The sequence below is a fragment of the Streptomyces sp. L2 genome (assembly GCF_004124325.1).
In the GTDB taxonomy this organism is placed as follows: Bacteria; Actinomycetota; Actinomycetes; order Streptomycetales; family Streptomycetaceae; genus Streptomyces.
Window position 1 is genome coordinate 6444852 of sequence record NZ_QBDT01000001.1, and the last position, 229521, is coordinate 6674372.

Genomic DNA, 229521 nt, shown 5'->3' on the forward strand with positions numbered 1-229521 from the left:
CCCGGCTGCTGGAGGCGGAGGGCGCGTCGACGGAGGCGGAGACCTCCGACGACGAGGACGAGTAGCACAAGCCTCGACGCAAGGGCGCCCCGGCCGGATCACCGGCCGGGGCACCCTTGCGTCAGGAGGCCGGTGCCGGGGCCGTGGAGCCCCGTACGACGAGTTCCACGGGGATGTCCCCGGCGTCGGGTGTGCGGCCGTCCAGGACGGCCAGGAGGGCCTGCATGCCGCGTTCCCCGAAGAGTTCCGCGTCGAGCCGGACGGTGGTGAGTTCGGGGTCGAGGGCGGTGGCGAGGGCGAGGTCGTCGAGTCCGGTGACGGAGATGTCGTCGGGGACGCGCAGGCCGAGGCGGCGCATCGCCTTGTAGGCGCCGGCGGCGAGTTTGTCGTCGTCGCAGATGACGGCGGTGGGCCGGGGGCCCGGCGCGGCGAGCGCGGCCTCGGTGGCGGTGCGGGCGCCGTCGATGGAGATGGGGGCGCGGGCGGTGCGCAGCCGGGTGCCGGGGGTGGCGGCCAGGCGGCGGGCCAGTTCGCGGGCGCGCAGGTCGAAGGTCCAGGAGGGGACGTCGGCCGCGAGGTGGAGCATGTGGCGGTGGCCGAGGCCGAGCAGGTGCGCGGTGACTTGGCGGACGCCGTCGGCGATGTCGAGGTTGACGGTGGCGGCGCCGAGGCTGCCGTGCGGGTCGCTGTCGAGCATCACGAGGGGGAGCTGGTCGCCGCGCAGGGCGGTGAGGGCGTCGGCGGCCATGGAGGAGGCGATGATGCCGTCGAGGGCGGCCTGTGCGGAGGCGAACGGGTCGCGGGCCGGGCCGATGCCCTCGGGGGAGGGGTAGAGGACGACGCCGAAGCCGTGCCGGCCGGCGACGCGGGCGGCGCCGGTGTAGACGCCGGCGAAGAACTCGGTGGTCAGGGCGGGCACGACGAGGAGGACCGTGCGGGTGCGGCCGAGGCGCAGGTTGCGGGCGGCGAGGTTGGGCCGGTAGCCGAGGTCGCGGGCGGCCTGGCGGACGCGTTCGGCGGTGGCCTCGGAGACCCGGCCGCGCCACTTGTCGCCGAGGACGAGGGAGACGGCGGCCTGGGAGACTCCGGCCGCGTGGGCGACGTCACGGCTGGTCGGGCGCGTGCTGCTGCGTGCCACCGTGGTCGTGCTCCTGTTCTGGCGGGTCGTTCGCCTGGACGTGTGAACAGCGCACATGGTACGTATGACAGGCGGGGTTATACGTAACACTTGGAGGCGGGGCATGGCCGCGGGCTTTTCGGAGGTCCTCAGGGCGCGGCACGCGGCCCGGCTGCTGACCGGCACGCTGGTGGGCCGGCTGCCGAACGCAACCGCGGCGATCGCGCTGGTGCTGTTCGTGCGCGCGCAGGGCGGCTCGTACAGCCTCGCCGGAGGACTCGCGGCGGCGTACGGCGTGGCCAACGCCGTGGGTCAGCCGGTGCTGGGGCGGCTGGTGGACCTGTACGGCCAGCCGCGCGTGCAGTTGCCGGCGGCCCTCGCCGCCGCCCTCGCCATGGGCGCCTTCGCGTTCTGCGGGACCGATCCGCTGCCGGTGGCGTACGCGGCCGTCGCCGCGGCGGGGCTGTTCACGCCGCCGCTGGAGGGCGGGCTGCGCGCCCTGTGGCCCTCGGTGCTGCGCCGCGAGGAGCAGGTGCACACGGCGTACGCGATGGACGCCGTCGCGCAGGAGGTCATGTTCACGGTCGGCCCGCTGCTGGTGACGCTGTGCGTGTCGCTGTGGTCGGAGCGGGCGGCGCTGCTCGTGCTGAACGGGCTGGGTGTGCTGGGGGCGCTGTCGGTCGTGCTGTCGCCGCCCTCGCGCGCGTGGCGGTCGGCGCCGCGTGAGGCGCACTGGCTGGGCGCGCTGCGGTCGCCCGGTCTGCTGGTGCTGCTGGGCTCCTTCCTGTTCGTCGGGATGGCGCTGGGCTCGATCACGGTGGCGTCGGTGTCGTACGCGGACGGTCATGGCGGCGACGCGGTGTACGGCTGGCTGATGGCGGGTGTGGGCCTGGGCGCGCTCGTGGGCGGCACCGTGTACGGGGCGCGGCAGTGGCGGGGTGCGCCGGAGCGGCGACTGCGGTCGCTGGTGGCGCTTCTGGCGGTGTGTTACCTGCCGCTGGTGTGGATGCCCGGTGTGCCGGCGATGGTGGCCCTGGCGGTGCTGGCAGGGGTGTTCCTGGCGCCGTGCATCGCCTGCGCGTTCATCCTCGTGGACCGGCACGCGCCGGGCGGGACGGTCACGGAGGCGTTCTCGTGGCTGGTGACGACGTTCACGGTGGGCGCCTCGGTCGGAACGGGCCTGGCGGGGCCGGTCGTCCAGGCGGGTGGCGCGCGGTGGGGTTTCGCGGTGCCGGGCGCGGCGGGGGCGGTGTCGCTGCTGGTGCTGCTGGCCCTGAGCGGGTTCCTCGCAGCTCCCGCGCGGGGCGCGGTTGTTGCGGCTTCATCGGAAAATGATCCAAATCGTGCTGCCGAACCCCGTTTCAGCTCGGGTGATCGGGCGTAATGTTCAGTCATGGACCGCCGCATTTTCGGGCTGGAGAACGAGTACGGCGTCACGTGCACGTTCAGGGGACAGCGGCGCCTGTCTCCTGACGAGGTGGCGCGGTACCTCTTCCGCCGTGTCGTGTCATGGGGCCGCAGCAGCAATGTATTTCTGCGCAACGGCGCCCGGCTGTATCTCGATGTGGGGTCACATCCGGAATATGCGACACCCGAATGTGACAACGTGACCGAGCTGGTCACCCACGACAAGGCCGGCGAGCGCATTCTCGAGGGACTCCTGGTGGACGCGGAGCGACGCCTGCACGAGGAAGGAATCGCGGGCGACGTCTACCTGTTCAAGAACAACACGGACTCGGCGGGCAACTCCTACGGTTGCCATGAGAACTATCTGGTGGCGCGGCACGGGGAGTTCTCCCGCCTCGCCGACATCCTCATCCCGTTCCTGGTGACCAGGCAGCTGCTCTGCGGTGCGGGCAAGGTGCTGCAGACCCCGCGCGGTGCGGTGTACTGCGTGAGCCAGCGCGCGGAGCACATCTGGGAGGGCGTGTCGTCGGCGACGACGCGGTCCCGCCCGATCATCAACACGCGTGACGAGCCGCACGCGGACGCGGAGCGCTACCGCAGGCTGCACGTCATCGTGGGCGACTCGAACATGTCCGAGACGACGATGCTGCTCAAGGTCGGCGCGACCGACCTGGTGCTGCGCATGATCGAGGCCGGCACGGTGATGCGCGACCTGACCCTGGAGAACCCGATCCGGGCGATCCGCGAGGTCAGCCACGACATCACCGGCCGGCGCAAGGTGCGCCTCGCGAGCGGCCGGGAGGCGTCCGCGCTGGAGGTCCAGCGCGAGTACTTCGACAAGGCCGTGGACTTCTGCGACCGCCGGGGCATCCGCACGGGCACGGTGGCACAGGTCCTGGAGCTGTGGGGCCGCACCCTCGACGCGATCGAGACGGAGGAACTGGACCGGATCGGCACCGAGATCGACTGGGTGATGAAATACAAGCTCATCGAGCGGTACCGGGCCAAGCACAACATGACGATGTCGCATCCGCGGGTCGCGCAGATAGACCTCGCCTACCACGACATCCACCGCCGTCGTGGCCTGTACTACCTGCTGGAGAAGAAGGGCCAGGCGACCCGGATCTGCAACGACCTGAAGATCTTCGAGGGCAAGTCGGTTCCCCCGCAGACCACTCGGGCGCGGTTGCGCGGTGACTTCATCCGGCGGGCGCAGGAGCAGCGCCGGGACTTCACCGTGGACTGGGTGCATCTGAAGCTCAACGACCAGGCCCAGCGGACGGTGTTGTGCAAGGACCCGTTCCGTGCGGTGGACGACCGGGTGGAGAAGCTGATCGCCGGAATGTAGGCGAAGAGATGTGAGTCGAGCGCTCCGGGCGGGAATTGCCGGGAAAGCGCCACACGGGCGCCGTACGTTTTCGGTACGGCGCCCTGCTCACGTCGTAGAGTTGCGCGCACGCCCGTCCGCAAGATCGACCGATTACGAGGCTTCCGTGCGCCGACGTTCCCTTCTCCTCGCCGCCGTTCCCGCTGGACTCGTCACGCTCGCCGGATGCGGCGACGACTCGTCCGGGGGCGGCAAGTCCGGCGCGTCGCCGTCGGCCTCGTCGGCGCCTCCGCCGAAGATCGTGGACGGGCCGTTGCCGGCGGTCACCGCGGGCAAGGAGTTCGGGGAGAAGCCGACGGTCGCCAAGGGCACGGGCGACCCGTCGAAGAACCTGGCCGTGCGGACGCTGATCGCGGGCACCGGCCGCACGCTCGTGGAGAACGACTTCGTCCGGGCCGACTACCTGGGCCAGATCTGGGACACGGGGAAGGTCTTCGACAACTCCTACGACCGCAAGCGGCCGCTGGTGATCCAGCTGGCGCAGGGCAGTGTCATCGACGGCTGGCGGTACGCGCTGACCGGCAAGAAGGTGGGCAGCCGCGTCGAGATCGCTGTGCCGCCGAAGTGGGGCTACGGCACCTCGGGCAACGCGCAGGCCGGGATCAAGGGCACGGACACGCTGGTGTTCGTGATCGACGTGCTGGAGTCGTTCAACTCCAAGAGCTCCGTGCACGGCAAGCCGGTCGCCCAGGACCCGGCGCTGCCGAAGGTCGGCACCAACACCGACGGCGAGGTGCCGAAGGTGACCGTGCCGAAGACGGATCCGCCGAAGAAGCTGGTGTCGGCGTACGTGCTGGAGGGCGACGGCCCGAAGGTGACCGCCGACCAGACGATCCTGTGCCAGTTCCAGGGTCTCGTCTGGGACGGCGGGAAGACGTTCCAGCGGACGTACGGCTCGGGCCGGCTCAGCCAGTTCGGCGTGCAGCAGATGGAGCAGGTCGTCAAGGGCCTGGCGCAGGGGCTGACCGGCAAGAAGGTGGGCAGCCGGGTGCTCATCGTGGTGCCGCCGGACCTGGGCTACGGCGACAACCCGCCGAGCGGCGGCGCCGTCAAGAAGGGCTCGACGCTGGTGTTCACGGTGGACATCCTCGCCGCGATGTGACGGCGCCGACGGCGTGCGCCCGGGTGGCGGGCGGAGGGCGGGCGAAGATGAAAGACTGTTCGCGTTTCGTGTCGTACACAAGCAGGAGCCAGTGACGTGAGCATCGACAAGCCGGAGATCGACTTCCCGGACGGGCCGGCGCCGGCAGACCTTGAGATCAAGGACCTCTGGGAGGGCGACGGCGAGGTGGCCGGCCCCGGCGACTTCGTGCGGGTCCACTACGTGGGCGTCGCGTTCTCGACCGGCGAGGAGTTCGACGCCTCCTGGAACCGGGGCACCCCGCTGGAGTTCCAGCTGGGCGTCGGCCAGGTCATCCAGGGCTGGGACAAGGGCGTGCAGGGCATGAAGGTCGGTGGCCGGCGCAAGCTGGTCATCCCCGCGCACCTCGCCTACGGCGACCGCGGCGCCGGCGGTGCCATCGCCCCGGGTGAGACGCTGATCTTCGTCTGCGACCTGATGGGCGTGGCCAAGCGCTGACCGTTCCTGGTCGAAGGAGGGCCCGTGCTGTCCGCATGGGCCCTCTTTGTCTGCTCCGGCTTTTGCCGCCACACCGCGGAGCGGTACGGTCATCGGTCGGAAGCAACAGAGGGAAGGCGAAGGGCGTCGATGGCCATTGCCAAGGCCGAGCGGCTGATGAACCTCGCGCTGTGCCTGCTGGGGACGCGGCGGCCGCTGAGCAAGCGTGAGCTGCGCGAGTCCATTGAGGCCTACGTCGAGGCGTTCAGGCCGGAGCAGGGGGCGGCCGGGAGCGACGACTCCTTCAACCGGATGTTCGAGCGGGACAAGGACGACCTGCGCGAGCTGGGGCTGGTCATCGAGACCGTCGAGAACATCGACGGCGAGGTCGGCTATCTCGCCCGCAGGGACAGCAACCGGCTGCCGCCGATCATCCTCGACGCGGAGGAGGCCGCCGCCCTCGGGCTGGCCGCCAAGGTGTGGCAGCAGGCCCGGCTCGCCGGCGCGGCCAGCGGCGCCCTGCAGAAGCTGCGGGCCGCCGGCCTGCCCGAGGGCGTCGACCCGTACGAGGCCCATGGCGCGCTGGAACCGCGGATCCCCGTCCACGAGACGGCGTTCGAGCCGCTGATGCTGGCCTGCCGGGACCGCCGCCCGGTCGTCTTCGAGTACCGCAAGGCCTCCGCCGCGCATCCCGAACCCCGGCACGTGGAGCCGTGGGCGCTGGAGTGCTGGCGCGGCCACTGGTACCTGGCGGGGTACGACCGGGACCGGGGCGCGGAGCGGGTGTTCCGGCTGTCCCGGATCACCGGCCGCGTGCGCTCGCGGGGCAGCGGCTTCACCGCGCCCGTCCCGGACGTGGTGACGGTCCGGGAGACGGTGGCGGGCTGGGCGGGGGAGATCGCCGACCGCACGGCGCTGATCCGGCTGCGCTCCGGCGCCGGGTACCCCCTTCGGGCGAAGGCCGCCAAGGTGCGGGAACTCGGCGACGGCTGGGACGAGTTGGAGATTCCGTACGGGCACGGGCTGGACGCCTGGCTGGTGGAGTTCGGGCCGGACGTCGTGGTGCTGGAGCCGGCCGAGCTGCGGGCCGACGTGGTGGACCGGCTGCGTGCCGTGGCCAAGGGCTGAGGGGGAGCGAGCAACACTGTGGCAGGCAAACCGGTCAGGCCCGTGAACGCCATCGACCAGACCCGGCGGATGCTGTCCCTGGTGACGTACCTCAGGGAGCGGCCCGGCGCCCGGATCGCGGACGTGGCGCGCGCCTTCGGCATCACCGAGGACGAGCTGGTCTCGGACCTCGATCTGCTGCCCATGTGCGGCACCAGCTTCCGCGGCGGCGACCTGCTGGACATCGACACCGACGGCGAGCGGATCTGGTGGCACAACCCGGCGGCGCTCGGCGAGGAGGCGGCCGAGCCGCTGCGCCTCGCCGCCGACGAGGCGACCGCCCTGCTGGTGGCGGCCCGCGCCGTGGCCACGCTGCCCGGCCTCAGGGAGGGCGACCGGCAGGCCCTGCTGCGGGCCACCGCGAAGGTGGAGACGGCGGCCGGCGAGGCGGCCGGCGCCAGCTCGCGGCTGTCGGTGACCTTCGAATCGGAGGGCGGCGTCTTCGCCGACGTCGACCGCGCGATCTCCGAGCGGCGCCGCCTGTGGATCCGCTACTACTCGCCGGCCCGGGACGAGGTCACCGAGCGCGAGATCGACCCGATCCGCCTGGTCAGCGTCGGACACACCTATGTGGAGGCCTGGTGCCGCCGCTCGGAGGCCCGGCGCACGTTCCGCCTGGACCGGGTCGCGGAGATCAGGATCCTGGACGAGCCGTCCGCGCCGCCCGAGATGGAGCTGCGGGACCTGTCCGAGGCGCTGGTGCAGCCGGCCGCCGAGGACCCGGAGGTCGTCGTCGAGGTCGGCCCCGGCGGCCGGTGGGTCGCCGAGTACTACCCGCACGACAGCGCGGATGAGCTTCCCGACGGCGGGCTGCGTATCACTCTGCGCACCCCCGACCCGGCCTCGCTGCGCCGGCTCGCGCTGCGCCTGGGCCACGACGGACGGATCGTCTCGCCGGCCGAGCTGGCCGGCAGCGCCCGGCAGGCGGCCCGCGAGGCCCTGGCGGCGTACGACACGTCACCGCCGGCGGTGCACGGTGTTCACGACAGGCAGGAGCCAGGGTGTTGAGCGAGTCTCCGGTGTCCGGTGCGGTGTCCGGTGCGCGGGAAATGACGGTGGCGGCCGCCTTCGCCGGGATGCGGAGAGTCGTGCCCGTGGTGTTCCGGGCGGGCTGCCCGGACTGCCGGGGCCGCTTCGAGCTCACCGCGAGCGCCCTGCGCCTGGCCATCGGCGCCAGCAGCCGGACCACGTTCTACTCCTTCACCTGCCCGGACTGCGGCGCGGCCGTCCGCAAGCCGGCGGGGGAGCGGATCGTGGAACTGCTGACCGGCGGCGGCGTCAGGACCCTGCGACTGCACTCGACGGTCTAGGGTCCGTCCGGGCCGATCAGGCCTGGGGCGGCCGGGCGCGCTCGCGCCGGTGTGACCGTCTAGGCTCGGCTCATGTTCTGGCCGATGTTCGCCGTTGCCGTGGGTTTTCTGGGTCTCGCCGTGCTGGGTGCGCTCGCCGTCCGGGTCTTCCTGGAGGCGCGGCGCCTCGGGCAGCAGGTGACGGACTCCGCGCGCCGTATCAGCAGGGCGGCCGAGGACCTGGAGAAGTCGGCGGTGAGCGCGGCCCGGGCCGTGGATTCCCTGTGACGGACCTGGTCAGAGGCCGGTGAGTCCGGGCGTGTGAGCGGTGTGCGTCACTTCGCCCTGTTACGCCGCCCACCGGGCCAGGTACGCTTCAGGTCGCGGCCCGGCGACGAGGCACGGTCCGCAGAGCAGAGTCACGCCCCGGGATTGCCCCGTGTTCACTCCCAGGCGATACGATCGCTGCGAAGCACCAGGTTCGGACACGTGTCCGACCGGTCGGACATGGCCCCGCCGCCCCGCCTCGGTGAGAAGGTGAAGATTTATGTTCCGCAACGGACTTGAGCCGTGGCACATCCTGCTCCTGGTTCTGGTGATCGTCCTCGTGTTCGGCTCGAAGAAGCTCCCGGACATGGCGCGTTCGCTCGGCAAGTCCGCGCGCATCCTCAAGAGCGAGGCGAAGGCGATGAAGGACGACGGCGGCAAGTCCACCGCCTCCTCCGCCCAGCCCGCCGAGGAGCCCTCTGCGGCTCAGCGCACGATCCAGGCCGCGCCCGGCGACGTGACCAGCTCCCGCCCGGTCAACGAGCCGACGGACACGACCCAGCGCTGACGCGAGGACCGGGGCGATCCGGTCCCCAGCACGAGATGAGGATGTGGGTTGCCCAAGTCTGCCCGCAAGAAGGAGAGAGATCCCGAGGGGCGGATGCCGCTCGCGGATCACTTGCGTGAGCTGCGCAACCGGCTCGCGAAGGGTGTCCTGGCGATCCTCGTCGTCACCATCGTGGCGGCGTTCTTCTACAAGGACATCATCGACTTCGTCACCCGGCCCATTCTGGACGAGATCGGCTGTGACCAGTCCTTCGGCGAGCTGGCCAAGTCGAAGAACGTCCACTGCGCGCACATCACGGTCAGCGGCCTGCTGGCTCCGTTCACCCTGGCCCTGAAGGTCGCGCTGACGGCCGGTGTGGTGCTCGCCTCCCCGGTCTGGCTCTACCAGCTCTGGGCGTTCGTCGCGCCGGGCCTGCACCGCAAGGAGAAGAAGTACGCCTACGCCTTCGTCGGCTTCGGCGCCCCTCTCTTCGTCGGCGGCGGATACCTCGCGTTCAACGTGCTGCCCACCACGGCGCGGGTGATGATCGACCTCACGCCGACCGGTGCCGAGAACCTGCTGCCCCTGGACGACCTGCTGGACCTGGTCACCCGCATGATCGTCGTCTTCGGCCTCGCCTTCGAGATGCCGTTGCTGCTGGTCATGCTGAACCTCACCGGCGTCCTGTCCGGCAAGCGGATGCTCGGCTGGTGGCGCGGGATGGTCGTCGGCATCACCGCGTTCGCGGCCATCGCCACGCCCAGCCCCGACCCGATGACCATGCTGGCGCTGGCGTCGCCGATCTGGGCGCTCTTCTTCATCGCCGTGGCCTTCTCGCTGCTCAACGACCGGCGCCGGGCCCGCCGCGACGCCGGGGGACCCGGGGACGACGAGGCGTCCGAGCTGGACCTCACGCCCGACGCCATCGGCGAGGTGGAGTCGGTGACCGCGAGCACGGCCCCCGAACTGCCGGGCAGTGAACGCGTCAACGGCTACGACGACATCACGTGATGTGACGAACGAGGGCTCTCCGTAACCGGAGCGAGCCAGACGCCGGATGCCCCGGCCCGCGAAATCTCCCGGGCCGGGGCATCCGCGTTCCCGCGGCCGCGGATAATGATCGTCCTGTTGTCAGTGCGGCCCGGTACGCTCGAAAGCACGATGACTCAGGACCTCTCACCGGCCGAGCGGTACGCGGCGGCCCGCAGGCGGGCTGCCGAGCAGGCCACCGCGCTCGCGTCCTTCCGCGAGATGTACGACTTCGGTCTCGACCCCTTCCAGATCGAGGCCTGCCAGGCCCTCGAAGCCGGACAGGGTGTGCTCGTGGCCGCGCCCACCGGCTCCGGCAAGACGATCGTGGGCGAGTTCGCCGTCCACCTCGCCCTGGGGCAGGGCAAGAAGTGCTTCTACACGACGCCGATCAAGGCGCTGTCCAACCAGAAGTACGCCGACCTGTGCCGCCGCTACGGCGCGGACAAGGTCGGCCTGCTCACCGGCGACAACAGCGTGAACTCCGGCGCCCCCGTGGTCGTGATGACCACCGAGGTGCTGCGGAACATGCTGTACGCGGGCTCCCAGACCCTCCTCGGCCTCGGCTACGTGGTCATGGACGAGGTGCACTACCTCTCCGACCGGTTCCGCGGCGCCGTCTGGGAAGAGGTGATCATCCACCTGCCCGAGTCGGTCACCCTCGTCTCCCTGTCGGCGACCGTCTCCAACGCCGAGGAGTTCGGCGACTGGCTGGACACCGTCCGCGGCGACACCGCGGTGATCGTCTCCGAGCACCGGCCCGTGCCCCTCTTCCAGCACGTGCTCGCCGGGCGCCGGATGTACGACCTGTTCGAGGAGGGCGAGGGCCACAAGAAGGCCGTCAACCCCGACCTCGCCCGCCTCGCCCGCATGGAGGCGAGCAGGCCGTCGTACCAGGACCGCCGGCGCGGGCGCGCCATGCGCGAGGCCGACCGGGAACGGGAGCGCAGGCAGCGCTCCCGGATCTGGACGCCCGGCCGGCCCGAGGTCATCGAGCGGCTCGACGCCGAGGGCCTGCTGCCCGCCATCACCTTCATCTTCAGCCGCGCCGCCTGCGAGTCCGCCGTCCAGCAGTGCCTGTACGCCGGGCTCCGGCTCAACGACGAGGAGGCCCGGGAACAGGTCCGCACCCTCGTCGAGGAGCGCACCGCCGCCATCCCCACCGAGGACCTGCACGTCCTCGGCTACTACGAGTGGCTGGAGGGCCTGGAGCGGGGCATCGCCGCCCACCACGCGGGCATGCTGCCGACCTTCAAGGAGGTCGTCGAGGAACTGTTCGTACGCGGCCTGGTGAAGGCCGTGTTCGCCACCGAGACCCTCGCCCTCGGCATCAACATGCCCGCCCGCTCGGTAGTGCTGGAGAAGCTCGTCAAGTGGAACGGCGAGCAGCACGCCGACATCACCCCCGGCGAGTACACCCAGCTCACCGGCCGGGCCGGCCGGCGCGGCATCGACGTCGAGGGCCACGCCGTCGTGCTGTGGCAGCGCGGCATGAGCCCCGAGCACCTCGCCGGACTCGCGGGCACCCGCACCTATCCGCTGCGCTCCAGCTTCAAGCCGTCGTACAACATGGCGGTCAACCTGGTCGAGCAGTTCGGCCGGCACCGCTCGCGCGAACTGCTGGAGACCTCATTCGCCCAGTTCCAGGCCGACAAGTCGGTCGTCGGGATCTCCCGGCAGGTGCAGCGCAACGAGGAGGGACTGGAGGGCTACAAGGCCTCCATGACCTGCCACCTCGGCGACTTCGAGGAGTACGCGCGGCTGCGCCGCGAACTGAAGGACCGCGAGACCGAACTGGCCCGCCAGGGCGCCAGCCAGCGGCGCGCCGAGGCCGCCGTCGCCCTGGAGAAGCTCAAGCCCGGGGACATCATCCACGTGCCCACCGGCAAGTACGCGGGCCTGGCGCTGGTCCTGGACCCGGGGCTGCCCGCCGGGCGCTCCAATGGCCACCGCGGCTTCGACCACCACGACGGCCCGCGCCCCCTGGTGCTGACCGCCGAACGGCAGGTCAAGCGGCTGGCGTCGATGGACTTCCCGGTGCCGGTCGAACCGCTGGACCGGATGCGCATCCCGAAGTCGTTCAACCCGCGCTCCCCGCAGTCCCGCCGCGACCTCGCCTCGGCGCTGCGCAGCAAGGCCGGCCACATCCCGCCCGAGCGAGCCCGCAAGAAGCGCTCGCAGGCCGCCGACGACCGCGAGATCGCCCGGCTGCGCACGGCGATCCGCGCCCACCCCTGCCACGGCTGCGACGACCGCGAGGACCACGCCCGTTGGGCCGAGCGCTACCACCGGCTGCTGCGGGACACCTCGCAGCTGGAGCGCCGCATCGAGGGCCGCACGAACACCATCGCGCGGACCTTCGACCGGATCGTGGCCCTGCTGACCGAACTGGACTACCTGCGCGCCGACGAGGTCACCGAGCACGGCAGGCGGCTGGCCCGGCTCTACGGCGAACTCGACCTGCTGGCCAGCGAGTGCCTGCGCGAAGGCGTCTGGGAAGGACTCGGCCCCGCGGAACTCGCCGCCTGCGTCTCGGCGCTGGTGTACGAGGCGCGGGTCAGCGACGACGCGATGGCGCCGAAGCTGCCGTCGGGCAAGGCGAAGGCCGCGCTGGGCGAGATGGTGCGGATCTGGGGCCGGCTGGACGCGCTGGAGGAGGACTTCCGGATCAACCAGACGGAGGGGGTCGGGCAGCGCGAGCCGGACCTCGGCTTCGCCTGGGCCGCGTACATGTGGGCCTCGGGGAAGGGGCTCGACGAGGTGCTGCGCGAGGTGGAGATGCCCGCGGGGGACTTTGTGCGGTGGTGCAAGCAGGTCATTGACGTCTTGGGCCAAGTCTCTGCGGCTTCTCCTGTGGAGGGCTCTACCGTTGCTCGTGCGGCGCGTAAGGCTGTTGATCAGTTGCTGCGGGGTGTGGTCGCCTACTCGTCGGTGGGGTGAGCCCCGCCTCGCGGGTGCGGGTGGACTGTGGCTTGTCGCGCAGTTCCCCGCGCCCCTTCGGGGCGCGGTGCTGCACCCCTGTTCACTCGTCACGGTGAGTTGCATTCGTGCGCCTATCGGCGGCTACTCCGCGTGTTCGAATAAGTGCCCTGCGTGTAAATGGAGTTGAGCGTACTCCTGGTGTGTGGGGGATTTCAGGTGCTTGCCGAATATGACACGGCGATGATCCGGTCGGACTAAGCTCGCCCGCGGCGCACCGAGTTGAGGTGGTTCGTGCGCCTGTTCCCATACACGCAGTTGATCCCGACAGTTCCATGAACCTTCCCCTCGAAAGCTCCCCCGACACCCAGCCGATTCGTCTCAGAAGGCATCCATGGTGAGTGTTCAGAAGCCGCCCGGTCGCCGTGAACGTCCCTATGCACGTGTGCTGTTGCCGCCGGCCATAGTGATGGCCGGCGCGAGCGGCGGCGCCGCCGCCCTGGTGGCGCCCGCGGCCCGGGTCGCCGTCGGCGTGTGCGGGGCCGTCGCCACGGTGCTGGTGCTGCTCACGGCGTACGAGGTCGTCCGACGCGGACGCAGACTCCGGGAGGCACAGGCCGAGCACGCCCGTCACACCGCGTATCTGGAGCGCCGCCTCGCCGCCCACGACGAGGAGATCGTCCGCCTCGGCACCGAGATCCTGCCCACCGCCGTCGGCTGGCTGCGCGGCGGCGAATCGGTGCGCGGCGCCATGCACCGCGTCTTCGAACTCGACCCCGAACTGCGCCACGTCCCCGAGTCGCAGCGCGAACTCGTCCGCCGTGCCGTACGCGAGGTCGACCAGGAGATCTCCATGCGCGACGCCACGGAGCGGTCCTTCGTGAGCGTCGCCCGGCGCGTCCAGGCCATCGTCCACCAGCAGGCCCACGAACTCCGGGAAATGGAGGAGGACCACGGCCGCAACCCCGAGGTCTTCGACGACCTCCTGCGCATCGACCACGGCACCGCCCTGATCGGCCGCCTCGCCGACACCATCACCGTCCTCGGCGGCGGCCGCCCCGGCCGGCAGTGGCCCCTGCCCGTCTCGCTCTACAGCGTGCTGCGCGGCGCCATGTCCCGGATCCTGGAGTACAAGCGCATCGAGCTGAACTCCATCGTCCACATGAACATCAAGGGCACCTGCGTCGAGCCGATCCTGCACGCCCTGGCCGAACTGCTCGACAACGCCACCCGCTACTCGCCGCCGCAGACCAAGGTCCACGTCACCGCGACCGAGGTGCAGACCGGTGTCGCCATCGAGATCGAGGACGCCGGCGTCAGCCTGAACGAGGAGTCACGCGCCAGGATCGAGGGCGCCCTGGAGGCGGCCAAGGCAGGCAACGACACCCAGAACCTGGGGGAGAACCCCCGCCTCGGCCTCGCCGTCGTCGGCCGCCTCTGCTCCGCCTACGACATGGAGGTCGCCCTGCGCGCCTCCGCCTACGGCGGCGTCCGCGCCATCCTCGTCGTACCCCGCGTGATGACGACCACCGAACCCGGTGTCGGCGTCGCCCACGGCATCGGCGCCACCGGCGTGCCCCAGCCCGAACTCGGCGCCGTCGAGGGCCCGAAGCGCCCGCCCAAGAAGCGCCGCCCCACCAGCCCCCGCATCCCCGCCGGGATCTCCATGGAGGACGACGTTCCCGAGGTCACCGAGTGGACGGCGGGCGGGCTGCCGCAGCGCCGCAGCCGGGTCAAGACCTCCTACACCCAGCGGGTCGCCGAACAGGCCGCCATCGACCGCGCCGAGCGGGAGGGCAGGCCCACCATCTGGTCGCAGACCACACGCGAGCCGGAACCCGACCCGGAGATGGACCCCGAGCTGAAGAAGCTGAGGGAACGGCCGCCCGGCATGTGGATGGAGGACTTCTGGAACGGCCTGAGGAAGGGCATGCCCGAGGACGCCACGGCCTCCGAACTGACCGACTTCACGCTGAACCCGACCAAGTACCTGCACCTGATCGACGACGCGGCCGACCCCACCATGGCCGACGACGAGGGGGACCTCAAGTGATCCAGCAGCGAGGCAACTTCGACTGGCTGCTCAAGCAGCTCAACGACGGAGTCCCGGGCATCGAGATGATCGTGGTCCTCTCCGCCGACGGACTGCGCATCGCCCGCTACGGCGGCGACCCCGACGCCGCCGACCGGGTGGCCGCCGCCTGCGCCGGCGTACAGAGCCTGGCCGGCGCCATCATCCAGGAGATCCCCGGCGCCGGCGACATGAAGGTCGTCGTCATCGAGATCGAGGGCGGCTACTTCTACCTCATGAACGCCGGCGCCAACGCCTACCTCGCCGTGCTCGCCGACGTGACCTGCGAACCGGGCCGGATGAGCAGCATGATGCGCGACCTCGTCGTCCGGATCGGCGCCCATCTCACCAGTCCGCCCCGGAGGAACGGGCAGACCGTATGACCGCTCCACGACGCAAACGGCGCCAACCCACACCGTTGCCGCCGCCCCCGCCGGCGCCGCCCCCCGAACCGGCGGACGGCGAGGGGGACGGCGAGGGCGGCAAGGATCTCGAACGGCTGTACATCATCGCCGGATCCGGCGACGGCGGACGGGCCGAACTGGACCTGGTGACCCTGATCGTCGCGCGGTCCGCGCCCCCGCCGTCCGCCGGCCCCGAGCAGACCGCGCTGCTCCGGCTCTGTACCGCCCCCCTGTCCGTCGCCGAGCTCTCGGCCTATCTGAAGCTGCCGTTCAGCGCGATGACCGTACTGATCACCGAGCTGATCACGGCCGAACTGGTGCAGGCGCGCGCCCCGATCATCCGGCGGGCGGTCGCCGACCGATCCCTTCTCGAAGCGGTGATGCATGGACTTCAACGGCTCTGACACCCTCCCCGGCCCACGCACCGAGGACCATCTGCCGCAGACGGCGCAGACCGCGGTGAAACTCGTGATCGTGGGCGGCTTCGGCGTCGGCAAGACCACCATGGTCGGGTCGGTCAGCGAGATCAGGCCGCTGACCACCGAGGAGACCATGACCCAGGCCGGTATCGGCATCGACGACAACTACGGCTCCGACACGAAGACGGCCACCACCGTGGCCATGGACTTCGGGCGCATCAGCATCACCGAGAAGCTGGTGCTCTACCTCTTCGGCACCCCCGGCCAGGAGCGCTTCTGGTTCCTGTGGAACGGGCTGTTCGAGGGCGCGCTCGGCGCGGTCGTCCTCGTCGACACCCGGCGCCTGGAAGTCAGCTTCGACGTCATGGGCCGGCTGGAGGAACGCGGCGTGCCCTTCGTCGTCGCCGTCAACTCCTTCCCCGACGGGCCCCGTTACCCGCTGGACGAGCTGCGCACCGCGCTCGACCTGGCCGCCGACATCCCGATCGTCGAGTGCGACGTACGGCGCCGGGCCTCCAGCAAGGACGTGCTGATGACCCTGATGCGCTTCCTGCACTCCCTCGCCATGAGCGGCGCCCTCACCTGACCCGCATCCTCCCCCACCCATCGCTTCCGGAGCGACCACTGTGACGCCAGAACACCGCCCCCTCACCGGCACCCACGACACCGCCCCGATCCCGGCCCCGGCACCGCCGCCCGGCTGCCCGGCACACGGCCAGGGCCCCGGGGGACTGCACCGGCTCTACGGCGCCGACGCCGACGATCTCGGCGATCTCTACGAGCGGCTGCGGGAGGAGCACGGCACCGTGGCGCCCGTGCTGCTGCACGACGACGTACCGATGTGGGTGGTCCTCGGGCACGCCGAGAACCTGGACCTGGTGCGCAGCCCCTCGGTGTTCACGCGGGACAGCCGCATCTGGACGCCGCTGCTGGACGGCATGGTCAAGCCCGACCACCCGCTCATGCCGCACATCGCCTGGCAGCCCATCTGCTCGCACGCCGAGGGCGACGAGCACCAGCGGCTGCGGGCGGCCGTCACCGGCGCCATGTCGACCATCGACCACCGGGGCATGCGGCGCAGCATCGGCCGGTCCACCCAGGCCCTCGTCAACAGCTTCTGCGAGCGGGGCCGCGCCGAGCTGGTCTCCCAGTTCGCCGAGCACCTGCCGATGGCCGTGATGTGCGAGATCCTCGGCATGCCCGAGGAGTACAACGACCGGATGGTGCAGGCCGCCCGTGACGCGCTCAAGGGCAGCGAGACCGCGCTGCAGAGCCACGCCTACGTCATGGACGCGCTGAGCCGGCTCACCACCCGGCGCCGGACCCGGCCCGAGGACGACTTCACCAGCTACCTGGTCACGCACCCGGCGGGGCTGAGCGACGACGAGGTGCGGGAGCACCTGCGGGTCGTGCTGTTCGCGGCCTACGAGGCGACCACCAACCTCCTCGCCAACGCGCTGCGGATGGTCCTCACCGAGCCGGGCTTCCGCGCCCAGCTCAACGGCGGGCAGATGACCGTGCCGGAGGCCATCGAGCAGTCCCTGTGGGACGAGCCGCCGTTCAGCACGGTCTTCGGGTACTTCGCCAAGCAGGACACCGAGCTGGGCGGGCAGCGCATCCGCAAGGGGGACGGGCTGCTGTTCGCGCCGGCCCCCGGCAACGTCGACCCCCGGGTACGGCCCGACCTGTCGGCCGGGATGCAGGGCAACCGCTCCCACCTGTCCTTCGGCGGCGGCCCGCACGAGTGCCCCGGCCAGGACATCGGCCGCGCCATCGCCGACGTCGGCGTGGACGCGCTGCTGATGCGGCTCCCGGACGTCCATCTGGACTGCCTGGAGGAGGACTTGGAGTGGCGGTCCTCCATCGCCTCCCGGCACCTGGTGGCGCTGCCGGTCCGCTTCGAGCCGAAGCCGCAGCAGGACGTCTCCCGCCCCCCGAGCGCCTCCCCCCTCCAGCCCCCCCGCCCCACCTGGCACATCGGCACCCTCCCCGCAGACCAGCCACCCACCCCCGTCGCCCCGCCGCCCCACCTCCCCCCCACCCCCGAACCCGTCACACAACCGTCCCCGCCCACCCCCCGCCAGGGCATGTGGCGCCGCCTGCTGCGGTGGTGGCGGGGCGAGTAACGGACACCGGCTCGGGACGCCGGGGGCAAGGGGCGCACACCCGGGCCAGCCCGCGTTGCCGGCGTCCGTGCCGAGGAGGGGCTTGCCAGCCTGGGCAGGCCCTACGGGTTGCCGGGCCTTCGGGCCTGGCGGACCGCCGCCCGTCGTCTTGAACGGGCTCGGGGGACGGCGGGCCGACCGTCGGCCTGAGCGGGCCTGCGGCTACCGGGCCCCCGGTCTGGGCACACCCAGCTGGGCAGCTGGGATGCGGGCTGGGGCGTTCGCCCGTTTGAGTGGGGCCACGGGCTATCGGACTTCGGGTCGGCGGGCTGTCCGCCAGTCTGAGCAAGCCGGCGGCCCACCGCGCTGTCCGCTGGCCGGGCAGACGCTGCGGGCTGTCGGGCTTCAGGGCGTGACCCGTTCGCCGGGCTGAGCAGGCCGCGGGCTACCCGGTCGGCCTCGGCTCACCCCCTCCACTCCTCCGGTGAGGCCCAGGCCTGGAGTGTGCGGGTGCTGGTGAAGTGGTGGGGGCGGCCGGTGATCGGGTCGGTGAACTGCAGGGTGCGGGCGAGGAGTTGGAGGGGGCGGCGGAAGTCGTCGGGCGGGACGGGTGGGGCGACCTCGGGGTAGAGGGGGTCGCCGAGGATGGGGATGCCGAGCGAGTTGAGATGGACCCGGAGCTGATGGGTCTGGCCGGTCTCCGGGACCAGGCGGTAGCGGCCCAGCCCGTCGCGGTGCCCGGCCGGTGTCACGTGCGTCAGCGCGTTCGGCTCACCCGGCACCTCCCGCGCGGCCAGCACCCCCCGCTCCTTCACGATCCGGCTGCGCACGGTCCGGGGCAGGCCGAGCGAGGGGTCGTACGGCGCGACGGCCTCGTACTCCTTGCGCACCGCCCGGTCCCGGAACAGCGTCTGGTACGCGCCGCGTTCCTCGGGCCGCACGGTGAACAGCACCAGCCCGGCGGTGAGCCGGTCCAGTCGGTGTGCCGCGCCCAGTGCCGGAAGGCCCAGTTCGTGCCGCAGCCGGGCCAGCGCGGTCTGGGTGACATGGGAGCCGCGCGGGGTCGTGGCGAGGAAGTGCGGCTTGTCGGCCACCACGATGTGCTCGTCCTGGTAGACCACGCGGACCGGGAACGGCACCGGTACCTCCGCGGGCAGCTCCCGGTGGAACCACACGAACGCGCCCGGCTCGTACGGCGCGTCCGGTGCCACCGGCCGCCCGTCGGCCGCCACGATACGCCCCGCCGCGAACAGGGCCTCCACCGCGCCAGGCCCGGCCCCGGTCAGCCGTTCCACCAGATGCTCCCGCACGGTGGCCCAGGCCCCGTCGGCCGGCAGCCGTACCCGCACGGCGTCGACCCCGTGCCGCTGGGGGAGCGGCGAGGGCGGTGGCGGCGTACGGCGTCTCATCGCGGTCCAGCGTACGGCCCGGAAACCGGCCTGCCCCTGCGCGGACGACCTCACGCGGCCGCCGTCGCGCCCTCCTGCTCCTGCTCGATGCGGGCGTTCCACTCCCGCTTGGACGCCTGCCAGCCGTCCTCGTTGTGGCCGAGGCGCCAGTAGCCGGAGATGGAGAGGTCCTCGCGCGGGATCCCGCGCTCGACGCGGAGCAGGCGGCGCAGTTCCTTGACGAAGCCGGCCTCGCCGTGGACGAACGCCTGCGGGCGGCCCTGCGGGAAGTGCAGGGACCGTACGGCCGCGAGCAGGGCCTCGCCTACCGGGCGCTCGCCGCGGTGCAGCCAGACGACGTCCACGTCGGAGTCGATCTTCTGCTCCTCCTCGGGGCCGGACACCTCCACGAAGGCGTGCGCGCGGGCGCCGGGCGGCAGGGTCTCCAGGGCGCGGGCGATGGCGGGCAGCGCGCTCTCGTCACCGGCGAGCAGATGCCAGTCGGCGGCGGGATCGGGGGCGTAGGCGCCGCCGGGACCCATGAAGCGGACCGTTTCTCCGGGCTGCACGCGGCCCGCCCAGGGGCCGGCCAGCCCCTCGTCGCCGTGCACCACGAAGTCCAGGGTGAGCTCACGCTGTTCGGGGTCCCACGCACGCACCGTGTACGTCCGCGTGACGGGCCACTGCTCGCGCGGGAACTCGGCGCGGATCCCCTCCAGGTCGAAGGGTTCCGGGTAGGTGACGCCCGCCGGGCCGAACAGCAGCTTCACATAGTGGTCGGTGCAGGTGTCCGCCGCGAAACCGGCCAGCCCCTCACCGCCGAGCACCACGCGCCGCATGTGCGGGGTCAGCCGCTCGGTGCGCACCACTCGGGCAGTATGGGTCTTGCGCGGCTTTCGTCCCGGACGCTCTGCCATCACGACCTCCTGCAAGAATTGGTTAGGTTTACCTAAGTTACCATCCGCTTCCAGAGGACACCTCGTGCTCGGCGGGCCCGGGGCGCCGCTTACCGGAATATTCCAGTAATGATCATCCAGGGGAGATCACGCTCCGAGCGTCGTCAGCAGCCGTTGCAGCGAACCGCCCAGGCCCCAGCGCGCAGCCAGCGCCTCCAGCCCCGCCGGGTCGCGCGGCCCGCGCGGCAGCACGGTGTCGACGTCCGGCAGCGGCACGTCGCCCGCCACCCGCACCACCGTGGGGGCCACCGCCACGTACGGGCGTGACTCGGTGAGCCGCTTGCGCTGCGACGGCGTGAGCTTGGCCCGCGGGTCGTCGACCGCCGCCATGATCCCGGCCAGGTCGCCGAACTCGGCGAGCAGCTTGGCGGCCGTCTTCTCGCCGATCCCGGGCACGCCCGGCAGTCCGTCGCTCGGGTCGCCGCGCAGCAGCGCCAGATCCGCGTACCCCCTGCCGTCGACCCCATACTTCTCGCGCAGCACGGCCTCGTCGGTGAGCTGCAGCGTGCCCACGCCCTTGAGCGGGTACAGCACACGGATCCCGCGCTCGTCGTCCACCAGCTGGTACAGGTCGCGGTCGCCGGTGACGATGTCGACGGGGCCGTCCGCGCGAGCGGTGAACGTGCCGATCACGTCGTCCGCCTCGTACCCCGCGACGCCCACGCGGGCGATGCCGAGCGCGTCCAGCACCGCCTCGATGACGGGCACCTGCGGGGAGAGCGTGTCGGGCACCTCCTCCTCGTCCGGTACGCCCTCGTGCTCCTCGGCCACCCGGTGCGCCTTGTAGGTCGGGATGAGGTCGACCCGCCACTGCGGCCGCCAGTCCGCGTCCATGCAGGCGACCAGCCGCTCCGGCCGGTGGTCCTTGACCAGCCGGTCGATGAAGTCGAGCAGCCCGCGCACGGCGTTCACCGGCGTGCCGTCCGGGGCCTTCACGGAATCGGGGACGCCGAAGTAGGCGCGGAAGTACAGCGAGGCGGTGTCGAGGAGCATGAGATGTCCGGTCACGCTCGCATCATGCCGTACGGCACCGACACCGACGGCCGCACCGAAACGCGCCGCCGCCCGCGCTGCCCCGCGCCCGCGCTGTGAACCCGGTGTGAAGTCAGTCACTCGTGCGTTTGGCCTGGGGTCGTCTGGGCAGGCGCCGCCTCGGAGCGGTCTCGGTTGCACTTTCAACTGTTTTTGCGGCCCGATCGCTCCGTTTCTGTTGCCGTGGGGACGAGAGGTACGCGTGTCAGCGAGGCTTGCGGCCGAGCACCTGTACAAGGTGTTCGGCAGACGACCGGACGAGGCGGTGGACCGCCTGAGACAGGGCGCCGACCGGGAGGAACTGCGCGCCGACGGCACGACCGCCGCCGTCATCGACGCCTCCTTCGACGTGGCGGCCGGAGAGATCTTCGTGGTCATGGGCCTGTCGGGATCCGGCAAGTCCACGCTGCTGCGGATGCTCAACGGCCTGCTGGAGCCGACCGCCGGCCAGGTCCGCTACGACGGCGAGGACCTGACCGCGCTCAGCGACCGCGACCTGCGGGCGCTGCGCTCCAAGAAGATCAGCATGGTCTTCCAGCACTTCGCGCTCTTCCCGCACCGCAGCGTCCGTGACAACGCTGCCTACGGCCTGGAAGTGCAGGGCGTGCCCCGCGCCGAGCGCGTACGCCGCGCCGACGAGGCGCTCGCCCTGTGCGGCCTGGCCGGCTGGGAGAAGTCCTGGCCCGACGAGCTGTCCGGCGGCATGCAGCAGCGCGTGGGCCTGGCCCGCGCGCTGGCCACCGACGCCGACGTGCTGCTGATGGACGAGTCCTTCAGCGCCCTGGACCCGCTGATCCGGCGCGACATGCAGGACCAGCTCCTGGAACTGCAGAAGACGCTGAGGAAGACCATCGTCTTCATCACCCACGACCTCAACGAGGCCATGCGCCTGGGCGACCGCATCGCCGTCATGCGCGACGGACGCATCGTCCAGACCGGCACCGCCGAGGACATCCTGCTGCGCCCCGAGGGCGACTACGTGGCGTCCTTCATCCAGGACGTCGACCGCTCCCGCGTGCTGACGGCCGGTGCCGTCATGGACACCGACGTGCGCGGCGACGAGGCGGACTGCGGCTGCGAGACCGCCACCCCGGAGACCCCCTTCGCGGAGCTGTGCGCGATCAGCGCCCGCCTGACGCACCCCGTGGCCGTCCTCGACGAGGGCCGCACGCTCGTCGGCGTCGTGCCGCGCCGGCGCCTGGTCGGCTTCCTCGGCGACGAACAGGGCGAGCCCGCCGCCTGCGACAACCCCGGGGGCGACCAGGTGAAGAAGGTGATCTCCCGTGCCTAGGCTGCACCTCGGCGACTGGGTCGACTCCGGTGTCAACTGGCTGGTCGACCACCTGTCCTGGCTCTTCGACGCCATCAAGGCCGTCATGGAGGGCATGTACAACGGCATCGACACGGTCCTCGCCGCGCCCGCCCCGCTGCTGCTCGCCGGCATCCTGGCGGTGCTCGCCTGGTGGCTGCGCGGGCTCGTCGCCGGCGTCCTGGCCTTCGCCGGGTTCGCGCTGATCGACTCGCTGGACCTGTGGGACAAGGCCATGTCGACGCTGGCGCTCGTCCTCGTCGCCACCGTCATCGCCCTGGTCTTCTCCATACCGCTGGGCATCTGGGCGGCCCGCTCGAAGACCGTCAGCGCCGTCGTACGGCCCGTCCTGGACCTGCTCCAGACGATGCCGTCGATGGTCCTGCTGATCCCGGCCATGCTGTTCTTCGGCCTCGGTACCGCCCCCGGCGTCGTGGCCACCCTGATCTTCGCGTTCGCCCCCGGCGTCCGCATGACCGAGCTGGGCATCCGCCAGGTCGACCCCGAACTGGTCGAGGCCGCCGAGGCGTTCGGCACCACCCCGCGCAACATCCTGTGGCGCGTCCAGCTGCCCCTCGCCCTGCCGACCATCATGGCCGGCGTCAACCAGGTGATCATGCTGGGCCTGTCCATGGTGGTCATCGCCGGCATGGTCGGCACCGGCGGCCTGGGCGGCGCCGTCAACGAGGCCATCGGCCAGGTCGACATCGGCTACGGCTTCGAGGCGGGCGTGGCCATCGTCGTCCTCGCCATCTACCTGGACCGGGTGACCGGCGCGCTGGGCACCCGGCTCTCCCCGCTGGGCCGCCGGGCCACCGCGAAGGTCCGCCCGACCGTCTGGTCGTACCGGCCGCGCCCGGCGGTCGCCGTCGTCGGCGTCGTCGTCCTCGCGCTCGTCGCGGGCGGCATGGGCGTCTTCGGCTCCTCCTCCGGCACCTCCGAGGCCTCCGGCACGAACGTCGGCAAGGGCAAGGAGATCAAGATCGGCTACATCCCCTGGGACGAGGGCATCGCCTCCACCTTCCTGTGGAAGGAACTCCTGGAGGAGCGCGGCTTCAAGGTCACCACGACCCAGTACGCGGCCGGTCCCCTCTACACCGGCCTCGCCACCGGCCAGCTCGACTTCCAGACGGACTCCTGGCTGCCCACCACGCACGCCGAATACTGGAAGAAGTACGGCAAGCGGCTCGACGACCTCGGCAAGTGGTACGGCCCGACCTCCCTGGAGCTGACCGTCCCCTCCTACGTGAAGGACGTGAACTCCCTCGCGGACCTCAAGACCCACGCCTCCGAGTTCGACGGCAAGATCATCGGCATCGAGCCCAGCGCCGGCATGATGGGCCTGCTCAAGACCAAGGTTCTCAAGGAGTACGGCCTCCAGGGCGACCTCCAGGTCATCGACGGCTCGACCCCGGCGATGCTGACCGAGCTGAAGCGCGCCTACGACAAGAAGAAGCCGGTCGTCGTCACCCTCTGGTCGCCGCACTGGGCGTACAGCGACTACGACCTGAAGAAGCTCAAGGACCCCAAGGGCGCCTGGGGCGAGGGCGACGGCGTGCACACCATCGCCCGCAAGGGCTTCGCCGCCGACAACCCCGAGGTCGGCACCTGGCTGAAGAACTTCTCGATGACCGAGAAGCAGCTCACCGGTCTGGAGGCGCAGATCCAGAAGTCCGGCAAGGGCAAGGAGCAGGACGCCGTACGGACCTGGCTGAAGCAGCACCCGGGCCTCGCCGACAAGTGGGCCCCCGTCGCCAAGGACGGCAGCACGAGCCAGGCGGCCGGGTGACCTGACCGTCCCGGACCGCCACCCGAGGGGTGGGCACCGCCGTACGTCCGTCAGGACGCGGCAGTGCCCACCCCTCGCGGCATCCCCGGATGCCGCGCCTACCGTAAGGATCCGGCCAACCACGGAGCGCCATCGCCCCCGGCCCGGTGGGAACACGCGTGCCCGTGCGCGCGCTGAAGCAGGGGGCATACGGTGTAGGCGTCGGCCGTACGGCACTGGCGCGAACCGTGGGGGTCCGGCCGCCGGACGTGTCAGGGATGTGGCAGGCACCTGAAACGGTTTGCCGAACATGCGTAGGGTGCAGACAACTCATCAGAAGGGGTGCCACCGGACCGGGGCACCCGGGGCGCGGCACGACGGGTGAAGGAGGGAACCGAGAGCGATGGGCGACCACAAGGAGCAGCAGTCGGTGCGGGTGGGCGCGGCCGTCCGGCGGCGCCGGCGCGCGCTGGAGCTGACCCTCGCCGTGGTGGCCGAGCGCAGCGGTCTCTCCGTGCCCTTCCTCAGCCAGGTCGAGAACGACAAGGCCCGCCCGAGCCGCGGCTCCCTGGAGAAGCTCGCCGACGCCCTGCGCACCACGGCCGTGGAACTCCTCGCCGCCGCCGACCCCGCGGCCAGCGTGGACGTCGTCCGCGCCGAGTCCGCCGAGGGCGACTTCTCCCCCCGGTTCCGCTCCCTGGTGCGGGGCCACCACCAGTTGCACGCCTCCGAGTTCACCGGCGACCACGACGCGGGCCGCGAGTTCCAGCACCGCAACGACGAGCTGATGTACGTCGCCGACGGAGCGGTGGAGATCGAGGCCGAGGGCCGCGCGTACCGCCTCGGTCGCGGCGACACCCTGTACCTGACCGGTGGGGTGCGCCACCGCTGGCGGGCCACCGTCCCCGACACGCGGGTGATCGTGGTGGCGGTCGCCGAGCACATCGAGGCGGTCAAGGACCGGACGCGGTAGATGCGGGTCGTCTCCCTGGTGCCCTCCCTGACGGAGGCCGTCGCGGTGTCTTTGCCGGGCGTCCTCGTCGGCGCCACCGACTGGTGCGGCCATCCGGCCGGCCTGGACGTCGTCCGCGTCGGCGGCACCAAGAACCCGGACGTGGAGCGGATCGCCGCCCTCGCCCCCGACCTGGTGCTGGCGAACGAGGAGGAGAACCGCGCCCCCGACCTCGACGCCCTGCGCGCGGCGGGCCGGGAGGTCCTCGTCACCGAGGTGCGGACCGTGCCGCAGGCGTTCACCGAACTCGACCGGGTGCTGACGGCGTGCGGTGCGCCGGTACGGCCGCGGTGGCTGGACCGGGCCGAGGCCGCCTGGACCGCGCTGCCCGCACCGACGGAGCGCAGGACAGCGGTCGTACCGATCTGGCGCCGCCCCTGGATGGTCCTCGGCCGGGACACCTTCGCGGGTGACGTGCTGGCCCGCCTCGGCGTGGACCACCTGCACGCGTCCCACGCCGAGCGCTACCCCCGCGTGCCCCTGCCCGAACTGGTCGCGGCGGCCCCGGACCTCGTCGTCCTGCCCGACGAGCCCTACGCCTTCACCGCGGACGACGGCCCGGAAGCCTTCCCCGGTCTGAGCTGTGCTCTTGTCAGCGGGCGGCACCTGACCTGGTACGGCCCCTCGCTCACCGAGGCGCCCCGCGTCCTGTCCGAGGCCCTGCGGGCGGCCGGCCGCTGAACGGCGCGACATAAGCTGGTCTTATGAGCGACGACGACTACAGGGTCGCGGGCGCGGGCTCGCTGGCGCACCGGGTGCCGGACCTCGGTGCGCTGGAGCTGCTGCTGGCCGTGGCCCGGCTGGGCAGCCTCGGGGCGGCGGCCCGGGAGGTCGGCATCACCCAGCCGGCCGCCAGCAGCCGTATCCGCTCCATGGAACGGCAGTTGGGCGTCGCCCTCGTCGACCGCTCACCGCGCGGCTCCCGGCTCACGGACGCGGGCGCCCTGGTCACCGACTGGGCGCGGCGGATCGTGGAGGCGGCGGCCGTCTTCGATGCGGGCGCGCAGGCGCTGCGGGACCGGCGGGACTCCCGGCTGCGGGTCGCGGCGAGCATGACGATCGCGGAGTACCTGCTGCCCGGGTGGCTCCTGGCGCTCCACGCCGAACGCCCCGACACGGCGGTGTCGCTGCTCGCGGGGAACTCGGCGAAGGTCGCGGAACTGCTGCTCGCCGACGAGGCCGACCTCGGCTTCGTCGAGGGGCTCTCGGTCCCGGCCGGGCTCGACGCCACGGTGATCGCCCACGACCGGCTGATCGTCGTCACGTCCCCCGGCCATCCGTGGACGCGGCGCCGGCGCCCCGTGACCCCCGAGGAACTCGCGGCCACTCCGCTGATTCTCCGCGAACGCGGGTCCGGAACCCGGCAGGTCCTGGACGCGGCGCTCGGCGGGCTGGCCCGCCCGCTGATCGAACTCTCCTCCACGACGGCGGTGAAGGCGTCGGCGGTCAGCGGGGCGGGCCCCTCCGTCCTCAGCGAGCTCGCCGTCGGCGAGGAACTGGCGACGCGGCGCCTGGTCCGCATCCCCGTAGAAGGCATCCTCCTACGCCGCGACCTCAGAGCAGTCTGGCCCACAGGCCACCGCCCCACGGGCCCAGCAAGGGAACTGCTCTCGCTGACCCAGGGATGAGGGTGCGGGTCGTATGCCGGGTGCGGCTCCGTCGTGGCTGATCGCGCAGTTCCCCGCGCCCCTGGGGGGTGGCAGTGCTGCCGGCTGTCACCGGCGGGGGCATTGCTCTCGCTGACCCAGGGGTGAGGTGCGGGTGCGCTGTGGCTTGTCGCGCAGTTCCCCGCGCCCCTGGGGGGTGGCAGTGCTGCCGGCTGTCACAGGCGAGGGCGCCTTCGCAACCGGCGGCGCCGCAACCCCCCTCAGGGGCGCGGGGAACTGCGCGATCGGCCACGACGCTCCCGCGTCGGCGTCACCACCGCCCCCCAACGGAGCGGACCCTAGGGCGCTTTCACGGCCGACGGCACGGCAACCTCCTCAGGGGCGCGGGGAACTGCGCGACAAGCCACGGCGCACCGCACCCCCGACGGCGTCGGCCCGTTCAGCCCGTGGCGGCGACCAGCGCACTCATGACCCGCCCGTCATCCCCCATCTCCGGATGCCACTGCACCCCCAGCACCCACCCCCGAGCCGACGGCAGTTCGATCGCCTCGATCGTGCCGTCCGCCGCGTGCGCCGCCGGTACCAGGCCCCTGCCGAGCCGCTCCACCGCCTGGTGGTGGTACGTCGGTACCACCGTCTCCTCCGGCACCGCACCCGCGTACAGCGTCCCCGGCACCGGCTTCACCGCGTGCCCGCCGAACACGCCGACGACCTCCGCGTGCCCCTCCAGGTGCTGGACCAGCGTGCCCCCGCACGCCACGTTCAGCAGCTGCATGCCCCGGCAGACCCCCAGCAGCGGCACCCCGGTCTCCAACGCGGCCCGGATGAGGGCGAGTTCCCACGCGTCCCGCTCCCGCGCCGGCGGCCCCGTGCGCGGCGAGCGCTCCGCGCCGTAGCACGCCGGGTCCACGTCCGGGCCGCCGGCGATCACCAGCCCGTCCAGCCGGGCCACCGTCGCCGCCGCGTGCCCGGGGTCGTCGGGCGGCAGCATCACGGCCAGCCCGCCGGCCCGCTGCACCAGCCGCGGGTACCCGGCCGGCAGCAGCGCCGCCTCCAGCTCCCACACGCCCCAGCGCGCCGCGGTCTCCAGATAGGTGCTGACACCGATCAGCGGTCGTGCGCCCACCCTGCCTCCCAAAGGTACACACCTACACCTTTGCAGAGTGCGCTCAGGCGAGGAAGCCCCGCAGCAGCGCCGCCGTGCCCGCGCAGTGTTCCCGCATCGTCTCCCGCGCACCGTCCGCGTCCCCGTCCAGCACCGCCTCGACCAGCGCGGCGTGCTGGCGCTGCGAGTGCTCCAGGTTGCGTACCAGCAGCGGGATGCAGTCGAGCAGGTCGTTCACCGTGGCCCGGACCGCCGCGTACCGCGCGGTCAGCGACGGCGACCCGCACAGCTCGGCCAGGGTGAGGTGCAAAAGGGTGTCCAGGCGCCGGTACTCGCCGAGCGGAGCGTCCCGCGTGCGGTCCAGCGCGGCCCGCAGCCGCGACGCCTGCCCCTCGTCCAGCCCGTGCGAAGCACACAGCCCGGCCGCGCCCACCTCCAGCACCTCGCGGAACCGCAGCACATCCTCGATGTCGACCGAGGCGATCCGCCGCCGTAGCTCGTCCTGACCGCCCCCGTCCGCGCGCCGCAGGACAAACGTTCCGCCGTACCGCCCACGCCGGGCCTCGACCAGCCCCTGCTCCTGGAGGACCTTCAGCACCTCGCGCAGCGTCACCCGGCTGACCCCCAGCCGCTCGGCCAGCTCCCGCTCGGCCGGCAGCCGCTCGCCGCCGGGCACCAGACCCAGCCGTACGACCTGGAGGATCTGCTCCAGCGCCTCCTCGAAGCCGTTGCCCGCGCGCACCGGCCGCAGCACGGCGGCGAGCCGATCGGCCGGCCTCGAAGTCCCGTCCCGCGACATGGGCCGTGCCCCCTTCCCGGCAATGGTCCGAGGCAATACCTTATGCGCAGCGAAGACGCCGAAGAAGCCCAAGGAGGCTCTCCCGTGGCAGACCGCACACCCCCGCTGAGCGTTGAGGAGCTGCACACCCTCGTCGCCGGCGGTGAGATCGACACCGTCGTCCTGGCCTTCCCGGACATGCAGGGCCGGCTCCAGGGCAAGCGGTTCGCCGCCCGCTTCTTCCTCGACGAGGTCCTGCACCACGGCACCGAGGGCTGCAACTACCTCCTCGCCGTCGACACCGACATGAACACCGTCGACGGCTACGCCATGTCCTCCTGGGACCGCGGCTACGGCGACTTCGCCCTGCACCCCGACCCCGCCACCCTGCGCCGCGTCCCCTGGCACCCCGGCACCGCCCTGCTGCTGGCCGACCTGGCCTGGGAGGACGGCTCACCGGTCACCGAGGCCCCACGCCAGATCCTGCGCCGCCAACTGGAGCGCCTCGCCGCACTCGGCTACACCGCACAAGCCGGCACCGAGCTGGAGTTCATCGTCTTCAGGGACAGCTACGAGCAGGCCTGGGACGCGAACTACCGCGGCCTGACCCCGGCCAACCAGTACAACATCGACTACTCGATCCTCGGCACCGGCCGCATCGAGCCGCTGCTGCGCCGGATCCGCAACGACATGGCCGGCGCCGGCCTCACCGTCGAGTCCGCCAAGGGCGAGTGCAACCCCGGCCAGCACGAGATCGTGTTCCGCTACGACGAGGCCCTCGTCACCTGCGACCAGCACGCCCTGTACAAGACCGGCGCCAAGGAGATCGCCGCCCAGGAAGGCGTCTCCCTCACCTTCATGGCCAAGTACAACGAGCGCGAGGGCAACTCCTGCCACATCCACCTCTCCCTGGCCGACGCCGACGGGACCAGCGCGATGCCCGGCCCGGACGGCCCGCACGGCATGTCCGAGGTCATGCGGCACTTCCTCGCCGGACAGCTCGCCGCCCTGCGCGACTTCGCCCTGCTCTACGCCCCCACCATCAACTCCTACAAGCGGTTCCAGTCCGGCTCGTTCGCCCCCACCGCCGTCGCCTGGGGCCACGACAACCGGACCTGCGCCCTGCGCGTCGTCGGCCACGGCCGCTCCCTGCGCTTCGAGAACCGGCTGCCCGGCGGTGACGTCAACCCGTACCTCGCCGTCGCCGGCATGGTCGCGGCCGGCCTCCACGGCATCGAGCACAAACTCCAGCTGCCCGAGCCCTGCACCGGCAACGCCTACACCGCGGACTTCGCCCACGTGCCCGCCACCCTGCGCGAGGCCGCCGAGCTGTGGGAGAGCAGCGAGACCGCCCGGGCGGCCTTCGGCGACGAGGTCGTCGACCACTACCGGAACATGGCCCGCGTCGAACTCGCCGCCTTCGACTCCGCCATCACCGACTGGGAGCTGCGCCGCTCCTTCGAACGCCTGTGAGGGGCCGATCCGTGTCCGCAGCCGACGAGTTGAAGGTCCTCAACCCCGCCACGGAGGAGGTCGTCGCCATCGTCCCCGCCGCTGCTCCCGAGGACGTGGACGCCGCCGTCGTACGGGCCGCCCGCGCCCAGACGGCCTGGGCGGCCCTCGCCCCCGCCGACCGGGCCCGGCTGCTGCGCCGCTTCGCCGACGCCGTCGACGTCCACGTCGAGGAACTGGCCCAGCTGGAGGTCCGCGAGGCCGGGCACACCGTCGCGGGCGCCCGCTGGGAGGCCGGCAACGCCCGCGACCTGCTGCTCTACGCGGCCGGCGGCGCCGAACGCCTCCTCGGCAAGCAGATCCCGGTCCCCGGCGGCTGGGACGTCACCTTCCTCGAACCCCTCGGTGTCGTCGGCGTGATCGCGCCCTGGAACTTCCCGATGCCGATCGCCGCCTGGGGTACCTTCCCGGCGCTCGCGGCCGGCAACGCGGTCGTCCTCAAACCCGCCGAGACGACCCCGCTGACCGCCCTGCGCCTGGCCGGACTCGCCCTCGAAGCGGGCCTGCCCGAGCACCTCTTCCAGGTCCTGCCCGGACACGGCCACATCGCCGGGCGCGCCCTCGTCGACCACCCTGCCGTCGCCAAGATCGTGTTCACCGGCTCCACCCGCACCGGCCGCGAGGCCATGGAACGCTGCGCCCGGCAGGTCAAACCGGTCACCCTCGAACTCGGCGGCAAGAGCCCCAACGTGGTGTTCGCCGACGCCGACCTCGACGCCGCCCTCGACCCGTTCTCCTTCCTGGACAACTCCGGCCAGGACTGCTGCGCCCGCACCCGCATCCTCGTCCAGGAGTCCGTCTACGACGAGGCCCGCGCCGTCCTCGCCGACGCGCTGGCCGCCGTCGTGGTCGGCGACCCGGCCGACGAGAAGACCCAGATGGGCCCGCTGATCTCCCGCAGGCAGCTCGACCGCGTCCGGTCCTACGTCCCCGACGACGCCCCCGCCCTGCGCGGCAGCGCCCCCGACGGACCCGGCTTCTGGTTCCCGCCGACCGTGCTCACCGGCGAACGGCCGGACAGCGCGGCCGCTTGCGAGGAGATCTTCGGGCCCGTCGCCGTCCTGCTCCCCTTCACCGACGAGGACGACGCGATCCGCCTCGCCAACGACACCCCCTACGGGCTGGCCGGCTCCCTGTGGACCCGCGACCTGGGCCGCGCCCTGCGCGTCTCCCGGGCCGTCCGGGCGGGCAACCTGTCCGTCAACTCCCATTCCAGCGTGCGCTACTCCACCCCGTTCGGCGGCTTCAAGCAGTCCGGCCTCGGCCGCGAACTCGGCCCCGACGCCCTGACCGCCTTCACCGAGACCAAGAACGTCTTCATCAGCACGGAGGGCCCCGCACTGTGACCTCTTCCGACACCGACATCATCTGCCGCCGCCTGGCCGGCCGTACCGCCGTCGTCACCGGAGCCGGCAGCGGCATCGGCCTCGCCGCCGCACGCCGGCTCGCCTCCGAGGGCGCGCACGTCGTCTGCGCCGACGTCGACGAGCCCCGCGGCAAGGCCGCCGCCGAGGAGACCGGCGGGCTCTTCGTGAAGACCGACGTCACCGACCCCGAGCAGGTCGAGGCGCTGTTCCAGGCGGCGTACGACACCTACGGCAGCGTCGACGTCGCCTTCAACAACGCCGGCATCTCCCCGCCCGACGACGACTCCATCCTGGACACCGGTCTGGAGGCGTGGAAGCGCGTCCAGGAGGTCAACCTGACCTCCGTCTACCTGTGCTGCAAGGCCGCCATCCCCTACATGCGCCGCCAGGGCAAGGGCTCCATCATCAACACGGCGTCCTTCGTGGCCCGGATGGGCGCGGCCACCTCCCAGATCTCGTACACCGCGTCCAAAGGCGGAGTCCTCGCCATGTCCCGCGAACTGGGCGTGCAGTTCGCGCGGGAGGGCATCCGCGTGAACGCGCTGTGCCCCGGGCCGGTCAACACCCCACTGCTGCGGGAGCTGTTCGCGAAGGACCCCGAGCGGGCCGCGCGCCGGCTCGTGCACATCCCGGTCGGCCGGTTCGCCGAGGCCGAGGAGATCGCCGCCGCCGTCGCCTTCCTCGCCAGCGACGACTCCTCGTTCGTCAACGCGACCGACTTCCTGGTGGACGGGGGGATCTCGGGCGCGTACGTGACCCCGCTGTAGGGCGCTTGCGTCCGCCGGTCAGAGGAAGGTGTGCCCCTCACCGCGGTACGTCGGCACGGCCGCCGTCACCGCGTCGCCCCCGACCAGGTGCAGCGTCTCGAACCGCTCGCACAGCTCGCCCGCCTTCGCGTGCCGGAACCACACCTTGTCGCCGATCAGCAGATCGTCGGCGGGGGAGCCGAGCAGCGGGGTCTGCACCTCACCGGGGCCCTCCTGCGGGTCGTACCTCAGCCCCTCGGGCAGGTACGGCACCGGCAGCCGGTCGGGGCCGGCGGCACCGGAGGCCGGGTAGCCGCCGCCGAGCACCGTGACGATCCCGACCCCCGGCCGCCGGACGACGGGCTGCGCGAAGAGGGCGGCCGGACGGCCGGTGAACGACGTGTAGTTGTCGAACAGGCGCGGCACGTACAGCCCCGACCCGGCGGCGATCTCCGTGACGGCGTCCTCGGCCGCCGTGTGCTGCACACTGCCCGTGCCGCCGCCGTTGACGAACTCCAGGTCCGGCGCCACGGCACGGACGGCCCGCACCACCGCGGCCCGCCGCTCGGCGAGTTCCCGCCGGGCGGCGGCCTGCATCAGCCGGATCGCCCGCGAGCGCAGCGGCCGTCCGGCGACCGCGTCCCCGACGCCGGCGACATGCCCCTCGTACGCCATGATCCCCACCAGCCGGAAGCCCGGCCGCCGGACCACGGCCCGGGCCAGCTCGGCAAGCTGCGCGGGGGAGTGCAGCGGCGACCGCCGAGCCCCCACCCGGACCCGGCCGCCGAACAGCTTCAGCGCCGTGTCCAGTTCCAGACAGACCCGGACGTCCTCACGCCCGCCGTCGCGTGCCGCGTCGATGAGGTCCAGGTGCGCGACGTCGTCGACCATCACGGTCACGGCGGAGGCGAGCTTGGGATCGGCGGCCAGCTCGGCGAAGCCGGAACGGTCGGCGGAGGGGTAGGCCAGCAGGATGTCGTCGAACCCGGAGCGGGCGAGCCACAGGGACTCGGCCAGCGTGAACGACATGACGCCCCGGAAGCCGTCCCTGGCCAGGGCGCGTTCCAGCAGGGCCCGGCAGCGCACGGACTTGCTGGCGACCCGGACGGGCTTGCCGCCCGCGCGGCGGACCAGGTCGTCCGCGTTGGCGTCGAAGGCGTCGAGGTCCACGATCGCGAGAGGGGCGTCGAGATGGGCGGTGGCCCGGTCGTAACGGGCCCGGTCGGCGGCGCGCGCAGTCATGACGGAAGCCTGCCAGAGAGTATTACCGCAGGGTAGGGGGACGTTCCGGGCAGATGCCCCGGGCCTGCCGACTGGTTCTCTCTCCGTCCCGGACAACCCGTAGAGTGACGCGCACGCGTACGGCCGAACGCTTGCGGCCGCGTCACCTGAACCGGGATGCCGGTCCGGCCGTACGGGTATGCGTGCCCGGGAGCGGAAACGACCGCACCGGGCCGGCCGGCGACCAGCACGGCCCGCGTACGCGAAGTTCGGCCCGGGCACGAGGAAACGGGGGGTGCATGAGCACGGAAGCGCGCCGCGCCCCGGTCCCCCCACGCCCACCCCACCCCCCCGTTCCCGGCCTGCCCCCCGAGCCCGGCCCGGATCCGGACCACCCCCTCGATCGCCCGCCGCACCCGGCCCCCGACCCCACGGCACGCACGACCGGCCGCGCCGACGTGAACGTTTCACCGACCGGCCCGCCCGCCCGTCCGGGTGGCCCGGCCGACGGTCACGCCCCGCCGCCCGGCCCCACTGCGCGCATGGCCGGCCGGCCCGACGTGAACGTTTCGCCGACCGGCCCGACCGGAGGTACGACGGGTCCTGCTGACGGGGACTACCCGGCGAGCGGCACCGCTGGGCGGGTCGAGCGGCCGCGTGCGGAGAACGGGCGCTCGACCTCCGAGCCCGCCCGCGTCGAGGCCGGCTCCGACGAGGAGTTCTCGGTCTTCACTCCGCGCTCGTCCCGCCCTGGGCAGAGCCTGCCCGGGCTGACGCCCCCGGCGGAGCCTTCCGCCCCCGCCGGGACCCGGTTCCCCCGGCTACGGCCCACACCCGCCCCGGACAGCCGCCGGACCCCGCCTCCGCCCCCGGCCTCGGCCCGCTTCCCCGACGCACCGCCGGGCACGGGCGACGTCGACGCGCCACGCACGCAGGCACGCCGGGAGGGCGGCGCCGGGACGGCCGTACCGCCGCGCCCGCAGCGCCGCCCCGGTACGCGCGCGGACGACAGCACCCCAGGCGTGCCGCCCCGTCCGGGCCACCGGCCGGGGGAGTCCCGCCAAGGCGGTGCCGGCGGGCAGGCCCGGCGCGACGGCCTCGACGGGCCCGCGCGCGCGGGAACCCGGCCCGGACCGGAACTCAGGCGGCCGACGGGAGTTGGCACACCCACCGCACCTCGGGTCCCGGGCAGGCCGGAGGCGCAGAGTCGGTCGGCCGCGCCGGCGGAGTCTCCCGTGGAGACGACCGCCCGGCTGCGGCCGATTCCCGCCGCACCTGACACCGCTTCCGCCGCCCGTGTTGCCACGTCCGCTTCCCGCGGAGCTGCCGAGCCGGCGCCCCCGCGCGGTGGCGGCTGGAGTGCGGGCGCGTCCGCTCGCCCCGTCACCTCGGCGCCGGCGCCCGATCCGGCGCACTCCTGGGGTGCTGCCGTGCGGCCTGTCGTGACCTTTGCCGAACCTGAGGGGGTGCGGCGGCGGGTGCGTCCACGGGCCGCCGCCGCGGCCGCCTGTGCCGTCCTCGGGCTGGGGCTCATCGGCGGTGCCGTCACCGGGAGCTGGCTCGCCGGCGACGGCGGAGGGGCGGCGCGTGACCGGTTCACCGCCGCCGACAGCCTGTGGCACAGCGAGCCGGTCGACCAGCTGTTCCCGCCCACCGTCGACGGCACCGGCGCCGGCCCCGGCGGAGCCGACCGCACCTGGACCCGGATCGCCGTGGCCCCGGACTCCGGCTGCGCCCACGCCTTCGACCCGCTGCTGCGCAAGGCCCTCGCCCCCGTGGGCTGCCGCCGGCTGCTGCGCGCCACCTACACCGACGCCACCGAGAGCTACGTGACCACCGTCGGCCTGCTGTTCACCAAGGCCGACCCGGCCGCCATGTCCGGGCTCGCCAAGCGCTTCCGGGACGAGCACCTGAGCAGCCGTACCGACCTGCTGCCCCGGCCGTACGCCGCCAAGGGCACCGTGGCGGCCGGTTTCGGCGACGCGCAGCGGGCCTCCTGGACCATCTCCGTCCTCACCGACGTCCCCGTCGTCGCCTTCTCCGTGTCCGGCTGGGCCGACGGCCGCACCGTCAATACGCCCCAGCCCGCCGCCGACGCCACCCGCGCCGGCGCCACCTCGGCCCCCGCCCAGGCCGGCCTCGGCAACGAGGCGCAGGGCCTGGCCGACCGCGTCGCACGCCGGCTGCGGCAGACCGCGGGCGCCGCCACGGAGAAGCCCTCATGACGCGAACGTTCCCGCGACCGGCCCCGCGACCGTTTGCGCGACCGGTCCGCCGCCGGCGCCGGACGGTCACCACCGGCTCGGCGCTCACGAGCCTTCTCCTGGCCGGCTCCCTCGTCCTGCTGCCCGCCGCCACCGCCCACGCCGACGGCATCCGCGCCCAGCAGTGGGGCCTGTCCGCGCTGCACACCGCGCAGGCCTGGCGCGTCACGCGGGGCAAGGGCGTCACCGTCGCCGTCCTGGACACCGGCGTCGAGGCCGATCACCCCGACCTGGCCGGCAACGTCCTGCCGGGCAAGGACATGATCGGCTTCGGCGCCGAGCCCGGCGACCGGAGCTGGGCCCGGCACGGCACCGCGATGGCCGGGATCATCGCCGGGCACGGCCACGGACCCGGCCGTACCGCCGGCGTCATCGGCATCGCCCCCGAGGCGAAGATCCTGCCCGTGCGGGTCATCCTGGAGGACGGCGACCCCGCCCGCGGCAAGGCCCGCACCAGCCGGGGCAACGCCCTCGCCGACGGCATCCGCTGGGCCGCCGACCACGGCGCCGACGTCATCAACCTCTCCCTCGGCGACGACTCCAGCTCCGCCCACCCCGAGGCCGGCGAGGACGAGGCCGTCCAGTACGCCCTCAAGAAGGGAGTGGTCGTCGTCGCCTCCGCCGGCAACGGCGGCGACAAGGGCGACCACGTCTCCTACCCGGCCGCCTACCCGGGCGTCATCGCCGCCACCGCCGTCGACCGCTACGGCACCCGCGCCTCGTTCTCCACCCGCCGCTGGTACGCCACGGTCAGCGCGCCCGGCGTGGACGTCGTCATCGCCGACCCCGACCACAAGTACTACGAGGGCTGGGGCACCTCCGCCGCCTCCGCCTTCGTCTCCGGCACGGTCGCCCTCATCAAGGCCGTCCACCCGGACCTGACACCGGCCCAGATCAAGAAGCTCCTGGAGGACACGGCCCGCAACTCTCCCGTCGGCGGCCGGGACGACTCCCGCGGCTTCGGCCTCGTCGACCCGGCCGCCGCGCTGAAGGCCGCCGCCCGGCTCAAACCGGAGGGCCTGGAGGTGACCTCGTACGGCGAGAAGTACTTCGGCCCCGGCCCCGACACCCCCAAGGACACCGCCGGCACCTCCGCGTGGGCGGCCCCTCTCGCGGGAGGCGCCGGCGGGGTCCTGCTGATCGCCGGCGTCGTGCTGTGGCGGAGCCGCGAACGCCGGCCGGAGGAGTACGGCGAGTTCCGCTGAGCCGTCGGTCAGGGCCCGGACCGGCCCCCGGCCGCCGCCCCCGATAGGGTCGGTGACCGTGGCGAACAAGAACATTCCCGACTCCGGCTTCTCCGACGACGACGGCACCGCCGACCCCCGGCTGAGCGCCGCGCTCGCCGCCTGGGCCGGGGATCGCACCGCCGTCGCGCCGGTCCTGGAGGCCCTCAAGGGCGCGCGACTGCTGGTCCCGGTCGTAGCGGTCCTGGGGGAGGTCGAGGAGGACAGTCAAGAGGGGCGCGAAGCTCTTTCGAAGGGTGGCGGTGGGCGACGGGAGGGCGGGCTGCGCCGCGAGAAGAGCAGCGACATGGCCGTTCCGACGCTGAAGGCCGGCGGGCGCACCGCGCTGCCCGCCTTCACCTCGACCGACTCCCTCGCCCGCTGGGATCCGGCGGCCCGGCCCGTCGCCGTACCGCTGCACCAGGCGCTGCAGGCGGCCGCGCACGAGAAGGCGGACACGGTGGTGCTGGACCTCGCGGGTCCGGTGCCGTTCGAACTGACCGGCCCGGCGCTGCTCGCCCTCGCCGAGGGCCGTACGACCACGGACCCGCTCGCCGACCCGGCCGTCGTGGCCGCCGTCCGCGCCGCCGTGGCCGCCGAGCCGGCCGTGCTGCGCGCCCACCTCGGCCCCGGTCAGGCAGACGGCACGCTCGCGCTGGTCCTGGACCCGGCCGCCCCGCCCGCCGGGGCCGCCCGCGCGGTCGCCGAACGGCTGGCCGCCGACGAGACACTGCGGGCCCGCCTGGTGCGCGGCCTCGACCTGGCACTGCTGCCGGCCGGGACCACGCCTCCGGGCGAGCCCTTGTACGTGCGGAAATAGAAGAGACGGGCGGCGGCTCAGCCGTAGACCGGGCCGGTGTACTTCTCGCCCGGACCCTGGCCCGGCTCGTCCGGGACCAGGGAGGCCTCGCGGAACGCCAGCTGCAGCGACTTCAGGCCGTCGCGCAGCGGAGCCGCGTGGAAGGAGCTGATCTCGGTCGCGCTCGCGTCCAGCAGGCCGGCGAGACCGGTGATCAGCTTGCGGGCCTCGTCCAGGTCCTTGTACTTCTCGCCCTCCTCGCTCAGCCCGAGCTTCACGGCGGCGGCGCTCATCAGGTTGACGGCGACCGTCACGATCACCTCGACGGCGGGGACCTCGGCGATGTCCCGGGTCATCGCGTCGAAGTCGGGGGTCTCAGGAGGGGTGTCACTCATGCCCCACACGATAGGCGGTCCGTCCGCCCCGGCCTCGTCGAGCCCTGGCCGCGCCCCGATCAGCGCTTCCCGCGCCCCGATCAGCGCTTCCCACGTCTCGATTAGCCCTTGTCAAACGATCCTGCTAGCCTGGTACACGACCGGCTGGACACGTCCGCGTGCTCGGCCCACAAGTGGAGGCTCCGATCTCCCACCCGACCACCCTCCGGGGCGGCGGGTCACCCGGTCAGACGGCCACCATCGTTCCGTACGGACGATGGAGTCGTCCGAAAGCGCGCCCCGCGATTCATCGCGGCGGTGCTCCGGTAGTGCTTGGAGCCCCGCCTGTGATCGTCCGGGGCATTTTTTCTGCTCCGGCGCGGTTAGGTCACCGAGAAGAGACGTAAGCGGCTGTCCGCCAGACCGCCGTGTGGTGCTAACCGAGGAGGATCCATCAGCGCCGAGCCCCGCATCAACGACCGGATTCGCGTTCCCGAGGTGCGACTTGTCGGTCCCAGCGGCGAGCAGGTCGGGATTGTTCCGCTTGCCAAGGCCCTGGAGCTTGCGCAGGAGTACGACCTGGACCTGGTCGAGGTCGCGGCGAACGCCCGTCCGCCCGTGTGCAAGCTCATGGACTACGGGAAGTTCAAGTACGAGTCGGCCATGAAGGCCCGTGAGGCGCGCAAGAACCAGGCGCACACGGTCATCAAGGAGATGAAGCTCCGGCCGAAGATCGACCCGCACGACTACGACACCAAGAAGGGTCACGTCGTCCGGTTCCTCAAGCAGGGCGACAAGGTCAAGATCACGATCATGTTCCGTGGTCGCGAGCAGTCCCGCCCCGAGCTGGGCTACCGACTGCTGCAGCGTCTCGCGGAGGACGTCCAGGACCTCGGTTTCGTCGAGTCGAACCCGAAGCAGGACGGCCGGAACATGATCATGGTTCTCGGTCCGCACAAGAAGAAGACCGAGGCGATGGCCGAGGCTCGCCAGGCGCAGGAAGCCCGCAAGGCGGATGCGAAGGCCAACCCCGGTCGCTCGCAGAACCCCGCGGAGGCCGAGGCCGAGGCGCCTGCCGAGGAGCCCGCCGAGGCGTGATCCACCGGGACGCGAGTCCCAGGATCGACCCACAGTAGAGAACGACGCTCCACCGTGCCCGGTTTTCGCGACCGGGCACCGGAGCGCCACCGACGAGGAGAGTACGGCGCTATGCCGAAGAACAAGTCGCACAGCGGTGCCAGCAAGCGCTTCAAGGTCACCGGCTCCGGCAAGGTGCTCCGTGAGCGCGCCGGCAAGCGCCACCTGCTTGAGCACAAGTCGTCCCGTGTGACGCGTCGCCTCACCGGCAACGCCGAGATGGCCCCGGGCGACGCCGCGAAGATCAAGAAGCTTCTCGGCAAGTGACGTACCGGCGCTTCTTCACGAGCGCCGCGCGTCTGGACCGGGACCCAATCGTTTCCGGGCCGCGTGAGTTCCACCGCGGCCCCGCTACAAGGAGTTAACAAGTGGCACGCGTCAAGCGGGCAGTCAACGCCCACAAGAAGCGCCGGGCGATCCTGGAGCAGGCCTCCGGCTACCGCGGTCAGCGTTCGCGCCTGTACCGCAAGGCCAAGGAGCAGGTCACCCACTCGCTGGTCTACAACTACAACGACCGCAAGAAGCGCAAGGGCGACTTCCGTCAGCTGTGGATCCAGCGCATCAACGCCGCTGCCCGCGCCAACGGCATCACGTACAACCGCTTCATCCAGGGTCTGAAGGCCGCGAACATCGAGGTCGACCGCAAGATTCTGGCGGAGCTGGCCGTCAACGACGCGAACGCGTTCGCCGCGCTCGTCGAGGTCGCGCAGAAGGCGCTGCCGTCGGACGTCAACGCGCCCAAGGCGGCGTGACGCTGCGTCGGCCTCAGCCGTCGTAGTACCGGGACCCGCAGGCTGTTCAGCTTGCGGGTCCCGCCGTTACCGGCCCCGCTGTCGCCGTCCGGCCGGGGCGCGTCGTGGCTGCCGTTTCCGCCTGCGGGCGCGTTGTGGCTTCTCGCGCAGTTCCCCGCGCCCCTTCAGGGCGCTGCCCCGGCCGCCCGGATTCGCCTGCGGGCGCGCGTCGTGGCTGGTCGCGCAGTTCCCCGCGCCCCTTACGGGGCACGTCTCAGCCCTGTCGGCTACGCAGCCGCCGGAGCAGCGCGCACCCAGCCGTCTCGTCCCAGCTGCGGGCATGCGTGCCTCCCCCAGTGCCTTAAGGCCTGGGGGGACCCCCAGGGCGGCACGGGTGAACGCAGCGGTGCCCCGCCAGCGCGGACAAGTGAAATCGCCCCCCGGGTGACTGCGGCGGGCGGCGGGCCGGCGGCGGCGCCGGTGAGTGAGACCCCGTCCGAGCCGCAGAGCCCCCCGTACGAGGAAAGTGACCCAGAGGATGTCCACCCCCGAGCTGATCTCCCCCCGGTCCGCCCGTGTCGCCGCCGCCCGGCGCCTCGGGAAGCGGAACTTCCGGGGCAAGGACCGGCTGTTCCTCGCCGAGGGCCCGCAGGCCGTACGGGAGGCGGCCGCCCACCGCGCCGCCGGACAGGCGACCCTCACCGAGCTGTTCACCACCGTCGAGGCCGCGGAGCGCTACGCCGACATCATCGGCGCCGCCCGAGACGCCGGCGCCCGCGTCCACCTCGCCTCCGACGAGGTCATCGCCGACATCTCCACCACCGTCACCCCCCAGGGCCTCGTCGGCGTGTGCCGCTTCCTGGACACCCCGTTCGCGGACATCCTCGCCGCCCGGCCGAAACTCGTCGCCGTCCTCGCCCACGTCCGCGACCCCGGCAACGCCGGCACCGTGCTGCGCTGCGCCGACGCCGCCGGCGCCGAGGCCGTCGTCCTCACCGACGCCTCCGTAGACCTGTACAACCCCAAGGCCGTACGCGCCTCCGTCGGCTCCCTGTTCCACCTGCCGGTCGCCGTCGGCGTGCCCGTGGAGCAGGCCATCGAGTCGCTGACGGCGGCCGGCGTGCGCGTCCTCGCCGCCGACGGTGCGGGGGACCGCGACCTCGACGCCGAGCTGGACGAGGGCACCATGGGCGGCCCGACCGCCTGGGTCTTCGGCAACGAGGCCTGGGGCCTGCCCGAGGAGACCCGCGCCCTCGCCGACGCCGTCGTGCGCGTCCCCATCCACGGAAGCGCCGAGAGCCTGAACCTCGCCACCGCCGCCGCCGTATGTCTGTATGCGTCGGCCCGGGCCCAGCGCGCCTCCGGAGGGTGCCGCTCCGTCACCCAGAGCCAGTAAGGTGACCAGTTCGGGGCCCTGCGCCGGCTGAGAGGTGGGGTACGGGGATGAGTGTGGTCCGCACGAGCACCGCGGCGGCCGGGCGGGACGCGCGCACGCCCGCGCCCCGGCACGGCGACCTCGCGGACCGGAGAGCGGACCACGGCATCGACCCCGACGAGCTGCCCGACGGCCTCGTCGTCGCCGACCAGGACGGCCGCGTCGTCTGCTTCAACGCCGCCGCCGCCCGCATCACCGGCCTGCGCGCCCCCGACGCCCTCGGCGAGAGCCTGGAGAAGGCCCTGCCCCTGGAGGATCTGGAGGGCCGCCGCTGGTGGCAGCTGACGGACCCCTACGGCGGACTGGCCATCCGGGTACGGCAACCGGAGCGGAACCTGCTGCTGCCGGGCGGACACGAGGTTCTCGTCTCCGCCCGCTACGTGCGCGCCGAGCCCCTCGGCCCCGTCCACCGCGTCGTCGTCACCCTCCGCGACACCGAGGCCCGGCGCCGTACCGAGCGCAGCCACGCCGAGCTGATCGCCACCGTCGCCCACGAGCTGCGCTCCCCGCTGACCTCCGTCAAGGGCTTCACCGCCACGCTGCTGGCCAAGTGGGAGCGGTTCACCGACGACCAGAAGCGGCTGATGCTGGAGACCGTCGACGCCGACGCCGACCGTGTCACCCGGCTCATCGCCGAACTGCTCGACATCTCCCGCATCGACAGCGGGCGCCTGGAGGTGCGCCGGCAGCCCGTCGACATCGGCGCCGCCGTCGGCCGGCACATCCAGGCGTACGTCGCCGCCGGGCAGCGCGCCGACCGGTTCCTGCTCCGCGTCGAGCAGCCGCTGCCCGACCTGTGGGCCGACCCCGACAAGGTCGACCAGGTGCTGAGCAACCTGCTGGAAAATGCGGTGCGCCACGGTGAGGGAACCGTCACCATTGACGTCACGGCCACGGCGTCCCCCCGCGAGGGCGAGGACACCGGCACGTCGGTCACGGTGAGCGACGAGGGGCCCGGCATCCCGGAGGAGTCCATGAACCGCGTCTTCACCCGCTTCTGGCGGGGCAGCAAGCGCGGCGGCACCGGCCTCGGGCTGTACATCGTCAAGGGCATCGTCGAGGCCCACGGCGGCACGATCACGGTCGGCCGCGCCCCCGCCGGCGGCGCCGAGTTCCGATTTACGCTGCCCGTGGCGGCTCCGGCGTTTGAATTCTAGGGGTGCGTAGCGTCGAATAGGGCGGGGGCGGGTGACGGGTGGGCCTGACGGCCACGGGCGCAATCGCCTGTCCGCACCCCGTTAGACTCGGCCTTTGGCACCTTTGTGTCCTTCACACGGCCGCAGGCAGTGTCGGAGCCGGTACGGGACCATCCGCCAGCAATCGGAAGCACGGGAAGAGATGTCGGCACCCAATAAGTCGTACGACCCTGTCGAGGTCGAGACCTTGAAACCGGAAGAGATCGAGCGCATGCGGGACGAGGCGCTCGCCGCCTTCGCCGCCGCGGACTCCCTCGACGCGCTCCACGAGGCCAAGGTCGCCCACACGGGCCCCGCCTCGCCGCTGGCCCTCGCCAACCGCGAGATCGGCGCCCTGCCCCCGCACGCCAAGGCCGACGCCGGCAAGCGCGTCGGCATGGCCCGCGGCGCCGTCAACAAGGCCCTCGCCGGCCGCCAGGCCGAACTGGAGGCCGAGCGCGACGCCCGCGTGCTGGTCGAGGAGGCCGTTGACGTCACCCTGCCGTACGACCGCGTACCGGCCGGCGCCCGGCACCCGCTCACCACGATGATGGAGCGGGTCGCGGACGTCTTCGTGTCCATGGGGTACGAGATCGCCGAGGGCCCCGAGGTCGAGGCGGAGTGGTTCAACTTCGACGCCCTGAACTTCACCCCGGACCACCCGGCCCGGCAGATGCAGGACACCTTCTTCGTCGACGGCCCGAAGGGCGAGAACGGCGACTCCGGTGTCATCCTGCGCACCCACACCTCGCCCGTGCAGGCTCGCACGCTGCTCGACCGCGAGCTGCCGGTCTACGTCGTCTGCCCCGGCCGCGTGTACCGCACGGACGAGCTGGACGCCACGCACACCCCGGTCTTCCACCAGATCGAGCTGCTGGCCGTCGACGAGGGCCTGACCATGGCCGACCTCAAGGGCACCCTGGACCACATGGTCCAGTCGCTCTTCGGCCCGGAGATGAAGACCCGGCTGCGCCCCAACTACTTCCCCTTCACCGAGCCGAGCGCCGAGATGGACATGCTCTGCTACGTGTGCAAGGGCGCCTCCGTCGGCAACCCAGACCGGCCCTGCCGCACCTGCTCCAGCGAGGGCTGGATCGAGCTGGGCGGCTGCGGCATGGTCAACCCGCGGGTGCTGGTCGCCTGCGGCGTCGACCCCGAGAAGTACAGCGGGTTCGCCTTCGGGTTCGGCATCGAACGGATGCTGATGTTCCGCCACAACGTCGAAGACATGCGAGACATGGTCGAGGGTGACGTCCGGTTCACCCGGCCGTTCGGGATGGAGATCTGATGCGGGTCCCGCTTTCTTGGCTGCGGGAGTACGTCGACCTGCCGGCGACTCAGACCGGGCGCGACGTCCAGGAGAAGCTCGTCTCGGTCGGCCTCGAGGTCGAGACCGTCGAGCAGCTCGGCGCCGACCTCAAGGGGCCGCTCGTCGTCGGCCAGGTGCTCACCATCGAGGAGCTGGAGGGCTTCAAGAAGCCGATCCGCTTCTGCACCGTCGACGTCGGCCGGGCCAACGGCACCGGGGAGCCGCAGGAGATCGTCTGCGGCGCCCGGAACTTCGCCGTCGGCGACAAGGTCGTCGTGGTCCTCCCGGGCGCCGTGCTGCCCGGCGGCTTCGCGATCGCCGCCCGCAAGACGTACGGCAAGACCTCCCACGGCATGATCTGCTCCACCGACGAGCTGGGCATGGGCGACTGGGGGTCCCCCCGGACGGAGTCTGGGGGAGGCACGCACGGCATCATCGTGCTGCCGCCGGAGCACGAGGTGGGCACCGACGCGATCGAGCTGCTCCAGCTCGTGGACGAGGTCCTCGACATCGCCGTCACGCCCGACCGGGGCTACTGCCTGTCGCTGCGCGGTGTCGCCCGTGAGACCGCCATCGCCTACGGCCTGCCGCTGCGCGACCCGGCCCTCCTCGACGTCCCGGCGCCGAACGCCTACGGCTACCCCGTCCAGGTCTCCGACCCGCACGGCTGCGACCGCTTCACCGCCCGCACCGTCTCCGGTCTCGACCCGGAGGCCCGCTCCCCGATCTGGCTCCAGCGCCGCCTGCAGAAGGCCGGCATGCGCCCGATCTCCCTCGCGGTCGACGTCACCAACTACGTGATGCTGGAGCTGGGCCAGCCCCTGCACGCGTACGACCGCTCGCGCGTCCAGGGCACCATCGGCGTGCGCCGCGCCGAGGCCGGCGAGAAGCTCACCACGCTCGACGGCGTGACCCGCACCCTCGACGCCGAGGACCTCGTCATCACCGACGACCGCGGCGCCATCGGCCTCGCCGGCGTCATGGGCGGCGCCAACACCGAGATCGACGACACCGAGGGCACCACCACCGAGGTCGTCGTGGAGGCCGCGCACTTCGACGCGATCTCCATCGCCCGCACCGCCCGCCGGCACAAGCTGGCCTCCGAGGCCTCCCGCCGCTTCGAGCGCGGCGTCGACCCGCAGGCTGCCGCCGCGGCCGCCCAGCGGACCGTCGACCTGCTCGTGCTCCTCGCCGGCGGCACCGCCGACGCGGGCGTCACCGAGGTCGTCGCGCCCGCCGCGCCGCGCACCATCACCATCCCGGCCGACCACCCGGACCGGGTCGCCGGTGTGACGTACGGTCGCGAGACCGTCGTACGCCGCCTGCAGGAGGTCGGTTGCGACGTCCTCGGGCAGGACGAGCTGACGGTCACCGTGCCGAGCTGGCGGCCCGACCTCACCGACCCGAACGACCTCGCCGAGGAGGTCATCCGGCTGGAGGGCTACGAGAACCTGCCCTCCACACTGCCCAAGCCCCCGGCGGGCCTGGGCCTGACCGACCGGCAGCGGCTGCACCGCCGGGTCGGCCGCGCGCTGGCCGGCGCCGGGTACGTCGAGGCGCTGAACTACCCGTTCCTCGGCGAGCAGGCCTTCGACCAGCTCACCCTCGCGGCCGACGACCCGGCGCGCCGCGTCGTCAAGCTCGTCAACCCGCTCTCCGACGAGGAGCCCGCCCTCCGTACGACGCTGCTGCCGGGCCTGCTCGGCGCGCTGCGCCGCAACGACGGACGCGGCTCGCACGACCTGGCCCTGTTCGAGACGGGCCTCGTCTTCCACCCCCGCGAGGAGCTGACGGCGGCCGTCCGCCTCCCCGTGGACCGGCGCCCCACCGACGAGGAGATCGCCTCCCTCACCCAGGCGCTGCCCGTCCAGCCCCGGCACGCCGCCGTCGTCCTCGCGGGCGCCCGCGAGCAGGCCGGCTGGTGGGGCAAGGGCCGTCCGGCCGACTGGGCCGACGCGGTCGAGGCGGCGCGGATCGTCGCGCGGGAGGCCGGCACCGAACTGGTCGTCCGCAAGGGCCAGTACGGGCCGTGGCACCCGGGCCGCTGCGCCGAGCTGGTCGTCGTCGTGGACGGCACCGAGCGGGTCGTCGGCCACGCCGGTGAGCTGCACCCCGGTGTGCTGAAGACGCTGGGTCTGCCCGCGCGTACCAGTGCGATGGAGCTGGACCTGGACGTCGTGGAGCGGGCGAGCGCCGGTCTGGTGAAGGGGCCGCACATCTCGACGTTCCCCGTCGCCACGCAGGATGTCGCGCTGGTCGTCGACCAGTTCGTCCCGCACGCGGACGTCGAGGCGGCGCTCCGCGAGGGGGCGGGCGCGCTGCTGGAGTCCATCCGGCTGTTCGACGTCTACGAGAACGCGGAGCAGTTGGGGGAGGGGCGGAAGTCGCTCGCCTACGCGTTGCGCTTCCGCGCGGGGGACCGGACGCTGACGGTCGACGAGGCGTCGGCTGCGCGTGACGCGGCGGTCGCCCTCGCCGGTGAGCGGACCGGCGCCGTCCTCCGAGGCTAACCGCCGCAGGAGTTCTGCGCGATGCCGGCTGCGGGTACGCCGTGGCCGGTCGCGCAGTTCCCCGCGCCCCTTGGGGGTGGTTCTGCGCGATGCCGGCTGCGGGTGCGTCGTGGCCGGTCGCGCCCGCGCGGCGGAGCCGCAAATCGATACAGCCCCGCGCCCCTGGGGGGCGGTCAGGCCCGCAGTGCCTCAAGGAGTTGCGGTTCAGCTTTGCGACTTGGCCGGGGCCGACTTCCTTAGGGGCGCGGGGAACTGCGCGACAAGCCACAGCGCACCCGCACTCGACAGCGCACCGGTACTCGGCACCGCACCCCCGGCCAAGCCGCCGTTCATGAGGGGGAGCCGGTGGCTTGGCCGGGGCAATCCAGTGAAGCGAGTCCGCACGCTCAGCGACAGCGCGCGTACGCTGCGGATAGGCGCACTCCGTTCACACCCCGTGTGAAAGCGCGGCCACTACGCTGACGCGCACCACGCACTCGGGGGGCCTGAATGCAGCCCAACACTCTGCTCGACGCGATCCTGGACGAGGCCGGCATCTCGCACGCCGGCCTCGCCGCCCACGTCAACCAGGCCGGACGCGCCCGCGGACTCGCGCTGAGGTACGAACACACCGCGGTGGCCCGGTGGTTGAAGGGCCAGCGCCCCCGCGGCCAGGTGCCCGACCTGATCTGCGAGGTGCTCGCGGCCCGCCTGCACCGCCCCGTCACCCTCGACGACATCGGCCTGGGCGTCCCCGGCGAACCCAGCGGCCCGCACGCCGGCTCCCTCTCCGGGTTCGTCGAGCGGGCCACCGCCCTGTGGCGCTCCGACGAGCAGCAGCGTCCCCATGTCCTCGGCGCCCCCGCGGTCACCGGCACACCCGCCGTGATGCCGGTGTGGGAGTGGGAGAACCCGCCGGAGGACGTGGACGTCTCCCGGGGCGGCCGGCACCGCGTCACCCCGGCCGACCTGGAGATGCTGCGCGCCGCCCGCACCCACTACGAGCAGATGTACCGGAAGGCCGGCGGCATCGCGACCCGCGCCCGGATCGTCGGCTTCCTCAACGCCGAGGCGGCCCCCCTGCTGCGCGGCAGCTACACCGACGCCACCGGCCGCCAACTGCACCGCGCCACGGGCGGGTTGGTGGCGATCGCCGGGATCTGCGCGTACGACTCCGACGCGCACGGCCTCGCCCAGCGCTACTTCCACCAGGCCCTGCGGCTGGCGAAGGCCAGCGGCGACCGGGGACTCGGCGCGTACGTGATCGCGCTGCTGGTCAACCAGGCCCTGTTCATGCGGGAGTACCGGCAGGCCGTCGCCTTCGCGGAGGCCGCGCTGCGCGCCGCCGGAAAGCACATCACGCCGGCGCTCGCCTCCGACCTGTACGCGATGCAGGCCAAGGCGTACGCCCACATCGGCGACGGCAGCGGCGCCCTGTCCTGCATCCGCCGCGCGGAGACCGCCGCCGAGCGCATCCGGCGCGGCTACGAGCCGGACGAGACCGGCTACGTCCAGCCGGGCCTGGTCAACGTCCAGGTGGCGGAGGCGCTGCTGAGCCTCGGTGAACTCGCCGCCGCGGGAGAGCACGCGGCGGCCGCCGTGGACAACCCGGCGCACGACCGCGGCCGGGTGCACCGGCTCGCCATGCTCAGCACGATCGAACTGCGCCAGGGGAACGCCGACCGGGCGGTGGCCACCGCCGTGCGGATGGCCGAGCAGGCGCGCGGTATGGAGTCCCAGCGCCTGCGCGACCGGCTGCGCGCGGTACGCGAACACTTGGTGCGCAACGGCTCCGCCGGGACCGCCGAGGCCGCCGAACTCATCGACGGGGCGCTGCGGGTGCCCCTGTAGACGCCCTGTAGGTGCGCCGCCGCTGCTGCGATATTGCCCCTTACTCAGCGGAAGGTGGCAGAACCGTGCAGTGGACGAAACAGAGCGAACGAACTGTGTATGAAAACCGCTGGTTCAGCGTCAACCTGGCGGATGTCGAGCTGCCGAACGGCAGACACCTCGACCACTTCCTGATCCGGCTGCGGCCCGTCGCCGTGGCGACCGTCGTCAACGAGGCCAACGAGGTGCTGCTCCTGTGGCGGCACCGCTTCATCACCGACAGCTGGGGCTGGGAGCTGGCCGCGGGGGTCGTGGAGGACGGCGAGGACGTCGCGGGCGCGGCCGCCAGGGAACTGGAGGAGGAGACCGGCTGGCGGCCGGGGCCCCTGCACCACCTCATGACCGTGGAGCCGTCCAACGGCCTCACCGACGCCCGGCACCACGTCTTCTGGTCCGAGGAGGGCGAGTACCGGGGCCACCCGGTGGACGACTTCGAGTCGGACCGCCGGGAATGGGTCCCGCTCAAGGTCGTACCCGATCTGATAGCCCGGGGGGAGGTCCCCGCCGCCAACATGGCGGCCGCCTTACTCCTGCTCCACCACCTGCGGCTCACCGACGGCCGCTGACCGGAGCGGGTTCGCAAAACGGGGGACGGGCCCGGCACCGCACGCGGCGCCGGGCCCGTCCGGCCGTGGGATCAGCGGTAGGTGTAGAAGCCGGAGCCCGTCTTGCGGCCCAGCCGGCCCGCCTCGACCATGCGCTGGAGCAGCGGGGGAGCGGCGTACAGCGGCTCCTTGTACTCGGCGTACATCGAGTTGGCGATGGAGACGATGGTGTCCAGGCCGATCAGGTCCGACAGCCGCAGCGGGCCCATCGGGTGGGCGCAGCCCAGCTCCATGCCGTTGTCGATGTCCTCCCGGCCGGCGATGCCCGACTCGAACATGCGGATCGCGGACAGCAGGTAGGGCACGAGCAGCGCGTTCACGATGAACCCGGAGCGGTCCTGGGCCCGGATGGTGTGCTTGCCGAGGATCTTCTCGGCGAACAGCTGGGCCCGGCTCAGCGTGCCCTCGGAGGTGGTGAGCGCGGGGACCAGCTCGACGAGCTTCTGCACGGGGGCCGGGTTGAAGAAGTGGATGCCGACCACGTGGTCGGGCCGCGAGGTGGCCACGGCCAGCTTCACCAGCGGGATCGAGGAGGTGTTGGAGGCCAGGATCGCGTCGGCCCGGGTCACCACCTGGTCGAGCACCTGGAAGATCTCGGTCTTGACCTGCTCGTTCTCCACGACGGCCTCGATCACCAGATCGCGGTCGGCGAACTCGCCGAGGTCGGTGGTGAAGCTCAGCCGGGCCTGGGTGGAGTCCCGCTCGGCCTCGCTGATCTTGCCGCGTTCGGCGGCCTTGGCCAGGGAGTTGAACAGCCGGGTGCGGCCGATCTCCAGGGCCTCGCCGGTGGTCTCGGCGACCTTCACGTCCAGGCCGGCGCGTGCGCACACCTCGGCGATGCCGGCGCCCATCTGGCCGCAGCCCACGACTCCGACGCGAGCGATGTCTCCCGCTGGGATGTCCGTCACATCGTCCCCTTCGCTGATCTGTCGGCTGTGTCAGGACGTCCGGGTCTCGGCGCCTGCTCCGACCGTGCACGTTACCGCGAAGTATCGATGATCGATCGGGCGGGTGGGGGCATGCTGATGCGCACGACGATTCGTGACGGAGCGGATCCGGAGTGTATGGGGGTGTGCAGATGGGGCGGATGTCACGGCGCGCGTTCACCTTGGCCGCGCTGTCCACGGTGGTGACGGCGTCCACGGTGGCGACGGCACCGAGCGCGGCGGCCGCACCCCGGTGGCCGCGGGCCCGGAGCGAGATGCGCGGTGTGTGGGTCGCCACGGTGTCCAACCGGGACTGGCCCTCCCGGCCGGGGCTGACGGCGGACGAGCAGCGGGCCGAGCTGATCGGCCACCTCGACCGGGCGGTCCGTGACCGGCTGAACACCGTGGTCTTCCAGGTGCGGCCCACCGCGGACGCGCTGTGGCCCTCGCCGTTCGAGCCGTGGTCGGAGTACCTGACCGGGACCCAGGGCGAGGACCCGGGCTGGGACCCGCTGGGCACGGCCGTGCGGGAGGCCCACGCGCGGGGGCTCGAACTGCACGCCTGGTTCAATCCGTACCGGATCGCCAACCACACCGACCTCACCCGGCTCGCCCCCTGGCACCCCGCGCGCCGGCACCCGGAGTGGGTGGTGCCGTACGGCGGGAAGCTCTACTACAACCCGGGGCTGCCCGAGGTCCGCGCGTTCGTGCGGGGCGCCATCCTGGACGCGGTCGTCACGTACCCGGTGGACGCCGTCCACTTCGACGACTACTTCTACCCGTACCCGGTCGCGGGCCAGACCTTCGACGACGACGACGCGTACGCCGCCTACGGCGGCGGCTTCCCCGACCGGGCCGCCTGGCGGCGCGACAACATCGACCGGCTGGTCCGCGAGATCGCGGCCGGCGTCAAGCTGATCCGGCCCCGCACCCGGTTCGGGATCAGCCCCTTCGGAGTGTGGCGCAACGCGAGCACCGACCCGCTCGGCTCCGACACCCGGGCGGGCGTGCAGACGTACGACGACCTGCACGCGGACACCCGCAGATGGGTGCGCGAGCGCTGGATCGACTACATCGCCCCGCAGGTGTACTGGAACATCGGCTTCGCCGCCGCCGACTACACCAAGCTCGTGGACTGGTGGGCGGACGTCGCCCGGGGCACGGGGACGCGGCTCTACATCGGCGAGGCGCTGTACAAGGCGGGCGCCGCCGGACAGCCCCCGGCCTGGCAGGACCCGGCCGAGCTGTCCCGGCACCTCACGTTCGCCGCCGCGTACCCCCAGGTGCGCGGGCACGTCTTCTTCGCCGCGACGGAGGTGGCGAAGGATCCCATCGGGGCGATGGCGCGGGTGGTCGCCGACCACTACGGGCAGCCGGCGGGACCACCGCGCTGATCACATCCGCCGTTGTGTCTCCTGGTGCCGGACCTCGCAGTCGGCGCCGGGGGACATGATCGCCTCATGGCCGTCGGAGAAGCGGACGCGGTAGGGCGGGTTGCCCTCCGAGCCCATCACTTCGACGACCTCCGAGACCTGGTCGTGCTGTCCGACCACCCTGCCGTGCTGGACGAGATGGTCGCCCACGGTTGCGCGCATCAGACCCTCCTCACGTTCACGACCGCTGCGTGACGGCGATGCACACGAGCACGGCTACGGCGGTCAGCGGAGCGGCCGCCGTGAGGTGCTCGCCCAGCAGCAGCGCCGACCACACCAGTGTGAGCAGCGGCTGGGCCAACTGCAACTGGCTCGCCCGCGGGATCCCGACGGCCGCCATGCCCCGGTACCAGACGACCAGGCCGAGGAACTGCGAGCCGACCGCGACCCACAGCAGGCCCGCGACCGCGTGCCCGGTCAGGTGCACGGGCTCGTGCGACAGGGCCAGCGCGGCCATCGGCCCGGTCAGCGGCAGGCAGAGCACCAGCGCCCAGCCGATGACCCGCCAGCCCGGTATCACCCGGGCCAGCCGGCCGCCCTCGGTGTAGCCGGCCGCGCACACCACCAGGGCCCCGAACAGGTAGGCGTCGGCCGCCGTGAGCGCGCCGCCGCTCTGCCCGACGGTGAACGCGAGCACGGCCGCCGCACCCGTCAGCGCCGCCAGCCAGAACCGCCGCGAGGGCCGGGTGCCCATGCGCAGTGCCGAGCACAGCGCGGTGGTCAGCGGCAGCAGACCCACCACGACGGCGGCGTGCGCGGTGGTGGAGGTCTCCAGCGCGAGCGTGCTCAGCAGGGGGAAGCCCAGCACCACGCCGGCCCCGACCACGGCGAGTCCCGGCAGATGACGCCGCTCGGGCAGCGGCACCCGCAGGGCCAGCAGACAGCCGCCCGCGACGAGGGCCGCGAGGACACTGCGCACCGCCACCAGTGACCAGGGGCCGAAGCCCTCAAGGCCCCAGGCGGTCGCGGGGAAGGTGAGGGAGAAGGCGACGACGCCGAGCGCGGCCTGCCCGACACCGAGGAGGCGGCGCTCCCCGGGGGCGGTGACCGCTATCGGACTTGCGGCAGTAGCGCTACTCTGTACTCTCATGCACGAGCGTAGCAGTGTGGGTGAACTGGCAGAACAGTTGCGGAGAGACCTCGACCGCTACTCACCCGGCGGAAAGCTCCCGTCGAGCCGGGTCCTGGTCGAGCGGTTCCGGGTCAGCCCGGTGACCGTGTCCCGGGCGCTGGCCCAACTCGCCGCGGAGGGGCTCGTCGTCACTAGGCCCGGCGCCGGCGCCTTCAAGGCCGGCCCGCGCGAGACGGCCGTACCCGCCGGGGACACCTCCTGGCAGGAGGTCGCACTCAGCGCCGACGGCGCCGGCGACCTCGTACCGCGCACCGTGGACGCCACCGGCGTCACCGTGTCCCTCGCCGCACCCCCGCCCGGAGTGCTGGAGTTCAACGGCGGCTACCCGCACCCCTCCCTGCAGCCCGAGCGGGCCATGGCCGCCGCCCTGGCCCGGGCCGGGCGGCGCCCGGGTGCCTGGGGACGGCCGCCGCTGGAGGGACTGCCCGAGCTGCGGGAGTGGTTCGCGCGCGGCATCGGCGGGTCCGTCACCGCCGCCGAGGTGCTGATCGCCGCCGGCGGCCAGTCCGCGCTGGCCACCGCCCTGCGCGCCCTCGCCCCGCCCGGCGCCCCCGTCCTCGTCGAATCACCCACCTACCCCGGCATGCTCGCCCTCGCCCGCGCCGCCGGACTGCGCCCGGTCCCCGTACCCGTCGACCCCGACGGCGTGCGACCCGCCCTGCTCGCCGACGCCTTCCGGGCCAGCGGCGCCCGGGTGTTCGTCTGCCAGCCCCTCTTCCAGAACCCGACCGGCGCCGTCCTCGCCCCCGAGCGGCGGGCCGAGGTGCTGCGCATCGCCCGCGCCTCCGGCGCGTTCGTCGTCGAGGACGACTTCGTACGGCGCCTCGTGCACGCCGACGCCGGACCCCTGCCCCGCCCGCTGGCCGCCGACGACCCGGACGGTGTCGTCGTCCACGTCGGCTCGCTGACCAAGGCGACCTCGCCGAGCTTCCGGGTCAGCGCGCTCGCCGCACGCGGACCGGTCCTGGAACGGCTGCGCGCCATCCAGGTCGTGGACAGCTTCTTCGTGCCCCGGCCGCTGCAGGAGGCCACCCTGGAACTCGTCGGCTCCCCGGCCTGGCCCCGGCATCTGCGCAACCTCTCCGCCGAGTTGAAGGCCCGCCGCGACGCCATGACGGGCGCGCTCGCCCTGAGGCTGCCCGAACTCGCCCTGCCGCACATCCCGTCCGGCGGCTACCACCTCTGGCTCCGCCTGCCCGACGGCACCGACGAGAGCGCCCTGACCGCCGCCGCCCTCCGCGCCGGCGTCGCCCTCACCCCCGGCCGCCCCTACTTCAGCGCCGAACCCCCGGCCGCCCACCTCCGCCTGAGCTTCGCCGCGGTCGCCGGCACCGGCGAGATCACCGAAGGGGTACGGCGGCTGCGCGCGGCCTGCGACGAGGTGCTCCAGGGCCGCGCCCTGGGCCCGGACTCCTTCGCGTGAGCGTCCGCACACCCCGGGTAACTCAGCGGTAACGCCCCTTGACCCGCCCGCACGGGCGGCACACCATCACCGCATGCAACTTCGGGTGACGTTCGTCGCCGCCGCGCGCAGCTCCCCGCTGCTCGCGGAGCGCTTCGAGGACGACCGGCCGCTGGACCAGGCCGGCTGGGACGAGGTGCAGCGGTTCGCCGGGGAGCTGCTGCCGCTCGCGGCGGCCGAGCTGCGCTACTGCTCGCCGACGCCGCGCAGCCGCGCCACCGGTGACGCGCTCGGCTACGCCCCGCTGGTGCAACTCGCCCTGCGGGACTGCGACATGGGCCGCTGGCGCGGGCTGACCCTGGGCGAGGCGATGGCCCGCGAGCCGGAGTCCGTGGACGCCTGGCTGGCCGATCCGCGCTCCACACCGCACGGCGGCGAGTCGCTGCTCGCGTTCATCTCCCGGGTGGGCGGCTGGCTGGACACCCGACCGGTGGAGGACGGCGGCCGGATCGTCGCCGTCGCCGAGCCGTCCGTGATCCGCGCCGCCCTCGTCTACGCCCTGAAGGCGCCGCCCGCCACGTACTGGAACATCGACGTCCGCCCGCTGTCGACGACCACGGTCAGCGGCTGCTCGGGCCGCTGGAACCTCCGGCTCGACGGGGTCGCCGCCCAGCGCTCACGCATATAGCCGGTGGTCAGCGCTCACGCATATAACCGGTGCTCAGCGGCTCACGCGTATAGCCGGTGGTCAGCACGAGGTCCTTCGCCGGGCCGCCGACCCGCCACACCGACCGCCAGTGGTCGGCGTCGAGGACCGTGAACTCGCCGCGGTAGCGGTCGGCCGCGCACGGGTGCTCGGCGGTCCACCGCCCGGACGTCAGGTCCAGCGGGTGGAAGGGCCGCCCGTCCGCGAACCGCACCTCGGCCGTGCCCGGCGTGGCGCCCGGCAGGAACCGCAGCGTGCGCGTCGCGGGCCGGGACACGCCCCGCCAGGTGAACGTGCCCGACTCCTCGTGCAGCAGCCCGCCGCCGTCGAGCGGACCGAAGACGGTGACCCCGTGGAAGCGGCCCTCGTCCCCGCCCGCCAGATCCAGTACGCTCCGCTCCACCCGCCAGCTGCCGCGCAGGTGGGCGAGGACGTCGGGCACCGGAAGCCACGCGGCCACCGTCACTCCTGGCCGAGCGGCAGCAGCCCGCGCTCGGCGAAGACCTTCTTGGCCACGAACGTGGCGTTCAGGGCCTTCGGGAAGCCGCAGTAGACGGCCGCGTGCAGCATCGCCTCGACGATCTGCTCCGGGGTGAGACCCACGTTCAGGGAGGCGTTGACGTGCACCTCCAGCTGGGGCTCGCAGCCGCCCAGCGCGGTCAGCATGCCGATGGTCACCAGCTGGCGGTCGCGCGGGGCCAGCTCGGGCCGGGCGTAGATCTCGCCGAAGCCCCAGGACACGATCTGGCGGCCCAGCTCGGGGCTGATGTCCGCGAGGGAGTCGATGACCCGCTGTCCCGCCTCGCCGTCGACGCTGCGCAGTACCTCCAGGCCGTGGTCGAAGCGCTCTTCACGGGTGGTGCTCTCGCTCATGTCAGGTCGTCCGTCCCCGTCCGCCGCTCGCGCGGCGGCCGTCCGTAGTATGCGTCGGGTGCTGTCCAGCGTGACTGGAACGCTGGAACGCTATGACTTCGAGTGTGCTCAAGGTCAAGTCGGCCATGCTGGCAGCCGACGCGGAACTGGCGAAAGACGTTTTCTCCTTGATATCGAGACAGATCCTCACCTTCGGGGTGGTGGGCGCGGTGAACACGGCCACGTACTACCTGCTCTACCTGCTGTTCCTCACCTGGCTGCCCTACCTGGCCGCCCACACCCTCGCCTTCGTGCTCAGCATGGTCGGGTCCTTCTTCCTGAACGCGCGCTTCACCTACCGCACGCGGCCGACCTGGCGGAAGTTCCTGCTGTTCCCCCTGACGAACGTCACCAACTTCGTGATCACCACGGCCACCGTCTACGTGATGGTCGACCTGCTGCGCACGTCCAGCCGCTTCGCCCCCCTGCTGGCGTCCGCGGCGGCGATCCCGGTGACCTTCCTCGTCTCCCGCCGGATCATGCTGCCTCGGAGATCACCCGGCACGATTGCATAAACGTGCAGGGATACGTATAGTCATGCCATCCAGAGGAGGGTGGACATGGCGGTACGTGCGGCGGTGGCCGGAGCGAGCGGATACGCGGGCGGAGAACTCCTGCGCCTGCTCCTCGCACACCCCGAGGTCGAGATCGGTGCCCTGACCGGCAACTCCAACGCCGGGCAGCGGCTCGGCGCGCTCCAGCCGCACCTGCTGCCGCTGGCCGACCGGGTGCTGGCCGAGACGACGGCCGAGCAGCTCGCCGGGCACGACGTCGTCTTCCTGGCGCTGCCCCACGGGCAGTCCGCCGCCGTCGCCGAACAGCTCGGCCCGGACGTCCTCGTCGTCGACATGGGCGCCGACTTCCGGCTGACGGACCCGGCCGACTGGGAGCGGTTCTACGGCTCCCCGCACGCCGGCACCTGGCCCTACGGCCTTCCCGAACTTCCGGGTGCCCGTGCCGCGCTGGAGGGGTCCAAGCGCGTCGCGGTGCCCGGTTGCTACCCCACCGCGGTCTCCCTCGCCCTGTATCCGGCCTACGCGAGCCGGCTCGCCGGGCCCGAGGCCGTGATCGTCGCCGCCTCCGGCACCTCCGGGGCCGGCAAGGCGCCCAAGCCGCACCTGCTGGGCAGCGAGGTCATGGGCTCCATGACCCCCTACGGCGTCGGCGGCGGCCACCGGCACACCCCCGAGATGATCCAGAACCTCAGCGGAGCGGCCGGCGAGCGGATCTCGGTGTCGTTCACCCCGACGCTCGCACCCATGCCCCGCGGCATCCTCGCCACGTGCAGCGCGGCGGCCCGGCCCGGCGTCACCGCCGAGTCCCTGCGCGCCGCCTACGAGAAGGCCTATGCCGACGAGCCGTTCGTCCACCTGCTCCCCGAGGGCCGGTGGCCGGCCACCGGCTCCGTGTACGGCTCCAACGCCGTCCAGGTGCAGGTGGCGTACGACGCCGAAGCCGGCCGGGTCATCGCGATCAGCGCCATCGACAACCTGACCAAGGGCACCGCGGGCGGTGCCGTGCAGAGCATGAACCTCGCCCTCGGTCTCGCCGAGACCACCGGATTGACCACGATCGGAGTCGCGCCGTGAGTGTGACGGCAGCAAAGGGATTCACGGCGGCGGGCATCGCCGCCGGGATCAAGGAGAACGGCAACCCCGACCTGGCCCTCGTGGTCAACACCGGGCCCCGCCGCGCCGCCGCCGGCGTCTTCACCTCCAACCGCGTCAAGGCCGCCCCCGTGCTCTGGTCCGAGCAGGTCCTCAAGAGCGGGCAGGTCACCGCCGTGGTCCTCAACTCCGGCGGCGCCAACGCCTGCACCGGCCCCAAGGGCTTCCAGGACACCCACGCCACCGCCGAGAAGGCGGCCGAGGTGCTCGGCACCGGCGCGGGCGAGGTCGCCGTCTGCTCCACCGGGCTCATCGGCGTCCTGCTGCCCATGGACAAGCTGCTCCCCGGCGTCGAGACCGCCGCCGGGCAGCTCTCCGAGCACGGCGGCGAGAAGGCCGCCATCGCCATCAAGACCACCGACACCGTCCACAAGACCTCCGTCGTCGCCAAGGACGGCTGGACCGTCGGCGGCATGGCCAAGGGCGCGGGCATGCTCGCCCCCGGTCTCGCCACCATGCTCGTCGTCCTCACCACCGACGCCGACCTGGACGCCGCCACCCTGGACCAGGCCCTCAGGGCGGCCACCAGGGTCACCTTCGACCGCGTCGACTCCGACGGCTGCATGTCCACCAACGACACCGTGCTGCTCCTCGCCTCCGGCGCCTCGGGCCTGACCCCGGACCACGCCGAGTTCGCGGAGGCCGTACGGCAGGTCTGCGACGACCTCGGCCAGCAGCTCATCCGGGACGCCGAGGGCGCCGGCAAGGACATCAAGGTCGAGGTGGTGGGCGCCGCGACCGAGGACGACGCCGTCGAGGTCGGCCGCTCCATCGCCCGCAACAACCTCCTCAAGTGCGCCATCCACGGCGAGGACCCCAACTGGGGCCGCGTCCTGTCCGCCATCGGCACCACCTCAGCCGCCTTCGAACCGGACCGGCTGAACGTCGCCATCAACGGCGTCTGGGTGTGCAAGAACGGCTCCGTCGGCGAGGACCGCGACAAGGTCGACATGCGCTACCGCGAGGTCCACATCGTCGCGGACCTGGCCGCCGGCACCGAGACCGCCACCATCTGGACCAACGACCTGACCGCCGACTACGTCCACGAGAACAGCGCCTATTCGTCATGAGCAATGTGACCCGCAAACACACGGCACTGCCCAAGGCCCAGATCCTCATCGAGGCGCTGCCCTGGCTGACCCGGCACCACGGCAGGATCGTCGTCATCAAGTTCGGCGGCAACGCCATGGTCGACGCGGAGCTGAAGGCCGCCTTCGCCCAGGACGTCGTCTTCCTGCGGCACGCCGGCCTCAAGCCGGTCGTCGTGCACGGTGGCGGCCCGCAGATCAGCGCCGCCCTCGACCGGCACGGCATCGTCAGCGAGTTCAAGGCCGGCCTGCGCGTCACCACCGAGGACGCCATGGACGTCGTACGGATGGTGCTGGCCGGCCAGGTGCAGCGGGAGCTGGTCGGGCTGCTCAACCAGCACGGCCCGCTCGCCGTCGGCCTCACCGGCGAGGACGCGCACACCATCACCGCCACCCGGCACCGGCCCGAGATCGACGGCGAACTGGTCGACATCGGACGGGTCGGCGAGATCACCGACATCGACACCGGCGCCATCGAGGCGCTGCTCGCCGACGGCCGCATCCCGGTCGTGTCGTCCATCGCCCGCTCCCAGGACGACGGGCACGTCTACAACGTCAACGCCGACACCGCGGCCGCCGCGCTCGCCGCCGCCCTCGGCGCCGAGACGCTGATGGTCCTCACCGACGTCGAGGGCCTCTACGAGAACTGGCCCGACTCCGACGAGGTGATCAGCCGCCTCACCGCCTCCCAGCTGGAGAAGCTGCTGCCGGAGCTGTCCTCCGGGATGGTGCCGAAGATGGAGGGCTGCCTGCACGCCGTGCGCGGCGGCGTGCACACCGCCCGCGTCATCGACGGGCGGGTCCAGCACTCGATCCTGCTGGAGATCTTCACCGACGAGGGCATCGGCACGATGGTCGTGCCCGACGAGCCCGACGACCACGAGGGGGAGTCATGAGCAACCAGGAGCTGACCGCGCGCTGGCAGGGCGCGCTGATGAACAACTACGGCACGCCGAGGCTGCCCCTCGTGCGCGGCGAGGGCTCCACGGTCTGGGACGCCGAGGGCACCCGATACCTCGACTTCGTCGGCGGCATCGCGACCAACGCCCTCGGCCACGCCCACCCCGCGATCGTCGAGGCCGTGACCCGGCAGATCGGCTCCCTGGGCCACATCTCCAACTTCTTCATGGCCGAGCCGACCGTCGCCCTCGCCGAACGCCTGCTCGGGCTGTTCGGCCGGGAGGGCAGGGTCTTCTTCTGCAACTCCGGCGCCGAGGCCAACGAGGCCGCGTTCAAGATCGGCCGGCTGACCGGACGGACCCATGTCGTCGCCACCGAGGGCGGCTTCCACGGCCGGACCATGGGCGCCCTCGCGCTCACCGGGCAGCCCGGCAAGCGGGAGCCGTTCCAGCCGCTGCCCGGCGACGTCACCCACGTGCCCTTCGGCGACGCGCAGGCCCTGGCCGCCGCCGTCACCGAGGAGACCGCCCTCGTCGTCATCGAGCCCATCCAGGGCGAACTCGGCGTCGTCGTCCCGCCGCCCGGCTATCTGAAGGCGGCCCGCGCCATCACCGCCGCGACCGGCGCCCTCCTCGTCCTCGACGAGGTGCAGACCGGCATCGGCCGCACCGGGCACTGGTTCGAGTACCAGGCCCACGACGGCGTGCTGCCCGATGTCGTCACCCTCGCCAAGCAGCTCGGCGGCGGCCTGCCGCTCGGCGCCACCGTCGCCTTCGGACGCGCCGCCGACCTGCTCCACCCCGGCCACCACGGCACGACCTTCGGTGGCAATCCGGTCGCCTGCGCCGCCGGACTCGCCGTCCTCGACACCATCGAGTCCGAGGGCCTGCTGGAGAACGTCAAGCGGCAGAGCGGCCAACTCCGCGACGGGATCGAGTCCCTCGGCCACCCGATGATCGACCATGTCCGGGGCGCGGGCCTGTTGCTGGGTATCGTGCTCACCGGGCCACACGCGTCACAGGTGCAGCAGACGGCCCAGGAGGCCGGTTTCCTGGTGAACGCGCCCGCCCCCGACGTCGTCCGGCTCATGCCGGCGCTGAACATCGGCGACGACGAGGTGGACGCCTTCCTCCGGGCGCTGCCCGGCATCCTCGGCGCGGTGGACCCGGGACACGGGGACGGACGATCCGGAGAATGAGACGACGATGAGCCAGGCGCAGGAACACGAGCACGCGGAACAGCCGGGCGCCGGGCCCGCCGTACCGCAGACCCGCACCGCACGCCACCGCCGGATCGTGGACATCCTCAACCGGCAGCCGGTGCGCTCGCAGAGCCAGCTGGCCAAGCTGCTCGCCGACGACGGGCTGAGCGTCACCCAGGCGACGCTCTCCCGCGACCTCGACGAGCTGAACGCGGTCAAGATCCGCAACACCGACGGCGACCTGATCTACGCGGTGCCCAGCGAGGGCGGCTTCCGCACCCCGCGCGCACCGCTCGGCGGGTCGGCCAAGGAGGAGCGCATGCGGCGCCTCTCCCAAGAGCTGCTGATCTCCGCGGAGGCCTCGGCCAACCTCGTGGTCCTGCGCACCCCGCCGGGTGCCGCCCAGTTCCTCGCCTCGGCGATCGACCAGGCCGAGCTGCACGACATCCTCGGCACCATCGCCGGCGACGACACCCTGCTGCTGATCAGCCGCGAGCCGGACGGCGGCCAGGCCCTCGCGGACCACCTGCTGCGGCTGGCGCAGAACGGGCACTGACCCGGGTGCGGGCCCCGAGCCCGCGGCGGACAATGGGTGGGTGATCTTCCGCAGCCGGCGGGCAATCCCCTGGCGGTGGTCGGCCGTATACACAGGTGTGTCGGGTTTCCGGTTCCCCGTCGGGCGCCTCCCGGACGAGGCTCTCCTCTCCGGGCTGTCCACGGGCGACCCGGAACTCGCGGTCACCTTCGTACGGAGGTTCCAGCACCGCGTCTTCGGTGTCGCCATGGCCGTCACCGGGGACCGGCAGCTCGCCGAGGACATCGCCCAGCAGACCTTCGAACGGGCCTGGCGCCACGCGCAGATCTACGACCCGCGCCGCGGCTCGGTCACGACCTGGCTGACGACCATCGCGCACAACCTCGCCATCGACGCCGTCCGCGCCCGCCGGACGCAGCCGGTGCCGCCCGAGGACCTGGACGCGCTCCTCGGCATCGTCACCGAGACCCCCGAGCGGTGGGCGCTGGCCGACGAGGCCTCCGCCCAGCTCCGGGCCGCCGTGGCGCGGCTGCCGCGGGAACAGGCTCGTGCCCTGGTGATGGCGGGCATCTACGGCCTGACGGCCCAGCAGGTCGCCGACTCCGAAGGCATCCCGCTGGGCACCGCCAAGACGCGGATACGGGCCGCGATGGGCAAGCTGAGGACCACGCTCGCGGCACCGGGGCCGCAGAGCCGAGGCGACCATGACCAGTGACGTGACCTGCGAGAGGGTACGGGCGTACGGCGCCGAGCTGGCGCTGGGCGTGCTGCCCGGCCGGGAACGCGCCGAGACGGTCGCCCACCTGGACCGGTGCGCGGACTGCCGGGAGCACGTCGGGCAGCTCACCCTGATCGGCGACCGGCTGATCGGCCTGCTCCCGGACCGCGAACCACCGCTCGGGTTCGAGTCCCGGGCGGCGCTCCGCATGACCCCGGCCGCGCCGACGCTCCAGGAACGCCCGCAGCCCCGCGGCCCCGGACGGCTGCGCCAGGGCCTGCGGGGACCCGCCCGGCGTGCCCGGCTGCGGATCGCGTCGGCCGCGGTGGCCGCGGCGGTCGTCTGCGGCTTCGGCGGCTGGGCCGTCGGCACCGCCGTCGAACAGGTCGCGTCCTCCTCGACGGCCTCGTCCGCCGTGGAGTCCGAACCCCTGCTGGTCGGTGACCTCACCACGCCGGGCGGCCGCGGCCGGTCCGTCGGCGAGGTCTACGCCCACCCCGGCAGCCCCGGCTGGATCTTCGTGTCCCTCGACGCGGCCGCCTCGGGCACGCCGTACACCGGCCGGGTCGTCTGCCTGCTGGAGCACACCGACGGCAGCTCCGTCCGCGTCGGTGACTTCGCGGTACGCGACGGGCACGGCGAGTGGGGCGTGGCGGCCCACGTCGACCCCGCCGCGCTGTCCGGCGCCCGCCTGCTGTCCACGGGCGGCACGCTCCTGGCCCGGGCCCAGTTGCAGACCGGGCACATCCAGACCCCGGCGGACTGAACCCGGCGGACGGAGCGGCTCAGACGCGGGGAGCGGGGCGCTGCCGGACGGGGAGGGTCGCGTCGAGGGCGGCGGCCAGCGCGGCGACGATGGGCCGGGACGCCGGGTCGGGCAGCAGACAGCGGTCGATGGCGGCGGCCAGCGCGGACGGCAGCCGGCGCCGGGACACGACCGGCGGGGCGCTCTCCTCCAGCTGGGGATACCAGTCGCCGGGACCGTCACCGAACGGGCCGCCGCCGCTCCCGCCGTCGGAGTCGTCCCCGCCGTCCGAGTCGTCCGGGTCGTCCACGGTCTCGCCGGGGTCGAACGGCACGTCACCGCAGGCGACCTCGAACAACGTGACGCCGATGCCCCACACGTCGGCGGCGGCCGTCAGCGGCCCGCCGCGGGCCTGCTCCGGCGAGAGGTAGCCGAACGTGCCCAGCCCGGCCGGCGCCGGACCGGGGGGCCGCGCCACGCTGAGATCGAGCACCTTCGCGTGCCCGCGGTCCACCACCACGTTGGACGGCTTCAGGTCCAGGTGCAGCAGGCCCCGGCCGTGCAGGTAGTGGACCGCCGAGCACAACTGCACGCCGAGCAGCGCCACGTCGGCGGCGGACGGCCGGCGCCGCAGCCGGTCCACCAGGTGGGACAGCGTCTCCCCGGTCAGGGTCTCCAGGACCACGAGCGGCTCGGGGCCGTCGAAGGCGTCGTAGCCGCGTACCAGGTGCGGATGGCTGAACTCGCGCAGCCAGCGGCCCTCCCGCAGCAGCCGTCCGGTCATCCGCGGCTCGTTCCGCCGGTCGGGCCGCACGACCTTGACCACGCACCGGCAGTCCCGCTCCGCGCTCCAGGCGTCGTACACGTCGAGCCAGCCGGTGCGGGTGAGGTGGGCGAGGATCTGGTAGCCGGGGGCCGGCCGGGCGCCCGGGGCCAGGAGTGGCGGGGCCCGCCGGACGCTGGAGACGCTCACGACAGCACCTTCTTGCCGTCGGGGAGCCCGGTCATGGCGTTCAGCCGGTGCAGGCGGGCGTACGGTCCCTCGTGCCGGAGCAGGTCCTCGTGGGCGCCCTGTTCGACGACCCGCCCCTGGTCGAGGACGACGACGCGGTCGGCGTCCCGGACGGTGAGCAGGTTGTGGGAGATGACGACCGTGGTCCGCCCGGCCATCAGCCGGCGCAGCGGGTCCATGATCCGCCGCCCGGAGCGGACGTCGAGCCCGGTGGTCGGCTCGTCGAGCAGCAGCACGGGCGCGTCCCTGATCATCGCGCGGGCGATCGCCAGGCGCTGGCACTGGCCGCCGGACAGGGTCCGGCCGCGCTGGCCGACCAGGGTGTCGTAGCCCGCCGGGAGGCGCTCGACGAACGCGTGGGCGTCCGCCGCGCGGGCCGCGGCGACGATCTCCGCGTCGGTCGCTCCCGGCCGGCCGTAGGCGATGTTCTCGCGCACGGTGCCGTGGAAGACGAGGGTCTCCTGCAGCACCACCGCGACGCTCTCCCGCACGTCGGTGAGGCGCAGCTCGCGCAGGTCGGTCCCGTCGAGGAGGACGGCTCCCCGGTCGGGGTCGTAGAAGCGCAGTTGGAGCTTGGCGACGGTCGACTTGCCGGCGCCGCTGGCCCCGACCAGCGCCAGGGTCTCGCCCGGCGCGACGTGGAAGGAGACGTCCGTCAGGGCCCAGGCCGGTGAGCCCGGATAGCGGAAGCCGACACCGTCGAAGGCCACCTCGCCCCGTACCCGGCCGGTCCGCCGGGCGCCCGTGGCCTCGGCGACCTGGGGCCGCTGGTCCAGGAGTTCGATGATGCGTTCGGCCGAGGCGGAGGCCGCGTAGAAGGTGGTCCCGAGGTGGGACAGGGAGCGCACCGGGCTGTACAGCTTGGTGATGAGGGCCAGGAAGACCAGCAGCCCGCCCAGCGTGAGCTGGCCCTGGGCGAGCTTCCAGGTGCCCAGCCCCATGACCGCGAGACCGCCGGACACCTCGATGATCTCGACGACGGGACCGTAGACGGCACGGATCCGCGCCGACGCCATCGCCGCCCGGAACCGGCCCTCGTTCTCCGTGTCGAACCGGCGCTCCTCCCACTCCTGCCGGTTGTACGCCTGCACCAGCGCGACGTTGCCCAGCGACTCCTCGGCGATGGCGCTGATCGAGCCGCTGCGCCGTCTGCGTTCCCGCGAGGCGTCCTTGATCAGCCGGGAGAAGTGCCGGGCGGCGGCCCAGAACAGCGGCACGATGAACAGGGCGAGCAGGGTCAGGTCCCAGCGCAGGTAGACCAGCAGCCCGAGGAAGACGCCGAGCCGGACCACGTAGTAGAGGGCGTTCGCGACGCCCGAGAGCAGGAACGTCTCGACCGCGTCGACGTCGCCGGTGACCCGGGACAGCACGTCCCCGAGCCGGCGGCGCTCGAAGAAGCCGAGGGAGAGGCCCTGGACGTGCCGGAACACGTCGGAGCGCAGCCCGAGCAGGAACCGTTCGCTGACCCAGGTGGAGGTGACGTCGTCCGCGTAGCCGAGGGCGCCCGAGCAGATGATGAGGCCCAGGTAGGCCGGTGCGATCCACAGGAAGGGATGCAGGTCCCGGGGGACGAGCACCTCGTCCACGACGACCTTGAACAGCCAGATCTCCGCCGCGTCCACGCACGGGCCGATGAGGCTGAACAGGAGGATCGGCGCGAACCAGCGCCGGCCGCCCCGGGTGTAGGGCCAGAACCTCCGGAACACCTCGCGCAGCGGCACCGGGGGCGCCGCCGCGACCACGGCGTCGGAGGACGACCGCGGAGCGGACCGGGTCCTCCGGACTCCGGTCCGCTCAGCCGGCATGTGTGGTCACCACTTGTGACCCGAGTTGTTGTGGCGGTTCGTCCGGCGACGCCGACGCTGCCTGCGCATCGACGTGTCGTCGACCTGAGAGGTCGTGTCCTTTCCGTTGCGATCGTGGCCGAACTTGGCCGGGAAGAGACTGCTGAAGATCGCCATGGTGTTCCTCCCGAAACATGCGACACCTGTGATACGAGGCAGGAGTGCGCCCGGATGGCCAATCAGGTGAAATTTCGGGAGGAAAATCACAAGACGCAGGTGAGGGCGGTGTTCGCCTCTCCGCCTGTTCAGCCCAGCCGGTCGGCCAGTCCCGCGGTGCAGCGGACCTCGTCGCCCGCCGTGATCAGCAGGGCCTCCACGTCCGGCAGGGACTCCAGCCAGGCGAGGCCGGCTCGCGACCCCATCGCGAAGGCGGCCGTGGCCCAGCAGTCCACGAAGGTCAGGCGGGGGCCCACCACGGTGACCGAGACCAGGTCCGTGACCGCCGAGCGGCCGGTGCGCGGGTCGACGATGTGGTCCCCGCGCTCCGCCGTGCCCGATGTCGCCACCGACAACTCGGCCACCCCCGCGGCCGAGATCACCGCCGCCAGCCCGCCCGGCCGGAGCGGATCGGCCACCCCGATCCGCCACGGCCGCTGCGGCTCCGGCGCACCCAGCATCTGCACATCCCCGCCGCCGTTGACGCTGACCCCGCACACCCCGTCGACCTCGGCCAGCTCCCGCGCGGCCCGCTCCGCGGACCAGCCCTTGACGATGCCGGTCGGGTCGAGCGAGCCCCGGTACCGGGTGCTGAACCAGCCCTCGCTCAGCCGCTCCGCCTCGGCCGCCAGCTCCAGCACCTCGGTGACGTCGGGGGAGCAGTCGCCCAGAGCCAGTTCGCCCCGGGCGAGCCGGGACACCTCGCTGTCCGGCCGGTAGGTGCTGAACAGCGCGTCGGCCCGGTGCAGGCCCGCGACCGCCTCCTGGAGCGCGGCCCGTACGGCACCGGGTTCCCCGCCGCGGACGTCGAAGGAGAAGACGGTGCCCATGACCTCCTCCGCGTGCCGCACCGCGACGGGAGTGCCGTCCGGCCCCGCCGCCGGGTCAGACACCGGCCTGGTCCAGCGCCGACTGCAGCGACTCCTTGTACCCGTCGCTCGTGTAGGTGGCCCCGGACACGGCGTCGATGTGCGCGGACCCCGTCGTCACCGCCTCCACGTTGAGCTTCGGCACGGCGAGCGCGGTCTTCTGGTCGCTGATCCCGCCCTTGGGCGCCTGGAGTGCCTCCGCCCTGACGATCCTGCCCCCGCTGACCGTGATCCGGACCTGCACGGTCCCGTAGTCGGTCCGCACGGCCTTCCCGGTGACGGTACGGCCCTGCGCGGAGCCGGAACCTGAACCGGAAGCTGAGCCGGAGCCGGAGCCGGAGCCGGAACCTGAACCGGAAGCTGCACCCGAGCCGGAAGCTGCACCTGAACCCGAACCGGACTTGGCACCCGACCCTGAAGGCGACCCCGCACCGGACCCGGACGAGGCCGGCTTCACCTTGTCCAGCGCCGACTGCAGCGACTCCTTGTACCCGTCGCTCGTGTACGTCGCCCCGGACACCGCGTCGATCCGCGCGCTCTGGGCCGTCACCGCCTCCTGGTTGAGCTTCGGCACGGCGAGCGCGGTCTTCTGGTCGCTGATCCCGCCCTTGGGCGCCTGCACCGCCTCCGCCTTGGTGATCTTCCCGTCGCTGACGGTGAGCCGCACCTGCACGGTCCCGTACTGGGTCTGCGTCGCGTCCCCCGTGACCGTCCCGGTGCCGCCGGGCCGTACCCCGCCCTGGGCTCCGCCCTGCGGTGACTCCTGCCCGGCCGCCGAGCGCTGCGGGGCCCCGCCGGCCGCCGTCGCCGGGGCCGCGTTGCCCGCGGGCTTCAGCGACAGCAGCAGCACGACCCCGGACACGGTGGCGGCGCCGGCCAGCACGACACGCCGGAGGGGGTGGCTCTTCCTCATCTCTTCCAAGCTCCCGTTCGTCCGTCGCTCACATCTCGAACGACTCGTGATGGATGCGGCGGGCGGGAACCCCCGCGCCGCGCAGTGCCTCGTACACCGACTGCGCGAAGCCGGGCGGCCCGCACAGGAAGACGTCGTGCCGGTCGATGTCCGGGATCTTCCGCTCCAGGTTCTCCGCGGAGATGTCCGGCCGCTCGCCCTCCGGGCTGTTCACCGCGTACATCAGCCGGGCGCCCCGCTCCTCGGCGATCGCCGCCAGCTCGTCCCACAGGGCCAGGTCCTGCGTGGTGTTGGCCCGGTACAGCAGCGTGATGTCACCGGCCGCCCCGGGCAGCGTCTCGAACAGCGCCCGCATGGGCGTGATGCCGACCCCGCCCGCGACCAGCAGCACCTTGCCGCGGCTGCGGCGCTGCGCGGTCAGCGCCCCGTACGGCCCCTCCGCCCACACCCGGGTGCCCGGCTCCAGCTCCCGCAGCCGGGCGCTGTGGTCGCCGATCGCCTTCACCGTGATCCGCAGCATGTCCGGGCGGGGCGCCGCCGACAGCGAGTACGGGTGCGAGCTGAACCGCATGCCGGGGGAGAGGAACCGCCAGCGGAAGAACTGGCCCGCCTCCGCGCCCATCCGGTGCAGCCTCCGTCCGCCGATCAGCACCGACACGATGCCCGGCGTCTCCTCGACGACGGCCTCCACCCGCATCCGGTGACGCAGGTTCAGCCGGACCGGGGTGAGGATCCGGTACCACACGACCAGCGCGGTGACCGAGCCGTAGAGGCCGTACCAGAAGGTCTTCGCGACCGGGGTCAGCGCGAAGTCGTTGCCCGTGCTGATCTGGTGCCAGAACGTCAGGAACACCGCCGCGTACGTCATCAGGTGGACGTGGTACCAGCCGTCGTAGGGCAGCCGGCGGCGGACCACGCCGACCGAGGTCAGCCCGATCACCAGCAGCAGGCCCGTGCCGATCGCGGCCTTGCCCATGTCCGGCAGCTGTTCGACGGAGTCGACGGTCTGCCCGACGATGTCGCCGAGCGACTTGCCGGCCTGGAGCGCGTACCCCCACATGATGAGGAAGACGTGCGCGAGGACCAGGCACAGGGTGTACCGGCCGCTCATCGCGTGCCAGCGGGCCACCCGGTCGGAGCCGACGCGCCGCTCCAGGGCGGGCACGCGCGCCATCTGGAGCACGACCAGGGCCATCAGGTAGCCCGCCAGCAGGCCGGTGATCCGGCCCGCGTTGAGGATTCTCCCGTTGTCGTCGGCGATGGACGGCGTGTTCTGCCACCAGAGCCACAGCACGGCCGCCGCGCCCGCCCATACGGCGATCAGCAGCGGGACGGCCGGGGAGCGGCGTGGGCGGATGCGGCGCATCGTCTGTCGTCGGGCGGCACGTCCGCCCGCGAGCGTGGTGGTCACGGTTCCTCCGTGGGGACTTGACCCATGGCCCACTGATACGCACCGGCCCCGCTCCGTGTTCAGACGCCCGCCGAGTCCAGCGCGGACTGGAGTGACTGGCGGTAACCGTCGCTGGTGTAGGTCGCCCCGGACACCGTGTCGATCCGCGCGCTCTGCGCCGCCAGCGCCTCGCGCCGCAGCTGGGGCAGGGCGTAGCTGTTGATCTCCTGGTCGCGCGGGTTGTCCTCCGGGTAGCTGACGGCCGTGACGTCGGTGAGCCGCCCGTTCGTGAGGGTCACCCGCACACGGACCGGTCCCCAGCGGGTCTGGACCGTCTCGCCGGTGGCGGTCTTCGTCCCCGAGGCGGCGGCCGGGGAGTCGTCCGCACCGGTGGCCGAACTGCTCGACGAGGAAGGCGGCTTGGCGTTCGCCGTCACCACCGTCGGTGTCGTGTGCGGCTTCAGTGACAGCAGCAGCACCATCCCGGAGACGGTGGCCGCGCTCGCCAGCACGATGCGGCGGAAGGGACGGTTCTTGTTCAACGCGTGCACAGCGGGCCTCGCACCTCTCGCAGGACACTCATGATGAGGACGGTCATGACGCGCGGCGCCCTCACAGCTCGAACGACTCGTGGTGGATACGGCGGTCGGGCACCCCCGCCGCCCGCAGCGCCCCGTACACCTCCTGGGCGAAGCCGTGCGGGCCGCAGACATAGACGTCGTGGCCGGACAGCCCCGGGAAGGCCGCGCGCAGCGACTCCGCGGTGATCGGCGGGCGCTGCCCCCGCGGCCCGTTGAGCGCGTACCGCACCTGCGCGCCGCGCCAACGGGCGATCGCCTCCAGCTCACCGCCCAGCGCCAGGTCCTCCGCACCCCGCGCCCGGTACAGCAGGGTGACCTCGCCGGGCAGGGTCTCGAACAGGGCCCGCAGCGGGGTGATGCCCACCCCGGCGGCGATCAGCAGCGTGCGGTGACTCGATATCCGGTCCGCGGTGAGGGAGCCGTACGGCCCCTCCGCCCACACCCTGGTGCCGGGCCGCAGGAGCGGCACGGCCGCGCTGTGGTCGCCGAGCGCCTTGACGGTGATCCGCAGCAGGTCCGGGCGCACCGGCGCCGACAGCGAGTACGGCGTCGACGTCCAGCGCATCCCCTCCCCGAGGAACCGCCAGCGGAAGAACTGTCCCGGCCGCGCCCCCAGTTCGTCCAGGTGCCGCCCCCGCACGACGACGGAGTACACACCCGGCGCCTCCCGGTGCACCGACTCCACGCGCAGCCGGTGCCGCCGGTTCAGCCGGACCGGCGCCAGCACCCGGAACCACAGCACCAGGGCCGCGGCCCCCAGGTACAGGGCGTACCAGACGGCGGTCGCCACCGGCTCGCCGTTGAACTCGTCCCCCAGGGTCAGCTGGTGGAAGAAGGCCAGGAACACCGCCGCGTACGTCAGCAGGTGGACGTAGTACCAGAACTCGTGACGGGTGCGGCGGCGCACGGCCCGCGCCGAGGTGATGCCGACGGCGAACAGGATCAGCGTGCCGGCGGTGGCCTTGAGCATGTCCGGGTAGTCCAGGACGACGGTCACCGCCTCGTGCCACAGCGAGGCACCGTCCTGCGCGGCGTACCCGGAGAGGATCAGTGTGATGTGCGCCACGAGCAGACAGACCGTGTACCGGCCGGCCATGGCGTGCCAGCGCGCGACCCGGTCCGAGCCGATCCGGTTCTCCAGCAGCGGAGCCCGCGCCATCAGGGCGACCAGCACCGCGCACGCGTAGCCGCACAGCAGCCCGGCGATCCGGCCGGCACCGGTCAGCACGCCCGCCGTCCCCACCACGGACCCGGTGTCCGCCCACCACAGCGCGACCACGCCCGCCGCCCCCGCCCACAGCAGCGCCAGCACCGGCCCTGCCGGGGAACGCCGTACGGCCGGGGGCAGCGGCGGGGCCGCCCGCCTCGCGTCCACGGTGGTCATCAGTCGTCGTTCCCTTCGTCCGTCGGCCCTGCCACTGTGCGGCGCGCAGCTCTGAGGAACCTCTCAGCGGACCCGTCCGGAGCACATTCACAACAAACTCAGAAGGGGCCCCGGCGACCCCCGCCACCCCGCAGGAGCGATGCTGGAGACGCGATGAACACGACCCGCTCCGGCCGCCCGGCCCTCACCCGACCCGACGGCACCCCGCTCCGCGTCCTCGTCGTCGACGACGACCCCGACCTCGCCGAGGTGCTCACCGGGGCCCTGCGCTACGAGGGCTGGGAGGTGCGCGGGGCCGGCGACGGCGTCTCGGCGGTCGCCACCGCGCGCGAGCTGCTGCCCGACGCCGTCGTCCTGGACGTGATGCTCCCCGACACCGACGGCTTCACCGTGCTGCGCCGGCTGCACGAGGTGCGGCCCGGCGTCTGTGTGCTCTTCCTCACCGCCCGGGACGCGGTCGAGGACCGCATCGCCGGCATCACCGCGGGCGGCGACGACTACGTCACCAAACCCTTCAGCTTGGAGGAGGTCGTCGCCCGGCTGCGCGGCCTCCTGCGCCGCGCCGGCATGGCCCGCCAGGCGGAGGAGGGGCCGCGGCTGGCCGTCGGCGACCTGGTCATGGACGAGGAGGCCCGCGAGGTGACCCGCTCCGGCGAGCTGATCGAACTCTCCCCGACCGAGTTCGAACTCCTGCGCTTCCTCATGCGCAACCCCCGCCGTGTCCTGAGCAAGGCCCAGATCCTCGACCGCGTCTGGTCGTACGACTTCGGCGGCCGGGCCCATGTCGTCGAGCTGTACATCTCCTACCTGCGCAAGAAGGTCGACGCCGGCCGCGAACCCATGATCCACACGGTGCGCGGCGCCGGCTACGTCCTGAAGCCGGCGGCCTGATGCGCTCCGTACGGCACCTGCCCCGCCCCCGCACCCTGCGCGCCCGCCTCACCTTCGGCCTGGTGGTGCTGCTCGCCGTGAGCTGCGCCGCCGTCGGCCTGGCCGCGGTCGTGGAGCTGAACGGCTTTCTCACCCAGCGCCTCGACGAACAGCTCGTCCAGGTCGGCACCCGGTTCCCGGAGAGCCTGGAACACCAGGGCCTGGTCCCGGACGACCACGACGGCGACGAGTACGGCGACACCCGCCGCCAGGCCACCGGCACCTTCGGCGCACGCCTGGTGCACGGCGTCATCACCAACAAGGGCCTGATCCGCTCCGGCGACCCGTCCGCCGACCTCGGCGTGAACCTCACGGCCACCGACCGCGCGCGCCTCGCCGCCCTGCCCGCCGACAGCAGACCGCACACGGTCGAACTGTCCGCCCTCCACGACTACCGGGTCCTCGCCCGCCCCGGCCGCGACGGGGACGTCCTGATCGTCGGCCTCCCCCTGGAGTCCGTGCAGGCCGCCGTCCACCGGCTGGAACTGGTGGCCGGGATCGTCTTCGGCCTCGCCCTGGTGGTGGCCGGCGTGGCCGGTGCCGGCTGGGTCCGCTGGTCGCTGCGCCCGCTGAGCCGGGTCGCGGCCACCGCCACCCGGGTCAGTGAACTCCCGCTCGCCAGTGGGGAGGTCGCGCTGCCCGCGCGGGTGCCCGAGTCCGACCCGCACGGTGAGGTGGGCCGGGTGGCCGCCGCCGTCAACCGCATGCTCGGCCACGTCGAGGACGCCCTGACCAAGCGGCACGCGAGCGAGGAGCGGCTGCGCCGGTTCGCGGCCGACGCCAGCCACGAGCTGCGCACCCCGGTCGCGTCGGTGCGCGGCCACGCCGAGCTGGCGTTGCTGCATCCGGGGCCGGTGCCGCCGGAGGTCACGCGGGCGCTGGAGCGGATCACGGCCGAGTCGGCCCGGATGGGGGAGATGGTCGACGACCTGCTCCTGCTGGCCCGCCTGGACGCCGGCCGCCCGCTGGAGTCCCTGCCGGTCGACCTCACCCGCCTGGTGCTGGACGCGGTCACGGACGCGCGTGCGGCGGGCCCCGGGCACGGCTGGACCCTGGACCTCCCCGAGGAACCGGTCACGGTCACCGGCGACGCCCACCGCCTGCACCAGGTGTTGGCCAACCTGTTGGCCAACGCCCGTTTGCACACACCCGTGGGCACCAAGGTGACGGTGACCCTGGACTCCGGCCCGGAGGGGGCCCGCCTCGTCGTGCACGACGACGGTCCCGGCGTCCCGGAGGACATCCGGCCCCACGTCTTCGAACGCTTCACCCGCGCGGAACACCGCCGCCGCCCCCACGCCCCGGGCGGCGGAGCGGGCCTGGGCCTGTCGATCGTGGCGGCGGTGGCGGAGGCGCACGGGGGGAGCGTGGAGCTGGAGAGCAGCCCGGGCGCGACGACGTTCACCGTTGAACTTCCGACCAGTGAACCCACGTAGGGGCGCGGGGAACCGCGCACAGAGGCTCAGTACCGGGTGACCGCCGTAGCCCCGCCGGCCGTCCCGACGGCGATGTGCGGCTCCTTGGAAGGTTCGGCCCACTGGACAATCCGCCGCATGTCGGAATAGGGCACCGACACACACCCCGCCGTCGCCCCCCGCCCGTTGACGTGCAGAAAGATCCCGGCCCCCCGCCCCCGCACGGGCCGCTGGTAGTTGAACCCGATGGCGAGCCCGTACGAGTACTGCGGCCGGTAGGACACCAGGTGCTCGGACTCGGCGCCCCGGCAGTCCGACGGCAGCGGATCGACCCAGCGGTTGTAGGCGCGGGACGCGGTGTCCTCGCACCACCACGAACTCTCCAGCACCGGCCGGTACTCGACGGTCGTACCGCTCGGCGGCGCCTCGATGCCGAAGCCGAACGGAATGTCGTAGAGCCCGGTCGGTGTGGTGTTCGTGCCCTGCTTGCGTGACGTGCCCTCGACCAGCCCGTTGGCCCCGAACCGCGCCGGTGCCGATCCGGCGCGTACCCACCGGCCGTCACGCAGGTCCCACCAGCTGACCGTGCCGGACGTCGAGTCGGTTCGCGGGGCCTGGGCGACGATCAGCTGGGTTCCGCCCCCGGTGTTCGCCAGCCGCTCCGGCAGTGGCGGTTCCGCCCCCGGCGCCGCACCGAGCAGGCAGGCGACGGACGCGGAGACGAGGGCGAGGGCGAGACCGGGGCGCATGGCTCAGACGCTAGAGGGCGGCAGGGGGAGCGGCAGCCCGGGTAGGCCATCCAGGCTCGTCGCGACGTGCTCCTTCTTCTCGAAGTAGGCGTTCAGCGATGCGTCGTCCTCCCGCGCGAACCGCTTCCCGTGCAGATCGCGGTCCTCCTCGTACGCCATGAAGGGCAGGGTGTAGCCACACGTGTCCCGCACCAGGCCGGCGTGCACCACGATGACCGCGCGCAGCCCGTGCGTGCCGGCGTCGATGCCGGGGAAATGACTCAGCAGCTCCGGGAAGCGCGGGTCGTCGCGGAAGACCGGCTCTCCCCGGCCGTGCACGCGCACGATGTTCGGCGGCCCCTGGAAGGCGCACCACATGAGGGTGATCCGCCCGTTCTCCCGCAGGTGCGCGATCGTCTCGGCGTTGGAGCCGGCGAAGTCGAGGTAGGCGACGGTGAGTTCGTCGAGGACGGCGAAGGAGCCCTTGAGGCCCTTGGGCGAGAGGTTGACCGTGCCGTCGCCGGACAGCGGTGCGGTGGCTGTGAAGAAGAGGGGCTGCTCCTCGATGAAGGTCCGGAGCCTGCCGTCTATGCGCTCATAGGTCTTTCCCATGGCAGGTGATTATCGGCGGAGATCCTTCGCCTGTCTAAGTAAATATCGTGCGGGAGACTCCCGGGCGCGCCCTGATTGACGAATCATGCGGAGTTCTGCATACTCATGCATGTCAGCGAATGCACTGTGAGGAGAAACCCGTGACCGAGCGCGTCGTACTCGCCTACTCAGGCGGTCTGGACACCTCCGTCGCCATCGGCTGGATCGCCGAGGAGACGGGCGCCGAGGTCATCGCCGTTGCGGTCGACGTCGGCCAGGGCGGCGAGGACCTGGACGTCATCCGCAAGCGCGCCCTCGCGTGCGGCGCCGTCGAGGCCGAGGTCGCCGACGCCAAGGACGAGTTCGCCGACGAGTACTGCCTCCCGGCGATCAAGGCCAACGCCCTGTACATGGACCGCTACCCGCTGGTCTCCGCCCTCTCCCGGCCGACGATCGTCAAGCACCTCGTCGCCGCCGCCAAGAAGCACGGCGCCACCACGGTCGCCCACGGCTGCACCGGCAAGGGCAACGACCAGGTCCGCTTCGAGGCCGGCATCGTCGCCCTCGCCCCCGACCTGAAGTGCATCGCCCCCGTCCGCGACTACGCGATGACCCGGGACAAGGCGATCGCCTTCTGCGAGGCCAAGCAGCTCCCGATCGCCACCACCAAGAAGTCCCCGTACTCCATCGACCAGAACGTCTTCGGGCGTGCCGTCGAGACGGGCTTCCTGGAGGACATCTGGAACGCCCCGATCGAGGACATCTACGAGTACACCTCCAACCCGGCCACCCCGCGCGAGGCCGACGAGGTCGTCATCACCTTCAAGGAAGGCGTCCCGGTCGCCGTCGACGGCAAGCCCGTCACCGTGCTCCAGGCCATCCAGCAGCTCAACGAGCGGGCCGGCGGCCAGGGCATCGGCCGGATCGACATGGTCGAGGACCGTCTCGTCGGCATCAAGTCCCGCGAGGTCTACGAGGCCCCCGGCGCGATCGCCCTGATCACCGCCCACCAGGAGCTGGAGAACGTCACCGTCGAGCGCGAGCTGGCCCGCTACAAGCGGCAGGTCGAGCAGCGCTGGGGCGAGCTGGTCTACGACGGCCAGTGGTTCTCCCCGCTCAAGCGCGCCCTGGACGGCTTCATCAACGAGGCCAACCAGCACGTCTCCGGCGACGTCCGGATGACCCTGCACGGCGGCCGCGCGGTCGTCACCGGCCGGCGCTCGGAGTCGTCGCTGTACGACTTCAACCTGGCCACGTACGACACGGGCGACACGTTCGACCAGGCGGCGGCGAAGGGGTTCATCGACATCTACAGCCTGTCGTCGAAGATCGCCGCCAAGCGGGATCTTGCCTGAGAGTTCCGTTGCGGCGCGGTGAACGGTGCGGGTCGTATGTGGCTGGTCGCGCCGTTTCCCGCGCCCCTTCGGGGCGCTGACATCACCCTTTTCTGAGGAGCGCAGGTAGTGAGCAGCAACAGCGGTGACGTACGGCTCTGGGGCGGCCGTTTCGCCGACGGTCCCGCCGAGGCCCTGGCGAAGCTGTCCGCGTCCGTCCACTTCGACTGGCGGCTGGCGCCGTACGACATCGCCGGTTCCCGTGCCCACGCGCGCGTGCTGCACAAGGCGGGGCTCCTCACGGACGACGAACTGACCCGGATGCTGGCCGGACTCGACCAGCTGGAGGCCGACGTCGCCGACGGCTCGTTCGTGGGCACCATCGCCGACGAGGACGTCCACACCGCCCTGGAGCGCGGTCTGCTGGAGCGGCTCGGCCCCGACCTCGGCGGCAAACTGCGCGCCGGCCGGTCCCGCAACGACCAGGTGGCCACCCTCTTCCGGATGTACCTGCGCGACCACGCCCGGATCATCGGCGGCCTGATCGCCGACCTCCAGGACGCCCTGGTCGGCCTGGCCGAGGCCCACCCGGACGTGGCCATGCCCGGCCGCACCCACCTCCAGCACGCCCAGCCGGTCCTGTTCGCCCACCACGTGCTGGCCCACGTCCAGTCCCTGTCCCGGGACGCGGAGCGGCTGCGCCAGTGGGACGAGCGCACGGCGGTGTCGCCGTACGGCTCGGGCGCCCTGGCCGGCTCCTCCCTCGGCCTGGACCCGGAGGCGGTGGCGAAGGACCTCGGCTTCGAGCACGGCAGCGTCGCCAACTCCATCGACGGCACGGCCTCGCGTGACTTCGTGGCCGAGTTCGCCTTCATCACCGCGATGATCGGCGTGAACCTCTCCCGGATCGCCGAGGAGGTCATCATCTGGAACACGAAGGAGTTCTCCTTCGTGACCCTGCACGACGCGTTCTCCACGGGCTCGTCGATCATGCCGCAGAAGAAGAACCCGGACATCGCCGAGCTGGCCCGGGGCAAGTCCGGCCGCCTGATCGGCAACCTCACCGGCCTCATTGCGACCCTGAAGGCGCTGCCCCTCGCCTACAACCGGGACCTCCAGGAGGACAAGGAGCCGGTCTTCGACTCCTGCGACCAGCTGGAGGTCCTCCTCCCGGCCTTCACCGGCATGATGGCCACCCTCACGGTGAACCGCGAGCGCATGGAGGAACTGGCCCCGGCCGGCTTCTCCCTCGCCACCGACATCGCCGAGTGGCTGGTCAAGCAGGGCGTGCCGTTCCGGGTGGCGCACGAGGTCGCCGGCGAGTGCGTGAAGGTCGCCGAGGCCGACGGCAAGGAACTGGACGACCTCACGGACGAACAGTTCGCCAAGATCTCCCCCCACCTCACCCCCGAGGTCCGCACCGTCCTCAACGTCCCCGGCGCCCTGGCCTCCCGCGACGGCAGGGGCGGCACAGCCCCGAGCGCGGTAGCCATCCAACTGACAGAACTGAAGCAGAACGTGGCCCGGCAGCACACGTGGGTCAACGCCAAGAAGCAGCGCTGATCCAACACCGCTGAGTTGCAGCGCCCCAAAAGGGGCGCGGGGCTGTATCGATGTGCGGCTCCGCCGCGTGGGCGCGAGAAGCACAACGCACCCGCACTCGCCAAAGGCACCGCACGAACCACCCCCGTAGGCGCAACCCAAGGGCATCGCGGGCTTACGTTGGTCGAACCGAACCCGTACCGGATCCGACCGAACGGAGCCCGCGATGCCCTTCGCCCGCCTGGCGACAGCGACAACCCCCACCTGCCACCTGGGCCTGGGCCTCGCCGCAGTCGGCCGCCCCGGCTACATCACGCTGGGCCGGGACGAGGACCTCGGAGCGAACCGCAGCGCGGACGCGCTCCGCACCCGTACCCATGAACTCCTCGACGCCGCCTACGCCCAAGGCGTCCGCTACGTCGACGTCGCCCGTTCCTACGGCCGTTCTGAGGAGTTCCTCGCCGACTGGCTGGCCGCCCGCCCCGGCCTCGACGACGTGGTCGTCGGCAGCAAGTGGGGCTACACCTACACCGCCGGCTGGTCGGCGGACGCCGAGACGCACGAGGTCAAGGACCACGGCCTCGCCACCTACGAGCGCCAGCGCGCCGAGACCGGCGAACTGCTCGGCGACCGGCTCGACCTCTACCAGATCCACTCGGTGACCCCGGACAGCCCGGCGCTCACCGACAAGGAACTGCACGCGCGGCTCGCCGAGGCCGCCGCCGGGGGCCTGACCATCGGCTTCTCCACCAGCGGCCCCGCCCAGGCCGACGCGATCCGCGCGGCCCTCGCCGTGACCGTCGACGGCGCGCCCCTCTTCCGTACCGTCCAGTCGACCTACAACGCCCTGGAGACCTCGGCGGGGCCCGCTCTCGCCGAGGCGCACGACGCCGGGCTCACCGTGATCGTCAAGGAGGGCATGGCCAACGGCCGGCTCGCGGCACCGCACGCACCGGAAGCCCTGAGGGCCGTGGCCGACGAGACCTCCCTCGGCTGCGACGCCGTAGCCCTCGCCCTTGTCCTGCGCCAGCCGTGGTCGGGCGTCGTCCTCTCCGGCGCCGCGACCGTCACCCAGCTCGCCTCCAACCTCCACGCACCCGCCGTGGACCTCGACGACGGCCATCTGGAGCGCCTCGCCGGCCTCGCGGAGGACCCGCACGTCTACTGGGAGCGGCGGGCACAGCTGCCCTGGCACTGAAAGACACCGCGAACACCCCACCATGAGACGCGCACGCCCATCGTGAGACAAAGATGTCTCACATGCGCTACGCTTGTCTCATGGCCGTCGATCGTGACCACGTGCTGCGCAGCGCCGCGGCCCTCCTGACCCGCAAGTCCACCGCGACCATGGACGAGGTCGCCAGGGCCGCCGGCATCAGCCGGGCCACGCTGCACCGGCACTTCGCCGGGCGTGACGCGCTCGTCCGCGCCCTGGAGGCGCTCGGCATCGCGGAGTGCGAGGCGGCGCTGGACGCGGCCCGCCTGGACGAGGGGCCCGCGAGCGAGGCCGTACGGCGGCTGGTGCGGGAACTGGAACCCGCGGCCGGGCTGCTGTCCTTCCTCTACACCGAGAACCAGCTGTTCGAGGGGGACGGGCAGCACGCGGGCTGGGCCCGCCTCGACACCCGCATCGCCGCGCTGTTCCGGCGCGGCCAGCAGGGCGGCGAGTTCCGCATCGACCTCACGCCCCCCTGGCTGACGGAGGCCCTGTTCGGACTGATGGCCTCGGCCGCCTGGGTCGTACAGAGCGGCAAGGTCGCCCCCAACGACTTCCACCACATGATCGTCGAGCTGCTGCTCGGCGGCGCACTACGGAGAGAGGAACCATGACCAGCACCCTGCAGCCGGCCGGCACGGTCGAGACGGAGAAGCGCCCGGGCCGCTGGCTCGCGCTGTCCGTCCTCGTCCTGGCCGTGCTGCTGGTGGCCGTCGACGCGACCGTCCTCGGCCTGGCGACCCCGTACATCAGCGAGGACCTGCGCCCCACCGGCACGCAGCTGCTGTGGATCGGCGACGTCTACTCCTTCGTCATCGCCGGACTGCTCGTCTCCATGGGCAGCCTCGGCGACCGCATCGGCCGCAAGCGGATCCTGCTCGTCGGCGCCACGGCGTTCGGCGCGATATCGGTCCTCAACGCCTACGCGACGACACCCGAACTGATGATCGCGGCACGGGCGCTGCTCGGCGTCGCCGGCGCGACCCTGATGCCCGCCACCCTCGCCCTGATCCGCAACATCTTCCACGACCCGCGCGAGCGCAGCCTCGCCGTCGGCATCTGGGGTGCCACCGCGTCCGCCGGCACCGCCGTCGGCCCGATCGCGGGCGGCTTCCTGCTGGAGCACTTCTGGTGGGGGTCGGTCTTCCTGATCAACCTGCCGGTGATGGCGGTCCTGGTCCTCGTCGGCGTCCGCACCCTCCCCGAGTCCAGGAACCCCGCCCCAGGCCCCTGGGACCTGACCAGCGTGCTGCTGTCCCTGGTCGGCATGATCGCCGTGGTCTACGCGGTCAAGGAGACGGCGACCCACGGGTTCGCCCTGCCCAGCCTCGCCGTGGGCCTGCTGGGAGCGGCGGCCCTGTACGGCTTCGTGCACCGCCAGCTGACCATGCCCATCCCGCTGCTCGACATGCGGCTGTTCCGCAGCCGTGGCTTCAGCGGGGCGGTCCTGGCCGACCTGCTGACCGTGCTCGGCATGTCCGGCCTGGTGTTCTTCCTCTCCCAGTACCTGCAACTCGTCCAGGGCAGGCACCCCTTCGAGGCGGGCCTGGCGGAACTGCCCGCCGCCGTCGGCGCGGTGGCCGCGGGCCTGGTCGCGGGCCGTGCGGCCCGCCGCTTCTCGGTCCGCGCGGTGGTCTCCGGCGGCCTGGCCGCGGTGGGCCTGGCCCTGGCCGTCCTCACCACCCTGGACCGCTCGACGGGCTACCCGCTCCTCGGCGCCGCCCTCCTCGTCGTCGGAATCGGCGCCGGCTTCTCCTTCACCGTCACGGCCGACGTCATCCTCTCCAGCGTCCCCAAGGACCAGGCGGGCGCGGCCTCAGCGGTCTCCGAAACGGCCTACGAACTCGGCGCCGCCCTGGGCATCGCCCTGCTCGGCTCCATCGTCACAGGCGTCTACCGCGACTTCACGGGCCCGACGGGCACCCCCGAAGCGGCCCACGAATCCCTGGGCGCGGCGGTGGAGGCGTCGAAGACCATGCCGACCGCCCCCGCCCAGCACATGCTGGAAGCAGCCCGCACCTCATTCGTCGACGGCCTGCAACTCGCCTCGGCAGCGGGAGCAGCGGTACTCCTGGCAACGGCCCTGGCGGCCTGGTTCCTACTGAAGCAACAGAAACTGGAAAACGAGGTCTGAGCGAAGCGCCCCGTCAGGGGCGCGGGGAACTGCGCGAACAACCACAACGCACCCGCACCCGAAACGCGACCGAACCGCCGGCGGCCCTACGCGGCCTTGGCCTTAGTCGCGTACATATCCACATACTCCTGCCCAGACAACCGCATAACCTCAGCCATCACAGAATCGGTGACCGCCCTCAGCACGTACCGGTCCCGATCCATCCCCTCGTACCGGGAGAACTCCATCGCCTCACCGAACCGCACCGTCACCTTCCCGGGACGCGGCATCCCCGCACCCCCCGGCTGCAGCTTGTCCGTACCGATCATCGCGAACGGCACCACCGGCGCCCCCGTCATCAGCGTCAGCCGCGCGATGCCGGTACGGCCCCGGTACAGCCGGCCGTCGGGGGACCGGGTCCCCTCGGGGTAGATCCCGAACACCCGGCCCTCCTCCAGCACCCGGCGCCCGGTCATGAGCGCGGCGACCCCGCCCCGGCCGCCGTCGCGGTCCACGGGGATCATGCCGACGCCGGTGAAGAACCAGGCCATGAGCCGGCCCTTGAGGCCCTTGCCGGTGACGTACTCGTCCTTGCCGATGAAGAAGACCTGACGGTCGCAGACGATCGGCAGGATGATCGAGTCGATGAACGTCAGATGGTTGCCCGCCAGGATGACGGGACCGTCACCCGGGATGTTCTTCGCACCCTCCACCTGTGGGCGGAACATCAGGCGCATGATCGGTCCGAGCACTGCCTTGATGAGCGCGAAGCGGGACAACGGGTCCTCCGATGTCGAGTGAGCGATATGTGTCTGTGCAGGTGAGGACATTACTCGCGGCTCCCGGGGAAGCGCACATCGGGTACGCCCGGTTCACCGATGTCTTACGCACTGTTGACACGGGTTTACCTGCGGCGGCACCCCCTTGCCCCCCGTGGCCCCTCGACGGGCGGTGTGACGGACATCGCGCCGCCACCGCGCCGAGGGGGGCCGACGGGCCGTCAGGTCCCGCCGCTCAGCGGACACTCGGCGTCACCCGCGTGTTCGGCACGCGGTCTCCCGCCCGTCATGCCCACGCCCCTACGATCGGCCGCGCGTAGACGCACCGACGGCAGGCAGGAGGCGCTCATGCACAGGGACGATCAGGTGAACGGGACGGCGCGGGGCACGGGACGGCGGGCGCTGCTCGGCGCCGCCGTGCTCGGCGCGGGCGGGGCGGTCCTCGGGCTTCCCGGAACGGCGGGAGCGGCGCAGGCCCGGCCGGCCGGACACGGCGGCCGGGGGCTGGGAAGCCTGCCGGTGCCGACGGTCATCGGTCACCGGGGCGCCGCCGGCTACCGCCCCGAGCACACCTTCGGGTCGTACGAACTCGCCCTCGACCTGGGGGCCGACGTGGTGGAGGCCGGGGACCTGGTGCCCACCCGGGACGGTCACCTCGTCTGCCGGCACGAGCCGGAGATCGGCGGCACCACCGACGTCGCCGACCACCCGGAGTTCGCCGGCCGCAGGACCACCAAGACCCTCGACGGGGTGCCCACCACCGGCTGGTTCACCGAGGACTTCACCCTCGCCGAACTGAAGACCCTCCGGGCCGTCGAGCGCATCCCCGCCAACCGGCCGCACAACACCCTCTACGACGGGCGCTGGGAGATCCCCACCTTCGAAGAGGTGCTGAGATGGCAGGACGAGCAGACCCGCAAGCGGGGCAAACAGGTCTTCATCTACCCCGAGACCAAGCACCCCACCTATTTCCGGGCGCTCGGCCTCGGCCTGGAGGAGCGGGTCGCGAAGGCGCTGCGCAGACACGGCAAGGACGGCCGGCACGCACCCGTCATCCTGCAGTCCTTCGAGCCGACCAGCATCCAGCGGCTGAACCGGCTCGTCGGCAACCCGCTCGTGGTCCTGCTCTCCTCCGCGGACAGCCGCCCGTACGACTTTGTCGTCTCGGGCGACCCGCGCACGGTTGCCGACCTGATCACCCCCGAGGGCCTCAGGGAGATCGCCGGCTACGCACAGGGCATCGGACCGACCCTGGACCTCGTCATCCCCAAGAAGGCCGACGGCACCCTCGGCACACCGACCACGCTGGTCGCCGACGCGCACGAGGCGGGCCTGGTCCTGCACCCCTACACGATGCGCAACGAGAACCCCTTCCTGCCCGCCGAGTTCCGCAAGGGCGACGCGCCCGACGGCTACGGAGACGCCTTCGGCGCCTTCCGGACCTACTTCGCCACCGGCATCGACGGCGTCTTCACCGACAACGCCGACACCGCCGTACTCGCCCGCGCCGACTTCCTCGACGGCTGACCCGGCCCATCCGCGTCAACCACCTGTCCGCTGCGCCCCTCCTTCGGGGTGTCTCGCCGCCGCCCCGGCAACTCTCCGCCGGGGCGGCGCGTCGTTCCGCATATGACGCCCGACCTGGTAGCCGCGCTGCGCCCCCTGCTCACCGCCGAGGCCTCCGCCGAGGCATATGCCTCCGGTGACGAGCCGAGCGATCTGGAGCAGGCGGTCTGGCTCCGCCTTCTGGAGCGCCTGGAGGCGGACGGTCCGCCCCGGGACCCGGAGGGCTGGCTGCGCAAGGCCGTACGCGCGGAGGCCCGCCGCAGCCGTCGTACGACCCGAGTCGAACGGCCCTACGGCGTCGAGCCTCCCCGTGACACCCGGCCCGGCCCCGAGCAGATCGTCCTCACGGCCGCCCGGCACCGGGCGCTGCGCGACGCCGTCCGCCGCCTCCCCGGCCGCTGCCCCCGCCTGATGGAGGCACTGCTCTCACCGAAGGACCTGACCTACCGGGAGATCGCGGGCGAGTTGGGTATCTCACAGGGCAGTCTCGGACCGGAACGCTCCAGATGTCTGGGATGTCTCCGGCGATTGCTCACGCCGGAGGTTGCGGCACGCGAAGTGCGGGGATAGGAGTGGGGGACAACAGGTGATCAGGTGAGCGGGAGGCGTGCGCACATGGGCATGAGCGTGATCATCTCGGCGGCGACCGAGCAGGACGCGGAGCAGGTCTTCAAGCTCCAGTACCTGTGCTTCCAGAGCGAGGCGGCGTTGTACGGCAACTACCGCATCGCCCCGCTCGTGCAGACCCTCGACTCGGTCCGCCAGGAGGTCGCCGCGGACTGCGTCTTCGTCGCCCGGCTCGGTGACGAGGTCGTCGGCTCCGTGCGCGGCCGGCTCACCGAGGACGGCGCGGCCGCCATCGGCCGGCTCTGCGTCCACCCCCGCCTGCAGGGCCACGGCATCGGAGCCCGGCTGCTGCGCGCGGTCGAGACCGCCCTGTCCGAACAGCGCGGCGCCACCCGCTTCCGCCTGCACGCCGGCCACCGCAGCGAGGGCAACCTCCGCCTCTACCGCCGAGTCGGCTACGAAACGGTCGGCCGCGCCAAGGGAGCAGACGGCGTGGAAATGATCGTGCTGGAGAAGCAGTCAAACGCCTACGCGGCGACGGCCTGAGGGAGCGCCCCCCCGGGGGCGCCCCAAAGGGGCGCGGGGAACTGCGCGACAAGCCACAACGCACCCGCACCCGCCAACGCGCCCTCAGCCACCCCGCCCGGACCGCGCCGCCCGAAGCCAGTACATCGCCGACAAAGGCAACAGCACCGGAATGAAGACGTACCCCATCCCGTAGTCCGACCACACGGTCGCGTCCGGAAACGCCGACGGCTCCACCAGCGTCCACGTCCCCACGACCAGCACCCCCGCCAGCTCGGCGGCACAGCACACCAGTGCCGCCCGGCGCGCCCGCTCGCCGCCGCGGATCAGCGTGTAGGTGATGAATACGTACACGACACCGGCCACGGCGGACAGGGAGTAGGCGAGCGGCGCCCGCTGGAAGTCCGTCCCGATCTGGTAGGCGGACCGCGACACCGCGCCGACCACCATCACGCCGTAGAACCAGACGAGCAGCATGCCCGGCCCGCTGATCAACCGGGCCGGCTTCTCCCGTACGGCCGTCACCTCAGCCTCCCCAGATGTCGAAGAGCCGTACTTCCAGCACGGCCAGCACCACGCCGCCGGCGGCGGCCGTCACCGAACCCCAGCGGGTCCGCTCGGCCAGCGACATGAACCCCGCCGCCGGAACGCACGCGAACGCGCCCAGCAGATACGCCACGAAGATCGTGGTGCTCTGGTCCGGCTTCTCGCCCCGCGCCAGCTGCACGATCCCGAACCCGAGCTGGACCAGGGCCAGCACGGACACCACGGCCATGCCGATGAGGTGCCAGTCCTTCGTCGGCTGGTCACGGTAGGCCGCCCAGCCGCACCAGGCGGCGAGCAGCAGCGCGGCGACACCGGTCACCAGCGTCAGGGCATTGAGCATGCGGTGACCTTATTACGGCCGAAATGGGCCGACGCCGCCGCCCCCGTCGTACGCCGCCGTGGCGTTGACCACAACCAACGGGCCGCAGAGCCGGGCGCCGACGTGATGGCGCACGACCTGCCGGCCCTGTCCGCACTGGTCACTGAAGGGGGAGTAGAGGTCTCCGCCCGCGCCTGACGGGTGTCCGCCGCTGTCCAGCATGCGGACAGGAGAGCCGGGTCAGGACCGTACGTCTGGTTTACTGATCGCATGACCACGACGAGCTGCCGCATCCCTGCGACCGAGGCGACCATGACGCCCGGTGCTCGTCGTATGTGTCGAATGTGCGCCTTCTAGAGGGCCCCCGCACCACCCCTGAGCCTCGCGCCCCGAAGCGAGAGCCGTGGCCTGTCCCCGCCGCCCCAGCGGCGTCCCGGACCGCCGCCGCCCCCACCGCCTGATCCGGACCGATACCGCCTGATCCGGCAGGGGCACCCCGCCGCGCACACGATGTCCTCCCGGCTCCGCCGGTCCCCTCGTGCGGCGAGAAGCGGCAAGTCCCCGACATCACGCCACGAACGCCACGCACACAAAGAACGCACCCGTGCCCGGGCACACCCGCGCCCGCGCACTCGACAGTGACGGAAATCCTGTGATCACCACCTCGGGCCTGACCAAGGTCTACCGCTCGCGCGGCCGTGAGGTCACCGCCCTGGACGGCGTCGACCTGCACGTCCGCGAGGGCGAGGTCTACGGCGTCATCGGCCAGTCCGGCGCCGGCAAGTCCTCGCTCATCCGCTGCGTCAACCTGCTGGAGCGCCCCACCTCCGGCACCGTGACCGTCGCCGGGCAGGACCTCACCTCCCTCGCCGGACGCGGACCGCGCGCCGGGAGGGAACTGCGCCGGGCGCGCGGCCGGATCGGCATGGTCTTCCAGCACTTCAACCTGCTGTCCTCGCGGACCGTGCAGGACAACGTCGAGCTGCCGCTGGAGATCCTCGGGCACTCCGGGAAGGAGCGCTCGCGCAAGGCCCTGGAACTGCTCGACCTGGTCGGCCTCGGCGGCCAGGCCAAGGCGTACCCCGCGCAGCTCTCAGGCGGCCAGAAGCAGCGCGTCGGCATCGCCCGCGCCCTCGCCGGCGACCCCAAGGTGCTGCTCTCCGACGAGGCCACCAGCGCCCTCGACCCCGAGACCACCCGCTCCGTCCTCCAGCTGCTGCGCGACCTCAACCGGCAGCTCGGCCTCACCGTCCTGCTCATCACGCACGAGATGGACGTGGTCAAGTCGGTGTGCGACTCGGCCGCGCTGATGCGCGACGGCAGGATCGTGGAGTCCGGCACGGTCAGCGAACTGCTGGCCACCCCGGGCTCCGAACTGGCCGGCGCGCTGTTCCCGGTGGGCGGCGAGGCCTCCGGCGCCGACCGCACTGTCGTCGACGTCACCTTCCACGGCGAGGCGGCGACCCAGCCGGTCATCTCCCAGCTCTCCCGCACCTACAACATCGACATATCGATTCTCGGCGCCGCCATCGACACCGTCGGTGGCCTCCAGGTCGGCCGGATGCGCATCGAACTGCCCGGCCGCTACGAGGACAACGTGGTGCCCGTCGGCTTCCTGCGCGAACAGGGCCTGCAGATCGACGTCGTCGGCCCCGAGGGCCAGGAGTCCGCGCTGGTGAAGGAAGGTGCCAAGTGAGCTGGTCCGAGATGTGGGAGCTGCTGGAGCCCGAGTGCTGGAACACCCTCTACATGGTCGGCTGGTCCACGGCCGTCGCCATCCTCGCCGGACTGCCGCTCGGCGTCCTGCTCGTGCTCACCGAGCGCGGCGGCCTGCTGCAGAACATCGTGGTGAACAAGGTCATCGGGCAGGTCGTGAACATCACCCGCTCGATGCCGTTCATCATCCTCATGGTCGCGCTGATGACCTTCACCCGCTGGGTCACCGGGACGAGCATCGGCCGTGACGCCGCCATCGTGCCGCTCGCCATCGGCGCCATCCCCTTCTTCGCCCGGCTCGTCGAGACGGCCGTCCGGGAAGTGGATGGCGGGCTCGTGGAGGCCGTGCAGTCGATGGGCGGCAGCACCTTCACCATCGTCCGCAAGGTCCTGGTGCCCGAGGCCCTGCCCTCGCTGATCTCCTCCGCGACCACCACCCTGGTCGCCCTCATCGGCTACTCGGCGATGGCCGGCACCGTCGGCGCCGGCGGCCTCGGCGACCTCGCCGTCCGCTACGGCTACCTGCGCTTCGAGACCGAGCTGATGTGGGTGATCGTCGCGATCCTCGCCGTCGTCATCTCCCTCGTCCAGTTCGCCGGCGACCTCACCGCCCGCGCCCTGCACAGCCGGGGCGCGCGGACCGGCCCGGTGCCCAGGCTCCGCCTGCTCAAGGCCAAGGAGCCGGACACGGCGCACGTCGGCACGGCCGCCTGACCGGCCCGCCGCACCCCAGAACTCCCCGTCACCCACACGGGGTCGCACCACCCTTAAGGAAAGGCACTTTTCGTGCGTAACACCGCCAAGATCACCGCCGCCGTCCTCGCCGCCGGAGCCCTCACCGCCGGGCTGACCGCCTGCGGCTCCGGCAAGGACTCCGCCTCCCACGACTACAGCGGACCGCTCGTCGTCGCCGCCAGCCCCACCCCGCACGCCGACATCCTGAACTTCGTCAAGAAGAACCTGGCGAAGAAGGCGGGTCTGGACCTGGAGGTCAAGGAGTTCACCGACTACGTCACGCCCAACACGGCGACCGAGGACGGCTCGGTGGACGCCAACTACTTCCAGAACCAGCCCTACCTCGACGACTTCAACAGTAAGCGCGGCACCCACATCGTGCCCGTCGTCACCGTGCACCTGGAGCCGCTCGGCCTGTACTCCCACAAGGTCAAGAGCCTCGACGCCCTCAAGAGCGGCGCGACCGTCGCCGTCCCCAACGACACGGTGAACGAGGCCCGCGCGCTCAAGCTCCTCGCCGACAACAAGCTCATCACCCTCAAGAAGGGCGCTGGCGCCGAGGCCACCCCGCGGGACATCGACGCCAACCCCCGGCACCTCGCTTTCAAGGAGGTCGAGGCCGCCCAGACCGCGCGCTCCCTGGACGACGTGGACGCCGCCGTCGTCAACGGCAACTACGCCATCTCCGCCGGCCTGAAGCCCGCCAAGGACGCCCTCGTCCTGGAGTCCGCGAAGAACAACCCCTACGGCAACTTCCTCGCCGTGAAGAAGGGCAACGAGAACGACCCGCGCGTGAAGAAGCTGGCCAAGCTCCTCACCTCGCCCGAGGTCAAGAAGTTCATCGAGGACAAGTACCAGGGTTCGGTCATTCCGTCCTTCTGATCCCGCACCCGGGCAACTCACCCGACACGCACGGGGTCCGCGCCCTCACCAGGTGTGGACCCCGTGATGCGGTTCAGTGCTTTCATGCTGCATGCTGGGCAGTTCAGCAGGCCCTGCGGGTTCCCGCGGGTTTTCCGAGATTTACGGAGCGGCGCATGACTAGCACCTTCCCCAACGTCTCCATCAGCACGGAGCGGTTGGTGCTGCGCCCCCTCGACGAGGACGACGTGCCCGCCCTGGCCGAGATGATGAACGACGAGCAGATCGCCGCCTGGACCGACATCCCCCAGCCCTTCACCGAAGCCGGCGCCCGGCACTGGATCGGCCAGTACGCGCCCGCCGAACGCGCCGCCGGCCGCGGCCTGGACCTCGCCGTCACCGAGTTCCTCACCCAGCGCCTCGTCGGCGTCGTCCAGCTCACCAAGACCAACTGGCACATCCGCTCCACCGAGTTGTCGTACATCGTCGCCCCCTGGGCGCGCGGCGAGGGCTACGCCTCCGAGGCCTCCCTCGCCACCGCCCAGTGGGTCCTCGGCGACCAGAAGTTCGAGCGCATCGAGATCCGCACCGCCGCCGACAACACCGCCTCCCAGCAGGTCGCCCAGAAGATCGGCTGCATCAGCGAGGGCGTGCTCCGCAACGCCTGCATAGCCCACTCGCGCACCGACGACGGCACCTGGACCGACGTGCGCACCGACTTCATCGTCTGGAGTCTCCTCCCCGAGGACCTGGAAGGCGCCGACGAGCAGCTCGCCGACACCGCCGGCTTCACCTCGTACGCCGAGTACTCCGAGTGGAACTGACCCCGGCGGAGGCCCGCCCCGCCGCGCGCACCGCCGGGTGAACCGATACCCTCACGGAGCCCCACCCGGGCACCGCACCCCTGACGACCTGCGAAAACCAGGAGACTGACGACGATGGCCGACCGGGTCACCGTGATCGGCTGGGACGGCTCGCCGCTGACCGACACGGCACGCGCCGCCCTCGGCGCCGCCACCCTCGTGGCGGGCGCGGCCCACCACCTCGCGCTGCCCGAGGTCCCGCACACCGCCGAACGCATCCGCCTGGGCAGCCTCACCCTGGCCGCCCGCCGCATCGCCGCCCACCGCGGCACCGCCGTCGTCCTCGCCGACGGCGACCCCGGCTTCTTCGGCGTCGTACGCACCCTGCGCGCACCGGAGTTCGGCCTGGAGGTGGAGGTCGTGCCCGCCGTCTCCGCGGTGGCCGCCGCCTTCGCCCGGGCCGGCATGCCCTGGGACGACGCCCAGGTCGTCGTCGCCCACCGGCGCACCCTGCGCCGCGCCGTGAACGTCTGCCGCGCCCACCCGAAGGTCGCCGTCCTGACCTCCCCGGGGGCGGGCCCCGCCGAACTCGGCCTGCTGCTGGAGGGCGTCCACCGCACCTTCGTCATCTGCGAGGAACTCGGCACCGGCCGCGAACAGGTCACCGTCGTCACCTCCGACAAGGCCCCCGACCACACCTGGCGCGACCCCAACGTCGTCATCGTCATCGGCGGGCACACCGCCGCCGGGACCGCGCCCGAGGGCGGCGGCTGGATCGCCGGCCGCGACCCCGCCGCCGGCCCCCGCGGCTGGGTCCAGCCGGACGAGCGGTACGCCGCCCCCGGCGACGCCGGTTCCGGAACCGGCACCGGCTCCGGCCATGGCACCGGCTCCGGCTCCGGCTCCGGCGCGGGTCGCAGGCTCGGTGAAGGGGAGACGCAACTGCTGCGGGCCGCCCAACTCGCCCGGCTGGGGCCCCGCGTCGGTGACCTCGTCTGGGATATCGGGTGCGGCAGCGGCGCGTTCGCCACCGAGGCCGCGAGCGCCGGGGCCGCCGTCATCGCCGTCGACCACGACCCCGGGGCCTGCGCCCGCACCGAGTCCGCCGCGCGCCGCCACGGCGTCCTGCTCCAGGTCGTGCGCGGCGCCGCGCCCCACGTCCTGGAGAACCTGCCCGAACCGGACGTCGTACGCGTCGGCGGCGGGGGAGCGGCCGTGGTCTCCGCGGTCGCCGACCGGCGCCCGCAGCGCATCGTCACCCACGCCGCCACCCGCGACGCCGCCGAGCGCGTCGGCCGCGACCTGAGCGAGCACGGATACCGCGTCGAGTGCGCCCTGCTGCAGTCCGTCGAACTCGACACCCGGGCCTGGACGGAGACCGAGCGGAACGTTGCGTTCCTGCTCACGGGGGTACTGCCCGACCGCGCCCCGTGATCGTGTTGTCGTACCGCGCGCGGTAGGCTGGCCGATCGTTGTGCCGCACCGGTGGCCCGGAACTTCGTTCGTCAATGTCCGGAAAACACGCCCGTTTTGGGTTGGGTGTGGTACGGCGAAACCCGAGGACGCGCAACGTGGCGCAGTCCACAGCGGCCTGTCGCGGATCATGCTGTCGCGACGGCGGAACGACCGGGACAATGCCACTGAATGGCTTTGTCGTCTTTTCCATGGGTCGTTCGTGCCGCTGGGCACGCACGCTCGTTCTTCACGGTGGGGCGGTCGGTGCGCCGTTCCGGGTGAGCTGTTTCAGGAGCACTAACCGATGGGCGAGGGGTACGCATGACGGACACCGGCCAGGTCCCGGGCGAGGGACTGCCGGAGAGCGCGGGCATGGTGGAGCAGCCGGGCGTCCCCGCGCACGGCGCGTACACCTACCTCTCCGACGCTCCGGCCGAGGACGAAGAGCTGCTGCTGCCGGGTGCCCAGGGAGCGTGGGGCAACGAGGTGCCGCCGCCCGCCCCGGAGCCGGTCGTCGAGGCCGTCCACGAGCCGGGGCCGCACGAGACGGCCGGCCGGGACAGCGGCTCCGTCGACCTCACCGGAGTCCGGCTGCCCGATTCCGGCCCCGTGTCCGTGACGCCGTCGCCCATCCTCTCCGCGCCGCACGACCCGGGCGCGGCCGTGCAGCAGCCGCGGCGGCCCCTGCACCTCGGCCCGCCGATCCCGGACACCTCCGCCAGCCCGGTCCGCTCCCTCGCGGACCGGGGCCCGGCGGGCACGCCGGTACGCCAGCCCGGGCTGCCGACCGGTCCCGAGTACGCCGAGGGCCGGCCCCCTCTGCACGACATGGCCCCGCAGAGCGCGGCGCCCTGGGGTACGGCCCCGGACGCGGCGGAACAGGCACCGGCGGAACAGGCCGCGGCTCAGGTGCCGGTCGGGGTGGCGCAGGCCCAGGGGCAGGTTCCGGCCGCGGTGGCTCAGGTCGAGGCTCAGGTGCCGGCTGCGGAAACGGTTGCTCCGGCCGGACCCGCGGCGACCGAGACGCCCGGCGCGGCCGAGGCGGCGGTGGCCCGTCTCACCCACCAGGCGAGCGCGGCGGCGGCACAGGGGCAGAACGTCGTGCACGGGCACGACGGAATGCAGCCCGCGAACGCTCACGACGGTGTGCAGTCGGTGGAGAGCGCGCAGAGCGCCGCTCCCGACGCCGTCGCGGTGACCCCGGGCACGCCGGTCGTGGCTCAGGCCCAGGTCGGGGACACCCTGGCCGGGGCCGACGCCGGTTCGCCGGTCCCGGAGGCAGCCGTGACGAGCGGCCCGGAGCAGGTGACGCAGGGCACGGCGGACGAGCCGGTGCGGATCGCACCGGACCAGATCGCGCAGACGGAGGCCGAGGGCCAGGCTCAGGTGCCCGTGCCGGCCGACGACGCCGATATCACGGAGCCCGCGCCCGCCGTTCAGGAGCCGGCGGCGCCGGTCGCCCAGGCGCAGCCCGACGCCGAGCCGGCGCAGGCCGCGGAGACGGCCGCGGGCACCGGCCAGGCGGAGGCGGCCGAGCCGGTAGCCGCCGCCTCCGTACCCGCCGAGCCGGTGGCCGAGGCAGCGGCGACCGACGGTGGTGCCGCCGCAGTCCAGCCTGCCGTTGCCGCTGCCGATCAGGTGCCGGTACCCCCGGCGGAGAGCACCGCAGCCGACGTACCGGCAGGGGAGACGGCCGCCGCGGACCCGCAGGCGCCGACCCCCGAGCCCGCGGTCGCCGCCGAGCCCGCCCTGGCATCCGATGCCGCCGCCGAACCCGTTTCCGCCAACCCCGTCCAGGAGGCACCGGTGACCGAGGCCGCCGACTCTCCGGCTCAGGGCGCCGTACCGGCCCAGCCCGCCGGTGATGCCACCGCGACGCCCGTCGACGGCACCCCCGAGGCGCACGCCCCGCACCAGGTCCAGGGCCCGCAGCTCGGCAACGCCGTGACCGCCGACGCCGTGCTGGCCCCGCCGCAGCAGCCGCAGTCCGACGGCCAGGCCCCGCAGGCCGCCACGCCCGCGCCCGCCGGCCCGCAGGGCGAATCGGCCGCCGCCCCCGTCCCCGACCCCGCGGTGGCCGCGGACGGCACTCAGGCCCCCGGTCCCGAGCAGCCGCTCGGGGAGTTCGTGCCCGTGGAGGGGTCCGTGCCGACCACTCCGCATCTGGCTCCCACCCCGCCGCACCCGATCGTGCTCCCCGCTCAGGAGACCCCGGGGACCCCGGGGACCCCGGAGACCCCGCAGGTTCCGGAGACAGCGGCGACAGCCGAGACACCGGAGGTGCCGCAGGGGCCGGTCGCCACCGTGCCCGCGCCCCGCGAGGCGGAAGCCCCCGGCAGCCCTGCCCAGGTCCCGGCCCCGGCGGCCCCGGAGACCGAGCCGGCCGTCGACGTCGTACAGCAGGCGGAGGACCTGGACACCCGGGGCGCCGAGCCCGAGGAGAGCGCGGCGGCGGTGGCCGAAGCGCAGCAGCCCGCCGGCCCGGCCGCCCCCGCCTACGGCGACGCCGAGCGCGAGGCGGTGCTGAAGGTCATGCGCGAGCGGCGCGACATCCGCAACGGCTTCCGCGGCGACCCCATCCCGCACGAGGTGCTGCTCCGCGTCCTGGAGGCCGCCCACACCGCACCCAGCGTCGGCCACTCGCAGCCCTGGGACTTCGTCGTCATCCGTTCCGCCGACACCCGGCGCACGATGCACGAACTGGCCACGCGCCAGCGCGAGGCGTACGCCAAGTCGCTGCCCAAGGGCCGGGCCAAGCAATTCAAGGAACTGAAGATCGAGGCCATCCTCGACACCCCGGTGAACATCGTCGTCACCGCCGACCCGACCCGCGGCGGCCGGCACACGCTCGGCCGGCACACCCAGCCGCAGATGGCGCCCTACTCCTCGGCGCTCGCCGTCGAGAACCTCTGGCTCGCCGCCCGCGCCGAGGGCCTCGGCGTCGGCTGGGTCAGCTTCTTCGACGAGCGCGAGATGGTCCGCGCCCTCGGCCTCCCGGAGCACCTGGAGGTCGTCGCCTACCTCTGCGTCGGCTACGTCGACGAGTTCCCGGACGAGCCCGAGCTGATGCAGGCCGGCTGGTCCAAGCGGCGCCCGCTGTCGTGGGTGGTGCACGAGGAGACGTACGGCCGCAGAGCCCTGCCCGGTGAGGACCCGCACGATCTGCTCGCCGAGACCGTCGCGCAGATCCGCCCGCTGGACGCGAAGGCGCTCGGCGAGGCGTGGGAGCGGCAGAAGCGGATGACCAAGCCGGCGGGCGCGCTCGGCATGCTGGAGATCATCTCCGCGCAGCTGTCCGGGCTGTCCCGGCAGTGCCCGCCGCCGATCCCGGAGCCCGCGGCCGTGGCGATCTTCGCCGGTGACCACGGTGTGCACGCCCAGGGCGTCACCCCGTGGCCGCAGGAGGTCACCTCCCAGATGGTGGCCAACTTCCTCGGCGGGGGAGCGGTCTGCAACGCCTTCGCGAACCAGGTCGGCGCCGAGGTGTGCGTCGTCGACGTGGGTGTCGCCGGCGACCTTCCGGCCACGCCCGGACTGCTGCCCCGCAAGATCCGCGGCGGCACCTCCGACATGACCACCGGTCCCGCGATGAGCCGCGAGGAGGTCAAGCAGGCCATCGAGGTCGGCATCGAGACCGCCCGCGACCTGGTGGCGGCCGGCAACAAGGCCCTGCTCACCGGTGAGATGGGCATCGCCAACACGACCGCGTCGGCGGCGCTCATCTCCGTGTTCACCGGCGCCGACCCGGCCGAGGTCACCGGCCGGGGCACCGGCATCAACGACGAGACGCTGGCCCGCAAGACTGAGGTCGTCCGGCGCGCGCTGGAGCTGCACCAGCCGGACCCCGCCGACCCGATCGGCGTCCTCGCGGCCGTCGGCGGCTTCGAACACGCGGCCATCGTGGGCCTGCTGCTCGGTGGTGCGTCGCTGCGTACGCCGGTGATCCTGGACGGCGTCAGCGCCGGTGCCGCCGCGCTGGTCGCCCGCGCGATCGCCCCCGAGGCCCTCGCGGCCTGCATCGCCGGCCACCGCAGCGCCGAACCCGGGCACGTCGCCGCCCTCAACAAGCTCGGCCTGCGCCCCCTGGTCGACCTCGACCTCCGCCTCGGCGAGGGCACCGGCGCCCTGCTCGCCCTCCCGCTGGTCCAGAGCACGGCCCGGGCGATGCACGAGGTGGCGACGTTCGACTCGGCGGGCGTGACAGAGAAGTAGCCGTCACGGACGGGTGGCGGGTGGTCCGGCGTCCAGCTGCCGGGCCACCCGTGCCCTCTGCCCTGCCCACAGCTAAAATTCGCACGTCAGGGCCGCTCCGAAGGTGCAGCGCGCCCCCATCGCAGAGCTGCACGAGGAGCCGTCCCTCATGGCCGAACACCCCGCCTACCCCGTAGGCCTCCGCCTCACCGGCCGCCGCGTGGTCGTCCTCGGCGGCGGCCAGGTCGCCCAGCGCCGCCTCCCGGCCCTCATCGCGGCCGGCGCCGACATCCTCCTCGTCTCCCCCGAGGCCACCCCCTCCGTCGAGGCCATGGCCGACGCCGGCGAGCTGACCTGGCACCGGCGGCCGTACGCCGAAGGCGACCTCGCCGACGCCTGGTACGCCCTCATCGCCACCAGCGACCCCGAGGCCAACACGGCCGCCTCCGCCGAGGCCGAGAGCCACCGCGTCTGGTGCGTCCGCTCCGACGACGCCGACCGGGCCACCGCCTGGACCCCGGCGACCGGCCACAGCGAGGGCGTCACCGTCGCCGTCCTGACCACCGACGCCCGCGGCCGCGACCCCCGGCACACCGCCGCGGTCCGGGACGCGGTCGTCGAGGGCCTTCGCGACGGCACCCTCGTCGCCCCGCACCACCGGACCCGCACCCCCGGCGTGGCCCTGGTCGGCGGCGGTCCCGGCGACCCGGACCTGATCACCGTGCGCGGCCGCCGCCTGCTCGCCGAGGCCGACGTCGTCATCGCCGACCGCCTCGGCCCGCGCGACCTGCTCGCCGAACTCCCGCCGCACGTCGAGGTGATCGACGCGGCCAAGATCCCCTACGGCCGCTACATGGCCCAGGAAGCCATCAACAACGCGCTCATCGAGCACGCCAAGCAGGGCAAGTCCGTCGTACGTCTCAAGGGCGGCGACCCCTTCGTCTTCGGCCGGGGCATGGAGGAGGTCCAGGCGCTCGCCGAGGCCGGGATCGCCTGCACGGTCGTCCCCGGCATCTCCAGCTCGATCTCCGTGCCGGGCGCGGCCGGCATCCCGGTCACCCACCGCGGTGTCGCCCACGAGTTCACGGTCGTCAGCGGTCACGTCGCCCCCGACGACGAGCGCTCCCTGGTCGACTGGCCGTCCCTGGCCAAGCTGACCGGCACCCTCGTCGTCCTCATGGGCGTCGACAAGATCGGCAAGATCGCGGACACCCTCGTCGCCCACGGCAAGCCCGCCGACACGCCGGTCGCGCTGGTCCAGGAGGGGACGACGGCGGCGCAGCGCCGGGTCGACGCCACCCTCGCGACGGTCGCCGAGACCGTCCGGGCCGAAGAGGTGAAGCCCCCCGCGGTGATCGTCATCGGAGCGGTGGTGGACGCCGGACCGGCCAACTTGGCTTGATCACGCGTAACCCCGAGTAACCCAGTCGTTCCGAGCCGTTGGCACCACACCCAGGACAAGGCAGTATCACCCTGTGGCCGATCTCATCACCGTTGAGGATCCAGAGGACCCCCGCCTCTCCGACTACACGGGCCTGACCGACGTCGAGCTGCGCCGCAAGCGCGAGCCGGCCGAGGGCCTCTTCATCGCCGAGGGCGAGAAAGTCATCAGACGGGCGAAGGACGCGGGCTACGAGATGCGCTCCATGCTGCTCTCGGCCAAGTGGATCGACGTCATGCGCGACGTCATCGACGAGCTGCCGGCCCCCGTGTACGCGGTCAGCCCGGACCTCGCCGAACGGGTCACCGGCTACCACGTGCACCGCGGCGCCCTCGCCTCCATGCAGCGCAAGCCGCTGCCGACGGCGGCCGAACTGCTCCGCTCGGCCCGCCGGGTGGTGGTCATGGAGGCCGTCAACGACCACACCAACATCGGCGCGATCTTCCGTTCGGCCGCCGCGCTCGGCATGGACGCCGTGCTGCTCTCGCCCGACTGCGCCGACCCGCTGTACCGGCGCAGCGTCAAGGTCTCCATGGGCGCCGTGTTCTCGGTGCCGTACGCCCGCCTGGAGACCTGGCCGAAGGGGCTCGAACAAGTCAGGGAGGCCGGCTTCCCGCTGCTCGCCCTCACGCCGGACGACAAGGCCCGCACCCTCGACGAGGCGGCCCTGCACCGCATGGACAGGGTGGCCCTGATGCTGGGCGCCGAGGGCGACGGCCTGTCCACCCAGGCCCTGGTCGCCGCCGACGAATGGGTCCGCATCCCCATGTCCCACGGCGTCGACTCGCTGAACGTGGGCGCGGCGGCGGCGGTCGCCTTCTACGCGGTCGCCACGGGCCGCCCGGAGGCCTGACCCGCCCCGGCGGTCAGGAGGCCCGACCCGCCCCGGCCGTCCGGTCGCCGGACCCGGGCTCTCGCCGTGAAGCCGTCGAACGCCGGCCCTGCCGACAAGTCGTCGGACCGCGGCCCGGCCGTCACCCGTGCCGGAGGGTCGAGTGGTAGCGCTCGGAGGCCGGCAGCGCCTCGTTCGCCGGGGCGAAAGCCGTGGCCGCGTGCTGCTGGTGCCGGCGTACGACGCCGTGCCGGTCGCCGAGGCCGCGGGCCGGGCCCTGGCAGCCCTGGGCCACGGCGATGCCCAGCGCCACCAGTAGCGTCACCACCACGAACACGAACAGCCGCTGCCGCAGCAGGCGCGGATTGGCCGGGCGCCGTCCGGTGCCCGTCGGCCGCGGCGTCGGCCGGCCGCCGGCACCGCGCGGCGCGGGACGGCTGCCGCCGCCGGACCGCGGGCCACCGCCGCGCGGGGCCGGGGCCGGGGTCGGACGCGGTCCGCCCGGCCGCGAGCCGGCGCCACCGGCGCGCGTGGAACCGCCGCTTCGGGGAGTCACCCCGCCCCGGGCGGGCGCGCCGCCGCGCGGTACCGGGGTGCCCGGCGACGTACGCCGCTGGGCGCCGCGCTGCGATTCCGGATAGGTGTCGACGAGCGGGCCCGTGGGCCGGTCCGCCTCGGCAGCGCGCGGCGCGGGCGGCCGTACGTCGGTCAGGCCCTGCGCCTCCCGGGCCGCGATCTCCTTCAGCCGCAGCGACAGCTGCAGCGTGCTGGGCCGGTCCTCGGGATCCTTCGCCAGGCAGGCCCGCACCAGCGGGGCGAGCGCGTCCGGCACTCCGCTCAGCTGGGGCTCCTCGTGCACCACCCGGTACAGCATCACCTCGGAACTGCCGTGGCCGAACGGCGAGTCGCCGGCCGAGGCGTAGGCGAGGGTCGCGCCGAGCGAGAAGACGTCGGTGGCCGGGGTGACGGCGGCGCCGCGCACCTGCTCGGGCGCGAGGAAGCCGGGGGAGCCGACCGCCGTACCGACGTGGGTGAGGGTGGAGGCGCCGGTCGCCCAGGCGATGCCGAAGTCGATGATCCGCGGCCCCTTCGGGGACAGCAGGATGTTGGAGGGCTTCAGGTCCCGGTGCACCACGCCGGCCTCGTGCACGGCGACGAGCCCCTCGGACAGGGCCGCGCCGATCGCCGCCGCGTCGGCCGCCCCGAGCGGCCCCTCGTCGGCGACCTTGTCGTGCAGGGACGGCCCGGGAACGTACTGCGTGGCGAACCACGGGCGGTCGGCCTCCAGATCCGCCGCGACCAGCCGGGCCGTGCACCCGCCCCGGATGCGCCGGGCCGCCGACACCTCACGGGCGAACCGGGAGCGGAACTCCTGGTCCTCCGCGAGATCGGGCCGGATCACCTTCAGCGCGACCCGCTGTCCCTTCTTGTCGGAACCGAGATAGACCACGCCCATCCCGCCCGCGCCGAGCCGTCGGTGAAGCCTGAACGAGCCGACGGCACGCGGGTCCTCGCGCCTCAGGCGCATCATCGCCATGTTCATCCCCGCTGCCCGGTCCCTGTGACGTGGCACAGCTTACGTTTCCCCGGCCGCCTGCGCGCAGAGGCCGCGCCCTCTCACGCGGATGGATTGTGCGTGCCGGGTGCGGGAAGTGAGACGGGGTCAGGAAGCCGTACGGCTCGGTGCCCTTGGGGCGGCGCGTGCGTCAATCCGCCGTAGGGGCAGCGTTGTTGAACGCTCGAACAGTGGCCGGAGCGGCGGTGGGGCGCCTGTTGCGGACCGGCCGTGGGCGGACGCGGGCACATCGGGAGCGCTGGATCACTTCTCACGCGGGACCCCGCTTCCGGACGCCGGACAAGTGATCGAACTCACTCGAAGCGGCGCGAAGTGGCTCACCGCCGGTCCGGACATGGCGGGACACCGCGGGCGCCCCCTCCGGGAAGACCCCGAGACCGGTGACCGGGTCTCCACCCAGGGGAGTAGAGCCCAGGTCACACCTCATCCTCCGGGAGGCCCGTCATTCGGTACGAGGGCATGACGCCCGCCGGACGGCCCCCGCCTAGATTTGAGGTCAAGCGGCGGGTGCAGCACTCGTCCCCCGAGGTCAGGCACCCGCCGCTGCCAGGACAGACCAAGACGGTCAGGAGAGGGACCATGGCCCACACGGCACCGCGACACACCGCGTTCGCTCCGTGCCGGACGGGACGCCGCCACCCCCTGGTGGCGACGCTCATGGCCCTTCCCCTGGCGGCCCTGCTCCTCCTCGTCTTCGACGGCTGGGAGACAGTGGCCACACAGGCGTCGTCCGTGGGTGTGATGCTGGGGCGCTGAGCGGCGACCCCAGGCCCGGAAGAGCGGTCCGGGCGGGGACATCCACCCATGAAACCCCGTGGGGACGGGGGTACGGCGGACGGCACAAATGCCGGCGCAGCTGGGGAGCTGCGCCGGCATTGGCCGTTTCCCCCGGGCCCTCTCGACCCCGGGCCCCGGGGAGGCGGATCGCGCAGTTCCCCGCGCCCCTTGGAGTGCTGCCCGGCCTGCACCGTCCTCGCCTGCGGGCGCGCGGTGGCCGTTCGCGCAGTTCCCCGCGCCCCTGACGGGGCACGTTGCAGCCGCGCGCCGCCCCCACCCAGCTGCGGGCATGAGTGCCGCCAAGGGCGGCACGGGTGGGCGCAGCGGCACCCCGGCAGCGCCGGTGAGCGACCCGACCCCCGGCCCGCACCAGTGCCCGCGCTGTGCAGTTGGCCTCGCGGGAGCGGCCCGTACCAGTGCCCGCGCCGTGCTGTCGGCCTCGCGGAGCGGCCCGCGCCAGTGCCCACGCCGGGGCAGCCGGCCTCGTGGGGCGGCCTGGGCCAGTACGCTCGCCCTACAGTCCACCCCCCGAGGCCCCCGTGACGTCAGACACCTCCGCTCTGCTCCCCGCCCTCGCGGCGCGTGCCGCGCACCCGGAAGGCGGCGCCGGAGTCTGCCGGTGCGGCCCCGCCCAGACCCTCGCCGACCGCCCCGACGCCACAGTCGTCCGGCACGCCGGCACCGTCGCGAAGGCGCACGCCCCGGAGACGGAGGAGGCCGAGCTGGGTCGGCGCCTGGCCACCGCCGCAGCGCTGCCGGACGTCCTCCTCGCCCCCCTCGCGCCGACCGCCACCCCCCTGCACGGCCGCCTGGTGACCCTCTGGCCCTACGGCGCCCCCGTGGACCCGGACGACCCCGACGCCGCCCCCTGGGAAGCCGCCGCCACCCTCCTCGCCCGGCTGCACCGCACGCCCCCGCCCACCGGCCTGCCCCCGATGCGCGGCCCCGCCAAGGCCGCCCGGGCCGTAGCCCGCCTCCGCGCGGCCGCCACCGATGGCGAAGACCCGGGCGCGGCCGCCACCGATGGCGAAGATCGGGCCAGCGCCATGGCCCCCATACTCCGGGCCTGGGCCGCCCTCCCCGCCTGGGCCCGCGCCGAGGCCCCCATGCCCGGCCCCCCGACCCTCTGCCACGGCGACCTCCACCTCGGCCAGCTCGTCCGCCACCCCGCGCCCGACGGCCCCTGGCGGCTGATCGACGTGGACGACCTCGGCGTCGGCGTCCCCGCCTGGGACCTCGCCCGCCCCGCGGCCTGGTTCGCCTGCGGACTTCTCCCGCCCGACGAGTGGACCCGTTTCCTCGCCGCCTACCGGAACGCCGGCGGCCCCGCCGTACCCCCGGACGGCGACCCGTGGCCCGCCCTGGACGTCGCGGCCCGCGCCCTGACCGTACAGACGGCGGCCACCGCCCTCGCCAAGGCGGTCACCGCCCGCCGTCCGCTGGACGAGGTCGAACAGGACGTCGTGGACGCCTGCGCGCGGATGACTTCCGTCCCCGCGCAGTTGACGCACGGATTCCCGAAGTAAGGTGCAACCGACCAGGCGCGGACGGAGTCTGTCCTGGGGAAACACGAAGCAGGACCAACCGGCGAGGAGTTGAGCCGACCATGCAGTGTCCGAAGTGCCATGCGCCGATGCACACCTACAACCGCAGCGGCGTCCAGATCGAGCAGTGCAGCGGCTGTCGCGGCATCTTCCTCGACTACGGCGAACTGGAGTCGCTGACCCAGCTGGAGTCCCAGTGGGCCAAGCCCGCCCCGCCGGCGCCGCCCGCCCCGCAGGCGTACCCGGCCCCGCCCGCGCCCGCCTGGGGCGCTCCGCACGGCGGCGGCCACGGCGGCGGTCACTACGGCGGCCACGGCCACCACCACCGCCACAAGAGCTTCGGCCACATGCTGTTCTCCAGCTGACGGCTGCCAGCTGCCAGCCGACAGCTGGCAGCGAGAGCTGATCCGACGCGAGGAGCCCCCGGCCGTACGAGACGGCCGGGGGCTCCTGTGTGTGTGGACGATACTGGGATTGAACCAGTGACCTCTTCCGTGTCAGGGAAGCGCTCTCCCGCTGAGCTAATCGTCCTCGGGGCCGTGACCACACGGTCACGGGCTGTGCGTGCGCGATACTGGGATTGAACCAGTGACCTCTTCCGTGTCAGGGAAGCGCTCTCCCGCTGAGCTAATCGCGCGGGTGGAAGCCCGAGGGCTTCAGTGGACGATACTGGGATTGAACCAGTGACCTCTTCCGTGTCAGGGAAGCGCTCTCCCGCTGAGCTAATCGTCCTTGGAGGTGGAGACGGGATTTGAACCCGTGTAGACGGCTTTGCAGGCCGTTGCCTCGCCTCTCGGCCACTCCACCAGGAGTGTAGGGGATCGGGAAGACCCCTTCTTCCTTCGAGCGGACGACGAGGCTCGAACTCGCGACCTCAACCTTGGCAAGGTTGCGCTCTACCAACTGAGCTACGTCCGCCTGTCGTTTCGGTCCGCTTGCGCGTCCCGGCGACGTGTTGAACTCTAGCGGATTCCCGGGCCAGCACAAAAACGCGTTTACGCAGCGTGCTGCGCTGCACCCGACGGAGCACCCGGTCACGGCCGGCCGAGGGCGCCGCCATGACCACATGCCGGACACCCGACCTACACTCGACCACGTGCTCGACCTCCCGTCCCGGCCCCTGAGCCTGCCGCCCCTGGCCCGCTTCGGCGACCGCGTCGCCACCGGCCTCCTCGACGTCACCAGCGATCCCGCCGCCCTGGACTCCACCGGCTTCTGGGCCGTCGCCGCCGACTTCGAGGGCGGCCTGACCTGCGCGCGCTTCGCGGACGTACGGAAGCAGCCCGTGCCCGCCCCGGTGCCCGGCGGCTGGCACGGACCGGCGGTCGACGCCTGGACGTCGTCCCTGGACCGGGCCGCGTACACCGCCGGAGTCCACCGCATCCGCGAGCACATCGCGGCCGGCGAGGTCTACCAGGCCAACCTCTGCCGGGTGCTCGCCGCCCCCATCACCCCCGACGCCGACGTGGACGCCCTGACCGCGCTGCTCGCCCGCGGCAACCCGGCGCCGTACGCCGGCACGATCCGGCTGCCCGGACACGGCGTCGAGATCGCCACCGCCTCGCCCGAGCTGTTCCTGCGCAGGGACGGCCGCACCGTCGAGTCCGGCCCCATCAAGGGCACCGGGCGCACCGAGGCGGACCTCCTGGAGAAGGACTACGCGGAGAACGTGATGATCGTGGACCTGGTCCGCAACGACCTCGGGCGGGTCTGCGTCACCGGCAGCGTCGGCGTCCCCGACCTGTGCGCCGTCGAGAAGCACCCGGGCCTGGTCCACCTCGTCTCCACCGTCCGCGGTGAGCTGCGCTCCGGCGCCGGCTGGCCCGCACTCCTCGCCGCCGCCTTCCCGCCCGGCTCGGTCACCGGCGCGCCCAAGTCGAGCGCCCTGCGGATCATCGAAGCCCTGGAACCCGTGCCGCGCGGCCCGTACTGCGGCGGCGTCGGCTGGGTGGACGCCGACCGCGGCACCGGTGAGCTGGCCGTCGGCATCCGCACCTTCTGGATCGACCGCGAGGCCGGTCTGCTCCGCTTCGGCACCGGCGCCGGCATCACCTGGGGATCCGACCCCGAGGGGGAGTGGCGGGAGACCGAACTGAAGGCGTCCCGGCTGCTCGCGGTAGCGTCGGGTGCGTACGACGACGGCGAACAGCGAGGGATGGACCGGTGAAGATCTGGCTGGACGGCGGGCTGCGGGACGTGGAGTCCGCTCGTGTCTCCGTGTTCGACCACGGACTGACCGTGGGCGACGGCATCTTCGAGACGGTGAAGGCGGCCCACGGCAGCCCCTTCGCGCTCACCCGGCACCTCGACCGGCTGACCCGCTCCGCCCGCGGCCTCGGCCTGCCCGACCCGGACCACGACGAGGTCCGGCGTGCCTGTACGGCGGTGCTCGACGCCAACCCGATGCCGCTCGGCCGGCTGCGCATCACCTACACCGGGGGCCACGGCCCGCTCGGCTCCGACCGGGGCGAGCACGGCCCCACCCTGGTCGTCGCCCTCGGCGGGACCACCCGCCGGCCGGACACCACCGCCGTGATCACGGTGCCCTGGACCCGCAACGAGCGGGGCGCCCTCACCGGCCTGAAGACCACCTCGTACGCCGAGAACGTCGTCGCCCTCGCCCGCGCCCACGAGCACGGCGCCTCCGAGGCCCTGTTCGGCAACACCGTCGGGCAGCTCTGCGAGGGCACCGGCTCGAACGTCTTCGTCGTCCTGGACGGCGAGATCCACACCCCGCCGGTCGCCTCCGGCTGCCTGCCCGGCATCACCCGCGCGCTGACCGTCGAGTGGACCGGCGCGAAGGAGACCGACCTGCCGCTGGACGTGCTGGAGCGCGCCGACGAGGTCTTCCTGACCTCCACCCTCCGGGACGTCCAGGCCGTGCACCGGATCGACGACCGGGAACTCCCGGGCGTGCCGGGACCGGTGACGGCGAAGGCGATGCGCGTCTTCGACGAACAGGCAGGGGCGGACCTCGACCCCTGAGGGCCGTCCCCGGGTCCCCGGAGATACCCCTGAGATCGCGGTATCCGGTCGGTCCGGCGGCGCGGGCTGGGTAGAACACCTGTGATGACCACGACCCTGCGGCCGACCGAGCCGCTCCAGCGCGCCGCCGACGGCACCCTGTCGCGGCACTACCAGGTGTGTGTCAACAGCCGTCCCGTGGGCGCGATCCACCTCGGCACGTCCGCGTCGCTCGGCGACTCGGTCGCCCGGATCATCGACCTGCGGATCGACGAACCCGACCGCGGCCGGGGGAGGGCCACCGTGGCCGCGCTCGCCGCCGAGGAAGTGGCCCGCGGCTGGGGCTGCACCCGGATCGGCACCGTGGTGCCGGGGGGCGCGGAACCGGCGCTGCGCCTGGTCCGGGCGCTCGGCTACGTCGTCACCAACCGCGGCATGCGCAAGTCCCTCGGCGCCGTCCCGCCCGCCCTGCCCCCGGGCAGCCGGGCCCGGCCCATGACCCCGGAGGAGTTCGGCGCCTGGCAGGAGTACGAGAGCGAGCACTACGCCCGGACCTGGACGGAACGGGGCCTGCCCGAGGAGGCGGCCCGGGAGAAGGCCCGCCGGGACCACGAGCGGATGCTGCCACGTGGGCTCGCGACCGACGGCATGTGCTTCAGCGTCCTGGAGCACGAGGGGACCAGGGTCGGCCACCTGTGGCTGGCCCTGGACCTGCGGGACGGCGAGGGGTTCGTCTTCGACGTCGAGGCCGACGGCGCCCACCGGGGCCGGGGGCACGGCCGGACGCTGATGCTGCTCGCCGAACGCCAGACCGCGGACGCCGGACTCGGATTCCTCGGGCTCAATGTGTTCGCGGGCAACACCCCGGCCGAGCGGCTCTACGACTCGCTCGGCTACGAGACGACCCAGTACTCCCTGCTGAAGCACCTGGTCTGACCCATGGGCGTGCCGAGGGGCGCCCCGTTCCGGGGGCCGGGCCGCCGAGGGGTGCCCTGGCCGGGGGCCCGGGCCGGGGACGCCCCGGCCGGCTCAGGGCTGTCCGGCGAGCAGCCGGTCGGCGATCTCCTCGACGCGCTCGCGCAGCCCCTCCTGGCTCTTGCCGCCGTCCAGACGTTCGCCGCCGATCACGTACGTCGGCGTGCCGGTGACGCCGATCGCCTTGCCCTCGGCCTGGTCGGCGTCGACGATCAGGATGTGCCGGCCGTCGATCAGCGCGGTGTCGAACTCCTCGGCGTCCAGCCCCAGTTCCCGGGCCACCTCGACCAGCAGGGGTTCCCCCTTACGGTCCAGCTCCTCGACCCGCGCCAGCACCGCCTCCACGTAGGGCCAGCCCTTGCCCTGCTCCAGGGCCTCCTCGGCGGCCTGCGCGGCGGCGAACGCGTGCTTGTGCTTCTCCAGCGGGAAGTGCCGCAGCCGCAGCTCCAGCCGGTCGCCGTACCGGGCGCGCAGGGCGCTGACGTCGGCCAGGGCGCTACGGCAGTCGGGGCACTGGAGTTCGCACCACACGTCGAGGACGACGGGCTCGGTGCCCGCGGGGGAGGAGTCGCTCATGCCCCCAGTCTTCCAGGCCGGACGCGGGCGACCCAATCGGGACGCGAGGACACCGGCGTCGACCGGCGCCCGCTCCGACCGGCACCCGAGGAGGAGGCGACCCGGAGATCTCCCTGATGTCGCGGCGAGGCATGGCATCGCGGGGAACGGACGGTGCAGGATGGAAGGGACGAAGCGCTGCCGGCCCGGCCGCGCACCCGCCCGGACCGCCAGGAGGACCGGATGATTGCCGAGACCGTCTGCTCCGCCGTGTCCGCGGCGGGCCTGGGCATCGCGGTGGTCACGGCCTACCGCAAGCGATTCCTGTCCGCGGCCCGCATCGCGGCGTACGCGCTGGTGCCCGTCGGCCTGGTCATGACCGGGGTCGTCGGCTGGCTCGCCGACACCGCCTTCAGCCCCACCGCCTGGGCGGGCTTCGGTGTGCTGGGCGTGGCCTGGCTGCTGTTCATGACCACCAGGGCGGTCGAGCGCCGGCGGGGCGGGGGCACCCGCGCCGAGCGGAGAGCGGCGGAGCGCGGCGGCTCCGACCCGGTGGCACCCACGGCCTCGGCGCCCTCGCTGGGGCAGGGCAGCCGTCCCGCGGCCCGGCCCGCCCCGTCGCCCCGCGCCGGCGGGTCCGGCGACGACTTCAGCGACATCGAGGCCATCCTCAAGAAGCACGGGATATGACCGGTCCGAGGGCTTGACGCGCGGAAACGACACAGGTGATCCCCCCGTCGGCCGGAACCGTTCACAACCCGAAGCGACACGGACGGCTCGCTGCTGAATTCGACGAACTCCCGCACGTTACGTGCGTGTTGATCGCGCCCGGGGGCCCGGGTGGGTCATCATCACGGCGAGATGCTGGACACGACCGAGAGCGAGGCCGCGCCGCCGAAGGACGAGCCGCGCGGGTGCCTCTTCGCCCTTTCCCAGCCACCGCTGATGATCTTCCTTGCGGTGATCGGGTGTCTGCTCCTCGCGGCCGCGCTGCACGATCTGCTCTGGCTGTGAGACGTACACGTCCGTCCCGGCGCCACCCGCCGGGACCGGCGTCGGCCCGGCCCCGTCAGCCGGCTCAGCCGGCCGCCTCCTTGCGGCGCGCCCGGTAGGCGGCCACGTGCAGCCGGTTCCCGCAGGTCCGGCTGTCGCAGTAGCGGCGGGAACGGTTGCGTGAGAGGTCGACGAAGGCGCGGCGGCAGTCCGGCGCCTCACAGCGCCGCAGCCGCTCCTGCTCCCCGGCGACCACGAAGAACGCGAGCGCCATCCCGCAGTCGGCGGCGAGGTGGTCGGCCACGGAGGCGCCGGGCGCGAAGTAGTGCACGTGCCAGTCGTAGCCGTCGTGGTCCGTGAGGCGGGGAGTGGTACCGGCCGCGGCGACGAGGTCGTTGATCATGCCGGCCGCCGCCAGCGCGTCCGGCGCGGCGAAGATCGAGGCGAAGCGCCCGCGCACCTCGCGCACAGCGGAGAGATCGAACTCGCCGAGCACCCCGACATCGCTGATCTCGTGGTTTCGTACGAAATCCGCGAGGGCCGCGACGTCGGCCAGCCCGTCGGCCGCCGTGTCGTCCTCCGGCACGGTGTTCACCAGATCCACCACAGTGTCGAGTGCGCACCGGGTGTCGTGGGTGATCAGCACGTTTCGCTCCCTGGCCTGAGGTTCGGGCGAACGCCCGCCGATGCAGGCCGATGGTAGCGACACCCCGTCGGCGGCAGGCGCCCCCGTACACCGGGCAGAGGGAGACCGGCACACACCGACGCCGCCCCGTGACCACTCACAGTGACGGCGTCGGTCAATCCCGTATGAGATTGTCCTGGCCCGAGCCGTCTCCCCGAGTGGACGGCGCCGGGCGGCTTCGGGGGGCCGCGGCCTAGCTCTCCGCCAGGATGTGCGAGAGCTCCTGATCAAGATCGAAATGCCGGTGTTCCGTGCCGGGCGGCACGGCCGCGTCCGTTCGCTTCAGGAAGGACTCCAGGGCCCGCGCCGGGGCCTCGAGCAGAGCCTCACCCTCCGGGGAGCTGAGGGCGATGCACACGACGCCCTGACCATGGCTGCGTGAGGGCCAGACGCGGACGTCGCCGGTGCCGGTGGGCCGGTGCAGCCCCTCGGCGAGGAGGTCGCGGGCGAACACCCACTCGACGGTCTCCTCGGCTCCGGTGTGGAAGGTGGCGTGCACGGCGTAGGGGTCGGCCGTGTCGTACCGCAGGCCTGCGGGGACAGGCAGGGAGGACTCGCTCGACACAACGAGGCGCAGGTGCAGCTCGCAGCTGACCGTGGTGTTCATAAGCGCCAGGGCCTTTCGCTCAGTGTGCGCTCGGGGATTCGCACGTCGGCGAAATCGACATGCCACCTACGGTGCCGTTGTAAACCCCTCTGAGGGTTTTGCGTGCGTTTACGTAACTCTTCCGGCCGAGAACTCGTACGTGACCTACGACCATTTCAGTGACTGATTCACTCCGGTAGGGTTTCGCCGTATGAATACGGGGAGTGACGAGCCACGGGAGGTCGCCGTGGCACCGGACAAGGCGGAGGCGGACGGGGAGCGCACTGAGCGGGCGCTCGGGTCCAGGGCGCCGGAATTCATCAAGGCCCGCCGTCTGCTGCACCTGAGCTGGCAGGTGGGCGTCTTCGTGGTCGGCCTCGCGGTCGTGGCGGCCGGCATCGTCATGCTGCCGCTTCCGGGGCCCGGCTGGGTGGTGATCTTCGGCGGCATGGCGATCTGGGCGACCGAGTTCGTCTGGGCGCAGCTCGTGCTCCGCTGGACCAAACGCAAGGTCACCGAGGCGGCCCAGCGGGCTCTCGATCCGAAGGTGCGGCGCCGCAACATCACGTTGACGGCGATCGGCCTGGTGGTCGTGGGGGTGCTCGTGGGGATCTACGTGTGGAAGTTCGGCGTCGTGATGCCTTGGAAGATCAAGGATCAGTGATCCGGCGCGTGGTCGGAGGCACCCCCTGACATGGGGTAATGTTCTTCCTGCACCCGGGCGATTAGCTCAGTGGGAGAGCGCTTCGTTCACACCGAAGAGGTCACTGGTTCGAACCCAGTATCGCCCACCCGGACCGACGGCCCACCTGCGAGAAGGCAGGTGGGCCGTCGTCGTGCGTGCGGGCCGTCGCCGTGCGTGCCCGCACATGGTGACAGATCGTCACTTTCGGCGGATGTCGCGGAGCGGGCCCGGAAGCCACAACCGGACGATCGCGCTCCGAGAACAGGTACGAGAAGTTCCGGAACCCGGGCCGCGGGCGGAAATCCCCGGGGTGTTTTCCAGAACTCCGTCACTTTTCTTCGGAAGTACGACAAGCGAGGAATTCCGTACCCCTCCAAGTGCGGGCACCCGCAAGCAATCTGAGCACTGGTCACTTCCGGAAATCGGGTGAGCGCCGTCGCACGGGCGGCGGCGCTCGCTTTCCAGTGTCGTCCGCACCCGGGCGGCCCACATGAGTACGCGTACTCATGCGCCCCGCTCCACCAGGGCAGACTCAAGTCCATGGACTGGTCCCACCACCGCTTCCACAGCCTGTGGCCCCTGCCCGCCCCGCCCGCCGCCGTCTACGCGGTGCTCCAGCGGCCCGAGGACTACCCCCGCTGGTGGCCCCAGGTGCGGTCGGTGACCCGGCTCGATGACACCACCGCCGTCTTCACCGTCCGGTCCCTCCTGCCGTACGACCTCAGCTTCACCGCACGCGAGACGCGCCGCTCCCCGGCCGCCGGCGTCCTGGAGATCGCCATGTCGGGAGACCTGCACGGCTGGGCCCGCTGGACCCTCACCGCCGGCGGCCCCGGCACCCTCGCCCGCTACGACCAGGTCGTCGACGCCGACAAGCCCCTGCTCAGACGGCTCGCCGTCCCCGGCCGCCCCCTCTTCAGGGCCAACCACCGACTGATGATGCGCTCCGGGCGACGCGGACTACTGCGCCGGCTCGAAGCGGTTTGAACTCCGGGCGCGGGGACCTGTATTGTTCAGTGCGTTCCCGGGCGATTAGCTCAGTGGGAGAGCGCTTCGTTCACACCGAAGAGGTCACTGGTTCGAACCCAGTATCGCCCACCAGGGAAAGCCGGTCTGCACACGCAGACCGGCTTTTTTCATCCCCGTCGTACGTCCGTGGGGGGGCACGTCATGAGTGGTGGGACAGACGGCAGACGGCCGAAGAGTCCGAAGTCGGTACGACGGCGCCGGGGATGGTCACTGATCATCATCCTCGCCGTCCTGGCGGTGTGCGCCTCGGTCGCCGCCATCGCCCAGGCCCTGGCGAACAAGGAACGGGTCGACGCGATGTGGGTCGGCGCCGAGATCCGGGCCGACGGCAGCGCCCGGATCACCGAGGTCATCGACTACGACTTCGGGCACTCGGGAGACTCGCACGGCATCTACCGCGACGTGCCGGACGCCGACTTCGACGACGAACAGGTCCGCGCGACCATGGACGGCCACAAGGTCCCCTTCGAGAGCATGATCGGCGACTCCTACCGCGACGTGAACGGCAGGCAGAGCTACGCCGAGCGCCTCCGGGTGGGCGACCCCCGGCACACAGTCAGCGGCGTGCACCGCTACCGCGTCCAGTACACGCTCCCGGAGGTGGTGAAGGGCGGCAAGCTCGCCTGGGACGCGGTCGGCACCGGCTGGAAGGTGGACCGGGCACACGTGGAGGTCCACGTCGTGGACGACCACGCGTTCACCGGCCTCCGCTGCGCGCACGGCACATGGGACGCCGGCAAACCCTGCGCCGTCCGGCAGAGCGAGCCCGGCCACCTGGTCGTCCGGCTGGACCGGCTCCAGGGGCACGAGGGCCTCACCCTGTACGCCACCGCCGCGAAGGCGAAGACCGCCGCCCCGGCCGCGCTGCCGTCGCCGCCGGACGGCGCGGCGCTCGGCACGACCCTGCCGCACCCGATGCGCAACGGCGGCCTCTGTCTCGCCGTCGCCGTGGCCTGCGCGGCACTGACCGTCTGCGGCCTCCGGTTCGCCGGTCGCGACAGCGTCCGCGGGGACGCCCGCCGGGAGCGGCGCGTCGAGATCGAGCGGCTCGCCCGCTCGGTCACCCCGTCCGCCACACCGCCTGACGACCTGACACCGGTCCAGGGCGGCCTGCTGCGCCTCGAACGGGTCGCGGACGAACACAAGGTGGCCTGGCTGCTCACCGCCGCGGCCGACGGCCATATCTCCATCGCGGGGAACGAGCAGCGCCCCATCCTCCACAGGCGTGACGAGTCCGAGGACCGCCGGGCGGACCGCGAGACCCGCGACGTACTGGACAAGATGTTCGGCGGCCGCGACAGCCTGGTCCTCGGAACGCGCGACCACTGGTTCCGGGAGAGCTGGAGCGACCTCGAGTGGAAACTCCAGAACTGGATCAACACGAGCGACCTCTGGGACGGGGCCGCCGCCCGGCGCGGCGAGAAGTCCGGGATGGCCGGACTCGGCGGGGCGCTGCTCGGTCTGGTCCTCGCGATCACCGGCGGCATCCTGAACGGCCGGCGCCTCGGGGCCGGGCCGCCCCTCCTCCTCGCCGGCGCCGTCGCCGCCGGCATCGGCGCCGCCCTGCTGGTCCGCGGGTGGGAGCTGGGCAGGCGCACGCCCCGCGGCACAGAGAGCTGGCTCCGGGTCGAGGCCTTCCGGCGCTACCTGCTCGACCCCGCCGCCTGCTCCGGTGAACCGCTCGACGAGGAACGGCTGCAGCGGTACACGGCCTGGGCGGTGGCCCTCGGCGTCCAGGCCGCGTGGGAGGAGGCAGCCGCCGCTTCCTCGTCATCGGCGCCGAGGCCGCCGCTGCGCTCCTCCCCCGACCTCGGCGACGTCCTGCTGGCCGCCACCGTCCTGTCCAGCGCCTCATCGCCCTCCAGTTCGGGTGGCTCCAGCAGCGGCGGTGGCGGCGGTTCGTCGAGCGGCGGAGTCGGCGGCGGCGCGGGAGGCGGAGGCGGCGGCTCCTGGTGACCCCGGCGGACCCGCCCGCAACGCCTCCATGGCGTGTCTGACCGCAGCGGCACCCGACGCGTCGTCACCGCCCGGCGCGTGTGACCGCGGCCGAATCGCCCGCATCGCCCCGCGGCGCGTGTGACCGCGACCGGCCCGCCGCATCGCCCCGCGGCGTGTGACCGCGACCGGCCCGCCGCATCGCCCTGCGGCGTGTGACCGCGACCGGCCCGCCCGCATCGCCCCCGCGGCGCATGTGACCCCGCCGGGCCCGGCCGTATCGCCTCGCCGCCCGTCACGCCGCCGCGGGCAGGTCCGGGCGTAGTGGCCAGTCCGTGCAGACCGTCTCCTCCGTGCCCGTGCGGGCGAACCAGGCCTGCAGGCCACGCGCCTGTGCCGCGTGCCACGTCGTCTGCAGCGTGTGCAGCTCGGCGGGGGAGAGGCGCTCCAGGCGGGCGGCGAAACAGCGGCCCAGGGCCCGTACGACGTCCAGCGCGGCCAGCGCGTCGGCCGCCGCGTCATGTGCGCCCTCCAGCGTCACCTCGTAGTGCGCGCACAGGTCCGTCAGTGTGCGCCGGCCCTTGCGGTAGCGGTCCAGGTGCTTGTCCAGGACGCGCGGGTCCAGCACCCGCAGCGGAGTCGCCTCGAACCAGCGGTCCAGCGAGGACGCCCGGTGCCGGCGCAACTCCCGGTCCAGGAGCGTCAGATCGAAGGGCGCGTTCATCACCACCAGCGGCCGGCCCATCGCCGCGTGCTCCGCCAGCTGCTCGGCTATCTCGTACACCACGGGCGCCGGCCAGCGCCCGTGGTGCTGCAGGTGTTCGTCCGTCAGCCCGTGCACCGCCGTCGCCGCCGCGGGCACCGGCACACCCGGGTTCACCAGCCAGCGCGTCACCCGCGGCCGGGTGCCCGGCGCGTCCTGGACGACGACGGCGGCCGACACGATCCGGTCGGTCTCGACGTCCACGCCCGTCGTCTCCGTGTCGAAGGCGGCCAGCGGCCCCTCGTACCAGCACGTCGTCATACCGGCCCAACTCCTCGCTCACCCCTGGCGGGTGACGTCCCGTCTTCTCCCAGTTCGGTGATACCCGGGCTGTTTGCGCGGTACGCCGGAAGGACACAACAGGAGTACGGGTCTTTGCAGTTCAGCGGCCCGCAGCGGGGAAACATTTGGCACGGAAGGCTGTTGGTCATGGCCATTGCGCAGCCCGAGCGGGGCGGGCTGCTGCCCGAACGCGCGGGCCCCCTTCGCGGCACACTCGCCACGACCGCGTGCATGGAGACACTGCAGGTCGGCTATCTGCACGCGGTCGCCGCCGCGGCCGGCTGCTCGCTGTCCCAGCCCTTCCCGGACAACGGCATCGACTGGCACGTCAGCCACAGCGCGCCCGGCCACACCGTCGACGACGAGGTCACCATCAAGGTGCAGCTGAAATGCACCTACCAGATCGCGCCGAACCCCCCGGGCCGCTCCTTCTCCTTCACGCTGGACAACGACCACCTGCGCAAACTGGCCCGCACCCCGGTCTCCGTGCACAAGATCCTGGTCGTCATGATCGTCCCGCGCGCCCAGGACGACTGGCTGCGCGCCGGCCACGACCGGCTCGACCTGAGGCACTGCTGCTACTGGGTCAACCTCGCCGGTCACCCCCTCACCGGCCGGACCCGTACCACCGTGCGGATACCGACCTCGCGCATCTTCGACGACCGGGCGCTCTGCGAGATCATGACGCGCGTCGGAACGGGAGGCAGGCCATGAGAAGCCGTCCGTACGAGGAGCTCCCGCGGCAGGTCCGCCCGCACCCCGACGACCTCGCCCGGCACCAGCCCCCCGACCCCGCCGAGGTCGACCCCGCCGTCCTCGGCGCCCTCCTGCACCGGCACGGCTGGCAGCGGCGCGGCGGAGCGCCGGGCCGCTACGGCCGCTGGACCCCGCCCGGCCCGGGCGGCGCCGGCACCAGCCTGCTCGTCCCCGAGAGCCGCGCCTTCCCCGACAGCGACGACCTGCTCGGTGAGGCCCTGCTCGCCCTCACCCGCAGCGACACCCCGGCCGCCCGCGAGGTGCTGATCTCCCTCGCCGTCCCCAGCGACGAGATCCACTGGTGGCGGGACACCCCCGGCCGCACCGCCGGGGCCACGCCCTGGACGGCCGACGCCCACCTGCGCACCGCCGCCCGGCAACTCCTCCTCGCCGCCGCCCTCGCCACCCGCGCCCGCACCGGCTACCACGGCGCCCGGCACCGGCGTACGGCCACCGCCCTGCTCGACGACGTCCTCGTCGGCCCGGCCGCCGACGACCGCCGGCTCACCGCCTACGTGCCCGTCGGCACCGGCCGCCCGCTCGCCGTCCGCCTCCACCAGGCCCTGTGCGCCGCCCGCGAGGCCATCGACTACCAGCGGGCCACCGCCTCCATGGACGCCTTCGACAGCGCCGTGGAAGCAGGCGTCAGCCGCGAACTGGCCGAGGCGCTCACCACCCTCGTCCAGGGCACCGAAGGTGCCCGCGTCGCCGTCGCCTGGGCGCCCGCGGCCGGCGTCCCGGAGGGCTGCGCCGCCTCCGCCGAACCCGTCGAGTTCTCACCCGGCGACCTGCCCGTGCTGCGCGCGGCCGGCGTCCGCTACCTGCGCGAGGAGCCGTCCGTGCCCGTCCGGATCACCGGCACGGTCGTCCGCATGCGCCGCTCCGGACCGCGCGGCGAGGGCACCGTACGGCTCCGGGTCCTCACGGGCGCCGAGGTCCCGCACATCCGCGTCACCCTCGGCGAGGAGGACTACCGCGTCGCCGGCCACGCCCACCTCGTCGGCCTCCCCGTGCGCGTGCACGGCCGGCTGGAGAGCCGGGGCGGCTTCCGCCGGCTCACCGGCGCCTCCGGGGTCGTCCCCGTACAGGTCGACGACGCCGAACGGGACCGGCTGATGAAGTCCCTGTACGAGAACCTCGACTACATCGAGGAGGCGTGCGCGGGCGAGGACTGAGGGTAACCGTTTAGCGGTCGGGCGGGCCGGGTCGGTACGATCCCTTGTGCGCGCGCTCCTGGTATGGCGCCGCACCCCACCTTCAGTCAGGAGAGACCGGTGTCAGACGTCCGTGTGATCATCCAACGCGATTCCGAGCGGGAAGAACGCGTGGTGACGACGGGCACTACGGCCGCCGACCTCTTCGCGGGCGAGCGCTCGATCATCGCCGCGCGCGTGGCCGGCGAGCTGAAGGACCTCGCGTACCCGCTCGCCGACGGTGACGAGGTCGAGGGCGTCGAGATCACCTCCGAGGACGGCCTCAACATCCTGCGCCACTCCACCGCGCACGTCATGGCGCAGGCCGTGCAGGAGATCTTCCCCGAGGCCAAGCTGGGCATCGGCCCGCCCGTCAAGGACGGCTTCTACTACGACTTCGACGTCGAGAAGCCGTTCACGCCCGAGGATCTCAAGGCCATCGAGAAGAAGATGCAGGAGATCCAGAAGCGCGGGCAGAAGTTCGCCCGCCGCGTCGTCACCGACGAGGCCGCCCGCGAGGAACTGGCGGACGAGCCGTACAAGCTGGAGCTGATCGGCCTCAAGGGCTCCGCGTCCTCCGACGACGGCGCGGACGTCGAGGTCGGCGCCGGCGAGCTGACGATCTACGACAACCTGGACGCCAAGACGGGCGACCTGTGCTGGAAGGACCTCTGCCGCGGTCCCCACCTGCCCTCGACCCGCCTGATCCCGGCGTTCAAGCTGATGCGCAACGCCGCCGCCTACTGGCGGGGCAGCGAGAAGAACCCGATGCTCCAGCGCATCTACGGCACCGCCTGGCCGTCCAAGGACGAGCTGAAGGCGTACCTGGAGTTCCTCGCCGAGGCCGAGAAGCGCGACCACCGCAAGCTCGGCAACGAACTCGACCTGTTCTCCATCCCCGAGCAGATCGGCTCCGGCCTCGCCGTCTTCCACCCCAAGGGCGGCATCGTCCGCCGGGTCATGGAGGACTACTCGCGCCGCCGGCACGAGGAAGAGGGCTACGAGTTCGTCTACACCCCGCACGCCACGAAGGGGAAGCTCTTCGAGACGTCCGGGCACCTGGACTGGTACGCCGACGGCATGTACCCGCCCATGCAGCTCGACGAGGGCGTGGACTACTACCTCAAGCCCATGAACTGCCCGATGCACAACCTGATCTTCGACGCGCGCGGCCGCTCCTACCGCGAACTGCCGTTGCGCCTCTTCGAGTTCGGGACCGTGTACCGGTACGAGAAGTCGGGCGTCGTGCACGGCCTGACCCGCGCCCGCGGCTTCACCCAGGACGACGCGCACATCTACTGCACCCGTGAGCAGATGTCCGAGGAACTGGACAAGACGCTCACCTTCGTCCTCGGCCTGCTGCGCGACTACGGCCTGACCGACTTCTACCTGGAGCTGTCCACCAAGGACCCGGAGAAGTTCGTCGGCTCCGACGACGCCTGGGAGGAGGCCACGGAGACCCTCCGCCAGGTCGCCGAGAAGCAGGGCCTGCCCCTCGTCCCGGACCCGGGCGGCGCCGCCTTCTACGGTCCCAAGATCTCCGTCCAGGCCAAGGACGCCATCGGCCGCACCTGGCAGATGTCGACCATCCAGCTCGACTTCAACCTGCCCGAGCGGTTCGACCTGGAGTACACCGGCCCCGACGGCGCCAAGCAGCGGCCGGTCATGATCCACCGCGCCCTGTTCGGCTCCATCGAGCGCTTCTTCGCGGTCCTGCTGGAGCACTACGCGGGCGCGTTCCCGGCGTGGCTGGCACCGGTGCAGGCGATCGGCATCCCGATCGGCGACGGACACGTGGAGTACCTCCAGAAGTTCGCCTCGGCGGCGAAGAAGAAGGGCCTGCGCGTCGAGGTGGACTCCTCCTCGGACCGCATGCAGAAGAAGATCCGCAACGCCCAGAAGCAGAAGGTGCCCTTCATGGTCATCGCGGGCGACGAGGACATGTCGAACGGCTCGGTGTCCTTCCGCTACCGCGACGGCTCGCAGGAGAACGGCATCCCGTTCGACGAGGCCATCGCGAAGATCATGAAGGTCGTGGAGGAGCGGACCCAGGTCTGACCCCCGTCGTCCAGGGCCCCCGGGGATCACGTCCCCGGGGGCCCTTCGCCGTCCTCGGGGAGACCCGGCCCGTCCTCGCCCCGGGCGAAACGCTGGAGCAGCAGTGACGAGAACGAGCCCGTCACCGCGCCGAGCAGGGCGACGCCGCACAGCATCAGGCCCACCGCGATCAGCCGGCCCCAGAACGTCACCGGGGCGACATCGCCGTAGCCCACCGTGGTGAGCGTGGAGCAGGTCCACCAGACGGCGTCCCCGAAGGTCCGGATCGTCGCGTGCGGCGCGCCGCGCTCCTGGTGGTAGACGGACAGCGCCCCGGCGAAGCCGAGCAGGCCCGCGGACAGGCTCGTGTAGGCCATCACGCGCGCGTGCAGGCTCAGCCGCCGGTGGCCGTGCCGCCGCTCCACCGTCTCGTACGTGTGCACGATCCGCACCGGTCGCAGCAGGGGCAGCAGGACGACCGCGGTGTCCAGCAGATGGCGCCGGACGAACCGGGGTCCCTGGCCGCTGAGCCGCCAGCGCACGGCGTAGTCCAGGGCGAACAGCGCCCAGCAGGTGTACGCCAGCGACAGCAGCGTCACGTGTACGGCCCCGGGCAGGGCGTGGGCGAGGACGTGGACGGCGTAGGCGCCGAGGAAGACCAGCGAGGCGATGGCGAGGGGGATGTCCGTCCGTTCCTCCCAGCGCAGCTTGCGGCTGAACTCGTGCACCGGCTCGTCGTCCACCGTCCAAGCTTGGCCGGTGCCCGGCCTCCGCGCGCCCCGGCGACACGCCGCGAACGGGCGAAGCCATATGCTGCCTTGCATGACGCGTGAGCCGGAGCAGCAGATCGGAGTGGGGACGCAGGACGCGTTCCAGCGCCTGTGGACGCCCCATCGGATGGCCTACATCCAGGGCGAGAACAAGCCGAGCGGCCCGGGGTCCGGCGACGGCTGCCCCTTCTGCTCGATACCGGCCAAGTCCGACGAGGACGGTCTGATCGTCCGCCGCGGTGAGCACGTCTACGCCGTTCTCAACCTCTACCCGTACAACGGCGGCCACCTGATGACCGTGCCCTACCGGCACGTGGCCGACTACACCGATCTGACGGGCCCGGAGACCACCGAGCTGGCCGAGCTGACCAAGCAGGCGATGACGGCCCTGCGTACCGCCTCCGGCGCGCACGGCTTCAACATCGGCATGAACCAGGGCACGGTGGCCGGCGCCGGCATCGCCGCCCACCTCCACCAGCACATCGTCCCCCGCTGGGGCGGCGACACCAACTTCATGCCGGTGGTGGGCCACACCAAGGTCCTCCCCCAACTCCTGGCAGACACCAGAGAAATGCTGTCAGCCGCCTGGCCAAACAACTGACCCCACGACACCGCCCCTGAAAGGGGCGCGGGGCTGTGTCAACATGCGGCTCCGCCGCGTGGGCGCGACAAGCACTGCGAACCCCACAGCCAACGGCACGGCAGCGCCCCTGAAAGGGGCGCGGGGCTGTGTCAACATGCGGCTCCGCCGCGTGGGCGCGACAAGCACTGCGAACCCCACAGCCAACGGCACGGCAGCGCCCCTGAAAGGGGCGCGGGGAACTGCGCGACAAGCCCCCACTCACCCGCAGTCGAACGCGAACCCAGGCATCCCCCCAGACTCACCCGCACCAACAAACCGGTCGAACCGCCGGAGGCTCACGCGTCGTAGACGTCCGCCTTCCGCGGCGTAGGATCCTGCACCGCCCCGCTCAGGAACGCCGACCGCGTACCGAACTTCTCCGTGTTCACCCCGTTCTCGTCGAGGACGCGGATCGCCGCCGCGTGTACCACCCGCAGCACCGGCGTGGCCGCGCGCAGCGCGTCGTCGGCCATGAAGCGGTGCCGCCAGGGCTGGTCGGCCCAGGAGTGCCGCAGCCCGAACGGCTCGGGCAGGACGATGGAGCCGCCGAGCCAGTTCAGCGCGGGCGGGTACCAGGTCAGCGGGGCGCGCGCGGCGAGCCGTACCACCTCGTCGGTGCCGATCAGCGGCAGCGCGACCGTGCGGGTCTCCCAGGGCTTGAGGGACTTGGAGACCTCCTTGGTCGGCGCCTCCGGCTTGGTGGTGAACAGCGGGTTCACCGGGCCGAGGGCGTGACCGGTGACCTCGATGCGGAGCGTCTCGTGCAGCACGGTCACCGTGATCAGCATGGTGATGACCAGCTGCCCGTCCCACAGGGTCCACTGCACGCCCAGGTAGTGCCGGTCGCCGCTGCCGAACTGCTGCTTGTTGCAGATGTCCTGTATCGCGTGCGTCTTGACCTGGAACGCGTCGACGTCGGTGCCCTCGGGCCGGGACACGGCCTTGGCGTTCTCGCCGATCGGTGTGACGATCCAGTGCCGTATGGAGGGCCGGGGGAAGCCGCCGGTGTTCAGCGGGCCGCGCTCCAGCATGCGCAGCTGGTCGTGGATCGCCTTGATGACGTCCCAGCTGCGGAAGGGGTGGATCTCCCGGTCGGGGGCGGCCGGCACGAGGTCCTCGGCGAGCTGCCAGGAGCCCCAGCGGGTGCCCATGCCGAGTATGCCCTTGGGGCCGGCGTAGAAGACGGAGTTGGACTGCTGTTCGGCGCTGAGCCGGGCCAGTGACTGGCGCAGCTGTTCGGCGGCGGTCTCGCCGGGGCTGCGCGGCACGGCCTCGGGGACCTTGGCGCCGACGCTGGTGCCGGACAGCAGGCCGTCCCAGCGGGCGCGCAGGTCCCCGGCGGTGCGTTCGCAGATCTGTTTGGCCCAGAACCAGCCGAGGACGGGGACGACGACGGCCGCGCGCGCGTACCACCCCCAGAACCCGCCGAAGGGCATCTTCAGCAGGAAGAGGGCGGCGAGCACGCCGACGCCGAGGAGCAGGGCGGTGGCCAGCGTCCCGGCCCGCTTGTCGTCGCGTTTGGCGACGAGGGTGCGCAGCTGGAAGACGAGGAGCCAGCCCAGCATGCCGGGCAGGAAGAGCAGTCCGCAGAGCACGGTGACGGCGGTGAGCCGGTTGTCGCGTTCGCGGCGGATGTTGTTGGCGGCCAGGCAGTGCTCGACGACCACCTGGGGTTCGGCGCCGAAGGACTGGATGAGCGGTTTGCGGCCGGGGCCGAGCATGCGGTCGGCGACCGCGCGGGAGAACGCCTCGCCGAGGTTCGGCTTCAGCAGGTTCAGCCGGCCGGGCTTGACGGTCGACTCGTGCCATTCGTTGTCGGCCTTCTTGATCTCCTCGAAGGCGTTGTCCCGGTAGGCCGCCGACGCCAGCGCGAAGGTGGCCGCCTGGCCCTCGTCGCCGGAGACGGGCACCTGCGGCCCGTCCCACTCGGTTGAAAACGACATTCCCGCCCCCTCGCCGCCGGTGCTTCTGCGGCCTTCCCGACTTCCCCGCCCCGCACACCTGTTGACCGGTCCGTCGTACCGGTGTCGCACGAGTACGGCACCATCGCGGCACGACGTGATCAGGTGATCAGCGTATCCGCAGCCGCTGACAGTCCGTCGGCGGACGGCCGAAGCCGCCCGCCCACGGGACACATCAGGCCGCGCCCGGCTACGGGTTCTCGCCCGCCTGTTCGCGGATCCGTTCGGCGATCTGCGGCGGCATGGGTTCGTGCCGCGCGTAGGACCGGCTGAAGCGGGCGGTGCCGTGCGAGATCGACCGCAGGTCGACGGCGTACCGGCCGATCTCGAACTCGGGCACCTCGGCCCGTACGAGGGTGCGCCCCGAGCCCACCTGTTCGGTGCCGAGCACGCGGCCGCGCCGGCCGGACAGGTCGCTCATCACCGCGCCGACGTAGTCGTCGCCCACCAGCACGGACACCTCGGCGACCGGTTCCAGCAGGTGGATCCGGGTGTCCGCCGCCGCCTCGCGCAGGGCGAGCGCGCCCGCGGTCTGGAAGGCGGCGTCGGAGGAGTCCACCGAGTGCGCTTTGCCATCGAGCAGGGTGATCCGCACGTCCACGAGCGGGTAGCCGGCGGCGACCCCCTTGGCGGCCTGGGCGCGCACACCCTTCTCCACGGAGGGGATGAACTGCCGGGGCACCGCGCCGCCGACGACCTTGTCCACGAACTCGATGCCGGACCCGCCGGGCAGCGGCTCCACCTCGATCTCGCAGATCGCGAACTGCCCGTGCCCGCCGGACTGCTTGACGTGCCGGCCGCGGCCCGCCGCCTTGTGCGCGAACGTCTCCCTGAGGGAGACCCGGTGGGGTACGACGTCGACCTGGACGCCGTAGCGGCTGCGCAGCCGTTCCAGGGCCACGTCCGCGTGGGCCTCGCCCAGGCACCACAGGACGACCTGGTGGGTGTCCTGGTTCTGTTCCAGGCGCATCGTCGGGTCCTCGGCGACCAGCCGCCCGAGCCCCTGGGAGAGCTTGTCCTCGTCGGCCTTGCTGTGGGCCTGGATGGCGAGCGGCAGCAGCGGGTCGGGCATCTGCCAGGGCTCCATCAGCAGCGGGTCGTCCTTGGCGGAGAGGGTGTCCCCGGTCTCGGCGCGGCTCAGCTTGGCCACGCACACCAGGTCGCCGGCGACGGCGTGGGTGACGGGGCGCTGCTGCTTGCCGAAGGCCATGGACAGCGCGCCGGTCTTCTCGTCGACGTCATGGTCCTCGTGGCCGCGGTCGGCGAGCCCGTGCCCGGAGACGTGCACCGGCTGGTCGGGGCGCAGGGTGCCGGAGAAGACGCGGACCAGGGAGATGCGGCCGACGTAGGGGTCGGAGGAGGTCTTGACGACCTCGGCGACGAGGGGGCCGTCGGTGTCGCACGCCTTCAGTTCGCGCCGTTCGCCGTCGACGGTGGTGACGCCGGGCATCGGGTGCTCGAACGGGGTGGGGAAACCGCCGGTGACCAGTTCCAGCAGTTCGACGGTGCCGAGGCCCTGCCGGCCGCCGTCGGCGGCGGGGGCGGCGGCCAGCACGGGGAAGAAGGTGCCGCGCGCCACGGCCCGTTCCAGGTCCTCGACGAGCGTCTTGACGTCGACCTGTTCGCCGCCGAGGTAGCGGTCCATGAGGGTCTCGTCCTCGCTCTCGGCGATGATCCCCTCGATGAGCCGGTCGCGGGCCTCCGCGATGCCGGGCAACTGGTCCTCGCCGGGTTCGGACTCCTTGCGCTCGCCGGTCGAGTAGTCGAACAGGCGCTGCGAGAGCAGTCCGATCAGCCCGGTCACGGGCGCGTGCCCGTCGGGTCCCTGGGGGCCGTGCAGCGGCAGGTAGAGGGGGAGGACGGCGTCGGGGTCGTCGCCGCCGAACGCCTCCGCGCAGATCCGGGTCATCTCCTCGAAGTCGGCGCGGGCCGCCTCCAGGTGCGTGATGACGATCGCCCGGGGCATGCCGACGGCCGCGCACTCCTCCCACACCATGCGGGTCGAGCCGTCCACACCGTCCGAGGCCGAGACGACGAAGAGGGCCGCGTCCGCGGCGCGCAGACCGGCCCTCAGCTCCCCGACGAAGTCGGCGTATCCGGGGGTGTCGAGCAGGTTGATCTTGATGCCGTCCGACTCGACCGGCACCAGGGAGAGCTGTACGGAGCGCTGCTGCCGGTGCTCGATGTCGTCGTAGTCGGAGACGGTGCCGCCGTCCTCCACGCGGCCCGCCCGGTTCACCGCGCCCGCGGTCAGCGCGAGCGCCTCCACCAGGGTCGTCTTGCCCGCTCCGGAGTGGCCGACCAGCACCACATTCCGTACGGACGCGGGCCGGTCGGCCGTCAGAGCCCTGCCGGCGGCCCCGGGGTGGTGTGTCTGTGCCTTGTCGCCCATGATCCTGCCTCCCGTGCACGGTGAGGTCACTGTGGGCGCGGACGCACTGGCTCCGCGGCGGTGCGGCTCCGGCGACGCCCGCGGTCCTTCGAGCTTTCCACTCCCGTCACGCCCCGTCCATACGACGGACGCCGGCCGCGTCGCGCCCCGCCCGGGTACGGGGGACGCGGAGCGCCGCGTGTGCCGCCCCGTCCGGCGGCTTCGGGTGCCCGGCGGCCGGTCACGCGCGCGCGTGGCTACGATGGGCCAGCCAGTGGCCACCAGGGGCCGCGGCGACACCGACCGTCGGGAAGGCCATGCTGAACAAGTACGCGCGTGCATTCTTCACGCGTGTCCTCACGCCGTTCGCCTCGTTCCTCATCCGCAGAGGCGTCAGCCCCGACACGGTCACCCTCCTCGGTACGGCAGGCGTGGTCGCGGGCGCGCTGGTCTTCTACCCCATGGGTGAGTTCTTCTGGGGCACGGTCGTCATCACCCTGTTCGTCTTCTCCGACCTGGTCGACGGCAACATGGCCCGTCAGCTGGGCCGGTCCAGCCGCTGGGGCGCCTTCCTGGACTCCACGCTCGACCGGGTCGCCGACGGAGCGATCTTCGGCGGCTTCGCCCTGTGGTACGCGGGCCGGGGCGACGACAACCTGCTGTGCGCGGTGTCGATCTTCTGCCTGGCCAGCGGCCAGGTGGTGTCGTACACGAAGGCGCGCGGCGAGTCGATCGGGCTGCCGGTCGCCGTCAACGGGCTCGTCGAGCGGGCCGAGCGGCTGGTGATCTCGCTGGTCGCGGCCGGTTTCGCGGGCCTGCACAAGTTCGGTGTCCCGGGCATCCAGTGGCTGCTGCCGATCGCCTTGTGGATCGTCGCCGTCGGCAGCCTGGTCACGCTGGTCCAGCGGGTGGTCACGGTGCGCCGCGAGTCCGCCGAAGCGGAGGCGGAGGCCGAGGCGCAGGCGGAGGCCGAGGCGCAGGCAGAGGCGGAGGCCGGGGGAGAGCCGGGGGCGGCCGGGCAGGCGTCGCGGGGGAGTGAGGCGGCGAAGTGAGCACCGCCGAACGGCTCACCGACACGCTGTACGGGCTCGGCTGGAGCACCGTCAAGAAGCTTCCCGAGCCGGCCGCCGTGCGGCTGGGCACCACCATCGCCGACCTGGCTTGGAAACGCCGCGGCAAGGGCGTCCTGCGGCTGGAGGCGAACTACGCGCGCGTGGTGCCCGACGCCGGCCCCGAGCGGCTCGCCGAGCTCTCGCGCGCGGGCATGCGCTCCTACCTGCGCTACTGGATGGAGTCCTTCCGGCTGCCGGCCTGGAGCGCCGAACGGGTGCGCACCGGCTTCGACCCCAAGGACGTCCACCACCTCACCGACGGCCTCGCCTCCGACCGGGGCGTGATACTCGCCCTGCCCCACCTGGCCAACTGGGACCTGGCCGGCGCCTGGGTCACCACCGCGCTGGAGACGCCGTTCACCACGGTCGCCGAGCGCCTGAAGCCCGAGACGCTGTACGACCGGTTCGTCGCCTACCGCGAGGGACTCGGCATGGAGGTCCTCGCGCACAGCGGCGCCTCCGCGTTCGGCACGCTGGCCCGGCGGCTGCGCGACGGCGGCCTGGTCTGCCTCGTCGCCGACCGCGACCTGTCCGCGTCCGGCGTCGAGGTCGACTTCTTCGGCGAGCGCGCCCGGATGCCCGCCGGACCGGCGCTGCTCGCCCAGCAGACCGGCGCGCTGCTCCTGCCGGTCACCCTCTGGTATGACGACTCACCCGTCATGCGGGGACGCGTGCATCCCCCGATCGAGGTACCCGAGTCAGGTACGCGGGCCGAGCGGACGTCTGTCATGACACAGGCGCTGGCCGACGCCTTCGCCACCGGGATCGCCGACCATCCGGAGGACTGGCACATGCTCCAGCGGCTGTGGCTCGCCGACCTCGATCCGGCGAAGGGACCCTCGTGAGAATCGGGATCGTCTGCCCGTACTCCTGGGACGTGCCCGGCGGCGTCCAGTTCCACATCCGCGACCTCGCCGAGTACTTCATCCGCCTCGGCCACGAGGTGTCCGTGCTCGCCCCGGCCGACGACGACACCCCGCTGCCGCCGTACGTCGTCTCGGCGGGACGCGCGGTCCCGGTGCCGTACAACGGCTCGGTGGCCCGGCTGAACTTCGGGTTCCTGTCGGCCGCGCGGGTGCGCCGCTGGCTGCACGAGGGCAAGTTCGACGTGATCCACATCCACGAGCCGACCTCCCCGTCCCTGGGCCTGCTGAGCTGCTGGGCCGCGCAGGGGCCCATCGTCGCGACGTTCCACACGTCCAACCCGCGCTCGCGCGCGATGATCGCCGCCTACGCCATCCTGCAGGCGGCCCTGGAGAAGATCAGCGCGCGGATCGCGGTGAGCGAGTACGCCCGCCGCACCCTGGTCGAGCACCTCGGAGGGGACGCGGTGGTCATCCCCAACGGCGTCGACGTCGACTTCTTCGCGAAGGCCGAGCCGAACCCCGACTGGCAGGGCGACACCATCGGCTTCATGGGGCGGATCGACGAGCCCCGCAAGGGCCTGCCCGTCCTGATGCGGGCCCTGCCGACGATCCTCGCCGCCCGTCCGGGGACCCGGCTGCTGGTCGCAGGGCGCGGCGACGAGGAGGAGGCCGTCGCCTCGCTGCCCGCCGAGCTGCGCCCGCGCGTGGAGTTCCTCGGCATGATCAGCGACGAGGACAAGGCGCGCTTCCTGCGCAGCGTCGACCTGTACGTGGCGCCCAACACCGGCGGCGAGAGCTTCGGCATCATCCTGGTCGAGGCGATGTCGGCGGGCGCCCCCGTCCTCGCCTCCGACCTGGACGCGTTCGTCCAGGTGCTCGACCAGGGCGCGGCCGGCGAGGTCTTCGCCAACGAGGACGCGGACGCGCTCGCCGACGCGGCCGTACGCCTCCTGGAGGACCCGGCGCGGCGGGCCGAACTGCGCGCGCGGGGCAGCGCGCACGTCCGTCGGTTCGACTGGTCGACGGTGGGCGCGGACATCCTCTCGGTCTACGAGACGGTGACCGCCGGAGCGGCGGCGGTCGCCACGGACGAACGGGGCCCGGGCCTGTGCGCCCGCTTCGGCCTGGCCCGGGACTGACCGCCGGGACCGCCCCGCCGGGACGGGGCGAGGGCGTGACCGGCGCCCCGTCCCGCCCCGGTAGCCTTGCCGCCCGTGACCGCAACCCTCATCTGGATCCTCGTCGCGCTCGTGGCCATCGGGGTGTACCTCAGCTGGACGGCCGGGCGGCTGGACCGGCTGCACGTGCGGATGGACGCCGCGCGGGCCGCGCTCGACGCCCAGCTGCTCAGGCGGGCCTCCGTGGCGCAGGAGCTGGCGACGTCCGGGGTGCTCGACCCGGCCGCCTCGATCGTGCTGTACGAGGCCGCGCACGCCGCACGGCAGGCCGAGGAGGAGCACCGGGAGGTGGCGGAGAGCGAGCTGAGCCAGGCCCTGCGGGCGGTGTTCGAGGACCCGCGCCAGGTGGAGTCCGTCCGGGAGGCCCCGGGAGGCGAGGAGGCGGCCCGTGAGCTGGCCGAGGCGGTCCGCAGGGTCCCCATGGCCCGCCGCTTCCTGAACGACGCCGTGGGGGCCGCCCGCAGGCTCCGCGAGCACCGCAAGGTCCGCTGGTTCCGGCTGGCCGGCCACGCCCCGTTCCCGCTGGCCTTCGAGATGGACGACGAGCCCCCCACAGCCCTGGCGGAACGCGCCACCTGAGCCGCTGACCGCGTCGCCTGAGCCGCCTGACCGGGCCGCTGAGCGCCCTGGCCGCCTCGCCTGGGCCGCCTGGCCGCGCGGCGCGGCCTGAGCCCTCTGACCCGGGCTGCTGCCTGAGCCCCTGACCACGTGGCCTGAGCCCGCTGACCGCGCCCCTTGAGTCCCCCTCCCCGCGCCGCCTGTGCCCCTGACCGGCCACGGTGCGCAAAACGATCCACCGGCTTGTCATTGGCCCTTGCTGTGGCCTGGTCCTCTCGCGTTTCCTCGGTGGTGCAGAAAACCCTCTTTTCCCACCAGTGAGGTCACCCGTGTCCACCACCGAATTCCAGGCTCCCGAGACCGGCACCGCCCGTGTGAAGCGCGGTATGGCCGAGCAGCTCAAGGGCGGCGTGATCATGGACGTCGTCACGCCGGAGCAGGCGAAGATCGCCGAGGACGCGGGCGCCGTCGCCGTCATGGCGCTGGAGCGGGTCCCGGCCGACATCCGCAAGGACGGCGGCGTGGCCCGCATGTCCGACCCCGACATGATCGAGGGCATCATCGAGGCCGTCTCGATCCCGGTCATGGCCAAGTCCCGCATCGGTCACTTCGTCGAGGCCCAGGTGCTGCAGTCCCTCGGTGTCGACTACATCGACGAGTCCGAGGTCCTCACCCCGGCCGACGAGGTCAACCACTCCGACAAGTGGGCCTTCACCACCCCCTTCGTGTGCGGCGCCACCAACCTCGGTGAGGCCCTGCGCCGCATCGCCGAGGGCGCGGCCATGATCCGCTCCAAGGGCGAGGCCGGCACCGGCAACGTCGTCGAGGCCGTCCGCCACCTGCGCCAGATCAAGGGCGAGATCGCCAAGCTCCGCGGCTGCGACAACAACGAGATCTACGCCGCCGCCAAGGAGCTGCGCGCCCCGTTCGAGCTGGTCAAGGAGGTCGCCGAGCTCGGCAAGCTGCCGGTCGTGCTGTTCTCCGCCGGTGGCGTGGCCACCCCGGCCGACGCCGCGCTGATGCGCCAGCTCGGCGCCGAGGGCGTCTTCGTCGGCTCCGGCATCTTCAAGTCCGGCGACCCGGCCAAGCGCGCCGCCGCCATCGTGAAGGCCACCACCTTCTACGACGACCCGAAGATCATCGCGGACGCGTCCCGCAACCTCGGCGAGGCCATGGTGGGCATCAACTGCGACACCCTGCCCGAGGCCGAGCGCTACGCCAACCGCGGCTGGTAGTCCCCTCATGCCGAACGAAGTCCCTGTCATCGGCGTCCTGGCCCTCCAGGGCGACGTACGGGAGCACCTCGTCGCCCTGGCCGCGGCCGACGCCGTGGCCAGGCCGGTCAGGCGCCCCGAGGAGCTCGCCGAGGTCGACGGCCTCGTGCTGCCCGGCGGCGAGTCCACGACGATCTCCAAGCTGGCCGTCCTCTTCGGCGTGATGGAGCCCCTCCGCGCGCGCGTGCGCGACGGCTTGCCCGTCTACGGCACCTGCGCCGGCATGATCATGCTCGCCGACAAGATCCTCGACCCGCGCTCGGGCCAGGAGACCGTCGGCGGGATCGACATGATCGTGCGCCGCAACGCCTTCGGCCGGCAGAACGAGTCCTTCGAGGCCGCGGTCGACGTCCGGGGCGTCGAGGGCCGTCCTGTGGAGGGCGTCTTCATCCGCGCCCCCTGGGTGGAGTCCGTGGGCGCCGCGGCCGAGGTGCTCGCCGAGCACGACGGCCACATCGTCGCGGTCCGCCAGGGCAACGCGCTCGCCACGTCGTTCCACCCGGAACTCACCGGCGACCACCGCGTGCACGGCCTCTTCGTCGACATGGTGCGCGCGAACCGGACGCGGCAGTCCTAGTAGGATTCTGGGCGTCGAGACAGAGTTTGGTTACGCGAAGGAGACAGGCAGATGTCCGGCCACTCTAAATGGGCCACGACGAAGCACAAGAAGGCCGTGATCGATGCCAAGCGCGGCAAGCTCTTCGCGAAGCTGATCAAGAACATCGAGGTCGCCGCGCGCATGGGCGGCGTCGACCTGGAGGGCAACCCGACGCTCTTCGACGCCGTTCAGAAGGCCAAGAAGCAGTCGGTGCCGAACAAGAACATCGACTCCGCGATCAAGCGCGGCGGCGGCCTCGAGGCCGGCGGCGCCGACTACGAGACGATCATGTACGAGGGCTACGGCCCGAACGGTGTCGCGGTGCTCATCGAGTGCCTCACCGACAACCGCAACCGCGCCGCCTCCGACGTCCGCGTCGCCATGACCCGCAACGGCGGCTCCATGGCCGACCCGGGCTCGGTGTCGTACCTGTTCAACCGCAAGGGCGTCGTCATCGTCCCCAAGGGTGAGCTGACCGAGGACGACGTCCTCGGCGCCGTCCTGGACGCGGGCGCCGAGGAGGTCAACGACCTCGGCGAGAGCTTCGAGGTGCTCAGCGAGGCCACCGACATGGTCGCGGTCCGCACCGCCCTCCAGGACGCCGGGATCGACTACGACTCCGCCGAGGCCAACTTCGTCCCGACCATGCAGGTCGAACTGGACGAGGAGGGCGCCAAGAAGATCTTCAAGCTGATCGACGCGCTGGAGGACAGCGACGACGTGCAGAACGTCTTCGCCAACTTCGACGTCAGCGACGAGGTCATGGAGAAGGTCGACGCGTAACGCGGCCGAGGGCTGCGCGGGTCTCACGGGCCGACGGGACACCCCGTCGGCCCGTCGCCGTGCCGGGCGCGCGCCGTGCCGGGCACGGTTGCGGGGCGTTGTCAGTGGCAGCCGATAGCCTGCACGAACAGGCGGTCGACGGGAGGGGACAGCGGTGCGGGTGATGGGGGTGGACCCGGGTCTGACGCGGTGCGGCGTCGGAGTGGTCGAGGGTGTCGCCGGCCGGCCGCTGACCATGCTCGGCGTCGGGGTCGTCCGCACGCCCGCGGACGCCGACCTCAGCCACCGGCTGCTCGCCGTGGAACAGGGTCTCGACGCCTGGCTCGACGAGCACCGCCCCGAGTTCGTCGCCGTGGAACGCGTCTTCAGCCAGCACAACGTGCGCACGGTCATGGGCACCGCCCAGGCCAGCGCCGTCGCCATGCTGTGCGCAGCCCGGCGGGGCATCCCGGTCGCCCTGCACACCCCCAGCGAGGTCAAGGCCGCCGTCACCGGCAGCGGCCGCGCCGACAAGGCCCAGGTCGGCGCGATGGTCACCCGGCTGCTCAGGCTCGCCGCGCCCCCCAGGCCCGCCGACGCCGCCGACGCCCTCGCCCTCGCCATCTGCCACATCTGGCGCGGCACCGCCCAGAACCGGCTGCAGCAGGCCGTGGCGCACAACCGCCTCCAGCAGGCCGTCGCCCGGCACACCGCCCATCCCACGAAAGGCCGTACGGCATGATCGCCTTCGTCAGCGGCACGGTCGCCGCACTCGCCCCCGACGCAGCGGTCGTCGAGGTCGGCGGCGTCGGCATGGCCGTCCAGTGCACCCCGGACACCCTGTCCACGCTCCGTCTCGGACAGCCCGCGAAACTCCACACCTCCCTCGTCGTCCGCGAGGACTCCCTCACCCTGTACGGCTTCGCCGACGACGACGAGCGCCAGGTGTTCGAGCTGCTGCAGACGGCCAGCGGAGTCGGCCCCCGCCTGGCCCAGGCGATGCTCGCCGTGCACAGGCCGGACGCCCTGCGCCGCGCCGTGGCCACCAGTGACGAGAAGGCCCTCACCGCCGTCCCCGGCATCGGCAAGAAGGGCGCCCAGAAACTGCTCCTGGAACTGAAGGACCGGCTCGGCGAACCCCTCGGCGCCCCCGCGGTCGGCGCCCCCGTCACCCAGGGCTGGCGCGACCAGCTGCACGCGGCGCTCATCGGCCTCGGCTACGCCACCCGCGAGGCCGACGAGGCCGTCACCGCCGTCGCCCCCCAGGCCGAGGCCGCCGGCGGCACCCCGCAGGTGGGGCAGCTGCTGAAGGCCGCCCTGCAGACCCTGAACCGCGCCCGCTGACCCCCCCGACGATCGAGGCACACTCCATGAACTGGGACGACACGACCGGCACTCCCGCCCCCGAGCGGCTGGTGGGCTCGGTCGCCGACCGGGAGGACCAGGCCGTCGAGGCCGCCCTGCGCCCCAAGGACCTCGGTGAGTTCATCGGCCAGGAGAAGGTCCGCGAACAGCTCGACCTCGTCCTGCGCGCCGCCCGCGCCCGCGGTGCCACCGCCGACCATGTGCTGCTGTCCGGCGCGCCCGGCCTCGGCAAGACCACCCTGTCGATGATCATCGCCGCCGAGATGGGCGCGCCCATCCGCATCACCTCCGGCCCCGCCATCCAGCACGCCGGCGACCTCGCCGCGATCCTCTCCTCCCTCCAGGAGGGCGAGGTCCTCTTCCTCGACGAGATCCACCGCATGTCCCGGCCCGCCGAGGAGATGCTGTACATGGCGATGGAGGACTTCCGCGTCGACGTCATCGTCGGCAAGGGCCCCGGCGCCACCGCCATCCCCCTCGAACTGCCCCCGTTCACCCTCGTCGGCGCCACCACCCGGGCCGGCCTGCTGCCGCCCCCGCTGCGCGACCGCTTCGGCTTCACCGCGCACATGGAGTTCTACGAGCCGCGCGAGCTGGAGCGCGTCGTGCACCGCTCGGCCGACCTCCTCGACGTGGAGATCCGCCCCGACGGCGCCGCCGAGATCGCCGGCCGCTCCCGCGGCACGCCCCGCATCGCCAACCGCCTGCTGCGCCGGGTCCGCGACTACGCGCAGGTCAAGGCGGACGGCGTGATCACCCGCGAGATCGCCGCCGCCGCCCTCGCCGTGTACGAGGTGGACGCGCGCGGCCTCGACCGCCTGGACCGGGGCGTGCTGGAGGCCCTGCTCAAACTGTTCGGAGGCGGCCCGGTCGGCCTGTCCACCCTCGCCGTCGCCGTGGGGGAGGAGCGGGAGACGGTGGAGGAGGTCGCCGAACCGTTCCTCGTCCGCGAGGGGCTTCTCGCCCGCACACCGCGCGGCCGGGTGGCCACCCCCGCGGCGTGGGCCCACCTCGGCCTCACCCCGCCCCGCCAGGCCGGCGGCGGAAACGGACAACAGGACCTGTTCGGGGCGTGACGGCTTCGTAACGGCGCGGGATTGGCCGGACCAGGAACCCTGGTGCCATGCTGAGCGTTGTTCCATGCGCGTGGACTCGCTTAGACTCCGCCGATGCCGCCCTTGCGGGCGGCACCGGCACACCCCCATCCAACAGGCCGCTCACCGCGCGGTCGCGCGAAGGAAATTCCGTCCTGTGAATATCTTGACCCTTCTCCCGTTCATCGTGCTCATCGCCGCCATGTTCCTCATGACGCGCTCCGCCAAGAGGAAGCAGCAGCAGGCCGCCTCCATGCGGAACGAGATGCAGCCCGGCTCCGGCGTGCGCACAATCGGGGGAATGTACGCCACGGTCAAGGAGGTCAGCGAGGACACGGTCCTCCTCGACGCCGGACCGGGCGTCGAACTGCTCTTCGCCAAGAACGCGATCGGCGCCGTCCTTAGCGACGACGAGTACAACCGCATCGTCCACGGCGTCGAGCACGACCTGAAGTCCGACGCCGACCTCGTCCCGGACGACGCCTCCTCCCTCACCGAGCCGCTCACCGGGACCGACGAGTCCGACGCCGCTGCCGCCGCCTCCGACGACAAGCCCGTCGACTTCGGTAAGAAGGACCCCGCCGAGGACAAGGCCGGGGACAAGGCCGCCGACGCCGACAAGGCCGACGTGACCGAGGCCGCCGACACCACGGCGGACGAACAGCCGAAGAAGACCGACGGCGACTCCGACGCGAAGTAGGCACGCCCCGGGGGACGCGGCGCGCCCCGCTCGCGCCCCGCGTTCCCCGAGTGCGTCTGTTTCCCGCCGGGGAGCCCGACACCATGTCATGGCCGACCGCGCCGACCGGGCGCGGGGCGGCCCGAGAGGGAGTACGAGAAGGTGGCAGCACCTAAGAGGGGCCGGAGCGCGAGCGCCCAGAGCAAGCCAGGGCGCTCACTGGCCTTCATCCTGATCGCCATCGTGGCGCTCACCGGGGGAATGTTCCTCGCCGGAAGCACCACGCCACGCCTCGGCATCGATCTTGCCGGTGGTACGAGCATCACGCTCAAGGCGAAGGCCGACCAGGGGTCGGCGATCAACAAGGCCAACATGGACACCGCGGTCGACATCATGAACCGCCGTGTCAACGGTCTTGGCGTCTCCGAGGCGGAGGTGCAGACCCAGGGGAACGACCACATCATCGTCAACATCCCCAAGGGCACCAACTCCAAGCAGGCCGTGCAGCAGGTCGGCACCACCGCCAAGCTGTACTTCCGCCCCGTCCTGGCGCAGGGGCCCAGCGGCCCCGCCTCTCCGAGCCCCTCTCCGAGCGCCTCCTCCACCGGCAAGACGTCGCCCAGCCCGTCGAGCAGCGCCTCGTCGAAGTCCGGCGAGAAGGCGTCCTCGTCCTCCACCGCGTCCCCGAGCAGCAGCACCGGCACGCAGGGCCGCGCGGTCACCGACGCCCTCAAGGCCGACGCCAAGAAGTCGCCCACTCCGTCGGGCAGCGCCTCGTCGACGCCGAAGACCTCGCCCAGCCCCTCGGCCTCCGGCGGCACCTCCGCCGACGTGGCCAAGCTCCAGGCCGTGTACGCGACGCTGGACTGCACCAAGCCCGACGAGCGGGCCAAGGTCGTCCAGAACACCAAGCCCAGTGACCCCATCGTGGCCTGCGGCGAGAACGACAAGGTCTGGTCCAAGTACATCCTCGGCCCGGCCGCCGTGGACGGCACCGAGGTCAAGAAGGCCAGCGCGGTCTTCGACACTCAGGGAGCGTCCGGCTGGCAGGTCCAGATGACGTTCACCGGCACCGGGTCGAAGAAGTTCGCGGACATCACCGGCCAGCTCGCCCAGAAGCAGGGCGTGCAGACCGAGTTCGGCATCGTCCTCGACGGTGACGTCGTCTCCAGCCCCACCGTCCACGAGTCCATCACCGGCGGCCAGGCGGAGATCTCCGGCAGCTTCACCCAAGCGGAGGCGCAGAGCCTCGCCAACGTGCTGTCGTACGGCGCCCTGCCGCTCTCCTTCCAGAAGGAGACCATCACCACCGTCACCGCCGCGCTCGGCGGCGACCAGTTGCACGCCGGCCTCCTCGCCGGTGCGATCGGCCTCGCGCTGGTCGTGATCTACCTGGTGGCCTACTATCGCGGCCTGTCCCTCGTCGCGATGGCCTCGCTGGCCACGTCCGCCGCCCTCACCTACGTGCTCATGTCGCTGCTCGGCCCGGCCATCGGCTTCGCGCTGAACCTGCCGGCCGTCTGCGGTGCCATCGTCGCCATCGGTATCACCGCGGACTCGTTCATCGTGTACTTCGAACGCATCCGGGACGAGATCCGCGAGGGCCGCACGCTGCGCCCGGCCGTGGAACGGGCCTGGCCGCGCGCCCGGCGCACCATCCTGGTCTCCGACTTCGTGTCGTTCCTCGCCTCCGCCGTGCTGTACATCGTCACCGTCGGCAAGGTGCAGGGCTTCGCGTTCACGCTCGGTCTGACCACCGTGCTCGACATCGTCGTGGTCTTCCTGTTCACCAAGCCGCTGATGACGCTCCTCGCCCGCCGCAAGTTCTTCGCCGACGGGCACAAGTGGTCCGGACTCGATCCGAAGAGTCTCGGTGCCAAGCCTCCGCTGCGCCGTACCCGCCGCCCCGCCGGTCCCGCCGCCGGCCCTGTCGACCCGAAGGAGGCGTGAGCGATGTCGAAACTCGGCAACCTCGGCGCTCGACTGCACCGCGGCGAGATCAGCTACGACTTCGTCGGCAAGCGCAAGATCTGGTACGGCGTCTCGATCCTGATCACCATCACGGCGATCGTCGGCCTGGCGGTGCGCGGACTGAACCTGGGCATCGAGTTCCAGGGCGGCGCGGTCTACACGACGCCGCAGCACATGAGCGTCTCCGTGGCCCAGGCCGAGGACTTCGCGCACACCGCCTCCGGCCAGGAGGCGATCGTGCAGAAGCTCGGCAACGGCAGTCTGCGCATCCAGATCGCCGGCATCGACACCGGCAAGTCCGACCAGATCAAGCAGGAACTGGCCAAGGACCTGAAGATCGACTCCGACAAGCTCGCCGCCGACCTGGTCGGCCCGAGCTGGGGTGAGCAGATCGCCAACAAGGCCTGGGAGGGCCTCGGGATCTTCATGGTCCTCGTGGTGATCTACCTGGCGATCGCCTTCGAGTGGCGCATGGCCGTCGCCGCCCTCGTCGCGCTGATCCACGACATCACGATCACGACCGGTATCTACGCCCTGGTCGGCTTCGAGGTCACCCCCGGCACGGTCATCGGTCTGCTGACCATCCTCGGTTACTCGCTCTACGACACGGTCGTCGTCTTCGACAGCCTCAAGGAGCAGACCAAGGACATCACCAAGCAGACCCGCTGGACCTACGCCGACATCGCCAACAAGTCCATCAACGGCACCCTGGTGCGGTCCATCAACACCACGGTCGTCGCGCTGCTGCCGGTGGCGGGCCTGCTGTTCATCGGCGGTGGCTTCCTCGGCGCCGGCACGCTGAACGACATCTCCCTGTCGCTGTTCGTCGGTCTCGCGGCCGGTGCCTACTCGTCGATCTTCATCGCCACGCCGCTCGTCGCGGACCTCAAGGAGCGCGAGCCGCAGATGAAGGCCCTGCGCAAGCGGGTGCTGGCCAAGCGGGCGCAGGCCGCGGCCGAGGAAGAGATGGTCGAGGCCCGCTCCGGCGGCGTCGCCGGCTCCGGCGGCGACGAGGACGACGCGGCGCCCGCCGTGGTCGGCCCGCGCAACCAGCCCGCGTCCCGTGGGCGCGGCCGTGGCGGCCGTCCCTCGGGGAAGCGCCGATGACCGACATCAAGGAGCTGCTGCTCAGCCGGATCCGCGATGTGGCGGACTATCCGGAGCCGGGAGTGATGTTCAAGGACATCACTCCGCTGCTGGCCGACCCGCCGGCGTTCACCGCGCTCACGGACACCCTGGCAGGGATCGCGGCGGACAGCGGTGCCACCAAGGTCGTCGGGCTGGAGGCGCGCGGGTTCATCCTGGGCGCACCGGTCGCCGTCCGGGCGGGCCTGGGCTTCATCCCCGTCCGCAAGGCCGGCAAGCTGCCCGGGGCGACGCTGCGCCAGGCGTACGAGCTGGAGTACGGGGCGGCGGAGATCGAGGTGCACGCGGAGGATCTGGCGGCCGGGGACCGGGTGCTGATCGTCGACGACGTGCTGGCCACGGGTGGTACGGCGGAGGCCGCGATCCAGCTGATCCGGCGGGCCGGTGCCGAGGTGTCCGGGCTCGCGGTCCTGATGGAGCTGGGGTTCCTGGGCGGGCGCGGGCGGCTGGCCGCGGCGCTCGGCGGGGCGCCGCTGGAGGCGTTGCTGCAGGTCTGAGCGGTAGGCGAAGCCGGGGCGCGGTCTCGGCCTCGGCTTCGCCTTCGGCCGCGTTTCGTCTCCCACCCGTACCACCCGTGCGGCTTTCGTCGTCGGGTGCGGGTGGCCCTCGTGGGACGCCCTCACCGTCGGCGGCCGTGCGTCCGCTCCGGGCCCCGGAATCCGGCGGTCGCGTGTCCGGTTCGGGGCTTCGGAATCCGGTGGTCGGCCCCCGTGTTGCACAGGTAGACGGTCCTCACGTCTGGCTGGACGCGATGGTGAGGCGGAGGATCGCTACCATGGGGTCTCCGGAGCCTGACCGGGGGACCCGGATCGTGCACGAGGAGCCCTCTTGCCAGACGAGGCCCAGCCACTGACCGCCGCCAAGCCCGAGTCCGCCTCGGGCCCCGCGGCCAAGCCCGCGCCGGACGCGCACAGCGCCAAGAGTGCGACGAACGACGCACGCGGGCCGGTGAAGCACGCCCCGTCCGCGCCCGTCGAGAAGGCCGCCGAGGCCGCCCGCCCCAAGCCGGCGCCGCCGGCCCCGCCCGCCGTACGGCAGCCCGCCGGCCAGCCCGCCCGCAGCGGCTCCTCCAACCGCGTCCGCGCCCGCCTCGCCCGCCTCGGCGTGCAGCGCGCCAACCCGTACAACCCGGTCCTGGAGCCGCTGCTGCGGATAGTGCGCAGCAACGACCCGAAGATCGAGAACGCCACGCTCCGGCAGATCGAGCGGGCCTACCAGGTCGCCGAGCGCTGGCACCGCGGGCAGAAGCGCAAGAGCGGCGACCCGTACATCACGCACCCGCTCGCGGTCACCACCATCCTCGCCGAGCTGGGCATGGACCCGGCCACGCTGATGGCTGGCCTGCTGCACGACACCGTCGAGGACACCGAGTACGGCCTGGACGACCTGCGCCGCGACTTCGGTGACGTGGTCGCCCTCCTCGTCGACGGCGTCACCAAGCTGGACAAGGTCAAGTTCGGCGAGGCCGCGCAGGCCGAGACCGTGCGCAAGATGGTCGTCGCGATGGCCAAGGACCCCCGCGTCCTGGTCATCAAGCTCGCCGACCGCCTGCACAACATGCGCACCATGCGCTACCTCAAGCGCGAGAAGCAGGAGAAGAAGGCCAGGGAGACCCTGGAGATCTACGCCCCGCTGGCGCACCGGCTGGGCATGAACACCATCAAGTGGGAGCTGGAGGACCTCGCCTTCGCGATCCTCTACCCCAAGATGTACGACGAGATCGTGCGGCTCGTCGCCGAGCGCGCCCCCAAGCGGGACGAGTACCTGGCCATAGTGACCGACGAGGTCCAGGCCGACCTGCGCGCCGCCCGCATCAAGGCGACCGTCACCGGCCGCCCGAAGCACTACTACAGCGTCTACCAGAAGATGATCGTCCGCGGCCGTGACTTCGCGGAGATCTACGACCTGGTGGGGATTCGTGTACTCGTCGACACGGTCCGCGACTGCTACGCGGCCCTCGGCACCGTGCACGCGCGATGGAACCCGGTCCCCGGCCGGTTCAAGGACTACATCGCGATGCCCAAGTTCAACATGTACCAGTCGCTGCACACGACGGTCATCGGCCCCAACGGCAAGCCCGTCGAACTGCAGATCCGCACCTTCGACATGCACCGCCGCGCCGAGTACGGCATCGCCGCGCACTGGAAGTACAAGCAGGAGGCCGTCGCCGGCGCCTCCAAGGTCCGCTCCGACGCGCCGAAGAGCAGCGGCAAGGACGACCACCTCAACGACATGGCGTGGCTGCGCCAGCTCCTCGACTGGCAGAAGGAGACCGAGGACCCCGGCGAGTTCCTGGAGTCCCTGCGCTTCGACCTGTCCCGCAACGAGGTCTTCGTCTTCACGCCCAAGGGCGACGTGATAGCGCTGCCCGCCGGCGCCACCCCGGTGGACTTCTCGTACGCCGTGCACACCGAGGTCGGCCACCGCACCATAGGAGCCCGGGTCAACGGGCGTCTCGTACCGCTGGAATCCACCCTGGACAACGGCGACCTCGTGGAGGTCTTCACGTCCAAGGCGGCCGGTGCGGGGCCGTCCCGCGACTGGCTGGGCTTCGTGAAGTCGCCGCGCGCCCGCAACAAGATCCGGGCCTGGTTCTCCAAGGAGCGCCGAGACGAGGCGATCGAGCAGGGCAAGGACTCCATCGTCCGCGCGATGCGCAAGCAGAACCTGCCGATCCAGCGCATCCTCACCGGCGACTCGCTCGTCACGCTCGCGCACGAGATGCGCTACTCCGACATCTCCGCGCTGTACGCGGCGATCGGCGAGGGCCACGTCTCCGCGCAGAACATCGTGCAGAAGCTCGTCCAGGCCCTCGGCGGCGAGGAGGCCGCCACCGAGGAGATCGACGAGACGGTCCCGCCGGCCCGCGGGCGGAGCCGCAAGCGCCGCTCCAGCGCCGACCCGGGTGTCGTCGTCAAGGGCGTCGAGGACGTGTGGGTGAAACTGGCCCGCTGCTGCACGCCCGTCCCCGGCGACCCCATCATCGGCTTCGTCACGCGGGGTAGCGGTGTATCGGTTCACCGCACCGACTGCGTCAACGTGGAGTCGCTGTCCCGCGAGCCGGAGCGCATCCTCGAGGTCGAATGGGCGCCCACCCAGTCCTCGGTGTTCCTCGTCGCGATCCAGGTCGAGGCCCTGGACCGCTCCCGGCTCCTCTCGGACGTCACCCGGGTCCTGTCCGACCAGCACGTCAACATCCTCTCCGCGGCCGTCCAGACCTCCCGCGACCGGGTGGCCACCTCCCGCTTCACCTTCGAGATGGGCGACCCCAAGCACCTGGGACACGTCCTGAAGGCGGTCCGAGGGGTGGAGGGCGTGTACGACGTCTACCGCGTCACCTCGGCGCGCAGCCGGTCGTAGAGGCAAGCGACCGCGCGAGACGCCCACGCGAGACGCGCACGCGAAAAGGCCCCGTACGCTCCGTACGGGGCCTTCCGCATGACTGCTGAGGCTGCTTAGCCGCCGAACTCCTGCAGGCCCTTCAGGGCCTGGTCCAGGAGGGCCTGGCGGCCTTCCAGTTCCCGCGCCAGCTTGTCGGCCTTCGCAGTGTTGCCCTGCGCGCGGGCCTGCTCGATCTGGCCGTTCAGCTTGTCCACGGCGGCCTGCAGCTGGCCGGTCAGACCCTCGGCACGCGCACGCGCCTCCGGGTTCGTCCGGCGCCACTCGGCCTCCTCGGCCTCCTGTAGCGCCCGCTCGACGGTGTGCATCCGGCCCTCGACCTTCGGACGCGCGTCGCGCGGGACGTGGCCGATGGCCTCCCACCGCTCGTTGATCGACCGGAACGCGGCCCGAGCCGCCTTCAGGTCGCCGATCGGCAGCAGCTTCTCGGCCTCCTCGGCCAGCTCCTCCTTCAGCTTCAGGTTCTCCGACTGCTCGGCGTCCCGCTCGGCGAACACCGAGCCACGAGCGGCGAAGAAGACGTCCTGCGCGCCGCGGAAGCGGTTCCACAGGTCGTCCTCGTGCTCGCGCTGGGCGCGGCCCGCGGCCTTCCACTGCGCCATCAGGTCGCGGTAGCGGGCCGCCGTCACACCCCAGTCCGTGGACCCCGACAGCGACTCGGCTTCGGCGACCAGCCGCTCCTTGGTCTGGCGGGCCTCCTCGCGCTGCGAGTCCAGCTGCGCGAAGTGCCCCTTGCGGCGCTTGGAGAACGCCGACCGGGCGTGCGAGAAGCGGTGCCACAGCTCGTCGTCCGACTTGCGGTCCAGCCGCGGCAGCCCCTTCCAGGTGTCCACCAGCGCCCGCAGCCGCTCACCGGCGGCCCGCCACTGGTCGGACTGCGCCAGCTCCTCCGCCTCGACGACCAGCGCCTCCTTGGCGTGCCGGGCCTCGTCCGACTGCTTGGCCCGCTGCGCCTTGCGCTCCTCACGCCGGGCCTCGACGGTCTGCACCAGCTTGTCCAGCCGGGTCCGCAGGGCGTCCAGGTCACCGACCGCGTGATGCGCGTCCACCTGCTCGCGCAGATGACCGATCGCGACCTGGGCGTCCTTCGCGGACAGGTCCGTCGTCTGCACGCGCTTCTCGAGGAGGCCGATCTCGACAACCAGGCCCTCGTACTTGCGCTCGAAGTAGGCCAGTGCCTCCTCGGGGGAGCCGGCCTGCCAGGATCCGACGACCTGCTCGCCGTCGGCCGTACGCACGTACACGGTCCCCGTCTCGTCGACGCGGCCCCACGGGTCGCTGCTCACAGCGCCTCCTCCACATGATGCCTGCGGGGGCCTTGAGCACCCCCGGGCATCGTCCACAGTTTCGTCACGGCCAACATAGGCGACCAGCGGGTTGCCTGTCCGCATCCCGCGCGACCGAAATCAGGCTGTTGGCCGTCTTGGTCTCGGGGCGAAGTCAGGACTTCGTCACCGTCGCTTTGTTGATCACGATGGTCGCGTTCGGTGCGGTGTTGCCGGTAGTGGGGTCCGCCGGCTGCGCGCCAGCGGCTGCGATCTTCTTCAGTACCTTCATACCTGCGTCTGAGACCGTGCCGAACGGGGTGTAGTCCGCCGGCAGCGGACTGTCCTGGTAGACCAGAAAGAACTGGCTGCCGCCCGTGTGACGGCCCTGCTGGGTCTGAGCGTTGTACTGGTTGGCCATCGCGACCGTGCCCGCCGGGTACTTGTTGCCCTTGAGGCTTTTGTCCTTCAGGTTCTCGTCCGGAATCGTGTACCCGGGGCCGCCGCTGCCGGTGCCCGTCGGGTCGCCGCACTGCAGCACGTAGATGCCGTTGGTCACCAGACGGTGGCACTTCGTGTGGTCGAAGAAGCCCTTGCCGGCGAGGAAGTCGAACGAGTTCACCGTGTGCGGGGCCGCCGACGCCTTCAGCGCGATGTCGATGTCGCCGCAGGTCGTCGCGAGCTTCATCGTGTAGTCCGCCGACGTGTCGATCGTCATCGCCGGCTCCTTCTTCCAGCTCAGCTTCTTCACCGAGCCCTTGGCCGGCTTCTCGCACGGGTCCGGCGCCTTCTTCGTCGGCGAGGCGCTGGGCGTGACGTCGGCGGCCGCGTTCGTCTTCTTGTCGTCGTCGTTCTTCATCACGCCCGTCGTGTACAGCGCGACACTGCCGATCACGACCACGCCGAGCACCGACGCGATCACGGAGTTGCGCATGCGTGACTTGCGTCGTGCGCTGGTGCGCCGCTGCTGCTGCCGCAAGAACTTCTCCCGGGCGAGCTGACGCCGCCGCTGCTCCTGGCTGACCACCGGGTTCTCTCCTCATGCGTGTCGTGTGCCGTCCGGTACGCGTGTGTGCTGTGATCCGACAGCCGCGTGTAGCCCCGTACCGTATATGGGTTAGCTGAGGAAACGGCAGCGCCGGTAGGCTCTGGGGCACAGGCCGGCCGCCCGCGAGGGCCGCGCAGACCACCCCGTACCGACACAACGAAGGACGATCGTGCTCATTGCCGGGTTCCCCGCCGGGGCCTGGGGGACGAACTGTTATCTCGTCGCCCCCGCCGCCGGTGAGGAGTGCGTGATCATCGACCCGGGCCACCAGGCCGCCCAAGGAGTCGAGGAAACGCTGAAGAAGCATCGGCTCAAGCCCGTCGCCGTCGTCCTCACCCACGGCCACATCGACCATGTGGCCTCGGTCGTCCCCGTGTGCGGCGCACACGACGTGCCGGCCTGGATCCACCCCGCGGACCGCTACATGATGAGCGACCCCGAGAAGTCGCTCGGCCGTTCCATCGGGATGCCGCTCATGGGTGAGCTGACCGTGGGGGAGCCGGACGACGTGCGGGAGCTGACCGACGGCGCCGAGCTGAAGCTGGCCGGCCTCGGCTTCTCCGTCGCGCACGCACCGGGCCATACCAAGGGGTCGGTGACGTTCCGGATGCCCGATGCGGCCGACATCCCGTCGGTCCTGTTCTCCGGGGATCTGCTGTTCGCCGGCTCCATCGGACGCACGGACCTGCCGGGTGGCTCCATGGCGGACATGATCGAGTCGCTGGGCCGGGTGTGCCTGCCGCTCGACGACTCCACCGTGGTGCTGTCCGGCCACGGCCCCCAGACGACCATCGGCCAGGAGCGCGCCACCAACCCGTATCTGCGGGAGGTGGCCGCCGGCCAGGGAGCCGCCGAGGCTCCCCGACGAGGAATGTGACGAGAGAGCTTCCCGTGAGCACCTTTCAGGCCCCCAAGGGCACGTACGACCTGATCCCGCCGGACTCCGCGAAGTACCTGGCGGTCCGCGACGCCATCGCCGCCCCGCTGCGCAACTCCGGATACGGCTACATCGAGACGCCGGGCTTCGAGAACGTCGAGCTGTTCGCGCGCGGGGTCGGCGAGTCCACCGACATCGTGACCAAGGAGATGTACGCCTTCGAGACCAAGGGCGGCGACAAGCTGGCCCTGCGCCCCGAGGGAACCGCCTCCGTGCTGCGCGCGGCCCTGGAGGCCAACCTGCACAAGGCCGGCAACCTCCCCGTCAAGCTCTGGTACTCGGGCTCCTACTACCGCTACGAGCGCCCGCAGAAGGGCCGTTACCGCCACTTCTCCCAGGTCGGTGCCGAGGCGATCGGCGCCGAGGACCCGGCGCTGGACGCCGAGCTGATCATCCTCGCCGACCAGGCGTACCGCTCGCTGGGCCTGAGCGACTTCCGGATCCTGCTCAACAGCCTGGGCGACAAGGAGTGCCGGCCGGTGTACCGGGCCGCGCTCCAGGACTTCCTCCGCGGCCTGGACCTGGACGAGGACACCCTGCGCCGCGCCGGGATCAACCCGCTGCGCGTCCTGGACGACAAGCGCGAGTCGGTGCAGAAGCAGCTCGGGGACGCTCCGCTGCTGCGGGACTACCTGTGCGACGCGTGCAAGGCGTACCACGAGGAGGTGCGCGAGCTGATCACCGCGGCGGGCGTGGCCTTCGAGGACGACCCGAAGCTGGTGCGCGGCCTGGACTACTACACCCGTACCACCTTCGAGTTCGTCCACGACGGTCTGGGCTCCCAGTCCGCGGTGGGCGGCGGCGGCCGCTACGACGGCCTGTCCGAGATGATCGGCGGACCCGCGCTGCCGTCCGTCGGCTGGGCCCTCGGCGTCGACCGCACGGTCCTCGCGCTGGAGGCGGAGGGCGTCGAGCTGGCCCTGCCGTCCACCACCTCGGTGTACGCGGTCCCGCTCGGCGAGGAGGCCCGCCGGGTGCTGTTCGCCAAGGTCACCGAGTTGCGCAAGGTCGGTGTCGCGGCGGACTTCTCCTACGGCGGCAAGGGCCTCAAGGCGGCGATGAAGGCAGCCAACCGATCCGGCGCGCGCTATGCACTCGTCCTCGGGGAGCGCGATATCGCCGACGGTGTCGTCCAGTTGAAGGACATGGACTCGGGCGAGCAGTCGGCGATCGGGATCAACGAGATCGTCGCGGAGCTGGAGTCACGCCTCGGGTGACCAGCGTGGGCCGGCCGCCATCCAGCGTCCGGCCCCACCCCCGCGTCAGCGGGGAGCATGCTCCGCATCGGTTCGCGTTCTTCGTGGCGCCCGGTTCACCCCCGCTGCTGCGGGGACCACGCTTCGGAGCACCCGGCACAACGACCGTCCGGGCCGAAGGTCACCGCAACTCGTGGTGTATGGCCCGGTCCGTCAGGCGCGCAGGTACGCGAGGACGGCCAGGACCCTGCGGTGGGTTCCGTCCGCCGGTGGCAGGTCCAGTTTGCCGAGGATGCTGCCGATGTGCTTGCCGACCGCGGCCTCGGACACCACCATCTCCCGCGCGATCGCGCCGTTGGACCTGCCCCGACGGGCATGCGGGGCGCGCTCGACCTGCTCTCGGCCGGCTCGCCGTCCGTCGCGATGCCATGGAAGGCCCTCGCGACGGTGACCGGCACCTGCGCCGTGCTCGCCGTGTTCTCATCGGTCGTCCCAGCGGCCCTCGCCCTCCGCCGTGGGGCGACTTGTTCGGCGGGGGTATGCGCGTGACCCGGGGTCGGCCGCGCGAGCGGCGCAGCCCCTGTCCGGCCTTCGACCTCCGCCGCGGGGCGACCCGGCCGGTCGGGAGTACGCGCGTGACCCCCGACCGGCCGCGCGAGCAGCCCACTCACCGCCCGGCCCTCGACCGCCGGCTGGGCCTGCCCGGCCCCCGGCCGTCCGCTCGGCCTTCCCGGCCGGCACGCGGTCGGGAAGGCCGGGGCGGCGGGGCCCTCAGTCCAGCAGGCCCAGGCGCAGTGCGTGCGTCACCGCCGCTGTGCGGTCGTCCACTCCCAGCTTCTGGAAGGCGCGCAGGAGATGGGTCTTCACCGTGGACTCCCCGATGAACAGGCGGCGCCCGATCTCCGCGTTGGTGCAGCCGTCGGCGACCAGCCGCAGCACGGCCGTCTCCCGTTCGGACAGCCGGCGCTGTTGCGGGCGGGTGCGGAGCTGGTCCACGAGACGGGCCGCCACCGACGGCGCCAGCACGGTCTCCCCGCGCGCCGCGGCCCGTACCGCCTCGGCCAGTTCACCGCGCGGCAGGTCCTTGAGCAGATAGCCCGCGGCTCCCGCCTCCACGGCCCGCAGGATGTCCCGGTCCGTCTCGTACGTCGTCAGGACGATCACCCGGCAGGGCAGCCCGGCCGCGGTCATCCGCCCGATCGAGTCCACGCCCCCGCCGTCCGGCATGCGCAGGTCCATCAGGACGATGTCCGGGCGGAGTTCGGCGGCCAGCGCCTCCGCCCGCGGGCCGTTGGCCGCGTCGCCGACCACCTCCAGGTCCGGCTCGGCGCTCAGCATGGCGCGCAGGCCCTCGCGTACGACGGGGTGGTCGTCGGCCAGGACGATCCGGATCACGGGGTCTCACTCCTCACGGCGGCGGGGGACGGGCAGGCGCACGGTCACCGTCGTGCCGTCGCCGGGTGCGCTGCGCACCGTCGCGTGCCCGCCGACCTCGGCGGCGCGGGCGCGCAGCCCCGCCAGACCGTATCCGGACGTGGCGGCGGCGGGGTCGAAGCCGGGGCCCTCGTCGCGGACGTGGAGGGTCAGGCCGTCGTCGGCGTAGCGGAGGCCGATGCCGACCGGTACCGAACTCCCCGCGTGCTTGCGCGCGTTGGTCAGGGCCTCCTGGCAGGAGCGCAGGGCCACCACCTCGACGCCGGCCGGCAGGGCGCGCACCGGACCGGTCACCTTCAGCGTGGCCGTGTGCCGCCCGGCCAGCCGGTCCAGCGCGTCCGGCAGGGAGGCGCCGGCCAGGTCGGCGGGCGCGCCGCCGGCGACGAGCGCGCGGGCCTCGGCGAGGTTGCGGCGGGCCGTGTCCGCCATCAGGGCCAGGTGCCGGCGGGCCTGCGCCGGGTCGGAGTCCAGCTCCGCCTCCACCGCCTGCACCAGCATCAGCAGGCTGGTGAAGCCCTGTGCGAGGGTGTCGTGGATCTCGCGGGCCAGCCGCTCCCGTTCGGCGAGGGCGCCGTGCGCCGCCGACAGCCGGGACACGTCGTGCCGGCTGGCGTCCAGCTCGGCGATCAGCTCGGCCCGTTCCTCGCTCTGCTCGATGATGCGGATGATCCAGCGGCCGATCACCACCGAGAAGACCAGGGTGACGACGGCGAACAGCGCGTTGGAGACCAGCGCCGGCAGGCCCGGCCGCCACAGCAGCGCCCAGCCGGCGACCGGCACCATGTTGACGACGGTCACCGTGACCAGCGCGGACCGCATGCGCAGTGCCATGAAGCACTGCGGGATGAGGGCGTACGCCATCAGCCGGGACTCGTCGACGAGCACGGCCGCCGGCAGGAACAGGGCGATCGCACCGGCGAGGTACCACAACGCCCGCCGCTCGTCGGGCCGCTCCCCCTGGAGCAGGCCCCGGCCCACCGCGAGGTACCAGGGGACCAGCGGCACCAGGAGGGCCGCCGCCCCGGCCCGGACCGGCAGGCCCGGGTGCGCCGCGTCCAGCACGAAGGCCAGGGTGCCCGTCCAGGCGACGGCGAAGTAGGCGTCCCAGTACCGCAGCGTACGGTCCCAGGCGTGGGCCTCAGAGATCCGGCCCGTACCGCTCATCCGCGGCGGTCCTTCCACCGGAAGGTCAGCAGGCACAGCACCAGTCCTCCGACGCACCAGGCGCCCAGCACCAGCGCCGTCCGCCCGAACTCCCAGCTCCCGGCCTGTTCGAGCACGCGCGCGGAGTCGGGCAGGAACACGCCCCTGAGGCCCTGGCACAGCCACTTGAGCGGGAACAGGGCGCCGATGTCGAGCATCCAGCCGGGGATCGTGTCGACGGCGATGTACACCCCGGAGACGAACTGCAGCAGCAGGAACGGCAGGACGACGACGGAGCTGGCGCTCTTCGCCGACCGGGGCACCGAGCTGATCGCGATGCCCAGCAGGGCGCACGCGGTCAGCCCGAGGACGAAGATCCAGGTGAAGTCGAACCAGCGGCCGGGGTCGCTGGGCAGCCGGACGTCGTACACCCCGGTGCCGACGGCCAGCAGGATCGCGGTCTCCAGGGCACCGGTGAACAGAACCAGCCAGATCTTGCCCAGGAAGTAGGCCGCCGGCGGCATCGGTGTGCCGCGCAGCCGGCGCAGCGCCTTCTCGTCCCGTTCGACGGCGATGGAGATGCCGAGCGACTGGAAGCTCGTCGACATGATCCCGGAGGCCATCATCGCGGGGACGTACAGCTGGGAGGCGGTGATGCCGGTGGACCCGACCTTGTCGTGGAAGATCGACGCGAACAGGAACAGGAAGACCACGGGGAAGGAGAAGGTGAACACCACCTGCTCCCGCTGCCGGAAGAACTGCCGGATCTCCAGGGCGCCGCGCGACAGCCCGAGCCGCCAGGCGCCGGGCAGCGGCCCGGCCGAGGTGCGGGGCACGGCCTGTACGGGGGTGGCGGTCATCGTGCGGTCTCCTGCTCGGTCAGCCGGAGGTAGACGTCCTCCAGGGTGGGCCGGGTCACGGTCAGACCCGGTATCTCGCCGTCGAAGCGGCTGATCAGCTCCGCGACCGTCCTGGTCGGGGTGGCGGTGTGCTCCGCGCGCGGGGCGCCGTCGGGCTCGGTCCAGGAGACGGTGGCGCCGCTGCCGTACCGCTCGCGTAGTTCGCCGGGCTCGCCCTCGGCGACCAGCCGGCCGCGCGCGACCACGGCGAGCCGGTGGGCGAGGGACTCGGCCTCCTCCAGGTAGTGCGTGGTCAGCAGAATCGTCGTGCCCTCGTCGGCCAGCAGCCGGATCAGGTCCCAGAACTGCCGCCGCGCGGCCGGGTCGAAGCCGGTCGTCGGCTCGTCCAGGAGCAGCAGCTCGGGGCCGCCGATCACCCCCAGGGCCACGTCCAGGCGGCGGCGCTGGCCGCCGGAGAGGGTCTTGATCCTGCTGTCCGCCTTCGGGCCGAGCCCGACCAGCTCGATCACCTCACCGGGGTCGCGCGGGCGCGGGTAGTAGCGGGCGAAATGCCGTACCGTCTCGGCGACCGTCAACTCGGCGGGCGCCGATTCGTCCTGCCAGACGATTCCCACACGGGACCTCCACGCGCGCGTGCCCTGCGCCGGGTCCGCGCCCAGGACCGAGACCTCGCCCGCGTCCCGCGACCGGTGGCCCTGGAGGATCTCCACCGTGGTGCTCTTGCCCGCGCCATTGGGCCCGAGCAGGCCGAACACCTCGCCGCGCCGGATGCCGAGATCGATGCCGTCCACCGCGGTCACGTCGCCGTACTGCTTGCGCAGCCCCCGTACGTACACCGCGAGTTCGTTCGCGTGTGCTGTCATGCGAGCGATCATCGGCCAGAACCGAACGGTCCGGGACCCCCGTGCGTACTTCGTTGTGTCCACCGAACAGTGGACACACAGGGGGGTGCGGCACAATGACCCCTGCCCGAAGAAGGTCCAACTCTCAAGCGACGGATCGGCGTGATGAGCAAGACGACAGTGACAGACGTCTCCGCGGAACCCGGGCCCGAGCGTGCCGCCGACGCACCCGGCGCGGTGGGCACCAGCCGTGCGCTCGCCCTCCTGCTGGTGATCACCGGCGCGGCCGGACTGCTCGCCGCGTGGGTCATCACGAACGACGAGTTCAAGATCCTCAACGCCAAGATCGCGGGGAAGACCTTCACCCCGGGCTGCAGCCTCAACCCGATCGTGTCCTGCGGCAGCGTCATGCAGAGCAAGCAGGCGAGCGTCTTCGGCTTCCCCAACCCGATGCTCGGCCTGGTCTGCTACGGCATCGTCGTCTGCGTCGGCATGAGCCTGCTGACCCGCGCCCGCTTCCCCCGCTGGTACTGGCTCACCTTCAACTTCGGCACGCTCTTCGGCGCCGGCTTCTGCTGCTGGCTGCAGTTCCAGTCCCTGTACCGGATCAACGCGCTGTGCCTGTGGTGCTGCCTGGCCTGGGTCGCCACCCTCACCATGTTCTGGTACGTCACCTCGTTCAACGTCCGCAACGGCTTCCTGCCCGCCCCCCGCTGGCTGAAGTCCTTCCTCGACGAGTTCACCTGGGTGCTGCCCGTGCTGCACACCGGCGTGATCGGCATGCTGGTGCTGACCCGCTGGTGGGACTTCTGGACCAGCTGACGCCTGCACGACTGGGCTGACGTTCTTCATGACCGGTCTTCCGGACCGGCTGACGCCCTTCAGGGCCGGCTGACGCCCACCCAGGCGCCGGCCGGACTGTCAGTGCCGTGTCTTAGGGTTTCAGCGTGGAACCCGACCTCTTCACCGCCGCGGCGGAAGATCGCCAGGAGAAGGACCCGGCAGGCAGCCCCCTGGCGGTGCGCATGCGCCCGCGCACCCTCGACGAGGTCGTGGGCCAGCAGCACCTCCTCAAACCCGGCTCGCCCCTGCGCCGGCTCGTCGGCGAGGGTTCCGGCGGCCCCGCCGGCCCCTCCTCGGTGATCCTCTGGGGCCCTCCCGGCACCGGCAAGACGACGTTGGCGTACGTCGTCTCCAAGGCCACCAACAAGCGGTTCGTGGAGCTGTCCGCGATCACCGCCGGCGTCAAGGAGGTCCGGGCCGTCATCGACGGCGCCCGCCGCGCCACCGGCGGCTACGGCAAGGAGACCGTCCTCTTCCTCGATGAGATCCACCGCTTCAGCAAGGCCCAGCAGGACTCTCTGCTCCCGGCCGTCGAGAACCGCTGGGTCACCCTGATCGCGGCCACCACGGAGAACCCGTACTTCTCGGTGATCTCCCCGCTGCTCTCCCGCTCCCTGCTGCTCACCCTGGAACCCCTCACCGACGACGACGTCCGGGGCCTGCTGCGCCGGGCGCTGGACGACGAGCGCGGCCTCAAGGGCGCCGTCTCCCTGCCCGAGGACACCGAGGAACACTTCCTGCGGATCGCCGGCGGCGACGCCCGCCGCGCCCTCACCGCCCTGGAGGCCGCCGCCGGGGCCGCCCTCGACAAGGGCGAGAGCGAGATCGCCCTGACCACCCTGGAGGAGACGGTCGACCGGGCCGCGGTGAAGTACGACCGCGACGGCGACCAGCACTACGACGTCGCCAGCGCCCTGATCAAATCCATCAGAGGCTCGGACGTCGACGCCGCGCTGCACTACCTGGCCCGGATGATCGAGGCCGGCGAGGACCCCCGCTTCATCGCCCGCCGCCTGATGATCTCCGCCAGCGAGGACATCGGCCTCGCCGACCCGAACGCGCTGCCGATCGCCGTCGCCGCCGCCCAGGCCGTCGCCATGATCGGTTTTCCGGAGGCCGCGCTCACCCTCAGCCACGCCACCATCGCCCTGGCCCTCGCCCCCAAGTCCAACTCCGCCACCACCGCGATCGGCGCCGCCCTCGACGACGTGCGCAAGGGCCTGGCCGGACCGGTCCCCGGGCATCTGCGCGACAGCCACTACAAGGGCGCCGCCAAACTCGGCCACGGCCAGGGGTACGTGTACCCGCACGACCTGCCCGAGGGCATCGCCGAGCAGCAGTACGCCCCGGACGCCCTGAAGGACCGCGCCTACTACACCCCGACCCGGCACGGCGCCGAGGCGCGGTACGCGGACGCGGTGGAGTGGACCAGGACACACCTCGGTCGCAAGCGGTCCTGAGCGCCCTGTAGACTTCGCCGAAGTGCTGACTCCCGTGCTGTCAGAGCGGGAGAGCCAGCCGGAGACCCGGCCCTCAGGGGCCTGGCTCCAGGAGCGTCGCGCACCGTCGATCGGTGTCGCGGGCAGCCCACCACCACCCGGGTCCCCGGGAGCGGTCGGTGGGCCACTCGCGTGCTGCACGTATGTGCCCAGACCAGGGGAGCGGCTGCCCGCCAGGCCCGGCAACGGACCCGGAGGGTTTCCCCGGCTGCGGATGCGACCTCCCGAGAACCACTGACAAGCCGAAACTGAGAAAAGAGACGAAAGACAGTGGCTAACCAGTCCCGTCCCAAGGTCAAGAAGTCGCGTGCCCTCGGCATCGCGCTGACCCCGAAGGCCGTCAAGTACTTCGAGGCCCGCCCCTACCCGCCGGGTGAGCACGGCCGCGGCCGCAAGCAGAACTCGGACTACAAGGTCCGTCTGCTGGAGAAGCAGCGTCTGCGCGCGCAGTACGACATCTCCGAGCGCCAGCTGGTCCGCGCCTACGACCGTGCGTCCAAGGTCCAGGGCAAGACCGGTGAGGCCCTGATCGTCGAGCTGGAGCGCCGCCTCGACGCGCTGGTCCTGCGTTCGGGCATCGCCCGCACGATCTACCAGGCCCGCCAGATGGTCGTCCACGGCCACATCCAGGTCAACGGCCAGAAGGTCGACAAGCCGTCCTTCCGCGTCCGCCCGGACGACGTCGTGCAGGTCCGCGACCGCTCCAAGGACAAGACGCTCTTCCAGATCGCCCGCGAGGGTGGCTTCGCCCCCGACGGCGAGACCCCGCGCTACCTGCAGGTGAACCTCAAGGCCCTGGCGTTCCGCCTGGACCGCGAGCCGAACCGCAAGGAAGTTCCGGTCATCTGCGACGAGCAGCTCGTCGTCGAGTACTACGCCCGCTGACCCCGGTCCCGGCGTAAGACTCTCAGCCCGCCGTCTCCCCGCCCTTCCGGGCGGGCGAGGCGGCGGGTTCGCGTTTCCCCGCGTCCCCGCCCGCGCCGGACTCGCCGCCCGTGACGCCGGGCTCCCCGGGCCCCTCGCCACCGCCCGGCGGCACCGGCCCCCGCGGCGACGGCAGCCTCCGCGGCGGCCGTACGCCACCGTGCCCCAGCGCCCGGGCCACCGCCGCCCGGCGGTCCAGCGAGGCGCCCTCCTTCAGGCACTCCCCGTACCGCGCGTCCCCCAGGGCCTCGCGGGCCGCCGTCGCGCACAGCTCGTGCGGCGCGTTGTAGTACGCGGAACCGAACAGCGGCAGCCCCACCGAGGGCCACAGCCGCTCCGCCGCGCCCTGCAGCACCGCCGCCTCCGCCGGATCGCCCTGCGTCACCGTCACCAGGGCCAGCAGCTCGATCGTCAGCACCGAGCCGAGCAGGTCGTGGAAGGCGTGCGCGTGCTCCAGGCAGTCCGCCAGCAACTTCCGCGCGGTCACCGGATCACCGCCCTGCCAGGCCGCGTACGCCAGCACGTACAGGGCGTACGACCGCGCCCACCGCTCCCCGTGGTCCTCGCACACCCGGCGCACGTCCTCGCACAGCCGCACCGCCTCCGGCAGGTCCCCCTGGAAGGCCCGCGCCATCGCCAGCTCGACCTGCCCCATCAGGACGTTGGAGTTGAGCTCGCCGATCTCCTGGTACCGCTCCAGCGCCGAGCGCAGCAGCGTTTCCGCACGCTCCATGTCGTCCGTGACCAGCGCCAGACAGCCCGTGCGGTGCTCCGCGTACGCCACGGCCGTCGCGTCCCCGGCCCGCTCGGCCTGCTCCCGGCACTCCCGCAGCGCGGCCAGCGCCGGCACCGTGTCGCCCTGCAGGATCGCCACGTAGCCGAGCACCCACAGCGCCTTCAGCCGGGACTGCTCGTACGCCGAGTCCAGCTCCACGCTGCGCTCCAGCCAGCGCCGCCCCTCCGACAGCCGCCCGCAGCCCGCCCAGCAGAACCACAGAGAGCCCGCCAGATACTGACCGAGGTGCGCCTCGTCCGGCTCGCTCAGACAGAACTCCAGGGCCGTGCGCAGATTCGGCAGCTCCGCCTCGACCCGGGCGGCCACCTCCCGCTGCCGCGGCGAGAACCAGTCCAGCTCGCACCAGGTCGCCAGGCCGAGGAACCAGTCCCGGTGCCGCCGGCGCAGCCGCCCCGCGTCCCCGGTCGCCGCCAGCCACTCGGCGCCGTACTCCCGGACGGTGTCGAGCATCCGGAAGCGGGAGCCCGCCGGGGTCTCCTCGCGCCAGAGCACCGACTGCGCGAGCAGCTCGGACAGCACGTCGAGGACGTCGTCCGCCGGCAGCCCGTCGCCGCTGCACACGTACTCGGCCGCCTCCAGGTCGAAGGTCCCCGCGAACACCGACAGCCGCGCCCACAGCAGCCGCTCGGCGGGCGTGCACAGCTCGTGGCTCCAGCCGATCGTCGTCCGCAGCGCGTGGTGCCGGGGCGGCGGCCCGCCCGGGACCGGGTACGGCGCCGGGCCCGGGGACGCGTCCCGGGCGCCGGTCAGCAGCCGGAACCGGTCGTCCAGCCGCTCCAGCAACTGCCCCGGGGACAGCGCCCGCAGCCGTCCCGCGGCCAGTTCGAGAGCCAGCGGGATGCCCTCCAGCCGGCCGCACAGCTCCCGCACCTGCGGGCAGTCCCGCACCTCCACCCCCTGCTGCCGGGCCCGGTCGGCGAACAGCTCCACCGCCTCGTCCGCGCCGAGCGGTGCCAGCGGGAACAGCCGCTCGCCCGCCAGACCCAGCGGCCGCCGCCCCACCGCCAGCACCCGCAGCCCCGGCAGTCCGCGCAGCAGGTCCACGACCAGCTCGGCACAGGCCCGCGCCAGATGCTCGAACCCGTCCAGCACCAGCAGCGCCCGGCGGCCCGCGAGATGGTCCAGCAGGGTCCGCAGGGGCGGCCGTGTGGTGTGGTCGGTCAGCCCCAGCGCCTCCACCACGGCGTACGGCACGAACCGCGGGTCCCTCACCGGCGCCAGCTCGACCCACACCCCGTCGGGCGCCGCGGCCCGCGCCGCCAGCCGCGACTTCCCGATGCCGCCGGCCCCGGTCAGGGTGACCAGCCGCGCGTTGTCCAGGGCCCCGGCGAGCGCGGCGACCTCGGCCGATCGCCCGACGAAAGCGGTGAGTTCCAGGGGGAGACCACCGTCCGCCGAGGGACCGGGGCGCTGAGGATCTCGCATAGGACACGGAGCGTACTGAACTGTGTTCAGTCCGTACAATCGCTGCTTCCGGCGTGAGCCGTCCACCGGCCGTAATCCGGTACGGAGCGCCGGGTGTGGCGCGATAGGCTCGGGGCACTGCATTTTCAAGGTTCCGAAGCTCAGAACACGTTTCAGAGAGCGGGTGCGCACAGTGTCCGGTGGTGAGGTGGCCGGGATCCTGGTGGCCGTCTTCTGGGCGATCCTGGTCTCCTTCCTCGCGGTGGCGCTCGCGAGGCTGGCCCAGACGCTCAGGGCGACCACCAAGCTCGTGGCGGACGTGACCGACCAGGCCGTCCCGCTGCTCGCCGACGCCTCCGCGGCCGTGCGGTCCGCGCAGACCCAGATCGACCGGGTCGACGCGATCGCCTCGGACGTGCAGGAGGTCACCTCCAACGCCTCCGCGCTCTCGACCACCGTGGCCTCCACCTTCGGCGGCCCCCTGGTGAAGGTCGCGGCCTTCGGCTACGGCGTCCGGCGGGCCCTGGGCGGCCGCAAGGAGGACGTGCCCGCCAAGGCGCCGGGGCGTACCGTGATCGTGGGCCGGACCGTCCCGGCCGCGCGGCGGAGCAGGCGCGGGAAGAAGGACTAGGTCAGGGATGTTCCGCCGTACGTTCTGGTTCAGCACGGGCGTCGCCGCCGGTGTCTGGGCCACCACCAAGGTCAACCGCAAGCTGAGGCAGCTGACGCCCGAGGGCCTTGCCGCCACCGCGGCCAACAAGGCCCTGGAGACCGGTCACCGCCTGAAGGACCGGGCGGTCGGCTTCGCGCTCGACGTCCGCGACAACATGGCGCAGCGGGAGGCGGAGCTGAGCGAGGCGCTCGGCATCGACGCGCAGCCCGGCCTCGTCTCGCCCCAGCGGCACCCCGCCATCGAGAACAACCGCAGCACCCCCCAGTACATCGAGAACCCGCAGTACATCGAGAACCCGACGTACTCGTACAACCGGAATGAGGACCACTGATGGAGTCGGCTGAGATCCGCCGCCGCTGGCTGAGCTTCTTCGAGGAGCGCGGGCACACCGTCGTGCCTTCGGCGTCGCTCATCGCGGACGACCCGACTCTGCTGCTGGTCAACGCCGGCATGGTGCCCTTCAAGCCGTACTTCCTCGGCGAGGTCAAGCCGCAGTTCGACCGTGCCACCAGCGTCCAGAAGTGCGTGCGCACGCCGGACATCGAGGAGGTCGGCAAGACCACCCGGCACGGCACGTTCTTCCAGATGTGCGGCAACTTCTCCTTCGGCGACTACTTCAAGGAAGGCGCCGTCAAGCTGGCCTGGGAGCTGCTCACCAGCCCCCAGGACAAGGGCGGTTACGGCCTCGACCCCGAGCGTCTGTGGGTCACCGTCTACCTGGACGACGACGAGGCCGAGCGGATCTGGCACGAGGTCGTCGGCGTGCCCAAGGAGCGCATCCAGCGCCTGGGCAAGAAGGACAACTTCTGGTCCATGGGCGTCCCCGGCCCCTGCGGCCCCTGCTCCGAGATCAACTACGACCGCGGTCCGGAGTTCGGTGTCGAGGGCGGCCCCGCCGTCAACGACGAGCGCTACGTGGAGATCTGGAACCTGGTCTTCATGCAGTACGAGCGCGGCCAGGGCACCTCCAAGGAGGACTTCGAGATCCTCGGGGACCTGCCGAGCAAGAACATCGACACCGGCCTCGGCCTGGAGCGCCTCGCCATGATTCTGCAGGGCGTGCAGAACATGTACGAGATCGACACCTCCATGGCCGTGATCGACAAGGCCACCGAGCTGACCGGCGTGGCCTACGGCGACGCCCACGGCACGGACGTCTCCCTGCGCGTGGTCACCGACCACATCCGCACCGCCGTCATGCTCATCGGCGACGGCGTCACCCCCGGCAACGAGGGCCGCGGCTACGTGCTGCGCCGCATCATGCGCCGTGCCATCCGCAACATGCGGCTGCTCGGCGCCACCGGCCCGGTCGTCAAGGACCTGATCGACGTCGTCATCGCGATGATGGGCCAGCAGTACCCGGAGCTGATCACCGACCGCGAGCGCATCGAGAAGGTCGCCCTCGCCGAGGAGAACGCCTTCCTGAAGACGCTGAAGGCCGGCACCAACATCCTCGACACCGCCGTCACCGAGACCAAGCAGTCCGGCGGCACCGTCCTCGCCGGCGACAAGGCCTTCCTGCTCCACGACACCTGGGGCTTCCCGATCGACCTCACCCTGGAGATGGCCGCCGAACAGGGCCTCTCCGTCGACGAGGACGGCTTCCGGCGCCTGATGAAGGAGCAGCGGGAGCGCGCCAAGGCCGACGCCCGGGCCAAGAAGACCGGCCACGCCGACCTCGGCGCCTACCGCGAGATCGCCGACACCGCCGGTGAGACCGAGTTCATCGGCTACGACGGCACCGAGGGCGAGTCCACGATCGTCGGGCTCCTCGTCGACGGCCTCTCCTCGCCCGCCGCCACCGAGGGCGACGAGGTCGAGGTCGTCCTGGACCGCACCCCGTTCTACGCCGAGGGCGGCGGCCAGATCGGCGACACCGGCCGCATCAGGGTCGACTCCGGTGCCGTCATCGAGGTCCGCGACTGCCAGAAGCCGGTGCCGGGCGTCTACGTCCACAAGGGCGTCGTCCAGGTCGGCGAGGTGACGGTGGGCGCCAAGGCCCACGCCGCCATCGACCACCGCCGCCGCAAGGCCATCGCCCGCGCCCACTCGGCCACCCACCTCACCCACCAGGCCCTGCGCGACGCCCTCGGCCCGACGGCCGCCCAGGCCGGTTCCGAGAACCAGCCCGGCCGCTTCCGCTTCGACTTCGGCTCCCCGTCCGCCGTCCCGACGGCCGTGATGACCGACGTCGAGCAGAAGATCAACGAGGTGCTCGCCCGCGACCTGGACGTGCACGCCGAGGTCATGGGCATCGACGAGGCCAAGAAGCAGGGCGCCATCGCCGAGTTCGGCGAGAAGTACGGCGAGCGGGTCCGCGTGGTGACCATCGGCGACTTCTCCAAGGAGCTGTGCGGCGGCACGCACGTGCACAACACCGCCCAGCTGGGTCTGGTGAAGCTGCTCGGCGAGTCCTCCATCGGCTCGGGTGTGCGCCGTATCGAGGCCCTGGTCGGGGTCGACGCCTACAACTTCCTCGCCCGTGAGCACACGGTCGTCGCCCAGCTCCAGGAGCTGGTCAAGGGCCGCCCGGAGGAGCTCCCGGAGAAGGTCTCCGCCATGCTCGGCAAGCTCAAGGACGCCGAGAAGGAGATCGAGAAGTTCCGCGCCGAGAAGGTGCTGCAGGCCGCCTCCGGTCTCGCCGAGTCCGCCCGGGACGTGCGCGGTGTCGCCGTGGTGACCGGGCAGGTCCCGGACGGCACCACCCCGGACGACCTGCGCAAGCTGGTGCTGGACGTGCGCGGCCGCATCCAGGGCGGCCGGGCCGCCGTCGTGGCCCTGTTCACGGTCAACAACGGCAAGCCGCTCACGGTCATCGCCACCAACGAGGCCGCCCGCGAGCGCGGCCTGAAGGCCGGTGACCTGGTCCGCACGGCCGCCAAGTCCCTCGGCGGCGGTGGCGGCGGCAAGCCGGACGTCGCCCAGGGCGGCGGCCAGAACCCGGCCGCCGTCGGCGAGGCCGTCGACGCCGTCGAGCGGCTCGTGGCGGACACGGCCAAGTGACCTCTTTGATGCGCAGAGGCCGCAGGCTCGCGATCGACGTCGGGGACGCCCGGATCGGGGTCGCCTCGTGCGACCCCGATGGGATCCTCGCCACCCCGGTGGAGACGGTCCCCGGCCGGGACGTCCCGGCCGCCCACCGCCGGCTGCGCCAGCTGGTGGCGGAGTACGAACCGATCGAGGTCGTCGTCGGCCTCCCCCGCTCCCTCAAGGGGGGCGAGGGGCCGGCCGCCGTGAAGGTCCGCGCCTTCGCCCAGGAACTGGCCAAGGGCATCAAGCCGGTGCCCGTCCGCCTGGTCGACGAGCGGATGACGACCGTCACGGCGAGCCAGGGGCTGCGGGCCTCCGGCGTGAAGTCCAAGAAGGGACGCTCCGTCATCGACCAGGCGGCGGCCGTCATCATCCTGCAGCAGGCCCTGGAATCCGAACGGGTGTCAGGTAAACCACCCGGCGAGGGCGTCGAAGTGGTCATCTGATCGCGATACGGTAACGTTCCGCGCGATGCGGCGGTGTTCGAACAGCCACCGCACAGCAAATGAGGCGGAACGCAAGCCGGCCCGGGCCGCGCGACCGTCGGCCTCGCGGCTCTAGGGGATCGATGACTGAGTATGGCCGGGGCCCAGGCTCCGAACCGTGGCATCCGGAGGACCCGTTGTACGGGGACGGCGGATGGGAAGGGCAGCAGGCGCACGCCGGCCAGTCTGCCTACGGCGGCCAGCAGCAGTATCCGCAGCAGCCGCAGCACGGCGACTGGACGCAGGGCCGGCAGCAGTACCCGTACTACGACACGCAGGGCCAGCCGCAGTACGACCCGCAGTACGCCGGTCACGCCCAGCCCCAGTACCAGGGCGGCTGGGACGCGACCGGCACCCACGGCCACGTCCCGTACGCCGCCGACCCCGGTGACCCCTACGGCCAGCAGCCCATGGCCTACGGCGCCCAGCAGCCCGACTTCTACGGCACCGAGGACGCCTACCCGCCCCCGGAGCCGCCCGGCCGCAGGCGTCCCGAACCCGAACCCGAACTCGAACCGGAACCCGGACCGAGTGCGACGCCCGGTGCCGGCCCGGGCGCCGGCCCCGACGAGGAGGAGCACGCCTTCTTCGCCGGCGGCGGCGGCACGGACGGCGCGGACGACGAGGAGCACGAACTCCAGAGCCGGCGCGAACGGCGCGGCAAGGGCCGCAAACCGGTCAAGGGCAAGAAGCGGCGCACCGGCTGCGCCTGCATGGTGGTCGTCATGGTCTTCGGCGGCGGCCTGGCCGGCGTCGGCTACTTCGGCTACCGCTACTACCAGAACCGTTTCGCCCCGGCCCCGGACTACGTGGGCGACGGCATCGACGAGAAGGTCACCGTCGAGATCCCCAAGGGAGCCGGCGGCTGGGAGATCGGGCGCCGGCTGAAGGAGGCCGGGGTCGTCAAGAGCGTCGACGCCTTCGTGCACGCCCAGTCGCAGAACAACAAGGGCGACAGCATCCAGGCCGGCGCCTATCTGATGCGCAAGCAGATGTCCGCCGCCAGCGCCGTCCTCCTGATGCTCGACCCGAAGACGCAGAGCAATGTTCTGGTGAAACCGGGCGAGCGCAATTCCGCCGTCTACCAGGCCATCGACAAACAGCTCGAACTGTCCTCCGGCACCACGAAGAAGGCCGCCGAGAAGGAATACAAGGATCTCGGTCTGCCCGACTGGGTGGAGAACAGCAGCGACATCAAGGACCCGCTGGAGGGATTCCTGTGGCCGGGCACCTATCCGGCCGCCAAGGGCATGAAGCCCGGCGCGATCCTGAAACAGATGGTCGGTCAGGCCAAGCAGAAGTACACCGCCTACGGCCTCCAGGCGAAGGCCAAGGCGCTCGGTCTGCACAACGCCTTCGAGCTCGTCACCGTCGCCAGCCTGGTCCAGGCCGAGGGCAAGACGCACGACGACTTCCGCAAGATGGCGGAGGTGGTCTACAACCGGCTGAGCCCCTCGAACCACGAGACGTACCAGCTGCTGCAGTTCGACTCGACGTACAACTACGCCAAGGGCACGAGCCACATCCACATCTCCGAGAAGGAGATCAACAGCAACCACAGCCCGTACAACACGTACACCCACAAGGGGCTGCCGCCCGGTCCGATCGGAAATCCCGGCGAGGACGCGCTGAAGGCGGCACTGAACCCGACGCACGACGGCTGGCTGTACTTCGTGGCGACCGACGGGACGAACAACACCGAATTCGCCAAGACGAATGCCGAGTTCCTGCGACTCAAGGAAAAGTTCAATGCCAGCTCGGGCAACTGACGCCCGCCGGGCCGCCGTGCTCGGTAAGCCCATCGCCCACTCCCTCTCGCCGGTCCTGCACCGGGCCGCGTACGACGCGCTCGGGCTCACCGAGTGGTCGTACGACCGCTTCGAGACCGACGAGGACGCGCTGCCCGGCTTCTTCGGGAAGCTGGGGCCCGAGTGGGCGGGGCTGTCGCTGACCATGCCGCTGAAGCGGGCGGTCATCCCGCTGCTCGACGAGATCAGCCCGACGGCCGCCTCCGTCGACGCCGTCAACACCGTGGTCCTCACCGAGGACGGCCGCCGCCTCGGCGACAATACCGACATCCCCGGCATGGTGGCCGCCCTGCGCGAGCACGGCATCGAGCAGGTCGAGTCCGCCGCGATCCTCGGCGCCGGCGCCACCGCCTCCTCCGCGCTCGCCGCCCTCGCCCGGGTCTGCACCGGCGAGGTCGTCGCCTACGTCCGCAGCGAGGCCCGCGCCGCCGAGATGCGCCGCTGGGGCGAACGCCTCGACGTCGACGTCCGTACGGCCCACTGGTCGGACGCCGAGCAGGCGCTCGGCGCCCCGCTGGTGATCGCCACCACCCCCGCCGGAACCACCGACGCCCTCGCCGTCGCCGTGCCGGAGCGGCCCACCACCCTGTTCGACGTGCTCTACGACCCCTGGCCGACCGAGCTGGCCGCCCGCTGGTCCATGTTCGGCGGGGCCGTCGTCAGCGGCCTCGACCTGCTGGTGCACCAGGCCGTCCTCCAGGTCGAACAGATGACCGGCAGGGCTCCGGCTCCGCTGGACGCCATGCGGCACGCCGGGGAGGAGGCGCTCGCCGCCCGCTGACCCCGGTGCCCGCGTGGGCGCGCGTCCGCCTGCTGGACCGTCGGCCGGATCCGGCGCCCGGACGTGGGAGGATCGTAGGGAGGCGGACCGGGGCCGCGCACCCGGTCAGGCCGTCGCCGCGCGCGAGGACACGCGCGCAGGGCAGTACCAGGGCGCGAGCATGGAGGAGCACCGTTGAGCAGGCTGCGTTGGCTGACCGCGGGGGAGTCCCACGGTCCCGCACTCGTCGCGACGCTGGAGGGCCTCCCGGCCGGCGTGCCGATCACCACGGAGATGGTGGCGGACCACCTGGCGCGGCGGCGGCTCGGCTACGGCCGCGGTGCGCGCATGAAGTTCGAGCGCGACGAGGTCACCTTCCTCGGCGGTGTCCGGCACGGCCTCACCCTCGGCTCCCCGGTCGCGGTCATGGTGGGCAACACCGAGTGGCCCAAGTGGGAGCAGGTCATGGCGGCCGATCCGGTCGACGCCGAGATCCTCGGCGGTCTGGCCCGTAACGCTCCGCTGACCCGCCCCCGCCCCGGCCACGCCGACCTGGCGGGCATGCAGAAGTACGGCTTCGACGAGGCCCGCCCGATCCTGGAGCGCGCCTCCGCCCGCGAGACCGCCGCCCGCGTCGCGCTCGGCGCGGTCGCCCGCTCCTACCTCAAGGAGACGGCCGGCATCGAGATCGTCTCCCACGTCGTCGAGCTGTGCTCGGTGAGGGCCCCGCAGGGCGTGCTGCCCACCCCGGCGGACGTGGAGCGGCTGGACGCGGATCCGCTGCGCTGCCTGGACGCGGACACCTCGAAGGCGATGGTCGCGGAGGTCGACCAGGCCCACAAGGACGGTGACACCCTCGGTGGTGTGGTCGAGGTCCTCGCCTACGGCGTCCCGGTCGGTCTCGGCTCGCACGTGCACTGGGACCGCAAGCTGGACGCCCGGCTCGCCGGTGCCCTGATGGGTATCCAGGCGATCAAGGGCGTGGAGATCGGTGACGGTTTCGAGCTGGCCCGGGTGCCGGGCTCGAAGGCGCACGACGAGATCGTGAACACGCCCGAGGGCATCCGGCGTGTCTCCGGCCGTGCGGGTGGCACCGAGGGCGGTCTGTCCACCGGTGAGCTGCTGCGGGTGCGGGCGGCGATGAAGCCGATCGCGACCGTGCCGCGCGCGCTGCGGACGGTGGACGTCACCACGGGCGAGGAGGCGCAGGCCCACCACCAGCGTTCCGACGTCTCCGCGGTCCCGGCGGCCGGTATCGTCGCCGAGGCCATGGTGGCGCTCGTCCTGGCGGACGCGGTCGCGGAGAAGTTCGGCGGCGACTCCGTCCCGGAGACCCGCCGCAACGTCCGGTCCTACCTCGACAACCTGTCGATCCGGTGAGCGCCGTGCCCGCTGTCGTCCTCGTCGGCCCGATGGGTGTGGGCAAGTCCACCGTCGGCCGGCTGCTCGCCGAACGCCTCGGCGTCGGCTACCGCGACACCGACGACGACATCGTCACCGCAGAGGACCGCACGATCGCCGAGATCTTCGTCGACGACGGCGAGCCCGCCTTCCGCGCGATCGAGAAGCGGGCGGTACGCACCGCGCTCGCCGAGCACGCGGGCGTCCTCGCGCTCGGCGGCGGCGCGATCCTCGACGCCGACACGCGCGGCCTGCTCGCCGGGCACCGGGTCGTCTACCTGTCGATGGACGTCGAGGAAGCCGTCCGGCGCACCGGCCTGAACGTGGCCCGCCCGCTGCTCGCCGTCAACCCGCGCAAGCAGTGGCGCGAGCTGATGGAGGCACGCCGGCACCTGTACGAGGAGGTCGCCACGGCCGTCGTGGCGACGGACGGCCGTACGCCGGAAGAAGTCACCGAAGCGGCGCTGGACGCCTTGGAGTTGAAGGAAGCATGAGCGAGTCAGTCACCCGCATCCAGATCGCCGGCAGCGCGGGCACCGACCCCTACGAGGTGCTGGTGGGCCGTCAACTCCTCGGCGAGCTGGGCGGGTTGATCGGGCAGAAAGCCCACCCGTCTCCCACCACCGCCCTCAACGGAGGCGCTTCGCGCCGCAGTGATGTCCAAAGGGTCGCGGTGATCCACCCCGAGGCGCTGGCCGAGACCGGGGACGCGCTCCGCGCCGACCTGGCCGGCCAGGGCTACGAGGCCGTCGCCATCCAGGTGCCCAACGCCGAGGACGCCAAGACCGCCGAGGTCGCCGCCTACTGCTGGAAGGCGCTCGGCCAGTCCGGCTTCACCCGCACCGACGTCATCGTCGGCGTCGGCGGCGGCGCCACCACCGACCTCGCCGGGTTCGTGGCCGCGACCTGGCTGCGCGGGGTCCGCTGGATCGCCATCCCCACCACCGTCCTCGCCATGGTCGACGCGGCCGTCGGCGGCAAGACCGGCATCAACACCGCCGAGGGCAAAAACCTCGTGGGCGCCTTCCACCCGCCGGCCGGCGTGCTGTGCGACCTCGCCGCGCTGGACTCCCTGCCCGTCAACGACTACGTCTCCGGGCTCGCCGAGGTCATCAAGGCCGGCTTCATCGCCGACCCGGTGATCCTCGACCTCATCGAGTCCGACCCCGAGGCCGCCCGCACCCCCGCGGGCCCGCACACCGCCGAGCTGATCGAACGCTCGATCCGGGTGAAGGCCGAGGTCGTCTCCTCCGATCTGAAGGAGTCGGGCCTCAGGGAGATCCTCAACTACGGCCACACGCTCGGCCACGCCATTGAGAAGAACGAGCGCTACAAGTGGCGGCACGGCGCGGCCGTCGCCGTCGGCATGCACTTCGCCGCCGAACTCGGCCGCCTGGCGGGCCGACTGGACGACGCGACCGCGGACCGCCACCGCACGGTCCTCGAAGCGGTCGGCCTGCCCCTGCACTACCGCCACGACCAATGGCCCAAGCTCCTGGAGACCATGAAGGTCGACAAGAAGTCCCGCGGTGACCTGCTGCGCTTCATCGTCCTCGACGGACTCGCCAAACCCACCGTCCTGGAGGGCCCGGACCCCGCCGTCCTGCTCGCCGCCTACGGCGAGGTCGGCCAGTAGCACCGGCCCGCCACAGCCGTCGCCCGAAACTCCCTCGCGGACCGGGCACTTCGGACCGCCCCCGGTCGTTTCACCAAACGACGGCCGGGGGCGGTACCGTTCGGTGTCGAGCGGGACACGAACCCGCGGCCGACGCCAGTAGTTGTGTACGAGACGGAGTGGCAACGGATGCAGCACGCAGTGGGGTCTCCGCTGCCGCCCCACCAGCCGGGGCACGGACCACACGCCGCCTGGGCGTCGTCCGCCCACCACCCGGGAGCCCATCCGGCGGTCCCGCCGGCCGGGCCGGGCCCCGCAGTGTCCCCCGGATCCGTCCCACCCGCACCCGCGCAACCCCCGGCACAGCACCCTCCGGCGCCGGCCCCGGGCACGCGGCACGCCTCCATGCCGCCGCCGCCCGACACCACCGGGCACGTTCCGCTGCCGCCCGGCGGCCCCGTCGGCATCCCCGCCGCACCGCCGGCCGCGGCCGCCGTCCCCGATCCCACGACCACCACGCTGGCCGTCCTGCTGATCGGCCCGGCGGGCGCGGGCAAGACCAGCGTGGCGAAGTACTGGGCGGAGCACCGCCGGGTCCCGACCGCCCACATCAGCCTCGACGACGTCCGCGAATGGGTCCGCTCCGGCTTCGCCGACCCCCAGTCCGGCTGGAACGACCACTCCGAGGCCCAGTACCGCCTGGCCCGCCGGACCTGCGGTTTCGCCGCCCGGAACTTCCTGGCCAACGGGATCTCCTGCATCCTCGACGACGCCGTCTTCCCGGACCGCCCGGTCGTCGGCCTCGGCGGCTGGAAACGCCACGTGGGCCCGGGCCTGCTCCCGGTCGTCCTCCTCCCCGGTCTCGACATCGTCCTGGAGCGCAACGCCGAGCGCTCCGGCAACCGCCGCCTCACCGACGAGGAGGTGGCCCGCATCCACGGCCGCATGGCCGGCTGGTACGGCTCGGGCCTCCCCATCATCGACAACTCCCAACTGAACATCCCCGCCACAGCCCACCTCCTGGACGAGGTCCTCACCAGAGCCATAGCGAGCCCCCCGACCTGGTAACCGGGGCAAGCAAGGCTCCGCCGCGCGGGCGCGGGGCTGTATCGATGTGCGGCTCCGCCGCGGGGGCGCGACAACTCCCTCGCCTCCCGACATACCTCCACCGTCCCCACCAAGGGGCGCGGGGCTGTATCGATATGCGGCTCCGCGGCGGGGGCGCGACAACTCCCTCGCCTCCCGACATACCTCCACCGTCCCCACCAAGGGGCGCGGGGAACTGCGCGACAAGCCACGCCGCACCCGCACGGGACAACGCACCGCACCCACCCCACTCGGCCCCCACCAACCAGCACAACCCACCCAAAACTCCTACGCTCATCTCATGTCAGAGGTGTACGCGACCCGCCGAGCCCGTCTCAGGGAACGCTGCCACGCGGCCGGCACCGCGGCAGCGCTCATCTCCCGCCCCGCCAACGTGCGCTACCTCGCCGGCGCCGCCCCGCAGGGCTCCGTCCTGCTGCTCGGCAAGCGCGAGGACCTCCTCGTCTGCACCGGCCCGCCGGACGATTCCCCCACCGAGGGCAGACCCGACGAGAACCTGCGGGCCCACGTCCTCTCCGCGCCGGACGGCGACCCCGCCGTCGCCGCGGCCGACCTCGCCGCAGGCCAGGGCGCCGACGCCGTGGCCGTCGAGGAGCACCACCTCACGGTCACCCGCTACCGCGCCGTCGCCTCGGTCGCCCCCCGCCTCCGCCTCGCCGACCTCGGCGGAGCCGTCGAGCAGCTCAGGGTCGTCAAGGACGAGGAGGAGATCTCCTGTCTGCGCATCGGCGCGGAGATCGCCGACCAGGCCCTCGGCGAGCTGCTGGAGTCCATCCTGGTGGGCCGCACCGAGCGCCACCTCGCGCTCGAACTCGAACGGCGCCTCGTCGACCACGGCGCCGACGGTCCCGCCTTCCCGACCTCCGTCGCCACCGGACCGCACGCCGGCCGCCGCCGGCACCGGCCCACCGACCGGCGCGTGGAGGAGGGCGACTTCCTCTCCGTCTGCCTGGGCGCCACCTACCGCGGCTACCGCTGCGAGATCGGCCGTACCTTCGTCATCGGCACCTCGCCCGCGGACTGGCAGATCGAGCTGTACGACGTCGTCTTCGCCGCCCAGCGCGCCGGGCGCGAGTCCCTCACACCCGGCGCCGCCTACCGCGACGTGGACCGCGCGGCCCGTCAGGTGCTGGACTCCGCGGGCTACGCGGAAGCGCTTCCACCGCTGTCGGGACACGGTGTCGGACTCGAAATCGACGAGGACCCGCAGTTGGCCCCCGCGGCCATGGGTAAACTGGACGCTTGCGTGCCGGTCACCGTCGAACCGGGGGTCCACCTCCCGGGCCGGGGCGGCGTCCGGATCGATGACACGCTCGTCGTACGCCCCGAGGCGGACGGCGGACCCGAGCTACTCACCATCACGACCAAGGAGCTGCTCGCACTCTAGGCAAGGTGCGTGCCCCGGGGTCGTCCACGTCAGTCCAGGAGATTCCGCAACCGTGGCTTCCACGAACGACCTCAAGAACGGCCTGGTGCTCAAACTGGAAGGCGGCCAGCTCTGGTCCGTCGTCGAGTTCCAGCACGTCAAGCCCGGCAAGGGCCCGGCATTCGTGCGCACCAAGCTCAAGAACGTGCTCTCCGGCAAGGTCGTCGACAAGACCTTCAACGCCGGCGTCAAGGTCGAGACGGCCACTGTCGACAAGCGCGACATGCAGTTCTCGTACATGGACGGCGAGTACTTCGTCTTCATGGACATGGAGACCTACGACCAGCTCATGGTCGACCGCAAGGCCGTCGGCGACGCCGCCAACTTCCTCGTCGAGGGCTTCACCGCCACCGTCGCGCAGCACGAGGGCGAGGTGCTCTTCGTCGAGCTGCCGGCCGCCGTCGAGCTGACCATCCAGGAGACCGAGCCGGGCGTCCAGGGCGACCGCTCCACCGGCGGCACCAAGCTGGCCACGCTGGAGACCGGCCACCAGATCCAGGTCCCGCTCTTCATCACCACCGGTGAGAAGATCAAGGTCGACACCCGCACCAGCGACTACCTCGGCCGGGTGAACAGCTAACCGTGGCTGCCCGCAACACGGCCCGCAAGCGCGCCTTCCAGATCCTCTTCGAGGGCGACCAGCGCGGCGCCGACGTCCTCACCGTCCTCGCGGACTGGGTCCGGCTCTCCCGGAGCGACACCCGGCAGCCGCCGGTGAGCGAGTACACGATGCAGCTGGTCGAGGGCTACGCGGAGCACGCGACGCGGATCGACGAGCTGATCGCCCAGTACGCGGTGGGCTGGACGCTGGACCGGATGCCGGTCGTCGACCGCAATCTGCTGCGGCTCGGCGCGTACGAGCTGATCTGGGTCGACGAGACGCCCGACGCGGTCGTCCTGGACGAGATGGTGCAGCTGGCGAAGGAGTTCTCCACGGACGACTCGCCGGCCTTCGTCAACGGCCTGCTGGGCCGCCTCAAGGAGCTGAAGCCGACGCTGCGTCGCGCATAGCCGACGAGGGGCGCCGTGGGACTGCGGCTGCCGGTGGCCTGCGGGCCGCCTGTGGTTGCTCGCGCAGTTCCCCGAGCGCCCCTTCGGGGCGCTTGCAGGGCCCGGTGCCCGCACAGCGCCCTCACTGTCGCCAAACGCCGCCGGGGTGGCCGGAACCGTCTGGTTCCGGCCACCCCGGCGGCACGTTTCTGCTCAAGCGGTGCGGGCGCTCACGCCTCTTCGTGCGTGGCCACCGCGCGGCGCGCGTCCGCGTCCAGGACGCCCCAGCCGATCAGCTGCTCGGTGAGGACCGAGGGGGACTGGTCGTAGATGACGGCGAGTGTGCGCAGGTCGTCCTGGCGGATCGAGAGCACCTTGCCGTTGTAGTCGCCGCGCTGCGACTGGATCGTCGCCGCGTAGCGCTGGAGGGGGCCCGCCTTCTCGGCCGGCACCGTGGCCAGCCGCTCCAGGTCCAGGACCAGCTTCGGCGGCGGCTCGGCGGCCCCGCCCGGCGTCGTGCCCGGCAGCAGCTCCTGCACGGGAACGCCATAGAAATCGGCCAACTCGGCAAGACGCTGCACGGTGACGGCGCGGTCCCCGCGCTCGTACGAACCGACCACCACGGCCTTCCAGCGGCCCTGGGACTTCTCCTCGACACCGTGGAGGGAAAGGCCCTGCTGGGTGCGGATGGCCCGGAGCTTGGCCCCGAGCTGTTTGGCGTATTCGCTGGACATATAGCTCCCCGGACACTGTGTCGACGCGGCTGACGGTGTTTCCCGCCGCGCGGCTGGTAACTCACTGTGAGGTTACGCAGCGTGACTCTGGTGCGTCAAGCCGAATGGTCCACACCGACTCTTCCGTGGTAGTGATGGCCGGATACGCCAAGGGGGTGATCGGGGACCGCTGAGGGACCTGATACGGTGGATGGCGCAAATCCGACGTCCTTTAAGATCCGTCCCGTGAGGCGGAGAAGGGGGTCCGTTTCGTATGGACAAGCAGGACACGCCCGGCACCGCGCAGGCATCCGATGCCCGGCCCGTGCTCGAAGGCCCTGACATCGTGCGGGTGCTGACCCGCATCGCCCACGAGATCGTCGAGCGCGCCAAGGGCGCCGACGACGTGGTGCTCCTCGGCATTCCGACCCGGGGCGTCTTCCTCGCCCAGCGGCTCGCCGCCAAGCTGGAGCAGATCACCGACCGCAAGATCCCGGTCGGCTCCCTCGACATCACGATGTACCGCGACGACCTGCGCATGCACCCGCCACGCGCGCTGGCCCGCACCGAGATCCCCGGTGACGGCATCGACGGCAAGCTGGTCGTCCTCGTCGACGACGTGCTCTTCTCCGGCCGCACCATCCGCGCCGCCCTCGACGCGCTGAACGACATCGGACGCCCGCGCGCGGTGCAGCTCGCCGTCCTCGTCGACCGCGGCCACCGCGAACTGCCCATCCGCGCCGACTACGTCGGCAAGAACCTCCCCACGTCGCTGCGGGAGACGGTCAGGGTCCAGCTCGCCGAGGAGGACGGTCGCGACACCGTGCTGCTCGGCGTCACGCCGGCCGGCCAGTAGCGAGTCAGGCGCGCGAGGCCGCTTCGGCGTGCCGACCCGCGCACCGGTTCGTCCCGAATCTCCCGAACTGAACTGCCTTACGGAGCCTGACAGATGCAGCGTCATCTCATCTCGGCCGCCGACCTCACCCGCGACGACGCCGTCCTGATCCTCGACACCGCCGAGGAGATGGCCCGGGTCGCGGACCGGCCGATCAAGAAACTGCCGACCCTGCGCGGCCGCACGATCGTCAACCTCTTCTTCGAGGACTCCACCCGGACCCGGATCTCGTTCGAGGCCGCCGAGAAGCGCCTGTCCGCGGACGTCATCAACTTCACCGCCAAGGGCTCCTCGGTGTCCAAGGGCGAGTCCCTGAAGGACACCGCCCAGACCCTGGAGGCGATGGGCGTCGACGCGGTCGTCATCCGGCACGGCGCCTCCGGTGCCCCCTACCGCCTCGCCAACTCCGGCTGGATCGACGCCGCCGTGATCAACGCGGGCGACGGCACCCACCAGCACCCCACCCAGGCCCTGCTGGACGCCTTCACCATGCGCCGCCGCCTCGTCGGCCGCGACGCCGGACTCGGCCAGGACCTGTCCGGCCGCCGCGTCACGATCGTCGGCGACATCCTGCACAGCCGCGTCGCCCGCTCCAACGTCGACCTGCTGCACACCCTCGGCGCCGAGGTCACCCTCGTCGCGCCGCCCACCCTGGTGCCCGTCGGCGTCGAGACCTGGCCCTGCGAGGTGTCGTACGACCTCGACAGCGCGCTGCCGAAGTCCGACGCGGTGATGATGCTCCGCGTCCAGCGCGAGCGCATGAACGCCGCCTTCTTCCCGACCGAGCGCGAGTACTCGCGCCGCTACGGCCTCGACGGCGACCGCATGGCCAAGATGCCCGGGGACGCCATCGTGATGCACCCCGGCCCGATGGTCCGGGGCATGGAGATCACCGCCGAGGTCGCGGACTCCCCGCGCTGCACGGTCGTCGAGCAGGTCGCCAACGGCGTCTCCATCCGCATGGCCGTCATGTACCTGCTGCTGGGCGGCAACGAGCCCGCCGTCACCCACGCCCGCACTGCTGAGGAGAAGTAAGCACGATGAGCAAGATCCTGATCCGTGGTGCGAAGGTGCTCGGCGGCGAGCCGCAGGACGTCCTGATCGACGGCGACATGATCGAGGCGGTCGGCACCGGTCTGTCCGCCGAGGGCGCCGAGGTCGTCGAGGCCGACGGCAAGGTACTGCTCCCCGGCCTGGTCGACCTGCACACCCATCTGCGCGAGCCCGGCCGCGAGGACTCCGAGACCGTCCTGACCGGCACCCGCGCGGCCGCCTCCGGCGGCTACACCGCCGTCTTCGCCATGGCCAACACCTTCCCGGTCGCCGACACCGCCGGTGTCGTCGAGCAGGTCTGGCGGCTCGGCAAGGAGTACGGCTACTGCGACGTCCAGCCCATCGGCGCCGTCACCGTCGGCCTGGAGGGCAAGAAGCTCGCCGAACTGGGCGCCATGCACGAGTCGGCCGCTGGGGTCACCGTCTTCTCCGACGACGGCAAGTGCGTCGACGACGCCGTGATCATGCGCCGCGCGCTGGAGTACGTGAAGGCCTTCGGCGGAGTCGTCGCCCAGCACGCGCAGGAGCCCCGGCTCACCGAGGGCGCCCAGATGAACGAGGGCGTCGTCTCCGCCGAGCTGGGCCTGGGCGGCTGGCCGGCCGTCGCCGAGGAGTCGGTCATCGCGCGGGACGTGCTCCTCGCCGAGCACGTCGGCTCCCGCGTCCACATCTGCCACCTGTCGACCGCCGGCTCCGTGGAGATCGTCCGCTGGGCCAAGTCCCGCGGCATCGACGTCACCGCCGAGGTCACCCCGCACCACCTGCTCCTCACCGACGAAATGGTGCGGACGTACAACCCGGTCTACAAGGTCAACCCGCCGCTGCGCACCGAGCGCGACGTGCACGCCCTGCGCGAGGCGCTCGCCGACGGCACGATCGACATCGTCGCCACCGACCACGCCCCGCACCCGCACGAGGACAAGGACTGCGAGTGGGCCGCCGCCGCCATGGGCATGGTCGGCCTGGAGACCGCGCTGTCCGTCGTCCAGGAGACCATGGTCGACACCGGCCTGCTGGACTGGGCGGGCGTCGCCGAGCGCATGTCGGCGAACCCCGCGCGGATCGGGCAGGCGCACGGCCACGGGCGTCCCGTCTCGGCTGGTGAGCCCGCCAACCTCACGCTCGTCGACACGGCATACCGTGGGCAGGTGGACCCGGCGGGCTTCGCCTCGCGCAGCCGGAACACCCCGTACGAGGGACGCGAGCTGCCGGGCCGTGTCACCCACACGTGGCTGCGGGGCAAGGCCACGCTCGTCGACGGGAAGCTCACGTGAAACCTGTAATCCTGCTGGCCGAGGCGGAGAAGTCGGCCGACGTGACCGACTGGGGCGCCCGGATCGGCTGGCTCGTCGGACTCGCCCTCTTCGTGGCGCTCGTCTACTGGCTGATGCGCGAGGGCTGGAAGTGGCGCGGCACCCTCCAGGGTGACCTGCCCGCGCTGCCCAGCGCGCCGGAGGAGCCCGGCGAGGCGAGACTGACGATGAGCGGCCGCTACCACGGCTCCACCACCGCCGGGCAGTGGCTGGACCGCATCGTGGCCCACGGCCTCGGCACCCGCAGCCGGGCCGAGCTCACCCTGACCGACGCGGGCCTGGACGTCGTACGCCCCGGGGCGGCCGGCTTCTTCGTCCCCACCGCCGCCCTGCGCGGCGCCCGGCTCGACAAGGGCATCGCCGGCAAGGTCCTCACCGAGGGCGGCCTGCTGGTGGTGACCTGGGCGCACGGCGACAAGCTGATCGACTCCGGCTTCCGCTCCGACCACGCGGCCGAGCACCACGCCTGGGTCGACGCCCTGAACCAGATGACCAACGACACGGAAGGCGCACGATGACGACCTCCACCAGGGGAGCCGCGAAGGCTCCCGCCGTACTCGTCCTGGAGGACGGCCGCATCTTCCGCGGCCGCGCCTACGGGGCCGTGGGGGAAACCTTCGGCGAAGCCGTGTTCTCCACCGGCATGACCGGCTACCAGGAGACCCTCACCGACCCGTCGTACGACCGCCAGATCGTCGTCGCGACCGCCCCGCAGATCGGCAACACCGGCTGGAACGACGAGGACGACGAGTCCGGGCGGATCTGGGTCTCCGGCTACGTCGTGCGCGACCCCGCGCGCGTGCCGTCCAACTGGCGCTCCAAGCGCTCCCTGGACGAGGAGCTCCAGCGGCAGGGCGTCGTCGGCATCAGCGGCATCGACACCCGCGCCCTCACCCGCCACCTGCGCGAGCGCGGCTCGATGCGCGCCGGCGTCTTCTCCGGCGACGCGATCACCCCCGAGGCGGAACTGGTCGAGCGCGTGCAGGCCCAGCCGCAGATGAAGGGCGCGAGCCTCTACGAGGAGGTCGCGACGAAGGAGGCGTACGTCGTCCCCGCCGTCGGCGAGAAGCGCTTCACCGTCGCCGCCATCGACCTCGGCATCAAGGGCATGACCCCGCACCGCATGGCCGAGCGCGGCATCGAGGTGCACGTCCTGCCCGCCACCGCCACCGCCGACGACGTCTACGCCGTCGCCCCCGACGGGGTCTTCTTCTCCAACGGCCCCGGCGACCCCGCCACCGCCGACGGCCCGGTCGCGCTGATGCGGGCCGTGCTGGAGCGCAGGACGCCCCTGTTCGGCATCTGCTTCGGCAACCAGATCCTCGGCCGCGCCCTCGGCTTCGGCACCTACAAGCTGAAGTACGGCCACCGGGGCATCAACCAGCCCGTCCAGGACCGTACGACCGGCAAGGTCGAGGTCACCGCGCACAACCACGGCTTCGCCGTCGACGCGCCGCTCGACAAGGTCAGCGACACGAAGTTCGGGCGCGCCGAGGTCTCCCACGTCTGCCTCAACGACAACGTCGTGGAGGGGCTGCAGCTGCTCGACCAGCCGGCCTTCTCCGTCCAGTACCACCCCGAAGCGGCAGCGGGCCCGCACGACGCCGCCTACCTGTTCGACCGCTTTGTTTCCCTGATGGAGGGCCAGCGTGCCTAAGCGCACCGATATCCAGTCCGTCCTGGTCATCGGCTCCGGCCCGATCGTCATCGGCCAGGCCGCCGAGTTCGACTACTCCGGTACCCAGGCGTGCCGCGTCCTGCGGGCCGAGGGCCTGCGCGTCGTCCTGGTGAACTCCAACCCGGCGACGATCATGACCGACCCGGAGATCGCCGACGCCACCTACGTCGAGCCGATCACCCCCGAGTTCGTCGAGAAGATCATCGCCAAGGAGCGCCCCGACGCGCTCCTGCCCACCCTGGGCGGCCAGACGGCCCTGAACACCGCCATCTCGCTGCACGAGAACGGCGTCCTGGAGAAGTACGGCGTCGAGCTGATCGGCGCCAAGCCCGAGGCGATCCACAAGGGCGAGGACCGCGACCTGTTCAAGGAGGTCGTGGAGGCGGTCCGCCGGAAGATCGGGCACGGCGAGTCCGCCCGCTCGGTCATCTGCCACACCATGGACGACGTCCTCAAGGGCGTCGACACGCTCGGCGGCTACCCGGTCGTCGTCCGCCCGTCCTTCACCATGGGCGGCGCCGGCTCCGGCTTCGCCCACGACGAGGACGAGCTGCGCCGCATCGCCGGCCAGGGCCTGACGCTCTCCCCGACCACCGAGGTGCTCCTGGAGGAGTCCATCCTCGGCTGGAAGGAGTACGAGCTGGAGCTGATGCGCGACAAGAACGACAACGTCGTGGTCGTCTGCTCCATCGAGAACTTCGACCCGATGGGCGTGCACACCGGCGACTCCATCACCGTGGCGCCCGCGATGACGCTCACCGACCGCGAGTACCAGGTCCTGCGCGACATGGGCATCGCGATCATCCGCGAGGTCGGCGTCGACACCGGCGGCTGCAACATCCAGTTCGCGATCAACCCGGACGACGGCCGCGTCATCGTCATCGAGATGAACCCGCGGGTCTCCCGCTCCTCGGCCCTCGCCTCCAAGGCCACCGGCTTCCCCATCGCCAAGATCGCCGCGAAGCTCGCCGTCGGCTACACCCTCGACGAGATCCCGAACGACATCACCCAGGAGACCCCGGCCTCCTTCGAGCCCACCCTCGACTACGTCGTCGTCAAGGCCCCCCGGTTCGCCTTCGAGAAGTTCCCGCAGGCCGACTCCACGCTGACCACCACCATGAAGTCGGTCGGCGAGGCCATGGCCATCGGCCGCAACTTCACCGAGGCCTTCCAGAAGGCGCTGCGCTCCCTGGAGAAGAAGGGCAGCCAGTTCGCCTTCACCGGCGAGCCCGGCGACAAGGACACCCTGCTGCGCGAGGCCGTGCGGCCCACCGACGGCCGGATCAACACGGTCATGCAGGCCATCCGCGCCGGCGCCACCCCGGAGGAGGTCTTCGAGTACACGAAGATCGACCCCTGGTTCGTCGACCAGCTCTTCCTGATCAAGGAGATCGCCGACGAGCTGGCCGAGGCCCCCGAGCTGACAAGTGCACTGCTCGCCGAGGCCAAGCGGCACGGCTTCTCCGACCTCCAGGTCGCCGAGATCCGCGGCCTGCGCGAGGACGTCGTCCGCGAGGTCCGGCACGCCCTCGGCATCCGCCCGGTCTACAAGACGGTCGACACCTGCGCCGCCGAGTTCGCCGCGAAGACGCCGTACTTCTACTCCTCCTACGACGAGGAGAGCGAGGTCGCCCCGCGCGAGAAGCCGGCCGTCATCATCCTGGGCTCCGGCCCCAACCGCATCGGCCAGGGCATCGAGTTCGACTACTCCTGCGTCCACGCCTCCTTCGCGCTGAGCGACGCCGGCTACGAGACCGTGATGGTCAACTGCAACCCTGAGACCGTCTCCACCGACTACGACACCTCCGACCGGCTGTACTTCGAGCCGCTCACCCTGGAGGACGTGCTGGAGATCGTCCACGCGGAGTCCCTCGCCGGCCCGATCGCCGGTGTGGTCGTCCAGCTCGGCGGCCAGACCCCGCTCGGCCTCGCCCAGGCGCTGAAGGACAACGGCGTGCCGATCGTCGGCACGTCCCCGGAGGCGATCCACGCCGCCGAGGACCGCGGCGCCTTCGGCCGCGTCCTCGCCGAGGCCGGCCTGCCCGCCCCGAAGCACGGCACGGCCACCACCTTCGACGGCGCCAAGGCCATCGCCGACGAGATCGGCTACCCGGTCCTGGTCCGCCCGTCGTACGTCCTCGGCGGGCGCGGCATGGAGATCGTCTACGACGAGACGCGCCTCGCCTCCTACATCGCCGAGTCGACCGAGATCAGCCCGTCCCGCCCGGTCCTCGTCGACCGCTTCCTGGACGACGCGATCGAGATCGACGTCGACGCCCTCTACGACGGCGAGGAGCTGTACCTCGGCGGCGTCATGGAGCACATCGAGGAGGCCGGCATCCACTCCGGCGACTCGGCGTGCGCGCTGCCCCCGATCACGCTCGGCGGCTTCGACATCAAGCGGCTGCGCGCCTCCACCGAGGCCATCGCGCGCGGGGTCGGGGTGCGCGGTCTGATCAACATCCAGTTCGCGATGGCGGGCGACATCCTGTACGTCCTCGAAGCGAACCCGCGCGCCTCGCGCACGGTCCCCTTCACCTCGAAGGCGACCGCGGTGCCGCTGGCGAAGGCCGCGGCCCGGATCTCGCTGGGCGCGACGATCGCCGAGCTGCGCGCCGAGGGCCTGCTCCCGGCGAACGGCGACGGCGGCGAGCTGCCGCTGGACGCGCCGATCTCCGTCAAGGAGGCCGTCATGCCCTGGTCGCGCTTCCGCGACATCCAGGGCCGCGGCGTCGACACCATCCTCGGCCCGGAGATGCGCTCCACCGGCGAGGTCATGGGCATCGACTCCGTCTTCGGCACGGCGTACGCCAAGTCGCAGGCCGGCGCCTACGGCCCGCTGCCCACCAAGGGCCGCGCGTTCATCTCGGTCGCCAACCGCGACAAGCGGTCGATGATCTTCCCGGCGCGCGAGCTGGTCGCCCACGGCTTCGAGCTGCTGGCGACCTCCGGCACGGCCGAGGTCCTCAAGCGCAACGGCATCAACGCGACCGTCGTGCGCAAGCAGTCCGAGGGCACCGGGCCGAACGGTGAGAAGACCATCGTCCAGCTCATCCACGACGGCGAGGTCGACCTCATCGTCAACACGCCGTACGGCACGGGCGGCCGGCTCGACGGCTACGACATCCGCACCGCCGCGGTGGCGCGCTCGGTGCCCTGCCTGACGACCGTCCAGGCGCTCGCCGCGGCCGTCCAGGGCATCGACGCCCTCAACCACGGCGACGTGGGCGTCCGCTCACTCCAGGAACACGCGGAACACCTGACCGCGGCCCGGGACTAGCAGCAGGCCCCGAGGGGGACACCGGAAACGGTGTCCCCCTCTTCATGAGGACACCCAGAGGACACCTGAGGACTCCAGAGATGTACAAGTTCTTCTTCCGCCTGGTCTTCAAGCGGATGGATCCCGAGAAGGCCCATCACCTCGCCTTCCGGTGGATCCGGCTCGCCGTCCGCGTCCCCGTGCTGCGGACCTTCGCCGCCGCCGCTCTCGCGCCCCGGTACAAGGAGCTGCGGACGGAGGCGTTCGGGCTGCGGATGCACGGCCCCTTCGGGCTGGCCGCCGGGTTCGACAAGAACGCCGTGGCGATCGACGGGATGTCGATGCTGGGCTTCGACCACGTCGAGATCGGCACGGTCACGGGGGAGCCGCAGCCCGGCAACCCCAGGAAGCGGCTGTTCCGGCTCGTCGCGGACCGCGCGCTGATCAACCGCATGGGCTTCAACAACGACGGCTCCCTGGCCGTGGCCGCCCGCCTGGCGTCCCGCGAGCCGGTCTTCCGGACGGTCGTCGGCGTCAACATCGGCAAGACCAAGGTCGTCCCGGAGGCGGAGGCCGTCGGCGACTACGTGAAGTCCGCCGAGCGTCTCGCGCCGTACGCGGACTACCTGGTCGTGAACGTCTCCTCGCCGAACACGCCCGGCCTGCGCAACCTCCAGGCCACCGAGGCGCTGCGCCCGCTGCTGAGCGCCGTGCGCGAGGCCGCCGACCGGGTCGTGCCGGGCCGGCGCGTCCCGCTGCTGGTGAAGATCGCCCCCGACCTCGCCGACGAGGACGTCGACGCCGTCGCCGACCTGGCCGTGGAGCTGGGCCTGGACGGCATCATCGCCACGAACACCACCATCGCGCGCGAGGGCCTCGGACTGGCCTCCCCGGCCTCCCTGGTCAAGGAGACCGGCGGCCTGTCCGGCGCACCGCTCAAGGAACGCTCCCTGGAGGTCCTGCGCCGCCTGTACGCGCGCGTGGGCGACCGGATCACCCTGGTGGGCGTCGGGGGCGTCGAGGGCGCCGAGGACGCCTGGCAGCGCATCCTGGCGGGCGCCACGCTGGTCCAGGGCTACAGCGCCTTCATCTACGAGGGCCCCTTCTGGTCCCGCGCCCTGCACAAGGGTCTCGCCGCCCGCCTGCGCACCAGCCCGTACGCCACCCTCGCCGACGCGGTCGGCGCCGACGTGAGGAAGCCCGCATGAGCCCGATGGAGCCCTTCGGCGCCCGCCTGCGCCGTGCCATGGACGCGCGCGGCCCGCTGTGCGTCGGCATCGACCCGCACGCCTCCCTGCTCGCCGAGTGGGGGCTGAACGACGACGTGGCCGGTCTGGAGCGGTTCAGCCGGACGGTCGTCGAGGCGATGGCCGACCGGGTCGCCGTCCTGAAGCCGCAGAGCGCCTTCTTCGAGCGGTTCGGCTCGCGCGGCCTCGCCGTCCTGGAGGCGTCGGTCCGGGAGGCCCGCGAGGCCGGCGCCCTGGTCGTGACGGATGCCAAGCGCGGAGACATCGGCTCGACCATGGCCGCCTACGCCGAGGCGTTCCTGCACAAGGACGCCCCGCTGTTCTCGGACGCCCTGACCGTCTCGCCGTACCTCGGCTACGGCTCGCTCAGCCCGGCCGTCGCACTGGCCCGGGAGAGCGGCGCCGGACTGTTCGTGCTGGCGCTGACCTCCAACCCGGAGGGCCACGAGGTGCAGCACGCGGTGCGCGCCGACGGCCGCAGCGTGGGCGCGACCATGCTGGCCCACCTGGCGGCGGAGAACGCGGGGGAGGAGCCGCTGGGCTCCTTCGGCGCGGTCGTCGGCGCCACGCTCGGCGACCTGTCCACGTACGACCTGGACATCAACGGCCCGCTCCTCGCGCCCGGCATCGGCGCCCAGGGGGCGAAGGCAGCGGATCTGCCGCGGGTCTTCGGCGCGGCGGTGCGCAACGTGGTGCCGAACGTCAGCCGCGGGGTGCTGCGGCAGGGACCCGACGTCGGGGCGCTGCGCTCGGCCGCGGAGCGGTTCGCGGAGGAGATCCGGGCCGCCGTCGCGGGGGCCTGAGCCGCCACCGGGGCGACTTGAGTGTGAATACATCCTCAAATCCGGGGCATTATGTCCAAAATGTCCGGCATGGCGGAGGCTGACCAGGACTTTTCCGCTGTTCTCGCTGACTCTGGCGGACTTGGCCGCTAGTCTCCGAGCAGGGTCAACGGGCGAAGCGTGTTGCTCGTGGCTCCCCAGGTGTGGGGCGACTAGGTTCCTCACCGGTCCGTATCCGACAGTTCGACATCCGAGGTGACGTAGGCGTGACTCTTCCGCCCCTTACCCCTGAACAGCGCGCAGCCGCGCTCGAAAAGGCCGCCGCGGCTCGCCGGGAGCGGGCCGAGGTCAAGAATCGACTCAAGCACTCCGGCGCCTCCCTGCACGAGGTCATCAAGCAGGGCCAGGAGAACGACGTCGTCGGCAAGATGAAGGTCTCGGCTCTGCTGGAGTCCCTGCCGGGCGTGGGCAAGGTCCGCGCCAAGCAGATCATGGAGCGTCTGGGCATCTCCGAGAGCCGCCGCGTGCGGGGTCTCGGTTCCAACCAGATCGCCTCCCTGGAGCGTGAGTTCGGCAGCACCGGCTCCTGAGTCCGGCTGCCGGGTCCGGGGGCGACCGGACCGGGAGTCCCGGGCACGGGGGGATTGCTGGAATAATCGCCCCATGGCTGTAGCACCCCGGGGGACGACCCCCGAGCCCCCGGACGTACGTCCGCGGCTGACCGTGCTCTCCGGCCCCTCCGGGGTCGGCAAGAGCACGGTCGTCGCTCATATGCGCAAGGAACACCCCGAGGTCTGGCTCTCGGTCTCGGCGACGACCCGCAAGCCGCGCCCCGGCGAGCAGCACGGTGTCCACTACTTCTTCGTCACCGACGACGAGATGGACAAGCTGATCGCCAACGGCGAGCTGCTGGAGTGGGCCGAGTTCGCCGGCAACCGGTACGGCACGCCCCGCACGGCGGTGGCGGAGCGGCTGGAGAAGGGCGAGCCCGTCCTGCTGGAGATCGACCTCCAGGGCGCCCGGCAGGTCCGGGAGTCCATGGCCGACGCCCAGCTGGTGTTCCTGGCCCCGCCCTCCTGGGAGGAGCTGGTGCGCAGGCTGACCGGCCGCGGCACCGAGCCGCCCGAGGTCATCGAGCGCCGTCTGGACGCCGCGAAGACCGAGCTGGCCGCCGAGCCGGAGTTCGACGAAACCCTGGTCAACACCTCCGTCGAGGACGTGGCCCGCGAGCTGCTAGCCTTGATGGACGTTGAGTGATCGTGACTGCCGTGCTCGGACATGTCACACCGGTCACACCGACTGATTCTTTCCCACCCATCGGAAGGCAGAGCGTGTCCTCTTCCATCACCGCGCCCGAGGGCATCATCAACCCGCCGATCGATGAGCTTCTCGAGGCCACCGACTCGAAGTACAGCCTGGTGATCTACGCGGCCAAGCGGGCCCGTCAGATCAACGCGTACTACTCGCAGCTCGGCGAGGGCCTCCTCGAGTACGTCGGTCCGCTCGTCGACACCCACGTCCACGAGAAGCCGCTCTCGATCGCCCTGCGCGAGATCAACGCGGGTCTGCTGACGTCGGAGGCCGTCGAGGGCCCGGCGTAAGTACGACAGTCTGATCGCAGTAGGTTTATCCACAGGCCCGGCAGCGCGCTGCCGGGCCTGTGGTGTCTCATGGGGTGTGCACGGGTTCCGAGTCCGGGGAGAGATGGTGCGGGAAGAGACGGCGGACAAGCCGAGGGTCGTTCTGGGGGTCAGCGGCGGCATCGCCGCGTACAAGGCCTGTGAGCTGCTGCGCAGGCTGACCGAGTCGGGGCATCACGTCCGCGTCGTGCCCACCGCCTCCGCGCTGCACTTCGTCGGCGCCCCCACCTGGAGCGCCCTCTCCGGCAACCCGGTCTCCACCGAGGTCTGGGACGACGTGCACGAGGTCCCGCACGTCCGCATCGGCCAGCACGCCGCCCTCGTCGTGGTCGCCCCCGCCACCGCCGACCTGCTCGCCAAGGCCGCGCAAGGCCTCGCCGACGACCTGCTCACCAACACACTGCTCACCGCCCGCTGCCCGGTCGTCTTCGCGCCGGCCATGCACACCGAGATGTGGGAGCACCCCGCCACCCAGGAGAACGTGGCCACGCTGCGCCGCCGGGGCTGCGTCGTCATCGAGCCCGCCGTCGGCCGGCTCACGGGAGTCGACACCGGCAAGGGCCGGCTCCCCGACCCGGCCGAGATCTTCGAGGTCTGCCGCCGGGTGCTGGCTCGCGGCGCCGGCGAGCCCGACCTGAAGGGACGGCACGTGGTCGTCTCCGCCGGCGGCACCCGCGAACCCCTCGACCCGGTCCGCTTCCTCGGCAACCGCTCCTCCGGCAAGCAGGGCTACGCGCTCGCCCGCACCGCCGCCGCCCGCGGCGCCCGGGTGACCCTGGTCGCGGCCAACACCGGCCTGCCCGACCCGGCCGGCGTGGACGTCGTACCCGTCGGCACCGCCGTACAGCTGCGCGAGGCCGTCCTGAAGGCCGCGGCCGACGCGGACGCCGTGGTCATGGCCGCCGCCGTCGCCGACTTCCGGCCCGCCGCCTACGCCTCCGGCAAGATCAAGAAGAAGGACGGCCAGGACCCCGAACCCGTCGCCCTGGTGCGCAACCCGGACGTCCTCGCGGAGATCTCGGCCGACCGGGCCCGCCCCGGGCAGATCGTCGTCGGCTTCGCCGCCGAGACCGACGACGTCCTCGCCAACGGCCGCGCCAAACTCGCCCGCAAGGGCTGCGACCTGCTCGTGGTGAACGAGGTCGGAGAGCGCAAGACCTTCGGCTCGGAGGAGAACGAGGCCGTGGTGCTCGGCGCTGACGGCAGCGAGCACCCCGTGCCGTACGGCCCGAAGGAGGCCCTCGCCGACACGGTCTGGGATCTCGTCGCCGCCCGCCTGACCTGACCAGTGCGCCGACCGGACCTGCGCTTTTCAGCCGATCGAGCGATCCCTCCCACCCCGTTCGGGGCGTGGCGGGCCTGGCCAAGGCCGCCCGGCATTGTGCAGAATGCCGGTGTCGCAGGTCACAGCGCTCCCGAGAGGCGAGACACGTGAGCCGGTGGCACGGTGCGACCGATAAACTGTTCACGGACGTCGCCGGGTGCAGCCCCGTGCCGTCCACCCATGATCAGCCAGCAGCCGCTGCAACCCCAGGGAGCGTTGTGTCCCGTCGCCTGTTCACCTCGGAGTCCGTCACCGAGGGTCACCCCGACAAGATCGCTGACCAGATCAGCGACACCATTCTCGACGCGCTTCTGCGCGAGGACCCGACCTCCCGGGTCGCCGTCGAAACCCTGATCACCACCGGCCTGGTGCACGTGGCCGGCGAGGTCACCACCAAGGCCTACGCGGACATCGCCACCCTCGTCCGCAGCAAGATCCTGGAGATCGGCTACGACTCCTCCAAGAAGGGCTTCGACGGCGCCTCCTGCGGCGTGTCGGTGTCCATCGGCGCCCAGTCCCCGGACATCGCCCAGGGTGTCGACTCGGCGTACGAGAACCGCGTCGAGGGTGACGACGACGAGCTGGACCGGCAGGGCGCGGGCGACCAGGGCCTGATGTTCGGCTACGCGTCGGACGAGACGCCGACCCTGATGCCGCTGCCGATCTTCCTCGCGCACCGCTTGTCCAAGCGGCTCTCCGAGGTCCGCAAGAACGGCACCATCCCCTACCTGCGCCCCGACGGCAAGACGCAGGTCACCATCGAGTACGACGGCGACAAGGCCGTCCGCCTCGACACCGTGGTCGTCTCCTCGCAGCACGCCAGCGACATCGACCTGGAGTCGCTGCTCGCCCCCGACATCCGCGAGTTCGTCGTCGAGCCCGAGCTGAAGGCGCTCCTGGACGACGGCATCAAGCTGGACACCGAGGGCTACCGCCTGCTGGTCAACCCCACCGGCCGCTTCGAGATCGGCGGCCCGATGGGCGACGCCGGCCTCACCGGTCGCAAGATCATCATCGACACCTACGGCGGCATGGCCCGCCACGGCGGCGGCGCCTTCTCGGGCAAGGACCCGTCCAAGGTCGACCGCTCGGCGGCGTACGCGATGCGCTGGGTCGCGAAGAACGTCGTCGCGGCCGGCCTGGCCTCCCGCTGCGAGGTCCAGGTCGCCTACGCCATCGGCAAGGCCGAGCCCGTCGGTCTCTTCGTCGAGACCTTCGGCACCCACAAGGTCGAGCCCGAGAAGATCGAGAAGGCGATCGACGACGTCTTCGACCTCCGTCCCGCCGCCATCATCCGGGACCTCGACCTGCTCCGCCCGATCTACGCCCAGACGGCGGCATACGGTCACTTCGGCCGCGAGCTGCCCGAGTTCACCTGGGAGCGCGCGGACCGCGTGGACGCCCTGCGCAAGGCCGCCGGCCTGTAGGCGCCGAGGAACCCGCGGTCCGGGGCCCGGCTTCCCTTCGGGGGAGCCGGGCCCCGGCGCGTGCGTGCGGACCGGCCGGCCGGAAAACGCGTCGCCGGCGCGGCCGGCCCGCCCCTACCCTGGGACCGCCGACGCCGCCCGGTGCGAAGGGCGCGGATACTTCCGGGTGATCCCCTCGCAGGTTCGAATCCTGCTGCCGGTCCCGCACGGACCGGCATGGCCGAGTGGCCCAAGGCAGAAGTGCCGTACGGCACCCCGCGGCCGAGCCGATCTCGGGCGGGCGTCGGTTGTCAGTGGCGTTTGGTAAGAATGCAAGCGTGAGCAGCGAGAACGGGTCGGGGGGCGACGGGGCCGCAGGGGCACCGCCGCCGGAACAGCTCGCGCTGATCCGGGAGAGCGTGCGCGGCGCCAGGGCGCCCCGGGCCAAGCCGCGCACCTGGCGCGGTGCCGCGCTCGCGCCCGAGCTGCCCGTCGCCCGGGTCCTCGTCGACAAGGGCGTGCTCCACCTCGACCGGTACTTCGACTACGCGGTCCCCGAGGAACTCGACGCCGACGCACAGCCCGGCGTCAGGGTGCGGGTGCGGTTCGGCGCGGGCCGGCACCGGGTCCGCGACGGCCGCCGCGAGGGCGGCGGACTCATCGACGGATTCCTCGTCGAGCGCCGCGCCGAGTCCGACTACTCCGGGCCGCTGGCCGCCCTGGCCCAGGTCGTGTCGCCCGAGCCCGTGCTCGACGAGGAACTGCTGGCCCTCGCGCGGGCCGTCGCCGACCGCTACGCGGGCAGCCTCGCCGACGTGCTGCAGCTCGCCGTGCCGCCCCGCAGCGCCCGCGCCGAGCGCCGCCCGTCACCGGAGCCGCTGCCCCCGCCCCCGCCGCCCGGCCCCGGCTCCTGGGGGCGGTACGAACACGGGGGCGCCTTCATCGAGTCGCTGGCCTCCGGCGGCGCCCCGAGAGCCGTGTGGAACGCCCTGCCCGGCCCGGAGTGGAGCGAGGAACTGGCCGTCGCCGTCGCCGCGGCGCTCGCCTCGGGACGCGGCGCGCTCGTCGTCGTACCGGACGGCCGGGCCGCCGCCCGGGTCGACGCCGCGCTGACCGCCCTCCTCGGCGAGGGCCGGCACGCGCTGCTCACCGCCGACGCCGGGCCCGAGAAGCGGTACGCGCAGTGGCTGGCCGTCCGGCGCGGCGCGGTGCGCGCCGTGGTCGGCACGCGCGCCGCCATGTTCGCCCCCGTGCGGGACCTCGGTCTCGTCGCCGTTTGGGACGACGGGGACGACAGCCACAGCGAGCAGCACGCCCCGCAGCCGCACGCCCGGGACGTCCTGCTGATGCGGGCCGCGCTGGACAAGTGCGCCTTCCTGGTGGGCGGTTGGAGCTGCACCGTCGAGGCCGCCCAGCTCGTCGAGAGCGGCTGGGCGCGCCCCCTGGTCGCGGGGCGGGAGCAGGTGCGGCGGGCCGCGCCCCTGGTGCGGACCGTGGGCGACGGCGACCTCGCCCGTGACGAGGCCGCCCGTGCCGCCCGGCTGCCCACCCTGGCCTGGCAGGTGGTCCGGGAGGGCCTGCGGCACGGCCCGGTCCTGGTCCAGGTGCCCCGCCGCGGGTACGTGCCCCGGATGGCCTGCGACCGGTGCCGGGCGCCCGCGCGGTGCCGGCACTGCTCGGGGCCGCTCCAGGCACCGGACGCGGGCGCGCTGCGGTGCGGCTGGTGCGGGCGCGAGGAGGGCGCGTGGCACTGCCCGGAGTGCGGGTGCTTCCGGCTGCGGGCCCAGGTCGTCGGCGCGCGCCGCACCGCCGAGGAACTGGGCCGCGCCTTCCCCGCCGTCCCCGTGCGCACCTCGGGGCGGGAACACGTGCTGGACACGGTGCCGTCCGCGCCCGCCCTGGTCGTGAGCACCCCCGGAGCCGAGCCCGTCGCCGAGGGCGGCTACGCGGCGGCCCTGCTGCTGGACGGCTGGGCCATGCTCGGCCGCCCCGACCTCAGGGCCGGCGAGGACGCGCTGCGCCGCTGGATCGCGGCCGGCGCGCTGGTCCGCCCGCAGGGGGAGGGCGGCACCGTGGTCGTCGTCGCCGAGCCGACGCTACGGCCCGTGCAGGCGCTGGTGCGCTGGGACCCCGTCGGCCACGCCGTGCGGGAGCTGGCCGAGCGGGCCGAACTGGGCTTCCCGCCGGTCTCCCGGATGGCGGCCGTGTCCGGGACACCGGCGGCCGTCGCCGAGTTCCTGACAGCCGTCGAACTGCCCCCGGACGCCGAGGTCCTGGGCCCGGTGCCGGTGCCCCCCACCCTGCCCGGCCGGCCGCGCAGACCCGGCGCGCCACCCCCGGGCGAGGACTGGGAGCGAGCGCTCGTCCGGGTACCGCCCGGCAGCGGCGCCGCCCTCGCCGCCGCCCTGAAGACGGCTCAGGCCGCCCGAACGGCCCGGGGAAGCGGCGAGGCAGACCGGGTACGGGTACGCATCGACCCACCGGACATCGGCTGACGCGCACCGGGGTGGGCCTGACCTGCGAGTCGGCACAGTCGAGGCGCGCACCGGGGCGGGTCCGATTCGCGGGCCGGCACGGGTGACGCGCAGCGGAGCGGGCCCGGCCTGTGGGGTCGGCACGGTTGACGTGCACCGGAGTGGGCCCGACTTGCGAACCGCCATGGCTGACGCGCACCGGGGTGGGCCTGACTTGCGAAGCGCCATGGCTGACGCGCACCGGGGTGGGGCCCGATCTGCGGGGCCGGCACGGTTGATACGTGCACCGGGGTGGGGCCCGGCCTGCGAATCGGCATGGCTGACGCGCACGGGAGCGGGCCGATCTGCGGGGCCGGCACGGTTGACGCGCAGCGGAGCGGGACCGGCTTGCGGGGCCGGCACGTGGTCGTCTTCGCTGGCGGCACCCGCGAACCCCGCGAACGCGGTCCGCTTCCTTGGGAACCGCTTTTCCGGCGGGCCGGCGGCGGGCGTGCGGCTGCCCTCCCGGACTGGTCCCGGGAGGGCAGGGATGAGAGGGCGTCAGCCGTTGCGCGGGCCGGGGAAGGCCGGCGGGCGCGGGTCCTCGCGGAGGGTGGGGCTGCCTGCCGTCGGCTGGGTCGGCATGGAGCGGGCCGCGGGCACGGTCGGCACGGTGGGCAGGCCCGCGTTCACGTTGAGCGTACGGGCACCGGACGGCTCCGTGCCCCGCTCCGCCTCGGCCGCCGCCTGGGCGGCGGCGCGCCGGGCGCCGTAACGGCGGTGCACCGCCTGCTTGGTGACGCCGAGCGCCGAGCCCACCGCGTCCCAGGAGAAGCCGAGCGAGCGGTCGAAGTCCACCGCGGCCGTGACCAACGTCTCGACGCTGTCCCGGAGTTCCTGGGCGAGGCGGACCGTCGGCGCGGGGGCGCGTCCGTAGACGACGAAGCCCGCGGAGGGCCCCGGACGGCGCGGGCGGTAGACGTTGCCCAACTGGGCGGTGAGCGTGCGCAGCGCGTCCACCTGCCGGCGGACCCGCTCGATGTCCCGCACCAGCAAGTGCAGGCTGGCCCGGGCCTGGGCGTCGTGGGTTGCGTGGTCGGCCATGAACAAGCCTCTCGAACCGGCGTTGAAAGGGATGGGCCGTGTGGGCGGCCCGGTGGGGTCAACTCTTTCTTGACCAACGCGTGTGCGCTCCGCTGGTCACGGTGTGGGGGCGTATGGGCATATGCGTGCGCCGTTGTTCCGGCCGCGCACCGGTGCTTTTCGGTTCGCCGTCCGGGGTCGGAGGGGCGCAGCCCGGTGGTTGGCGGTTCGTGGTGCGGGGGTTGGGCGGGCAGCGGCCCGGCATAGACTGGTGTGCTGCCCCTGTGACCCCGCCCGAGAGGCCCGATCCCGCCCATGAAGCTCGTCTTCGCCGGTACCCCCGAGGTCGCCGTTCCCGCTCTGGACGCCCTGATCGCCTCCGGGCGGCACGAGGTGGCCGCCGTCGTCACGCGGCCCGACGCGCCGGCCGGCCGGGGCCGCAGGCTGATCGCGTCCCCCGTGGCCGAGCGGGCCGAGGAAGCCGGGATCGAGGTGCTCAAGCCCCGCAGGCCGCGGGACCCGGAGTTCCTGGAACGGCTGACGGAGATCGCCCCGGACTGCTGCCCCGTCGTCGCCTACGGCGCCCTGCTGCCCCGCGTCGCCCTGGACATCCCGGCACACGGCTGGGTCAACCTGCACTTCTCCCTGCTGCCCGCCTGGCGCGGTGCCGCGCCCGTGCAGCACTCCCTCATGGCCGGCGACGAGATCACCGGAGCCTCCACCTTCCTCATCGAGGAGGGCCTCGACTCCGGGCCCGTCTACGGCACCGTGACGGAGGAGGTCCGCCCCACCGACACCAGCGGTGACCTGCTCACCCGGCTCGCCTTCGCCGGGGCGGGACTGCTCGCGGCGACCATGGACGGCATCGCCGACGGCACCCTGAAGGCCGTGCCGCAGCCGGCCGAGGGCATCACCGTCGCACCGAAGATCACCGTCGAGGACGCCCAGGTCCACTGGACCGCGCCGGCGCTCCGGGTCGACCGGGTGGTGCGCGGCTGCACCCCGGCGCCCGGCGCCTGGACCGTGTTCCGGGGCGAGCGGCTCAAGCTCATCCAGGTCACGCCCGTCCCCGAGCGGACCGACCTCGCCCCCGGCCGGCTCGCCGTCGGCAAGAACAGCGTCCACGTGGGCACCGGGTCGTACGCCGTGGAGCTGCTGTGGGTGCAGGCGCAGGGCAAGAAGCCGATGCGGGCGGCCGACTGGGCGCGCGGCGTGCGCATCGCCGAGGGCGAGACGCTCGGCGGCTGAGGCCTGCCCGATGGGGGTGGCAACGGTGTGCCGCCGTACGCTGGAGCCACACCCCTTCTCGTCTCCTCCCCGTTTCTCAACCGGAGCACCTTTTCGTGACTGAGCAGTCCCGGCGGCCCCGCAGGCCGGCCAAGCCCTACCGGCGTCCGCAGAAGGACCCCGTCCGCATCCTCGCCTTCGAGGCACTGCGCGCGGTGGACGAGCGGGACGCGTACGCCAACCTCGTGCTGCCGCCGCTGCTGCGCAAGGCGCGGGAGAAGGAGGGGCCGGACAAGTTCGACGCGCGGGACGCGGCCCTGGCCACCGAGCTGGTGTACGGGACGCTGCGCCGGCAGGGGACGTACGACGCCGTCATCGCCGCCTGTGTCGACCGGCCGCTGCGCGAGGTCGACCCGCCGGTGCTCGACGTGCTGAGCCTCGGCGTCCACCAGCTCCTCGGCACCCGGATCCCGACGCACGCCGCCGTGTCCGCCTCCGTCGAGCTGGCCCGGGTCGTCCTCGGCGACGGCCGGGCGAAGTTCGTCAACGCCGTCCTGCGCAAGGTCGCCCAGCACGATCTCGACGGTTGGCTGGAGAAGGTCGCGCCCCCCTACGACGAGGACCCCGAGGACCACCTCGCCGTCGTGCACTCGCACCCGCGCTGGGTCGTCTCCGCCCTGTGGGACTCGCTCGGCGGCGGACGGGCCGGCATCGAGGACCTGCTGGAGGCCGACAACGAGCGGCCCGAGGTCACCCTCGTCGCCCGGCCCGGCCGGTCCACCCCGGAGGAACTCCTCGCCGAGGACGCCGCCGTACCCGGCCGCTGGTCGCCGTACGCGGTGCGGCTCGCCGAGGGCGGCGAACCCGGCGCCGTCGAGGCCGTGCGCGAAGGGCGGGCCGGCGTGCAGGACGAGGGCAGCCAGCTCGTCGCGCTCGCGCTCGCGAACGCCCCGCTGGACGGCCCCGACGCCATGTGGCTCGACGGGTGCGCCGGCCCCGGCGGAAAGGCCGCCCTGCTCGCCGCCCTCGCCGCCAAGCGCGGGGCGGTGCTGCTCGCCTCCGAGAAGCAGCCGCACCGGGCCGGTCTGGTCGCCAAGGCGCTGGCCGGAAACCCCGGTCCGTACCAGGTCATCGCCGCCGACGGCACCCGGCCGCCGTGGCGGTCCGGCACCTTCGACCGGGTCCTGGTCGACGTGCCCTGCACGGGTCTCGGCGCCCTGCGCCGCCGCCCCGAGGCCCGCTGGCGCCGCCGCCCCGAGGACCTGGACAACTTCGCCCCGCTGCAGCGTTCGCTGCTGCGCACGGCTCTGGACTCGGTCCGGGTCGGCGGTGTGGTCGCCTACGTCACCTGCTCCCCCCACCTCGCCGAGACCCGCGCGGTGGTCTCCGACGTCCTCAAACACCACCCCGGCACCGACCTCCTCGACGCCCGCCCCCTCCTCCCCGGCGTCCCCGCCCTGGGTGAAGGCCCCGACATCCAACTCTGGCCCCACCTCCACGGCACAGACGCGATGTACCTGGCCCTGATCCGCAAAACAGCCTGACGGGAACTTTTCGACAGGCGGCAAGGGCAGCGCCCCTGAAAGGGGCGCGGGGCTGTATTGATTTGCGGCTCCGCCGCGTGGGCGCGACAAGCCCCCACCGGCCCGCAGCCGAAACCGCACCGGACCCACAACGGACCTGATTCGGCCGACCGATGCGGAGCATGCAACCCTTGACCCATGCCCGCGCAGATCAACCCCAGCATCCTGTCCGCCGACTTCGCCCGCCTCGCGGACGAGGCCAAGGCGGTCCACGGGGCCGACTGGCTCCACGTCGACGTGATGGACAACCATTTCGTCCCGAACCTCACGCTCGGCGTGCCGGTCGTGGAGTCCCTGGCCCGTGCGACGGACACCCCGCTGGACTGCCACCTGATGATCGAGGACCCCGACCGCTGGGCGCCGCAGTACGTGGAGGCGGGCGCCTCCTCGGTCACCTTCCACGTGGAGGCGGCCGCCGCGCCCGTGCGGCTCGCCCGGGAGATCCGCGCCAAGGGCGCCCGTGCCTCCATGGCCCTGAAGCCGGCGACGCCGATCGAGCCGTACGAGGATCTCCTCCCGGAACTCGACATGCTGCTGATCATGACGGTCGAGCCGGGCTTCGGCGGGCAGGCGTTCCTGGACATCATGCTCCCGAAGATCCGCCGTACCCGTGAGCTGATCGCCAAGCACGGCCTGGAGATGTGGCTGCAGGTCGACGGCGGCGTGTCGGCCTCGACGATCGAGCAGTGCGCCGACGCGGGCGCCGACGTCTTCGTGGCCGGTTCCGCGGTGTACGGGGCGGAGGACCCCGCCGAGGCGGTGCGAGCGCTGCGTGACCAGGCCCGCACAGCGAGCGAGAAGGCGTCCTGGGTTTGCGGCCACTGAGCCACCGATACGTGAACAGCTGAGGGAACGGCGGCCATCAGGGCAGATCAAGTACGCCGAATCTGCAAGGATGGACGGCGAATCCAGAATGTGAACAGCAGTGAGGAGATCCCCGTGTCGGGTATGTCGGCGGGCCGGTCAGCCATGCGGATGGGACCCGCTGAGCTGGTGCAGGCGGCGGCCATGGCCCGCCGCTTCTATCTCGAGGGCAAGTCCAAGATCCAGATCGCGGAGGAGTTCGGCGTCAGCCGGTTCAAGGTGGCCCGGGTCCTGGAGACGGCACTCGAACGGGATCTCGTACGCATCGAGATCCGGGTGCCGGCCGAGCTGGACGCCGAGCGCTCCGACGCGCTCCGCGCCCGCTACGGGCTGAGGCACGCCGTCGTGGTCGAGTCCCCGGCCGAGGCCGAGGAGACGCCCGACCCGGAGAACCTGGGCGAGGTCGCCGCCGACCTGCTCGGCGAACTCGTCAACGAGGGGGACGTTCTGGGGCTGGCCTGGGGCCGGTCCACCATCCACATGGCCGCGGCGCTGGACCGGCTGCCGCCGTGCACGGTGGTCCAGCTGACGGGTGTCTATGACGCCGGGACCGCCGAGCGCGGCTCCGTGGAGGCCGTGCGCCGCGCCGCGCAGGTCTCCGGCGGCGACGCCCACCCCATCTACGCGCCGATGCTGCTGCCGGACGCGGCCACCGCGGCGGCGCTGCGCCACCAGACCGGGATCGCCCGGGCCTTCGAGTACTTCGACAAGGTCACCGTCGCCTGCGTCTCCATCGGCTCCTGGGAGCCCGGCATCTCCACGGTGCACGACATGCTCAGCGACGAGGAGCGCGCGCACTACGCCTCGCTCGGTGTCGCCGCCGAGATGTCCGCCCACCTGTTCGACGCCGAGGGCCGCCGCATCGGGCGGGACCTGGGGGAGCGGTGCATCACGGTCAAGACCGACCAGCTCCGCCGTATCCCCGAGGTCGTGGCCATCGCGGGCGGCCAGCGCAAGGCGCCGGCCATCGACGCGGTGCTGCGGTCCGGGCTGGTCACCAGCCTGGTCACGGACACCTCCGCCGCCGACGTCCTGATGACGGCGGGCCCCACCCCGAAGCCCGCGCTCAGCCGCGCCGACCCCGACGGGCACTGACCGCGGGTCGCCCCTCGTCGCGGCGGTACGGCCGTGGCAGCATCGACGCATGCTGCCGCGGTTCGTTCCCCGGGTCCTCGCCGGCCTGCTGGTCTGCCTCGCGCTCCTGCTGACCGGCTGCGCCCACGGCACCGGCTCCCCGGCGCCGTCCGGCGCCTCCCCGTCAGCCGGTGCCACCACCCCCGCCTGGGCCCACGGCATGGCCACCGTCCAGGCGTCCCGGCTCCCCGCCGAGGCCCGGCGCACGCTGGCGCTCATCGACCGGGGCGGCCCCTACCCCTACGCCAAGGACGGCGTCGTGTTCGGGAACTTCGAGGGGCACCTGCCGAAGCACCCCCGCGGCTACTACCACGAGTACACGGTGCGAACCCCCGGCTCGCGCGACCGCGGAGCACGGCGCATCGTCACCGGGCAGGGCGGGGAGATCTACTACACCGACGACCACTACGACTCGTTCCGGGCGGTGCTGAGATGAGCGACGGGCTGACCGGCAGGCACGTGGCCACGCTGGACCTGACCGGCGTCACGGACAAGGCGGGCCTGATGGACCGGGTCGCACGGGACCTCGCGCTGCCCGCCTGGTTCGGCCGCAACTGGGACGCGCTGGCCGACTCGCTCGCCGACCCCGGCGTCTGGCCGGCGGAGGCCGTGGACAGCGGACTCCTGCTCGTCGTCCTCGGCTGGCAGGGCTACGCCGCCGCGCGGCCCGAGGAGTGGGAGACCGCCCGGGACGTCTTCACCCAGGCCATGGCGACGACCCAGACCATGGCGGCTACACAGGCCATGCGGACGACACGAGCAACAGGGACGAACCCGGGACTCACCGTCGCCCTCGCCCTTGGAGGTTCCTCCTAGCCGGTCTCTGACCAGCCTGGATGTTCTGTCGGGGCATGACGGGGCCGTCGTCATGGGACAATGAAGTACGTGCTCTTTTCCCCCTGGCACACCTGTCCGGGGGTCACCTCTGATCGACTGGGATGTGCGGCACGTGCGTTTCCTCAATGACATCCAGCCCGCGTACGACCTGACGTACGACGACGTGTTCATGGTGCCGAGCCGCTCCGCGGTGGGCTCGCGTCAGGGCGTGGACCTCAGCTCCCCGGACGGCACGGGTACCACCATCCCGCTCGTCGTCGCCAACATGACCGCCATCGCCGGCCGCCGCATGGCCGAGACGATCGCCCGCCGCGGCGGCCTCGTGGTCATCCCGCAGGACATCCCGATCGACGTGGTCGCCGACGTCGTCTCCTGGGTCAAGAGCCGCCACCTCGTGCTGGACACCCCCATCGAGCTGGCCCCGCACCAGACCGTCGCCGACGCCCTCGCCCTGCTGCCCAAGCGGGCGCACAACGCCGGCGTCGTCGTGGACGAGAACCGGCGGCCCGTCGGCGTCGTCACCGACGCCGACCTCACCGGCGTCGACCGTTTCACCCAGCTCGAAGTGGTCATGTCCAAGGACCTGCTGCTCCTCGACGCGGACATCGACCCCCGCGAGGCCTTCAACACCCTCGACGGCGCCAACCGGCGCTACGCCCCGGCCGTCGACCAGGACGGCCGGCTCGTCGGCATCCTCACCCGCAAGGGCGCCCTGCGCGCCACCCTGTACACCCCCGCCGTCGACCGCGACGGCAAGCTGCGCATCGCCGCCGCCGTCGGCATCAACGGCGACGTGGCCGGCAAGGCCAAGCAGCTGCTCGACGCGGGCGTCGACACCCTCGTCATCGACACCGCACACGGCCACCAGGAGTCGATGATCAGCGCCGTCAAGCTGGTCCGCGCCCTCGACCCGCAGGTGCCGATCGCGGCCGGCAACATCGTCTCCGCCGAGGGCGTGCGCGACCTGATCGAGGCGGGCGCCGACATCATCAAGGTCGGCGTCGGACCCGGCGCCATGTGCACCACCCGCATGATGACCGGCGTGGGCCGGCCGCAGTTCTCCGCCGTGCTGGAGTGCGCGGCCGAGGCGAAGAAGTACGGCAAGCACGTGTGGGCCGACGGCGGTGTCCGCCACCCTCGCGACGTCGCGATGGCCCTGGCGGCCGGCGCGTCCAACGTGATGGTCGGCTCCTGGTTCGCCGGCACCTACGAGTCTCCCGGTGACCTCCAGCACGACGCGAGCGGTCGCGCCTACAAGGAGTCCTTCGGCATGGCCTCCGCGCGCGCGGTGCGCAACCGCACGTCGGAGGAGTCGGCGTACGACCGTGCCCGCAAGGCGCTGTTCGAGGAGGGCATCTCCACCTCCCGCATGTTCCTCGACCCGGCCCGCCCGGGCGTCGAGGACCTGATCGACTCGATCATCGCGGGCGTGCGGTCCTCCTGCACGTACGCCGGTGCGGGGTCGCTGGAGGAGTTCGCGGAGAAGGCGATCGTGGGCATTCAGAGCGCCGCCGGGTATGCGGAGGGCAAGCCGTTGCACGCCAGCTGGAGCTAGACGCTTCGCTGTGAGTAGGGCCGCTTTTCGGGTTCCGGCGCGTTTTCGGGTGCGGGTGCGTGGGGGCTTGTCGCGCAGTTCCCCGCGCCCCTGACGGGGCGCTCGTGCGTGCCGGGGTAATGAATGCGCGAGTTCCCCGCGCCCTTGGCGGGCGCTCGTGCGTGCCGGGGTAATGAATGCGCGTCATGGGAACGGGAACGCAAGGATCTTGCGTGGGTGCGCAAGGTTGCTGCATTACGTGTGCGATGCTCCGGCTCATAGGGTCTCCGCTGTACGCAGTGTGGCGGGGACCCCGCTCGGCGGGTTCCTGCCTCGGTGGGTGCCGTCCGGTCTCCGCTCGCCCTGACCGGCAGCGAAAAGGAGCCAGCGCGTGCTCGACCAAGGCGCACCCCCACAGAGCCACAGAACGGCCGCCCCGGCGTCCCCGGGCGTCGCCGCGCGCCTGATGCGTCGCAAGCCCGTGGAACGCCTGGTCGCGGAGGGCGGCCACGGCGAGGGAGGGTCGCTGCGGCGATCCCTCGGACTGTGGCAGCTGACCATGATCAGCATCGGTGCCACCCTCGGCACCGGCATCTTCGTGGTGCTCGGCGAGGCCGTCCCCAAGGCCGGCCCGGCCGTCACCCTCTCCTTCGTGATCGCCGGCCTCACCGCCCTCTTCTCGGCCCTGTCCTACGCCGAGCTGGCCGGTACCATCCCGGTCGCCGGCTCCTCGTACTCGTACGCATACGCAACCATGGGCGAGCTGATCGCCTGGATCTGCGGCTGGTGCCTGCTGCTGGAGTACGGCGTCTCGGTCGCCGCCGTGGCCGTCGGCTGGGGCGAGTACCTCAACGAGCTGCTCAAGGGCACGATCGGCGTCACCCTGCCGGCGGCCCTGTCGTCCCCGCCCGGCGTCGACGGCGGCGTCTTCAACCTGCCGGCGCTGATCGTCGTCCTGCTCGCCATGGTGTTCCTGCTCGGCGGCGCCAAGGAGTCCGCGCGGGCCAACACGATCATGGTGTGCGTGAAGATCGCCGCGCTGGTGCTGTTCTGCGCCATCGGCTTCATGGGCTTCAAGTCCGGCAACTACGCCCACTTCATGCCGCTTGGCATGGCCGGTGTCAGCGCGGCCGGGGCCACGCTGTTCTTCTCCTACATCGGTTTCGACGCGGCCTCCACCGCCGGCGAGGAGGCGAAGAACGCCCAGCGCGACCTGCCCCGCGCGATCATGCTGTCACTCGTCATCGTCACGGCCCTGTACGTGCTGGTCGCGGCGGTCGCCGTGGGCGCCAAGCCGTGGCGGACGTTCAACGACTCCGAGGCCGCCCTCGCCCAGATCATGACGGACGTCACCGGCCAGAGCTTCTGGGGCACCCTGCTCGCCTTCTGCGCCGTCATCGCCATCGCCAGCGTCGTCCTGACCGTGCTCTACGGCCAGACGCGCATCCTCTTCGCGATGTCCCGCGACGGCCTCGTCCCGAAGGTCTTCGCCAAGGTCCACCCGAAGACCGGCGCGCCGCGCGCCAACACGGTGATCGTCTCCCTGTTCTGCGGTGTCCTCGCCGCCGCCATCCCGCTCGGTCAGCTGGCCGACGCGACCAGCATCGGCACCCTGTTCGCCTTCGCGCTGGTCAACGTGGCCGTCGTGGTGCTGCGCCGGAGCCGCCCGCAGATGAAGCGCACGTTCCGGGTGCCGCTGTCGCCGCTGCTGCCCGCGCTGGGCTTCGCCTTCTGCGTGTGGATGATGGGCAGCCTGTCGGCCGTCACCTGGGTGGTCTTCGGTGTCTGGATGGCGGTCGGGCTCGTGTTCTACTTCGTGTACGGCTATCGCCGTTCCCGCCTCGCGACCGCTGAGGACGTCGCGCCGGCGGCAGAGAACTGACGAGACCTGACCGAACCGAAGAAGTGAACCACCCCCAGTGCTGAACGATCTCGACGAACGCATCGTGCACGCCCTCGCCGAGGACGCCCGCCGCTCCTACGCGGACATCGGGCAGCTCGTCGGCCTGTCCGCGCCCGCCGTCAAGCGGCGCGTGGACCGGCTGCGCGCCACCGGAGCCATCACCGGGTTCACCGTACGGGTGGACCCGGCGGCCCTCGGCTGGGAGACCGAGGGGTACATCGAGATCCACTGCCGGCGCAACACCTCGCCGGAGACCATCCAGCGGGGCCTGGAGCGCTACCAGGAGGTCGTGGCCGCGTCGACCGTCACCGGCGACGCGGACGCGATCGCCCAGGTCTTCGCCTCCGACATGCGCCACTTCGAACGGGTGCTGGAGCGGATCGCCGGCGAGCCGTTCGTGGAGCGCACGAAGTCGGTCCTGGTCCTGTCCCCGCTGCTGCGCCGCTTCTCGTCCGGCGCACCCGGCTAGGCCGGGTCACTGCCGGCCGGTCCCAGCCGGCCGGTCACAGCGCCGGGTGCCACGGCACGACGTGGAAGTCGCCCGTGCCCGGCTTCACCTTCTCGAACGGCGCCGACGCGACGCACTTCGGCAGGTCCTTGACGTCGGCCGGGTTGCCCACGGCCGCCCAGCTGTAGCCCAGCCGGTCGTGCCGGCCGAGGTCGTGGACGCTCACCCCGACCCGGGTGCCCTTGGCGCCAGGCAGGTCCGAGTCCGTGATCACGCCGGACACGACGGCGACCTTCCCGCCGGTGAGCAGGCAGTCCACCGACGCCTCGGCCCAGGCGCCCCGCCCGTTCAGGTAGTGGCTGAAGCGGAAGGTGCCGGTGGCCTTCGTCGGGTCCTTGGTGTCCGCCGCGGCGAGGTGCGCGTCGAAGCTGAACGTGATGTCGTCCCCGGCCGAGCGGTACAGCTTGGCGGTGCCGGTGAGCGCGGCGGCCTCCCGCTGGTGAGGGTGCGCGGCCACGGCGGTTCCGGCCGCCCCGCCCCCCGAGGCGACCGCCGCCCCGGCCGATCCCGCGGTGATCAGCAGCGCGGCGGTCAGCGAGACAACGGCGATCTTCGTACGGCGCTTCATGGCGGCCCTTTCCCCAGGTCGAACGCGTCGGATCAACGCGTCGGATCAACGCGTCGGATCAACACGTAGGACGAACGCGTCGGTGAACGGGGACCACTCTCCCGGCGCCGGACCGCCCGCACATCGCCCCTCGGGTGGCCTCCCGCCTCCCCCGTGCGGCGGGGAGCCCTGACCCTCGCCTGCGCCCCGGGGAGGAGGCGGACCCCGCCCGGCGGCGCGCAACGAATCGCCACCGCCCCCCCGCTCCACGCAACGAACCGCGCACCGGCGCGCAACGGCTCCTTCTTGTCCGCCCGAGCGCGCCGACCGTACCGTCTTAGTGGCCCCCCAAACCCCCTTTCCGGTGAGGATCACGCATGCGCACCGCCCTGCTCCAGAGCTCCGGCCGGCCCGGCTCGATCGCCGAGAACCTCAAGGTCCTCGACGAGGCCGCGGCCCGTGCCGCCGCCGGGGGCGCCGCGCTGCTGGCCGCGCCGGAGATGTTCCTGACCGGGTACGCGATCGGTGACGACATCGCCCGCCTCGCCGAGCCCGCCGACGGCGACTCCACCGACGCGATCGCCGAGATCGCGGCCCGGCACGGCGTGGCCGTCGCCTACGGCTACCCGGAGCGCGCCGGCGACAGCGTCCACAACGCGGCCCAGCTGATCTCCGCCGACGGCACCCGGCTCGCGAACTACCGCAAGACCCACCTCTTCGGCTGCTTCGAGCGCGAGCACTTCACGCCGGGCGAGCAGCTGATCGTCCAGGCCGAGCTGAACGGCCTCACCGTCGGCCTCCTGGTCTGCTACGACATCGAATTCCCGGAGAACGTCCGCGCCCACGCCCTGGCCGGCACCGACCTCCTCGTGGTCCCGACCGCGCAGATGCACCCGTTCGAGTTCGTCGCCGAGTCGATGATCCCGGTGCGCGCCTTCGAGAACCAGATGTACGTCGCCTACGTCAACCGGGTCGGCCAGGAGGGGGAGTTCGAGTTCGTCGGGCTGTCCGCCCTCGCCGGGCCCGACGGGGTCGCCCGCGCCCGTGCCGGACGAGCGGAGCAGCTGGTGTTCGCCGACGCCGACCCCGCCTTCCTAGCCGCCTCCCGCGAGGCCAACCCGTACCTGAGGGACCGCCGCCCCGGCCTGTACCGGCCCCTGGTCTGACCGTAACGAGCCCGCCCCGAACCACCCCCGCGCAAGGAGTCCGTACCCCATGACGTCCACGGTGCCCAACGCCGTCGAGCACGCCGACGAGCAGCAGCCGCCGATCACCATGTTCGGCCCGGACTTTCCTTACGCGTACGACGACTTCCTGGCCCACCCGGCGGGCCTCGGCCAGGTCCCGGCGACCGAGCACGGCACCGAGGTCGCCGTCATCGGCGGCGGTCTGTCCGGTGTCGTCGCCGCCTACGAGCTGATGAAGATGGGCCTCAAGCCCGTCGTCTACGAGGCCGACCAGCTCGGCGGCCGGCTGCGCACGGTCGGCTTCGAGGGCGGCTCCCGGACGGAGGGGCTGACCGCGGAGATGGGCGCGATGCGCTTCCCGCCGTCCTCCACGGCCCTCCAGCACTACATCGACCTGGTCGGTCTCGAGACGCGGCCCTTCCCGAACCCGCTCGCCGAGGCCACCCCGTCGACGGTCGTCGACCTCAAGGGCGAGTCGCACTACGCCGAGACGATCGACGACCTGCCCCAGGTGTACCGGGACGTCGCCGAGGCGTGGAACAAGTGCCTCGACGAGGGCGCGGACTTCTCCGACATGAACCGCGCCATGCGCGAGCGGGACGTGCCCCGCATCCGGGAGATCTGGGCCAAGCTCGTCGAGAAGCTCGACAACCAGACCTTCTACGGCTTCCTGTGCGACTCCGAGGCCTTCAAGTCCTTCCGGCACCGGGAGATCTTCGGCCAGGTCGGCTTCGGCACCGGCGGCTGGGACACCGACTTCCCGAACTCCATCCTGGAGATCCTCCGCGTCGTCTACACCGAGGCCGACGACCACCACCGCGGCATCGTCGGCGGCTCCCAGCAGCTGCCGCTGCGCCTGTGGGAGCGCGAGCCGGAGAAGATCGTCCACTGGCCGTACGGCACCTCGCTGAAGTCCCTGCACCTGGACGGCGAGCCCAGGCCGGCCGTGACCCGGCTGCACCGCACCGCGGGCAACCAGATCACCGTGACCGACGCGAACGGCGACATCCGCACCTACCAGGCGGCGATCTTCACCGCCCAGTCCTGGATGCTGCTGTCCAAGATCGCCTGCGACGACTCGCTGTTCCCGATCGACCACTGGACGGCGATCGAGCGCACCCACTACATGGAGTCCAGCAAGCTGTTCGTGCCCGTGGACCGGCCGTTCTGGCTGGACAAGGCCGTCGACGACAGGGGAAATCCGACGGGCCGGGACGTCATGTCGATGACGCTCACCGACCGCATGACCCGCGGCACCTACCTGCTCGACGACGGCCCGGACAAGCCGGCCGTCATCTGCCTGTCGTACACCTGGTGCGACGACAGCCTGAAGTGGCTGCCGCTCTCCGCGAACGAGCGGATGGAGGTCATGCTGAAGTCGCTCGGCGAGATCTACCCGAACGTCGACATCCGCAAGCACGTCATCGGCAACCCGGTGACGGTCTCCTGGGAGAACGAGCCCTACTTCATGGGCGCGTTCAAGGCGAACCTGCCCGGCCACTACCGCTACCAGCGGCGCCTGTTCACGCACTTCATGCAGGACCGGCTGCCCGAGGACAAGCGGGGCATCTTCCTCGCCGGTGACGACATCTCCTGGACGGCCGGCTGGGCCGAGGGCGCGATCCAGACCGCGCTGAACGCGGTCTGGGGCGTCATGCACCAGTTCGGCGGCGCGACCGACGCGACCAACCCGGGCCCCGGCGACGTCTACGACGACATCGCGCCCGTGGAACTCCCCGAGGACTGAGCGCCCGGGAAAGCACCGCCGGACCGGCTCACACGCCGGCCGAACGGGCCGCCGCGTAGACCTCCGCCGCGACGTCCTTCAGTTCCTGGGCGTCGCGCGGGGTCGTCTGCAGGTCGATCAGGATCTCGTCCACGCCCAGCTCGGCGTGGCGGAGCAGGTCCCCGACGATCTGCTCGGTGCTGCCCTGGAAGGCGCGGCGGTCCTCGCCCGGGTACGGGCGCGCCGAGTGCGCGGCGTTGACCCGGACCGCGGTGCGCAGCGGCTCCTTGCGGCCGCGCTCGGCGGCCAGGTCCTGCAGCTCCGCCCATTGGGCCGCGATCTGCTCGGCGCCCTGGCTCACCGGGATCCAGCCGTCGGCGTGGTCCACCAGCCGGCGCAGGGCCTTCCTGCCGGAGCCGGCCAGCAGGATCGGGATCGGCCGGGCCGGCTTGGGGCCGACCACCGCCGGGGCGATCCTCGTGATCGAGCCCTCGTACGACACCGGGTCCGGGCCCCACACCGCCCGGCAGACGTCGAGCGTCTCGTCCAGCACCCGGCCGCGCTCCTCGAAGGGCCTGACGCCGGTCGCCGCGAACTCGTCGTGGGACCAGCCCGAGCCCAGGCCGGCGATCACCCGGCCGCCGCTGGCCGCGTCCAGCGAGGCCAGCGACTTGGCCAGCCGGAACGGCTGGTGCAGCGGGGCGACCAGGATCGCCGTGCCCAGTCCGACCCGCTCGGTGGCGGCGGCCGCGAGGGTGAGCGTGACGAGCGGGTCGGCGACGTTCCGGTAGTCGTCGGGCCAGGGCAGGCCCGGAATGCCGTACAGGCCCTGGGTGGCGGGCTCCGGGAACAGGGCCCGTTCGTACACCCACAGGCTGTCGTACCCGGTCCGTTCGGCGGCGCGGGCCACGTCGGGCACGTCCGTACCGAGGTCGTACTGCCGATTCTGCGGGAGGCCGAGTCCGAGCCGGGTCGCCATGTGCGTACTCCTTCGAGATCGGTTGCCCGTTCAACGTACAGAGATCGCCGGGGACGTCCAGGAGGCCGCGCGGAGGTTGGCCTGATCGGGGTGCCGGACGGCGGGTGGCCGCCCGGCCGACCGGCTCAGTCGGGCAGGGGGATGAGCAGCATCCGGCCCGCGAAGCCGACGGCCGAGTCCAGCCGCTCGGTGAACTCCTCGGCGACGTCCTCGAACCGGCGCAGCGCCCACAGCGCCCTCGCCGCCGACCAGGTCGCCTCCCGGGCCCGCTCCAGGCTCCAGGAGCCCAGCAGGTGGGTGAGCGGATCGGCGATCTGGAGCAGGTCGGGGCCCGGCATCAGATCCTCGCGGATGCGTTCCTCCAGCGAGGCGAGGAGATCGCCCACCCGGTCGAACTCGTCCTCCAGGTCGGCCGGTTCGCAGCCGAGCGCACGGCAGGTGTCCACCACCGCGAGCGCCAGGTCGTGCCCGATGTGGGCGTTGATGCCCGCGAGCGCGAACTGCAGCGGCCGTACACCCGGATGGCGGCGCAGCTGGAACAGGGGGCGCCAGCAGGCGGGCGGGCGGCGGTCGTCCGCGACGGCGTCCACGGCGGCCAGATAGCGCTCGGCGAACCGCACGTCCAGGGTGGCCGCCGCCCGCGGGTCGGGGAACGCGCCCCTGGTCAGGCGCCGGCCGACCTCCCGGGTGACGGCGAGGTAGACACGGTTGAACACGGCGATCCCGTCCCGCTCGGGCAGTGCCGCGTCGAGGGCACGCATCCGGGACACGACGGCGTCGACGGGGGTGGTGAACTGCTCCAACTGCGCCATGGGGGAAGGGTCCCAGCCCCGGCCCGCCCCGCGCGCCGACCGGCCCGGCGCTTCGCCGGAACGGGGGAACCACGGACCGAACCGGGCACAGCGGGCGGTCGGGGCGCCTAGGGCTCGGGGTGCCCAGTGTTCGGGGTGCCTACGGCTCGGGGCGCCTACGGTTCGGGGTGCCTGCGGTTCACGGTGCTTACGGCTCGGTGCGGGGGGCCCGGTCGTCGTAGGAGGACGTCCCCTCGTCCAGCAGCGGCTGCCGTCCCTTCAGGTGCGGGGGCGCGAAGGCGCGCAGCACGTGGTAGCCGGTGATCACGACCAGCGTGCCGAGCGCGATGCCGCTGAGGGAGAAGGTGTCGGTGAACTTCATGGTCACGTTTCCGACGCCGATGATGATGCCCGCGGCGGCCGGGACCAGGTTCAGCGGGTTGCGCAGGTCCACCTTGGCGTTGAGCCAGATCTGGGCGCCGAGGAGCCCGATCATGCCGTACAGGATGACCGTGATGCCGCCGAGCACCCCGCCCGGGATCGCGGCCACCACCGCGCCGAACTTGGGGCAGACGCCGAAGAGGAGCGCGAAGCCGGCGGCGGCCCAGTAGGCGGCGGTGGAGTAGACGCGGGTCGCGGCCATCACGCCGATGTTCTCGGAGTACGTGGTGTTCGGCGGGCCGCCGACCGCGGTCGACAGCACCGAGGCGACGCCGTCCGCCGAGATCGCCGTACCGAGCTTGTCGTCCAGCGGGTCGCCGGTCATCTCGCCCACCGCCTTCACGTGCCCCGCGTTCTCGGCGACCAGGGCGATCACCACCGGCAGCGCGACCAGGACCGCCGACCACTGGAAGGACGGCCCGTGGAAGTGGGGCAGGCCGATCCAGTCGGCGTGCGAGACGCCGGAGAGGTCCAGGCGCCAGTGGTCGGTGACCTTGCCGCCCGCGCCCATGGAGTGGATTTTGCCGAAGATCCGGTCGAAGGCCCAGGAGATGCCGTACCCGAAGACCAGGCCGAGGAAGATGGCGACGCGGGACCAGAAGCCGCGCAGGCACACCACGGCGAGCCCGGTGAAGAGCATGACCAGCAGGGCGGTCCACTGGTCCTGCGGCCAGTACGTGGAGGCGGTGACCGGGGCCAGGTTGAAGCCGATCAGCATGACGACGGCGCCGGTGACGATCGGCGGCATGGCCGCGTGGATGATCCGCGCGCCGAACCGCTGCACCGCGAGCCCCACGAGGAACAGCACGGCGCCGACGACGAGGATCGCCCCGGTCACCGTCGCGCTCGTGCCGCCCTGGGCCCGGATCACGGCGGCCACGCCCACGAACGACAGTGAGCAGCCGAGGTAGCTGGGCACCCGGCCGCGCGTGGCGAGGAGGAAGATCACCGTCGCCACGCCGGACATCATGATGGCGAGGTTCGGGTCGAGACCCATCAAGACGGGGGCGACGAACGACGCGCCGAACATCGCGACCACGTGCTGGGCGCCGAGCCCCACGGTGCGGGGCCAGGAGAGCCGTTCGTCGGGGCGTACCACCGCTCCGGGCGCGGGAACGCGTCCGTCACCGTGCAGCTTCCAGCGCACGCCGAGATCCATGGTGGGGTTTCGCTTTCTCTGTACGTGAAGACGTTCCGGACCATTGTCAGGGGTAGCTGGGGGCTCTACGCTCACACGGTCTCATTCATGAACATCATTCATATACATGTCTCATGACTCTCAGGAGTGTCCGATGGGCGTCAGATCCCGAGTGGCCCTCGTCCTCGCCGCCGTGGTCGCGTGCGGAGCCGTACTCGTCCCCTCCGCGCACGCGGCACCGCGCACCCCGGCCACCGCCGTCCTCGACGGCGCCCGGCTCCAGCGGGCACGGGCCCGCCTGCCCCACGACCCCGCGCTGCGCCGTGCGGTCGCCGCGCTGACCGACCGCGCGGACGCCTGGCTCGGCCAGGGGCCCTGGACGGTCGTCGACAAGCCCCGGCCCGCGCCCGGCGGCGACGTCCACGAGTACCTCAGCCAGGCGCCCTACTGGTGGCCCACCACGGCCCCCACCGCCGGCAACCCGTGGGGCTGCCCGTACGTCCAGCGCGACGGACAGCGCAATCCCGAGGTCGACAGCGGCACCGACCGGCAGGACGCCGAGAAGGTCTTCGACTCGACGTACGACCTCGCGCTCGCCTGGTACTACACCGGCAGGCGGAGCTACGCCGAGAAGGCCGGGCAGATCCTGCGCACCTGGTTCCTGGACCCGGCCACCCGGATGAACCCCGACCTGGACCACGCCCAGTTCATCCCCTGCAAGTACGACGGCCGGGCCATCGGGGTCATCGACTTCTCGCAGTCGTACACGAGCGTGCTCGACGCGCAGGCCCTCCTCGCCACCGGCGCCCCCGGCTGGACCGCCGGCGACCGCGCCGCGATGCGCGGGTGGAACTCCCGCTTCCTGGACTGGCTGAAGAACAGCGCCTTCGGCAAGCAGGAGGGCGCCGCCGCCAACAACCACGGCACGTTCTACGACATGCAGCTCGCCGCCCTCGCCTACGCCACCGGCGACCGGGCCCTGGCCCGGCGCACCGTGCTCGACGCGCGCGCGAAGCGGATCGACCCGCAGATCGCGGGCGACGGCGGTCAGCCGCAGGAACTCGCCCGCACCCGCAGCTGGCACTACTCCACCTTCGACCTGGTCGCCTACACCCGGCTCGCGGCCATCGGCCGGCACGTGGGGGTGGACCTGTGGCACTACCGCGGCCCCGACGGGCAGAGCCTGTTCAAGGCGGTCGACTATCTGCTGCCCGCCGCGACGGGAGCCGCGGCCTGGCCGCACCCGGAGCTGGAGTTCCACCGGTACGCGGCGAGCGACGTGGTGCACGCGGCGGCGGACGCGGGCGACCGGGCGGCGCGGGCGGCCGTACCGGACCTCCAGGCGCCTCCCGGCGGTGACCTGTGGGCCCTGCGGCCCGCCGCCGAGCAGCTGGACTCGATCGCGGGATGACCGCGCCGGGCCGTTGACCAGGGAGTTCCCCGGCCCGCCCGTCGCCTAGCGGTTGCTGAGCGGTCGCTTAGGGTGGAAGGGTCCGGGGGTGTCCCGCGCCCCGCCCGCCCTGTTCAGGAGTTCCACCCGTGACCGCCGAAGCCCCGCCCGCCCCCGTCGTCGCCCACGGCCGGCTGATCCCCGTCACCGTCCACTTCGACGACCTCGACGCGCTGGGGCTCCTCCACAACGCCCGCTACCCGCTGATGGTCGAGCGCGCGTGGACCGAGCTGTGGAACGAGCACGGGGTGCGCTTCGACGGCGACTGGGTGGCGGCCGGGGACGCCTGCAACGCGGTCAGGGAACTCACCATCACCTATGAGGCACCGGTGACCCGCCCCGGTGGCTACGCCGTCCACCTCTGGCTGGAACGGCTCGGCACCACCGGCCTGACCTACGGCTTCCGGTTCTGCTCCGCCGACGGGACCGAGACCTACGCGCGCGGCACCCGGGTCCTGGTCCGGCTGGACGCGGCGACGCTGCGGCCGGCTCCCTGGAGCGAGGGCTTCAGGGCCGTGGGTCGGGGACTGCTGCGGCCCGTCGGCTGACCTCGCCGGCGACGCCGCGCTCCGCGGTGCGCAGCACGCCCGCGAACAGGGCGAGACCGAAGGCCAGCGCGGACACCACGCAGAACGAGACCATCAGGCTGGTCGCCTGGGCTACCCCGCCGATCAGGCTCGGCGCGATCAGCCCCGAGGTGTAGGTGATGGTCGCGACGCCCGCGATGGCCTGACTGGGGTTGGGCCCGGCGTGCCCCGCGGCGGCGAAGCACAGCGGTACGACCACCGCGATGCCGAGCCCCATCAGCGCGAACCCCGCCATCGCCACCGCCGGGTGCCCCGCGACGACGATCAGCACGCCGCCGAGCACGGCGAGGAAGCCGCCGGCCCGCACGGTGCGGACCGCGCCGAAGCGGTTCACCACCGCGTCCCCGGCGATCCGGGCCACCGCCATGGTCAGCATGAACCCGGTCGTCGTCGCGGCGGCCAGACCGGCCGAGGTGTCCAGTTGGTCGCGGAGGTAGACCGCCGACCAGTCCAGGCTCGCGCCCTCCGCGAACACCGCGCAGAAACCGACGGCGCCGATCAGCAGCGCCGAGCGGGGCGGCAGCGCGAACCGCGGCGGCGGCTCCTCGTCCTCGGCGGGCTGGACGTCGAGGACCCGGCCGGCGGCCAGCACGCCCAGCACGGTGAGGACGGCCGCGGCGAGCAGGAAGTGCACGCGCGCGTCCGCGCCGAGGTGCGCGGCGAGGGTGCCCCCGGCCGAGCCGATCAGCGCGCCCGCGCTCCACATGCCGTGCAGCCCCGACATGATGGACTTGCCGAGCAGCCGCTCCACCTCGACCCCGAGCGCGTTCATCGCCACGTCGGCCATGCCCGCGCAGGCGCCGTAGGTGAACATCGCCAGGCAGAGCGTGTACAGGTTCGGCGCGAGGGCCGGCAGGACCAGCGACAGCGTCCACAGCGCGATGAGGCCGCGCAGGGCCGTCCGGCTGCCGAAGGTGTGGCTGATCCGGCCGGCCAGCGGCATGGCGCACGAGGCACCGAGCGCGGTGAAGGCCAGCGCGAATCCGAGCTGGCCGGCGCTGAGCGAGGCGTGTTCCTGGACCCAGGGCACGCGGGTGGCGAAGGAACCGGTCACGGCGCCGTGCACGGCGAAGACGGCCGCGACCGCGTACCGGGCGCGCCGGACCTCCTCGCGTGTGTACTCCCCGTCGGCCATGGCCCAGCCCCTCCCTCGTCCGGTGGCGTACCTCCCCGTCCAGTGGTACCGCCGTAAACTATCAGGGACCCTGCCTGATAGATAGTGAGTATCGCGACGCCCGTGTCTGGGAGGATTCCGGTCATGCCCGCATCACCCAGCACCGCCCGGGCCATCAACGACCGGCTCGCCCTACGTCTGCTCCAGCAGGAAGGCCCGCTGACCGCAGGGGAGTTGAAGAGGCTCACCGGACTGTCCCGGCCGACGGTCGCCGACCTCGTGGACCGGCTCACCGCGGCCGGCCTGATCACGGTGGTCGGCGAGTCCGGCGAGCAGCGCCGGGGGCCCAACGCCCGCCTCTACGGGATCGTCGCCGACCGCGCCCACCTCGCCGCGCTCGACGTGCGCACCGGGGGCGTCTCGGTGCTGGTGTCCGACCTGGTGGGGCGTGTGCTCGCCGAGGCGTCCGTGCCCATCGGCGGCGGCACCGGCACCGGAACGGCCGTCGAGCGGGCAGTGGCCGCGGTGGAGCGGGCCGCGAAGGAGGCCGGCGCCGGCCGGCTGCACACCGTCGGCATCGGCGCGCCGGGCCTCATCGACCCTGCGAGCGGTGATCTGCGCGACTCCGGCGGACTGCCCGTCTGGCACCGCCGCCTGGTCGCCGCACTCCAGGAACGGCTGCCCGAGGCCCGGGTCACCGTCGAGAACGAGACCAACCTGGCCGCCCTGGCCGAACAGCGCGAGGGTGCCGCCCGGGACCGCGACACGTTCGTCCTGTTGTGGCTCGGCCACGGAGTCGGCGCGGCGGTCGTCCTGGACGGCGCCCTCCGCCGCGGCGCCTCCGGCGGCACCGGCGAGATCGGCTTCCTCCCCGTGCCGGGCACGACGTCCCTGCCCTCGCGCAGCGACTGCGACGGCGGCTTCCACTCCCTGGCCGGGGCGGCGGCGATCGGGGACCTGGCCCGCGAGTGCGGGCTCCACGCGCCGGGGGCGGCGGACGGTCCGGGCGCGGCAGACGGTCCGGCTGCGGCGGCCGTGGTTCGCGACGCGGTGGCGGCCGTGGCGGCCGTGGCGGACGCGGGGGCGGAGTCCGCGGGCGCGGAGGCGGGGCCGGCGCCCGTCGGCGAGGGCTCGGATTCGGCGTCCGAGGGCGGGGGGCCGGGGCCGGCGTCCGAAAGCGGGGATGCGGGCCCGGCGTCCGCCCGTTTCCTGGACGTCCTCGCCGACCGGATCGCCCTCGGTGTCGCGTCCGTGGTCGCCGTCCTGGACCCGGGATGCGTGGTGCTCGGCGGGGAGATTGGCCGGGCCGGGGGAGCGGAACTGGCCGGACGGGTGGAGCGGCGGATCCGCCGGATGTCGCCGCTCGCCACCGAGGTGCGGGCGAGTGGCCTGGGTGGGGCGGCCGTCCTGCGGGGTGCCCTGCTGACGGCGCGCGACCGAGCTCAGGACGAGTTGTTCGCACCCCCGGAGCGGGGGGCTGACGGCTGGCCCTGACCAGCGGCCCTGGTCGACGGCCCGGCGGCGGGCAAGGGCCGTCGTCACCGCCGCCGGGCCCGCCCGCACCCTAATTGGACTAGACCAGCATGGTCAATGGGTTCGGGGTCGCGGGGCGGGTCAACGGCCCTTGACACTCAGGCCAGTTGAGCTGCCCGGTTTCGGTGCGCAAGTCCAGGGATACGTACTGTGAGTGAAGCCACACCGATCCCCTGTCTGGGTGAGTGCGAGGCGTGGCACACTGGCCTCGTACCAGAAGCAGCGCACTCCGGGGTCGGTGAAATTCCGAACCGGCGGTTACAGTCCGCGACCCGGTCGCTTCCAGCGGCCGGTTGACCAGGTGAAATTCCTGGACCGACGGTTAAAGTCCGGATGGGAGGCAGTGCGCGGCGGGCGGGCACGTGTATCCGTGCGCGTCGCCGTATTCGGGCTGGGTCCTGCGTGGACCGGCCTATCTCGGCGTCGTCCCGGTGTGCTCACCCGTTGATTCTGTCGTCATCGACAGGCCCCGGAGTCCGTGCCCGAATGAGGCAGGAGGACCCGGGAAGTGTTCACCGGAATCGTCGAAGAACTGGGTGAGGTCACCGCCGTCGAGACCCTCGGCGACGCCTCGCGCTTCCGTCTCCGCGGCCCCGTCGTGACCGAGGGCGCCCAGCACGGCGACTCCATCGCCGTGAACGGCGTCTGCCTCACCGTCGTCGAACACGAGGGCGACGAATTCACCGCCGACGTCATGGCCGAGACCCTGAACCGCTCCAGCCTGGGCGCGCTCACCGTCGGCTCCCGCGTCAACCTGGAGCGCCCCATGGCCGTCGGCGCGCGCCTCGGCGGGCACATCGTGCAGGGGCACGTCGACGGCACCGGCGAGGTGCTGGAGCGCAAGCCCTCGGAGAACTGGGAGATCGTCAAGGTCTCGCTCCCCGCGGACCTCGCGCGCTACGTCGTCGAGAAGGGCTCCATCACCGTCGACGGCATCAGCCTCACCGTCGTCGACGCCGGCCAGGACTACTTCACCGTCAGCCTCATCCCGACCACGCTGGCCCTCACCACGCTCGGTGTGAAGCAGCCCGGCGACCCGGTCAACCTCGAAGTGGACGTCATCGCCAAGTACGTCGAGCGGCTGATGGCCGGTCAGGGGGCCGGGCGGTGAACTGGCTCAACTCCGAGGCGTTCACGCTGTTCGGCCAGCGCATCATCTGGTCCGACATGACCGGCAACATCCTGGGCCTGATCACCCTCGCGCTCGGCTGGCGCCGCTCCCTGTGGACCTGGCCCGTGCAGTTCCTCTCCGGCCTGGTCCTGTTCGCCGCCTTCTACGGCCACCTGACCGGCAGCGCCGGAAAGCAGGCCGTCGTCATGGCCGTCGCCCTGTACGGCTGGTGGCAGTGGCAGCGCGACAAGGGCCGCTCCGCCGACGGCCACATCACCCCCCGGTTCGCCACCTGGCGCGAACGCGGCGCCATGGTCGCGGCCGCCGCGGCCGGCACCGCCGCCGTGGCCCTCCTCTTCAAGGCCTACCCGTCCCTGTCCTGGGACCCCTGGCCGGACGCGTACATCTTCGTCGGCACCGTCGTCGCCATGTACGCCCAGGCGCGCGGCATGGTCGAGTTCTGGTTCGCCTGGCTCCTCGTCGATTTCGTCGGCGTCCCCCTCAACTTCGCCAACGGCTACGCCTTCTCCGGCTTCGTCTACGTCATCTACGGCGCACTCGTCCTGTGGGGCATGCGCGACTGGTGGCTGCGCTCCCGCAAGAGCCCGCAGCCCGTCCTGGAAGGAGCGCCGGCATGACCTCGGCACCGATCCTCTACAGCACGGACGACATCGAGGAGTTCCGCCTCGACCCCGTCGAACAGGCCGTCGCCGACATCGCGCTCGGCCGCCCCGTCGTCGTCGTCGACGACGAGGACCGCGAGAACGAGGGCGACCTCGTCATCGCCGCCGAGAAGGCGACCCCCGAGATCGTCGCCTTCATGATGAGCGAGTGCCGCGGCCTGATCTGCGCCCCCATGGAGGGCGCGGAACTCGACCGGCTGCGACTGCCGCAGATGGTCGAGGACAACACCGAGTCCATGAAGACCGCGTTCACCGTCTCCGTGGACGCCTCCGCCGCGCACGGCGTGAGCACCGGCATCTCGGCCGCCGACCGCGCCACCACGCTCCAGCTGCTGGCGAGCGGCACCGCCGAACCCACCGACCTCGTCCGCCCCGGCCACATCTTCCCGCTGCGCGCCCGCGACGGCGGCGTCCTGGTCCGCAACGGCCACACCGAGGCCGCCGTCGACCTCGCCCGGCTCGCCGGACTCCGCCCGGCCGGCGCCATCGTCGAGATCGCCGGCGAGGACGGCCGCATGCTCCGGCTGCCCGAGCTGATCCCGTTCGCCCGCAAGCACGGCCTGACGATCATCTCCATCGAGGACCTCATCGCCTACCGCCGTACCAGCGAGCCCACCGTCCGCCGCGAGGCCGAGACCCGCCTGCCCACCCGGTACGGCACCTTCACCGCCTACGGCTACCGGTCCACCGTCGACGGCGTCGAGCACGTCGCCCTCGTCCACGGCGAGATCGGCGACGGCGAGGACGTCCTGGTCCGCGTCCACTCCGAATGCCTCACCGGCGACATCTTCGCCTCCCTGCGCTGCGACTGCGGCCCCCAGCTGGACGCCTCCCTGGAACGCATCCAGGCCGAGGGCCGGGGCGTCGTCGTCTACCTCCGCGGCCACGAGGGGCGCGGCATCGGCCTGCTGTCCAAACTGCGGGCGTACGAACTCCAGGAGCAGGGCCGCGACACCCTGGACGCCAACCTCGAACTCGGCCTGCCCGCCGACGCCCGGGACTACGGCGCCGGCGCGCGGATCCTCGCCGACCTCGGCGTCCGCGGCGTCCGCCTGATGACCAACAACCCCGACAAGACCGACGCGCTGCTGCGCCACGGCCTGAAGGTCACCGGCCGCGAGCCGATGCCCGTCCAGGCCGGCGAGCACAACCTGCGGTACCTGCGCACCAAGCGGGACCGGATGGGGCACGATCTGCCCTGGCTGGACACGCCGGCCGTGTCCACCTGCGGCAACCAGTAAGAGAACGCACTGAGGAGAGACGTGAGCGGCAAGGGTGCACCGGAGCTGTCCGTACGCAACGCGAGCGACCTGCGGGTCGCCGTCATCGCGGCGCAGTGGCACGAGAAGGTGATGGACGGTCTGGTCAACGGCGCGATGCGCGCCCTGCACGAGCTGGGCATCGACGAGCCGACCCTGATCCGGGTGCCCGGCAGCTTCGAACTGCCGGTCGCCGCCAAGGTCCTCGCGGGCCGCGGGTACGACGCGGTCGTCGCGCTCGGCGTCGTCATCCGCGGCGGCACCCCGCACTTCGACTACGTCTGCCAGGGCGTCACCCAGGGCCTGACCCAGGTGTCGATCGAGACCGGCGTGCCCGTCGGGTTCGGCGTGCTCACCTGCGACACCGAGGAGCAGGCCCTCGACCGGGCCGGTATCGAGGGCTCGAACGAGGACAAGGGCCACGAGGCGGTGACCGCGGCGATCGCGACCGCCGCCACGCTGCGCTCAGTATCTGAACCCTGGCACTAGGGAGTCGCCCGAACCGCGTAGGGTAAGGCTCACCATGTCCAAGAAGACGTTCGAGGAGCTGTTCACCGAGCTCCAGCACAAGGCCGCCCACGGCGATCCCGCCACCTCCCGCACCGCTGAGCTGGTCGGCAAGGGCGTCCATGCCATCGGCAAGAAGGTCGTCGAGGAGGCCGCCGAGGTGTGGATGGCCGCCGAGCACGAGGGCAAGGAGGCGGCGGCCGAGGAGATCTCCCAGCTGCTGTACCACGTCCAGGTGATGATGGTCGCCCGCGGGATCTCCCTGGACGACGTCTACGCCCACCTCTGAGCCGTACGGCCGCGCCCTGCCCCACCCCGCCCCCGTCCCCGTAGAAGAACGAGCAAAGGAAGCCGAACCTCATGCTGCGCATCGCCGTCCCCAACAAGGGTTCCCTGTCCGGCCCTGCGGCGGAGATGCTGCATGAGGCCGGCTACCAGCAGCGCCGCGAGTCCAAGGAACTGCGGATCGTCGACCCCGAGAACGACGTCGAGTTCTTCTACCTCCGCCCCCGCGACATCGCGATCTACGTCTCCTCCGGCCGCCTCGACATCGGGGTGACCGGCCGGGACCTGCTCGTCGACTCCGGTGCCGACGCCGAGGAGATCCTCCCGCTCGGCTTCGCCCGCTCCACCTTCCGCTTCGCCGCCAAGCCCGGCACCGCGCAGGGCATCGAGGACCTCAAGGGCAGGACGGTCGCCACCTCCTACGAGGGGATCGTCGCCGGACACCTCGCCGACCGCGGCGTCGACGCCTCCGTCGTCCACCTCGACGGCGCCGTCGAGACCGCGATCGAACTGGGCGTCGCCGAGGTCATCGCCGACGTCGTCGAGACCGGCACCTCGCTGCGCAACGCCGGACTGGAGGTCTTCGGCGAGCCCATCATGAAGTCCGAGGCCGTCGTCATCCGCCGCACCGGCGCCGCCGCCGAGGCCGACGACGCCGACGAGGCCAAGGTCCAGCAGTTCCTGCGCCGCCTGCAGGGCGTCCTCGTCGCCCGGACGTACGTGATGATGGACTACGACTGCCGTGTCGAGCAGCTGGAGCGGGCCGTCGCCCTGACCCCCGGCCTGGAGTCGCCGACCGTCTCCCCCCTGCACAACGAGGGCTGGGTCGCCGTCCGCGCCATGGTCCCGTCCCGGGAGGCCCAGCGCATCATGGACGACCTGTACGAGATCGGCGCCCGTGCCATCCTGACCACGGCCATTCACGCCTGCCGCCTCTGAGGGACCGCTCGACCATGTCCGACACGTCCGGCCTCCCCGCCCTGCCCGTCACCTTCCGCCCGGGCCACACCCGCGTGATCCTGCTCACCGCGGGCCTGGCGATCTTCCTGGTCATCACCTGGATCGCCCTGCTGCTGGAGCAGCTCGGCCCGGGGGAGCGGCTCACCTTCATCCTCACCGGCGCGCTCCTCTTCTGGGTGCTCGCCCAGCTCGCCCGGGTGAAGGTCGTCGCCGACGAGACCGGTGTCACCGTCGTCAACATCGTCAGCAGAAGGCGTCTGGACTGGGCGGAGATCCTCCAGGTGAACCTCCGCCCGGGCGACCCCTGGGTGTTCCTCAACCTCAGCGACGGCACCAGCCTGCCCGCCCTCGGCATCCAGCCGGGCCTCGCCCGGAAGCGGGCCATCGCCGACGCGCAGGCGCTCCGCGCACTCGCCTGCGCCCACGCGACGGCCCATACGGCGGAAGATCAGGGCTGAGTCGGGGGCGTCCACCCTGCCGTACCGGGCCCGGTCTTGACTAATCTGTTGGCGGAGGCTTTTTCGTCGCGCCTCCGTCCCTGCTGCGCCACCCGGCGCACGGGGCTTCCTGCTACCCGAGGAGTGACCCTCTCCGGCGATGGACGGATCGTCCTGTAGTATCTGCGCCGCCCCCTCCCGACATACCGCGGACCGCGTCCGTGAGACCTCGGAGGCGGCGGCATCATGACCATCCCCCTGCTGCTCCTGGCAGCGGCGTTCCTGCTCATCCTCGCCAACGGCTTCTTCGTCGCCGCCGAGTTCGGGCTCGTCACCGTCGAGCGCCCGGAGGCCGAGAAGGCGGCCGCCGACGGCGACAGGCGGGCCCGCACGGTCGTCGAATCGCTCAAGGAGCTGTCCTTCCAGCTCTCCGGCACCCAGCTCGGCATCACCATCACCTCCCTCGTCGTCGGCATGCTCGCCGAACCGGCCCTCGCCGCCCTCCTGCGCGGCCCGTTCGCCGCGACCGGCCTCCCCGGCGGCGCCGTCTCCGGCATCGCCGTGGTCGTCGGCATGCTGCTCGCCTCCGCGATCCAGATGGTGATCGGCGAACTCGTGCCCAAGAACTGGGCGGTGTCCAAGCCGCTGCAGGTCGCCCGGTTCGTGGCCGGCCCGCAGCACCGCTTCGCCCTGCTGTTCCGCCCGGTGATCGCCATGCTCAACACGGTCGCCAACCGGCTCGTGCGGGCCCTGGGCGTCGAACCCGCGCACGAGCTGGCCTCCGCCCGCACCCCCGGCGAACTGGTGTCCCTGGCCCGGCACTCCGCGCGGGCGGGCGCCCTGGAGCAGGACACCGCAGACCTGTTCGTGCGCACCCTGTCGCTGGGCGAGCTGACCGCGCAGCACGTGATGACCCCGCGCGTGAAGGTCAGCGCCCTGCAGGCGTCGGCGACCGCCGAGGACGTCGTCAACCTCACCCGCGCCACCGGCCTGTCCCGCTTCCCCGTCTACCGGGAGAAGATCGACGAGATCGTCGGCATGGCCCACCTCAAGGACGCCCTCGCCGTCCCCGTGCACGAGCGGCTGCGGACCCCGGTGAGCCGGATCGCCCGCAAGGCGCTCCTCGTTCCCGAGACCCTGCCCGTCCAGCCGCTCCTCGCCCGGCTGCGCAGCGAGCAGCCCATCGCCGTCGTCGTCGACGAGTACGGCGGCACGGCCGGTGTCGTCACCCTGGAGGACATCGTCGAGGAACTCGTCGGCGAGGTCCGCGACGAGCACGACGCCAAGGACATGCCCGAGCTGGCCGCCGCCCCGCCCGAGGACGGCAGGCCCGCGTGGGACGTGGACGGCAGCTGCCGCGTCGACATCCTGCAGCGCATAGGCCTCGACGTGCCGGAGGGGCCGTACGAGACGGTCGCCGGCCTCGTCGCCGACCGGCTCGGCCGTATCCCGGCCCCCGGTGACCGGGCCGAACTGCCCGGCTGGCGGCTGTCCGTCCGCCAGGTCGGCCACTACCGCGCCGAACGGGTCCGCCTGGTCCGCACCGCCCCCGCGGTGAACGTGATGGAGGCCGTCCGATGAGCGTCCTCCAACTGGTCTTCGCCGGACTGCTCGTGCTCGCCAACGGCTTCTTCGTCGGCGCCGAGTTCTCCTTGGTCTCCGTCCGCCGCAGCCAGATCGAACCGCTCGGCACCGCGCGGGCCCGGCAGGTGCTGTACGGGCTGGAGCGGCTGCCGCAGATGATGGCGGCGGCGCAGTTCGGCATCACCGTCTGCTCCCTGACGCTGGGCGCGGTCGCCGAGCCGACGGTGGCGCATCTGCTGGAGCCGGTGTTCGCGGCGGTCCACCTGCCCGACGGCATGGTGCACCCGCTGGGCTACGTCATCGCCCTCGCCGCCGTGGTCTTCTTCCACCTCGTCATCGGCGAGATGGTGCCGAAGAACCTCGCGATGGCCGCGCCCGAGAAGGCCGCGCTGTGGTTGAGCCCCGGGCTCGTCGCCTTCGCCCGGCTGTGCAGGCCGATCACCGTCGCGCTCGGCGCCTGCGCGCAGGGCATCCTGCGGCTGTTCCGGGTCGAGCCGAAGGACGAGGTCGAGGCGGTCGTCACCAGCGAACAGCTCAACCGGCTCCTGGAGGACTCCGGTCAGGCGGGGCTGCTCGGGCCGGAGGAGCGGGAACGCCTGGAGGACGCCCTGGAGCTGGGCTCACGCCCGGTCACCGACGTCCTCCTCACCCGCGAGTCCCTGGTCACGGTGCCGCCGTCGGTCACCCCGGGCGAGATCGTCGCCCTCACCGCCCGCACGGGCTACTCCCGCTTCCCGGTGGCCGCGGAGAAGGGGGCGTTCATGGGGTACGTGCACGTCAAGGACGTCCTGGACCTGGAGGACTCCGACCGCGCGGTGCCGCAGCACGTGTGGCGGCCCATGACCACGCTCCGGGCGGAACTGCCGCTCGACGACGCGCTCACGGTGATGCGCCGGGCCGCGACCCACCTGGCCCAGGTCGCCGACCCCTCCGGCCGTGTCCTCGGCCTCGTCGCCCTCGAGGACGCCCTCGAACTCCTCGTCGGCGAGGTCCGAGACCCGGCCCACAGGGTGGCTCCGCCGGAACCCGAGCAAGTCCTGGCGACGTAGCCCCGGGCGCCGTCCCTCGGCGCGGGTACGTGGTGACCTCTCGCGCAGTTCCCCGCGCCCCTTACGGGGCACGTCGCAGCTCTGTCGGCTGCGCAGCCGCAGCCGCAGCCGCAGCCGCAGCCGCGCGCCGCCGTACGTAGCTGCGGGCATGCGTGCCGCTGGGGGCGGCACGGGTGGGCGCAGCGGCACCCTGCCAGCGCGGGTGAGTGGAACCCACCCCCGGCCGCCGCCCGCAACCGCGTCACAGCGCCGACGGGTCGGAAGGGCCTCGCCCCGAGAGGACCTCGCCGTAGGCCTGCATCAGGTCGGGGAGGCGGAGCGTGGCGAGGTCGTCACGGGACAGCGCCCCGAGATATCCCGACAGGCGAAGATCCCGGTACGCACAGCTCTTCTCGTACAGCGTCCGCAGAAACCGCCCGTTCCCGAGCTCGTCGATCCACCCCTGCTCCACCACATGCCCGGCGATGGACCCCAGTTCCTCCAGCGCCTCCTCGTCCCACCCGTCCCCGTTATCCGCCGCGAGCACCTCCCCGATCGAGGTGAGTTCACCCGGCCGGTACGACGGGAAGTCCACCCGCGTGGTGAACCGCGACGACAACCCGGGGTTGGCCGCGAGCAGCCGGTCCATGCCCTCCGGGTAGCCCGCCAGGATCACCACCAGGTGGTCCCGGTTGTCCTCGGCCCGCTTCAGCAGCACCTGCAACGCCTCGTCCCCGTACGCGTCCCCCTTGCCGTACCCCGAGTTGGACAGCGAGTACGCCTCGTCCACGAACAGCACCCCGCCGATCGCGGAGTCGATCAGCTCGTTCGCCTTCACGGCGGTCTGCCCCAGGTACTCGCCGACCAGATCGGCCCGCTGCGCCTCCACCAGATGGTCCCCGCCCAGCAGCCCGAGCGCGTAGAACACCCGGCCCAGGATCCGCGCGACCGTGGTCTTCCCCGTCCCGGACGGCCCCGAGAACACGAAGTGCCGTTTCGGCGGCTGCACCGGCAACCCCTGCCCGGCCCGCAGCCGCGCCATGTTCAGCTGCGCCGACAGCGCCTTGACCTGGCGCTTGACCGGTTCCAGCCCCACCATCCGCTCCAGCTCCGCCAGCGCCTCCTCCAGCAGCGCGGGATCGGTCGGCCCGGCGGGCAGCTCCGAGGACGGCGCGACGGTCTTCGCCCGCACCGCCGGGTCGCCCACCGACGGCAGCGGCCCGGTCGGCAGGTCGGGCTCGGGCAGCCGCAGGTCCCGCCCCTCGGTGCCGAACAGCGGATCGAAGAGGTCCTGCCCGTCCACCACGTCCTGCCCGGCCCCGGTGAGGGTGATCGCGGCGAAACCGGCTGCGTCCTCGTACCCGTCGCCCTCGGCGATCGCGGCCAGCCGGGCCGAGGTGTCCATGAAGGCCGGGTCGACGCGGTGCACCGCCCGGTACAGGGGGAGCGCGGCGGCACTGCGGCCGGTGCCCTCGTGCGCCCGCGCCAGCCAGTAGCGCAGCTCCTTGCGCTGCGGCTGCTCACTGCGGCACCGCATCAGCGCCGCCGACAGCAGCGGCTCGGCGTGCCCGTACATCTCCAGCCGGACCCGGGCCATGCCACCGAACAGGCCGGCCTCGATACCGAGCAGCGCGTCGTCGAGCAGGGGATCGGTGTGCCGTACGAGCTGGTCCCAGTCCTTGACCAGATAGGCGCGGCACGCGTGCAGGAACCGGACCTGCGGGTCGGTGTCCACCGGGGGGAGGCCCGCGAGCGCCCGGTCCAGCTCGGGCACGTGCCGGCCGTCCAGCCAGTGCGAGGCGTGCGCGAGCAGCAGATCGCGCGGGCTCTCCAGCACCGGCTGCACCCACCAGCCCAGCCAGTACCAGGAGTTGAGGGTGCGCCGGTGCCGGCCGCGCTGCTCCCCGAAGCGTTCTCGGTGCCGGAACATCCTGAGCAGTGCGGTGGTGGTGTCTACGCGCAGCGCGTGCAGCCCGAGCCAGGCGTCGGCCATGCCGGGATCCATCCGCACCGCGGCGCGGAACTCCTCCTCCGCCTGCGGATAGGCGCCCATCGTGTAGGCGTCCACACCCCGCAGCCAGGCGAGGCCGGCCGGGGCCTCGGGGCCCTGCGTGCCGAAGTCCATCACGTCCCCCACAGACCGTGCCCCCGTAGGTTCGCCACCGGGCGGTGGCCCGGCGGCCCGCCGCGGTCGAACCGCCCTGCCGCGGACCGGAGTTGCGGTGCGCGAGGCAGCTGCTCGAAGGTCGCACCGAGGGCATCGTACCCGCGGCACGACCGCGCGCCGTAGGGTGCCGCACCGGCCGTTCGGCGAGGTGGGAGCAGACGGGGCGCACGGGGAGCGGTGACCGAGGGTGAGCGGCGCGGTGCGCGGGGAGGGCGCGAAAGTGGCTGCGGGCAGAACGAAGCCCCCGATCACGGGGGAACAACCGGGGGCTTCGCGCATGCGGGCGGCTCCGAATGGCCGCACATTGAGAACGTAAGTCCTGTACGGCCCCCGGGTCAAGCGTAGTTGGGGCTCTCGGAGAAGTTGCCCGGACAAGGGTCTTCACAAGTTCAGCACATTGCCGACAGTCCGTCACCGTGGGTCACATCTGGTCCGGTCCAACCGTCGCGCCAGGCCCGGAACGCACCTCGTACCCCAGGGGAGACCGCAGCACCAGAAGGTCGGCGTACGGCCGTGAGGGGTCGTCGGCGAAGTGCGCCCGCTCCGCCCTGACCCACCCGTCCCAGAACTCCCGCTGTTCCGCTCCGTCCCGCGCCCGGCCCCGCGCCCAGGACTCCTCGGGGGACACCTCCATCCACAGCAGCCGCGCCAGATGCGGCCGCAGCGCCCGGCGCCCCGCGCCGACGCCCTCGACGAGGACCACGGGGGCCGGCGGCAGCGTGCGGGGTGGGCCGAAGCGCCGGGCCCGCCAGTCGTAGGGGGTGCAGAGCGCGCTCTCCCCGCGGGTGAACGGGTCGATCACCTGGGTCAGCAGTCGCTCCGTCCACGAGAACAACTGCTCGTGGCTCGCGATGTCGTCCAGGTGCAGCACCGGCGCCCCGCCGAGGGCGGCGGCCAGCCGTCCGGCGAAGGTGGACTTCCCGGACCCGGCGTGCCCGTCGACGCCGACCAGCCGGACCGGCCCGCAGGACGGGGGGAGCCCGCTCAGCCGGGCGGCGAGGTGGTGAATGGTGATTCCCGAGGTGTGGTGCGGTGTGGGGGGTTTTCCGGAAACATTCTAGTAGAAGCCCATAGCGGGTGGACCTGTGGGCCGGAAAAACGTCACACCTTGAACCAACGGCTGACCATCGGTCAATCGCCCCGGAATAACATTCCGAATCCGCTGACCGATATGTCGAATTCGGCGTTCCTGTTGTGCTCCCCGCTGAGTAAGGTGCTCCTGCGCAAGTGCGACGCGTCGTACGGGGACGGACAGGGGAACATGGCCGCGGGGTTATTCGAAGGGCACTACGTATGGCATCCGGCGGCCGACGACCGCACCCTGGCGGGCGTATGCGTCGACGTGCGGGCCGGACGTTATCGGAGCGCGTACGAAGCTCTCGCCGAGACGCGTTCCGACTTCGGGCTGCGCGCCCACCGCTCGCTGGTGCTGGCGTCCGAGGCGGCCGGCTCCGACCTGGTCGAGCGCTGGCTGGACGAGGAGCCGTCGCCCGAGGCCGCGCTGATGTGGGCCCGGGTGGCGGTGCAGCGCGCGGTCCGCGCCGCCGACGGCCGGGACGAGCGCGCCGAGGCGCTGGAACGGATAGCGCTGGCGGCCTGTGACCGGGCCGGCGCGCTGGCCCCCGGCGACCCCACGCCCTGGGCGGCCAAGCTGGCCATGGCCCGGCTGCACCGGCTGCGCGACCCCGCCCCGCAGGGCCTGCTGACCGCGCCGCCCGGCCCCTGGCGGCTGTTCGCGCACATCCTGTCCCTCGACCCGTGGCACCGCGAGGCCCACCACCGCTTCCTGTCGTTCTTCTTCTCGCGCCACGGCGGCTCGGTCAATGCGGCCTGGGACGTGGCCGCCTTCCTCAGCCAGCGGGCGCCCGCCGACTCCGCCCTCCGGCTGCTGCCCCTGGTGGCCCTCGTGGAGAGCTACAACCCGAGCCAGCTGCTCGCCGACCGCGTCTGGGAACAGCCGCAGTGGCGCTCCACCGCGCTGGCCATCTACCACAACTGGCTGCCCGCGGTGGCCGGTTACCGCTTCACCCCGGTGCTCGACCTGGCCTACCTCGCACACGCGCTGGTCATGGCCCAGCGCGAGTTCGAGGCCCGGGCGGTGTTCGCGGCGATGGGGCCGTACGCCTCGCGCATGCCCTGGAGCGTCTTCGGCGACCCCGCCGAGCAGCTCTCCCGGGCCCGGCGCGCATGCGGCCTGCCCGTCCCCGGACCCGCCTGACCCCGCACGTGCCCTGCCCCACCGAGAAGAAAGGCCGATCAGTGTCGGAACGGACATCGAGACCCCGGGCCACGTCCCCCACCGGTAAGGAACCGGAGCTGCTCGACGATGACGCCACTCTGCACGCGATGGGTTATCCGCGGAAACTGACCCGGCGCTTCAAGGCGTTCGACAACTTCGCGATCTCGTTCACCATCATCAATATCCTCTCGGGTATTTTCTCGTCCTTCGGATACGGTATGAACGCGGGCGGCCCCCGTATTCTCGTATTCGGTTGGATAGGTGTTTCCATCATGGTGCTGCTCATCGGCGCCGCCATGGCGGAAGTCGCCTCGGCCTATCCGACGAGCGGTGCGCTCTATTTCTCCGCCGGTAAACTCGCCAAGCGGCACAAGGGCGCCTGGTCCTGGTTCACGGGCTGGCTGAACTTCGTCGGCCAGATCGGCGGGACCGCCGCGACCGGCTACGCGGCGGCCACCTTCATCCAGGCGTTCATCGCCCTGCAGTGGTCGTCGTACCAGCCCACCACCCACCAGACGGTGCTGATCACGGCCTTGATCATCGTGCTGCAGGGGCTGGCCAACACCTACACCGTCCAGCTCGTCGCCGTACTCAACCGCATTTCCGTATGGTGGCTGATCATCGGACTCGTGGTGATCGTGAGCACACTCATCGTGATGCCCGACCATCACCAGTCGGCGTCCTTCGTCACGCATTTCGTGAACAACACCGGCTTCACCAACGGACTTTACGGCGGCATGCTCGGTCTGCTCGTCACCAGCTGGACCTTCACCGGGTTCGACGGCAGCTTCCACATGTCCGAGGAAACGGTCCAGGCGACGGTCAACGCCCCCAAGGGGATCACGCGGGCGATCGGCTATTCCGCGATCACTGGCCTGATCCTGATGCTGGCACTGGTCTACAGCATTAACGACTACGCCAAGGTGGCGAGTTCGGGCGCCCCGCCCGTCCAGATTCTCATCGACGGCCTCGGCCTCGGCACCGCCAAGGTGATGCTCCTCATCGTCATCGGCGCGATGCTCTTCTGCGGCCTCGCCAACCTCACCAGCAACACCCGGCAGATCTTCGCCTTCTCCCGGGACGGTGCCATGCCCGGCTCGCGCTGGTGGCACTCGGTCTCGCCGCGCACCCGGACGCCCGTCAAGGCGGTCTGGCTCGCGGTGGGCTGCTCGCTCGCCCTGGTGATCCCGGGCTGGTGGTCGCACACGGCCTTCACCGCCATCGTCAGTGTCAACGTCGTCGGTCTCTTCCTGGCCTACGCCGTGCCGATCTTCCTGCGGCTGCGGCTGGGCGACGCGTTCCAGGCCGGCCCCTGGCACCTGGGCCGCTGGGGCAAGCCGGTCGGCTGGCTCGCGGTGGTCTGGATCCTGCTCAGCAGCGTGTTGTTCATGCTGCCGCAGGCCTCGCCGATCACCGTCGACTCCTTCAACTACGCGCCGATCGCCCTGGCCGTCGTCCTGCTCGTGGCCACGGTGTGGTGGTTCGCCACCGCCCGCCGCCGCTTCCAGGGCCCGGTGAGCTACGGCCGGCCGGACGAGGTCGCCGCGATGGACCTCATCTGAGCGAACCGGACCACTGAGCGAACCGGACCACTGAGCGGACCGGACCACGGCCCCGGCGCACGGCTCGCCCGCCCGCGCCGGGGCCGTCCCATGCCGGGGGAACGGGCGCCCCGGTCCGGTGGAGCCGCCAGTGGACGAGACCAATATTGATGGCGTGGCGTGCGTCGAAGTGCTGGCAGGGCCCTGCCCGCTGCTCCATAGTTGGCGCACAACGTGCACCGGACCAGCCCCGACTCGCACCCCTGGGGGTACTCGCGCCCATGAGCAGAGCCGAACAGCCGTCCCGCAGAACCGTCCTCGCCGCCGCGGTCGTCGCCGCGGTGACCGCGGGAGCCGCGGCGGCCACGCCCGCGGCCGCCACCACGCAGGAGCCCGCCGACCACGACGACCCCGGCCGGGCCACCGCCCGCCCCGTCGACTACCACGCCTGGACGACCGTCCGGGACTGGCGCCGCGGCACCGCCGAGGGCGTCCGGGTCGTCGCCGGACACCGGCCCGGCGTCGTCATCGGCGCCGCGGCGGGCCGAACCGACTACACCGACCCGCACACCGGCACCACCGCCACCTGGGAGTACGCCACCTGGACCTCTCCCGAGCACCGGCTGAGCGTTCCCGCCACCGAGACGATCGCCTCCTGGAACGCGCACACCCCGGCCGGCACCTGGATCCAGGTCGAACTGCAGGGCTCGTACTCCGACCACACCGCCACTCCCTGGTACGTGATGGGCCGCTGGGCGGCCGGCGACCAGGACATCAAGCGGACCTCCGTCGACGGCCAGAGCGACGGAAAGAGCAGCATCTGGACCGACACCTTCGCCATCGACGACGCGAGCACCGGGCTGCGCCTCACCTCGTACCGGCTGCGGCTGACCCTCTACCGCACCCCGGGCACCCGCCTCACGCCGACCGTCTGGCGGCTCGGCGCCATGGGCTCCGACATCCCCGACCGCTTCACGGTCCCCGCCTCCACGCCCGGCCTCGCCCAGGAACTGGCCGTCCCGCGCTACTCGCAGGAGATCCACAAGGGCCAGTACCCGCAGTACGACGGTGGCGGCGAGGCCTGGTGCAGCCCCACCTCCTCGCAGATGATCATCGAGTACTGGGGCGGCCGGCTCACTCTCGAACAGCTGGCCTGGGTGGACCCTTCCTACGCCGACCCGCAGGTCGACAACGCGGCCCGTTTCACCTACGACTACCAGTACGAGGGCTGCGGCAACTGGCCGTTCAACGCCGCCTACGCGGCCACGTACGAGGGCGTCCAGGGCGTGGTCACCCGGCTCGTCTCGCTCACCGACCTGGAGACGCTGATCGCGGCCGGCATCCCGGCCATAACGTCCCAGTCCTTCCTCAGCACCGAGCTGACCGGCGCCGGATACGGCACCTCGGGCCATCTGATGACGGTGATCGGCTTCACGGCCGACGGTGACGTGATCGCCAATGACCCGGCCTCCCCGGGCGACCAGGCGGTCCGGCGCGTGTACCTGCGGCGGGAGTTCGAGAACATCTGGCTGCGCACCAAGCGGTACAACGCCTCCGGCAAGGTGGCCTCGGGCACGGGTGGCGTCTGCTACCTGTACTTCCCGGCCCACCCCAGCCCGCACCAGCGGATGGCGCTCGCGGCGGTGGGCGTGCGCTGACCGTGTGACCAACCTCTCCGCCGCACGGGCCGTCGCGGGTGGCAAGGTGGATGGACCCGTGGGGGATTCCCCCGATACGTCCGACCTCTGTGAGCGACCATGACCGCACACCCGGCCACCGCCACCCGCGTCCGCACGGGCGGGCCCCAGGAAGACGGGCCCGCGATCCTCGAGCACGTGATGGGCTGGGTCCTCGTCGTGGTGACCGCGCTGCTCGTCACCCGGCTCGGACTGCTCTGATCCCGGCCGGCCCCGGTCCGCTCGGCCCGACACCCGCTCTACGGGCGGGAGTTGTTCTGACATACTGCGGATGTCCCGCCGACCGACTGGACCAGGGTCGAAATTGCCTACGAGTCCCCAGCGTGCCGCCGTCCACCACCGGGCGCGCGGCACGGAGCGCTCCGTGGCGCGTCGTGCCGAACTCATCGCCATCGGGCGGAAGCTGTTCGCCGACACGTCCTACGACGCGCTGTCCATGGACGACATCGCGCGGCAGGCGCATGTCGCCAAGGGGCTGATCTACTACTACTTCCGCTCCAAGCGCGGCTATTACCTGGCGATCATCCAGGACGCCGTCGCCGACCTGGTCACCTCCGCCGCGAGCGGCCTGGAACTGCCCGCCGTGGACCGCGTCCACCGCACGGTCGACAGCTACCTCCGCTACGCCGAGGGCCACCAGGCCGCCTATCGCACGATCACCAGCGGCGGCGTCGGCTTCGACACCGAGGTGCAGGCCATCCGGGACGGTGTGCGCGAGGCGATCGTGGCCACCATCGCCGAGGGCGCCTACGGCCGCAGTGACATCGCCCCGCTCGCGCGCATGGGCCTGCTGTCCTGGCTGTGCAGCGTCGAGGGAGCCACCCTGGACTGGATCGACCGCCCCGGCCTGTCCCGCGACACCATGCGGGAACTGCTGGTCAAGACGCTGGGCGGCACCCTGCGGGCCATCGAGGAGATGGACCCCTCCTATCCGGCGCCGCCACCGGCCCGTCGCGACGCCTGAGGGCCGGAAGCGGGCCTTCGGACGGCGCCGAGGCGACCGCGCATACGGCCCCGGGGCGCCCGCGCATTCCGCCGCGAGGCGACCGCGCATATGGCATGAACGCGCCGAACATCCCCCCCGTAGCGGTGCGACCCCGGAAAGTCAGGGGTGGCTTCTCGAAGTAAGCGACCGTTAACTGGTGACGGGAGGTCGCTGATCGGGCATACTCACAGCGCAGCCGCTGGTCAGCCGCCTCCGAGACCCGGGAGCGAGCGCCGCGGCCGGAACCGGAACGATCAGGCGGAGCCGCCCCACCCAAGGCGCACGTCCGCCGATGTGCCCGAACAGGGAGGAGACCGACGCCATGTCCGACCGCGACCCGCAGCCGGTGGAGCGTCAACTGCCCACGGAAGAGGCGAGGGATCTGCTCGCGCTCGTCCGTGAGATCGCTCAGCGCGAGATCGCGCCGAACGCGGCCGAGGAGGAGGACGCCGGACGCTTCCCGCGCGAGGTCTTCACCCTGCTCTCGGAATCGGGCCTGCTGGGCCTGCCGTACGGCTCGGAGTACGGGGGCGGCGACCAGCCGTACGAGGTCTACCTCCAGGTCCTGGAGGAGCTCGCGGCGGCCCGCCTCACCGTCGGCCTTGGCGTCAGCGTGCACACGCTCGCCTCCTACGGCCTCGCCGCGTACGGCACCAAGCAGCAGCAGGTCGAGCACCTGCCCGCGATGCTCGGCGGTGGCCTGCTCGGCGCCTACTGCCTCTCCGAACCGGCCTCCGGCTCCGACGCGGCCTCCCTGCGCACCAAGGCCGTCCGCGAGGGCGACCACTGGGTGCTCGACGGCACGAAGGCGTGGATCACCCACGGTGGCATCGCCGACTTCTACACGGTGATGGCCCGCACCGGCGAGGACGGCCCGCGCGGGATCACCGCCTTCCTGGTGCCCGGCGACGCCGAGGGGCTGAGCGGTGCGGCGCCCGAGAAGAAGATGGGCATGAAGGGCTCGCCCACCGCCCAGGTCCACTTCGACGGCGTCCGCGTCTCCGACGACCGGCGGCTCGGCGAGGAGGGCCAGGGCTTCGCCATCGCCCTGTCCGCGCTCGACTCCGGACGGCTCGGCATCGCCGCCTGCGCCATCGGCGTGGCCCAGGCTGCTCTGGACGCGGCCGTCGCGTACGCCACCGACCGCCGCCAGTTCGGCCGGCCCATCTCCGACTTCCAGGGCCTGCGGTTCATGATCGCCGACATGGCGACCCAGATCGAGGCCGGCCGCGCGCTCTACCTCGCGGCGGCCCGCCTGCGCGACGCGGGCAGGCCGTTCGCCAAGCAGGCCGCCATGGCCAAGCTGCACTGCACGGACGCGGCCATGAAGGTCACGACGGACGCCGTGCAGATACTCGGCGGCTACGGCTACACCGCCGACTTCCCCGTCGAGCGCTTCATGCGCGAGGCCAAGGTCCTGCAGATCGTCGAGGGCACCAACCAGATCCAGCGGATGGTCATCGCCCGTCATGTGGCGGGACCAGAGGGTCGCTGAACTGCCCCCTGAGGACCGTCGGGGCCGCCAGCCTGACCCACTCCGGGTCGTGGCGGCCCGGCAGGGTGCGGCCCCGGTCGGCCCAGGCGCGCAGCAGATCACGGTAGATCGGCGGGTCCGGGGCGGGCGGGGGCGGCGGAACCGATTCTGCGGGCCGGGGGACGAAGATGCGGCGCTGACGCCCGGTGACGGAGTTCATGGGGGTCATGCCTGGGCAACGCGACCGCGGCCGGACAGGTCACCGCCCGGCGGAATCGGGCGTGCGTTCAACCGCGTCCCGCCGCGCCGGGTGGGCTGACGCGACGTCAACCCACCCCCGTACGGCGGCTCAGGCGGCCTCGCCGCGCATCACCGGGACGCGCAGCGGGCGCGAGCCCGGGCCGCCGGCGTGCGAGAAGGGCTGCGTCCGCCAGTCCAGCCCCTGAGGGAGCGTCAGCAGCAGGGCGGTGTCCTGTTCCTGCGGCAGGACGGACTCGTCCGCCGGGCGGGCGTCCGCCGCCGCACGGCCCGTCCCCGCGCACACCGTGAGGCCGAACGGATTCCACGGCGAGGCGCACAGCGCGTGCTCCGGCAGCGCCTCCTCGTCGGCCAGCAGCGCGATGGGCTGCGCGCAGTCCGGGCAGATCACCCGGTACATCTCGAAGGTGTCGTACGGGTCGTCGGCGTCCACGAGGTCGCGTTCGACGCCCTCCGGATCGGGCTCGACGACCGACTGCTGCCGCTTGGGCGTGGAACGACCAGGGCGCTTGACACTCTGCATGGGTTTCTCCCCCTAAGGCTGGGCCGTCAACGGCACTGCGGCCTCGACCACAGCAAGCACTTCCCGCCCGCTCTCGGCGGTAATCGCGCGGGCGGCATGCAGACCGTCCGGCCGCTGTGGCGTTCGTCACATGCCTGGGGCGGGTGCCGCCGGCGGCGGTCCGCGTCCCCCGGTCGGCCCACCGCCCGCCCCGGACATCACGAACCGGGCATGACCTGCGCCGCTGAGGTATCCGAGGAGATCAACCGCACGGTAGGTTCTTGCGCCATGGAGGAGCTGGACCGTCAAATCGTGCAGCTGCTCGTCAAGGACGGGCGGATGAGCTACACAGACCTGGGCAAGGCCACGGGCCTGTCCACGTCGGCCGTGCACCAGCGGGTGCGTCGGCTCGAACAGCGTGGCGTCATCCGCGGCTACGCCGCGGTCGTCGACGCCGAGGCGGTGGGGCTGCCCATGACCGCCTTCATCTCGGTCAAACCGTTCGACCCCAGCGCCCCCGACGACATCGCGGACCGCCTCGCCGGCGTGCCCGAGATCGAGGCCTGCCACAGCGTCGCCGGCGACGAGAACTACATCCTCAAGGTGCGCGTGGCCACCCCGCACGAACTGGAGGAACTGCTGGCCCGGGTCCGCACCCTCGCCGGCGTCTCCACCCGCACCACGGTGGTCCTGTCGACCCCGTACGAGGCCCGCCCGCCGAAGATCTGAACGGCGCCGGGGAACGGGACCGGCCGGAATGCCGGAATGCCGGAATGCCGGAATGCCGGAATGCCGGGAGGTCCGGCCCGATCCCGGCGCCGGGCGCGGTCCTACGGGATACGCGGCTGCCCAAGAGGATGAGGCGGACGCCCCGGTGCCGCGCGCGCCCCGCGCGCGCGAGAGACTGTGGGGCATGAGTGAGCTGTCCGCCGACCACCCGAGCGACCCCCGGACCACCCCGCACACCGTGCTGCTGCGCCGCGGAGAGGTCCACAGTCCCGCCGATCCCTTCGCCACCGCCATGGTGGTGGAACGCGGGCAGGTCGCCTGGGTCGGCTCCGAGGGTGCCGCCGACGCCTTCACCGACGGCGTCGACGAGGTGGTCGACCTCGACGGCGCCCTGGTCACCCCGGCCTTCACGGACGCCCACGTGCACACCACGTCCACCGGTCTCGCACTGACCGGCCTGGACCTGTCCGCCGCCCCGAGCCTGGAGGCGGCCCTCGGCCTCGTCCGGGAGTTCGCCGCCGCCCGCCCCGGCGACCGCGTCCTGCTCGGCCACGGCTGGGACGCCGCCCGCTGGCCCGGCGGCCGCCCGCCGACCCGCGCGGAACTGGACGCGGCCACCGGCGGGCGCCCCCTGTACCTGTCCCGGATCGACGTCCACTCGGCCGTCGTCACCACCGCTCTCCTCGACCAGGTCCCGGGCGTGACCGCCCGCGACGACGCCCCGCTCACCCGCGACGCCCACCACGCCGTGCGCGCCGCCGCCTTCGGCGCCGTCACCCCCGCCCAGCGCGACGAAGCCCAGCGCGCCGCACTCGCCCGTGCCGCCTCCCTGGGCATCGGCACCGTCCACGAGTGCGGCGGCCCGCAGATCTCCTCCGAGGACGACTTCACCGGCCTGCTGCGGCTCGCCGGAGGACTGCCCGGGCCGCGCGTCGTCGGCTACTGGGCGGAACAGGGCGACGAGGGCGTGGCGAAGGCGAGGGAACTGGGCGCGCTCGGCGCCGCGGGCGACCTGTTCGTCGACGGCGCCCTCGGCTCGCACACCGCCTGCCTGCACCAGCCGTACGCCGACGCCGGCCACACCGGCACCGCCTACCTGGACGCCGACGCCGTCGCCCGCCATGTCCTCGCCTGCACCGAGGCGGGCCTCCAGGCGGGCTTCCACGCCATCGGCGACGCCGCCGTGACCGCCGTCGTCGACGGGGTCCGCGCCGCCGCCGAGAAGACCGGCCTCGCCCGCGTCCGCGCCGCCCGGCATCGCATCGAGCACGCCGAGATGCTCACCCCCGAGGCCGTCGCCGCCTTCGCCGAACTGGGCCTGATCGCTTCCGTCCAGCCCGCCTTCGACGCCCTCTGGGGCGGCGAGGACGGCATGTACGCCCAGCGCCTGGGCGCCGAGCGGGCCCGCACCCTCAACCCCTTCTCGGCCCTGCTGCGCGTCGGCGTGCCCCTCGCCTTCGGCTCCGACAGCCCCGTCACCCCGCTCGACCCGTGGGGCACGGTCCGCGCCGCCGCCTTCCACCACACGCCCGAGCACCGGGTCTCGGTGCGTGCCGCGTTCACCGCGCACACGCGGGGCGGCTGGCGGGCCGTGGGGCGCGACGACGCGGGCGTCCTGGTGCCCGGCGCGCCCGCCGACTACGCCGTGTGGCGCACCGACGAGCTGGTCGTCCAGGCCCCCGACGACCGCGTAGCCCGCTGGTCGACCGATCCGCGTTCGGGCACGCCGGGCCTGCCCGACCTCTCGCCGGGCCGTGACCTGCCGGTCTGCCTGCGGACCGTCGTCGGCGGCCGGACCGTGTTCGTAGGGCCGGGCGAGTGATCTCCCGGGGTGGCGCGGCGAAGATCGTCCGCCGCCGCTGTGTCGCCCGACCTGCGCATCCTCGCCGGTCAGCGCGTACCGCAGCACGTCTGCGCAGGTCAGGAGGCTGTTGACAGTCGACTGCCGGGGGCCGGTAGGTTCGGCCGAGTCCACCACCGGACGCCCGACCGGGGAGTGTTCGCCACTCGTCGCAGCGCCGCTGGGTCAGGGACGGTGTGCCGCACCGGGGCACCGTCACTGGGAGCCAGGCTCAGCGCCCGCGCCGACGAGGGAACGTTCCGGCCGGTCGGCAAGGTGTGACCCGGGTGGGGCCCGGACGCTCAGTAGACAACGGCCTTCGGCGGACCCGCAGCCAGCGGGTGCCAGGTCGGCCCGAAGGGCACCGGGCCCCCATCCGCCGCACCGGTCGCGTCCGTCGGACGAACATGCCGAAACGGGGGCTCTTACCCCACTCTTGTGGAATCGACACCCCTGTATGAACCCGATGTCACGTCATCGCAGGCCGCGGCCACTATGGTGGACATCTGCGTACGACATGAAGGGGCAGCAGTGAACGACGGCGACGGGACCCTCGCGGCGAAGGCCCAGGGGAGGCAGTTCGGTCCGCTCGGCACGGCCTTGGTGATCATCCCCACCTACAATGAGGCGGAGAACATCAAGACCATCGTGGGCCGGGTGCGCACGGCCGTCCCCGAGGCCCACGTCCTGGTGGCGGACGACAACAGCCCGGACGGCACCGGCAAACTCGCCGACGAGCTGGCCGCCCAGGACGACCACGTCCAGGTCCTGCACCGCAAGGGCAAGGAAGGGCTCGGCGCCGCCTACCTCGCCGGTTTCCGCTGGGGGATGGAGCACGGCTACGGCGTGCTCGTCGAGATGGACGCCGACGGCTCCCACCAGCCCGAGGAACTGCCCCGGCTGCTCACCGCCCTCAAGGGCGCGGACCTGGTGCTCGGCTCCCGCTGGGTGCCCGGCGGTCGGGTCGTCAACTGGCCCAAGTCCCGCGAATTCATCTCCCGCGGCGGCAGCCTCTACTCCCGCCTCGCCCTCGATCTGCCGCTGCGTGACATCACCGGCGGCTACCGCGCCTTCCGTCGCGAGACGCTGGAAGGGCTGGGCCTGACCGAGGTCGCCTCGCAGGGCTACTGCTTCCAGGTCGACCTGGCCCGCCGCGCGGTCAAGGCCGGCTACCACGTCGTCGAGGTCCCCATCACCTTCGTGGAGCGCGAACTCGGCGACTCCAAGATGAGCAAGGACATCCTGGTCGAGGCGCTGTGGCGGGTCACCGCCTGGGGCGTGGGGGACCGGGTCGGAAAGATCACCGGCAAGGCCAGGGGCAAGGGCGCACAGCAGGCCTAGTGCCCGCTTCCTCCCCCTTATCCCGCACTGAGCCGGACCCAGGCACACTGGGAGCATGACGACTGGTGCTCCGACCTCCTCATCCACCGCACCGGCCCGCCGTTCCCGGCTGCGCAGGTATCTGCCGCTGGGACTCGCCGCGTGGCTGGTGCTGGAGATCTGGCTGCTGACCCTGGTCGCCGGAGCCGCGGGCGGGCTGACCGTGTTCCTGCTGCTGGTGGCCGGCGTCGTGGCCGGTTCCGTGGTCATCAAGCGAGCCGGCCGCCGCGCCTTCCAGAGCCTCAACGAAGCCGTGCAGCGTGGGGGTTCGCCCGAGCGGGGCGGTGGCAACGGCCTGATGATGCTGGGCGGCCTGCTGCTGATCATCCCGGGGATGATCTCGGACGCGATGGGCCTGCTCCTGCTGCTCCCGCCGGTCCAGAAGGCCGTGAGCCGCTGGACCGAGAGCGCCCTGGAGCGCAGGCTCCGCCGGGCCGCCCCGGGCAGCCTGGGCGACGTCTTCCAGCAGGCCCGCATCCACCGCCCCGACGGCAAGGTGGTGCAGGGCGAGGTCGTGCGTGACGACCGCCCCGGGCCGGGGGAGCAGGACCGGCGCCCGCCGCTGGCGCGGTAGGCACCGCCGGGCACAGAGTGGTCGGACCCCGGGCACACCCTCGGGCAGAGAGGCGCAACGCGAAAACCGCGGGCGCCGTACATGATGTACGGCGCCCGCGGTTACTCGCGTTGATCAGCCTCGCGGCTCCCGCTAGGCGGACTTGCGGCTGTCCCGGGGGTGAACGGCGATGTTCATCGCCCCCGAGCGCAGGACCGCCAGACGCTCCTCGAGGACCTCTTCGAGTTCCTCACGTGTCCGGCGCTCCATCAGCATGTCCCAATGGGTACGCGCGGGCTTGGCCTTCTTTTCCTCAGGGCCGTCGCCGTCCACCAGGAGTGCCTGGGCCCCACAGACCTTGCACTCCCACTCCGGCGGGATCTCCGCCTCGACCGAGAAGGGCATCTCGAAGCGATGCCCCTTCTCACATGCGTACTCCACGGCCTGGCGCGGAGCCAGGTCGATACCGCGGTCCGTCTCGTAGCTGGTCACCACGAGGCGCGTACCGCGAAGAGCTCGCTCACTCATGAATCGTGCCTCCCGGGCTTGTCGCCCACAGGACAGGTGTCGCTGTCGTCGTCATCCGGTCAACGTCCGGTCGGCGGTAAAGATTCCCGTCCCGAGTCCCGATCCGGGGCCATGCGTCGCCGTCGTAGCCGCAGCCTTGCTGACCAATGTCGTACCCACCGGCGCCCGGTTTGTCACATCTGCTAGCAGATGTCACCCAGCGTTTCGGCTTCTTTGACGCGCAGTAACGGTACGCCTGGCAGGCCAAAGGCGTACACTACCGCCCTTTCGTGTTGAGTGCTAAATCTTCTCGGGCACCGGGTTCCCGGCCGCCGCGACGGCACGCCGTACCGGAACCCGGGCGAGCAGGGCGAAACCGATGACAAAGAACGCCACCAGAGAGATGATCGCGGACCGGTAGCTTCCGCTGATCTGGTACGTCAGCCCGAACAGCAGCGGACCGAGCCAGCTCATGCCGCGGTCGCTCAGCTCGTACGCCGAGAAGTACTCGGCCTCCTTCCCGGGCGGCACCAGGTGCGAGAACAGCGACCGGGACAGCGCCTGGCTGCCGCCCAGGACCAGCCCGATACCGCAGGCCAGCACGAAGAAGAACACCGGCTCTTTCGCCGGCAGGAAGTACCCGGCCGCCAGCGTCGCGGTCCACGCCACCAGCGACCCGAGG

At 72.2% G+C, this 229521-nt stretch carries 213 protein-coding genes, 7 tRNA genes, 2 pseudogenes and 1 riboswitch (2 of these 223 running past the window's edge); of the genes and pseudogenes, 163 read left to right on the top strand and 59 right to left on the bottom strand.

The window, feature by feature from the left end; translation table 11 throughout:
- On the top strand, positions 1–65 hold the final stretch of the coding sequence (gene prcA / locus DBP14_RS28875; protein ID WP_129310029.1) for a proteasome subunit alpha. It extends 679 nt beyond the left edge of the window; the window shows 65 of its 744 coding nt (coding positions 680–744); its start codon lies beyond the left edge, outside the window; the stop codon is at positions 63–65.
- Positions 66–121: 56 nt separating this feature from the next.
- Here the strand turns inward: prcA and DBP14_RS28880 are convergent, their stop codons facing one another.
- Positions 122–1138, bottom strand: a complete 1017-nt coding sequence (locus DBP14_RS28880) for a LacI family DNA-binding transcriptional regulator (RefSeq protein ID WP_129310031.1) — start codon at positions 1136–1138, stop codon at positions 122–124.
- A gap of 103 nt (positions 1139–1241) precedes the next feature.
- On the opposite strand from DBP14_RS28880, the gene DBP14_RS28885 reads away from it, so the two are divergent.
- The 16 genes from DBP14_RS28885 (at position 1242) to DBP14_RS28960 (ending at position 17707) form a co-directional block, all read left to right on the top strand.
- Positions 1242–2501, top strand: a complete 1260-nt coding sequence (locus DBP14_RS28885; RefSeq protein ID WP_129310033.1) for an MFS transporter — start codon at positions 1242–1244, stop codon at positions 2499–2501.
- 9 nt (positions 2502–2510) lie between these two features.
- The gene (gene pafA / locus DBP14_RS28890; RefSeq protein WP_129310034.1) at positions 2511–3872 is read left to right on the top strand and encodes a Pup--protein ligase; all 1362 of its coding nucleotides are present in this window, start codon (positions 2511–2513) and stop codon (positions 3870–3872) included.
- Positions 3873–4017: 145 nt separating this feature from the next.
- Complete coding sequence (locus tag DBP14_RS28895) at positions 4018–5013, top strand: FKBP-type peptidyl-prolyl cis-trans isomerase (RefSeq protein WP_129310036.1); 996 nt, start codon at positions 4018–4020, stop codon at positions 5011–5013.
- 96 nt (positions 5014–5109) lie between these two features.
- Positions 5110–5490, top strand: a complete 381-nt coding sequence (locus DBP14_RS28900; RefSeq protein ID WP_129310038.1) for an FKBP-type peptidyl-prolyl cis-trans isomerase — start codon at positions 5110–5112, stop codon at positions 5488–5490.
- Between the two features lie 129 nt (positions 5491–5619).
- Entirely contained in the window at positions 5620–6597 is a 978-nt protein-coding gene (locus DBP14_RS28905) for a WYL domain-containing protein (protein ID WP_129310040.1), read from the top strand.
- An 18-nt stretch (positions 6598–6615) separates the two neighbouring features.
- A complete protein-coding gene (locus DBP14_RS28910) occupies positions 6616–7644 on the top strand; it encodes a WYL domain-containing protein (protein ID WP_129310042.1) in 1029 nt (342 codons plus the stop codon).
- Positions 7645–7685: 41 nt separating this feature from the next.
- Entirely contained in the window at positions 7686–7946 is a 261-nt protein-coding gene (locus DBP14_RS28915; protein WP_129312140.1) for a hypothetical protein, read from the top strand.
- Between the two features lie 72 nt (positions 7947–8018).
- Positions 8019–8213, top strand: a complete 195-nt coding sequence (locus DBP14_RS28920; protein WP_129310044.1) for a hypothetical protein — start codon at positions 8019–8021, stop codon at positions 8211–8213.
- Positions 8214–8472: 259 nt separating this feature from the next.
- The gene (gene tatA / locus DBP14_RS28925) at positions 8473–8760 is read left to right on the top strand and encodes a Sec-independent protein translocase subunit TatA (protein ID WP_129310046.1); all 288 of its coding nucleotides are present in this window, start codon (positions 8473–8475) and stop codon (positions 8758–8760) included.
- A 48-nt stretch (positions 8761–8808) separates the two neighbouring features.
- Complete coding sequence (gene tatC, locus DBP14_RS28930; RefSeq protein WP_206739374.1) at positions 8809–9750, top strand: twin-arginine translocase subunit TatC; 942 nt, start codon at positions 8809–8811, stop codon at positions 9748–9750.
- A 105-nt stretch (positions 9751–9855) separates the two neighbouring features.
- Positions 9856–12708 carry a DEAD/DEAH box helicase gene (locus DBP14_RS28935; RefSeq protein WP_129310048.1) on the top strand — a complete coding sequence of 951 codons (2853 nt, stop codon included), beginning with the start codon at positions 9856–9858 and terminating at the stop codon, positions 12706–12708.
- 373 nt (positions 12709–13081) lie between these two features.
- Positions 13082–14740, top strand: coding sequence for an ATP-binding protein (locus DBP14_RS28940; RefSeq protein ID WP_129310050.1), 1659 nt, complete (start codon positions 13082–13084; stop codon positions 14738–14740).
- Positions 14737–15141 carry a roadblock/LC7 domain-containing protein gene (locus tag DBP14_RS28945; protein ID WP_129310052.1) on the top strand — a complete coding sequence of 135 codons (405 nt, stop codon included), beginning with the start codon at positions 14737–14739 and terminating at the stop codon, positions 15139–15141. The genes DBP14_RS28940 and DBP14_RS28945 overlap by 4 nt, the downstream gene beginning before the upstream one ends.
- Positions 15138–15566 carry a DUF742 domain-containing protein gene (locus DBP14_RS28950; protein WP_129310054.1) on the top strand — a complete coding sequence of 143 codons (429 nt, stop codon included), beginning with the start codon at positions 15138–15140 and terminating at the stop codon, positions 15564–15566. Before DBP14_RS28945 ends, DBP14_RS28950 begins: the two co-directional genes overlap by 4 nt.
- Entirely contained in the window at positions 15547–16167 is a 621-nt protein-coding gene (locus DBP14_RS28955; protein WP_129310056.1) for an ATP/GTP-binding protein, read from the top strand. Before DBP14_RS28950 ends, DBP14_RS28955 begins: the two co-directional genes overlap by 20 nt.
- 40 nt (positions 16168–16207) lie before the next feature.
- Entirely contained in the window at positions 16208–17707 is a 1500-nt protein-coding gene (locus tag DBP14_RS28960) for a cytochrome P450 (RefSeq protein ID WP_129310058.1), read from the top strand.
- 443 nt (positions 17708–18150) lie between these two features.
- Here DBP14_RS28960 and DBP14_RS28965 read toward each other — a convergent pair whose 3' ends face one another.
- The 3 genes from DBP14_RS28965 to DBP14_RS28975 all read right to left on the bottom strand — a co-directional run bounded on the left by DBP14_RS28965 (position 18151) and on the right by DBP14_RS28975 (position 21038).
- Entirely contained in the window at positions 18151–19095 is a 945-nt protein-coding gene (locus DBP14_RS28965) for an RluA family pseudouridine synthase (protein WP_129310059.1), read from the bottom strand.
- A gap of 50 nt (positions 19096–19145) precedes the next feature.
- Entirely contained in the window at positions 19146–19991 is an 846-nt protein-coding gene (locus tag DBP14_RS28970; RefSeq protein ID WP_129310061.1) for a siderophore-interacting protein, read from the bottom strand.
- 126 nt (positions 19992–20117) lie between these two features.
- Positions 20118–21038 carry a 5'-3' exonuclease gene (locus DBP14_RS28975; RefSeq protein ID WP_129310063.1) on the bottom strand — a complete coding sequence of 307 codons (921 nt, stop codon included), beginning with the start codon at positions 21036–21038 and terminating at the stop codon, positions 20118–20120.
- A gap of 226 nt (positions 21039–21264) precedes the next feature.
- Between DBP14_RS28975 and DBP14_RS28980 the strand changes: the two genes are divergently transcribed.
- The 5 genes from DBP14_RS28980 to DBP14_RS29000 all read left to right on the top strand — a co-directional run bounded on the left by DBP14_RS28980 (position 21265) and on the right by DBP14_RS29000 (position 26779).
- The gene (locus tag DBP14_RS28980) at positions 21265–22353 is read left to right on the top strand and encodes a betaine/proline/choline family ABC transporter ATP-binding protein (protein ID WP_129310065.1); all 1089 of its coding nucleotides are present in this window, start codon (positions 21265–21267) and stop codon (positions 22351–22353) included.
- Positions 22346–24160: an ABC transporter permease/substrate binding protein gene (locus DBP14_RS28985; protein WP_129310067.1), complete on the top strand. Its 1815-nt coding sequence runs from the start codon at positions 22346–22348 to the stop codon at positions 24158–24160. The genes DBP14_RS28980 and DBP14_RS28985 overlap by 8 nt, the downstream gene beginning before the upstream one ends.
- A gap of 382 nt (positions 24161–24542) precedes the next feature.
- On the top strand, positions 24543–25112 hold the full coding sequence (locus DBP14_RS28990; RefSeq protein ID WP_129310069.1) for an XRE family transcriptional regulator: 570 nt from the start codon (positions 24543–24545) through the stop codon (positions 25110–25112).
- Positions 25113–25832 (top strand): helical backbone metal receptor, encoded by a 720-nt coding sequence (locus DBP14_RS28995; RefSeq protein WP_129310071.1) that lies wholly within the window; start codon positions 25113–25115, stop codon positions 25830–25832.
- 23 nt (positions 25833–25855) lie between these two features.
- On the top strand, positions 25856–26779 hold the full coding sequence (locus DBP14_RS29000; RefSeq protein WP_129310073.1) for a LysR family transcriptional regulator: 924 nt from the start codon (positions 25856–25858) through the stop codon (positions 26777–26779).
- 418 nt (positions 26780–27197) lie between these two features.
- Here DBP14_RS29000 and DBP14_RS29005 read toward each other — a convergent pair whose 3' ends face one another.
- Positions 27198–27884: a gamma-glutamyl-gamma-aminobutyrate hydrolase family protein gene (locus DBP14_RS29005; protein ID WP_129310075.1), complete on the bottom strand. Its 687-nt coding sequence runs from the start codon at positions 27882–27884 to the stop codon at positions 27198–27200.
- Positions 27885–27927: 43 nt separating this feature from the next.
- Complete coding sequence (locus tag DBP14_RS29010; protein ID WP_129310077.1) at positions 27928–28662, bottom strand: FCD domain-containing protein; 735 nt, start codon at positions 28660–28662, stop codon at positions 27928–27930.
- Positions 28663–28746: 84 nt separating this feature from the next.
- On the opposite strand from DBP14_RS29010, the gene DBP14_RS29015 reads away from it, so the two are divergent.
- Genes DBP14_RS29015 through DBP14_RS29025 form a run of 3 tightly spaced genes read left to right on the top strand, consistent with a single transcriptional unit; the run spans position 28747 to position 32287 of the window.
- Positions 28747–30114, top strand: coding sequence for a glutamine synthetase family protein (locus tag DBP14_RS29015; protein WP_129310079.1), 1368 nt, complete (start codon positions 28747–28749; stop codon positions 30112–30114).
- Positions 30115–30125: 11 nt separating this feature from the next.
- Complete coding sequence (locus tag DBP14_RS29020) at positions 30126–31499, top strand: aldehyde dehydrogenase family protein (protein WP_129310081.1); 1374 nt, start codon at positions 30126–30128, stop codon at positions 31497–31499.
- Positions 31496–32287: a 3-oxoacyl-ACP reductase gene (locus DBP14_RS29025; RefSeq protein ID WP_129310083.1), complete on the top strand. Its 792-nt coding sequence runs from the start codon at positions 31496–31498 to the stop codon at positions 32285–32287. The genes DBP14_RS29020 and DBP14_RS29025 overlap by 4 nt, the downstream gene beginning before the upstream one ends.
- A gap of 18 nt (positions 32288–32305) precedes the next feature.
- On the opposite strand, the gene DBP14_RS29030 is transcribed toward DBP14_RS29025, so the two are convergent.
- Entirely contained in the window at positions 32306–33508 is a 1203-nt protein-coding gene (locus tag DBP14_RS29030; RefSeq protein ID WP_129310085.1) for an amino acid deaminase/aldolase, read from the bottom strand.
- A gap of 1457 nt (positions 33509–34965) precedes the next feature.
- Between DBP14_RS29030 and DBP14_RS29035 the strand changes: the two genes are divergently transcribed.
- Genes DBP14_RS29035 through DBP14_RS29045 form a run of 3 tightly spaced genes read left to right on the top strand, consistent with a single transcriptional unit; the run spans position 34966 to position 37794 of the window.
- The gene (locus DBP14_RS29035; RefSeq protein WP_129310087.1) at positions 34966–35712 is read left to right on the top strand and encodes a hypothetical protein; all 747 of its coding nucleotides are present in this window, start codon (positions 34966–34968) and stop codon (positions 35710–35712) included.
- Complete coding sequence (mycP, locus tag DBP14_RS29040; protein ID WP_129310089.1) at positions 35709–36956, top strand: type VII secretion-associated serine protease mycosin; 1248 nt, start codon at positions 35709–35711, stop codon at positions 36954–36956. Before DBP14_RS29035 ends, mycP begins: the two co-directional genes overlap by 4 nt.
- Before the next feature lie 58 nt (positions 36957–37014).
- Positions 37015–37794 carry an SseB family protein gene (locus DBP14_RS29045; RefSeq protein ID WP_129310091.1) on the top strand — a complete coding sequence of 260 codons (780 nt, stop codon included), beginning with the start codon at positions 37015–37017 and terminating at the stop codon, positions 37792–37794.
- Between the two features lie 17 nt (positions 37795–37811).
- Here the strand turns inward: DBP14_RS29045 and DBP14_RS29050 are convergent, their stop codons facing one another.
- Entirely contained in the window at positions 37812–38168 is a 357-nt protein-coding gene (locus DBP14_RS29050) for a DUF1844 domain-containing protein (RefSeq protein ID WP_129310093.1), read from the bottom strand.
- Positions 38169–38600: 432 nt separating this feature from the next.
- On the opposite strand from DBP14_RS29050, the gene infC reads away from it, so the two are divergent.
- From infC to DBP14_RS29100, 9 genes are all read left to right on the top strand, one after another.
- Complete coding sequence (gene infC, locus DBP14_RS29060; protein ID WP_129310095.1) at positions 38601–39245, top strand: translation initiation factor IF-3; 645 nt, start codon at positions 38601–38603, stop codon at positions 39243–39245.
- Positions 39246–39356: 111 nt separating this feature from the next.
- Positions 39357–39551: a 50S ribosomal protein L35 gene (rpmI, locus tag DBP14_RS29065; protein WP_004933563.1), complete on the top strand. Its 195-nt coding sequence runs from the start codon at positions 39357–39359 to the stop codon at positions 39549–39551.
- Positions 39552–39652: 101 nt separating this feature from the next.
- Entirely contained in the window at positions 39653–40036 is a 384-nt protein-coding gene (gene rplT, locus DBP14_RS29070; protein ID WP_016642495.1) for a 50S ribosomal protein L20, read from the top strand.
- A 517-nt stretch (positions 40037–40553) separates the two neighbouring features.
- Positions 40554–41411 carry an RNA methyltransferase gene (locus tag DBP14_RS29075; protein ID WP_129310097.1) on the top strand — a complete coding sequence of 286 codons (858 nt, stop codon included), beginning with the start codon at positions 40554–40556 and terminating at the stop codon, positions 41409–41411.
- A 47-nt stretch (positions 41412–41458) separates the two neighbouring features.
- Positions 41459–42607, top strand: coding sequence for an ATP-binding protein (locus tag DBP14_RS29080; protein WP_129310098.1), 1149 nt, complete (start codon positions 41459–41461; stop codon positions 42605–42607).
- Between the two features lie 181 nt (positions 42608–42788).
- Complete coding sequence (gene pheS, locus DBP14_RS29085) at positions 42789–43913, top strand: phenylalanine--tRNA ligase subunit alpha (RefSeq protein WP_129310100.1); 1125 nt, start codon at positions 42789–42791, stop codon at positions 43911–43913.
- Entirely contained in the window at positions 43913–46444 is a 2532-nt protein-coding gene (gene pheT / locus DBP14_RS29090) for a phenylalanine--tRNA ligase subunit beta (protein ID WP_129310102.1), read from the top strand. The genes pheS and pheT overlap by 1 nt, the downstream gene beginning before the upstream one ends.
- 489 nt (positions 46445–46933) lie before the next feature.
- Entirely contained in the window at positions 46934–48274 is a 1341-nt protein-coding gene (locus DBP14_RS29095) for a transcriptional regulator (protein ID WP_129310104.1), read from the top strand.
- 65 nt (positions 48275–48339) lie between these two features.
- The gene (locus DBP14_RS29100; RefSeq protein WP_129310106.1) at positions 48340–48879 is read left to right on the top strand and encodes an NUDIX hydrolase; all 540 of its coding nucleotides are present in this window, start codon (positions 48340–48342) and stop codon (positions 48877–48879) included.
- Positions 48880–48950: 71 nt separating this feature from the next.
- Here the strand turns inward: DBP14_RS29100 and DBP14_RS29105 are convergent, their stop codons facing one another.
- Positions 48951–49826, bottom strand: a complete 876-nt coding sequence (locus tag DBP14_RS29105) for a 3-hydroxybutyryl-CoA dehydrogenase (RefSeq protein ID WP_129310107.1) — start codon at positions 49824–49826, stop codon at positions 48951–48953.
- A gap of 170 nt (positions 49827–49996) precedes the next feature.
- On the opposite strand from DBP14_RS29105, the gene DBP14_RS29110 reads away from it, so the two are divergent.
- Positions 49997–51238: a family 10 glycosylhydrolase gene (locus DBP14_RS29110; RefSeq protein WP_206739375.1), complete on the top strand. Its 1242-nt coding sequence runs from the start codon at positions 49997–49999 to the stop codon at positions 51236–51238.
- On the opposite strand, the gene DBP14_RS29115 is transcribed toward DBP14_RS29110, so the two are convergent.
- On the bottom strand, positions 51239–51439 hold the full coding sequence (locus DBP14_RS29115) for a DUF1918 domain-containing protein (RefSeq protein WP_129310111.1): 201 nt from the start codon (positions 51437–51439) through the stop codon (positions 51239–51241).
- A 16-nt stretch (positions 51440–51455) separates the two neighbouring features.
- Positions 51456–52367 (bottom strand): DMT family transporter, encoded by a 912-nt coding sequence (locus DBP14_RS29120; RefSeq protein WP_129310113.1) that lies wholly within the window; start codon positions 52365–52367, stop codon positions 51456–51458.
- Between DBP14_RS29120 and DBP14_RS29125 the strand changes: the two genes are divergently transcribed.
- Both DBP14_RS29125 and DBP14_RS29130 read left to right on the top strand, forming a co-directional pair.
- Positions 52366–53832 (top strand): PLP-dependent aminotransferase family protein, encoded by a 1467-nt coding sequence (locus DBP14_RS29125; RefSeq protein ID WP_206739376.1) that lies wholly within the window; start codon positions 52366–52368, stop codon positions 53830–53832. The genes DBP14_RS29120 and DBP14_RS29125 overlap by 2 nt on opposite strands.
- A gap of 73 nt (positions 53833–53905) precedes the next feature.
- Positions 53906–54499, top strand: coding sequence for a histidine phosphatase family protein (locus DBP14_RS29130; protein WP_129310114.1), 594 nt, complete (start codon positions 53906–53908; stop codon positions 54497–54499).
- A gap of 7 nt (positions 54500–54506) precedes the next feature.
- Here DBP14_RS29130 and DBP14_RS29135 read toward each other — a convergent pair whose 3' ends face one another.
- Positions 54507–54977, bottom strand: a complete 471-nt coding sequence (locus tag DBP14_RS29135; RefSeq protein ID WP_129310116.1) for a DUF6314 family protein — start codon at positions 54975–54977, stop codon at positions 54507–54509.
- 2 nt (positions 54978–54979) lie between these two features.
- A complete protein-coding gene (locus DBP14_RS29140) occupies positions 54980–55390 on the bottom strand; it encodes a carboxymuconolactone decarboxylase family protein (RefSeq protein ID WP_129310118.1) in 411 nt (136 codons plus the stop codon).
- Between the two features lie 125 nt (positions 55391–55515).
- Between DBP14_RS29140 and DBP14_RS29145 the strand changes: the two genes are divergently transcribed.
- The 8 genes from DBP14_RS29145 (at position 55516) to DBP14_RS29180 (ending at position 62304) form a co-directional block, all read left to right on the top strand.
- A complete protein-coding gene (locus DBP14_RS29145) occupies positions 55516–55944 on the top strand; it encodes a GtrA family protein (RefSeq protein WP_129312143.1) in 429 nt (142 codons plus the stop codon).
- Between the two features lie 45 nt (positions 55945–55989).
- The gene (gene argC, locus DBP14_RS29150; protein ID WP_129310120.1) at positions 55990–57018 is read left to right on the top strand and encodes an N-acetyl-gamma-glutamyl-phosphate reductase; all 1029 of its coding nucleotides are present in this window, start codon (positions 55990–55992) and stop codon (positions 57016–57018) included.
- Positions 57015–58166 carry a bifunctional glutamate N-acetyltransferase/amino-acid acetyltransferase ArgJ gene (argJ, locus tag DBP14_RS29155; protein WP_129310122.1) on the top strand — a complete coding sequence of 384 codons (1152 nt, stop codon included), beginning with the start codon at positions 57015–57017 and terminating at the stop codon, positions 58164–58166. The genes argC and argJ overlap by 4 nt, the downstream gene beginning before the upstream one ends.
- Positions 58163–59080, top strand: a complete 918-nt coding sequence (gene argB, locus DBP14_RS29160) for an acetylglutamate kinase (protein WP_129310124.1) — start codon at positions 58163–58165, stop codon at positions 59078–59080. The genes argJ and argB overlap by 4 nt, the downstream gene beginning before the upstream one ends.
- Positions 59077–60282, top strand: coding sequence for an acetylornithine transaminase (locus tag DBP14_RS29165; protein WP_129310126.1), 1206 nt, complete (start codon positions 59077–59079; stop codon positions 60280–60282). The genes argB and DBP14_RS29165 overlap by 4 nt, the downstream gene beginning before the upstream one ends.
- Before the next feature lie 7 nt (positions 60283–60289).
- Positions 60290–60841 carry an arginine repressor gene (locus DBP14_RS29170; RefSeq protein WP_129310128.1) on the top strand — a complete coding sequence of 184 codons (552 nt, stop codon included), beginning with the start codon at positions 60290–60292 and terminating at the stop codon, positions 60839–60841.
- 97 nt (positions 60842–60938) lie between these two features.
- Entirely contained in the window at positions 60939–61535 is a 597-nt protein-coding gene (locus tag DBP14_RS29175) for an RNA polymerase sigma factor (protein ID WP_129312144.1), read from the top strand.
- A complete protein-coding gene (locus tag DBP14_RS29180) occupies positions 61525–62304 on the top strand; it encodes a zf-HC2 domain-containing protein (RefSeq protein WP_129310130.1) in 780 nt (259 codons plus the stop codon). Before DBP14_RS29175 ends, DBP14_RS29180 begins: the two co-directional genes overlap by 11 nt.
- A 19-nt stretch (positions 62305–62323) precedes the next feature.
- On the opposite strand, the gene DBP14_RS29185 is transcribed toward DBP14_RS29180, so the two are convergent.
- The 8 genes from DBP14_RS29185 to DBP14_RS29215 form a co-directional block, all read right to left on the bottom strand.
- Entirely contained in the window at positions 62324–63256 is a 933-nt protein-coding gene (locus DBP14_RS29185; RefSeq protein WP_241741063.1) for a serine/threonine-protein kinase, read from the bottom strand.
- Complete coding sequence (locus tag DBP14_RS29190; protein ID WP_129310132.1) at positions 63253–65100, bottom strand: ABC transporter ATP-binding protein; 1848 nt, start codon at positions 65098–65100, stop codon at positions 63253–63255. The genes DBP14_RS29185 and DBP14_RS29190 overlap by 4 nt, the downstream gene beginning before the upstream one ends.
- A 6-nt stretch (positions 65101–65106) precedes the next feature.
- Positions 65107–65256: a hypothetical protein gene (locus tag DBP14_RS36245; RefSeq protein ID WP_164992426.1), complete on the bottom strand. Its 150-nt coding sequence runs from the start codon at positions 65254–65256 to the stop codon at positions 65107–65109.
- A gap of 128 nt (positions 65257–65384) precedes the next feature.
- Positions 65385–66125 (bottom strand): FAD:protein FMN transferase, encoded by a 741-nt coding sequence (locus tag DBP14_RS29195; protein WP_129312146.1) that lies wholly within the window; start codon positions 66123–66125, stop codon positions 65385–65387.
- Between the two features lie 55 nt (positions 66126–66180).
- Positions 66181–67077: an FMN-binding protein gene (locus tag DBP14_RS29200; protein WP_129310133.1), complete on the bottom strand. Its 897-nt coding sequence runs from the start codon at positions 67075–67077 to the stop codon at positions 66181–66183.
- A gap of 28 nt (positions 67078–67105) precedes the next feature.
- Positions 67106–68488: a ferredoxin reductase family protein gene (locus tag DBP14_RS29205; RefSeq protein ID WP_164992427.1), complete on the bottom strand. Its 1383-nt coding sequence runs from the start codon at positions 68486–68488 to the stop codon at positions 67106–67108.
- Positions 68489–68547: 59 nt separating this feature from the next.
- Positions 68548–69018, bottom strand: a complete 471-nt coding sequence (locus tag DBP14_RS29210; RefSeq protein WP_129310135.1) for an FMN-binding protein — start codon at positions 69016–69018, stop codon at positions 68548–68550.
- A 61-nt stretch (positions 69019–69079) separates the two neighbouring features.
- The gene (locus tag DBP14_RS29215) at positions 69080–70432 is read right to left on the bottom strand and encodes a ferredoxin reductase family protein (RefSeq protein ID WP_129310137.1); all 1353 of its coding nucleotides are present in this window, start codon (positions 70430–70432) and stop codon (positions 69080–69082) included.
- A gap of 153 nt (positions 70433–70585) precedes the next feature.
- Between DBP14_RS29215 and DBP14_RS29220 the strand changes: the two genes are divergently transcribed.
- Both DBP14_RS29220 and DBP14_RS29225 read left to right on the top strand, forming a co-directional pair.
- Positions 70586–71323, top strand: coding sequence for a response regulator transcription factor (locus tag DBP14_RS29220; RefSeq protein ID WP_129310139.1), 738 nt, complete (start codon positions 70586–70588; stop codon positions 71321–71323).
- The gene (locus DBP14_RS29225; RefSeq protein ID WP_129310141.1) at positions 71323–72798 is read left to right on the top strand and encodes a HAMP domain-containing sensor histidine kinase; all 1476 of its coding nucleotides are present in this window, start codon (positions 71323–71325) and stop codon (positions 72796–72798) included. The genes DBP14_RS29220 and DBP14_RS29225 overlap by 1 nt, the downstream gene beginning before the upstream one ends.
- A 26-nt stretch (positions 72799–72824) precedes the next feature.
- On the opposite strand, the gene DBP14_RS29230 is transcribed toward DBP14_RS29225, so the two are convergent.
- Together DBP14_RS29230 and DBP14_RS29235 are read right to left on the bottom strand one after the other, a co-directional pair.
- Positions 72825–73526 carry a L,D-transpeptidase family protein gene (locus DBP14_RS29230; protein WP_129310143.1) on the bottom strand — a complete coding sequence of 234 codons (702 nt, stop codon included), beginning with the start codon at positions 73524–73526 and terminating at the stop codon, positions 72825–72827.
- A 3-nt stretch (positions 73527–73529) separates the two neighbouring features.
- Positions 73530–74117, bottom strand: coding sequence for a pyridoxamine 5'-phosphate oxidase family protein (locus DBP14_RS29235; protein WP_129310145.1), 588 nt, complete (start codon positions 74115–74117; stop codon positions 73530–73532).
- 140 nt (positions 74118–74257) lie between these two features.
- On the opposite strand from DBP14_RS29235, the gene DBP14_RS29240 reads away from it, so the two are divergent.
- From DBP14_RS29240 to DBP14_RS29260, 5 genes are all read left to right on the top strand, one after another.
- Positions 74258–75451: an argininosuccinate synthase gene (locus tag DBP14_RS29240; RefSeq protein ID WP_129310147.1), complete on the top strand. Its 1194-nt coding sequence runs from the start codon at positions 74258–74260 to the stop codon at positions 75449–75451.
- 108 nt (positions 75452–75559) lie between these two features.
- Positions 75560–76993, top strand: coding sequence for an argininosuccinate lyase (gene argH / locus DBP14_RS29245; RefSeq protein ID WP_129310149.1), 1434 nt, complete (start codon positions 75560–75562; stop codon positions 76991–76993).
- Between the two features lie 205 nt (positions 76994–77198).
- A complete protein-coding gene (locus DBP14_RS29250) occupies positions 77199–78170 on the top strand; it encodes an aldo/keto reductase (RefSeq protein WP_129310151.1) in 972 nt (323 codons plus the stop codon).
- Positions 78171–78250: 80 nt separating this feature from the next.
- Positions 78251–78802: a TetR/AcrR family transcriptional regulator gene (locus DBP14_RS29255; RefSeq protein WP_241741064.1), complete on the top strand. Its 552-nt coding sequence runs from the start codon at positions 78251–78253 to the stop codon at positions 78800–78802.
- Positions 78799–80322, top strand: a complete 1524-nt coding sequence (locus tag DBP14_RS29260; RefSeq protein WP_129310155.1) for an MFS transporter — start codon at positions 78799–78801, stop codon at positions 80320–80322. Before DBP14_RS29255 ends, DBP14_RS29260 begins: the two co-directional genes overlap by 4 nt.
- 86 nt (positions 80323–80408) lie before the next feature.
- Here DBP14_RS29260 and DBP14_RS29265 read toward each other — a convergent pair whose 3' ends face one another.
- Positions 80409–81131 (bottom strand): lysophospholipid acyltransferase family protein, encoded by a 723-nt coding sequence (locus DBP14_RS29265; protein ID WP_129310157.1) that lies wholly within the window; start codon positions 81129–81131, stop codon positions 80409–80411.
- A gap of 297 nt (positions 81132–81428) precedes the next feature.
- Between DBP14_RS29265 and DBP14_RS29270 the strand changes: the two genes are divergently transcribed.
- The 3 genes from DBP14_RS29270 (at position 81429) to DBP14_RS29280 (ending at position 83759) form a co-directional block, all read left to right on the top strand.
- Positions 81429–82607, top strand: a complete 1179-nt coding sequence (locus DBP14_RS29270; RefSeq protein ID WP_129310159.1) for a glycerophosphodiester phosphodiesterase — start codon at positions 81429–81431, stop codon at positions 82605–82607.
- A 102-nt stretch (positions 82608–82709) separates the two neighbouring features.
- The gene (locus tag DBP14_RS29275; protein WP_129310161.1) at positions 82710–83216 is read left to right on the top strand and encodes a sigma-70 family RNA polymerase sigma factor; all 507 of its coding nucleotides are present in this window, start codon (positions 82710–82712) and stop codon (positions 83214–83216) included.
- Between the two features lie 45 nt (positions 83217–83261).
- On the top strand, positions 83262–83759 hold the full coding sequence (locus DBP14_RS29280; RefSeq protein WP_129312148.1) for a GNAT family N-acetyltransferase: 498 nt from the start codon (positions 83262–83264) through the stop codon (positions 83757–83759).
- Between the two features lie 84 nt (positions 83760–83843).
- Here DBP14_RS29280 and DBP14_RS29285 read toward each other — a convergent pair whose 3' ends face one another.
- Together DBP14_RS29285 and DBP14_RS29290 are read right to left on the bottom strand one after the other, a co-directional pair.
- Positions 83844–84263 (bottom strand): hypothetical protein, encoded by a 420-nt coding sequence (locus DBP14_RS29285; RefSeq protein ID WP_129310163.1) that lies wholly within the window; start codon positions 84261–84263, stop codon positions 83844–83846.
- Position 84264: 1 nt separating this feature from the next.
- Positions 84265–84624 (bottom strand): hypothetical protein, encoded by a 360-nt coding sequence (locus DBP14_RS29290; RefSeq protein ID WP_129310165.1) that lies wholly within the window; start codon positions 84622–84624, stop codon positions 84265–84267.
- Between the two features lie 631 nt (positions 84625–85255).
- Here DBP14_RS29290 and DBP14_RS29295 point away from each other — a divergent pair.
- The 8 genes from DBP14_RS29295 to DBP14_RS29330 all read left to right on the top strand — a co-directional run bounded on the left by DBP14_RS29295 (position 85256) and on the right by DBP14_RS29330 (position 96658).
- Entirely contained in the window at positions 85256–86299 is a 1044-nt protein-coding gene (locus tag DBP14_RS29295) for an ATP-binding cassette domain-containing protein (RefSeq protein WP_129310167.1), read from the top strand.
- Entirely contained in the window at positions 86296–87033 is a 738-nt protein-coding gene (locus tag DBP14_RS29300) for a methionine ABC transporter permease (RefSeq protein WP_129310169.1), read from the top strand. The genes DBP14_RS29295 and DBP14_RS29300 overlap by 4 nt, the downstream gene beginning before the upstream one ends.
- A gap of 72 nt (positions 87034–87105) precedes the next feature.
- Positions 87106–87936, top strand: coding sequence for a MetQ/NlpA family ABC transporter substrate-binding protein (locus tag DBP14_RS29305; RefSeq protein WP_129310171.1), 831 nt, complete (start codon positions 87106–87108; stop codon positions 87934–87936).
- A 155-nt stretch (positions 87937–88091) separates the two neighbouring features.
- Positions 88092–88739: a GNAT family N-acetyltransferase gene (locus tag DBP14_RS29310; RefSeq protein ID WP_129310173.1), complete on the top strand. Its 648-nt coding sequence runs from the start codon at positions 88092–88094 to the stop codon at positions 88737–88739.
- A gap of 114 nt (positions 88740–88853) precedes the next feature.
- Positions 88854–90152, top strand: coding sequence for a precorrin-6y C5,15-methyltransferase (decarboxylating) subunit CbiE (gene cbiE / locus DBP14_RS29315; RefSeq protein ID WP_129310175.1), 1299 nt, complete (start codon positions 88854–88856; stop codon positions 90150–90152).
- A 342-nt stretch (positions 90153–90494) separates the two neighbouring features.
- A complete protein-coding gene (gene cobT / locus DBP14_RS29320) occupies positions 90495–94385 on the top strand; it encodes a nicotinate-nucleotide--dimethylbenzimidazole phosphoribosyltransferase (RefSeq protein WP_129310177.1) in 3891 nt (1296 codons plus the stop codon).
- 148 nt (positions 94386–94533) lie between these two features.
- Positions 94534–95766 carry a uroporphyrinogen-III C-methyltransferase gene (gene cobA, locus DBP14_RS29325; RefSeq protein ID WP_129310179.1) on the top strand — a complete coding sequence of 411 codons (1233 nt, stop codon included), beginning with the start codon at positions 94534–94536 and terminating at the stop codon, positions 95764–95766.
- A 73-nt stretch (positions 95767–95839) separates the two neighbouring features.
- Entirely contained in the window at positions 95840–96658 is an 819-nt protein-coding gene (locus tag DBP14_RS29330; RefSeq protein ID WP_129310181.1) for an RNA methyltransferase, read from the top strand.
- A gap of 121 nt (positions 96659–96779) precedes the next feature.
- Here DBP14_RS29330 and DBP14_RS29335 read toward each other — a convergent pair whose 3' ends face one another.
- Positions 96780–98180, bottom strand: a complete 1401-nt coding sequence (locus DBP14_RS29335) for a serine/threonine-protein kinase (protein WP_164992429.1) — start codon at positions 98178–98180, stop codon at positions 96780–96782.
- A gap of 612 nt (positions 98181–98792) precedes the next feature.
- Between DBP14_RS29335 and DBP14_RS36250 the strand changes: the two genes are divergently transcribed.
- From DBP14_RS36250 to DBP14_RS29345, 3 genes are all read left to right on the top strand, one after another.
- The gene (locus tag DBP14_RS36250) at positions 98793–98969 is read left to right on the top strand and encodes a hypothetical protein (RefSeq protein ID WP_164992430.1); all 177 of its coding nucleotides are present in this window, start codon (positions 98793–98795) and stop codon (positions 98967–98969) included.
- A gap of 560 nt (positions 98970–99529) precedes the next feature.
- Complete coding sequence (locus DBP14_RS29340; RefSeq protein ID WP_129310184.1) at positions 99530–100516, top strand: aminoglycoside phosphotransferase family protein; 987 nt, start codon at positions 99530–99532, stop codon at positions 100514–100516.
- Between the two features lie 80 nt (positions 100517–100596).
- Positions 100597–100899, top strand: coding sequence for a zf-TFIIB domain-containing protein (locus DBP14_RS29345; protein WP_129310186.1), 303 nt, complete (start codon positions 100597–100599; stop codon positions 100897–100899).
- A 94-nt stretch (positions 100900–100993) separates the two neighbouring features.
- Here the strand turns inward: DBP14_RS29345 and DBP14_RS29350 are convergent.
- The 5 genes from DBP14_RS29350 to DBP14_RS29370 all read right to left on the bottom strand — a co-directional run bounded on the left by DBP14_RS29350 (position 100994) and on the right by DBP14_RS29370 (position 101452).
- Positions 100994–101065, bottom strand: a tRNA-Val gene (locus tag DBP14_RS29350).
- Positions 101066–101099: 34 nt separating this feature from the next.
- Positions 101100–101171 (bottom strand) — tRNA-Val (locus DBP14_RS29355).
- Between the two features lie 23 nt (positions 101172–101194).
- Positions 101195–101266 (bottom strand) — tRNA-Val (locus DBP14_RS29360).
- A gap of 1 nt (position 101267) precedes the next feature.
- Positions 101268–101341: transfer RNA gene (locus tag DBP14_RS29365), tRNA-Cys, on the bottom strand.
- 38 nt (positions 101342–101379) lie between these two features.
- Positions 101380–101452: transfer RNA gene (locus DBP14_RS29370), tRNA-Gly, on the bottom strand.
- 178 nt (positions 101453–101630) lie between these two features.
- Here DBP14_RS29370 and DBP14_RS29375 point away from each other — a divergent pair.
- The 3 genes from DBP14_RS29375 (at position 101631) to DBP14_RS29385 (ending at position 104434) form a co-directional block, all read left to right on the top strand.
- A complete protein-coding gene (locus DBP14_RS29375) occupies positions 101631–102701 on the top strand; it encodes a chorismate-binding protein (protein ID WP_241741065.1) in 1071 nt (356 codons plus the stop codon).
- Entirely contained in the window at positions 102698–103519 is an 822-nt protein-coding gene (locus DBP14_RS29380) for an aminodeoxychorismate lyase (protein WP_129310190.1), read from the top strand. The genes DBP14_RS29375 and DBP14_RS29380 overlap by 4 nt, the downstream gene beginning before the upstream one ends.
- An 84-nt stretch (positions 103520–103603) precedes the next feature.
- Positions 103604–104434 carry a GNAT family N-acetyltransferase gene (locus tag DBP14_RS29385; RefSeq protein WP_129310192.1) on the top strand — a complete coding sequence of 277 codons (831 nt, stop codon included), beginning with the start codon at positions 103604–103606 and terminating at the stop codon, positions 104432–104434.
- A gap of 93 nt (positions 104435–104527) precedes the next feature.
- Here DBP14_RS29385 and DBP14_RS29390 read toward each other — a convergent pair whose 3' ends face one another.
- Positions 104528–105049, bottom strand: coding sequence for a DsbA family protein (locus DBP14_RS29390; protein WP_164992431.1), 522 nt, complete (start codon positions 105047–105049; stop codon positions 104528–104530).
- Between the two features lie 222 nt (positions 105050–105271).
- Here DBP14_RS29390 and DBP14_RS29395 point away from each other — a divergent pair, with 222 nt between their 5' ends.
- Both DBP14_RS29395 and DBP14_RS36255 read left to right on the top strand, forming a co-directional pair.
- On the top strand, positions 105272–105718 hold the full coding sequence (locus tag DBP14_RS29395; protein ID WP_129312149.1) for a hypothetical protein: 447 nt from the start codon (positions 105272–105274) through the stop codon (positions 105716–105718).
- Positions 105719–105889: 171 nt separating this feature from the next.
- Positions 105890–106042: a hypothetical protein gene (locus tag DBP14_RS36255; protein WP_164992432.1), complete on the top strand. Its 153-nt coding sequence runs from the start codon at positions 105890–105892 to the stop codon at positions 106040–106042.
- Between the two features lie 64 nt (positions 106043–106106).
- On the opposite strand, the gene DBP14_RS29400 is transcribed toward DBP14_RS36255, so the two are convergent.
- On the bottom strand, positions 106107–106667 hold the full coding sequence (locus DBP14_RS29400) for a CGNR zinc finger domain-containing protein (RefSeq protein ID WP_129310196.1): 561 nt from the start codon (positions 106665–106667) through the stop codon (positions 106107–106109).
- A gap of 232 nt (positions 106668–106899) precedes the next feature.
- Complete coding sequence (locus DBP14_RS29405) at positions 106900–107313, bottom strand: SsgA family sporulation/cell division regulator (RefSeq protein WP_004002642.1); 414 nt, start codon at positions 107311–107313, stop codon at positions 106900–106902.
- 190 nt (positions 107314–107503) lie between these two features.
- Here DBP14_RS29405 and DBP14_RS29410 point away from each other — a divergent pair, with 190 nt between their 5' ends.
- The 5 genes from DBP14_RS29410 (at position 107504) to DBP14_RS29430 (ending at position 110962) form a co-directional block, all read left to right on the top strand.
- Positions 107504–107956 (top strand): TIGR02611 family protein, encoded by a 453-nt coding sequence (locus DBP14_RS29410; RefSeq protein WP_129310198.1) that lies wholly within the window; start codon positions 107504–107506, stop codon positions 107954–107956.
- Between the two features lie 55 nt (positions 107957–108011).
- Positions 108012–108083, top strand: a tRNA-Val gene (locus DBP14_RS29415).
- Positions 108084–108517: 434 nt separating this feature from the next.
- Positions 108518–108964 carry an SRPBCC family protein gene (locus DBP14_RS29420; RefSeq protein ID WP_129310200.1) on the top strand — a complete coding sequence of 149 codons (447 nt, stop codon included), beginning with the start codon at positions 108518–108520 and terminating at the stop codon, positions 108962–108964.
- Positions 108965–109003: 39 nt separating this feature from the next.
- Positions 109004–109078, top strand: a tRNA-Val gene (locus DBP14_RS29425).
- Between the two features lie 69 nt (positions 109079–109147).
- Complete coding sequence (locus DBP14_RS29430) at positions 109148–110962, top strand: DUF2207 domain-containing protein (RefSeq protein WP_129310202.1); 1815 nt, start codon at positions 109148–109150, stop codon at positions 110960–110962.
- A gap of 274 nt (positions 110963–111236) precedes the next feature.
- Here the strand turns inward: DBP14_RS29430 and DBP14_RS29435 are convergent, their stop codons facing one another.
- Complete coding sequence (locus DBP14_RS29435) at positions 111237–111965, bottom strand: 3'-5' exonuclease (RefSeq protein ID WP_129310203.1); 729 nt, start codon at positions 111963–111965, stop codon at positions 111237–111239.
- Positions 111966–112133: 168 nt separating this feature from the next.
- On the opposite strand from DBP14_RS29435, the gene DBP14_RS29440 reads away from it, so the two are divergent.
- The 3 genes from DBP14_RS29440 to thrS all read left to right on the top strand — a co-directional run bounded on the left by DBP14_RS29440 (position 112134) and on the right by thrS (position 115993).
- Positions 112134–112700 carry a DUF4365 domain-containing protein gene (locus DBP14_RS29440; RefSeq protein WP_129310205.1) on the top strand — a complete coding sequence of 189 codons (567 nt, stop codon included), beginning with the start codon at positions 112134–112136 and terminating at the stop codon, positions 112698–112700.
- Positions 112697–113917 carry a hypothetical protein gene (locus DBP14_RS29445; RefSeq protein ID WP_129310207.1) on the top strand — a complete coding sequence of 407 codons (1221 nt, stop codon included), beginning with the start codon at positions 112697–112699 and terminating at the stop codon, positions 113915–113917. Before DBP14_RS29440 ends, DBP14_RS29445 begins: the two co-directional genes overlap by 4 nt.
- Before the next feature lie 99 nt (positions 113918–114016).
- A complete protein-coding gene (thrS, locus tag DBP14_RS29450) occupies positions 114017–115993 on the top strand; it encodes a threonine--tRNA ligase (protein ID WP_129310209.1) in 1977 nt (658 codons plus the stop codon).
- Between the two features lie 26 nt (positions 115994–116019).
- Here the strand turns inward: thrS and DBP14_RS29455 are convergent, their stop codons facing one another.
- Positions 116020–116715, bottom strand: a complete 696-nt coding sequence (locus DBP14_RS29455; RefSeq protein ID WP_241741066.1) for a potassium channel family protein — start codon at positions 116713–116715, stop codon at positions 116020–116022.
- A gap of 67 nt (positions 116716–116782) precedes the next feature.
- On the opposite strand from DBP14_RS29455, the gene DBP14_RS29460 reads away from it, so the two are divergent.
- Entirely contained in the window at positions 116783–117343 is a 561-nt protein-coding gene (locus tag DBP14_RS29460) for an HIT domain-containing protein (protein ID WP_129310213.1), read from the top strand.
- A 317-nt stretch (positions 117344–117660) separates the two neighbouring features.
- On the opposite strand, the gene DBP14_RS29465 is transcribed toward DBP14_RS29460, so the two are convergent.
- Both DBP14_RS29465 and DBP14_RS29470 read right to left on the bottom strand, forming a co-directional pair.
- A complete protein-coding gene (locus DBP14_RS29465; protein ID WP_129310215.1) occupies positions 117661–119307 on the bottom strand; it encodes a hypothetical protein in 1647 nt (548 codons plus the stop codon).
- Positions 119308–119515: 208 nt separating this feature from the next.
- Positions 119516–121717 (bottom strand): elongation factor G-like protein EF-G2, encoded by a 2202-nt coding sequence (locus DBP14_RS29470; protein WP_129310217.1) that lies wholly within the window; start codon positions 121715–121717, stop codon positions 119516–119518.
- Between the two features lie 296 nt (positions 121718–122013).
- On the opposite strand from DBP14_RS29470, the gene pgsA reads away from it, so the two are divergent.
- The 15 genes from pgsA (at position 122014) to relA (ending at position 137659) form a co-directional block, all read left to right on the top strand.
- Positions 122014–122748, top strand: coding sequence for a phosphatidylinositol phosphate synthase (pgsA, locus tag DBP14_RS29475; protein ID WP_129310218.1), 735 nt, complete (start codon positions 122014–122016; stop codon positions 122746–122748).
- Positions 122745–123653 carry a phosphatidylinositol mannoside acyltransferase gene (locus DBP14_RS29480; protein WP_129310220.1) on the top strand — a complete coding sequence of 303 codons (909 nt, stop codon included), beginning with the start codon at positions 122745–122747 and terminating at the stop codon, positions 123651–123653. The genes pgsA and DBP14_RS29480 overlap by 4 nt, the downstream gene beginning before the upstream one ends.
- Positions 123650–124813, top strand: a complete 1164-nt coding sequence (locus DBP14_RS29485; protein WP_129310222.1) for a glycosyltransferase family 4 protein — start codon at positions 123650–123652, stop codon at positions 124811–124813. The genes DBP14_RS29480 and DBP14_RS29485 overlap by 4 nt, the downstream gene beginning before the upstream one ends.
- A 75-nt stretch (positions 124814–124888) precedes the next feature.
- On the top strand, positions 124889–125431 hold the full coding sequence (locus DBP14_RS29490) for a hypothetical protein (protein WP_129310224.1): 543 nt from the start codon (positions 124889–124891) through the stop codon (positions 125429–125431).
- Positions 125432–125739: 308 nt separating this feature from the next.
- Positions 125740–126645, top strand: coding sequence for a pyridoxal 5'-phosphate synthase lyase subunit PdxS (gene pdxS, locus DBP14_RS29495; RefSeq protein WP_129310226.1), 906 nt, complete (start codon positions 125740–125742; stop codon positions 126643–126645).
- Between the two features lie 7 nt (positions 126646–126652).
- A complete protein-coding gene (gene pdxT, locus DBP14_RS29500) occupies positions 126653–127261 on the top strand; it encodes a pyridoxal 5'-phosphate synthase glutaminase subunit PdxT (protein ID WP_129310228.1) in 609 nt (202 codons plus the stop codon).
- 51 nt (positions 127262–127312) lie between these two features.
- Positions 127313–128065: a YebC/PmpR family DNA-binding transcriptional regulator gene (locus tag DBP14_RS29505; protein ID WP_129310230.1), complete on the top strand. Its 753-nt coding sequence runs from the start codon at positions 127313–127315 to the stop codon at positions 128063–128065.
- A 154-nt stretch (positions 128066–128219) separates the two neighbouring features.
- Positions 128220–128786 carry a crossover junction endodeoxyribonuclease RuvC gene (gene ruvC, locus DBP14_RS29510; protein ID WP_129310232.1) on the top strand — a complete coding sequence of 189 codons (567 nt, stop codon included), beginning with the start codon at positions 128220–128222 and terminating at the stop codon, positions 128784–128786.
- Positions 128783–129388 (top strand): Holliday junction branch migration protein RuvA, encoded by a 606-nt coding sequence (ruvA, locus tag DBP14_RS29515; protein WP_129310234.1) that lies wholly within the window; start codon positions 128783–128785, stop codon positions 129386–129388. The genes ruvC and ruvA overlap by 4 nt, the downstream gene beginning before the upstream one ends.
- A gap of 26 nt (positions 129389–129414) precedes the next feature.
- Positions 129415–130485: a Holliday junction branch migration DNA helicase RuvB gene (ruvB, locus tag DBP14_RS29520; RefSeq protein ID WP_129310235.1), complete on the top strand. Its 1071-nt coding sequence runs from the start codon at positions 129415–129417 to the stop codon at positions 130483–130485.
- A 175-nt stretch (positions 130486–130660) separates the two neighbouring features.
- Complete coding sequence (gene yajC, locus DBP14_RS29525) at positions 130661–131203, top strand: preprotein translocase subunit YajC (RefSeq protein ID WP_129310237.1); 543 nt, start codon at positions 130661–130663, stop codon at positions 131201–131203.
- A 141-nt stretch (positions 131204–131344) separates the two neighbouring features.
- Positions 131345–133132 (top strand): protein translocase subunit SecD, encoded by a 1788-nt coding sequence (gene secD, locus DBP14_RS29530; RefSeq protein WP_206739377.1) that lies wholly within the window; start codon positions 131345–131347, stop codon positions 133130–133132.
- Positions 133133–133135: 3 nt separating this feature from the next.
- Positions 133136–134260 (top strand): protein translocase subunit SecF, encoded by a 1125-nt coding sequence (gene secF / locus DBP14_RS29535; protein ID WP_129310241.1) that lies wholly within the window; start codon positions 133136–133138, stop codon positions 134258–134260.
- Positions 134257–134796: an adenine phosphoribosyltransferase gene (locus tag DBP14_RS29540; RefSeq protein ID WP_129310243.1), complete on the top strand. Its 540-nt coding sequence runs from the start codon at positions 134257–134259 to the stop codon at positions 134794–134796. The genes secF and DBP14_RS29540 overlap by 4 nt, the downstream gene beginning before the upstream one ends.
- A 331-nt stretch (positions 134797–135127) precedes the next feature.
- Positions 135128–137659 (top strand): GTP pyrophosphokinase, encoded by a 2532-nt coding sequence (gene relA, locus DBP14_RS29545; protein WP_129310245.1) that lies wholly within the window; start codon positions 135128–135130, stop codon positions 137657–137659.
- Positions 137660–137754: 95 nt separating this feature from the next.
- Here the strand turns inward: relA and DBP14_RS29550 are convergent, their stop codons facing one another.
- Positions 137755–138984 (bottom strand): DUF349 domain-containing protein, encoded by a 1230-nt coding sequence (locus tag DBP14_RS29550; RefSeq protein WP_129310247.1) that lies wholly within the window; start codon positions 138982–138984, stop codon positions 137755–137757.
- Between the two features lie 154 nt (positions 138985–139138).
- Complete coding sequence (locus DBP14_RS29555) at positions 139139–139990, bottom strand: peptidylprolyl isomerase (RefSeq protein WP_129310249.1); 852 nt, start codon at positions 139988–139990, stop codon at positions 139139–139141.
- A 190-nt stretch (positions 139991–140180) separates the two neighbouring features.
- Here DBP14_RS29555 and DBP14_RS29560 point away from each other — a divergent pair, with 190 nt between their 5' ends.
- Together DBP14_RS29560 and hisS are read left to right on the top strand one after the other, a co-directional pair.
- On the top strand, positions 140181–140888 hold the full coding sequence (locus DBP14_RS29560; RefSeq protein WP_129310251.1) for an MBL fold metallo-hydrolase: 708 nt from the start codon (positions 140181–140183) through the stop codon (positions 140886–140888).
- 14 nt (positions 140889–140902) lie between these two features.
- The gene (gene hisS / locus DBP14_RS29565) at positions 140903–142165 is read left to right on the top strand and encodes a histidine--tRNA ligase (protein WP_129310253.1); all 1263 of its coding nucleotides are present in this window, start codon (positions 140903–140905) and stop codon (positions 142163–142165) included.
- A gap of 192 nt (positions 142166–142357) precedes the next feature.
- Here the strand turns inward: hisS and DBP14_RS29570 are convergent.
- The 5 genes and pseudogenes from DBP14_RS29570 to DBP14_RS29590 form a co-directional block, all read right to left on the bottom strand.
- Positions 142358–142510 (bottom strand): annotated as a pseudogene (locus DBP14_RS29570) (DNA-binding response regulator); the annotation flags it as partial.
- A gap of 405 nt (positions 142511–142915) precedes the next feature.
- A complete protein-coding gene (locus DBP14_RS29575; RefSeq protein WP_129310255.1) occupies positions 142916–143539 on the bottom strand; it encodes a response regulator transcription factor in 624 nt (207 codons plus the stop codon).
- A 6-nt stretch (positions 143540–143545) separates the two neighbouring features.
- Entirely contained in the window at positions 143546–144742 is a 1197-nt protein-coding gene (locus DBP14_RS29580; RefSeq protein ID WP_129310256.1) for a sensor histidine kinase, read from the bottom strand.
- Entirely contained in the window at positions 144739–145581 is an 843-nt protein-coding gene (locus tag DBP14_RS29585) for an ABC transporter permease (RefSeq protein WP_129310258.1), read from the bottom strand. Before DBP14_RS29585 ends, DBP14_RS29580 begins: the two co-directional genes overlap by 4 nt.
- On the bottom strand, positions 145578–146444 hold the full coding sequence (locus tag DBP14_RS29590) for an ABC transporter ATP-binding protein (RefSeq protein ID WP_129310260.1): 867 nt from the start codon (positions 146442–146444) through the stop codon (positions 145578–145580). Before DBP14_RS29590 ends, DBP14_RS29585 begins: the two co-directional genes overlap by 4 nt.
- 144 nt (positions 146445–146588) lie before the next feature.
- On the opposite strand from DBP14_RS29590, the gene DBP14_RS29595 reads away from it, so the two are divergent.
- The 3 genes from DBP14_RS29595 (at position 146589) to rpsD (ending at position 149650) form a co-directional block, all read left to right on the top strand.
- A complete protein-coding gene (locus tag DBP14_RS29595) occupies positions 146589–147245 on the top strand; it encodes a vitamin K epoxide reductase family protein (protein ID WP_129310262.1) in 657 nt (218 codons plus the stop codon).
- Positions 147246–147370: 125 nt separating this feature from the next.
- Positions 147371–148726, top strand: coding sequence for a replication-associated recombination protein A (locus DBP14_RS29600; RefSeq protein ID WP_129310264.1), 1356 nt, complete (start codon positions 147371–147373; stop codon positions 148724–148726).
- A gap of 309 nt (positions 148727–149035) precedes the next feature.
- On the top strand, positions 149036–149650 hold the full coding sequence (rpsD, locus tag DBP14_RS29605; protein WP_129310266.1) for a 30S ribosomal protein S4: 615 nt from the start codon (positions 149036–149038) through the stop codon (positions 149648–149650).
- 22 nt (positions 149651–149672) lie between these two features.
- Here the strand turns inward: rpsD and DBP14_RS29610 are convergent, their stop codons facing one another.
- Entirely contained in the window at positions 149673–151910 is a 2238-nt protein-coding gene (locus DBP14_RS29610) for a regulator (RefSeq protein ID WP_206739378.1), read from the bottom strand.
- A 163-nt stretch (positions 151911–152073) separates the two neighbouring features.
- Here DBP14_RS29610 and DBP14_RS29615 point away from each other — a divergent pair, with 163 nt between their 5' ends.
- The 13 genes from DBP14_RS29615 (at position 152074) to nusB (ending at position 165205) form a co-directional block, all read left to right on the top strand.
- Positions 152074–152520: a DUF948 domain-containing protein gene (locus tag DBP14_RS29615; RefSeq protein WP_129310269.1), complete on the top strand. Its 447-nt coding sequence runs from the start codon at positions 152074–152076 to the stop codon at positions 152518–152520.
- A 7-nt stretch (positions 152521–152527) separates the two neighbouring features.
- A complete protein-coding gene (locus DBP14_RS29620) occupies positions 152528–152893 on the top strand; it encodes a hypothetical protein (RefSeq protein WP_129310271.1) in 366 nt (121 codons plus the stop codon).
- A complete protein-coding gene (gene alaS, locus DBP14_RS29625) occupies positions 152893–155565 on the top strand; it encodes an alanine--tRNA ligase (RefSeq protein WP_129310273.1) in 2673 nt (890 codons plus the stop codon). Before DBP14_RS29620 ends, alaS begins: the two co-directional genes overlap by 1 nt.
- Positions 155566–155573: 8 nt before the next feature.
- Positions 155574–156038, top strand: coding sequence for a Holliday junction resolvase RuvX (gene ruvX, locus DBP14_RS29630; RefSeq protein WP_129312150.1), 465 nt, complete (start codon positions 155574–155576; stop codon positions 156036–156038).
- A 122-nt stretch (positions 156039–156160) separates the two neighbouring features.
- Positions 156161–157846 (top strand): endolytic transglycosylase MltG, encoded by a 1686-nt coding sequence (mltG, locus tag DBP14_RS29640; RefSeq protein WP_129310274.1) that lies wholly within the window; start codon positions 156161–156163, stop codon positions 157844–157846.
- Positions 157827–158666: a shikimate dehydrogenase gene (locus DBP14_RS29645; protein ID WP_129310276.1), complete on the top strand. Its 840-nt coding sequence runs from the start codon at positions 157827–157829 to the stop codon at positions 158664–158666. Before mltG ends, DBP14_RS29645 begins: the two co-directional genes overlap by 20 nt.
- Positions 158667–158840: 174 nt before the next feature.
- Positions 158841–160025, top strand: a complete 1185-nt coding sequence (gene aroC / locus DBP14_RS29650; protein ID WP_129310278.1) for a chorismate synthase — start codon at positions 158841–158843, stop codon at positions 160023–160025.
- 32 nt (positions 160026–160057) lie between these two features.
- Positions 160058–160540, top strand: coding sequence for a shikimate kinase (locus DBP14_RS29655; protein ID WP_129312151.1), 483 nt, complete (start codon positions 160058–160060; stop codon positions 160538–160540).
- Positions 160537–161682, top strand: coding sequence for a 3-dehydroquinate synthase (gene aroB, locus DBP14_RS29660; RefSeq protein ID WP_129310280.1), 1146 nt, complete (start codon positions 160537–160539; stop codon positions 161680–161682). Before DBP14_RS29655 ends, aroB begins: the two co-directional genes overlap by 4 nt.
- 168 nt (positions 161683–161850) lie before the next feature.
- Positions 161851–162729, top strand: coding sequence for a Pro-rich N-terminal domain-containing protein (locus DBP14_RS29665; RefSeq protein WP_129310282.1), 879 nt, complete (start codon positions 161851–161853; stop codon positions 162727–162729).
- A gap of 319 nt (positions 162730–163048) precedes the next feature.
- A complete protein-coding gene (locus DBP14_RS29670; RefSeq protein WP_129310284.1) occupies positions 163049–164155 on the top strand; it encodes an aminopeptidase P family protein in 1107 nt (368 codons plus the stop codon).
- Between the two features lie 52 nt (positions 164156–164207).
- Complete coding sequence (gene efp / locus DBP14_RS29675) at positions 164208–164774, top strand: elongation factor P (protein WP_129310286.1); 567 nt, start codon at positions 164208–164210, stop codon at positions 164772–164774.
- Between the two features lie 2 nt (positions 164775–164776).
- The gene (gene nusB / locus DBP14_RS29680; RefSeq protein WP_129310288.1) at positions 164777–165205 is read left to right on the top strand and encodes a transcription antitermination factor NusB; all 429 of its coding nucleotides are present in this window, start codon (positions 164777–164779) and stop codon (positions 165203–165205) included.
- A gap of 209 nt (positions 165206–165414) precedes the next feature.
- Here the strand turns inward: nusB and bldD are convergent, their stop codons facing one another.
- Positions 165415–165918 (bottom strand): transcriptional regulator BldD, encoded by a 504-nt coding sequence (gene bldD / locus DBP14_RS29685; RefSeq protein ID WP_129310290.1) that lies wholly within the window; start codon positions 165916–165918, stop codon positions 165415–165417.
- A gap of 253 nt (positions 165919–166171) precedes the next feature.
- Between bldD and pyrR the strand changes: the two genes are divergently transcribed.
- From pyrR to DBP14_RS29755, 14 genes are all read left to right on the top strand, one after another.
- The gene (pyrR, locus tag DBP14_RS29690) at positions 166172–166753 is read left to right on the top strand and encodes a bifunctional pyr operon transcriptional regulator/uracil phosphoribosyltransferase PyrR (protein WP_129310292.1); all 582 of its coding nucleotides are present in this window, start codon (positions 166172–166174) and stop codon (positions 166751–166753) included.
- A gap of 93 nt (positions 166754–166846) precedes the next feature.
- Positions 166847–167827 carry an aspartate carbamoyltransferase catalytic subunit gene (locus tag DBP14_RS29695; protein ID WP_129310294.1) on the top strand — a complete coding sequence of 327 codons (981 nt, stop codon included), beginning with the start codon at positions 166847–166849 and terminating at the stop codon, positions 167825–167827.
- 5 nt (positions 167828–167832) lie between these two features.
- The gene (locus tag DBP14_RS29700; RefSeq protein ID WP_129310296.1) at positions 167833–169119 is read left to right on the top strand and encodes a dihydroorotase; all 1287 of its coding nucleotides are present in this window, start codon (positions 167833–167835) and stop codon (positions 169117–169119) included.
- Positions 169116–169676 (top strand): hypothetical protein, encoded by a 561-nt coding sequence (locus DBP14_RS29705; RefSeq protein WP_129310298.1) that lies wholly within the window; start codon positions 169116–169118, stop codon positions 169674–169676. The genes DBP14_RS29700 and DBP14_RS29705 overlap by 4 nt, the downstream gene beginning before the upstream one ends.
- On the top strand, positions 169673–170815 hold the full coding sequence (carA, locus tag DBP14_RS29710) for a glutamine-hydrolyzing carbamoyl-phosphate synthase small subunit (RefSeq protein WP_129310300.1): 1143 nt from the start codon (positions 169673–169675) through the stop codon (positions 170813–170815). Before DBP14_RS29705 ends, carA begins: the two co-directional genes overlap by 4 nt.
- The gene (gene carB, locus DBP14_RS29715) at positions 170808–174116 is read left to right on the top strand and encodes a carbamoyl-phosphate synthase large subunit (RefSeq protein ID WP_129310302.1); all 3309 of its coding nucleotides are present in this window, start codon (positions 170808–170810) and stop codon (positions 174114–174116) included. The genes carA and carB overlap by 8 nt, the downstream gene beginning before the upstream one ends.
- Positions 174117–174196: 80 nt before the next feature.
- Positions 174197–175303 (top strand): quinone-dependent dihydroorotate dehydrogenase, encoded by a 1107-nt coding sequence (locus tag DBP14_RS29720; protein WP_129310304.1) that lies wholly within the window; start codon positions 174197–174199, stop codon positions 175301–175303.
- Positions 175300–176145 (top strand): orotidine-5'-phosphate decarboxylase, encoded by an 846-nt coding sequence (gene pyrF, locus DBP14_RS29725; RefSeq protein WP_164992434.1) that lies wholly within the window; start codon positions 175300–175302, stop codon positions 176143–176145. The genes DBP14_RS29720 and pyrF overlap by 4 nt, the downstream gene beginning before the upstream one ends.
- Positions 176146–176390: 245 nt before the next feature.
- Positions 176391–176714, top strand: a complete 324-nt coding sequence (locus DBP14_RS29730; RefSeq protein ID WP_129310306.1) for an integration host factor — start codon at positions 176391–176393, stop codon at positions 176712–176714.
- Between the two features lie 73 nt (positions 176715–176787).
- Positions 176788–177381, top strand: a complete 594-nt coding sequence (gene gmk / locus DBP14_RS29735; protein WP_129310308.1) for a guanylate kinase — start codon at positions 176788–176790, stop codon at positions 177379–177381.
- A gap of 74 nt (positions 177382–177455) precedes the next feature.
- A complete protein-coding gene (rpoZ, locus tag DBP14_RS29740; RefSeq protein WP_129310310.1) occupies positions 177456–177725 on the top strand; it encodes a DNA-directed RNA polymerase subunit omega in 270 nt (89 codons plus the stop codon).
- Between the two features lie 103 nt (positions 177726–177828).
- Complete coding sequence (gene coaBC / locus DBP14_RS29745; protein WP_129310312.1) at positions 177829–179049, top strand: bifunctional phosphopantothenoylcysteine decarboxylase/phosphopantothenate--cysteine ligase CoaBC; 1221 nt, start codon at positions 177829–177831, stop codon at positions 179047–179049.
- A gap of 257 nt (positions 179050–179306) precedes the next feature.
- Positions 179307–180515, top strand: a complete 1209-nt coding sequence (metK, locus tag DBP14_RS29750) for a methionine adenosyltransferase (RefSeq protein WP_129310314.1) — start codon at positions 179307–179309, stop codon at positions 180513–180515.
- A 317-nt stretch (positions 180516–180832) separates the two neighbouring features.
- Positions 180833–182989, top strand: coding sequence for a primosomal protein N' (locus DBP14_RS29755; RefSeq protein WP_129310316.1), 2157 nt, complete (start codon positions 180833–180835; stop codon positions 182987–182989).
- Between the two features lie 519 nt (positions 182990–183508).
- Here the strand turns inward: DBP14_RS29755 and DBP14_RS29760 are convergent.
- Positions 183509–184051: a hypothetical protein gene (locus DBP14_RS29760; protein ID WP_129310318.1), complete on the bottom strand. Its 543-nt coding sequence runs from the start codon at positions 184049–184051 to the stop codon at positions 183509–183511.
- A 294-nt stretch (positions 184052–184345) separates the two neighbouring features.
- Here DBP14_RS29760 and fmt point away from each other — a divergent pair, with 294 nt between their 5' ends.
- The 9 genes from fmt to DBP14_RS29805 all read left to right on the top strand — a co-directional run bounded on the left by fmt (position 184346) and on the right by DBP14_RS29805 (position 193581).
- Positions 184346–185278, top strand: coding sequence for a methionyl-tRNA formyltransferase (gene fmt / locus DBP14_RS29765; RefSeq protein WP_129310320.1), 933 nt, complete (start codon positions 184346–184348; stop codon positions 185276–185278).
- Positions 185279–185373: 95 nt separating this feature from the next.
- Complete coding sequence (locus DBP14_RS29770) at positions 185374–186801, top strand: transcription antitermination factor NusB (RefSeq protein ID WP_129310322.1); 1428 nt, start codon at positions 185374–185376, stop codon at positions 186799–186801.
- Between the two features lie 177 nt (positions 186802–186978).
- Entirely contained in the window at positions 186979–187665 is a 687-nt protein-coding gene (gene rpe / locus DBP14_RS29775) for a ribulose-phosphate 3-epimerase (RefSeq protein ID WP_129310324.1), read from the top strand.
- A 90-nt stretch (positions 187666–187755) separates the two neighbouring features.
- Positions 187756–188799, top strand: a complete 1044-nt coding sequence (locus DBP14_RS29780; RefSeq protein WP_129310326.1) for a sugar-binding domain-containing protein — start codon at positions 187756–187758, stop codon at positions 188797–188799.
- Positions 188800–188848: 49 nt separating this feature from the next.
- Positions 188849–189274 (top strand): ribonuclease domain-containing protein, encoded by a 426-nt coding sequence (locus DBP14_RS29785; protein ID WP_129310328.1) that lies wholly within the window; start codon positions 188849–188851, stop codon positions 189272–189274.
- On the top strand, positions 189271–189654 hold the full coding sequence (locus DBP14_RS29790; RefSeq protein ID WP_129310330.1) for a barstar family protein: 384 nt from the start codon (positions 189271–189273) through the stop codon (positions 189652–189654). Before DBP14_RS29785 ends, DBP14_RS29790 begins: the two co-directional genes overlap by 4 nt.
- A 133-nt stretch (positions 189655–189787) precedes the next feature.
- Positions 189788–191230: a GuaB1 family IMP dehydrogenase-related protein gene (locus DBP14_RS29795; protein ID WP_164992435.1), complete on the top strand. Its 1443-nt coding sequence runs from the start codon at positions 189788–189790 to the stop codon at positions 191228–191230.
- 370 nt (positions 191231–191600) lie between these two features.
- Positions 191601–193091, top strand: a complete 1491-nt coding sequence (locus DBP14_RS29800; RefSeq protein WP_129310334.1) for an amino acid permease — start codon at positions 191601–191603, stop codon at positions 193089–193091.
- Between the two features lie 37 nt (positions 193092–193128).
- Positions 193129–193581 (top strand): Lrp/AsnC family transcriptional regulator, encoded by a 453-nt coding sequence (locus DBP14_RS29805; RefSeq protein ID WP_067129751.1) that lies wholly within the window; start codon positions 193129–193131, stop codon positions 193579–193581.
- Positions 193582–193615: 34 nt separating this feature from the next.
- On the opposite strand, the gene DBP14_RS29810 is transcribed toward DBP14_RS29805, so the two are convergent.
- Positions 193616–194188, bottom strand: coding sequence for a Repetin (locus DBP14_RS29810; protein ID WP_129310336.1), 573 nt, complete (start codon positions 194186–194188; stop codon positions 193616–193618).
- A gap of 356 nt (positions 194189–194544) precedes the next feature.
- Here DBP14_RS29810 and DBP14_RS29815 point away from each other — a divergent pair, with 356 nt between their 5' ends.
- Together DBP14_RS29815 and DBP14_RS29820 are read left to right on the top strand one after the other, a co-directional pair.
- Positions 194545–195333 (top strand): carbon-nitrogen hydrolase family protein, encoded by a 789-nt coding sequence (locus DBP14_RS29815; protein WP_129310338.1) that lies wholly within the window; start codon positions 194545–194547, stop codon positions 195331–195333.
- Positions 195334–195382: 49 nt separating this feature from the next.
- Entirely contained in the window at positions 195383–197101 is a 1719-nt protein-coding gene (locus tag DBP14_RS29820; RefSeq protein ID WP_129310340.1) for an NAD(P)/FAD-dependent oxidoreductase, read from the top strand.
- A 28-nt stretch (positions 197102–197129) separates the two neighbouring features.
- Here DBP14_RS29820 and DBP14_RS29825 read toward each other — a convergent pair whose 3' ends face one another.
- The 3 genes from DBP14_RS29825 to DBP14_RS29835 form a co-directional block, all read right to left on the bottom strand.
- On the bottom strand, positions 197130–198059 hold the full coding sequence (locus DBP14_RS29825; protein WP_129310342.1) for an LLM class F420-dependent oxidoreductase: 930 nt from the start codon (positions 198057–198059) through the stop codon (positions 197130–197132).
- Between the two features lie 125 nt (positions 198060–198184).
- Positions 198185–198871, bottom strand: coding sequence for a DUF5995 family protein (locus DBP14_RS29830; RefSeq protein WP_129310344.1), 687 nt, complete (start codon positions 198869–198871; stop codon positions 198185–198187).
- A gap of 187 nt (positions 198872–199058) precedes the next feature.
- Positions 199059–200450 carry a solute carrier family 23 protein gene (locus DBP14_RS29835; RefSeq protein ID WP_129310345.1) on the bottom strand — a complete coding sequence of 464 codons (1392 nt, stop codon included), beginning with the start codon at positions 200448–200450 and terminating at the stop codon, positions 199059–199061.
- 133 nt (positions 200451–200583) lie between these two features.
- Here DBP14_RS29835 and DBP14_RS29840 point away from each other — a divergent pair, with 133 nt between their 5' ends.
- Positions 200584–201840 (top strand): alginate lyase family protein, encoded by a 1257-nt coding sequence (locus tag DBP14_RS29840; RefSeq protein ID WP_129310347.1) that lies wholly within the window; start codon positions 200584–200586, stop codon positions 201838–201840.
- Between the two features lie 128 nt (positions 201841–201968).
- Positions 201969–202427 (top strand): acyl-CoA thioesterase, encoded by a 459-nt coding sequence (locus DBP14_RS29845; protein WP_129310349.1) that lies wholly within the window; start codon positions 201969–201971, stop codon positions 202425–202427.
- On the opposite strand, the gene DBP14_RS29850 is transcribed toward DBP14_RS29845, so the two are convergent.
- Positions 202387–203601, bottom strand: coding sequence for an MFS transporter (locus tag DBP14_RS29850; RefSeq protein ID WP_129310351.1), 1215 nt, complete (start codon positions 203599–203601; stop codon positions 202387–202389). The two genes, DBP14_RS29845 and DBP14_RS29850, sit on opposite strands and share 41 nt — an antisense overlap.
- Before the next feature lie 123 nt (positions 203602–203724).
- Here DBP14_RS29850 and DBP14_RS29855 point away from each other — a divergent pair, with 123 nt between their 5' ends.
- The 10 genes from DBP14_RS29855 to DBP14_RS29900 all read left to right on the top strand — a co-directional run bounded on the left by DBP14_RS29855 (position 203725) and on the right by DBP14_RS29900 (position 212988).
- The gene (locus DBP14_RS29855) at positions 203725–205074 is read left to right on the top strand and encodes an ROK family transcriptional regulator (protein WP_129310353.1); all 1350 of its coding nucleotides are present in this window, start codon (positions 203725–203727) and stop codon (positions 205072–205074) included.
- Between the two features lie 259 nt (positions 205075–205333).
- Positions 205334–205464, top strand: a riboswitch (FMN riboswitch).
- A gap of 157 nt (positions 205465–205621) precedes the next feature.
- Complete coding sequence (locus tag DBP14_RS29860) at positions 205622–206224, top strand: riboflavin synthase (RefSeq protein WP_129310355.1); 603 nt, start codon at positions 205622–205624, stop codon at positions 206222–206224.
- Entirely contained in the window at positions 206221–206862 is a 642-nt protein-coding gene (locus tag DBP14_RS29865; protein ID WP_129310357.1) for a nicotinamide mononucleotide transporter family protein, read from the top strand. The genes DBP14_RS29860 and DBP14_RS29865 overlap by 4 nt, the downstream gene beginning before the upstream one ends.
- Complete coding sequence (locus DBP14_RS29870) at positions 206859–208148, top strand: bifunctional 3,4-dihydroxy-2-butanone-4-phosphate synthase/GTP cyclohydrolase II (RefSeq protein WP_129310359.1); 1290 nt, start codon at positions 206859–206861, stop codon at positions 208146–208148. The genes DBP14_RS29865 and DBP14_RS29870 overlap by 4 nt, the downstream gene beginning before the upstream one ends.
- Before the next feature lie 21 nt (positions 208149–208169).
- Positions 208170–208655 carry a 6,7-dimethyl-8-ribityllumazine synthase gene (gene ribH, locus DBP14_RS29875; protein ID WP_129310361.1) on the top strand — a complete coding sequence of 162 codons (486 nt, stop codon included), beginning with the start codon at positions 208170–208172 and terminating at the stop codon, positions 208653–208655.
- Positions 208656–208689: 34 nt separating this feature from the next.
- Positions 208690–208962 (top strand): phosphoribosyl-ATP diphosphatase, encoded by a 273-nt coding sequence (locus DBP14_RS29880; RefSeq protein WP_016434182.1) that lies wholly within the window; start codon positions 208690–208692, stop codon positions 208960–208962.
- 71 nt (positions 208963–209033) lie between these two features.
- Positions 209034–209897, top strand: coding sequence for an ATP phosphoribosyltransferase (hisG, locus tag DBP14_RS29885; protein WP_129310363.1), 864 nt, complete (start codon positions 209034–209036; stop codon positions 209895–209897).
- Between the two features lie 14 nt (positions 209898–209911).
- On the top strand, positions 209912–210376 hold the full coding sequence (locus DBP14_RS29890) for a PH domain-containing protein (protein ID WP_129310364.1): 465 nt from the start codon (positions 209912–209914) through the stop codon (positions 210374–210376).
- A 225-nt stretch (positions 210377–210601) separates the two neighbouring features.
- The gene (locus tag DBP14_RS29895; protein WP_129310366.1) at positions 210602–211936 is read left to right on the top strand and encodes a hemolysin family protein; all 1335 of its coding nucleotides are present in this window, start codon (positions 210602–210604) and stop codon (positions 211934–211936) included.
- Positions 211933–212988, top strand: a complete 1056-nt coding sequence (locus tag DBP14_RS29900; protein WP_129310368.1) for a hemolysin family protein — start codon at positions 211933–211935, stop codon at positions 212986–212988. The genes DBP14_RS29895 and DBP14_RS29900 overlap by 4 nt, the downstream gene beginning before the upstream one ends.
- A 241-nt stretch (positions 212989–213229) precedes the next feature.
- On the opposite strand, the gene DBP14_RS29905 is transcribed toward DBP14_RS29900, so the two are convergent.
- Complete coding sequence (locus tag DBP14_RS29905; protein WP_129310371.1) at positions 213230–215092, bottom strand: AAA family ATPase; 1863 nt, start codon at positions 215090–215092, stop codon at positions 213230–213232.
- Positions 215093–215523: 431 nt separating this feature from the next.
- Positions 215524–216143, bottom strand: a pseudogene (locus tag DBP14_RS29910) (hypothetical protein).
- Between the two features lie 252 nt (positions 216144–216395).
- Between DBP14_RS29910 and DBP14_RS29915 the strand changes: the two are divergent.
- From DBP14_RS29915 to DBP14_RS29940, 6 genes are all read left to right on the top strand, one after another.
- Complete coding sequence (locus DBP14_RS29915; RefSeq protein ID WP_129310372.1) at positions 216396–217352, top strand: hypothetical protein; 957 nt, start codon at positions 216396–216398, stop codon at positions 217350–217352.
- Positions 217353–217480: 128 nt separating this feature from the next.
- Positions 217481–218935: an amino acid permease gene (locus DBP14_RS29920; protein ID WP_241741299.1), complete on the top strand. Its 1455-nt coding sequence runs from the start codon at positions 217481–217483 to the stop codon at positions 218933–218935.
- A gap of 260 nt (positions 218936–219195) precedes the next feature.
- On the top strand, positions 219196–220572 hold the full coding sequence (locus DBP14_RS29925; RefSeq protein WP_129310375.1) for a peptidase C39 family protein: 1377 nt from the start codon (positions 219196–219198) through the stop codon (positions 220570–220572).
- 99 nt (positions 220573–220671) lie between these two features.
- Entirely contained in the window at positions 220672–220812 is a 141-nt protein-coding gene (locus tag DBP14_RS29930) for an SCO1431 family membrane protein (RefSeq protein WP_129310377.1), read from the top strand.
- A gap of 103 nt (positions 220813–220915) precedes the next feature.
- Entirely contained in the window at positions 220916–221575 is a 660-nt protein-coding gene (locus DBP14_RS29935; protein ID WP_241741067.1) for a TetR/AcrR family transcriptional regulator, read from the top strand.
- A 343-nt stretch (positions 221576–221918) separates the two neighbouring features.
- Complete coding sequence (locus tag DBP14_RS29940) at positions 221919–223091, top strand: acyl-CoA dehydrogenase family protein (RefSeq protein ID WP_129310380.1); 1173 nt, start codon at positions 221919–221921, stop codon at positions 223089–223091.
- 328 nt (positions 223092–223419) lie between these two features.
- Here the strand turns inward: DBP14_RS29940 and DBP14_RS29950 are convergent, their stop codons facing one another.
- On the bottom strand, positions 223420–223851 hold the full coding sequence (locus tag DBP14_RS29950) for a hypothetical protein (RefSeq protein WP_129310382.1): 432 nt from the start codon (positions 223849–223851) through the stop codon (positions 223420–223422).
- Between the two features lie 267 nt (positions 223852–224118).
- Here DBP14_RS29950 and DBP14_RS29955 point away from each other — a divergent pair, with 267 nt between their 5' ends.
- The 4 genes from DBP14_RS29955 to fxsA all read left to right on the top strand — a co-directional run bounded on the left by DBP14_RS29955 (position 224119) and on the right by fxsA (position 228353).
- Entirely contained in the window at positions 224119–224559 is a 441-nt protein-coding gene (locus DBP14_RS29955) for an Lrp/AsnC family transcriptional regulator (RefSeq protein ID WP_129310384.1), read from the top strand.
- Between the two features lie 184 nt (positions 224560–224743).
- The gene (locus DBP14_RS29960; RefSeq protein ID WP_129310386.1) at positions 224744–226381 is read left to right on the top strand and encodes an amidohydrolase; all 1638 of its coding nucleotides are present in this window, start codon (positions 224744–224746) and stop codon (positions 226379–226381) included.
- Between the two features lie 549 nt (positions 226382–226930).
- A complete protein-coding gene (locus DBP14_RS29965) occupies positions 226931–227740 on the top strand; it encodes a polyprenol monophosphomannose synthase (RefSeq protein WP_241741068.1) in 810 nt (269 codons plus the stop codon).
- Positions 227741–227795: 55 nt separating this feature from the next.
- Positions 227796–228353, top strand: coding sequence for an FxsA family membrane protein (gene fxsA / locus DBP14_RS29970; protein ID WP_129310390.1), 558 nt, complete (start codon positions 227796–227798; stop codon positions 228351–228353).
- 132 nt (positions 228354–228485) lie between these two features.
- Here the strand turns inward: fxsA and DBP14_RS29975 are convergent, their stop codons facing one another.
- Positions 228486–228860, bottom strand: a complete 375-nt coding sequence (locus DBP14_RS29975; protein ID WP_003977404.1) for an RNA polymerase-binding protein RbpA — start codon at positions 228858–228860, stop codon at positions 228486–228488.
- 279 nt (positions 228861–229139) lie between these two features.
- Positions 229140–229521, bottom strand: partial view of an MFS transporter gene (locus DBP14_RS29980; RefSeq protein ID WP_129310391.1) — the final stretch only. Its footprint extends 974 nt past the window's final position; the window shows 382 of its 1356 coding nt (coding positions 975–1356); the start codon falls outside the window, past its right edge — the gene reads right to left on this strand; it ends in the stop codon at positions 229140–229142.

Coding starts and splice junctions, on each gene's coding strand:
- DBP14_RS28885 (WP_129310033.1), top strand. CDS start 1,242: ATGGCCGCGGGCTTTTCGGAGGTCCTCAGGGCGCGGCACGCGGCCCGG.
- DBP14_RS29895 (WP_129310366.1), top strand. CDS start 210,602: ATGACCATCCCCCTGCTGCTCCTGGCAGCGGCGTTCCTGCTCATCCTC.
- rpe (WP_129310324.1), top strand. CDS start 186,979: ATGCCCGCGCAGATCAACCCCAGCATCCTGTCCGCCGACTTCGCCCGC.
- DBP14_RS29440 (WP_129310205.1), top strand. CDS start 112,134: ATGGCCATTGCGCAGCCCGAGCGGGGCGGGCTGCTGCCCGAACGCGCG.
- DBP14_RS29580 (WP_129310256.1), bottom strand. CDS start 144,742: ATGAGCGGTACGGGCCGGATCTCTGAGGCCCACGCCTGGGACCGTACG.
- DBP14_RS28965 (WP_129310059.1), bottom strand. CDS start 19,095: ATGAGACGCCGTACGCCGCCACCGCCCTCGCCGCTCCCCCAGCGGCAC.
- DBP14_RS28950 (WP_129310054.1), top strand. CDS start 15,138: ATGACCGCTCCACGACGCAAACGGCGCCAACCCACACCGTTGCCGCCG.
- pafA (WP_129310034.1), top strand. CDS start 2,511: ATGGACCGCCGCATTTTCGGGCTGGAGAACGAGTACGGCGTCACGTGC.
- DBP14_RS29815 (WP_129310338.1), top strand. CDS start 194,545: ATGCGCACCGCCCTGCTCCAGAGCTCCGGCCGGCCCGGCTCGATCGCC.
- DBP14_RS29000 (WP_129310073.1), top strand. CDS start 25,856: ATGAGCGACGACGACTACAGGGTCGCGGGCGCGGGCTCGCTGGCGCAC.
- DBP14_RS29310 (WP_129310173.1), top strand. CDS start 88,092: ATGACTAGCACCTTCCCCAACGTCTCCATCAGCACGGAGCGGTTGGTG.
- DBP14_RS29470 (WP_129310217.1), bottom strand. CDS start 121,717: ATGGGCGACAAGGCACAGACACACCACCCCGGGGCCGCCGGCAGGGCT.
- argB (WP_129310124.1), top strand. CDS start 58,163: ATGAGCAATGTGACCCGCAAACACACGGCACTGCCCAAGGCCCAGATC.
- DBP14_RS29445 (WP_129310207.1), top strand. CDS start 112,697: ATGAGAAGCCGTCCGTACGAGGAGCTCCCGCGGCAGGTCCGCCCGCAC.
- DBP14_RS36250 (WP_164992430.1), top strand. CDS start 98,793: ATGGCCCACACGGCACCGCGACACACCGCGTTCGCTCCGTGCCGGACG.
- DBP14_RS28920 (WP_129310044.1), top strand. CDS start 8,019: ATGTTCTGGCCGATGTTCGCCGTTGCCGTGGGTTTTCTGGGTCTCGCC.
- pgsA (WP_129310218.1), top strand. CDS start 122,014: ATGCTGAACAAGTACGCGCGTGCATTCTTCACGCGTGTCCTCACGCCG.
- DBP14_RS29405 (WP_004002642.1), bottom strand. CDS start 107,313: ATGAACACCACGGTCAGCTGCGAGCTGCACCTGCGCCTCGTTGTGTCG.
- DBP14_RS29460 (WP_129310213.1), top strand. CDS start 116,783: ATGCTGCCTTGCATGACGCGTGAGCCGGAGCAGCAGATCGGAGTGGGG.
- DBP14_RS29870 (WP_129310359.1), top strand. CDS start 206,859: ATGACCTCGGCACCGATCCTCTACAGCACGGACGACATCGAGGAGTTC.
- fxsA (WP_129310390.1), top strand. CDS start 227,796: ATGACGACTGGTGCTCCGACCTCCTCATCCACCGCACCGGCCCGCCGT.
- DBP14_RS29595 (WP_129310262.1), top strand. CDS start 146,589: ATGAGCAAGACGACAGTGACAGACGTCTCCGCGGAACCCGGGCCCGAG.
- DBP14_RS29230 (WP_129310143.1), bottom strand. CDS start 73,526: ATGCGCCCCGGTCTCGCCCTCGCCCTCGTCTCCGCGTCCGTCGCCTGC.
- DBP14_RS29225 (WP_129310141.1), top strand. CDS start 71,323: ATGCGCTCCGTACGGCACCTGCCCCGCCCCCGCACCCTGCGCGCCCGC.
- DBP14_RS29265 (WP_129310157.1), bottom strand. CDS start 81,131: ATGTCCTCACCTGCACAGACACATATCGCTCACTCGACATCGGAGGAC.
- DBP14_RS29840 (WP_129310347.1), top strand. CDS start 200,584: ATGGGCGTCAGATCCCGAGTGGCCCTCGTCCTCGCCGCCGTGGTCGCG.
- DBP14_RS29195 (WP_129312146.1), bottom strand. CDS start 66,125: ATGGGCACCGTCTTCTCCTTCGACGTCCGCGGCGGGGAACCCGGTGCC.
- DBP14_RS28915 (WP_129312140.1), top strand. CDS start 7,686: ATGACGGTGGCGGCCGCCTTCGCCGGGATGCGGAGAGTCGTGCCCGTG.
- DBP14_RS29335 (WP_164992429.1), bottom strand. CDS start 98,180: ATGAACATGGCGATGATGCGCCTGAGGCGCGAGGACCCGCGTGCCGTC.
- DBP14_RS29110 (WP_206739375.1), top strand. CDS start 49,997: ATGGGGCGGATGTCACGGCGCGCGTTCACCTTGGCCGCGCTGTCCACG.
- DBP14_RS29645 (WP_129310276.1), top strand. CDS start 157,827: ATGCCAGCTCGGGCAACTGACGCCCGCCGGGCCGCCGTGCTCGGTAAG.
- ruvB (WP_129310235.1), top strand. CDS start 129,415: ATGAACTGGGACGACACGACCGGCACTCCCGCCCCCGAGCGGCTGGTG.
- cbiE (WP_129310175.1), top strand. CDS start 88,854: ATGGCCGACCGGGTCACCGTGATCGGCTGGGACGGCTCGCCGCTGACC.
- DBP14_RS29220 (WP_129310139.1), top strand. CDS start 70,586: ATGAACACGACCCGCTCCGGCCGCCCGGCCCTCACCCGACCCGACGGC.
- DBP14_RS29950 (WP_129310382.1), bottom strand. CDS start 223,851: ATGCAGAGTGTCAAGCGCCCTGGTCGTTCCACGCCCAAGCGGCAGCAG.
- DBP14_RS29855 (WP_129310353.1), top strand. CDS start 203,725: ATGCCCGCATCACCCAGCACCGCCCGGGCCATCAACGACCGGCTCGCC.
- DBP14_RS29900 (WP_129310368.1), top strand. CDS start 211,933: ATGAGCGTCCTCCAACTGGTCTTCGCCGGACTGCTCGTGCTCGCCAAC.
- DBP14_RS29420 (WP_129310200.1), top strand. CDS start 108,518: ATGGACTGGTCCCACCACCGCTTCCACAGCCTGTGGCCCCTGCCCGCC.
- DBP14_RS29940 (WP_129310380.1), top strand. CDS start 221,919: ATGTCCGACCGCGACCCGCAGCCGGTGGAGCGTCAACTGCCCACGGAA.
- DBP14_RS29620 (WP_129310271.1), top strand. CDS start 152,528: ATGTTCCGCCGTACGTTCTGGTTCAGCACGGGCGTCGCCGCCGGTGTC.
- DBP14_RS29590 (WP_129310260.1), bottom strand. CDS start 146,444: ATGACAGCACACGCGAACGAACTCGCGGTGTACGTACGGGGGCTGCGC.
- coaBC (WP_129310312.1), top strand. CDS start 177,829: ATGGTGCGGGAAGAGACGGCGGACAAGCCGAGGGTCGTTCTGGGGGTC.
- DBP14_RS28940 (WP_129310050.1), top strand. CDS start 13,082: ATGGTGAGTGTTCAGAAGCCGCCCGGTCGCCGTGAACGTCCCTATGCA.
- DBP14_RS29505 (WP_129310230.1), top strand. CDS start 127,313: ATGTCCGGCCACTCTAAATGGGCCACGACGAAGCACAAGAAGGCCGTG.
- cobT (WP_129310177.1), top strand. CDS start 90,495: ATGACGGACACCGGCCAGGTCCCGGGCGAGGGACTGCCGGAGAGCGCG.
- DBP14_RS29120 (WP_129310113.1), bottom strand. CDS start 52,367: ATGAGAGTACAGAGTAGCGCTACTGCCGCAAGTCCGATAGCGGTCACC.
- DBP14_RS29075 (WP_129310097.1), top strand. CDS start 40,554: ATGTCCACCCCCGAGCTGATCTCCCCCCGGTCCGCCCGTGTCGCCGCC.
- DBP14_RS29275 (WP_129310161.1), top strand. CDS start 82,710: ATGACGCCCGACCTGGTAGCCGCGCTGCGCCCCCTGCTCACCGCCGAG.
- bldD (WP_129310290.1), bottom strand. CDS start 165,918: ATGTCCAGCGAATACGCCAAACAGCTCGGGGCCAAGCTCCGGGCCATC.
- pyrR (WP_129310292.1), top strand. CDS start 166,172: ATGGACAAGCAGGACACGCCCGGCACCGCGCAGGCATCCGATGCCCGG.
- DBP14_RS29880 (WP_016434182.1), top strand. CDS start 208,690: ATGTCCAAGAAGACGTTCGAGGAGCTGTTCACCGAGCTCCAGCACAAG.
- DBP14_RS29140 (WP_129310118.1), bottom strand. CDS start 55,390: ATGAGCGAGAGCACCACCCGTGAAGAGCGCTTCGACCACGGCCTGGAG.
- DBP14_RS29905 (WP_129310371.1), bottom strand. CDS start 215,092: ATGGACTTCGGCACGCAGGGCCCCGAGGCCCCGGCCGGCCTCGCCTGG.
- DBP14_RS29170 (WP_129310128.1), top strand. CDS start 60,290: ATGAGCCAGGCGCAGGAACACGAGCACGCGGAACAGCCGGGCGCCGGG.
- ruvX (WP_129312150.1), top strand. CDS start 155,574: ATGCGCAGAGGCCGCAGGCTCGCGATCGACGTCGGGGACGCCCGGATC.
- ruvA (WP_129310234.1), top strand. CDS start 128,783: ATGATCGCCTTCGTCAGCGGCACGGTCGCCGCACTCGCCCCCGACGCA.
- DBP14_RS28905 (WP_129310040.1), top strand. CDS start 5,620: ATGGCCATTGCCAAGGCCGAGCGGCTGATGAACCTCGCGCTGTGCCTG.
- DBP14_RS29115 (WP_129310111.1), bottom strand. CDS start 51,439: ATGCGCGCAACCGTGGGCGACCATCTCGTCCAGCACGGCAGGGTGGTC.
- DBP14_RS29030 (WP_129310085.1), bottom strand. CDS start 33,508: ATGACTGCGCGCGCCGCCGACCGGGCCCGTTACGACCGGGCCACCGCC.
- pdxT (WP_129310228.1), top strand. CDS start 126,653: ATGCCGAACGAAGTCCCTGTCATCGGCGTCCTGGCCCTCCAGGGCGAC.
- DBP14_RS28935 (WP_129310048.1), top strand. CDS start 9,856: ATGATCGTCCTGTTGTCAGTGCGGCCCGGTACGCTCGAAAGCACGATG.
- DBP14_RS29975 (WP_003977404.1), bottom strand. CDS start 228,860: ATGAGTGAGCGAGCTCTTCGCGGTACGCGCCTCGTGGTGACCAGCTAC.
- DBP14_RS29165 (WP_129310126.1), top strand. CDS start 59,077: ATGAGCAACCAGGAGCTGACCGCGCGCTGGCAGGGCGCGCTGATGAAC.
- DBP14_RS29125 (WP_206739376.1), top strand. CDS start 52,366: ATGCACGAGCGTAGCAGTGTGGGTGAACTGGCAGAACAGTTGCGGAGA.
- DBP14_RS28970 (WP_129310061.1), bottom strand. CDS start 19,991: ATGGCAGAGCGTCCGGGACGAAAGCCGCGCAAGACCCATACTGCCCGA.
- DBP14_RS29095 (WP_129310104.1), top strand. CDS start 46,934: ATGCAGCCCAACACTCTGCTCGACGCGATCCTGGACGAGGCCGGCATC.
- DBP14_RS29145 (WP_129312143.1), top strand. CDS start 55,516: ATGCTGGCAGCCGACGCGGAACTGGCGAAAGACGTTTTCTCCTTGATA.
- DBP14_RS28995 (WP_129310071.1), top strand. CDS start 25,113: ATGCGGGTCGTCTCCCTGGTGCCCTCCCTGACGGAGGCCGTCGCGGTG.
- pyrF (WP_164992434.1), top strand. CDS start 175,300: ATGAGCCCGATGGAGCCCTTCGGCGCCCGCCTGCGCCGTGCCATGGAC.
- DBP14_RS29080 (WP_129310098.1), top strand. CDS start 41,459: ATGAGTGTGGTCCGCACGAGCACCGCGGCGGCCGGGCGGGACGCGCGC.
- DBP14_RS29395 (WP_129312149.1), top strand. CDS start 105,272: ATGATTGCCGAGACCGTCTGCTCCGCCGTGTCCGCGGCGGGCCTGGGC.
- DBP14_RS29820 (WP_129310340.1), top strand. CDS start 195,383: ATGACGTCCACGGTGCCCAACGCCGTCGAGCACGCCGACGAGCAGCAG.
- DBP14_RS29670 (WP_129310284.1), top strand. CDS start 163,049: ATGTCAGAGGTGTACGCGACCCGCCGAGCCCGTCTCAGGGAACGCTGC.
- DBP14_RS29850 (WP_129310351.1), bottom strand. CDS start 203,601: ATGGCCGACGGGGAGTACACACGCGAGGAGGTCCGGCGCGCCCGGTAC.
- DBP14_RS29200 (WP_129310133.1), bottom strand. CDS start 67,077: ATGAGGAAGAGCCACCCCCTCCGGCGTGTCGTGCTGGCCGGCGCCGCC.
- DBP14_RS29190 (WP_129310132.1), bottom strand. CDS start 65,100: ATGCCGGCTGAGCGGACCGGAGTCCGGAGGACCCGGTCCGCTCCGCGG.
- DBP14_RS29345 (WP_129310186.1), top strand. CDS start 100,597: ATGCAGTGTCCGAAGTGCCATGCGCCGATGCACACCTACAACCGCAGC.
- DBP14_RS29810 (WP_129310336.1), bottom strand. CDS start 194,188: ATGAAGCGCCGTACGAAGATCGCCGTTGTCTCGCTGACCGCCGCGCTG.
- hisG (WP_129310363.1), top strand. CDS start 209,034: ATGCTGCGCATCGCCGTCCCCAACAAGGGTTCCCTGTCCGGCCCTGCG.
- mltG (WP_129310274.1), top strand. CDS start 156,161: ATGACTGAGTATGGCCGGGGCCCAGGCTCCGAACCGTGGCATCCGGAG.
- rpmI (WP_004933563.1), top strand. CDS start 39,357: ATGCCGAAGAACAAGTCGCACAGCGGTGCCAGCAAGCGCTTCAAGGTC.
- DBP14_RS29960 (WP_129310386.1), top strand. CDS start 224,744: ATGAGTGAGCTGTCCGCCGACCACCCGAGCGACCCCCGGACCACCCCG.
- DBP14_RS29465 (WP_129310215.1), bottom strand. CDS start 119,307: ATGTCGTTTTCAACCGAGTGGGACGGGCCGCAGGTGCCCGTCTCCGGC.
- DBP14_RS29385 (WP_129310192.1), top strand. CDS start 103,604: ATGACCACGACCCTGCGGCCGACCGAGCCGCTCCAGCGCGCCGCCGAC.
- DBP14_RS29920 (WP_241741299.1), top strand. CDS start 217,481: ATGGGTTATCCGCGGAAACTGACCCGGCGCTTCAAGGCGTTCGACAAC.
- DBP14_RS29610 (WP_206739378.1), bottom strand. CDS start 151,910: ATGCGAGATCCTCAGCGCCCCGGTCCCTCGGCGGACGGTGGTCTCCCC.
- DBP14_RS29250 (WP_129310151.1), top strand. CDS start 77,199: ATGCCCTTCGCCCGCCTGGCGACAGCGACAACCCCCACCTGCCACCTG.
- fmt (WP_129310320.1), top strand. CDS start 184,346: ATGAAGCTCGTCTTCGCCGGTACCCCCGAGGTCGCCGTTCCCGCTCTG.
- DBP14_RS29435 (WP_129310203.1), bottom strand. CDS start 111,965: ATGACGACGTGCTGGTACGAGGGGCCGCTGGCCGCCTTCGACACGGAG.
- DBP14_RS29390 (WP_164992431.1), bottom strand. CDS start 105,049: ATGAGCGACTCCTCCCCCGCGGGCACCGAGCCCGTCGTCCTCGACGTG.
- DBP14_RS29760 (WP_129310318.1), bottom strand. CDS start 184,051: ATGGCCGACCACGCAACCCACGACGCCCAGGCCCGGGCCAGCCTGCAC.
- tatA (WP_129310046.1), top strand. CDS start 8,473: ATGTTCCGCAACGGACTTGAGCCGTGGCACATCCTGCTCCTGGTTCTG.
- DBP14_RS29955 (WP_129310384.1), top strand. CDS start 224,119: ATGGAGGAGCTGGACCGTCAAATCGTGCAGCTGCTCGTCAAGGACGGG.
- DBP14_RS36255 (WP_164992432.1), top strand. CDS start 105,890: ATGCTGGACACGACCGAGAGCGAGGCCGCGCCGCCGAAGGACGAGCCG.
- DBP14_RS29835 (WP_129310345.1), bottom strand. CDS start 200,450: ATGGATCTCGGCGTGCGCTGGAAGCTGCACGGTGACGGACGCGTTCCC.
- DBP14_RS29930 (WP_129310377.1), top strand. CDS start 220,672: ATGACCGCACACCCGGCCACCGCCACCCGCGTCCGCACGGGCGGGCCC.
- DBP14_RS29825 (WP_129310342.1), bottom strand. CDS start 198,059: ATGGCGACCCGGCTCGGACTCGGCCTCCCGCAGAATCGGCAGTACGAC.
- DBP14_RS29700 (WP_129310296.1), top strand. CDS start 167,833: ATGAGCAAGATCCTGATCCGTGGTGCGAAGGTGCTCGGCGGCGAGCCG.
- DBP14_RS29130 (WP_129310114.1), top strand. CDS start 53,906: ATGCAACTTCGGGTGACGTTCGTCGCCGCCGCGCGCAGCTCCCCGCTG.
- DBP14_RS29655 (WP_129312151.1), top strand. CDS start 160,058: ATGGGTGTGGGCAAGTCCACCGTCGGCCGGCTGCTCGCCGAACGCCTC.
- DBP14_RS29215 (WP_129310137.1), bottom strand. CDS start 70,432: ATGACCACCGTGGACGCGAGGCGGGCGGCCCCGCCGCTGCCCCCGGCC.
- alaS (WP_129310273.1), top strand. CDS start 152,893: ATGGAGTCGGCTGAGATCCGCCGCCGCTGGCTGAGCTTCTTCGAGGAG.
- DBP14_RS29925 (WP_129310375.1), top strand. CDS start 219,196: ATGAGCAGAGCCGAACAGCCGTCCCGCAGAACCGTCCTCGCCGCCGCG.
- DBP14_RS29255 (WP_241741064.1), top strand. CDS start 78,251: ATGGCCGTCGATCGTGACCACGTGCTGCGCAGCGCCGCGGCCCTCCTG.
- DBP14_RS29890 (WP_129310364.1), top strand. CDS start 209,912: ATGTCCGACACGTCCGGCCTCCCCGCCCTGCCCGTCACCTTCCGCCCG.
- secF (WP_129310241.1), top strand. CDS start 133,136: ATGTCGAAACTCGGCAACCTCGGCGCTCGACTGCACCGCGGCGAGATC.
- pheS (WP_129310100.1), top strand. CDS start 42,789: ATGTCGGCACCCAATAAGTCGTACGACCCTGTCGAGGTCGAGACCTTG.
- DBP14_RS29785 (WP_129310328.1), top strand. CDS start 188,849: ATGCTGCCGCGGTTCGTTCCCCGGGTCCTCGCCGGCCTGCTGGTCTGC.
- DBP14_RS29235 (WP_129310145.1), bottom strand. CDS start 74,117: ATGGGAAAGACCTATGAGCGCATAGACGGCAGGCTCCGGACCTTCATC.
- DBP14_RS29180 (WP_129310130.1), top strand. CDS start 61,525: ATGACCAGTGACGTGACCTGCGAGAGGGTACGGGCGTACGGCGCCGAG.
- cobA (WP_129310179.1), top strand. CDS start 94,534: ATGGCCGAACACCCCGCCTACCCCGTAGGCCTCCGCCTCACCGGCCGC.
- DBP14_RS36245 (WP_164992426.1), bottom strand. CDS start 65,256: ATGGCGATCTTCAGCAGTCTCTTCCCGGCCAAGTTCGGCCACGATCGC.
- DBP14_RS29665 (WP_129310282.1), top strand. CDS start 161,851: ATGCAGCACGCAGTGGGGTCTCCGCTGCCGCCCCACCAGCCGGGGCAC.
- DBP14_RS29280 (WP_129312148.1), top strand. CDS start 83,262: ATGGGCATGAGCGTGATCATCTCGGCGGCGACCGAGCAGGACGCGGAG.
- pheT (WP_129310102.1), top strand. CDS start 43,913: ATGCGGGTCCCGCTTTCTTGGCTGCGGGAGTACGTCGACCTGCCGGCG.
- gmk (WP_129310308.1), top strand. CDS start 176,788: ATGGCTGTAGCACCCCGGGGGACGACCCCCGAGCCCCCGGACGTACGT.
- DBP14_RS28990 (WP_129310069.1), top strand. CDS start 24,543: ATGGGCGACCACAAGGAGCAGCAGTCGGTGCGGGTGGGCGCGGCCGTC.
- DBP14_RS29720 (WP_129310304.1), top strand. CDS start 174,197: ATGTACAAGTTCTTCTTCCGCCTGGTCTTCAAGCGGATGGATCCCGAG.
- mycP (WP_129310089.1), top strand. CDS start 35,709: ATGACGCGAACGTTCCCGCGACCGGCCCCGCGACCGTTTGCGCGACCG.
- DBP14_RS29010 (WP_129310077.1), bottom strand. CDS start 28,662: ATGTCGCGGGACGGGACTTCGAGGCCGGCCGATCGGCTCGCCGCCGTG.
- DBP14_RS29410 (WP_129310198.1), top strand. CDS start 107,504: ATGAATACGGGGAGTGACGAGCCACGGGAGGTCGCCGTGGCACCGGAC.
- DBP14_RS29270 (WP_129310159.1), top strand. CDS start 81,429: ATGCACAGGGACGATCAGGTGAACGGGACGGCGCGGGGCACGGGACGG.
- DBP14_RS29430 (WP_129310202.1), top strand. CDS start 109,148: ATGAGTGGTGGGACAGACGGCAGACGGCCGAAGAGTCCGAAGTCGGTA.
- carA (WP_129310300.1), top strand. CDS start 169,673: ATGACGACCTCCACCAGGGGAGCCGCGAAGGCTCCCGCCGTACTCGTC.
- DBP14_RS29260 (WP_129310155.1), top strand. CDS start 78,799: ATGACCAGCACCCTGCAGCCGGCCGGCACGGTCGAGACGGAGAAGCGC.
- DBP14_RS29830 (WP_129310344.1), bottom strand. CDS start 198,871: ATGGCGCAGTTGGAGCAGTTCACCACCCCCGTCGACGCCGTCGTGTCC.
- DBP14_RS29585 (WP_129310258.1), bottom strand. CDS start 145,581: ATGACCGCCACCCCCGTACAGGCCGTGCCCCGCACCTCGGCCGGGCCG.
- argC (WP_129310120.1), top strand. CDS start 55,990: ATGGCGGTACGTGCGGCGGTGGCCGGAGCGAGCGGATACGCGGGCGGA.
- DBP14_RS29540 (WP_129310243.1), top strand. CDS start 134,257: ATGACCGACATCAAGGAGCTGCTGCTCAGCCGGATCCGCGATGTGGCG.
- DBP14_RS29790 (WP_129310330.1), top strand. CDS start 189,271: ATGAGCGACGGGCTGACCGGCAGGCACGTGGCCACGCTGGACCTGACC.
- DBP14_RS29050 (WP_129310093.1), bottom strand. CDS start 38,168: ATGAGTGACACCCCTCCTGAGACCCCCGACTTCGACGCGATGACCCGG.
- DBP14_RS28955 (WP_129310056.1), top strand. CDS start 15,547: ATGGACTTCAACGGCTCTGACACCCTCCCCGGCCCACGCACCGAGGAC.
- aroB (WP_129310280.1), top strand. CDS start 160,537: ATGAGCGAGTCAGTCACCCGCATCCAGATCGCCGGCAGCGCGGGCACC.
- DBP14_RS29695 (WP_129310294.1), top strand. CDS start 166,847: ATGCAGCGTCATCTCATCTCGGCCGCCGACCTCACCCGCGACGACGCC.
- DBP14_RS29915 (WP_129310372.1), top strand. CDS start 216,396: ATGGCCGCGGGGTTATTCGAAGGGCACTACGTATGGCATCCGGCGGCC.
- DBP14_RS29290 (WP_129310165.1), bottom strand. CDS start 84,624: ATGCTCAATGCCCTGACGCTGGTGACCGGTGTCGCCGCGCTGCTGCTC.